The sequence below is a fragment of the Amygdalobacter indicium genome (assembly GCF_029101545.1).
Classification (GTDB): Bacteria; Bacillota; Clostridia; order Saccharofermentanales; family Fastidiosipilaceae; genus Amygdalobacter; species Amygdalobacter indicium.
The window spans coordinates 1-230,686 of sequence record NZ_CP118866.1; the positions used below are offsets into that span (position 1 = coordinate 1).

Sequence of the window (230,686 nt, forward strand, 5' to 3'; positions counted from 1 at the left end):
CGCACAGGGAAAACTATATCGCCGTTTTTATACCTATGAATGTTAATACCCTTCATATTCTTTCCCTCCAAGCTTCTTTATTAAATTATATCATTAGCAGCTTTGCAGTGTCAAACGCTGTGTATTAGTTTGTGCTATTAATCTGTGATAATTTCACCCTTGTAACAACTTGTCAAGGACTTTTTAATCATTTTTTATCGCTTTTTGATGTTTTTCTCTCTCCATTTCTTTAAGAATTATGCGTTTTAATTTGTCTTGCATTGTTTCCGCTGCATTTTCATTAAAGTGAACAACAACCTCATAGGTTGCTTTACCGATTTTCTTTATCGTTTTTGTTCCTGTATTCTGTTTATTTTTATTTTCTCGCATATAGTTTTCCTCCTGTTTATAAACATTAAAAACGACTAGATTTTTTATCTTCTAGTCGTTTCATTTTATTGTGACCTTGGACATTGCCAAATTATTCAATTATGCTTCAAGAAAATCGTCCATTAGCAAAAAGTCTCTGATTCCAACGTAGTAAATTCCATACTCATCGTATCTTGGCACTATATTATCTCTAACAATAATAATTTTCTTAAAAGAATCGTCAATCCGTTTTAGAGAGTTTCTTTCCTGTTCTTTCTTCTCCTCACTGTTTATAGCAAAAGCTGATTGAATATAATATCTGAGATTTCCCCTATTAATAACAAAATCAACCTCTAATTGTACTCTTGTTGTTTTTCCCTTCACGTTAGGAAAATATTCTACAACACCCACATCAACATTAAATCCTCTTCTTAGCAAGTCATTGTAAATGATATTTTCCATAATATGCGTTTCTTCAACTTGTCTAAAATTCAATCTTGCATTTCTAAGACCAATATCAGCAAAATAGTATTTAAGTGGTGTAGAAAAATATTTTGAGCCTTTAATATCGTATCTTTTAGCAGCATACAGAACATAGGCTTCTTCAAAATATGTTAAATACTTTGAAATGGTATTATTTGATATATTTATCTTCTTTTCCGAAGCATATCTATTAGATAGCTTAAGTGGATTTGTAAGTGAACCTACTGCTGATGAAACAAAATCTAGTAAAACTTCTAATACTTCCTCACTATTTTTTATCTGATTTCGATCTATGATATCTTTAATATAGGTTTCTTCAAATAGTTCTTTCAAATATCTGCTCTTCTCCTCAAAGGTTTCCATTTCAAGTACAAATGGCATTCCACCACAAAGAACATAATCTTCCCATGCTTTATCTTTATTCTCATAACAGCTACTCATCTCAGCAAATGATAAAGGATACAAATGTATTTCATCTCCCCTATCTCGAAATTGTGTCAAAATGTCTTTAGAAAGCATTTTTGAATTACTTCCGGTAACATAAATATCAAGATTTTTTCGTTTCATAAGTGAAAGTAATGTATCAACAAAAGTAATCTTTTCATCCTCATCATCAATATATGGATTTTTTACCGACCTTGAAAATTGTATCTCGTCAATAAAAATATAATATCTTTTATTATCAGTTATCTTATTTTTTATATATTCATTGAGCTTAAACGGATCTCTATACCCACTATTTTCGATGTCATCAAGAGCTATTTCAATAATTTGGTTTTCAGCTATACTATTTTTCAATAAATAATTCTTGTATAGTTCAAACAACAAATATGACTTACCACACCTTCTGATACCTGTGATGATTTTAATTCTTCCGTTATCCTTTTTCTTAATTAGTTCATCTAAATATTGCTTTCTTTCTATAATCATATCACGCACCCCTTCTCTGTAAATAATTTATATATTTTGCCACGCTTTTTATTTGTGTATATTTTATCACCGTTAAAGAGTAATCGCAGTCATAAGGAATAATTTGCGTGGCATAATATGTTTTTTATTCTATCTTCGAATTTTCACACACTCGCTGTTTCAATATAAACAAGTTAACTTTGTTTATAATCCTCCCCGGCAACAGTTCGTTACCTGGGGGGTGAAATTTTAATTGGTTAGTTACAGGGTGAAATTATCATAGATTAATAGCAGCCTCTTTGACATCTTTACACTTATACATAATCCTTTGATTGTGTCCCAAAGGAATACTTTTTATCTTTCTTTCAACATCCGACAATTGGGTTACAGATTGTAACCCAATTAAGTAATAGTTATAAAATAAATGCCAATATCTAAACGGAAATTTATCAAGCTGCAGCTGTAATGTATTGAACTAATACACCCGCCTGTACAAACGCAATATTAAGAATTACGCTAATGGTCTTGCTAAATAAATCTTACCGCCTACAACAATATAAAAAGCCTGATACTTGCCCCATTTTTTACTCATCCGGATAATTTGCTTATCTTGCTGTTTGAATAAAACAAAATCAGTCAGTGCATCATCCGCTTGCAGCAATTCTCCCAAATATTCTTGTTTCTGCTGGTCCTTGTATTCTACAAAACAGTCATAACGATGGTACATTTTGATGTTTTTATCTACCAGTTTCAGGTGAAGTAAGGGATATTTATCCAAGTTCTTATCTGTAGTCCCGCTATCTTTGGCCGCTTTAATTTTGGCAAAAACATCCTCATTACTACGTAGATGATCAAGTTTATATATTTCAACATAATCCTGGTAACCGCCATCAGGATTTACAACGTCAGTAGTAAATTTTTCACCCTCAAACAGGACCCATTCTTTCGGTATTTGTATGTTTTTCGTGTCTTTATTGCCGAAACGGAAGTAACAAAGGCATATTCCCAAGACAACTATCAATAAAGCCGGCAAAATAAGATATTTACGTCGAGAATTATCAAATATTTTCATAATATTATCCTTCTACTTTCTTGAAATGGTAAAAATCAGCCGATTAGCTGAATAAAACTATACTAACCGCACAGGGAAAACTATATCGCCGTTTTTATACCTATGGATGTTAATTCCCTTCATATTCTTTCCCTCCGAGCTTTCTTTATTAAATTATATCATTAGCAACTTTTCTGCGTCAATGCCCGCTCATTTCCCGTTTTCCGTCACCTATCCCCACTGCCACCTACAAAAAAACGTAAAAAAGCCCGCATAAAACTTACGCGGGCTGACGAACAATTCAAACTCAAATCTCTACGCAACTACTGCAATTCTTTCTCCTCATTACAAGCGGCAATAAATGTCTCGTCCAAATCCAACTCAATCGGACAATGATCCGAACCCATAATATCGGACAAAATCTTCGCACCTTTAACAGCCGGCACCAAACGCTCCGACACCAGAAAATAATCAATTCTCCACCCGATATTTCTTTCACGGGCACGAGTACGATAAGACCACCAGCTGTAACATTTCTCCTGTGGCGCCAACAAACGGAAAGTATCAACAAAGCCCCGCGCCAGAAGTTGACTGAAAGCGGACCGTTCTTCATCGGAGAATCCCGGATTAAAGTGGTTGCTGTCGGGATTAGCCAAATCTATCTCCTCATGCGCGACATTCAAATCGCCGCAAACAATAACCGGTTTCTCAACATCCAGACTTTGCAGATAATCGGCGAACTTCTCCTCGAAATTCAAGCGGAAAGGCAGACGTTTCAGGCCGTCTTGAGAGTTCGGCACATACGCCGTAACAAAGAAAAATTGCGGAAATTCCAAAGTCAAAACCCGGCCTTCCGCATCAACAGCCTCATCGCCTATCCCGTATCGTACCTTAAGCACCGGTAATTTGCTGAACACTGCCGTACCTGAATAACCCTTTTTCACAGTAGAATAATGCCAATACGCCTGATAATCAGGAAAAGGCTGATCGCTCATCTGCCCGGCTTGCAACTTCGTTTCCTGCAAAGCGAAAACATCAGCCTGCAAAGCGGCAAAATCCGCCGGGAAATTCTTTTTCCAAATTGCCCGTAACCCATTCACATTAAAAGATACAAATTTCAGCATTTTCACTCCCGCCGTTCACCTGCCGCCTGTCAAGCGACAGTGTATAATAATGTCAACATTATAACGAAAGTTCGGGCACATTAAAATGATTGAAATTAAACCTGTACGTGATGTCGCCGTTATTCTTTTATACAACAAGTACGGCGAATTTCTTTTAGGTCGACGCAAAGAAGGAAAATTTGCCGCCGGCTATTACGAACTGCCGGGTGGGAAGAGAGAAGACGGCGAATCTCTGTTGCAGACAGTGAAACGGGAAACTCTGGAAGAAATAAGCTACACTCTAAAGCGACCTCAACTTATCTACGAATGTCATGTCGATTACAGTATCGGTCAAATTCCCCTCCATGTTTTCGCCGAAGAACTCGAAGCAGAAAATTTGAGCGAAGCAGTTAAGGCCCGCAGTTCGGATTACAATCGCCCGAAATTTCCGGCCAATGAGGCGGCGGAACTCGTTTGGGTTACAGGTCATAAAGCTTTGAGCTTGAAACTACTGCCGATTATGCGGGCAATGCTGGACTTAACGCCATTTCGCCGGCTGCTGCCGAATATCGGCCCTGTCGATTTAAGTGTCGACAAAGACGTTCATATTTGACCGCTAAAAAAATAAGAAAGCTGCCCCGAAGGAGCGGAAAAGTTATATACTCTAATTGAACATATGAGCAGCACATAAAGGAGATATTTTATGAGCAATTTTGACATTAATAGAAAGCCTTTAAGTTCGGAAGAACGCCAAATGGGCCGGAACATGTTGGACTTTGTCGCTAAAAGTCCTGCCGCCTGGCAAGCCTGCGCTACAGCCGGAGAACTGTTGCAAGCTAACGGCTTCCACAAGGTTCAAGCCGGCGATCTGGTTAACAGTAAAGTCGGCGATAAAAATTTCATCACCATCAACGATTCGTCCCTGATTGCCTGGTCTATCGGCAAAGACAGCTACCAAAAAGGCGCTCGTATCTGGGGTTCGCATTTGGACTCCCCGGCTTTGCAGATCAAGCCCAACAGTTTAATTGAAAAAGAGGGAACATTAATTGTCAATTGTTCCGTCTACGGCGGACCTCTGCTGAACAGTTATTTCGACCGGCCCTTAGGTTTAGCCGGTATAGTCACCTTACGCAGCCACTGTGATCAAGCAGCTTACAAAAGTGTTTTAGTCGACTTGGCACCTTTGAAAATCGTTTTGCCGAGCTTAGCTATTCACTTCAACCGGGCCGCTAATGACGGCGTCAAAATTGAGAAGCAAAAAGTTTTACTGCCGCTCCTCGGTCTGTCCCGGAACGAGAAAGTCAAAACGGCTGCTGCCAGTTATACTCGGGCTGCCAATTATGCTGCAGTTTGCGAGCAGGAATCCGACTGTGTCGATAACGGCGGTACCGACTTGCAGGTCTTCGAACAGCTGATCAGTGAAAAACTGAATTGTCCCATGGAAGATATTCTCGATTACGATTTGCGCACCTATGTCTGCGAAGCTCCTTGTTTCGTCGGCCTGAATGAAGAATTGATGTCTTCTTCCCGTATGGATGATTTGGGCATGTCTATCCCCGGCGTTTACGGCTTTATCGCTGCTAACAGTGCTGACGGCAAATTCGCCCGGACTTTTAAGGAAAATGAGTTTGACGGTTTGAAAGTTCTGTATTTGGCGGATAATGAAGAAATCGGTTCCAACACCAAGCAGGGCGCTGATACTATCTGGCTAAGGCAAACAATTGAGGCTATTTGTCTGAGTTTGGGCATGCCGCAAGCTGAATTCCCCGAGGTTCTGGAGCATTCGATTATGATTTCCGCCGACGTGGCGCACGCCGTGCATCCTAACTATGCTGAATATGCCGACGCTACGAATCGTCCGCGTCTGAATGAAGGACCGGTTTTGAAAATTAATCCGGGCAAATATTCTACCGATGCCGCTTCCGCCGCTTCTTTCCGTTTGGTGTGTGAGGCAGCCGGCGTACCTTTGCAGACCTTCATGAATCGTACGGACTTGCCCGGCGGCACGACAATCGGACCGATTACCACGGCTTATTTGCCTATAAGTAATGTCGATATCGGCAATCCGATTCTGGCAATGCATTCCTGCCGTGAGCTGGCCGGTGTTCTCGACTCTTACTATGCTAAAGTTATGTGTGAGATGTTCTATCGCAAACCGCTGATTTGAGCTTTGATTAATTAAACAACTGAAATCCTCTTTATTTCAAGCCGAATTTTCCGGTTTTTGTGCAAATAAAGAGGATTTTTATTTAATTGCAATTTTACGGATTACATTTATGAGTAATCATATTCCACTTTACTCCCTTTCACTCTTCTCAACCCGCACACTGACTGCAGCTACAATCGCAACAATATTAACCACTATAAGCGCTGTTAACATCGGCCATCTTACAGGTTGAAAGAGATTGAATGTTTCTGTCCATGACCATTCATAGTGCCATAAAATCATAGTAAGAAACGGTAGAATTAAAGCGGCAATCAAGCCAAGCAGCCGAAACAATTGTTGCTTCCAATTACGCCAAAATAAAGGCCTCGGCAAACCAAATAACAACTGTAACAAATTAAAGATCGACAATGCCGTCAATAAGAAATAGACTTTAGCAATAAATTGCATATTACCTAAAATTCTCCGATTCGCTTCCAGGAAAAAATGCAAATCATTTTTCACCTTTTCTTCTTCCGTATTTTCCGTTAAAAAACGACTGACAATCTTCCCCTGTTCAAGTAACAACAAACTCGGAACGCCCTTAATATCGTACTTTTGCATAATTGTGGTAAAATTAGGGTCTTTCCGCCAAAAATCGGTATCCAGATAACGTAAATTCCGTGCTTCGGCCGCCGAAGTTGTCTGCAAGACTTGAGAAAAATCAACACATTTGGAACAAGTAGGACGGGTAAAATAAACGTATCCGCTGTATTTTTCCAATTCAGTTAAAGATTGCAAATCTTTTGCCTGCAAACAAGCTGAACTCCCTAAAAATAAGAATACAGTCAGTAAGAACAAACAAAGTCCCCTCTTTCGCATACTTCAATAACCTCCTTTCATCAAATATTATGTATTAAAATAATATCAAAAAGCACATTCAAAAATCAATAGTAGAATATCAATTAATACGTAACTGATAGTGCTAAAGTGACAACAAAAAAACACATAAACCCGTAAAGGTCTATGTGTTTCATTCTCGGGTTTCGAACACTGCCAAAACGCTGCATGCCGAATTTTCCGACTTCTGAGAAAATAAAGAGGATTTTTTCTGCTTACTCAAGTGCTTACTTAAGCCGCAACGCCTATAGTATCGGCAATATATTTTTTTATTCCCTCCGGCCGGGCAAAATTGTATTGGGCATTTTTATCTTCGTAATACTCCCTTATACTTGCTAATGTAATTTGATTTTGTGACGGTGTATCAACCGCACACCCTTCTCTAGCAATCTGCCACGGCTTTTCTGCATGTGTAATTTTTTCCAACATTTTGCCACCATATTTTCCAAACGTAGCAACAACTAAATCAATTATTTTTCGCTCATCCTCAGTAAGTTCCGATTCAACAGCAGCAAATGCGATGAAGCGTTTGTCTTCTATCGGATTATATTTAAAGTTGCGAAACAACTCGTATACTTCCGGAAATACCGGGCCATGAACCCATGCTTGACATTGTTCTGAAAATAAAGGCTTTTCATTTAATACACAAGATATACCCTGACAAAAATAAAGCAGTTTCTGCAACGCCAACGGGGTTATTTCTTCAAGCCGCACAAATAAATAAGCAATAGATCTACGCATTTCTTCAGAAATGGACGATATAGCTTGTAAACTCTTCACCGCTTCCTCAGCTTTAGCATATGCAACATCCGTTATTTTTTGTTTGTTTTCCGCCAATTTTTCGTGCATAAAGTTCGGAGATATCAAAGCTTTGCGTATAATATCCGAATATTTTTTGCTTGGTATTTGCCCGGAAAGATATCGTGTAATTGTCACTTCGCCAAAACCTAACACTAGTGACAGCGGCGCTTTACCAATGTTGTAAAGCTCCATTAAATTTTCAATATCAGATACTGTAACTATTCCTACAATTTTACGATACTGCTCATCTACCTCACGAATATTTTGATCTATCATTCCCGGTAAATTCATTTCTTCACCGCAATTTTGACAAACTGCACTCGTAATGCTGAATGTATACTCAGTATTGTTAATCATATTTTTTATTTGCTTCTTTTGTAAAACATATTCCTCTTCTGTTCTGCAATTTGTGCAAAAATCTTTCTTTTTGAACATAATGACACTCTCCCTTCCATAAAAATTACTTGAAATAATATTTAATCGGATGATTTTGTTTGTGAAAAGATATCACAATCACAAAACCTGTAAGCAACTTATTAATTTTGATATACAAAGGTATTCGCACCTTTTTATTACCGAATCTTTCAAGTAATTCTATTTCTTTTCCGAACACATACAATAGTTCATACTCATATCCCGTACTTTTTGTTCGTCAATTACATAATAATAAAATAAGTCGTCATTGTCTTTTCTTTTTGCGCCTCTTTCTATTCGGTACTTTTTATCGCGAATTAACATTTTAATTTCTGTTAAATAGCTGTCTATAAACTGTTTGTCAATCAAAATTCACCTCGTGTATTAGCAATTGATACTTTATATTCTAACTCCGATGACGGCATTTTGTCAATATCCTATCATTTTAAGCCCGCCTATTTTCACGTTTTTCATGCCAACTCTATATCACAAAAAAACACATAAACCCGTAAGGTCTATGTGTTTCATTCTCAAATTTTGAACGCTGCCAAAACACTGCAAGGCGATAAGCGACTATATCTGCAAGCCTTCACTGCGCAACAGCCCGCAAGCAGCTTTGATCAACGCTTCGGTTTCACTTGCTGCCTGACTTTCAGCAAAAACACGCAACACCGGTTCCGTGCCCGAAAAACGCAAAAGAACGAAGCTGTCATCAACAAAGGTAATCTTCAAGCCGTCGTCCGTCCGAATTTTCTTCACTTGCTGCTTATAATCAGGTAAAGCCTTCAATTCCGTAATATCCGCTAATTGCCGCTTCACAGCCTCAACTTGATCCTGGCGGAAACGGAACTCCTTTTCCTGCATATAATATTTGCCGAACTTGGCTGTCATTTCATCAAGCAGACAGGAAATAGACTTACCGGAAACTGCCGCCATCTCAATCATCAGCATAGCCGCGAAAACGCCGTCTTTACCGTTAATATGAGTCGGCAAGGCCAAACCGCCGGACGATTCACCGCCCAAAATAGCCTGATATTGTTGCATCGCCTGTGAAACCCACTTGAAACCGACTTTAACTTCAATAGCTTCCTGCCCGTAAGCGTGCGCGATCTTATCCAACAAATGCGTGGTCGCCAAATTGCGCACCACCGGTCCCTGCATACCCTTATATTCCAGGAAATAATAATACACGAGAGATAAAATCTCATTCGCGCTCAAATAACGGTGCTTATCATCCAAAATAGCCAAGCGGTCACCGTCACCGTCCGTCGCAATACCGGCATCATAATAACCTTCCTGCATCGTCGCTTTCATCACGCCCAGACGCTCCTCGCTCGGGGAAGGCATATGACCGCCGAACAAGGTGTCGTGTTCGTGGTGAATAACCTCAAGCTGACAACGGGCTTGCAAAAGCAACGCCGTCAAGGCCTCTCCGCTGGCACCGTACATCGGGTCGAAAATCAGGCGCAAACCGGCTTTCTTAATCGCCGCCATATCAATCTGCCCGGCAATACTGTCCAAATAATCGTTAATCGGATAAAACTCTTTCACCCGCCCGGCTTTGAGCAGTTCTTCATACGGCGTATAAGGGATTTGCGGCAAAAGCGGCGCAGTTTCGGCCAATAATTCGGCCGCAATCTGTTCAACCTTTCCCGTAACGCCTAAATCCGCATCTTTACCGCCCTTAGTAAAAAGCTTAAAGCCGTTATAAATCGCCAAATTATGACTGGCGGTAACCATCATGCCGTAATCAAAATTGTTGGCTTTGGTATAATACATCACCACGGGAGTCGGTACGGAATGATTGATAAACCACAACTTCAATTGACTCTCATGCAAAAATACCTCGGCAAACCACTTGACCGCTTCCTTCGACAAAAAGCGGCGATCGTAACCGATAACCAACGGCGTTTGACAATTTTCCCGCGTCAGCAAAGTCTTAACCGCATAGGCTAACAACTGAATATTTTCTTTGTTGAAACCGTCACCGATAACAGCACGCCAACCGCCTGTACCAAATTTGAACATTTTCTACCTCTTAAATTTACGTATAACTTTTAATAAAACTGCCAACCACGTCACTGTGCGCCGCAATTTGGCAAAAGAGCTGCGCTCGCTGCTCACTTCCTGCAGGCGAAATCTAACTGCCGTGCAGGCATCTTTAACTTTCGTCACCGTTTCATTGGTCACAGTCGTCACTTGCGCTAAATTATCACTGATTTTCGCCGCATTTTTACATACAGCTTCACTGTTCTCCGCCACATCGTCACTTATATCGACCAAATTGCCGGCTATTAAATCGACATTATCCGTTATAGCGGGCAATTTCTCCGCCAATTTAGTTGCCGCCGGCGATAAAGTTTTGATAAATTCTTTAGCAGCACTGATTAAAGGGAACAGGCGAAGCAGCAAAACTATCAGCAAAATTAAAGCGGCAATGCTCAGCAAAGTGACACAGCCTGTCAAAAGTTCGTTAAGACTGATGACTACATTAACTTCTGCTGTCTGCACTGTTATACCTCATCATTCTCTGTCGGCTCGGAACCTGTCGTCTCTCCCTCAGCTTCTAACGACGCTTTGATGGAATCTAACGTCCTGCCTGTACCTTTGCCGATTTCACGGGCGGTAATTCTGGCCTTGCGTTCCAAGCTTCTGCCCTGACGGGTAAAAGTGTTGAAAGCTTCCTGTCCCTGTTGTTTAAGTAATTCGGCCAAATCCTGTGCTTTGTTATATGCCAACTGTGCTACATCTCCGGCTTTATCATAAGCTTTGCCGGCACAGTCCTTTATATCCTGACGAGTTTCTTTACCGGATTTCGGGGCCAAAAGTAAGGCGCCGATAACGCCGACGGTTAATCCGCCCAATACACCTAATACCACTTCTTTGTTCTTATCACGACGGTTTTGTCCCGTGAAAGCACCGATTATTTCTTGTATTAATGTCATATACATTACCTCCTTTTTCTTACCTTTAATTGTCTTATTTTTGGACGCAATTTGCAAGCTGTGCACACCGGTCGCTCCGCTTGAATCGACTTGGAGCAAATTAAATCAGCTTGATGGCAATATAGAAAAATCGCCTCAACTTCAAGTCAAGGCGATTCTGGTTAACCCTTTTCCTTATACGCTTAACGGCGCTTTTTTCTCGTGAAAACGTAGGCTAAAGCTGCGATAATGCTGCCCAAGGCACCGCCGCCTGCAGCTGTTTCGCCGGTCTTACTGACCTTGCCCAATTTATTACCGTTTTCTTTCTCGTACGCTTTGTACCACGGCTCCTGTTCTTCTTTGTCATAGGTAAACTTGCCGTAGAAAAGTTCCAAGGAGAAGGTTCGGCTCGACTTGTCGCTGAAGGTAATTGTCACTTCCCGCTTCTCTTTATCAACTGTTATGTCGACTATGTTTTTACCTAAGTTGGCCTTTTCAATAGACTTTTGCACCCGTTCTACATCATGGTCACTTATCCGGCTGTCATCATCGACCAGAACTTTGGGGTTCGGCACGATTATTTCGGTGCGTTCCGCCATGGTGCGGCGACGGATTAAGTCCTGTAATTTCAAGCTCGTGTCGTTGACGGAGTTATCCTCATAAGTAACGGTAATTTTGCCTGTTGTCGGTTCAATTTCCACCTTGGCAATATGCTTGTCTTTGTTGGCTTCTTTGATGGCATCAATTACATTGATTATCTCCTCATCCGACAGTTTGTCCAATTCATACACGGGGATTTTGTTCTCCGGCTTGTCGAGGACTGTACTTTCAGCCATTGTCCGTTCCCGGACGACATCTTTAAGTTGGACTTTGCCGATGCTGTTATCAGGATACTTAATGTTTACCGTGCCTTCAGCCTTGTCTACCGTGATGTTGTCCTTTTGAACTTTGGTATCCTGCTTGTTGGCTTCGTAAACAGCATCTTTAATCTTCTGCTCTTCTTCCGGCGTAAGCTTGGTCATGTCGTTAACATCGACTACACCGACTTTTTGCTCGGCGCTCGGAGCTACCGGCGGTTTTTTCTCGGCATCGGTCTTGGCGCGGACCAAGGTGTTCAAAGTTAATTCCGAAGTACTGTTATCATCATATTTAACAATAACTTTGTTCTCGTCCTTCTTAACTTCGATATTGTCCTTGTCAGTCACTCCGTCCTTATCTTTGTTAGCTTCGTAAACTGCCTCTTTAATCTTAGCAATTTCGTCATCCTTGAGATTTGCCATCGTGTTCGGATCGTCAACCGGAATTTTGTCTGCCGGCGCAACTGCCGGGGCCTTCTCGGCCTTAGTTTTCTGCACAGCGGCATCGCTCAAAGCCATGTCAGCGACTGAATCATCCTGATAGGTAACTTTGACTTTGTTCTCAGCTTGATTTACTTCGACTGTCTTAATCTTAACTTCAGCCGTATCGGGGTTGGCGGTCTTAACAGCGTTCTCAATTTCCGTTTTTTCACTGTCCGAAATTGCGGTCATGTCGTCAACCTTGACTTTATTCGTCGGCGCTTTCAAAGTAGCTTTTTCAGCCATCGTTTTCTCATCCGCCAGGTCAGAAAGCTTGAACGGTGAATTGCTCGAATTATCTTCATAAGTAACCGTAACCTTATCGGCAGCTTCATCAACGGTTATACTCTTAATTTTGCCATTCGGGTTCTTCTCCTGCAATTTAGCTAAAATCTCCGCTTTTTCAGGTTCCGTCAGGCTGTTCTTATGCGCCACCTTAACTTTAGTATCAGGGGCTTGTAAGTTGGCTTTCTCGGCATCTGTCTTTTGGACGACAACATCGGATACGTTTTTCTCTTTTGCAGTAGTACCGTCGTTGAAGGTAAAGGTTATCTTATGTGTCGTATTATCAATAGTCACATCCTGCAAGTTGATTTCCGTGTTATCCTTTTTCAGCTTATCGATAATCTCAGCTTTCTCAGTTTCGGAAATTTCATCCTTATTGTCAACTTTAATCTTCGGATCAGGCAAAGCGATACCATGCAAAGTGGCACGAGCTTTAACCAATTTCTCGGTTAAATCGTTTATCTCACTTTGACTCGGCAACTTATCAAGCTCAATCGCATCATTGTCGTGTTTGGCGACGGCAGCTTGAGCCTGTTGCAAAGCAGTATCTAAAGCAGTCTTCACTGCCGCTTCTTCCTGCTTGTATTTGTCTTTCGTTTGATCTTGGGTCGCTGCGTCGATCTCCTGCAAAAGTTTATCCCACATTGCACCGTCCAAAGCCTTACGGGCATTTTTCAGGTTTTCTGTAAGTTGATCGATTTTGCTTTGCTCTGTAATGCTCTGATCCGTCATCGCTGCCTGCGCTGCATTCAAAGCCGCCTCGAAATTTTTCTTCAACTTGGCGCTTGCTTCCGGATAAGTAGAATCGTCGGTTTTGTCCTTAATCTCGGTACTCTTATCTATCTCCGCCTGCAACTTGTCTTTAATAAGTTGGGCAGTCACGCCGTCCGGAATAAGCTTTTTGGCCAATTCTTCAATTTCCTTAATAAGGCGTTCGACATCAGCTTTTTCCTGCTCCGTGCCTTGGTCTTTATCCAAGAGGTCTTGGGCTTCTTTTAATTTCTGCTGCAAGTCTTTCTTGGCTTGGACTTTGGCCGGATCATTAGCAATAGCTGCATCTTCCGGCATTTTCTCCGTCGCCGTCTTCTGCACTCCGTCAAGGCGCTGCATGGAGCTGTCCAACTCATTTGCATCCTGCAGATTTTTAGCTAATTCTTCCTTGCTCGCCGAACCTTGAACCAAGTTTTTAGCTTTCGCTTTCTGCTTATTGTTCAGGTATTGCAATTGTTCAATCTCGTCCAAAGCCGCTTTGATGTCGTCTTTCAACCTATATTCATTGAGAATGCTCTCAACCTCATCGGCACTGCCGGCGTTATCAATCTTGGTATCAGCTTCCTTCTTTTCCTGCTCCGACAAGTTATTCATCTGGGCAATTTCGGCTTTAGCTTTTTTCTTGGCATTTTCTTTTTCCGCTTCATCGACAATTTGCCAAATTGCAGCACTGTCGCCGGCCGCATCAATTTGAGCGATATACTTATCCTTCGCGGTTTGATCCAAGCCGTCCAGTTGGCCGATGCGCTTCTTGGCCTGCTCTCTTTCCGATTGCAAATTATCTTGGGCTGCCTGTTTGCGTTTTTGCTTCTCTTCTTCCTCTTTCTGCTTGTCTTTCTCCTTAGCCTCTTTCACAGCGTTTTTAATTTCGTCTTCGCTTGTGGCGGCACCGATTTTCTTGTTAAACTCTTTTTTCTCTTCCGGCGTTAAGTTCTGCAGATTGTTAACTTCATCCTGCGCCTTCATTTTTTTGTCCGCTAATTCTTTGGCCTTTTGCGCATCCTTGTCCTTAGCTTCTTTAATAACATTATCAATACCGGCGGTGTCAGCTGCATCCTTAATTTTTTGCTTATACTGCGTTTTTTCATCAGGGCTCAAGTTCGGCAAAGAATCAATTACTTTCTCGGCTTCCTCTTTCGCCTTCGTTAAAGCTTCCTTGTCCTTGCGTTTTTTCTCTTCTTCCTGATTCTTCTTCTTAGCATCATTTACAGCCTTTTGGATAGCGTTTTCATCGCTGTCGTTTTGGATGTCTTCCAAAGCCTTTTTCTTGGCATCTTCCGGCAAATCGCCCATGCCTTCTATGGCTTTCTTGGCCTCTTCTTTCTGCTTTTCTTTCAGCTTATCCTTGTCTTTTTGTTCTTTGTCCTTAGCATCCTGCTGTTTGGCCTTGTCCAGTTCTGCGCGCACTTTCTCCGGGTCCGTGCCGTTTTTGATTTTCTCTTCGAATTCTTTTTTCTTGGTCGGGTCCAGATTTTCTAATTTCTCAAGCTCTTTCTGCGCCTCTTCTTTGGCTTTGTCGTTATCCTGTTTCTTTTTGCCTTCTTCCGCTTTTTGATTCGCTTTGTCCAGAGCCTTGTTGATGTCGTCCTGGGTTAAGCTGCCGCCTTTGTCCTCCAACTCTTTCTTAATCTTGTTGGCGTCATCTTCGCTCAGACCCTGTTTCTTCAAATCGTCAATAATGGCATCGGCATCTTTCTTGCTCTCGTCCGGATTAAAGGCCGCACCGTCAGCGTAGAAGAGTTTGTCTTTCGTAAGAGTAAATAATAATGCAGATTCTCCTTCATATGTACCTTTATCTCCATGAATCTCTAAGCTTCCGTATTTAACTCCCTGAGAGATATATGAAACGCCTCTATCCTGAAAACCCGGTCCCTTTATACCTAACGAAGCAATATGCGGTATTAATTTAACCTTGCCTTCACTTTTTTGTTCAGTCAAATAGAAAATCGCTTTGGAAGCTATTTTTCCTCCACCCTCATTCAAAAACTTTTTAGCTTTTTCTTTGCTATAATCGCTATTGTCTTTACCCATCCACTCGTAATTATCATAGACAAAGCGTCGAGCAGCGTCAGACAAAAGCTCGTTACTTATGTTGTTCATATCCGCAACCTTAATCGGGGTTATCTGATAAGTATAGCTGCCCTCAGTATATGTCTGCTTACCCGGATTGCTCGCCTGCCCTTTGGTATAGACAAGACGCTTGCCGTCCATAATAGCTTCACTATCATCATTAAATACAAAAGTAGCGTTGCCGCCTTCATCGTCAATAGTCAAGCCGTTTTCTCCGCCTTTAAGTTTATTCTTCAAATCCGGATTTTTCGCGAAAATCTGCTTCTTAACTTCCTCAACCTCAGCCGGTTCCAACTTCTTCGCATTTTTCACCCCGATACGGCTCGGCGGCGTAATTGTTGTAGTATCTGCTAAACTCGGCAACTTATACACCAGCTGATTAGCTGTTAACTTATCCTGCGAACCGTCTTTGTAAGTAATGGTCGCCGTACCGTCCTTATTAACGACAATAGAATTATCTCCATCTTTGAGGGCATTCTGCAATTTACTGTTCTGCTTATTAACATTTACCAATACTTCTTTAACTTTAGCCTGTTCATCAGGTGTCAATTGGCCCGGATTTTTCACACCAGTAGTTACACCGATCCACGGCGTAACCTGATCGGCCAAAGACGCTTTCTTATAAACAAGCATTGCAGCCGGAATATCCGCCGTCGAACCGTCTTTATACTTGATCGTCGCTTTGCCTGTTTTATCAACAGTAATATCATCTTCCTGCAGGCAGGCTTCCTTGAACAAAGCATCCTCTTTATTAGCTTCCCAGACCGCCTTTTTGACCGCCGCCTGCTCTTCCTGCGTCAAATTCTGCAAATTCAAAACACCTGTATCAGCCGCGTCACGCAGGCGTACCCGCTCGCTGTAAGGAATATAGCGCTTAACCAGGCTATTTGCCGGCACTGTATAAGTAGAATCATCCTTATAAGTAATTGTAGCTGAACCGTCAGCATTAACCTTAATAGAATTTTGCCCATCCTTAAGCTTCGACTTGAAATCGTCATCCTGTTTATCAAACAGGGCTTTTTGCACCTTGGTCATTTCATCCTGCTGCAAAGCACCGAGCTTTTTAACTTCCGTCAGCTCCGGTAAAGCCGGCTTATAGCCTTCGCTCAACAGAGGCTTCGGTGGCAGCTGCAACTTGATACCGCGATTATAATGCAAATCCCGCGCATCCTGGTGGATACCGGCCAAGCAATATAAAGGCTTCGTACGGTCGACAATCTTACCGATAATCACAAAGTTAGTCTTCACACTGCCTCTACCTTCCCAATCCATAAACAAAGTCGTGGTGTTTTGCTTGAACTCACCCAAAGTAGCTAAAGTATTACCGCTATTATTGTAAGAAGTGTCGGAATTACCCGTCATTCTGTTCCAGTCGCTGGCAAAGTCCGCATCACCGCTGCTCCAAACAAAGCGAGAATTACTCTTCCAGGTTTGAGCATCAAAAAAGCCGACTCGAGATCCGTCCTTTATAAACTCCAGACGTTGCACGCTTTCCAGATTTTCCGGGATTGTAAACCAACGCCAGTTACGAATGAACCAAAAAGTACCTTTACGGTTAATTTCGTATGTCAATTCCACCCAGTCACCGTAAGGATCAAATTTGAACTCACCGTCCTCATACGTACCGACCCGATAAGTAATATCCATATATTCATTAGTCGTCTCAAAGGAGTGCTTATTCGCATATAGCATATTGCGACCGTCAAAAACACCGTCAGCTTTAACATTCTGCACGCTGTCGTAATAAGGCGTTACCATACCGCCGATTAAAAGCGTCGACAGCACCATCGCCACAGCTTTTTTGAAAGTGGCCTGTCTTTGTTTGCTTAGCAAATTACTATCTGTTATTTTTTTCTTCATACGATAATTCTCCCTCAATGCCGAAGCACGAAAAAAGCTACGTTAATCAGGGTGTGCTTCCTCATTTTTGTATTACTTATTATTATTATGCGGAATGACACCGGCAAAAGGCAAATTTGATACATTACAAAATTGTGTTTTTGTGACAAGCAAAGACGAAAGTCCCGAAAAAAAAGGAGAAAATGCAATCTCGTAAATAACTGCATTTTCTCCGCTCAAGTGCCCCTCTGTAAGCTTATTCACAGCACAAATAAAGTTTTTCCAAATTACTGATCTTATTAATTCGCCGTTGATGCCGTTCACCTTGGAATTTCGCCTGAATATAGGCACTGATAATCTCCAGCGCCAAATCTTCACCGATCACCCGACCGCCCAAGCTGATAGCATTGGCATTATTATGCTCCTTGCTTTTCGCCGCCGAATAAGTATCGCTCAAGTGCGCACAACGGATACCTTTGATTTTATTCGCCGCAATACTAATACCGATGCCCGTACCGCAGAACAAAATGGCCGCCTCCGCTTTTTGCGCCAGAACTTCCTTACAGGCAAGCTCCGCATAATCCGGATAATCCACCGACTCCAAGCTTTGACAACCCATATCGACAAACTCCATCTCCGGGAAACGCAATCTTAAAGCCTTGAGCATCGCTTCTTTCAAAGTAAAACCGCCGTGGTCGGCAGCCAAAACAAATCTTCTCATTTCTTTCACAACTTTCTTTTATTTTTTCGTAATTATCTTACCGTCTGCCTGCTCTTCAAAATGTGTAAGCTCCGCTTCCAGGCAGCTTAATAAACCCGTTTCGTCCAACTGTTCGCTGACGCTCAAATCCATCAGCAGCCGCAAAACAAGCTGCAGATAGCGCAATTTTGCCGTTTTTTCTGCTCTGGCGGCAGTTATTGTCGACAGCTTTCCATAATTATCCGCAATCGCTGCAACCTGCGCCAGTTTTCGCTCCTGCACCTCTTTTTGCAGCACCGGCATCGCCACTTGGCGCTTATACTCTTTCACCTGCAGCACCAAATCATAGCGCTGCGCCAAAAGGGACAGCAACTTTTCATCCACTGCCTGCAAATCCCGGCGCAAAGGAAGCAGCTCCTCTATCTCCCGTGCTTGCTTATCCTCAGTCATTATGCTCCTTATCGGCAATCTCACTTGCCTGCAAAATAGCTTTCCACCACTTGGCGGCGGCAACTTCATCAATTAAAACAAATTCCGACTCGTTATCAACAGTGAAAAAATCTTTGTACAGAGACGTATTATCGTAAGTCTCGGCCGGTAAATCGTAATAATCCCACCCGCCTGTACGATAAACCAGAAACACCAGATGCTTGGCGTCCGCCTGCACGAAGTACAAGCGCTTAATCGCCTGTTCACCGTCGTTTTTGGCCGAGCTGAGCTTACTGACATATTTAATCAGCTCCAGCGCTCTGTCATCCAAATTTTGGCGAAAAATCTGCAACTTTTCGATCAGGTCGTTGTATTCCGTCACTGCCCGATAAATATATCCGGGATACTCCTGTATCAAAGATTTACTCGTTGCCGTCGCATTGAATTCAGCCATCCCGGCATGCGCCGTCTCGGACAAAGTCCGATAATCCTCGTCCGTCAACGCCGGCGGCAAGGCCTGTTTCAGGCGGGACAAAGCCACATCAGTCGGCGTCTGAATTTCACCGTTCTCAATCGCCTCATTTTCCCGCACCGCCAGCTCTTCCTGCCTTTTGCGAAAATCAGCGGCAGCCGGCGAAAGCGGCAGCTTTAACAAAGTCCGGCTGTACATTTTTTGCACAAAATCACAATCATAGCGCACAATCAGGTGCAATTTCGGAGCAATAACCGTCAAAGATTGCGCCAAAACGAATTCATGCCCGCAATTCAGGCAATTATAAGCATTCACTTTTTTCTGCAAAAGTCGCTCCAACAAATCTTCATCTTCATTCAAATCAATCACCTGAAATACCAAGCGCTCAACCTCGTCCAAACAGTACGGGCACGCTATCAGCCGATACTCCAATTTTGTCATCTCTTTTTCCTCCGCTTCTTTAGCGCAAAACCGCCGCTGCGACTACAACAAATTGACTGCCGTCAAGCCCGGAATTAAAGCTCGCAGCAAAAGTCCCAGCAACACAAATAAAGAAAAATAAACAGCGCACAAGCGCACGAACGCCTGCGACTCCTGCATACATACAATACCGACAGCCGCCTTAATTTCACTATAAAAAACCAAAGCCTGCGTCAACGAACAAATCAGTAAAAACTGGATCGGAGCATAACGACAGAACAGCAAAGCCAGCACATTTCCCGCCAGTTGATACATTTGCGCCGGATTTTGCAGGCGAAAAGTCGTAAGCGTATCCAACTTACCCCGATAATCGGCATAGAAATAACGGAAAAGATAAGTTTTGCAAAGAAAAATCAGGAAGCCGATCAGGGCAATCTTGCCGAACAGGCGGACATCATCGAAAATCGTCCCGACAACGGTAAAAGGGAATAAATAAACATTCAGAATTTTCCCGAAAGATGCGCCGTGCAGGAATAAATACAAATTAAGAGCAAGCAGACAGGCGTTGAATACGGCCAACAAACAGGTATAAAGCGGCTTCACTTCACCTAAATTAAAAGCGGCATTCAACGGGTCGACCAAATTACGCCCGATATAGACGAATTTTCGCTCCAATTGTTTAGCTGCAAGCCGCAATTTCGCCGACAAACGCAAAAGGCGGCGTTGCCACGCTTCAGGTCGGGCAGTTGTACGGGAAGAATTTTTGCTTTCGGTACTGTCGGACCCGGTTTTTTGCTGCCGCTTTGAGTTTGCCGCCGCATTACGACATGAGCAAACTTCCTTCAGCTCTAAACGTTTACCACAATAAAAACAATAACGTTCGCTCACTCCCGCCTCCGATTAAATCCGTAATATCTTCAAACATTATACTTTTGTGCAGATAAATAAAGCAGTCCGGTATTGTGAATTTTCCTTAAAGCAAAGGGCCTGCTCCGAAGAACAGGCCCCGACAATTTTGCAATTTTTCTATGACCGTCAATCTTTTTTCCGCCACTTTTTGACAGCTGCACCTAAAGCGGCCAATACTCCCATTATTCCGCTTCCGGCCAACGCCCGACTTTCTCCGGTCCGGGCAATTTTGTTGTTTTTGCCTGTCTGCCCGTTCGTCCGTGCCGTTTCGTCCGCCGCAGCTGTAGAAGTTTCCGCCTGTAAGGCCGCCTCACTGCTACCATTGCCGCTACTTGGCTGCTCGCCTACTTGCTGTTGCGAACCTTGCTGTCCTGCCGCTTTCTTACCGCTTACAAGTACCGTTGTCGACAAGCCGGCAACTTCCACTGTACCTTGCGCCCGCTCACCGTTACTGTCAATTGTAAATTCACGCAAACCGGAGGCCTGCACCTTGCCATCCTGCGCCAGAACCTGATATTTGCCGTCAGGCAACGCCAGATTTTGCGCATCTTTAGACGCATTATGCACAATATACAAAGTCTGTTCGCCATCTTTTAACTTATAAGCCAACAATTTATCCTCCGCCTTTATCGGGGTAAAAGTCGCTGCAGCATCAGCGAAAGATTGCGGACTGAAGCACTTATATTGCTTACGGATAGCGATAAGTCCGCGGAAATAATCAATTAAATCCTGATGCTCCTGTGCTCTATTCCAATCAAGTTGATTTATAGAATCAGGCTTGTTATAAGAGTTGCCCTCACCCTGCTTGGTTCTGGCGAACTCCTGGCCGGCATGAATAAAAGGCGTACCCTGACTTAACAAAGGAATAGCGGAAGCCAGGCGCTGCATTTTTAACCGTGTTTCTTCATCGTCATTCAGATTGGTTTTGCCGAGCTTATCCCACAAAGTGAAATTATCATGTGCTTCTACATACTGAATCAACTGTCTCGGCTCACTGTAATGCTTACCGCCGAAAGTCGCCTTATAGCCCAAGGCCTCCATAACTTGCCGTTCTTTGCCGGCAGAACCGTTAACGAAACCCGGATCCTGCGCCTTAAACACGCTGCCTTTAACGCCGTCACGCAGATCATCGCTGAACATGCCGACATGCGGCATCTTATACGCGTTAAGCTGATTAGCTTTCTCTACTCCTGCCGGATGATTGCCCATATTCCAGCCTTCACCCAGAATAACAATATTAGGATTGATTTTTTGCAGTTCCTCTCTGACTTCATTCATCGTCTTGACATCATGCAAACCCATCAAGTCAAAGCGGAAACCGTCGAACTTATAAGTCTTGGCCCAATATTTCACCGAATCGACAATATATTTGCGCATCATCGCTTTTTCCGACGCCGTCTCATTGCCGCAACCGGAGCCGTTAGCTAAACTATCACCCTTATAACGGAAATAATAACCCGGAACAATCTGATTGAAACTCTGTTTGGCCACATCACCCACATGGTTGAACACCACGTCCATAATTACGCCTAATCCTGCCTGATGCAGACTGTCAATTGCCTGCTGCAGTTCCCTAATCCGATTGTAAGGGTCATTAGGATCGGTAGAATACGAACCTTCAGGCACATTGTAATTAATCGGATCATAGCCCCAGTTATACTTAGCTTCCGGATTCAGCTCATCCACGGAAGCACTGTTATAATCGAACACCGGCAAAAGCTGCACATGCGTAACACCCAAAGACTTCAAATAATCCAAACCGGTAGCAAATCCTTTGTCCGTCTTAGTTCCTTTCTCCGTAAATGCCAAATATTTTCCCCGATGCTGCATATTGCCGTTAGGATCATGCGAAAAATCACGCACATGCAGTTCATAAATAATCGGATTCTGTGCCGGATCAAGCTTCGGCGCAGAAACAGCTGTCGGTTGCGGATTGACCACAACCCCCAACTTACTGTTGGCTGTCGTCGCACGCACATAAGGGTCGGTGACAACATTCGTTTTACCGTCTACCGTCACTTCATACATATAACGCTGACCGTCAAGGTCACCTGTCTTTTCAACTTGATAAACGCCCTTATCCCCTTTGGTCATCGGCAATTTCTCTTTGACCGCATCACCCTCGTACAAAAGCAGGTTGACGCTTGCCGCCGTCGGTGCCCACACTTTGAAAGTTGTTTTCTCTTTCGTGTAAATAGCTCCAAGTTCGCCGGCATAAGCATATTTACTGTCAAACAGCTTGTCTTTAGGCGAAATGGTATCCGTGACACTTAATTTTTGCGTCAGCGGATGTTTCTGTTCTTTGTCCGTATAAAATGTCATCTGATGTTCTTTCTCCGTATCTATGTCGAAATTCAAGCGCAAAATCAAAGTATCCGTTACCGGTTTAGCCTGCGCTTCAAAGCCGCTGAACTTTTCTCCGTCTACTTCCTGTTTCGTCTCGAATTTGAAACCGTTGGCCAGCAAATCGTCCGTATCTACCAAACGATTGAACTTAAATTCAACTTCTCTTGCCGATTTTATCGTCGCCGTATAGCTGATCGCTGCGCTCGCCTCCGCTTCCGTCTTGTAAAAATTCGGGTCTTTCTGACTCCAATAAGCTTCCATCATCCCCTGTTCGTTGAAATATTTCAACTGTCTGACAGGCTCTTCATTAATCTTTTCCGTACCGTTAAAACGTTGCAATTTGCAATTAATACTCTCCAAATTATCGGCTTTCATTTTAACAGTAGCCGTTGCCGTTTTATCGCTCACCGTCATATCGACATACTGCTTTTTATTCTTCGCTTCTTCTTCCGTCTGCAAATTACTCCAGTACAGTACTTTCCAATTGCTTAAGGTTTTCGCATCATAACGATGATAATGAATTTTAGCGCTTAATTCCTTATGTTGTGCAAGCGGTTCCTGCGAATAGGTCGTTTTATCTCCCTGTTTCACCCACACTTCACTGACACCGGCTTTATTTATAGTTATCGGTCGCCCGCCGTCGCTTGCGTCGGCTACTTCTTTTTCCGCCCACGCATTATCGCCTTCCTGCCGATGCAGAATAAAATTAACTGTCTCCGCCGCAGTATTTATTTCCACCTCGGCATAAGGGCCGAACTCGTCTTTGCCCGTAAATTCATAATCCTTACCTTCCAAATCCGGACCGTAGATATGCACTTTCCAGCCCTGCACATCCGGACGATTATAATGAATTTTCAACTTCCTGACTTCTCCGGCTGCCGGCCTATCGTCATATTCCGTCTTATCTCCCTGTTTGACATAAGCCTGAATTTGTCCGGGCGCCAGGAAACGATTGCCGTCACCGTTAACGTTGCTCTGTTCCCGATCCGACCAATCTGCTTTCCGCACGATATAACCGATTTTCTTCCCCTGTATCTCCTGCTCCGAGAAGCTGTGCTCGGCCAGATAACCGAAGCTGTCCTGTCCGTCAAAAGGTACGCTGAAGCCGTCTTTTCCGTCGATCCACATCCAAACGTCCCAACCGTTGATGTCCGCCCGATTATAATGAATCGTAACCGTTGTCTTGCCTTGGGTATTCGGATTAGAAGTATACTCAGCTTTCTCACCTTGCTTAACCCATGCTTGATTTTGCTTCTCGGAAAGTAAACGATTACCGTCATTAGCGTTGCTCTGTTCCCGATCCGACCAATCTGCTTTCCGCACGATATAACCGATTTTCTTCCCGTTCGCTTCCGCCTTGAACGTATACTCGGCAATCGCCCCGAACTTGTCCCGCCCCTTGAAAGGTACGGCAAAACCCTGTTGCCCGTCGATCCACATCCATACGTCCCAACCGCTGACGTCTGCCCGATTATAATGAATCGTAACCGTCCGCCTGCCTGCATCGGCTGCGCTCCTGCGGCTCATAAAAGGGAACAGCGCTGAAAACAGCGCCAATACCAACAAAATACTGAAAAAATGTTGCAATCGTCTTTTCATTTTCTCTTCTCCATCCGGGAAATATTATTACTTTAATAATAACCAATATTTCGCCGTTTATTTGAAAAAAGCCTCCGGCGGCCAAAAATTAGTGACAATGCCCAAATTTTTTCTATTTATTTGTGCATTTAAGCAAACAAAAAGCGCCGGGTTAAAAAACTCGACGCTTTTATAAAAGCTTAGCCGCTTGTAGCGACGCCGCTTAACTTATTTTGTCTTGTCCTCGGACTTAGAGGACTTAGAGGACTTGGCATCCTTATCGCTCTTGCCGGCGGACTTATTCTCGGCCTTTTCGTTAGCTTCGGCATTCTCGGCATTAGCGACAACAACGCTTTCACCTTTGCCTGCTTCAGCCTCCTTTTTATTGTCCTCTTCCTTCTTTTGTGCCTCTTGCAACTCCCGATATTCAGCCTCATCGACCTCTTTCAGATGGAAGCCTTCTTCATCGCTGTATTCCAAGCACAGGAACGCACTCTTGGGCGCATGTTCGCTCAACTTCAAATCAACCAGCAAATCCTGCAACTCGCCGTCAATAATTCTTCTCAACGGACGAGCACCGTATTTCGGATCATAGCCCTGTTTCGTCAAAGCATTCAAAGCATTCTCGCTGTAAGTCAAAGAATAACCGATCCGTCTGCTGTTAGCCTGCAAAGTCTTCAACATCAGTTTAGCAATCTTCCGCATTGCCGGCATGCTCAACTTCTCGAAGAAAACGATCTTATCCAAACGATTCAGGAACTCCGGATTGAAGTGCAGACGCAACTCATTCAAAACCAACTTCTTAGCTTCTTCATAAGTATGTCCGTTATAATCGGGTTTATCACCCAACTTCACTGCAGCTTGTGTCTCGTTCTTATTGGCAAAACCGATCTTACCGACCGAACTTTGACTGTCGTTCAACAAATTGGCACCGATATTGGACGTCATGATAATAACCGTATTACTGAAGTCAATCAATCTGCCCTTGCCGTCGGTCAAACGGCCGTCTTCCAAAACCTGCAGGAAAACATTCCAGATATCCGGATGAGCCTTTTCAACCTCATCGAGCAAAACCACGCTGTACGGTTTCTTATACACAGCCTCGGTCAACTGACCGCCTTCTTCATAGCCGACATAACCGGGAGCTGAACCGAACAAACGAGTAGCCGACATTTGACTGTCATACTCGGACATATCGAAACGAATCAAGCTGTTGCGGTCACCGAACAGAACCTCAGCCAAAGCCTTCGCCAATTCAGTTTTACCGACACCGGTTGTACCTAAGAACATGAACGAACCGATAGGTTTCTTGGTCATGCTCAAACCGACACGACCACGTCTGATAGCCTTGGCCAGAGCTTTTACCGCCTCATCCTGACCGATAACCCGTTTATGTAATTCGCTCTCCAAATTACGCAAACGACTGTTCTCTTCCTCACTCAATTGATTAATAGGAATATTGGTCCAGTCAGTCAAAGTTTCGGCAATATCCTGCGCCGTCAGCACATAAGCCTTTTGTGCCTGATCCTGCAAACGGCACTCCAACTCTTTCAACTCGCTCTGTTTCTGCAACTCCTTCTGCCGGCAATTAGCTGCCTCTTCAAAGTCTTCCTTATCGCAGGCTTTCTGTTTGGCTTGCGCCAAATCATCCAATTCCTTTTTCAGGCTTTCAATATGTTGCGCCAAAGCCTGTTTTTCATTTTTCTCTTTCTCGTTGTCCTCACCCTGATTTTGAGAACTGCTGCTCTGCTTGATATTCTTAACAGAATTCTCCATCTCTTTCGCATTCAGTTTCAAGCGGGAACCGGCCTCATCAATCAAATCAATTGCCTTATCCGGCAAGAAACGCATCGGCAGATAACGCTTCGACAATTTAACGGCGGCGTTAATAGCTTCATCGGTAATCTTAATCTGATGATAGTCTTCATAACGTTTCTTCAAGCCTTGGATAATCTTAATCGCATCTTCTTCCGACGGCTCATTCACAGTAATAGGCATGAAACGACGTTCCAAAGCGGCATCATTGCTGAAATATTTACGATACTCGACGGAAGTTGTCGCACCGATAACCTGAATATCGCCACGAGCCAGAAGCGGTTTCAAAACATTGCCGATACGCGAAGTATCTTTCTGATTACCTTCACCGGTCAACAATGTATGGATTTCATCAATAAAGATGATAACCTGCTTATTGTCGCTGGCTTCCTGTAAGCACTTCTTCAGACGTTCCTCATATTCACCTTGATAACTTGCTCCGGCCAAAAGCGAAACAACATCAAGCGCAATTACCACACGTTTCTGCAAATCATGCGGAACATCACCCCGGTTAATAGCCTGAACCAAAGCTTCCACAACTGCCGTTTTACCGACACCCGGTTCACCGATCAGCAAGGGGTTGTTCTTCATACGTCTGCCGAGGATTTGCACCATCCGTTTCAATTCCTGCTGTCTACCGATAACAGGGTCAAGCTTCCCGTCATCAGCCATCTTCGTCATATCTTTGCCGTATTTCAGCAAAGTCGGAATATGCTTACGTACTTCATTCACGCTCATTAAGTTCTTGGAATCACCGTGATTGTCGGCAGCGCTCTTGGACGACTGTTCTTCTTCTCTCTCGGCGTAGCGATTCTCATCATACACATCGGAAGTTCTGGCCGTCGCACCTTCGCTATGTACCTTCTCCCGCAATTCCTCCAAATCCTTATGCAACAAATCAACGTCAACATTCAGATCCTGCAAAATTTCACGCGTCACGCTGCGCGGCTCATCCAAAATAGCCAAAATCAAATCTTCCGGCTCCAAAACGCGATTACCGGACAGTTGATGTACCGCTTTGCCCATAATTTGTGTTGCCAAACCTGAAAGTTTATATAACAGATTCGGTAAATCAAAAGGTGTCAGTCGACGCAGGCGCACTTGCAGAGCATCGGCCTGTTTACCGAACAAAACCCGATAAAATTTATTCTCATCTACGCCGTAACGGGCGAACAAAGGACGCATGGTGTTATCAGGCTCCGGATTTAACAAAGCTCCCATGAATAAATACTCCGGAGTGATCTTATAGTCATGCAGAGCGTTCGCGAACGAACCGGCATAAGATAACAAACTCAAAGTTCTCTCAGTAATATCATAAGCAAAATTCATAACACTCATCTCCTTGCCGAGTCGACCATTTCACAGTCGCTCTTATAACTTATAATTGTCTTTTAATGACTTTCCGCCCGATAAAATCAAGCGGCATTAAAAATCGTTGTATTCTTTCGCCAATTCCGCCAAAAGATTCTTCAGCATATCGGCACGTAAATTTTTACGTTCTTCCGGAGCTACCGCCGCTAAACTGCCGTCGCTCATTACCGCTCGGCACAAGCTCTGCTGCTTATCGTCCAATAACTCCAGCATTCCCAAATTGTCCAAGTAAACACTCAAATCATGTTCACTCAGACTTCCCGGCAAATTCTGCAGCAAATGCTCAATCAATTCCAATTGTTCATTCTCGCCGCTGAAAAGTTGCCTAATTTCAATCGAACCTTTACCGCCACGTCGACTGGTTACCATGTAGCCGTTATCATTATTGAAACGGGTAGCAATAACGTAACTGATCTGGGACGGTACACAATTCATGTTGCTGGCCATCAAATTCCGGTTAAATTCAAATATGCCGTTATTCTCTTTCAAGCTCTCCCTGATAAAATCTTCAATATAGTCACTCAAGCGCATCGGCATCTTCAAACCTCCATTATTAACAGCTGCTCGCCTTCCTTTTTGATTCTCTTTGCTAATCGCCTCTTTTGGCTTTGACTTTCTTTGACTATTATTATAGACCTTTTTTGACCTTTGTCAAAACTTTTCTTTCAACCCCGAAAAAGTGCAGAAAAGGCGCGAAAGTTCGGGCTTTTCTCTCAGGAAATATTTAGATTGCCGGCCTGAAAATTGCAAAATATTTTTTCTCGCGCAAGCCGTTTTGTGACCGCAATCACAAAACTGAGCAAAAAAAGAAATTATCTTCATGCGCCGAATTATGCTACACTGAAAAAAACATTGTCGGAGGAAAATCATGATTAAAGTTGAAGATTTACGCAATTTCACATTTCTATCCAATCCCCAAACCAATCCGAGCCGCACTCTGGCCGCCTTTGTTGTCAGCAATAGCGATTATGAGCAAAATAAATACATTAACAAAATTTATACTTTCGACGGCCAAGCCTTGAAACCTTTAACAGAAGCGGGAAACGAGACTGATTTCTTATTTGAAGACGAAAAAAACATTTTATTCAAAACACCGGAAAAGAATCGTTATACAGCTCAAACTGAGGCTGAAAGTAAACGTCCTCTGACTCACTACTATCGAATTAATGTCGACGGCGGCGAAGCCGCTTACGCTTTCTCCATCCCCTTGGACGTAGAAAAATTGTGGCCGCTGAATAACAACGGAAAATTCCTGGTTTTAGCTTCATATGATCTTAATTATCCCGATTTATGGCAAAAAACGCCGGCCGAACAGGAAGAAATCTGTCGACACAATGAGGAAACTGCCTTTTGTCGCCAAATTCACGAAATTCCTTTCCAAGCTAACGGTACAGGTTATCTGTACAATCGCCGTTCAGCTCTGTTTTTCTTCGATGCTGTCAGCGAGGAATTGGAATTAATCGGTGAAGATTATCCTAACTACGTCATTAAATGGGTCAGCCTGAATAACGCCAAAACCAAAGCTTTATTCGCCGCCACTTGTTACGAAGGAAATAATGAGTACCGTTACTGCGACTTTGCCAAACTCTATGAGGTGGACCTGGAAAATTGCATTATTACGCCCCTGTATGAACAATTGAATCAACAATTGGGCGACGGTTTTTACGTGGAAACTGTCAATCAGCAGCATCAGGCTTCCGGACATGAGATTGCCGTTCTTATTTCTTCCGATACTTCCGGCTACGGACTCAATGAAAATAATTATTTCTACGTTTATGATCGTGCCTCCTCGCAACTGCAAAAAATCTCCGATTATGAAATTATTTACGGTAATTCTGTCGGTTCCGATGTTGCTTACGGTTGCTGTCAGGAGAAATACGTTTCTTTAAACTATCTGGATTTAATTGAAACTGTAGATTGTCGTTCTACCTTGCAGCGTTTCTTCTTTGTTGAAGATGAAGTTGCCCATAAAATAACGCTGAAGCGCAAGATGTTGGTTGACCGGGAAGGTGCTGTGAATGCCGCTTTCTCTTTGAATATTGCTCCGACTGTTATCGCGGAGGAATTCGCCTCCGACTGCAAATGCAATTCCGATTGTAAGTGTGGCTGCCAAAGCGGCGAGCCTTGCTCTTGCGAGTGCGAATGCGACGATTGTGAGTGCGAGTGTGAGAACGAATGTAAGTGCGTATCTGACTGCAATTGCGCCAACGACTGTGACTGCAACGGCGAGTGTGACTGCGATGATTGCGATTGTAACGATTGTAAGTGCGAGAACAATTGCAAGTGCAACAACGCCAACGAGTGCAATTGTGACTCCGAATGTAAGTGCGGCTGCCAAAGCGGCGAGCCTTGCTCTTGCGAGTGCAATTGTGAGAACGAATGTAAGTGCGAATCTGACTGCAATTGCGCCAACGACTGTAACTGCAACGGCGAGTGTGACTGCGATGATTGCGATTGTAACGATTGCAAGTGCGAGAACGATTGCAAGTGCGGCTGTAAGTCAGGCGATACTTGTACCTGCGAGTGCAAATGTGACTCCGAATGTAAGTGCGGCTGCCAAAGCGGCGAGCCCTGCTCTTGCGAGTGCGATTGTGGGAACGAATGTAAGTGCGTATCTGACTGCAATTGCGCCAACGACTGTGACTGCAACGGCGAGTGTGACTGCGATGATTGCGATTGTAACGATTGCAAGTGCGAGAACGATTGCAAGTGCGGTTGTAAGTCAGGCGATACTTGTACCTGCGAGTGCGAGTGCGAGTGTGATTGTGACGATTGTGAGTGCGACGACTGCGATTGCGAATGTGAATGCGGTGATTGCGATTGTGGGAATGAATGTAAGTGCGAATCTGACTGCAATTGCGCCAACGACTGTGACTGCAACAGCGACAACGAGTGTAATTGCGGCTCCGACTGCAAGTGCGGTTGCCAAAGCGGTGAGCCCTGTTCCTGCCGCCAAAATCATAGCAGCTTATGCATCATCGGCTTCTATCAACAGAACCGAAGCGAAATCTACCTCGTGCACAATCCCGAGAAATTACAAAGGCTTACCTACTTTAACAGTCAAAACTTAAGCACCGTCAAACCTCTCCCCCTGACAATCACTTCCCGTTTCGACCGGGAAGCAGTAAACGGCTACGTGCTGCTGCCGCCTGATTTCCGCCAAGAAGCTCGAGCATCATATCCTCTAATTTTAGACATTCACGGCGGACCGAAAACCGTTTACGGGTCTACTTATTACCACGAAATGCAGGTTTGGGCCAACCTCGGCTTTGTCGTCTGCTGCACCAACCCGCACGGCTCTGACGGACGAGGCAATAAATTTGCCGACATTCGCGGAACTTACGGCCAACAAGACTATGACGATTTAATGGACTTTCTCGATGCCGTATTAAAAACTTACCCCCAAATCGACAGCAAACGTCTGGGCGTAACCGGCGGATCTTACGGCGGTTTCATGACCAACTGGATCATCACCCATACCAAGCGTTTCCAAGCAGCGTGCACGCAAAGATCCATCTCCAACTGGTTATCCTTCTACGGCACAAGCGACATCGGCTACCTTTTCGCTACCGACCAAAATAAAGTCAAAGATTTCAGCCTTGAGGACCAAAAAACTTTATGGGAACATTCGCCTTTGCATTACATCAATAATGCCGTAACACCGACTTTAATTATCCACTCCGACGCCGATTACCGTTGTCCTTACGAACAGGGCATGCAATTGCATACAGCCCTGACAGCTTTGGGCGTACCCAACAAACTGTGCGTATTCCACGAAGAAAATCACGAACTTTCCCGCAGCGGCCGCATCAAAGCCCGGGAACAGCGGCTCAACCTCATTACCCATTGGTTCTTGCAATATTTACAAGCGGATAACAAAGAATTAATTCAAAAGTTCGCCGAAAAATGTCATATTTAAACTAAATTGAATGCCTAACCTTTCAGCCCTGCTGCCCGCAAGTTTTCCGCTTACCTCCTTTCTGAAAAAACGGAACGACCGGAAGCAGGGCTTTTCCAACTCTCCTGCACAAAATTTTCAAAGCGTTACAATATTAGTTGAAGGAAGGTGTTTTTAATGACAGAACTTATTGAAAAACTATCCACAAAAACCGTTGATCACCATGTAGAATGGCAACCTCAACCGGCACTTTATAACCAACAAATAAACCCCGACCATATCGCATTTTTGATGATTGATATGCAGGAACGCTTATTACCGAAAATGGCCGATTCGGCGGAAATAATCAGTAATAATTTAAAATTTTTACAAGTCTGCGCCCTGTTCCGCTTACCGGTAATTTACACCGAACAATACCCTCAGGGACTCGGTTCCACTATCCCGGAAATTAAAGAAGCTCTGGACAAATGCGAAGCTGCCGGCTGCCCCATGCTCTATTTCAGCAAAACCAGAATGAGCGTTTTAACTGCAAACTTGAGCCTATTCCTCCGCCAACACAACATCAAACAACTGATTGTAGCCGGTATCGAAAGCCATGTTTGTATCTACCAAAGTTGCCGTGATATTCTTTCCGAAGGCTACAGCATCTTCTTACCGGAAGACATGACATCTTCACGTCGAACAGAGCACAAAAAACAAGCTTTACACCTGTTGGATAAGCTCGGCGCAACTGTTAATAACCTGGAAATGTTGATTTTTGACCTACTGCAGGACTCCAAAGCTCCAAATTTCAAAGCTTGCCAGGCTTTAATCAAATAATTACCGTGCACAATTGTGTATAATATAAAAGTAATTGAACAATAACCAGCTGACACAAAAAGCAGCAGGAGGAGGCAACAATGTATAAACTTGTTTTTGTCCGTCACGGTCAAAGTGAATGGAATTTGAAAAACCTTTTCACAGGCTGGACAGACGTCGATTTAAGTGAAGAAGGCGTACGTCAGGCCAAAGAAGCAGGCGCTAAAATTAAAGCGGCCGGTATCAAATTTGATTTAGCTTTCACTTCCGTTCTGAAGCGGGCTATCAAGACCTGTCATTACGCTTTGGAAGAAAGCGACCAATTATGGGTACCTGAAATTAAAAGTTGGCGTTTGAATGAAAGACACTATGGTGCTTTACAAGGCTTAAACAAAGCTGAAACAGCCAAAAAATACGGGGAAGAGCAAGTCCACGTCTGGCGTCGCTCTTATGACGTTTTACCGCCGGCCTTGGACAAAGATGCCGAAACATCATCATTCCACGATCGTCGTTACGCCTCTTTACCGGTAGAAGTAATCCCGCAACATGAAAGTCTGAAAGTTACTTTGGATCGTGTTATGCCTTTCTGGGAAGACCAAATTGCTCCGGCAATTAAAGCAGGAAAAACAGTTTTAGTCGCCGCTCACGGTAACAGCTTGCGTGCTTTAGCAAAACACCTGGAAAAAATCAGCGATGCCGACATCATGGGTCTGGAAATTCCTACCGGTCAGCCTCTGGTTTATGAATTGGACGAAAACTTGGACGTCTTAAAGCGTTATTATCTCTAAAATAGCCCAATAAACAAACCCCGATAATCAGTTTGTGCCTTTTTTACACAACGCCGAAAATCGGGGTTTTATTTTATTTAAAGACTTTTTTATCGGCGACTTGCGCCGAACTTTCACCGAATCTTAGCCGCTCTTCGGACATTAAGAAATAATTCCCATCTCTTTAGCGACAGCAGCAAAAATTGCAACAGCCTTGTCCAACTGCTCTTTCGTATGTTTAGCCTGAACCATAACACGAACTCTACCGGTCCCGGCCGGAACTGTCGGGAACACAATCGCCGAAACAAAAACTCCCCGTTCCAACAAAGCTTTGGAAAAGCGCATCGTTTTCGCTTCATCACCGATAATAACAGGTGTAATAGGTGTTTCAGAATGCCCCGTATTAAATCCCAGCGCTGTCAATTTTTCCTTAATATAACGGGAATTATCCCATAATTGCTTTTGCAAACTGTCATCTTCCGCCAAAATTTCAATTGCTTTTTTAGCCGCCGCCGTATCTGCCGGACTCAAAGTAGTCGAGAACAGTACCGGTCTGGCGCGATGACTTAACCATTGATAAGACACTTCTTTGCAAGCAACATATCCGCCTTTAACACCGATAGCTTTCGACAGCGTACCGACAACAAAATCAACTCTACCGTGCAAATTGAAATGATCGACCGTGCCTCTACCATGACTACCCATAGTTCCCGAACCGTGTGCATCATCAACATAAGTAAAAGCGCCGTATTTCTCCGCCAATTCCACAATTTTCGGCAAATTGGCCAAATCTCCGTCCATACTGAAAACGCCGTCAGTGAAAATAAAGATATTATGATATTTTCCCTGCGCCGCCTGTAACAAAGCTTCCAGTTCTTCCATATTGCTATGAGCATAAACCTGTTTCGTAGCTTTAACCATTCTCATACCGTCGATAATCGAAGCGTGATTAAGCTGATCGGAAATCAGCAAATCATCTTTATCACAAATTGCCTGAATTGTTCCGATATTACAATCATAGCCGGACTGATAGATGAAGCAGCGCTCCACTTTCTTAAATTCAGCTAAAGCCTTTTCCAATTCTTCATGGATACTCTGGTTACCGACAATTGTTCGAACTGCTCCGGCACCGACGCCATAACGTTCGATTGCTTTTATAGCTGCTTCTTTCAAGCGGGCATCGTTAGCTAAGCTTAAATAATTGTTGGAGCAAAGATTAATAACTTCTCTATCCTCTAATTGTAAAACAGGTTCACACGCGCCCTGATTGACAGGTAAAGTACGATACAGGCCTTTAGCCTTCAAATCTGCAACTTTCTCTGCCAGATATTTCATTTCATGTAATTCCTTATTCATATAAATCTCCTTTTCTTTTAGCGCTTATTTTTTTGAAATCATCAACCTTAACAAGCTTTAACAGGTTTTAATCGATTTGCAGCTTATCTCCGTATTCCGTCTACAAATCTCGGGCCGCTCAAAGCTCAAGCATTCTATTTGAAAATGTTTCACGTGAAACATTTTTAAGATTTTCAGAACGTGGCTTTTAGAATCAGGCTGACAAATAAATCTTATTGCAACCGAGAAAAGCGGCTCATTTTTCTTCGATCGGTCCTTATTTACATATATTTGTAGTCTTTGCCCTTTTTAATGTTTCACGTGAAACATTGCAGAGAAGCTTAAGAAAAATTATTTATGTCCGTAATTTCATAGACTCAGCGAAGAAATTTAAGTTGGAAACTCCGAAGTGAAGTCAAATTAAGCTTTTCCCAGTTTTACCCGTAAATTGCTCAGCATATCCTCTGTCATCTTATCCAAATCGTAACGAGCTTTAAAGTTCCACTCTTTTTTGGCCGCACTGACATCCAACGAATTGGGCCAACTCTCGGCAATTTGTTGTCTAACAGGATCAACCTCATACTTCAGCGTGAATTCCGGGATAAACTTCCTGATAGAAGCAGCAATCATCTCCGGATCTACGCTCATAGCTGAAACATTAAAAGCATTCCGATGCTGCAATTTTTCTGCAGGCGCCTCCATTAAATCGACAATTGCCTGTAAAGCATCCGGTAAATACATCATATCCATAAACGTATTCGCTTTAATATATGATGTATAAGACTTTTCTTTAATCGCAGCATAATAGATATGAACAGCATAATCAGTGGTACCCTGACCGGGCAAAGTCTTCCAGGAAATCAAGCCCGGGAAGCGGACGCCTCTGGCATCGACGCCGAAACGTTTATAGTAATAATCACATAAAAGTTCGCCGCTGACTTTTGTGACACCGTACATCGTCTCCGGCCTTTGCAAGGTATCTTGCGGCGTATTATCCATAGGTGTACCGGGACCGAAAGAGCCTATAGAACTCGGGCAGAAAAGCTGTAAGTGCAACTCTCTCGCAACTTCCAAAGCATTAAATAAACCGTTCATATTCACTTTATACGTTGTTTGCGGCATGGTCTCGCCTCTTGCAGACAAAATAGCGGCCAAATGCATAATCGTATCTGCCGCAAAATCCTGCGCCGCCTGCTTAAAAGCTGCAAAATCTGTAACATCCAATTTCTTATAAGCCAAATTAGCTAAATCCGGTAAAGTTTTTTCTGCTAAATCAGTCACGAGAATATTCTCTTCACCATAAATATTTGCTAAATATAAAGCCAGCTCGCTGCCGATTTGACCCAAGCTGCCTGTGATCATAATTCTTTTCATAATTGTCCTCCGGGCAAAATACTAGTTACATTGTATTACTTTTAGAAAATTTTTGCTTGTTTTTTAGGCACTTTGAACAAAATTATTCCTTGTCGCCTTTTTCTACCAAGGTATATTGCCCGTTATGAGCTTTGTTTTTACCGGCGTTAGGATTATAAGATAAAGAAGAAATAAAAGTACTCAAATCTTCAGGTTGTAAAAGATTAATTCGTTGCTCTAAATACTCGTCAATATTATTTAAGCAAAAGCAGCGAGCGTAACTTTGTTGTTTAACTAATTGCCGATGTTTTTCTTTTTTTTCTTCCTGGTTGCGATATGTCGAAGCGTGCATATTCAAGGCTCCCATCCAGGCAGTAATGGTACGTTTATCAGTCATTAATTCACTTTCCGAAAGCACCGGCAATGATAATTTATCGCTGTTAAGTGTCGAATTTTCTGCCTGTAATTCTTGGGCATCATGCGCCAAAGTTTCAACTAAATGCAAATTGGCCAAATAACGTGCAGGCAACGGCAAACTTGCAAAATCCCAAGCTGCCAATTTAAGAGCCGGTAATAGAGCCTGAAAAATTAAAACGGTATATTCCGCATCATTCAAAGCATCATGATAACCTTCTTGTACCATAATATTCAGATGTTCAATCGCACTTTTAACAGAATGTGTACCTGCCGTATCCCCGCTGAACAAATCATACAGTCGCTGAATATCGACAAAATTAGCCGGTAAAATTCCGCATAAATCATAATAATTAAGATTACTAATCAGAGGCGGTGCATCGGAAGTACTCCAAGTACCAAAAAGAATTTCCGCTTGTGCCAAAGCCTGTTGTAAAGCGACAAAATCCCAATTTTCGGCAGTTTCCAATGATAAATGCTGAACAGCGGCTATTTTTTCCTGTTCCGGCGTCGGCAATTGCTTCCAAATCCAGTAATAAAAATCTCTGACAGCCTGGATAAAAACCGGCGCTTTATATAATGTAGCACAATCAATTTTTGTCAGGCGTTCAACATATTTATTGATTTTAGGATAAATTTGCGGCCTGATTTTAGTATTAAAGCGATCCAGTATTTCCAAATTTTCATTAATGCTGACGGCCCCTATTTGAAAAATTTCAAAAGAAGGTATTTTTTTGCCCGTATCATGGGCAAAACGTTTAGCAACACGTGGTTTGCCTACCTCCTCATAGCGGCCGCTGGCCATATTCCATTCCAGATCGAAAACAATATAGATCATCAGTTGCTCAAATTCTTCCTGTTAATTACAAACTTTACGTCTCATTATAATGTAATATTAAAGAAAGGAAAAACAATAAACTCTTAAAAGGCGGAATACAACATTTATATGGACATTGCAAATAGAAATATTATAGCTGTCATCAGTCAATCTGATTATGCGGAGCAGGCTTATCAGCAAGCCCGTAATATTCTCTTAGAAAATTCGCTGGTAGCAAATGTAACATTAGTTCACTGCTTAAATCGCCAAAAAAGCGCCGCAAGAGCTATAACAGTTTTAGCTGTCTCTCTAAACCAAAATGTTTCACGTGAAACATTTAGAGAAAGTGTTTTACTTTCCCTGGTTAATGATGTCGCTAAAAGTTGTTTTATTTTGCAAGTGTTGCAGCCTGCCGCTTTTCAAGAAAATTTACCCTCGACGGAATTATCAGACTATATTTTGCAATTTATTTCTTTTAATAATTGTGCAAATGTTCATTACATCAATTGTCGAACCGATTTAAAGCATGCGGAATATCACGATTTTCAAAGTGAATTGGAGAAGAAAGGTATTATTGTCAGCAATAATTTTCCGGATGAGACAACGCCTTGGCTGATTTACAAAGAAAATTGCTGTTTAATCGGGTCGGAAATTTGTACAATATCGAACAGTCGATCCGATTATCTTTTAGATTTGTGGCCTTCTGTAAAAGCAAAATCAACCGGCGCCGCTACTTCCTCTGCCTCTGCCACGGCCAAGGGCGAGGTCGAAGTTGAGATTGCCCAAATTACACGTGCAACTTATAAAATTACAGAATTATTTGCTCGTTTAAGTTGCTTAAATAATTTGTCGACAATCTCTAAGAACGAACAATCAGGTCAAATGCTTCCTTATACGCATATAAAATCGGATAATAAACACCTTACACGCTCATTTTTTCAATCTTTGACAGTTTGGCAATCAGCATCGCCCGCAGCTGTCGATCTCGGAGCAGCTCCCGGTGGATGGACTCAATTTCTTTTAAATAGAGGCTATAAGGTTCTGGCTATTGATCCTGAAGCGCTAAAAATTCCGCAACAGGCCAATTTATTGCATTTTCAAGGTTTCAGCGATCAATTTTGTCAATTGCTTTTGCAAAATCAATCGAATAATCATCATAATTTTCCGCTAATTGATTTGTTGGTTAACGATATGAAATTAACTCCGCGCCAAAGCTTAACGCTGACGGCGGAATTAAGTCCTTTTGTCAAGAAAAACGCCTTTATTTGCCTGACTTTGAAATTATTAAACGAACCGAAAATCGCTAAACAGTTAAGTTCAATTAAGAATTGTCTGGCAGACAAATTTTCCGACTATAAATTAGTCTATTTTCGGCAATTAGCCTGTAATCGGCAAGAAATTACAGCTGTTTTGCAGAAGCTCGTTTGATTAACGCTGTGAAAAAGTTTTCTGTCCATTCGTAATCGCCGCTTAACATAATACGATGTAAGGTGCTGAAAATATTACGATTAACATAGCCGCTGATTACCTGTTTTTGCCGATTTAACGGATTAACTGTTATTTGACTGACAGCAGTTCCCAAAGACGGACTTAATAAAACAGATTGATTAAATAAAGACAATATCGGCGTTAAAGCCGGGGCCAAGCAATTGCTGTTGAGCGGATTAATTACGGCATAGCGATAATTTTGCCCGTAATATTGCAAAAATTCCGCTTTTTGAGGAATTATTTTACATAGAGGATAATAATCGCCTGCGCCAGCGACAGCAGCATGTGTTACCGCACCTTCCGTTAAATAAACATGTGCCGCATCCTGCGCCACGAAAAGCAGGCCCTTTTGATAAGCTTGCATTAATTCTTTGCGCATATCCCGATTGTATGTAAGCTGCGGCAAAAATTTCGCTAAATTGTTGGAACACAGCCAAACAGCACTACATTCAGGCGGCAACAACCTGTCTCTCAAAGGGCTGAAGGGACGCCAATCAATACCAAGCTGTTTCAAAAATTGCAATTCATAATCATCATAAGCATTAAAAGCTTCATCATAAGCCAATGCAACTTTAATTTTCTTTTGCAAAAGACCGGCATTCAATAATTTGCGATAAATATTGCGTGTCAATTGTAATAAATCCTGCTCGTAATCAGCCGTAAAAGGTATTAATTTCCGGAAAATAGCAGACCAAACGTTATCGTCGCACAATTGCGTGTTATACAAAATAATTTTTAAATTATATCTTTCCTGTAACAAACTCTGCCAAGCACTTAATTCATCCTCCAAGAGATTAAATACGGCAAAACCCAATACATTTTTTTGCAAATATCCCTGTTTGTAGTATTCGTCCAGAATCAACAAACTCTGTTTATTTAATAAATTTCCATCTAAGCAAAGAATAATTTTAGCTTTAATTTTTTCTGCCAGATACCAACTTGAAGCAATATCGGCATACATATCATTTTTTCTTTTATTCTGCCACTTTTTCAAAGAATTTAACAAAGGATCACAACAGCCGGCCAAACCGTTAATCAGCGAACTTTTACTGAAAAATAAATGTAGCGCCTCTCCGGAATACTCGCTGTTCAAAATAGCAGCAAAGTCGGAATTGTTCAGCAAAATCGGATCAAGATAATTAACTTTCTGCACTGATTGCAAAACTTCGATTAAATCGCTTTCCGCATAAGAACAGAACAAACGACATTCTGCGTTTCCCGCCTCGTCGGCAACTGTTCCAATGGTTTCTGTCGGTAAATTAGCTATGATTGTTTTAGCTAAATCACGATAATAGTAATTTAACGCTCTATTGTTATTAGCTTCTAAAGCTGTAAAAATTAAGCTGCCGTTTACCGACATATTTTTTCTGCCTGTTCTTTCTGCCGTCATCCTGTAACTGTCCGGCTGTACTTTGCCGTACATTTAATTATTCTATTATATGTTTATATTAGCACATATAAAATTTTTCACGGCAATTTCTCGACTTTCGGAAAGTATATTATAATGAAAGGAATTAAGAGCGGAGTAATAAAGCATGTTATATCGTAATTATGAAATTTTAATCGGTTTTTGGCCTTTACTGGTCATAACAAGTATTGTCTTTTTGCTTGAAATCTGGTTACAAGTTTACCATAGGCAGAAATTCAATGTTTTCGTCCGGCGTTTAGGAATAATAGCTTATACTTTTATACTATTAAGTACATTATTCTTTCCTATCACCATCTCCGACAGCCGTTTAACTCTTACCTCAGCTTTTGAACATATCAGTAAGATTCCATTGTTACCTTTAATTGACGGTGCCTTTTTATCATTTGTGGCTGCTCATAAAGGTGATTTCAGCGTTCTTAAAACTTTCCTCAGTGCCGCTTCCTATCATTTGCTGATATTGGTTCCTTTAGCCTATTTCATACGTCGAGAAAATAAAACTGCAGCTTCTTTTAACATTTGGTTGAGTACCGTAGCTTTCAGTATTATTGCTCAGATAATTCGTTTACTTTTGAATATTTTCAGCGGATTTTTCTTCTTCGACGTCAACATTAATCATGTTATTCTGAATATTATAGGTTCGGCCTTTATTTTGACAGTTATGCACTTTGTCCGCAAAAATTACTTGAAAAATCGCGGTTACAATTGGAAAAACAGAGGTCCGCACAATCTTGCTCAGACAATGGCTGTCAAGAAATTTTTGAATAAAAAGATTAAGGAAAACAGTGAAAATTATCGCGGACAAAAAATTACTCGTCGCACGAAATGGAACTGAATATGAATTTAAGTGGAAATTTGAATTTAGATAATGAACAGGCTGCTTTAGCCGGCAGTATATGGCACAATGCCCTCAAAATTATTCAACCGCAGTTGGCAAAAATGTTATTTGTCACGTGGGTCGAACCTCTTGTTCCTTTTTATGTTGATGAAAATTACCTTTATCTTGCAGTACAGGATAATTTTTCTTATCGTTATTTGTTGAAGTATGTCAATTTATTCGAAGAAGCTTTAGCTGCCTCCAATTCTTTCAAATTACAAGTAAAACTATTTGTCGGTAACGAAGGCATGCAGCAGGCTTTAGCTTCTATTAAAGCTTCTACGTTTAATAATTCGACAGATAATCAATCTCAGGTATCTGATCCCGGACAGCCGAATCTTCCGCTTGATTCTAATAACACCGCCCGAAAAGATACGCAGAAAACTGCAATTAATAATACAACAGAAACTTCCACAGCCGAATCTGCAGGCGGATATGTAACAGTAGAACGTCCATCATCTCCAACATCGACAAAAACTACGACAGCGCCGACGCAGACAATATCGTCCGCAAATCAAACAACGAATAGCTCACCTCTTGCTGCCGAAATAGTTGTTAATCCTCTATATCAGCAACACTTTCGCCGAGATTACAGATTTGATAATTTTATAGTTGGTCCGAATAATACTATGGCTCATGCCGCTTGTTTAGCCATAGCCAATTCCTATTTCAATCCGGGACAAAAACCATATAATCCTCTATTTCTGTACGGCGGCAGCGGTCTGGGTAAAACTCATCTTTTGAATGCCGTCGGTAATATGGTCATGCAACATCGCCCGAATACCAAAATTTTGTATTTGCAGACGGAAGAATTTGTAAATGAGTTTATTGCCACAATCCGCAAGCAGAATTATAACGTTTTCCGCAATAAATACCGTAACTGCGATTTATTGTTGATTGACGACATTCAATTCATTGAAGGCAAAGAACAGATGCAGGAAGAATTTTTCTACACTTTCAACGCTTTATACGAAAATAACTCCTATATCATAATTACTTGCGATAAACATCCCCGCTACCTTGTAACCTTGGAAGATCGCCTCAAAACGCGCTTTCTTTCCGGTTTAGCCTGTGATATTAATCCACCGACTTATGAAACTCGCATGGCAATTTTACAGGCACGGGCTCAAAGTCTGCAAGAAAATATTGATCCTGATATTATCAGTTATATTGCCAAAAACATCAGCCTTAATATTCGTGAATTGGAAGGTGCTCTGAATAGTGTTCTGGCTATAAAACACTTATCCGGTTATATCAATTTAGCCCTCGCGCAAAAGGCCCTCGAACCGGTAATTAAACGTAATATGGAAAAAACTGTTTCACCCGATTTTATCGCCGATGTAGTTGCTAATTACTATAATGTTTCCAAGGCTCAGTTATACTCGCGCTGCAAGGAAAGTAAATTCACTTATCCTCGTCATATTGCTATGTATTTTTGTCGTGAACTGCTCGATATGACTTATGCCGATATTTCACAAGCTTTTAATCGCAGCGATCATACAACGACGCGGAATGCCTGCTTGAAAATCGCCAAATCTTTAAGTTCCGATCTGCAACTGCAAAAAGAACTGGCAAATATTCAAAAAAGTTTACACGAACAATAGTTTGTGGAAAATTATGTGGATACTTCGGTTAATTCATTTTGTTGATTTATCTGTTTTTATAAATGCAACAAATTTTCCCCAAAAAGGCTCAACGAAATTTCGGGCTGAAAAAGAAGAAACTCACAATGCCCTTTTTGCTTTTTAGCGTAATTTTCTCGTAAAACAGCTGTAATTTTCCACATTAACCACAAAGCATAATAATAAGAGTGATTAAATTAATTAGATTGAATGTTTCAGGCCTGCACCTTTAATTTTACAAATTCCATGTGGATAAAATATTCAATCTGTTTGTAATATAACAGAAACATTCCGGCATGCCTGCTTACATTCAAGCGGAAGTTTGCTATAATTATTGTAGAGTATTTTCTGAAAGCAAGAGGAATTCATATGCGTATTGTTTGCCCGAAAAATCTATTACATCAAGCTACTAACTATGTTTTACGTGCCGTATCGGGTAAGAGCGGTAACGATATTTTAGATAACGTTTATTTGTCGGCGGACGCAACGAAAGGGCGTTTAACACTACGTGGATATGATATGGAATGCGGTATTGAAACGGTTATACCGGCTGATGTGCAGGAGGCCGGAGATATATTGGTACCGGCACGTCTTTTAGGCGATATTGCGGCCAAATTGGAAGACGGCGATGTGACTATCGATTGCGACGACAGCTATAAAACAATAATTACCGCAGGTAAAAGTAAATTCAACTTTATGACCAGACCGAGTACCGATTATCCGAGTTTACCCGAAATTGAAACAACTTTGACTTTTACAATGCCACAGGAGCGCCTGCAGAAATTGATTAAGCAGTCAATTATTGCTGTTAGTACCGATTTGTCACGGCCGGCTTTTAACGGCATTTTGTTCAATGCTGCCGACAATAATTTGGAATTGGTAGCGATTGACGGCTTCCGCCTGGCTATCAGCAGACATGAATACGATGAAAGAATGAATAAACCGGCGGAGAATTTCAAACTTTTAATCCCCGGTAAAGCTTTGAAAATGTTGCAACCGATGCTGGGTGCCGATGAATTGCTGACAATCAAGGTTGACAGCAAGCAGGTCGAGTTCAATTTGGGCGATGTGAAATTGATCAGTCGTCTGTTGACAAATGCTTTTATGAAATATGAGAACTTATTGAAAAATGAGGGTGATACTAATATTGTCATCAATCGCAGTCAATTTTTGGCAGGTTTGGAAAGAATGCTGCTGATTATGAATGTTTCCGATCGACGTTTGCCTATTCGTTTACAAAGTAAAGATGAAAACATTCTGAGTATCGATGTTGTTTCGGAAAAAGGTCAGGCACACGAAGATATTGCTATTTCCGCTACCGGTAAGGATATTGATATTGATTACAATCCTACTTATTTTACGGAAGCTTTGAGAGTTATCGAAGATGAAACTATTCAAATTAACTTTTCCGGCAGTTTAGGTCCGTGCATTATTAAGCCTTTAAGCGGAGATGAGTACGAATTTTTAATTTTGCCTTTGCGTCGTTAAATGTCAGGTATTTGCATTTGCAATAATTTTGAGAATAGCTTCTATGAAGATAAAATGCCTCCATTTATGTAATTATCGAAATATCGACGAAGTGACGGTAAATTTCGGTGAAAATTTGAATGTAATTTACGGTGCCAACGGTCAGGGAAAAACTAATTTGCTGGAAGCAGTTTATTTGTTGGCTTTGTTAAGTTCCCATCGTACCGGCAAGGAAAGCGAATTAATTAAGTTTACACAGGAAAATTGCCGAATCGAGGGAGAGTTTGTGCGCAAATTTTTGCCGGTAAGTTCATCCGGCAATAATCAGCTTGATATTAAGACGGGTGCAGAAACTGAGTTAAGAGAAGAAAAACTTGATTTGAGTATCAGTTTGCAAAAATTGCCTTACGGTAAAATAAATAGAGAATTATATAAAGATGATTTGCCTGTTGGGAAGTCAGCTGATTTTATCGGTAATTTCAATGCTGTGCTCTTCGCTCCGGAAGATTTATTGTTAATTAAGTCGGCGCCGCAACAAAGGCGACAATTTATTAATCGGATATTAGCTCAAAGTAAGAAAATTTATCTGTATAATTTGCAAAAATTCAATCGTGTATTACTCGGTCGCAATCGTTTATTGAAAGAATTACAACTTCTCGATCGCTTTGAAGTTCTGCAGATTTATCGTGATCTGACGGCAGATTTATTCTCGGAAAATAAGCCGATCAACATACAGGAATATTGGCAAAATCTTTTACAAAATTCCTCGGAGTCAGAAAATGATAAAAAAGAAATTATACGTCAAAAAATCTCTTTATTGCAGGCAATTGATGTTAAGTTTGCCGATTTGGCGGCAAATATTATGCAGGACAGAGCGGAATTATTACGAGATTTCAATGAACCGATAAGAAAATTTCAGGAAAAACTCAGCGACGGTAAAGAAAAATTGACTATAAAATATGTGACGGACGGAGAAAATCCGCAAAATAACGCCCTTGAAACAATAAAGGAAAAGCTGATTGCTAAAATACGGCAAAATTTCAGCAATGACTTACACAAGGGTTATACAAGTGTCGGGCCGCAAAAAGACGATGTGGAATTTTATTTGAACGAAAAAAACTGTCGTTTGTTCGCGTCTCAAGGACAGCAAAGAACAGTCATTTTATCCCTGAAATTAGCAGAATGTGACTACTTGAGAACTAAAACTTATCAAACACCGGTCTTACTTCTGGATGATGTTTTAAGTGAGCTGGATGAACGCAGAAAGGCCGCATTATGCGCATCTGTCGCTGATTTACAGGTTTTATTGACGTGTACAGATTTGGAATTATTGAACAAAAATTGGTTACACAAGCAAAATGTCAGCTATTATCATGTAGAAAACGGCAAAATATTACAGGCAAAGGAGGAAACGTCTTTATAGCGGAATATAAGTACAAAGCCGCTGTATGGTATAATTAAGAGGTGTATATAGACGTAGGTGGAAATATTTGTATTGCGATAAGAACTATTGTGGCTGTTTTCGACTTGGACAGTATAACTGCATCAGCCAAGAACAAAACGGGAGATTTTTTGCATTTAGCAGCGGAAAATGCCCGTCTGATTACTGTCGAAGCTGAAAGTTTACCGCAAAGTTTGATTTTAACGACCCAAACAGCATATTTATCACCATATAGCAGTAAAAAAATACGAGAACGTTTATTGCGTTGGCGTTATTAGAAAGGGCAATATGAAACAATTAGCCGAAAATACTGCAGTTGCAGACGAAATAGATAATAATCGGAATAAATCCGATGAAAATGACAATTCAGAGCAGGAAAGCCGAAAAGAGTCTGCTGTTTCGGATATTTCAGATGAAAAAGAAGCGGAAGAAGATGAATTTCATAATTTAGCGGAAGACGTTCACGCTTTAACCGACGACAATTTTAAAGAAGAGAAAGAAAGTGTAGAAAGACAGGTCGATTTCAATACTGAAAATGACGTGGTATATTCCGATGATCAGATTCAAGTTCTGGAAGGCTTGGAGGCTGTCAGAAAACGCCCCGGAATGTATATCGGTGATACGACCACCAGAGGTTTACATCACTTAATTTATGAAATTGTGGCCAATTCGGTAGATGAAGCTTTAGCCGGTCGTTGTGACAAAATAGTCGTTACATTGCAAGCTGACGGTTCAGTTAAAGTTGTCGACGACGGTAGCGGTATTCCGGTAGGTATTCATCCTAAAATGGGTATTCCGACAGTTGAAGTTGTTCATACGATATTGCATGCCGGTGGTAAATTCGGCGGCGGAGCTTACTCTATTTCCGGCGGTTTACACGGTGTAGGAGCTTCCGTTGTTAATGCTTTGTCCGAATGGATGGAAGTATATGTGAAAAGAGACGGGAAAATACACTATATTCGTTTTGAAAGAGGCAAAACTGTCAAACCGTTGACCGTGGTGGGAGAATGCCCTGTAAATGAAACAGGAACCTGTACGATTTTTAAACCGGATCAGGAGATATTCCCCGATGTTACTTTCGATTTTGCTTTGATGCTGACACGTTACCGGGAAATGGCATTTTTGAATAAAGAAGTTACGATTATTCTGCAAGATGCCAGAAACGGCGAGAATGAAAATATGATCGTCAAAAACTTGCATTATGACGGCGGCATAATTTCATTTGTTGAATATTTGAATAAAAAGAAAGAGTGTTTGCATCCGGAACCTATTTATATTGCGCATGCCGATGATGCAGCGAAAATGTTCGTAGAAGTTGCCATGCAGTACAACAACAGTTATGTTGAGAACGTTTATACGTATGCTAATAATATAGCGACAGTTGAAGGTGGCACGCACTTAACCGGATTTAGAAGCGCATTAACTAAAGTTATCAATGATTATGCTCGTAATTTCAAATTATTGAAAGATAATGATCGTAATTTGAGCGGTGAAGATGTACGGGAAGGATTGACAGCTATTATTTCGGTTAAATTGCCCGATCCGCAATTTGAGGGTCAGACAAAAACCAAGCTGGGCAATGCCGAAATGCGGACATTAGTTGAAAGTACGATAACGGATGAATTATCAACTTATTTAGCGGAGCATCCGGTTGAAGCGAAAATAATTGTCAGTAAGTGTATTGATGCCATGTCGGCCAGAGATGCTGCCCGTAAAGCCAGAGAATTAACTCGGAGAAAATCGGTATTCGACAGTGTTTCTTTACCGGGAAAACTGAGTGACTGCCAGGAAAAAGATCCGGAATTATGTGAAATATTTATCGTTGAAGGAGATTCGGCCGGCGGTTCGGCCAAAAGCGGCAGAGAACGTAAATATCAGGCAATTTTGCCTCTATGGGGTAAGATGCTTAATGTTGAACGTGCCAGAATAGATAAAGTATATAACAATGAAAAATTACAACCGATAGTAATAGCTTTGGGTACAGGTTTAGGCAGTGATTTTAATATTGAAAAGTTGCGCTACAACAAAGTTATTATTATGGCTGATGCCGATGTGGACGGAGCGCATATCAGAACGTTGTTATTGACTTTTTTCTTCCGGCATATGAAACCGCTGGTAGAACAGGGACATGTGTTTATTGCCTGTCCGCCGCTTTACATGGTTGAAGATAACAGCGGCAAGAAATATTATGCTTACAGTGATAGCGAGCTGGAAAATTTGAAAGTGGAACATAATTGGAAAAATCCGCGTATTCAACGCTACAAAGGCTTAGGTGAAATGGATAAAGAACAATTGTGGGAAACGACGATGAATCCGGAAACAAGACGTTTATTGAAAGTGAACGTGAAAGATTTGCAGGATGCTGATGAAACAATGGATTTGTTAATGGGAGACCAGGTTGAACCGCGGCGTGATTTTATCCAAAGTAATGCGGCATTGGCACAAATTGACTGATTATAAGCGGAAGAATGGCTAAGTAATATGAGAGTTATTGCAATTGTTAATCAAAAAGGCGGAGTAGGTAAAACGACAACATGTGTGAATTTGGCAGCTTGTTTAGCTGACAGAAAAAAACATGTTTTGTTGATTGATTTGGATGCTCAGGGTAACAGCGGCAGCGGATTGGGCATAGACAAAAAGAGTGTGGAAAAATCAATTTATGATGTTCTGATTCGCCAACAACCCTTAACTGAAGTTATGGTTAAAGAGCAGAGAAAACATTTGGACGTTGTGCCTTCAACTATTGATTTGGCCGGAGCGGAAGTAGAGTTGTCGACAACAGCAGAAAGAGAATTATGTTTACGCAAAGCAATCAATGAATTAAAGGAAAAGTCAGAAGAGGATGAAAATTATAAATATGATTTCGTCTTAATTGATTGTCCGCCTTCTTTAAGTTTGTTGACAATTAACGCTTTGGCGGCGGCAGACAGTTTGTTGATTCCGATTCAGGCTGAATATTACGCCTTGGAGGGCGTTTCTCAACTTCTGAGAACAGTTGAACTGGTCAGAGCGGCTTTGAATCCGAAATTGCATATTTTCGGCGTGTTGTTGACGATGTATGACAGTCGAACACAATTAAGTAATCAGGTATATGAAGAAGTGCAGAATTTTTTTCAGGAAAAATTATTTCATACGGTAATACCACGTAATGTGCGTTTAAGTGAAGCGCCAAGTTACGGAAAATCAATTGTGGAATATGCCTGGTTGTCCAAAGGTGCGGCAGCTTACAGTAATCTGGCCAAAGAAGTTCTTAAAAGAGCCGGTATGAAGAGGTGAGGAAAAGTTATCTATGAGTATTGACAAACAAAAGTCGGCAACGAAGAAGAACAGGACTGTCAGTCGCTTGGGACGCGGTTTGAGTGCCCTTATCAGCAGTGAATTATTGAATGAATCGCCCGCTGCCGAATTAACGGATGATGTTTATCGCCACACCGTGCTGAAAACTGTACCTTTGACGGATATTGTACCGAATAAAGAACAGCCCCGTTCGCACTTTGATGAAGAAGGACTGCAAAGTTTGGCAGCTTCTATCAAAGATTGCGGTTTACTGCAACCTATTTTGGTACAGGAGCTGAAAAAGCAGGGAAATCATCAAATTTACCGTATTATTGCCGGTGAACGTCGTTGGCGTGCCTGCCACAAGGCTAATTTAACCGAAGTACCGGTTCTGATTTGTCAAAGCGATCTTGACAGCGCAACTTTACTTAAGCAGGCCCTGATTGAAAATGTTCAAAGAGAAGATTTGAATCCGATTGAAGAGGCCAAAGCGTATAGAAAATTGGCGCAGGAATTTCATCTTGACCAGGAAGAAATTGCGCAAATGAGCGGTAAAAGTCGACCTGTTATCAGTAATATGCAGCGTTTATTGAATTTACCTTTACATATTCAGGGAATGTTGGAGGACAAACGCTTAAATGTCGGACAGGCCAAACCGCTTTTGCAAATAGACGATCAGGAATATTGCTTAAAATTGGCCCAATTGATCCATGAACAAAATTTGTCCGCCCGGGAAGTTGAAAAAAAAGTGCAGGAGTATCTCAGTAAATTACAAAAGGATTCTGTCGTAGAAGAAGAACCGAACGGCGAGTGGCAAAGATTGGCTAAAAAACAGCAACAACAAGTAGAAGAAAAATTAAGCACTTTCTTCGGCCAAAAAGTAAAGTTACGGGAAAATAAAGGTAAGGGCAGCATCGTCTTATCTTATGACAATTATGATGAATTGGATCAAATTTTGGCGAAAATCGGCATTGACAAAGATTTGTAAGTTGAAAGCAACAAATTTGTTGATATAATGTCATTTAATATTTATTTGATGTACACCTGAAAATAGGAGGAACAGGTCAAGTGGATGATCCGTGGATATTTAATCTGGCAGTCCAAAATAAGACAGATATCGGAAGTTTGGTATTTGATCTTGTAATTATATTAGTTTTAGTTTTGATCAACGGTTTTTTTTCAGCTGCAGAAATGGCAATCGTCAATCTGAAGGATGCCAAAATTCGTAAAGAAGCGGAAGAAGGAAATTTAATTGCGGCGAAGTTGATCTATTTTTTAGATAACCAGGCCAATTTTTTAGCAACAATTCAAGTTTGTATAACGTTGGCGGGATTTATGTCGGCCTCCTTCGGTGCCGATAAGTTGGCAAGTCGCCTGCAATTATGGCTTGATCCGGAGCGTACGGCGCCCTGGATAGGGACATTAAGTGTTGTCATTATTACCTTTATTATTTCTTATATTTCTTTAGTTTTAGGTGAATTGGTGCCGAAAAGATTGGCAATGAATAATCCGGAACGTTTTGCCAGACGGTTTGTCATGGTATTGCGGGTCGCCGATATTTTGTTACGACCGATGGCGCAATTTTTGAATTTTACGGCCAATATGATTTTGAAGTTGCTGCATGTGCCGGTAGCTAAACCGAAAGAAGTGGTAACGGAAGAAGAAATCAGAATGTTGGTCGATATTTCCAGTTCTTCCGGCAATATTCATGCGGCGGAAGGCCAAATGATCGACAATATTTTCGAATTGAACGATACGGAAGTCAACGAAATTATGACGCATCGCACAAACATTGTTGCTTTGCCGGTTACAGCGACTTTTGATGAATTGGCGGATCTTCTGGCAAGTGAGAAATATAGTCGTATTCCGATTTATGAAGAGGATATAGACGATATTATCGGTGTTGTCAGTATTAAAGATGTCGTACAGTATATGATTAAACAGGAAAAAGACAAATTTGATTTGCGCAAGATTATGCGGGCGCCTTATCTGGTTCCGGAATCTAAATCTGTCGATGCTCTGTTCAAAGACATGCAGAGAGATCATGTTTCCATGGCAATTGTTATCGACGAATACGGCGGAACGGCCGGTTTAGTTTCTTTGGAAGATGTTTTAGAAGAAATTGTCGGCAATATTGAAGATGAATATGATGAAGAAGACAGCGATATTATTTTAAGACCGGACGGATCGTACATTGTCAGCGGTTTGCTGTCTTTGGATGAAGTGGAAGAAAAGATAAATCATTTGAATCAACAAAAAGACGGGACATATCGGGAAGGCACGGATGAACTGTTGTTTGACGAAGATGATCAGAATGATTTCGACACGATTGCCGGTCTGGTTCTACAGCGATTGGGACGGATACCGGATCAAAAATCTTTACCTTATGTTGAAGATGAACGCTTTATTTTTCACGTTATTGAAATGGAAGATAATCGCATTGCGAAAATTCAATTGGGTATTAAATGGTACAATCGGGGAGAAATGAATCGTACTTTGGAGGAATTAAATAAACAGAAAGAAAAGGACAAAGAAGTTGATGCCAAGGAGACGGAAGAAGAGCCGATAGAAGAAAAATCGGTTGAAAAGACGGCCTCTTTGTTGCAGGCAGCTGCTTTGAAAAAGACAAATTCGTCTTTTGTCAGGGAATTTGCCCGGCGACCGGATGAGCCGGATGAAGATAGTATGAATAAGGAGTAACGCACCATAGCAGATTCAAATTATTTTGAACAATTAATGGCAAAAATACAAGAAGAAACATTCGATGATTGTTATTCAAATAGGAAAAAATTATAATTAAACAAGTTTTACTTTTTAGGAGATCAACATGGCGGAAGAGAAGAAAGAAATATCCAAGGTTGAATTAGCTAGAGAAGCTAGAGAAGAGCGTTTGGCTGAACAGAACAAAGACGGCGGTAAAGCTCCGTTGAAATTGAACGATAAACGGGTAAGTTACATTACAATTCCGGTTCTGGTAATTGTTTTGATCGCGGCTTTGTTGTGGGGAAGTGTAGCTTTCGGTTTAGCGCAGAAATATTTGCCGGCGGCTAAGGTTGGCGATCGGACTTACACTGTTGCCGAATATAACTATGTATATAATTCAATAGCTAATCAGATGGCTAATTATGCTCGTAATTACGGTATTAATATAGTTCTGAATGAAGTATCTCCTTTTGCTCAGAAAAAGGGTCAGACTTGGGCCGAAGTAATCAAAGACGCGACGGATAAACAACTGAACCGTTTCACCGTTGCTTATGCAGAAGCTCAGAAAAAGGGCATTACTCTGGATGAGAAAGAACAAAAAGATCTCGATGGTATGATCGAGAAATATAAGGAGAATTTGACTAAGGGTGCAGGTACTTTTTCTGAAGCTTTGATCGCAACTTACGGTAAAGGCGTGGATGAAGACTTGTTCCGACGGATGGTGCAGGAGCAGACAATTGCCGAAAAATATACCAGAGTTACTCCGCGAGATATCAAATATACGGTGCCGGAACTGGAGAAAAAATATCAAGCGGCCAAAAATGACTATGATGTTTTCGACTTCCTCTATGCGACCTTGAATGTTAAGGTAGCGAATGTCGAAAAGCCGAAATATCCTGATACATCTAAAGAAAAAGACAAAGATAAATTAAAAGAATTGAACGAGAAGTCGGCTAAATTGCACAAGGAATATCAAGCCAAAGTCGACGCAGCGACCAAGAAGGCGGCGGATGAAGCTGCAGCTTTGCAGAAAGAAGCTGAAGCGGCAATTAAGGATCCGGATACCTTCAAAGCTTTTGTTGAAAAACATAAGGATATTTTACAGACGGAGCAGGCGATGAAACCTGTTTCACCTAATCATTACAATCGGATTATTTCTATGATCGCCGATAATGACTTGGTAAAATTCTTAAGTGACAGTAAGCGCAAGGCTAATGACAAATTGATTTCTCATAAGGAAAAATCGGCAACAGTTAATTTGGCTATGTACCTGAATCGATTCCGCGATGAAGCTAAAACTATTCATGCCGCCGTCAGAATTGTGCGGAAGAATGAAATTATGCGGCAATATACGTTAACGCAAAAATTGAAACCGGAAACCAAGATTACGGATGAACATGTTAAAGCTGCTTATGCGGCGGCAGAAAAAGTGTTGGAGAATTATCTGCAGGATGCCAAGACTCCGGATAAGATGAAGGCTACCGAGATTAAGGGCTACCAAAGCAGTTATCTTGATATGGTGGATTTTGTCCCGAGCACCAGTCCTTTTGCTACCGAAGTTGCAACCTGGTTGGAAAGCGCCGAGCGTAAGAGCGGTGATACCAAGGTTTTCCAAGATAAACTCATGGGTATGTATGCTGTAACTTTTGTCAAACGTCTGGATACACCGGCATGGCAGTCGACAGTTTCTTATAAAGAAGCGGATAAGCAATTCCAACATGACTTTGAAGTGATGACAGCCAAAGCGGAAAATGAGGTTAAGTCGGCTTGGGCTGCCGGTTTGGCGGATTTGGCACCTTCGTTGCCGAAGTATGCACCTAATAAAGCTGCCGATAATCAGCCGGCTGCTAAAGACGAAAAGCAGAGTACAGCGACGAAGACCGACGCGGCCAAAAAATAGTAAAGTTAATAAGTGGTAAAACGCTTGCCTACATATTAACAAACTTATACAAAATTAAACTGCAAAAATTGTGCAAAATGGAGAATTTCTCGTTTTGCACTTTTTTATCTTGACAGTTGTTCTTTAAAGGTAATTTTTGTTTGCTACACTGGCAGAACACTAATCTCAGGATTGTGTATGTGTATGTAAGTTGTATTTAAGATTAGTTGTAAGAAAGGATTTGACATTATGGTGCATCCTGTAAAATTCGGGAAGACAGAGAGAATGTCTTACTCGAGACTGAAAGAAGTTCTGGATTTGCCGGATCTTTTGGAGGTACAGAAGAATTCTTATAAGTGGTTTACGCAAGAAGGATTGGATGAGGTTCTCAAAGATTATTCTCCTATAGTAGATCATTCAGGTGATATTGAGCTGCATTTTTTAAGCAAGGAGTTCGATCCGTCGAAGCCCGTTCATGATACCGAACAGGCAAGAGAATGCGATGCCAACTATGCGGCACCTTTGCGTATTAAAGTTCGTTTGGTGAATAAACGCTCCAATACTATGAAGGAGCAACAGATTTATATCGGCGATTTTCCGATTATGACCGATAACGGTACTTTTATTATTAACGGTGCCGAGCGCGTTATTATTTCGCAGTTGGTGCGTTCTCCGGGTGCTTATTTCTTGGAAACGCAGGATCCGAAAACGGGTAAAACTCTGTATTCTTCGCAAATTATCCCCAATCGCGGTTCCTGGCTGGAATATGAGATGGATGCCAATGATGTTATTTATGTTCGTTTGGATCGGGCACGTAAATTCCCACTGACAGTTTTGTTGCGTTCTTTGGGCTACGGTACAAACGAAGAATTAATTAATTTATTGGGTGATGATGAACGTGTCAAAGCGACTTTGGCCAAAGATTCTTGTACTAACAGAGAAGAAGGTTTGCAGGAACTTTACCGTAAATTACGTCCGGGTGAACCGATCAGTACCGAAGGTGCGGCAACGTTGATCAATCAGTTGCTGTTCGATGCCAGACGTTACGATTTGGCTCGTGTCGGTATCTATAAGCTGAACAAAAAATTGTCGTTGGTCGGTCGTCTGGAAGGTCACAAGGCAGCCGAAACTATTATGAGTGCCGACGGTGAAATTGTTGTACAGGAACAAGAAACAATTACGGCTGAAAAAGAAAAATGCATTCAGAACCTCGGTATTACCGAAGTAAGTATTTATCCGGTACAAAAAATCGGTGATACTATTGTTGAATCGGATAAAGCGGTAAAAGTTGTTTCCAACGGTCGCGTCGACTTGCCCGAGTACTGCAAACTCTATGTGGATCAACGCGTTCTGGATTTGATTGATTTGGATAAATGCGGCATTAACGAGCAGGTTTTACTTTCCGTTTTGAAGGAAGTTATCGAAAAATATGTGCAGGAAACTGCTGAGCTGGAAGAAGACGATTATGCCGGCAGAGCCGAAATTTTCGGACATATGTTGCAACGTGAGCAAAGTCGTTTGATGCCGAAACATTTAACGATGGAAGATATTATGGCTTCCATATCTTATTTTATGGATTTGCCTTTCGGTGTCGGCACAATTGACGATATTGACCATTTGGGTAACAGACGTGTCCGTTCAGTCGGTGAGTTGTTGCAAAACCAGATGCGTGTCGGTTTTTCCAGAATGGAAAGAGTGGCACGGGAACGCATGGGTTCATTACCGGACATTGATTCCGCCAGCCCGCAGCAGTTGGTTAATGCGCGCCCGATTTCGGCGGCAGTTAAGGAATTTTTCGGCAGTTCGCAATTGTCGCAATTCTTGGATCAGCCGAATCTGTTGGCTGAATTGACACATAAACGTCGTTTGTCGGCTTTAGGACCCGGCGGTTTGTCCAGAGATCGTGCCAACTTTGAAGTGCGTGACGTTCACTCTTCCCATTACGGTCGTATTTGTCCGATTGAGACGCCTGAAGGTCCGAACATCGGTTTGATCAACTCCTTGGCGTCGTATGCTAAAGTGAATAAATACGGTTTCATTGAAACCCCTTATCGTATCTATGATAAGGAAAAGGGCGTTGTTACGAATGAAGTTCGTTATATGACGGCTGATGAAGAAGATTACTACTATGTAGCACAGGCGAATGAACCGATTGACGAAAACGGTAAGTTCATGGAGAAAAAAGTTCTGGTACGTTACCTTGATAAATTTATTGAGGTTGAGCCGGAAAGAGTCGATTTGATGGACGTTTCGCCGAAACAGGTTGTTTCAGTTGCTACTTCCTTGATTCCTTTCCTGTCCAACGATGACGCCAACCGTGCTTTGATGGGTTCCAACATGCAGCGTCAGGCAGTGCCTTTGATTACTACCGATGCACCGATTATCGGTACAGGTATGGAGTATCGGGCAGCACATGACTCAGGTTCATGTATTATTGCCAAACATGCCGGTACAATCGATTTTGTCAGCGGCGATGAGATTCGGGTACGTACGGATAAGAACGAAATTGATAAGTACAAGTTAATTAAGTATCGTCGTTCCAATCAGAATACCTGCATTAATCAGCGTCCGATTGTTCATTACGGTGAGAAAGTTGCAGCCGGCGACACTTTGGCTGACGGCCCGGCTACCAGCAACGGCGAACTGGCTTTGGGTAAGAATGTCTTAATCGGTTTTATGACCTGGGAAGGTTATAACTACGAGGATGCCGTTCTGATTAATGAAAGAATTGTACGCGACGACGTTTATACTTCTATTCACATTGACGAGTTCGAGTGTGAAGCCAGAGACACGAAATTGGGACCGGAAGAAATTACGCGTGAAATTCCGAATGTCAGTGATGAAGCGATCAAAGATTTGGATGAAAACGGCATTATTCGTATCGGTGCCGAAGTAACGACAGGTGATATTCTGGTCGGTAAAGTTACACCTAAGGGTGAAACGGAGTTGACGGCCGAAGAGCGTCTGTATCGTGCCATTTTCGGTGAAAAAGTGCGGGAAGTGCGTGATACGTCCGTACGCGTGCCTAACGGTGAATCGGGAATTGTAGTTGATGCCAAAGTTTTCACCCGTGAAAATAACGACGAAATGAAGCACGGCGTCAATAAGATGGTGCGTGTTTATATAGCTCAGAAACGTAAATTGTCGGTCGGCGATAAAATGGCCGGTCGTCATGGTAACAAAGGTGTTGTTTCCAGAATTTTACCGGAAGAAGATATGCCTTTCCTGGCAGACGGCAGAACGTTGGATATTGTGTTGAATCCTCTGGGCGTTCCTTCCCGTATGAATATCGGTCAGTTGCTGGAAGTTCACTTGGGTCGGGCAGCCAAGATTTTAGGTTGGCATGTTGCTGTACCGTCTTTCGACTGTGCTAATGAAAAAGAAATTCAGGAAGCATTTGCGAAAGCCGGCATTGATCCGGACGGTAAAACAGTCCTTTATGACGGTCGTACAGGTAATCCTTTCGATAATCGTATTACTGTCGGTATCATGTATTATCTGAAATTGGCCCACTTGGTCGATGATAAAATTCACGCTCGTTCCACCGGTCCTTATTCTCTGGTTACCAAGCAGCCTTTGGGCGGTAAAGCGCAATTCGGCGGTCAACGTTTCGGTGAGATGGAAGTTTGGGCTTTGCAGGCTTACGGTGCAGCTTATGCGTTGCGTGAAATTTTGACCTTCAAGTCGGATGATGTCAGCGGTCGTGAAAAGGCTTATCAGTCAATTGTCAAAGGTGAAAATATTACGGAAGCCGGTACACCTGAATCCTTCAAGGTTTTGGTGAAAGAATTGCAATCTATCGGTTTGGATATCAACATTAAAGCTACAACCGAAGACAGCGAAATGATTACAAACGGCGGTATGAGTAATATGTCCGACGAAGAAGCCGGTAAAGATTTGGCGACCAAGTTGGATGAAATTGCTAAACAGTCGGCGATTAAGCTCGATAATGAACAGCACGAGGAAAGTGCGGACGATGATGATGCGAGCGAGAGCGACGATAACGACAATATAGGTCATGCACTTGACAGCTTGTATATGCAGAAAGTAATCAACAATATTCCGGTAATTACAGCCGAAGCCAACACTATGCAGGCTAACGGTTTTGCCGAATTGCAGTTGGAGCAGGAAAGAGCTTTGTTGAATAACATGAATCAGGATGAGAATGACGAGAACGGCGAAGCGGATGAACGCGGCAATCTTTATAAGATTAATCGCTATCAGCACTCTCGCCTGGAGACGGATAAAACCTTGGCAGCAGAGACGGAACTTGAACGCAAACGCCATATGGAAATGAATGAATCCTTGCAAAGCATGGTTAACAATGCTTTCAAGCATGAGGATTCGGACAAAGAACATACTGACGAGGCTGAGAAAAATTAAGAAAGGAATTAGCTATGGCTACTGATCAAATATTTGAATCAATTTCCATTCAATTGGCTTCACCGGAGCGGATTTTGGAATGGTCTTGCGGCGAAGTTACGAAGCCTGAAACGATTAACTATCGTACGTTGAAACCCGAGAGGGACGGTTTGTTCTGCGAGAGAATTTTCGGACCGGCGAAAGATAATGAATGTCATTGCGGTAAATACAAGAAAATTCGTTATCGCGGTATAGTTTGTGACCGTTGCGGCGTTGAAGTTACATCGAGTAAAGTCAGACGGGAACGTATGGGTCATATTAAATTGGCGACACCGGTTTCTCATATCTGGTATTTCCGCGGTATTCCTTCCCGTATGGGCTTAATTTTGGATATTACGCCCCGTAATTTGGAGCGAGTTCTCTATTTTGCGTCTTATATTGTTACCGATCCGGGTGAAACCGATTTGGCCTATAAGCAAATTCTTAATGACAATGAATACAACGAAGCTGTTAAGAAATACGGTCGTAACGCTTTCAAAGCCGGAATGGGCGGCGAAGCGGTCAAGAAGCTTTTGCAGGATATTGATGTTAAAAAACTGCTTGCGGAACTGAAAGAACAATTTAAGGATGCCGTAGGTCAGAAACGGGCGAAATTAATCAAACGTCTGCAAGTCGTAGAGTCGTTTATCGATTCCAACAATCGCCCTGAGTGGATGGTTTTGGATGTATTGCCGGTTTTGCCGCCAGATTTGAGACCGATGGTTCAGCTTGACGGCGGACGTTTCGCAACCTCAGATTTGAATGATTTATATCGCAGGGTTATCAACCGTAACAACCGTTTGAAGAAACTGTTGAGTTTGGGTGCGCCGCAGATTATTGTGCGCAATGAGAAGCGGATGTTGCAGGAAGCTGTCGATGCTTTGATTGATAACGGTCGTCGCGGTCGGGCAGTTACCGGTGCCGGTAATCGGCCGTTGAAGAGTTTGTCCGATATTTTGAAGGGCAAGCAGGGCCGTTTCCGTCAGAACCTGTTAGGTAAACGTGTCGACTATTCCGGTCGTTCGGTTATTGTTGTCGGCCCGGAACTGAAGATGAATCAGTGCGGTTTGCCGAAAGAAATGGCGATCGAGTTGTTCAAGCCTTTCGTTATGCGGGAACTGGTCAAGCGTGGTTTGGCTTTGAATATTAAAACGGCTAAGAGATTGATCGAGCGGGCGAATGACGATATTTGGAATATTTTGGAAGAAGTTATTCAGGATCACCCGGTATTGCTGAACCGTGCCCCGACATTGCACCGTTTGGGAATTCAGGCATATGAGCCGGTTTTGGTTGAAGGTAGAGCAATCAAGCTGCATCCGTTGAGCTGTACGCCGTTCAACGCGGACTTCGATGGTGACCAGATGGCTGTACACTTACCTTTAACTCCGGAAGCTCAGGCTGAAGCGCGTTTCCTGATGCTGGCTGCCAACAATTTGTTGAAGCCGCAGGATGGTAAACCCGTTACAGTTCCTTCTCAGGATATGATTTTGGGTTGTTATTATTTAACAATGTTGAAACCGGGAGAAACGGGCGAAGGCAAATATTTCAGTTCGGTGGAAGAAGCGGAATTAGCTTATTTCCATCACGATTTAGGTTTGCATTGCAAAATTAAAGTCAGAATTACGGCGGAAATTAATCGCAAGAAACATACGCAAATAGTTGAAACTACTTACGGCCGTTTGATTTTCAATGCGATTATTCCCCAGAATCTGGGCTTTGTCGATCGCAGCAAGCCGGAAAATTATTGCGTGCCGGAATGTGATTTCCTGGTAGATAAGGGCAAATTGAAACAGATTATCGACCGTTGTATTCGGAAGAACGGTTTGTCCATTGCCAGCCGGACATTGGATAAGATTAAGGCTTTGGGTTACAAGAATTCTACTACTGCCGGTATATCTATCGGTATCTTCGACATGGATATTCCTGAAGTTAAGCAGAAATATTTGTCCGAGGCCGAGAAAAAAGTTGAATTTATTGCTCGCCAGTATCGCCGCGGTTTGCTGAATGAAGAAGGCAGACGGAATGCGACAATTAAAGTTTGGCGTGAAACTACGGATACGATTACTAAAGCTTTGGAAGAGAATCTGGATGAGTACAACCCGATTAACATGATGAGTAAATCAGGTGCGCGTGGTTCTATTTCTCAGATTAAGCAATTGGCCGGTATGCGCGGTAACATGGCGGATACTTCAGGTAGAACCATTGAAATTCCGATTAAGTCGAATCTGCGTGAAGGCATGAATGTTTTGGAATTCTTCATTTCTTCGCACGGCGCACGTAAAGCTTTGTCCGATACGGCTTTGAAAACCGCTGACTCAGGTTATCTGACCAGACGTCTGGTTGATGTTTCGCAGGATGTTATCGTGTCGGAAGAAGATTGCGGTACGAGTGACTGCTTTGAAGTTTCGGCAATTACAGCCGGTACCGACAATGAAGCCAAGCGTGTGCTCAAACCTTTGCGGGATCGCTTGAGCGGCCGTTATTTAGGCAAGGATGTTCTGGATCCGAATACCGGTGAGGTATTAGCTTTCGCCAATACGCTGGTAAGTCCGGAATTGGCTGAGACTATTGAAAAGGCGGGCGTAACTTCCTGCTACATCAGAACGGTATTAACCTGTCATGCCAAACGCGGCATTTGTGCCCGTTGTTACGGTCTGGATTTGGCGGTCGCATCTTTGGTTTCTATCGGTGAAGCTGTCGGTATTGTGGCGGCTCAGGCCATCGGTGAACCGGGTACACAGTTAACCATGCGTACGTTCCATACCGGCGGTATCGCCAACTCCGGTGACGATATCACTCAAGGTTTGCCCCGTGTTGAAGAGTTGTTCGAAGCCCGCAAACCTAAGGGTCAGGCTATTATGTGCGAAATGAACGGTGTCGTTTCTATTCAGGATTCTGCCAACAAGCGGAAACGTGAAATTACGATTCGTTCCGAGGTGGGCGAAGAGATGGTGTATTCCGTTCCGTATGCCGCTTCCTTGTATGTTCATGACGGCAGTATCGTTAAACCGGGAGATTTGATCACCAAAGGTTCGATTAACCCGCATGATATCCTGAAAGTCGGCGGCATTCAGGCTGTACAACGTTATATTATCGCTGAAGTTATTAAGGTTTATGAGAACAACGGTGTTGAAATCAACGATAAGCACGTAGAAATTATTGCACGTCAGATGATGCGTATGGTGCGAATCGATGATCCGGGTGATACTAACTTGCCGACAGGTAATCTTGTTGATATTATGGATTTCGAAGAGGCCAATAATAAAGCGGCGGCTGAAGGCAAACGGGAAGCTGTCGGCCAAAGAGAGCTGTTGGGTATTACGAAAGCTTCTCTGGCAACTGAAAGCTGGTTGTCGGCTGCTTCCTTCCAGGAGACGACAAGAGTTTTGACGGATGCTGCGACCAAAGGCAAGAGCGATATGTTGAGAGGTTTGAAAGAGAACACGATTATCGGTACGTTAATTCCTGCCGGTACCGGTCTGAAACGTTATCGTCGCTTGGTCCCTGTCCCGGTAATTGAGGACAACCGTGCCATTTTGGAAGAGACTTTAGCTGATGTTAAGGCGCATGAGGATTCTTTATAAGATGATAGTTATTAACAGAACTTGCCGACAAACGACAGGTTCTGTTTTTAATTTATTGACACTTCTTGTCCATCTTAGTATTATTGAGATAAGCGGAGGCTATTTATGTTACAGAAAACAGTAAAATTCCATTGTCAGGCAAACGAACAGATGAAGTTGGTGGCTAATTTAATTCAAAAAGCCAGTAACTATCAGTCACACATTAATTTGGAAACCAATGGACGCAAAGCTAATTGCAAGTCTTTACTGGGTATGATGTCTTTGGGTATGCAAGATGACTGCGAGATTACCATTACATGCGATGGTCAGGATGAGCAGGATGCGATGCAGGAATTGGTCGTTTACTTGAGCAAATAAGCGATTAAGCGGCAGAAATTAAGTTATTTATTTGTTATTTAGGCAACTTGAGCGGGCTGTGTATAGGCAGTCAATGCGTGAGTTGCTTAATTTTATTTTGAAATGAACGTTGAGAGGCGAAATTCGATGAAACGCAAGGAGTTTTTGCAACAAAAATTGAAATTGGTGCCGAAATTGCCCGGCGTTTATCTGATGCAGGATGAGCAGGGGAAGATTATTTATGTCGGCAAAGCGGTGAAACTACAGAACCGTTTGCAATGTTACTTCGGTAATAACAGTACGCAACCGTCTTTGAAAGTAGCTTTGATGATTGCTAAAATTTACGATTTTCAGTATGTGATTTGTCAGAACGAACAGGAAGCTTTAATCCTGGAGTCCAACTTAATTAAGCGGCATCGACCTTTTTATAATATTTTGTTGAAAGATGATCATGATTATCCTTATATTAAAGTGAGTCTGCAGGACAGCTGGCCGGAAGTGACGAAAGCTTATCGTATCGGCAAAGATAAGGCCAAAGGCGCTTTGTATTTCGGTCCTTATATGTATAGTCAATTGAGTAAGGCGTTGAAGTCTTTGGAGCAGATTTTTCCTCTGCACAGTTGTAACCCGGCCAAAATTCGCACAAATGTTCCCTGCTTAAATTATCAGTTGGGCAAATGTATCGGAACTTGCTGCAACAGAGCGACAGCAGCCGATTATCGGGAAATAATTAAAGAAGTCTGCAACTATTTGCGCGGCGATACGCAAAAATTGGAAGAGTATCTGCGAGCCAAAATGGCGGCAGCAGCCGACGCCGAACAATTTGAACAGGCAGCGTTCTGGCGGGATCGGCTGTTAAATTTACAGGCTTTGCACCAAACACAACGAATAGTGACGCAAAAAGCGGTGGATGCGGATGTTTTGGCTGTTTGTCGGCAGGATTTTATGTACTGTCTGCAAAAATTGGAAATTCGTGCCGGTAAAATTATCGGTACCTGCAGTTTCTTCTTTGAAACGGAAGACCTACTTTACAGTCTTTACGGTCTGGGAAGCGAAGATTTACCGGCTAACTTAAAAGGCCCGCTGCCGGCGAAGCCGGAGAAGCCGGAGAAGCCGGCGGACAGGGATAAAACGGTGGAATTGAGTGCTGACAGTTTGTTAATTGAGAATTTGTTGGAAATGTTTTTGGCCCAACATTATGCGGATTTACATAATTTACCGGCCTCTATTATCTTGGCTAATTCTTTGCCGGCGGCAGCGCTTGCCCATTTGAATGCGGCGGCAGAAAGCTTGGTCGGCAGTCATTGTACTTTCACCGTGCCGCAGAGAGGGGAAAAATATGAGTGGGGCAAGATGGCTGCTAATAATGCCGGAGAAGCTTTAGCCAAAAAAATGCTGTTGCTGGGCAGTGCCGCGGCTAATGTGAAGGGCGCTTTGACGACGTTGATGCAGTTGAACGGCATGCCCAACTTGCCGCATCGGATAGAAGCTTATGATGTTGCGAATTTCGGCAATGATGATTTATGTGCAGCGATGGTCTGCTTTATAGACGGGGTGTACAGTCCGAAAAATTCTTTATTATTCCGGCTGCGGGAGCAAAAGGAGCAAAACGATTATTTGGCGATGAGTACGGTTTTATTACGCCGTTTACGTCATTTGCCCGGGGTGCAGGAAACCGGCAATTCACTTAATTTGCAGGCAGCGGAGCAAAGCTGGATTTGCTTGAAAGAGAATAAGTCATCATTAAATATCGTGCCGGATTTGATTCTGCTTGACGGCGGCAAAGGGCATCGGCAGGCGGTGCTGCAGGCGCTGGAAGAGCAATTGCAGTGGTCGAAGCTGGTTGTCAGCCGCAGAATCTTTATCGGCGGCATGGTCAAAAACGATAAGCATGAAACGCGAGCGTTGCTGCAGGCGGACGGACAGGTGCATGAGTTGCAGGTCTTTTTACCGCAAGAAGCAGCGGGAACTTCCGATTCTCATAAGGGAGAAACGATTAAAAGCGAGGTCAACTTATTACGTTTTCTTACTCGCATTCAAGATGAGGTGCATCGCTTAGCGAATAATTATTATCATAAATTACAGAAAAATCGTATTTTACATTATGAATTGGAAAACATCAAAGGTATCGGTGCTAAAAAGCGGCAACTATTATTGGCGCATTTTAAGAGCATGGAGAAAATAAAAACCGCAACGCTTGCCGAATTGCAGGCAGTTAAAGGAATAAGTGAACAGGATGCACAACACATTTTTGAATATTTCCGCTTGCAAGCCTGAGACGGACGAGGTGTGCAGATGATTTATGCTTTGAGCGATACCCATTTAAGCTTCAGCAGTAATAAACCGATGAGCATTTTCGGTGAAATTTGGGCACATCATACCGAAAAAATTGCCCATAACTGTGCCGCCGTGCTGCAGCCGACGGATATTTTGCTCTTACCGGGTGATTTATCCTGGGCGCTGAAATTGGCGGAAGCTCGCAAAGATTTAACTTTTCTGGACGCTTTGCCCGGTAGGAAAATTTTGTTACGGGGCAATCATGATTATTGGTGGTCAACTAGAACGAAAATGCAACGTTATTGTCGGGAATGGGGACTGAAAACCCTGTATTTTCTGGATAGAAACGCTTTTTTGCTGCGCCGGAATAAAGCTGTTTCCGCTTACGATATTTTGCTCGCCGGACGCAATGAAACGGTCGAAAACGGCGGTAGGCAGGCAGACACACAGGCAATATGGCGGCAGGAGCCGATTTTGCAGGAGCAGCCTGAATTTATCGGCATTGTCGGCACGAAAGGTTATCTCTTACCCTTTGAACAGCAGAATGAACATGACCGAATTTTAGCGGTACGGGAGTATGAGCGTCTCCTCTACAGTTTGCGGCAGCTGGAGGATCTTTTGTTATTGAACGGCATCAAAAAAAGTGAAGTTAAGTTGCTCTGTCTGACACACTACCCGCCTTTGCTAAAAAATCGAGGTTCAAGTATTTACAGTTCTTTATATGAAAAATTACAAGCGGAATATCGGACGGTACAGGCAGTTTGCGGCCATTTGCACGGTTTGGGAATTAAAGAAGCCTTTGAGGGTCGGTATAATTCGGTTGATTATTATTTAGTTTCGGCGGACGCTCGTGCTTTTTCGCCGCAAGCCTTGCTTTGAATTATCAATTTGTGCAAAATGCACATAAAACGAGATATAAATTAGCCTAATTAGCAGTAGTTTAACCATAAAAGCTGCATTATAATGGATTTATATTCGGCGTTAAGAATTAAGGAGGATTTCGACAAATGCAGAAATATACAGCAGATAGGGTGCGTAATATCTCTTTATTGGGACATAGCGGTAGCGGTAAGACCAGCTTCATAGAGGCGGTATTGTTCGATTGCGGTAACATTGACCGTATGGGCAAGTCCAATGACGGTACATTGACGATGGATTTTGATGCCGAGGAAATCAGAAGACATATTACGATAAATACCTCAGTAGCTTCTTGTGAGTGGCGCAATGCTGTAATCAGCTTTATTGATACTCCGGGTGATTTCGACTTCATGGGTGAAGTACAGCAGGCCTTAAGAGTTTCAGGCGCCTCTTTGATTTTAGTTAACGCCAAAAGCAGTATCGAAGTCGGCGTGGAAAAATCGGTACGCTATTTGCAGCGTCCGGGTATTCCTTACGGATTTTTAATTAATGCGATGGATGATGAAAATGCCGATTTTTCGCGTTGCCTATTGGATTTGAAAAATCGTTACGGTCGTAATGTCGTACCTTTTGTTCTACCGATTAAAGAAAACGGAAAATTCGTCGGTCTGGTCAACGTAATTACGCTCAAGGCTTATCGTTTTGCCGAGAAGGCGACGGTGAAAGAGTGTGAGATTCCGGCGGAATATCGGGATTTAGCCGACCAATATCATAGTGAACTGGTAGAACAGGCGGCGGAAAGCTCCGATGAACTTATGGAGAAATTTTTCAGTGGGGAAGAATTCAGCGCCGATGAATTTACTGAAGGTTTGAAAGAGCGGATTCTGCATCGTCACCTGTTGCCTGTTATGGCCTGTGCCGCTACGACCAATTCCGGTGTAAGTACGGTCCTGGATTTGCTGTTGGATTATTTCCCGGCAGCAACCCATAAAGTTGTGCAAGCTCTGACCCCTGACGGTACGAATGTGGAATTGACTTCCGATCCTAAAGGTCCGTTGGCTGCCTTGGTCTTCAAGACCATCGCCGATCCTTTTGTCGGTAAAATCTCATTATTCCGTGTTTACAGCGGCAGTTTGAAGAACGGCACGACAGTTTATAACGCCAATCGCAATAAAGAAGAACGAATTACCAATTTGTCGTTTATTGTCGGCAAGAAACAGTACGAAACCAAAGAAGTTACAGCCGGAGATATCGGAGCTTTGACCAAGTTGACTGATACCCAAACGGGTGATACTTTGTCGGAAAAAGCTCATCCTCTGAGTTTGCCGTCCATCGTTCTGCCTTCACCCTGCTTCAGCATGGCTATTTATCCGGTTAAACAGGGGGAAGAGGAGAAAATTGCTCAAGGCTTGGCGAAGCTGAAAGAAGAGGATCCGACTTTTACTTATTACACCAATAAAGAAACGAAACAGATGATTATTTCCGGTTTGGGCGAGATGCAACTGGATGTGCTTGTTTCCAAATTGAAGAATAAATACAAGGTGCAGGCGGAACTGCAGGAGCCGAAAGTACCTTATCGTGAGACGATTAGGAAGAAAGTTAAAGCGCAGGGTAAACATAAGAAACAGTCCGGCGGCCATGGTCAATACGGCGACGTTTGGGTAGAGTTTGAACCTAATCCGGAACAGGAAGATATGGTTTTCGAAGAGAAAGTCTTCGGCGGTGCCGTGCCGAAAAATTATTTCCCGGCGGTTGAAAAAGGTCTGCGGGAAGCTTGCAAGTCGGGTGTTCTGGCCGGATATCCGGTGGTTAATTTGAAGGCAACTTTGGTTGACGGCTCTTATCATGAAGTGGATTCCTCCGAAATGGCATTCAAGATTGCCGCATCTTTGGCCTATAAAGCCGGATTGGAGAAGGCTTCGCCGGTTTTGATGGAACCTTATTCCGCTGTCGAAATTCATGTGCCGGAGAGCAACATGGGTGATATAATGGGAGATATAAATAAAAGGCGCGGTCGAATTTTAGGGATTGAGCACAAAGCTGATTTCAGCGTTATTTCGACCGAAGTGCCGACAAGCGAGATGGCGCGCTATGCCACGGATTTACGTTCTATGACACAAGGCAGAGGTTGGTATACTATCAGTTTCTTGCGTTATGAACAGATGCCGAAAGAGTATGCGGATAAGGTAATTGCCGCCAAAGCAGCCGAAAAGGCGAAAGATTAAGGCGCTTGTCATTAAAAGCTGATCTATTGTAATAATAGATAAATTTATGAACGAGAAAAGCAGGTTACATTGTAGCCTGCTTTTTGACTGTTTTCGTTTGCTTATTTTTAATGGAAGAAATGTTTCAAATGACTATGTTTCAAGGCTTTATAGAGAGCTACATAAATAACTGCGCCGAGGATGGCGGATAAAACGGCATTGAACCAAGTCACTCCGGCAGAAATTTTGACGAATATTTTGGCCGGTGAAGTGGCGGAGCCCAAGAGATAGGTATGGTAGAAATAGCTGCTGACAGGTGCCAGTATGGCGTTGGTAACCAGGCCGGCAATCATGGCGATGGTGGCGTTAAGGTAATGCCGGGTCGATTCTGTGGGGGTATTGCGGCTGAGAGCTTTGAAACTGTAATAACAAACTGCTGCCATGACAATTTTAAGAATCAGCGTTTCGGGGGCGACGTGGGCATAACCGCTGAACATGTCGGCGAGGAACAGACCGATTGCCGGTCCCAATAGACCATAAGGGGCGGCAATTAATAAAGGCGCTAAGACCACCAGGGTGTTGGCGGCATGAAAGCTGGTTTTGGTAACACCGATATTAATATCGACGCGTAGAAAAACGAAGACAACATAACTGATAGCGGCGAATAAACCGGCGAGTACCAAGTTGACCAACGTATCGTGATAGGGACGAATCGGACGGGACTGTTCATTAATTGACATGGGCGTAAACCACCTTTTCTTTGAGTTTTGCGTGCGTATATTATATCAGGAATTGCGGGAAGTTACGGTAAAAAGTAATATTTGATTTGTTTTTTTGCACGATTATTAGGGAAAATTTGAGATTTTCGGGGAATATTTGTGCTTTTGTGCAATCTGTAGCAAAAACTAATAAAAGATTATGCATTCGGCCGAAAATAAGGGTCGGTTCTTATTGATATATTGACACCGGGCAGCAAAAAAATAAAATACAATCATACCGTAAGAGGAGGTTGACTTGTTTATGAAAAAATTTTCAGTGGTGGTAGACGCCGTTATAGCGTTGATGTATGTTATCTTAATTTTGGCAGCAATCTTTTTCAAGGATTTAACGTTATTTAACAGTCCACTTGCAATAATGGGATTCCTGAGCTTGTTTGTTGCGCCGCCGGTCGGTATCGTGTGCGGCTTTTTCTCCTTAATAGCGAAGAAATACATATCTTTAGTTTTCAGCATATTACTTATTTTTACATTCCCGATTATAATGTCGTTACCGGTATAAAAGCGCAGTGAATGATTAAGAAATGAGAATTATTGTTGTGGCTGTTTCCCGGGAAACAGCCTTTTTTTCGGCGCCAACATTGGCAAAAACAGTGCAAAAAGTTTATAATTGACCAATAGTTGTGCAGGAAAGAGAGAATAATATGCCGGAAACAGAAAAAGATGTAAAAAAAGAAAAAAAGACGAAAGCCATTAAGCTGAAAAATTACAAATTACCCCAAATTGCCGAACTGGACGCCAATCAGACCGTTAACAGTGAATTATATGCTAAATTTCAAAAAGACTTCGCTGCCTCAGCCGCGAATAAAGTTATAGCGTCGGCTATTTGCAATGTCGGTATCGCCGAAGCCAGCTTCAACAACAACATGTTGCGGGACGAACGCTTCGTTTTTTCGAACGAAACGAAACGCGGCGGTATAACGAATCAGAAACAGTCGGGACGTTGCTGGCTCTTTGCCGCCCTGAATGAAGCTCGTGTCAGCATCATGGAAACATTGCAATTGGATGATTTTGAATTGTCCGAGAATTACATGTGTTTCTATGAGAAAATGGAAAAGTCCAACGCCTTCTTGGAGAACATTATCGCAACTTTGAATAAGGACGTTTACAGCCGCGACTTTGACTTTGTTAAGGACAATGCAGCCGGTGACGGCGGATTCTTCGAGTGGTACGCCGATTTGGTAACTAAATACGGCGTGGTGCCCAAAGCCTGTATGCCGGAAACATTCCATTCTTCCAATACTACCTTTATGGTAGAAGCTTTGAATGAACGCTTGTATCGTACGGCGATGCAGATGCGCAATGCTTATGCTGCCGCTTATCCGGCCGGGGAAGAACCGACAGCGGAGTTTGTTCGGGAAATGCGGCAAAAGAAAGAAGCCTGTCTGAGCGAAATTTACAATATTTGCGTTAAATCCTTAGGCGAACCGCCGACAACGGTTAATTTCGCTTATATGGATAAAAAGAAGAAAAAGCAGGAAATTAAAGGTATTACGCCGAAAGAATTTTACGAGAAATATTGCGGCTTGCCGCTGGAGGATATGGTGGTGCTGACCAACGATCCGACCGAGCGTTTTGCCGACGGTACAGCCGTAACTTACAAATATTGCCAATTGGTGCAAGAAGGTAAGGGCCTGTTGCAATTATTGGCACCGATGGAAGAATTGACTGCAGCTGCCGTTAAATCCATTAAAGCCGGTCAACCGATGTGGTTCGCCTGCGATGTCGGTAAATCTTCCGATCGTAAAAAAGGTTACTTGGATCATGAAACTTATCTGACGGATTTGACGTTAACTCCCGTCGGCGAGTTCAGCAAGAAAGATCGGACAATTATCGGTGAAACTCAACTTAATCATGCTATGCTTCTGTGCGGCGTCGATTTGACGGAAGACGGTGAAGTCAAGAAGTGGAAAGTTGAGAACAGCTGGGGCGATACGGTCGGCGAGAAAGGCGTTTTCAGCATGAGCCATCAATGGTTCCTGAATAACACATATCAAGTAATAGTCAATAAAAAGTATGTTTCCAAGTCGATTCTGGCCGGATTGAAGAAGAAACCGCAGGAGATTGAACCTTGGAAAATGATTTGTTTCCCGGGAAAATAAAATCCTTTATTTAATCAGGTGCTTGAACGGTCGGGTAATATTGCCGGGCCGTTTACTTTTTCACAGAGAATATACAAACTACGGGTGAGAAATAGGCTAAGATATGAGGGAGCTTGCGGCGTGTTGCGCGCCGGGACGGGAGTTGAACAGTATGGAACTGAGCTTGGTTATGCCTTGTTTTAATGAGTCGCGGCAGATTTTGACAACTTTTGCACATTTGGCCGGCTACATTAAGAATGTTCTGAGTCGCAAGGCGGACAAATTGACAGTGATTGCCGTTGATGACGGTTCAAAAGATGATACTTGGACATGTTTGGCGGAGGCAAAGCAGAATCTTTTAAAGGAAGTTGCCGGTACGGTGAATGTTCGGGTGAAGTTGCTGCGTTTTTCGAGAAATTTCGGGAAAGAGGCGGCGCTGCTTGCCGGAATTCGGGCCGTTTCGCCGACAGCTGCAGCTACTGTTATTCTTGATGCCGATTTGCAACATCCTTTAGAAGTGATTGTACCGATGATTGATAAATTCCTGGCTACCGGGGCGGATATCGTCGATGCTGTTAAGTCCGATCGCGGCAAGGAGTCGGGCCTTAATCGGTGGTTAGCCAATTCTTTTTATGACTTCTTCGATAAGCATAGTCGGGTTAATTTGAAAAATATGGCCGATTTTAAGCTCCTGAGTGCCCGGGCAGTGCGGATTTTGGCGGATTTGCCGGAACATGAGCGTTTCTTTCGGGCCTTGTGTTCCTGGATCGGATTTAAACATGCGGAAGTGCAGTTTGAGGTGGCCGAGCGGGAAGTGGGCGTGTCTAAATGGTCTTTTCGCAGTAAAGTCAATTTGGCGAGCGATGCTTTTTACGCTTTTTCCGATGTGCCTGTGTTTTTGCAGTTTCTGGAAATTGTATTTGTAATTCTTTTGGGTGTGGGGCAGGTGGCTTATTTTGCTTTTATTCTGCTGGCGCAAAAAAGGCCTTTGGATCGCTTGGATTATTTAACTTTTATTGTGCTGCTGGGAGTGTTTTTAATTTTAGGCAGTAATTTGTTGAAGTCTTTATATTTGCAACGGCTTTATAAGGCGGCTTTGAATCGACCGCAATACATTATTATGCAGGAAGATTGAGAAAAGTTGTGTAATCAGGCAGATACCGGCGATTGGGTTGCCGGATCTGTGGTGAAGGGAGAAAAGGGGCGAAATTTTTTCGCCTTTTTTTTTTGTTGAATTGATCGGCGGCCGGTGCAGGAAGTCGGGCAGAGGACAGCAAACAGTAAGTTGTGATGCTTGGCAGCAACGGTCGGTAGCATCTATTAAAGGCAAGTCAAGAACTGAAAAAGAACAAAAAAACATAAAAATTCCCAAATAAAACCAAGAAAAACCGGAAAAATCAGGAAAATGTTCGACACTATTCATATCGGTAAGAAATATTCACTGATAAAAATGGGAATTTAGGCCTTAAAAATACGAATTTTTGTCTTTAATCTGTACAAATTGCATAAAAACTCAAGAAAAACAAAAGTAAATTATGTTCCTTTTTCACTAAAAATGTAGTATAGTATATACAAATAGCAAAAGGAGGTTTCCTACAATGGGAAACAATAAAGAAAAAAAGGAAGGATTGCAGAAAAGTCTGGCGTTGATTTTTGTCTACACCGTGGCTACCGGTTCAATCTTTACTTACGTTAGTTATTGGGATTCCGTATTCTTTAATTATTGCGGAGCGGGTACATTCTTAGCTTTTGCCCTGATGTCTCTGGCTATTCTGCCGGTAGCTTTGGTTTACAGCGAATTGTCCTCCTTGTTCCATACGGCGGGCGGTGAACTGATTTACAATACGGTCGGTTTGAATAAACACATCGGTTTTCTGGCATCGTGGTTGATTATGGCGGCGTGGATTTCAGTGCCGCCGGCAGTAGTTATGGCTATTGCAACTTACATCAGCAGAACCTTCGGTCTGGCTTTGAATTTTGAAAGCATTATGATTATCGGTGTAATTATTTTACTGCTGGTTTTCTTTATGAGTCTGCAGGATATTCAGTTCCTGGTTAAAGCGCAGGCGTTCTGCCTCTTTGCCAATATTACGGGCACTGTGCTTACGGGCTTGCTTCTTTTGTGTTCCGGTCATTGGAGTTTCAGCAATTTGAGCAATATGTTCCAAACTAATTTAACTCAAATTAACGGTATTCCCGGCTGGATTATCGGTATGGCGCTGTTGATTACCCCGTTTTTCGGTTTTGAAACGGTACCGCAAATGGTCGAAGAGGGAGACTTCCCGATTTCCAATACCAAGAAAGCAATTTGCGGCTCGGTTTTAACTTGCGGCACTATTTACACCTTCTTCTTCTTCTGCGTTGCCGGGTTGGACAGCTTTCAGACGCTGCTTGCCGGCGGTAAAGACGGCTTTATGACAATTACAGCTATGCAACAGATTTTAGGCTGGAAGATTTGGCCGCTGATTTACGGTCTGTTATCAATCCTGTTGGGTATGACGGCTTCCATTTTGGGCTTCTGGATGTCTATTGTCAGAATGCTTTATGCTATGGGCAAGAAGAATTTCTTACCGGCAATATTTACAAAAGTAAATAAGCACAGCCAACCTATTGTACCTAATATTTTCCTGTTGGCTATTACTTTGACCTTTGTTTTGATTCAAAACGCTACCACCTTTATGAACGACTTCTTCAACTTGATGTCTTTCGGCTGTGCCTGCGCCTATGCGATTACGATGATTTCGGCCATCAGTATTAGAAGTCAACATAAAGACTGGTACAAGAATAATAAAAATCTGGTTAGAGGCGGCAATTTCACGCGTCTGTTGGCGATGGTTATCATGGTTGCCATTGCTTACTTCTGTACTTTGGGTCAGGGTCGAGGTTCGTGGATTTCTTTCGGTGTCTATATGGGCGTCGGCGTGCTGATCTGGCTCTGGATGGTCTGTGTCAGATGGCGCAAAACTAAGGTTTTAATCGAAACACCTGCAGGTGAGCAAGAATTTTAATGAAAAAGCAATTGAATTAAAGGAGAATTATTATGGCAAAATTAACAGGTAAAGTGGCAGTTGTTACAGGTGCTGCCGTCGGTTTGGGTGAAGGAATCTGTGAAGCATATTCCAAATACGGCGCTAAGCTGTGTATGATTGATATGTCGCCGGCAGTTGAACAAACGGCAGAACGTTTAAGAAAGACATATAATGCCGATATTATCACATATGTAGGCAATGTAGCCAAGAAAGAGCAGATGAAAGAAGCGGTTGAGAAAACTGTTGCTGCATTCGGCAAGTTGGATATTGTCTGCTGTAATGCCGGTGTTTGTCGTTTGGCACCTTTTGAGGAAATGAGCGACGAAATGCGTGATTTCCATATTGATGTAAATATCAAGGGCGTTTGGAATACCTGTCAGGTTGCAGTTCCGTATTTGTTGAAGAACAAAGGCGGTGCGATTGTGATCGCTTCTTCCGTTACCGGTGATATCGTCGCTGATGCCGGAGAGGCTGCTTATGCGACAACTAAGGCGGCATTGGTAGGCTTAACTAAATGCTTGGCCGTAGAGTATGCTAATCGCAATATCAGAGTTAACTGTTCTCAACTCGGTTATGCCCGGACACCGATGGTCGAGAAAATGGCAGTTGAATCCAATCCGGAAGATCCGGAGAGCGCAATTAACGCTATTGCCATGAACGTACCGATGAAACGCCTGGCCAAACCGATTGAAGTCGGTGAGCTTTTCGCTTTCTTGGGCAGTGATGAAGCTTCTTACATTACCGGTGCCCAGTTCGTTATTGACGGCGGTGCAACATTACCGGAAACAATGAGTATCGGTACAAACTGATTATTTTGCGTATACGAATAATCGTGGAATTTTCAGAATATCCCGTTGCCTGTTTGCTCGGAAAAGCGGCGGCGACGGGCTTTATTTTGTCCGGCCGCACCGGAAATACAAGTGCAGATATTTGTCCAATCAAGAGTCTTTTGCACTGCCGATAATAGGAAAAATTAGTTTTTTATCAGCAAAACGCATTAATGGAGACGAAAAATCGTGATGTTTTTGTATAATTTGTCATTTTATCTATTTATAGTTGGGCAAGATGTAGAAAAAAACGAAAAAAGCTTGCAACTATTTTAGATAAATTTATACTATTGTTATTACGTCAGTATCAAGGAGGACAATATGTCTGAATCATTAAAAAAGGAAACGGTAGGTTCGTTTCTGCTCAAGGTATTAAACGGTACAACAATTGCTATTGTTGTGGCCTTAATTCCGAACGCTATTTTGGCGACTTTTTTGAAACCGTTTGTAGCCAACTCGGTATTTTGTGCCGAGTTATTGCACATTGTGCAAGTTTTCCAGTTCTTTACTCCGATTATGGCCGGTGCTTTGATTGCACAGCAGTTCAAGCTTTCGCCGATGCATATGGTAATTGTCGGCGGTGCCGCCTATATAGGTTCCGGTGCTTGGAGATTTGTTACAAACGTTACTATTGCTGATAAAACAGCTAATATTTTCCAACTGGCCGGTATCGGTGATGTTATTAACACCATGATTACGGCAGCTTTGGCAGTTTTAGTTCTGCAATTGATAGGCAACAAATTGGGTTCTCTGTCTATTGTTTTCCTGCCTATTATTGTCGGTACGGGCGTAGGTTACGTCGGCTGGAAGATTTTGCCTTTCGTTTCGCAAATTACTACTCTCATCGGTCACGGTATTAATGCCTTTACAACATTACAACCGATTTTGATGAGTATTTTAATTTCGATGTCTTTTGCAATTATAATTATCAGCCCGATTTCAACTGTAGCTATCGGTTTGGCGATCGGTCTGACGGGTATCGGTTCGGCAGCCGCCGGTATGGGTGTAGCGGCCTGCGCAGCATTTTTGGTTTGTGCAACTTTGCGGGTGAATAAGCCGGGTGTACCTATTGCTATCGCTTTAGGCGCTATGAAGATGATGATGCCTAATTTCCTGACTACTCCGATTATCGGTCTGGGGGCAGCTTTGACGGCGGCTATCAGCAGTTTGTCGATTCCTCTGTTGGGCATGGGCGGTACTCCGGGAAGTGCCGGTTTCGGTTTGGTCGGTTTCGTCAGCCCGTTGGCTGCCTTGAATTCCTCCAATGTCGGAATTCTGGTAATTGTTTTAACTTGGGTAGTGGTACCGTTTGTTGTCGGTTTCATTATCGATCGTCTCTTTGTCGATGTTTTACATTTGTACAAGAACGATATCTTTAAGTCCAAAGCTAACTAAAATAAAATTAAGTTAATCAGGCTTTTGCAGTTGCTGTCTCTGTAAAGGTGCTTGGAACAACAGCGTCAGCTGGAGAATTTTCAGACAGCGAATGCTTTGAAAAAAGCGGAAGGAGTTATGTTATGTTTATTTATATTGCAGGTGCCGGTGCTATGGGGTGCCGTTTCGGTTATCAATTGCAGAAGAGCGGGAACGAAGTGGTGTTGCTGGATTCCTGGCAGGCTCATATTGATGCCATCAAGGCTCACGGTTTACATATTGTGGGCGATCAGGATGAAGTTGTACCGATGACTATTATGCGGCCGGAAGAAGCACATAAGCAGGCTGAGTTTATTATTTTGTTTACGAAGGCTATGCAATTGCAGGATATGCTGGAAAAAATTAAACCGGTTATCGGTCCTGAGACCAAAGTTCTGTGCCTGCTCAACGGTTTGGGGCATGAAGATGTGATCAGCAAATACATTAAGCATGAGAATATTATGATGGGTGTAACAGTCTGGACAGCCGGTTTGAAAGGCCCGGGCGAGGCTATTTTGCAAGGCAAGGGTACGATTAATCTGCAAAGTTTCGCTGCTGCCGGTGAAGCTGCGGTGCAGGATATTGTTGATACGATGAATGCGGCCGGCTTAAATGTTATTTATGATAATGATGTTGTGCCTTCAATTTGGCGTAAAGCTTGTGTCAACGGCACAATGAATTCGACTTGCGCTTTGACGGATGCCACTATCGGCCAATTTTTCGCCAGTGAAGCGGCAATTAGAATTGTTAAGACGATTATTCATGAATTCGTTCTGGTCGGTACAGCTGAAGGCGTGAAGTTGAATGAACAGGAAATTGTCGATTATGTTATGCATACAGCTGAGATTGCTGCCCGGCATTATCCGTCCATGCATCAGGATTTGATTCAAAATCACCGCTTGACCGAGATTGATTACATCAACGGTGCTGTGGCTCGTAAAGGCGCAAAGTTGGGGATTGCAACTCCTTATTGCCAGATGATTACCGATTTGATTCATGCCAAAGAGAGCATTTTGAATATTAAATAAATTATATTCGGAAAATGATGTTTTCAAAGCCTGTCTGAATTTTCAGATAGGCTTTTTTGGCAGGCGTGAGCTTATTATGCGGGCAGCCGGGCGGATTTAAGTCTTGATAATTTCGAAATTATGTTATAATACAAAAAAGTTTGGCGGTCGTGGTGAAATTGGCAGACACGCCGGATTTAGGTTCCGGTGATGCAAGTCATGCAGGTTCGAGTCCTGTCGACCGCATAATGAAAGTCCGTACTGTAGCAGCATGCCGGGTACGGATTTTTGCTTATGGAAATTATACTTGAAGAAGCGGCCGTCAGCGGCGGGCAAGCAACTTTTAGATTATAAGAAAGTGACTGAATAATTATGACAAAGACATTGGAAAATTTAGCACATGTACTTGGAGCTGCAATTTTGAACCGGGGAGAGATGCAGACGGAAGTTAAGCAAATAGCCTTCGATTCCCGTTATGTGACGGCCGGAGGCGTGTTTTTTGCGATTAAAGGGTTGGAAGCGGACGGACATGATTATCTGGATAAAGCCTGTGCGCAGGGGGCAATAGCGTTGGTTGTGCAGGATGCGGCCAAGATAAAAAGTTTGCAATCTTCCGTTACCTGTCTGCAGGTCCAAGATACAAGGCAGGCTTTGGCGGCAGCGGCGAACTGGTTTTATGATGCACCGTCTAAGTCTTTGCAGGTTATCGGTATTACCGCCTCCAACGGCAAGACATCTACAAGTTTAATGTATAAGACGATTGCACTTACGGCCGGGAAAGAGATAGGTGTTGTCGGTACAGTCAGTTATGAAACGGCTAAACGCAGTGAAATGAGCCATTTGACGACACCGGATGCTGTTAAGTTGGAGCAGCTGTTACGGGAGATGGCGGACAGTAATTATCATTATGCCGTTATGGAATGTTCGTCTATCGGTTTGGATCAGCGACGTAATTACGGGGTGAAATATCGGGCGGCGGCGTTCAATAATATCAGTCGGGAACACTTGGATTATCACGGTTCTTTCGCTAATTATCTGCAGGCTAAAATGCGTCTGATTACAGATTGTGCCGATGAAAATACGGCAGTTGTGCTGAATTTTGATGATCCGGTTATTTATGAGCAACGGGCGATGGTTAAGGGACGGCTTTTAGGTTTTGCCGACTTAAGTAATTGGCCGGAGCAACGCTTGAGTCAGGTGCAGCGGGAAGAGGATCGGCCGCAAGTTCTGGCGGCGGACGTGGATTTGTCGGCGGGCTTGCCGCATTTTTCTATTTTGCTGGACTGTGCGACGGCGCAGCAATTACAGGGGGCGCAAGCGGCTTGGCAAACGGCAGGTAGACGGCAGATAGGTGCGTACAGTTATTATGTCTACCCTTTGAGCTTGCAGGTGCCGGGTTATCATTCCGTGATGAATGCTTTGTCGGCTTTCAGTTTGGCTATTGTCAGCGGCTTTTCACCTGTAGAAGCTTGTAACGGTTTGGCGCGCTATCAGGGGATAGAACGGCGTTTCCAACAAATTCTGGCTCCGGTTAAAGTGCAGGGGACTGCCTGGCAGAAGGTGGTTGATTATCAAATTTACGATGACCATTTCGCCAACCCCGGTAATATCATTTTTTCTTTAACTTCTTTAAGTAAAATGGATTATCGGCATTTACATATTCTATATGCGATCAGAGGTAAGCGCGGCGTTACGGTGAATAAGGAAAACATTCAGCAGCTGGCACCTTTTTTACCGAAATTACGTTTGGCCTCATTCAGTGCCACTTTATCACAGGACGTTGTCGGACATTACGATCAGGTGCAGGCGGACGAGCTTGGCGCTTTTCAGGAGTCTATGCGTGCAATTAATTTGCCCTATAAACTTTATCCGACGCTTAAAGGGGCGATTAAAGCTGTTTTGCCCGAGTTACAGCCGGGTGATGTGCTGCTGCTTGCAGGTTGTCAGGGGATGGATGCCGGAGCGCGTTTGTGTTTAGAGCAGCTGGCGGCGCAGCATCCGGATTTGGCGGCAGAAGTTATTATGCAGGCTGTCAAAGATCGAGTTTGCGGGCAGGCGAATGAAGCGACGGATAAGGATAAGTTATTTGCCGGTGAGGCGGGCAAATAAGCCGGCCGGCAGCAGACCGGCGAGGCAGCGCAGAATATAAGTTATAAAAGAAGAGTAGGAAACATCTTTCCCGGCTTTGGCCGCCTTGATGGCGGATTTTGCTACTTTGAGCGGATTTTCCAAAGCAAGCTTCTTGTATAGAGGCAAGCCGGCGGCCGCATTGCTCGTAGAGGAGCTGTTTTTGTTTGCATCTGCGGGCAGATATTTAGCGGCAGTCTGTAGAAAAGCGCTTAACATAGGGCCGGGGCAGGCAACGGTACAATGCCACGGTAAAGAGGCGGCCTGCCATTCGGCGTTTAGAGCAATTGAAAAATTGCGTAAATAACTTTTACCGGCGCTGTAGACGGCGAAGTTGGCCTGCGGGGTGAAGGCGGAGGAAGAAGCGACGTTGATGACTGTGACTTTGCTGTGTGGAGAGAATTTACCTTTTTCCAGAAAATAGCTTAATAAAAGGGTAGGGGCGAAGACGTTGAGTTTTAAGCATAATTCCTGATCCTTGGAATTTTGGGCGGCAAAAGGACCTTTGAAGCCGATGCCGGCGTTGTTGATCAGACAGGTGATTTGCCAGTCACAGCCGAGTTCGGCGTTGATAGCAGCTGCCAATTCTTCAGCCGCATTATCCTTACTCAAATCCAGGTTTATGGCGATATAAGGCAGGGGGAGGGTAGCTGCAAGGCGCTTGCAACCGGAATTTTCCTCAACTTTCAGGCCGGTAAGAACATAGTAGTTACCGAAATAAGTTTGCTCGGTTGCTAAAGTTTGCAGGAAAGCTTGCCCCAGGCTGCCGTCGGCGCCGCTTATGATTATCAGTTCTTTCATTTTTTCGCTTCTTCTTTCCGGTTGAATTCCTGTTGAATTAGAGTGGAGTTTCAGCTGCAACTATAGAGCGGAAATTCGGCGTTAAGACATTAAACTCAGCGGAATTTCGTTCAAATTTAAGCAGGTATAACCCTCAGCTTTTATTTTTTTAATTAAAGGTTCCAAAAGGTCGACTTCAACTTGCGAACGACCGTCCAGGCGTAAAATTAAGCCGTCGTGCAATTCTCTTTCTATGTAGTTCAGAGCTTCCGGTACCGTATAGGGTAATTTCGCATAGTTACGATTCCTGAGTTTGTCGTAACGGAAATTGAGCTTATCTTTGGCATCAGGCCAAAAATTGTGTAATTCCAAGCCCCAGAAAGTCGGGTAATAACCGCTGTTTCTGACTAAAGCCAGAGTTAATTCGCTGTATGAACCTGAAGGCGGACGATAGAAGCTGTCCAACTGTCTGCCGGTCAAAAGTTCGAAGTTCTTCTCCAATTTGTGCAGACTTTTGAGAAAAGTTTTGCGGTTGCGGATTGAAAGACGGGCGGAATCTTCAAAGTCCCAGCCCAACGAGCCGATGCAGTGGTTTTCCTTATCCATACGCAGAACGAGGTCCGGCGCTTCGCTGAGAAAATCGCCGCCGATGAAGAAACTGCAAGGAATCTGATAAGCTTTGAGGATATCCAAGACCTGTTTGGCCTTCATTTTTTCGCCTTTGACAAAATCGTAAGTTATATATATGACTTTTTCCGGGCGATATTTGGCATTGGCTTTCTGCAATTCGGTTAATTGTCTCTTGGCGGAACTTGCAGTTGGAGCAGCCGGTGCAACTTGCTGAATGGTCGCATCCGGTCCGGTAGAGGCGCGGGGCGCAGTCGGGTGCTTCTTGTTTTCTTTTTCGGCTTTTTCCAAATAACTTCGGTGGATGGCATTCATATCCTTCAATGTAAGCGGATTGAGATCCCAAAGGACGTTATAAGTAGCACAATAATTGGCGGTATTATCGCTGATTACAGGCAGACGGTGATTATCGGCGCTCAATTTGGTGTGCTGAATTTCCCATTCAAGATAGCGCGTATCGGCGTCAATTGCCGTACTTAAATTAGGCAGGCGCGGCAGACGTAAGTCACTTTTCCGACTGACAATTAAGTTGGGACCGATAGGTTTGCCGTAAAAAAGGCGGCCTTTGATATCTTTGCCGAAAGTGTAATTAACGGTCGTTTGCGTGACGGCGGCGGAGGTACTTTGCACTTCGTCATTGCTCTGAATTTTAATTTGTGTAGTTAAAGGCAGCGGTTCCGCATTATTTTCACTGTAATTATCATGAGGCACAGTTAAAGGGTGAGACGGCCAGAGAATCACAGTCAGACCGATTAACAGCAGAAAACCTGAAATGTAGATCAACAAAGTGATGAAGTCGAAATGCGGCGGCAGACGGTGGCCGAAGTTGAGTTTGTGATAGTGTCGCAACTGGGCATCGATAATAGTGGAGGGATTGAGCGGACCTGCAGGATTGGCAGCAGCTTCTTGATCCGAAGGCAGAGCGGCAGCCTTTTTCGTCTGCGCCGGCTGGGGCATTTGCGGGCCGCTAACAGGCACACTTGCATAAGCTGCTTCAGTCCGAGCGGCATTTATTATCCGCGGAGCAAGCGGCGAGGCAGTGCTGTCAAAAGATGCAGGAGTAGAATTTTGTTTTTTCTTCTTCATAATTAACTATTTTACACAATAAAGTCAAACAACACTAATACCTTTGAGTTGCTGATACAAGTCACGGGCGTAATTATCGGTCATACCGCAGATGTAGTCGGTAATTAAGAGTAGTCGTAAATAAAGCTGTTCCTCCGGACTTTTATCAGCAGACTGCAAGTGATAACTTTGCGCATAGTTTTTGGAGACAAGTCGCATCAGGCGTTCGTAAACCGGTTGATTATCTGCACTTTCCTGACCGTAATTGATACAGGCGGGAATGAAAAGGTCCAATAAGCTGTTAATTACAGTGTTACAGGCGACTTCCAGCGTGACGATATCTTTGGACGTAAAGACATAGCGGTAGGCAATTTCACCTAATAAATCCAGAAGATAGCCGCTGTAACGACCGGCAGCCAAGGGTACGGTACAGTTGCCCTGCATAATTGCACAATAATTTTCACAGAAAGAAGCAGCCAAGTCCTGCAACAGGCGGTTTTGCGCCTGCATTAACCAATTTTGGACAGCGTACAATTCCGTTTCAACATAGCCGCGTTTCCGAGCCAGATTGTAAAAATTGTTCAAGTCCGCCGCATCGTCGGCCAGTTCCGGGTGAACGGCGGCAGCTTGGGTGATATGGGCGAGCAACGTGAAATAATTAAGTTTGTTTTTTCGTAAAGCATCTTCAATATCGGCAGTCCGATAAGCAATATCATCACAGGCTTCCAGCAGAAAAGACAGCGGATGACGACAGGCAGTTTCCCCCAAAGTGACGGGGTAAGTATAACTTAATTGCTCCGAGTTGCTGTCAGACGGTGCAATGTCGCCGCTTAAAGCTGTCCCCAACGTCAGCGACAGTTCGTGGAAAATGGCTTTTTCAGCATAAAAATAACCTAATTTATGGCGGGCAATATTGCCGCTGCTGTGAGCAACGCTGTTATCGCCGTGAGCGACATCCGTCGTCCGATTTTCAATATTCAGAGAATTGACAGGATATTTAATCAGGCAGTGCAGCAAAGGGTAAGTTAAATGCATCCCGGAGTTGTCGTCTAAAAAATGTAACTTTGTCAACAGACGCAGAGCCTGCGCATTACCTTCGAAATTGTAAAAGTCCTGCTGCATTTGCTGATTCAACCAGTGAGTCAGTGATTTTTGGCGATATTGCAGGCGGGAGAGATTGTTCTTAAACCAGGAGCGGATTGTTGTTTCGCCGTAATGTCCGAAGGGGGGATTGCCGATATCGTGCAGCAAACCGGCAGACAGGAGAATATTTTCAATGATAGCTATTTCAGTGGTGTCGGGCAGTTCCAAGCCGGTCGGCAGGGGTGTTTTGCGGGTATATTCGCGTAATTTGTTGAAAGTTAATTGACTGATAGTTTTGGCAAAAGATGCAGTTTCCAAAGAATGCGTCAGACGGGTGCGGACGAAATCGCTTTTATCCAGCGGGAAAACCTGCGTTTTATCCTGTAAACGGCGAAAACTGGCAGATAGAATAATTCTTTGAAAATCAGTTTCAAAGGGTTTGCTTGTCAAGTTCACATCGCCGGCAGGTGCAGTTTGTTGCAGCGGGAAACGCAGCGGTTGTAAAAGTCGTTTCCAGGATAAGAATTTTTGCTTGTGACATAATTCAACACTCATAATCAGCCTCTTTCTGCGCGGAAATTTGTTGCCATGTTGCTTGAGCGGCATCTGCGGGAATAAAAGTATCCAGGTCACGGGCGATGTAACTGTTTTTGAAAAAACTGCGAGCGTAATCCAGGTACGTTTCAGGTTCAATTAAACTTGCGGAAAAATGCGTTAAAATTAAGGCTTTAACTTGAGCATTCGCCGCCTGTAAGCAGGCTTCTTTCATCGTCATATGGCGATTTTTGACAGCTAAAGGCAACTTGTCTTCCAAAGCATAGTTGGATTCGGAAATTAATACTTCGACAGCTCGGAGAAATTCGCTGTTACAAGCCAGCGGCCGGGTGTCCGTGACATAAGCCAGACTGAATTTGTGCCGACTTGGGCCCAAAACCTCGTGCGAGGAAAATTCGTAATCCTGGCCTTTGTAACGATAAGAAAGGTGATAACCTTGCTGTAAGAATGACCAGAATCCTTGAAAAATGCCTAAAGCCATAGCTTTGTTGCTGCTGAATTTTCCTGATTGGTAAAAGTCGAAGCGAAAACCCAGGCAGGGAACGCTGTGTTTCTGGGCAGCTGCATTAATATACAAATCTACCGGGAAATCCGGTTCCGGAGTTAAGCTTAAATTTTCATAGCGGCTGAGTTGCTTCTGCAAGCGACTTTGTTTCTGCAAAGCTGCCGGCGTTTGCTGTTGATAAAAAAGATTACATTCCGGAAATAGAGCTTCGAGCTTGGTGTTCGCCGGGTCTTGTGCAGCTGCAGGCGGCAGGTCGACGCTTTTACAGAGTTCGTCCGTTTTTTTGCTTAAAAGGCAGTAAAATCCGGCGGCATTGATAACCTTCGGGTCGGAAAGGGCGAGGCTGATTTTATAACCGTCGGAGGTACGGACCAACGCCAGCGGACCGCGGGAGTAAAGGTCGGAAGGGGTAAAGCTGCCGTCCATTTCAAGCACATAAATTCCGTAAGATTGCCTACCGACAAGGCAGATGAATTGACTTAAGAGATTACGGGAACCTTTAGGGGCTAATATAAGTAAATCGTTGGTACGCTTAGCCATGCCCATTGTGCACAGAAGACCGGGCAAACCGAAAATGTGATCACCGTGGAGGTGCGATAGACAAATAATATCAATATTGACAAAGCCCGTATGCAGATGCAGCAGACTTTTTTGGGTACCTTCACCGCAGTCAAGCAGCAACTTGCGACCGTCATAGCTGAGTACAGCGGAACTGAGATTACGATTTTTTAACGGTAGAGCGCCGCCGGTACCGGCAAATTCTATTTTGAACATTGGTGTCCTTTCGTCTTTTTGAATGCTGCTTACAGTTTAACAAATATCGGGCGGAAATTAAATTTATTGGTGCTGCCGGAGCTGCCGTGATGCAGTGATTCCGGTTCGGTGATTCGGCGAAATTTATTGTGATAGCTGTTATGTAATCTGATTGTAATCTTATGCGTATAGAATTGACTTAATTATAACGATGTAACAACGGTGAGTTTATGTGGAAGAACCTACGCCGCTTCAAGGCACCTGATATAGACGATGAGCAAAGTCAAGCGGAGCAATTGCTGCCTGACTTAAGTCTTTATGACTTGCCGGCTATCGGTAACAGTCGGGCGACAAGTGAAACTGCATGCAGGATTGCCGATTTACCTTTTACGAAAGTGGAACCGCCTGCCGGGGCTGCCTATACCGATACGCCTGCGGCGGACTTAGCTTTACAAGTCCGCAGTTTATATCGCTACTATCAAACCGGAACGACAGTCGTGCGGGCGCTGGACGGTGTAAGCTTCGATGTGAAAGTGGGGGAATTTTGCGCTATCGTCGGCACTTCAGGCTCCGGTAAGTCCACCCTCCTGAATCAACTGGCCGGATTGGAGCCGGCAACGGCCGGAATTGTCCGTGTCTTCAATCGGGATATTGCGGCTTTGAACGAGAGAGAGCTGGTAGAGTTTCGGCTGCAGAACATCGGTTTTATTTTTCAATCTTTCAACTTGATTAAGTCTTTAACGGCGTTGGAGAATGTCTGTCTGCCGCTGGTTTTCAAAGGGGTAAATCCGTCTTTGCGGAAAAAAGCCGCTACGGTTTTACTGCAACAACTCGGTTTACAGAACCATGCCGGGCATTTACCGACGCAATTATCGGGCGGACAGCAGCAACGCTTAGGTATTGCGCGCGCTTTGATTGCCAACCCCCGGATTATTTATGCGGATGAACCGACAGGTAATTTGGACTCGAAGTCGGCGCAGGAAACTTTGAAATTGCTGAAAAAAATAGCTGCAGCCGGGAATAAAACAATTATCATGGTGACACATGACGAGCATTTGGCACAATATGCCGATCGGATTTTCAAAATCAGCGACGGCAAGCTGGTAGCTGTCAGCCGCGGCACCATTTCAGATAATGTAAATAAACAATAGAGGTTAAGAAATATGCGGAATAAGGGTAAAAAATATTTAACGGCAATTGTGTTGAGCGCTTTGCTTCTGACAACCGGTAATTTACCGGCGCAAACGGTGCGTGCTGCAGCCACTCCGACTGTTAAGCAGACTGACGGTCTTACAAGTTCGCAAAACTTCATGCTTAATGCGGAAAGTGTCCGGCTGGCGGCTTACGGTCAGGATTTGAATCTGCACTTAAGCTTTGTTGTGCGTGACCCTTTAACCGGTTATCCGGCAAGCAGCAGTAAGAAAAAAGTTCAATCGGTTTATTTGCAGCACAATGCCTCCGACAGCTTTCCCTTTGTTTTGAACATGCAGGAATATCCGGCATATTACGTCAGCTCCCCGTCTTTAGAACCTTCCCGTTTCCATAACGGCGGCGAAGCGTTGACTTATACTGTCAAATTCAATAATTTAACTGTGCGGAATGATGTGAAAAGTCAAACTTATACGGTGAATCTCTTAATTAACTATATTGATGAAGCTGATCCGGGCAAGTTGCAGCAGGAAGTTTTACCGGTTTATATCAATATGCAGGGACAAAAAGCGCCTAAGGATGCCAGAGTGCTTTTCCGCTGTGTGAACGACACTGTACCTAAGGGCACGCCCGGGCAGTGGGTACCGATTAAATTGGATTTGGCCAACTACGGTCTGGACACTGTGAAAATTTTGAGCGTAACTTTGCAGATGCAGGGCAGTCCGCTGATTTTCAATCAAGTTGACCAAACGGCACAGGTCGATGCGCCTTTGTATCCTGTAGGCGGTCGTTATTACAGTGAGCCGAACTTAAATAACGGCAGTATGTTGGAAGTCGATTACGGCAAATTTCAAATCAGCAAACAGGCCGCCGGCGGTATTCAAAGTGTCGCTTTTGAAGTGGTTTATCTGGATGCTATGCAGGTAATAAAAAAAGAAACGGTTTCCGCTTACATTGAAGTTTTGGGCGGTAACGGCAGCCAAAAATTGTTGCCGCGGGTTTTGATCAGCGGATACAGTACGGAACCGAAAAAAATTATGGGCGGTGAACCTTTCGCCTTAACTTTGAAGTTGCGTAATACTTCGGACATGACGGCAGTAAACAACATGCGCCTGAATATTTCTTCTCACGCCAACGGCGAAAAAACGGCTGAACCTTTTTTGCCGACAGAGGGTGCAACGGCCTTCTTTATCAAGCAGATTCCCGCCGGTAAAACTTTGGAATATAAGTTGAATCTGGTATCTGCCGCTACTTTGACGCAGAAGGCTTATCCTTTGAATGTCGGTTTGGAATATCAGGATGACGGTGGTAATTCTTACACAACAAACGAACAGGTTTCTCTGTATGTTAATCAAAAAGCCAGAATTGATTTCGGCAAGTTTGAGTTACAGCCGGATAATGCCCCCGTCGGCAGTGAAATCAGTGCTTTTTGTAATCTGATCAATAAAGGTAGAGTTTCTTTATTCAATGCGGAAATTAAAGCTCCGGCAGATGCGCCGTTTACAATGGAGCCGATTTATTTGGGTAATATTGAAGCAGGCGCTACCAAAGCCGTCGATGCCGCTCTCAAAACGACGCAAGCTTTCAGCGGCAAAAGTAAATTTATTTTATCGTATGAAGATGAAAGCGGTAATGTCAGCACGTTGGAGCATGAATTTGCTTTGAATATCAGCGATTTGCCGCAGATGAACGAAAATATGGCGAATTTGCCGCCGGGTGCTCCCGGTGCTGCAGGCAAACACGGGCCGGGAAATATGCATAAATCTCCGAGTAAAATGTGGGTGCTTCTGCTGACCCTCGTCCTGCTCGGATTAATTGGCACCGGCATCGGCATCTTTATCCGGCATAAACGGCGGAAACAACGGCATAAGCGCATCAACATTCCGGGAGAAGACTATTAAGAACGGAAACGGATAGAAAAATGAAAGTAAGTGATTTGATTAAATTCAGCCTTCATAATTTATGGCGGCGCAAATTGCGTACCGCTTTAACCGTTTCCGGCGTCATGATCGGTACAACCTCCATAGTTGTGATGATGTCGATTGCCATCGGTCAGACGGCCTATTTTTATGAAATGATGAATCAAAACAACGAATTGACAACAATTGAAGTCAGAAGCGGGAACAGAAGACCCGGAGGCAGAAACGGCGGCAGACGCAAAGGTCCAAACAGCCCGGGTGCAGGCGAAGTTCCTCCGACCGAGAAAATTCTGAACGATCAGGCGGTGCAGGAATTGGCAGCTTTGCCCGGGGTCGATAAGGCTTACCCGGTTTTGGAAAAGCCGGTATATTTCAAATGCGGTGCGTATATTAATCCTTACGCCCAAGTTGTCGCTTTGCCGCAGGCGGGACTGGACGATTTACAGATGAAAGTCCGCAAAGCCGACGGGAGCGAGGCGGAATTCAACAGCCGGGAATTTTCCCGAAATGAAATAGAATTTCTGGTCGGCAAGGAATTCGGCCGCAATTTTTATTTGCCGAAACAAAGGGATTTCGACTATGAAAATGGCGCTAAAATTGATTTTCTGCATAACAGCGTTGTGTATTTCCTCGACCCGGAGGCGATGAACAGACGGAATCAACCGGAAGCTGAGAAAATGCCCGGAGGAGAAAGCAAAACGCTTATTATTCCGCGGCGGCGTGCGGCTCGCTTTTATGGTGTCATGCAGCCGAAATCAAAAATGGATTTTCGCAGCACCTATATGATTTATACCCGCCTGGAAACGCTAACCAAAGAATTAAAGAAAGAGTTTCGCGGGCGCGGCTTTGATCAGCAAAAACTGAGCAAAAGCGGCCGTTGGTCCGGCGATATAACCTACAGCTGTATCAAAGTTCGGACAGATTCCTTGACTGCGTCGCAAAAACTGGTTGATGTGATTAAAAATCTCGGCTATGAAGCGCATTCCAATGCATCATTTATTAACGAGATGCAGAAGCAGCAACAACGGGCGCAGACTTTATTCGGCAGTATCGGCGGCATAGCTTTACTTGTCGCAGCTATCGGCATTGCCAACACGATGATGATGGCAATTTATGAACGCACGAAAGAAATCGGCGTGTTCAAAGTTTTAGGTTGTCCCATCAGTCGAATCCGCAATATGTTTTTATTGGAAGCCGGTTCTATCGGCTTTATAGGCGGCTCATTCGGACTGCTGCTCAGCACCCTGTTATCGTTGGCGATGAATAAATTACCTATTGTCGGTATGCTCTTGGGCAGTATGGCGGCAATGGGAGGCGAGAATGTCAAAATCTCGATTATTCCTTTGTGGCTTTACGGTTTTGCCTTATTGTTTGCAACATTAATCGGCGCTTTGGCCGGATTGTTGCCGGCTTTGAAAGCCATGCGCTTATCGGCTCTGGAAGCTTTGCGGACAGAATAAAGGCGATAAATAGTATAATAGCGGCAAAGGAGTGATAATTATGCGTTTTCTTCATTTGGCGGACCTGCATCTGGGTTCAAGCTTTGCTAATTGTTCAGAAACGACAAAGGCCGCTTTCCAAGTTAAACTTTGGCGTTATCTGGATGAGCTGTTGCAGGACTGTGAGAAGCGGCAGGTGGATTTGCTGCTTTTGGCCGGAGATGTGTTGGAGCCGACAGAATTAAGCGAGGTAAATTTACAGCGCCTGATTGCTCTTTTGCAACGCCCCAGAAACTTTTATATCGCAGCTGTTGCCGGCAACCATGACCCGTTATTACTCAGCTCACCTTGGCAAAAAATCAAGGCCCGGGTAAGTAATTTTCACTTGTTCGGCGAAGAATGTGAAACTTTGTATTTTCCCGCTTGGCAGGTAACAGTGTCCGGTGTCAGCTTTGCGGATTTTTATTTGCAGGGGCCGCTGATACCGGATGTAAACTCGGCCAAAATAGCTTATATCGTTGAAAAGAAAGATAACTTTACGGAAACACCGCTGCCTTTGGCGGAATTGCATAAGGTCAAAGACACTTGTCGGCAAATTTCTTTAGTCCATGCATCCCCCTGCTTTTCCCCGACCTTTTCCCGTTTACAGGCGGAGGTGGCGGATGATTATGCTTATAATCAAATCGGTGCGGAAGATGTGGCGCAAGCGGCATGTGATTATTTGGCTCTGGGCCATTTTCACAAACCGATAATCGCCGATTACAGCCGAAAATGGCAGGCAAATTTCATGGCGGATAAAGCGGATACTGTCATGTATCAGGCGGAATATAAGAAAACGGCAAACGGATTAAGCCTCGTACAGGTAGCTGCCGGGGATTCTCCTTTGCCTGTTTACGGCGGCACGTTACCCCTTTGGCCGGGCAATTTTTGCGGCCGCAATTTCGGAGAAAACGGCTTCAGAGGAGCTTTTTTCGGTGAATTTCAGGGTGACAGATTGAATTTGCAATGGGAAACGGCGCCTTTACCCTGCTATTATCAGCTGCAGGTTGAACTTGAGCAATTACAGGAATTATTCGCCGCTCCGGCAGACGATTTGCCGCCTGTTTGGCAAGTTGCGCCTTTTTACGCTCACTTTCTGCCACCTTTTACAGCTTCCGGCACACCGGCGGCATTTCGCCGAGACAATATTTATAAAATCGTGTTCAGCGGTAGAGCGGATGCTCAAGTTAAAGAGGCTTTAGCGGAACTTATCAACGAAATTAAGGTAGACTTGCCGGAATGTACGATTGAAGATAACAGTTGTCTGCAGCAGAATTGGGAAAATCTGTGCCGGCACGACAGCCTGGCGCAGCGACTTTATAATTTAGCCTTGAAAAAATACGGTAAAACAGCGTCCGAGCAGCCGGCATTACAAATTGCCTGGCAAGCTCTGGCGGAAGCCAAGAAGAAATCCAATCGTTAGGCAGGCGGAATAGTATGTATCTAAAAAAATTAGTAATTACAAGCTTCGGCAAGCTGCAAAATTATACGATTGATTTTGCTGAAAATGAGAGTTGCCTTTATATTTGGCCGAATGAAAGCGGCAAGTCGACGGTTTTAGCGTGTATAAAAGCTTTATTTTACGGCTTGGGGGCAAGAGGGAAAAAATTTAATTTATATAAAAAATACACGAATTTCGACGGTACATTACCGCAGGCGGCTTTAACTTTTGTGCATGAAAATATGACTTTTGAACTGATTCGCTGCTTCAAAGCGACGAACAGCAAAGACCTTGTGACTTTGACGAATTTGGACTTGGGCGAAAAAATTAACTTGCAGGGGCAGGAACCGGGCGAGTTCCTTTTTGCTTTAAGTGCCGAAAATTTCCAAAGTTACGTGCTGATAGAGCAGATGCGCCTGACTGATATCACCGCCGACAGTAAAGATGTGGTAGAAGCACTCAGCCGTTTGAGTATAAGCGGGCAAACGGAAGTCAATATTGCTGCAGCGCTGGCCGATTTGGAGAGTGAAAGTCGAAAACTGGAGAAAAAGACGGGCCATGGGGGCTTGATTCCGGAAACTGAAGAAAAAATAGAAATATTGCAAAAAGCGGAAGCGACGTTCAAGCAGACAAAAGCAGCGGCGGAGGCGGCGCAATTGCAGGCGGACGAAGAATTACGGCAAATTAATATCCGGCGCCGAGAACAGAGCGAAGCTTTGCAACTCATGGCGAAGTTCAGGGAAATGCAGGCGGAGCAGCAAAGCTGCATACAAAAAAAGGCGGAACTGGAAGCGCAACTGCACCTTTTAAGTCGGAATATTTGGGAAGAAACGGATAAATTGCAGCAGCAATTGCAGCAAGCCGAGAAAAATTTGACGTCTGCACAAGTACTGGTAAAACTGGGCGAAAAAGATATTACTTCCCGGCTGGAGCAGATTACTCTGTTACAGGAAGAATTAAAACGCTTACAAACGAAAAAAGAGGAAAAGTTGCAGCAGTTACAATTATGCCGGGACCGGCAGTTACAGCTGGAGGCACAAAACGAAGAATTACGCCGACAACAAACGGCTTTAACGACGCAACTCAGCGAAAATCAGGCGGAAAAAGAAAAGTTGCAAAGCGAGAAGCGGCAACTTCAAGCTCGAAAAGTGCTTGCGCAACGCCTGAAAATCTCGGTCGCTGCGACTTTAATAGCAGCTGTAAGCAGCGTAACGGCGGCTATCTGCCTGCCGCCAAGCTTATTTTCGCTTGCAGCAATAGGAGCGGCTTTGACTTTACTGTTGCTTATAGCCGTCGGCTATTATTTTGTGCAACTGAAACAGGTGCCCGGTGTGAATTTAACGGCGACGGAAATTAACTTAAGAGTAGAAGATTTAGCCAAGGCCGAAATAACCTTGTTGATAAAAAAATCGACGCTTGAAAACAGAAATGATACGCCGATTCCAACTGAAGATTCAGCCGCCTTACAAAGCGCTTATGCGGAGATTACGACTAAAATAGCCGCATTGCAGCAACAAATCCAAACGCTGCATACACAAAATGAGCAAAAAAAAGCGGAAACGGCAACTTTACGCGGCGAGAAAATCCCGCAAATTGAAGCACTCTGCGCAAAATTGCGGACGCAGATGGCAAAAGTGAAAGCAGACGGCGCTGCCAAAGCGGCAGAACAGCAAAAAAGAATTAGCGCACAGACGGAAACGGCAGAGGCGACAAAAGCACGGATAGCAAGCGGCGAAAAATATTTCACAGCCTGTCACAACTTACTGCTGTCTGCCGGTCTTAATCCGCCGCCTGAGGCCGAACTTGCCGCTGCTTCTTACGTCGATCAGCTCAACATATGCCAGAAATATCTGCAAAATTATTTACAGGCGACGGGTGATAAATTATTGGAACTTAACAACAATTATCAACTGAGCAGCCGTCGTATCACCGAGTTACAACAGCAGATTAAGGCGGATTGCGAGAAAAAAGCACAATTGGAAGAGTACAGGCGGAAATTGTGTAAATACCGTCAAAGACAGCAGGAACTGACACAGGCCTGCGAACTGCTGGAGGAACTGCAAAGCGACTTACAAAAAAACTTCAGCCCGAAATTGTGTCAGGCAGCCGGCAAGTATTTAGCCTGCATGAGTAATCAGCGCTATCAGGAAATTACAGTTGACAAAAGTTTGAAGATTCAAGTATTATACGACAATATTACGCGAGAAACGGCGGAATATTTATCAGGCGGCGCCTATGATCAGATATATTTAGCTTTGCGCTTGGCATTAGCGGAAATGCTGTTGGATAAATTCAGTATGCCTTTACTTTTAGATGACACATTGGTGCAGATGGATGCTGCGCATCAATGTGCGGCTTTACAGGCTTTGCAGGAATTTGCCGCTGCTAACCGGGTACAAATAATTTTCTTTACTTGTCACGATTATATGAAAGATAGCGTGAAGAAAGCACAGCTTACTTGGAGGGTAATATCGTCTGCCGCTGAAGAATAAGGAGAAAGAATGGCATTATTCAAAAATAAACAGGAAAATCTCGACCTTTTGCAGGGACATATTACTACAACTTTATTGCAATTGGCACTGCCGATAATGACAACCGGTTTCATCCAAATGGCTTACAGTCTGGCGGATGTTTTCTGGTTATGCCGGGTGGAAAGCGGTCTGGTAGCAGCCGGTACCTGCGGGATAGTTCTGTGGATGTGTGACGGGTTCAGCTCTTTAACCAAAGTCGGGGCGGAGGTCAAAACGGCACATTGTCTGGGGCGTAAAGAAGGAGAAGAGGCGCGCGCCAATGCAGTTATTTCTTTACAAAGCACTTTTTTAATCGGAGCTTTGATTTGTTTGATTTTTTGCGGGGCTTATCAGGCGATAATCGGCTTTTTTCATTTCCAAAATCAACATACCGTACAGGCGGCGGAAACTTATCTGAAAATAGTCGGTTTCGGTCTGCCCTTTGCTTTTGTCGGTAGGACTTTAAGCGTTATCAGTATGGCCAACGGTAACAGTAAAATGCCGTTTTTGGTAAATACTTTGGGCTTAGTTGCGAATATTATTCTGGATCCGCTGTTAATTTTTGTCCTGGATTTAGGCGTTGCCGGAGCGGCATATGCTACGGCTTTTTCTCAAATTACCGTTTGTATTGTGATGTTTATTTTTTTGCGGAAGCAGGCAGCATTCAGACATTTGCACCTTTGCCGTCGCTTTTCCGGTCGCTTGCTGCTGCAAAATCTCAAGTTGGGTTATCCTGTGGCCTTGCAGACGATTTTAGTCAGTATGGTAGCAATGGGTATTACAAGGATTGTCAACAATTTTGCCGAAGCAGCTATAGCGGCGCAACGCTTGGGCGTACAAATCGAATCTTTGTCCTGGTTGACAGCCGAGAGTTTCGGCGGAGCTTTGACAGCGATGGTGGCGCAGAACTATGCGGCGATGAAAATGCAGCGTACTTATAATGTAATTAAGCGTTCTTTGTGGTTAATTATAGGCCTCGGTTCCTGTATAACTTTGATTTTATATTTTTATCCGCACATTCTCCTGGGGATTTTTACAAGCGAAACAGATGTTTTGCATTACGGAACGGAATATTTGCGCATTATTTCCTATTCCCAGGTTTTTATGTGTCTGGAAATAATTATTGCAGCTGTCTATAATGCCTTCGGACGTACGAAATTTCCGGCTGTCGTCGGAGTTTTGTGTACTGCTTTGCGGATCCCTGTTGCTATGTATCTTTCAAGCTTTTACGGAACGGCAGGTATTTGGTGGGCTTTGACAATCTGCACGATATTACACAGCTTTATTATGATTGCAATAATCGTGTTGACTTTGAGCCGGATGAAATCCGAATACGGTTTAACTTGAGACGGAAGCGGAGACAGCGGTAGCCGATGAAGCAGGCAGAAAAGCTGAATTTTTGTTATTATAAAGTGAGATATAAAATACATATTGTCAGCAGAGAGAGGTAATATGGCTACTAAAGGTAATTTACTGTATGCTCAATCAGGCGGTCCGACAGCAGTTATTAATACTAGTGTTTGGGGGGCTTTACAAGCGGCACAAGCTTGTGCACAAGTAGGTGAGGTTTACGCCGCTTATCACGGAATTCAGGGTGTTCTTGCCGGCGAACTTTTCGATTTGGCGGCGGAAGATCAAGTGCAGTTTACGAAAATGCCTTATACGCCGGGAGCTGTTCTGGGCAGTTGCCGCTATCGTCTGAAACAAGAAGCGACGGAAGATTATCAGAAAATATTGGATGTTTTCCGACGCTACAATATTCGTTATTTCCTGTACAACGGCGGGAACGATTCGATGGATACCTGCAATAAGCTGCATCACTTTTTTCAGGAGCAAAATTATGAATGCGCCGTTATCGGCGTGCCCAAAACCATAGATAATGATTTGGTTCTGACCGATCATAGCCCCGGCTTTGCCAGTTCCGTACGCTGCGTATCCACCTTGATGGCGGAAGTGACAGTTGATGCCTGCAGTTACACGACTCCGCAAATATTGCTGTTTGAAATTATGGGGCGCAATGCCGGTTGGTTGACGGCAGGCAGCGCTTTGGCGAGATTAAGCGGCTTCGGGCCCGATTTAATTTACTTACCGGAACGGACCTTTTCTTTGGAGAACTTTTTGCAGGATGTCACAAATTTGCAGGCGCAAAAACCGCATATTGTTATCGCCGTTTCAGAAAGTCTGCGCCTTGCCGACGGACGTTATGTCAAAGAATTGAGCGGCACGAAAGAACATGATGTTTTCGGTCACGAACAGATGGGCGGTGCGGCCCAACTTTTAGCAGCCTATTTGAAGAAAAATCTCCATACTAAAGTTAGAGCCATTGAATTTTCACTGGTGCAAAGAGCCGCCTGTCATTTAGCTTCGCAAGTTGATCTGTATGAAGCTTATCACGTGGCGGAACATGCCGTGAAATTGGCGGTAGACGGTGTCAGCGGCAAAATGGTGGCCTTACAGCGTGAGTCCGATCAGCCTTATCAAGTCAGTTACAAGGCGGTGGATTTGGATGCTGTAGCGAATGCCGAGAAAAAGTTGCCGTCATCCTGGATTAACGCTGCCGGCAATGATGTTACAGATGAATTTGTTCGCTATTGCTTACCGCTAATAAGCAATAGAAAAGATGCGGGACGTTATGATGTGCCGTTAGAGTTAACAGATAACGGCCTGCCCGGTTTCGCCTACCTGAAAAAGCAACTTCTGTTATGAGTTGCAGGTGGGAAGAGTTTCTATTAACTCCGATTGCAGAAGAGCGGTCGGAGTTTTTTTTCTGAATAAAGCTTAATAATTTTATTGCTGCAACAGTTGCGGCGATGCATCGAAGTGGTGAATTAATCATAAATATATCGTTGACTTTTTAAACATATGAGGTATAATTAAAACAATTAACAATTAAACAAAATTGGGGGTTGTTAAATATGAGAGGTACTCGGGAAAAGTTAGGTAGTTTAGTGTTAGTTGCTACAATGGCAGTATCATTTACTTTGTCGGCATGTGCTTTGTTCAGGGAAAAACGCTTTGATGTTGCAAAAACGAAGCCTCAGGTTACTTCAAATGTTATGACAAATTCAGTTCCCGGCGGTAACTCGGCGGCAGGTGAAGAACATTATGTAAACTTGGATAACCGAGACGGACAGCTTAAAATTGAAGTTGCAGAGCTCAAAGTTAAGTTGTTACTGCCCGCAGGCTGGCAAATAAAAAAGAAGAAATATCAGTCGCCCGCAGATAAAGTTGCCGGTTTAGCTATGGACGGCACAGGTAGACATGAGATTTATAATACGACAGGTGATTTGGTTTGGGCGATTTCTTATCTACCGTATGAAGATTATCCCGGTCAGGAGAAAAATTTACAGGCAATTTATAATCAAGTAGCACTCGGCAATAATTATCGTTTTGTTTTACGTCCGGAAGAAAAGGATAAAGGTGGAGATAAGCTTAAAATTTTAGAAGAAACGAAAGAAAAACAGGTTATTTATTGTATGCATTATAACGGCTTTGTACACAATAAAGAGCAGCAAATTTCTCCGGGGGCTTTAGTTCGCTTCAAGCAGAAGCATCTTTTCATAGCTGTTTATGGGTCTGCTATGAGCGGAGAAAAAGAAATTTGCGAGTTTGCCCGCAGTATCAGCTTACAGTAGTAAGATGATTAGAACGGTGATAATCAGTCTATCCGACTAAGCGGTCGGATAGGCTTTTTATTTTGGCACGTACATGTTCAGCATAAGCCGGCAAAACTTAAATGACATTTCACTATAGCGGCGATGCATAGTTGCAGCTTATGAATAATGATAAAATAAAAAAATGCGCTTTGCCGAGTCTTTTTAATTGCGCTATAATAGAAAAATTACCTCAAAAACAGGAAATTTGAACGAGGAGACTGAAATGTTTTTTGCACGTATATTTCGTAATATTACAGCTAAAACGGCTGATCGCCGCGCCTTAATTCAACAGGGAGGCGTTGTGCAGGCGTTGCTGTTTTTGTCTTCTCCGACAATTTTGATGACAGTAGTTTCCTCGATGATTATATTGTCGGACGGTCTGTTCCTGAACAACACTTCTTCAACGGCCGTAGCAGGAGCAATCGGTTATGCCGCAGCTATTATCAATACAATCAATGCCCTTTCTCAAGGCTTAGCCATAGCAGCCAGAGGTATGATCGGTCAACTTTACGGTCAGGGAGAATATGCCAAAGTGAAACACGTTCAGGCGCAAGTCATGGCATACTCTTTCCTTTTATCGTGTATATTGGCGCCCTTGTTGGCAGTAATAGCCTATATCCTGAGCAAGACGGTAAATGCGGAAGTGGCCGGCCCGCTTTTTAACTATTTGAGTTTATATTCATTTGTAATCCCGTTCCTCTTTATGGCAGCCATTTACAATGCCCTGAAAGATAGTATCGGGCGGCCGGAAGCGACTTTCGTGCGGATGATATTTTTATTCATCTTGAAATTAATATTTAACGGCTTATTTTTATATTATTTCCGCTGGAATGAGTTCGGTGCCGTCTTAAGCTCATTCTGCTCCTACTTTGTTTTGGGAGTTTGGATGTACTACGACTTGTATGTCGCCGTTACACCGGAACGTTTGGATATTAAAGACATTAAACCGGACAAAAACGTTTTATATTCTCTTTTCAAAATCGGTATACCTTCCATGTTGAATCAGGCACTGGTTAATTTCGGCTTGTTTTTAATTACGATGGAAGTAGAACATTTCGGTCCCGTAACGCTGAATGCCCAAGCCATTGCATCCAATATTAATTCGCTTTGCTTCAGTCTGCCGGCCTCCATAGCAACCACGGTAACGACGATGACGGCGATAAATATCGGAGTCGATAACCAAAAACGGGCCAAAGAAATTTACGTTAAAGCCTGTTTTATAAGCCTGATTATTGCAGCTGTTCTTTGCAGTATATTTATTCCGAACAATCTCTTCTTTATACGCCTTTTCCGAAATGAACCCGATATTTTGCAAATAGCCGGTCATGCTCTGGATATTTACACCTGGTCGATTATTCCTTTCGGCTTATTCTGCGTTGCCCAAGCCGTTTTTGTCGCCTTAGGACGGACGAAAATTCCTTTGGTCGCCGGATTTTTGCGTATTTGGTTGATTCGTTATATTTTCATTCGCATATTCATTGCGCAAATGGGCGTTGACGCTATTTTCTGGGGCAATCTGGTTTCCAATTATATTGCCGCCGCTTTAATTATGATTTGGTTGTACTTTACGCCGTGGAAATCAATAATCGGTCAGGACCTTGAAAGAATAAAAGGTTAAAACGTTTATTAAGTTTTTAACTTGGCAGGCGAATAATACGTTTAATTTCTTTGTTGAATACGGCTTGTTTCCGGTGTGGGAAAAAAGTATACTAATGATATCCGGATAAAAATAAACGCTATGGAGGACTTTATGTACAAAATTATAAGCTTTGTTGCGTATTTCCTGTTGCTTATATCATCCGTTAACTATTATTCTATGTTACAGTCCACAGATGAGCTGCGTTATTTATGGATAACGTTGTTTGTTTTAGGCGTCCTTATGCAGATGTATGTTAATCAAAAACTTTTCAGACGCACAGCAACAAAATTGGTTTATCTGGATATTTTATTAGTGTTATGGGTTATTTGGGTACCCGGAATCGTATTACCTTATGGTTTGTCCAGGCTGTTAATGATAACAGTAGGAATGATTTATGCTTTGATTATGGCTCGAAAAAAACAGGCACTGATGAACTAACTTATCTACCGGAGGCTCTACAAACGAATTATTGTAGAGCCTTATTGTTAAAACTGCATAATTAATTCTGATTTAAGTACTTGAGACAAAAATTCTGTATGCGCCTGAAATATTCTTCACTATCGGAGAAAATCGCTTCAGCGTGCCCGAAATCCCCGGGGATTATGAATTTATCTTTTTCCCCCTTTTTAGCAGCATACATCTCCAATGACATATCCGCCGGAACAAAGTCGTCTTTCGCTGTATGAACAAACATAATCGGGACGGAAGCCTTTTTCACGGCGTCAAGCGGCTTAACGGCACTTATCGTGAACCCGGCTTGCAGTTGCGCCATTTGCTGCGCCATGTACAAAACGGGGAAAGGCGGCAAATTAAAGCGGAACTTCAATTCTTTGCTGAAAATGGTAAATAAATCGCTGTAAGCACAGTCGGCAATGACGGCTTTTACCTGTTCCGGTACTGTTGCTGCCGCCAGAAGGACGGTAGCACCGCCCATTGATGTGCCGTGCAGGACAATTTGCGCATCTTGATTTTCCGCAATGATATTTTTGATTAAAATTTGTAAATCTGAGGCATCCTTTGCACCCATGGTGATGTATTTACCTTCACTCGGCCGGTGACCTCTTAAAGAATAAGTGACAATATTGTATCCGTAGTTGTAAAAACCCTGAGCATATAGTAAGGAGCGACTTTCGTTCGATTGGTAACCGTGAACAATAATCAGCCAACGATTACTCGGATTTTTTTGCCTGATTTTATGCCCCTGCAATGTCAGCCCGTCGGCAGTTGTAAATTGAAAGGGCTCAACCTGTGCCTGATTGTCCTTGAGCCAGGCATCTCTTTTCTTTTCTAAAAGTTCTTTATTTCGAATGACTGTAGACAATTGCGCTTGTACCTTTGGCCGTTTCTGCCCGCCGCTTTTAGCAACCAGAGCATAATTAACGAAATAGCCGCCGATAAAAAAAGTAGCCGAACCGTAGAGGAAAACGAGGACGGCGAGGACGCAAAGCAGCCTTTTGGTGAATTTCTTGGAAATAGTAACTGTCATAAAATAAACCTCTCTATTGTTATTTGCTAATTTTATCCGTGAGCTTTATTTTTGTCTATTCCGCATCTTAATTATCGATGTATCTTCCGCCATGTTTTCGGGCTCAAGAGGCGACGATAGCAGATAAAAAACTAATCAATTTTAAATGTTCGGAAATCTTTGCTACACGATATGTATCGTTGATGAACAGTATGATTTAAGGTAAAATATAAAGAAATTTAATTCTATAATCAGATAGAAAGAACGAAAATGAATAAAGAAATGTTAAAAAAGTCCCTCAACAACTGGTTGCAGGGCGCATCAATGGGTATCGTTGTCGGTTTGATTCCCGGTGCCATTCTGGGAACTTTGACCGCACCTTTCTTGGGTAAAGGCGGTATCATGGCCTTAATAGCCGGCGCTATTGTGGCGTATCAATTTTGCGTACCTTTCATGGTCGGATATTTTACAGCCTTGCAGTTCAAACTGAACGGGATTGAAAGTGCCGTTTTGGCGGGCGCTGCGTTCTTGGGCAGCGGTGCTTTGAAATTTGTCGACAAGGGTTGGACAATTAAAGGTACGGGCGATTTGATTAATACCATGTTGACCGTGGCAATTGCCCTCGTGCTGATCAAGTTATACAACAATCGTTGGAAGAGCTTGAATATTGTCGTTTTGCCTTTATTCGGCGGTGTTTTACCCGGATTGCTGGGCCTTTTGTGTTTACCGGCAGTAAGCGGCTTCACCGCTTTATTAGGCAGTCTGATTAAACATTTAACGACTGTGCAGCCTTTGATTATGGCGGTATTAATCAGTATTATCTTCTCTTTAATCATTGTAACCCCGCTTTCATCTGTGGCCATTGCTTATGCCGTATCTATTTCCGGCTTGGCGGCAGGTGCGGCCAACTTGGGTATCGTGGCGACGGTCTTTACTTTGGTTTGCGGCTCTTATATGGTTAATCCTAAGGGTATTACCTTTTCCCTCTTCTTCGCCGGCCCTAAATTGTTGATGGCAAATTACCTGCAGAATTTAATAATGACCGTACCGCTTGTAATTAATGCCGCTGTTGTCGGGGTGTTTGCTTACCTGTTTAATATTCAGGGAACGACGCAATCGGCAGGATTCGGTATTACCGGTTTGGCCGGCCCTTTGAATGCATATACATTCATGAGCGGTTCAAGTCTGATTAATTGGCTTATTTTGTTGCTTGTCTTTGTGGTCGTTCCGTTAGTTGTATCTATATTTACACATTCACTGTTAACAAAAGTCGGTTTATACAAAGCGGAAATATATCAATATCAACGGGCAGACAAATAAGTCGTGCAATGATGCGGCCTTAATAATGCGGTCGAAATAAAAATCGTAAAGGAGAAAAGCAATGGTTAAAATTATTTCTTATAACGTCAGTGATGAGTCGGCTCCCTTGGCTTTAGCATGGGCGAAAAGAAAAAATATAGAGGTCAAGTTGGTCAAAGAGACTTTGAATGCTGAAACTGTAAAGATGGCTCAGGGATATGACGGGGTAACAGCTTCGGTAAATGCTCCGTTGGATGCCGCAGTTTATGGGGAATTGGAAGCTTACGGCATTCGGCAAATTGCCCAAAGGTCGGCCGGATTTGACTATTATGACTTGAATGCGGCGAAGGAGCATCATTTGATTATTTCCAATGTTCCGTCCTACTCGCCGGAATCTATCGCCGAATTTGTCGTCATGCAAACTTTGGAATTGGTTCGCAAAGCTGCAGTTATTCGGCAACGGGTCGCCGAGCATGATTTCCGTTGGCAGCCTGTAATCAGAGGTAAAGTTCTGGGTGAAATGACTGTCGGCGTTATCGGTACCGGCCGGATCGGCAAAGAAACTGCTCGTATTTTTAAGGGCTTCGGGGCCCAAGTTATCGGCTTCGACATGTATCCGAGCAAAGAAGCGGAACAATATTTAACTTATAAGTCAAGTGTTGCGGAGCTTTTGGCGGAGGCTGATATTGTAACTTTACATACGCCTGCTACTAAAGATAATTATCATCAATTTAACGCCGAATTATTTAAGCAATTCAAAAAAGGAGCTTATTTTATTAATGCTGCTCGCGGCAGTCTGGTGCAAACGGCGGACTTGCTGGCGGCTATTGCCGAGGGGCAGATAGCCGGTGCGGCCTTGGATACTTATGAAGGCGAAATCGGTTTGGTACCGCGGGACAATCGGGGTAAAGACCTTAATGATCCGTTGTTCGATGCGATTCTGTCCAATCCGCACATTTTGTACACGCCGCATATTGCATATTATACCGATACTGCGATTAAGAACTTGATGGAGACTGGTTTGGAAGCTTGTTTGGCAGTAATTGAAACCGGCGATTGCCCGACCAGAGTTAATTGATTGTCGATGAAGACAGGTTAATTTATATTATTTCGGCTCACCTATTTGTACCAACCACAAAAAGTTAGACCAAAATCTAAAGATGGGGGTAAGTACAAATTCGGTGGGCTTTTTTGTTTGCGTGTGTTGAAAATAAAAAAGGCAGTGAATGCTTAAAATACGTATATGGATAATTTCTATAATTTTATTGTGGATATAACAGTTTTTATGTACATTTAGCACAAAATTTACTCTTTTCTATTGACTTACGAAAAAAAGAAAATTATATTAAAGCAAAAGTTAATTAACAGTTAATTAACTAGGCTTAAGTAAACTGTTGTTAACAGGAATCAAATTTAGAATAAGGAGGAAAATTTTATGATTATCGAAGATTATGTTGTTTATGACCGTAAAGATGATTGCTATTGCTTTATTTTCTGTTAATTTTTTGTTTCGTTCATTCTCTGCATCAATTGCAGAGAATGAATATTAATCATTGGAGTAATTTATGTTGGTGATGAAGTCAGGCCTAATATTTTTAAAAGATAAAAATAATATTATCATTTCGCCCGGAAACAGAATGATGAAACGCATTTCGGCTGATAATATTAACGATATTTGGCGTGAAATGAAACATATTAATGAGAACAATGATTATCAATGCTCAACTATATGTGAGCTACTGGTTAAAAATGGATTAGCTTTTGAAGTGCCCGGTGAAGAAAAAGAATTATATAATCGCTTTGCCAGAAATGTTCAACATTTAGCAACTTTACAGAATAATCCATTTTCTGAATATAAAACAATAGTTAATTCTAAGATTCTAATTATAGGAGCCGGGACAGTTGGTGGCGCTTTAATCAAACTAATGAGTAAATATGGTATGAATCATGTTTCTATAGTTGAGGGCGATAGCGTCGCTGTTCCTAATGTAACAGCTCAACTTTTGTATGAAGATGGCGATATTGGACAATCTAAAGCTAAGATAGCAAAAGAAAAAATATATAAGATTAATAAATGTGTTAATACATATGTGAATCAAAATAATATACATTCTTTATTAGATGATATAAACCCGGAATATGTTTTTTGCTGTGCAGACGATTCTAGTTTAGTTTTGCATAATTTATTGATTGATAATATTTCTAATTATGGGTATACACTTTTTATTGCAGGATACAGCTACAATAATTTGCTTGTTGATCGTATAACTAATAAAGAAGTAGAAATATTCAAAAAGATATTTGCAAAATCTGAAAATAATATTTTGAAGGAAAATACAATTTATCATAACATGGGAACAATTGTTGAGGGATACTTGAGCGCAGCTTTTATGATGCAAGTGTTTTTAGATAGCTTTAAAACTGAAAAATACAACCATTATAGTTTTGATACAAGATTGTTTGAAGCAAAAAAGCAACAGTTAAAATTTTTAACTAAAGAGGAAGAGTTTAATACTGATTACGATGATTTTGTTGCTTTTCAAAAAGATGAACGCCAAGGCATTAGTAGAAATGCTTTAAGTATTTTCGGAAGACATAATCATGCTGAAATCAGACAGGTAGAAAATAATTTTTCTATTGTTGAATTTAGAAATATTCTTGCTGCTTACAATCGAAAAAATGGAAATTTTACTGAGCAATATAGAAAAGCTTTAAAAGAAAAGTCGGATCTTTCTAAAATTAGAGGAAATATTCGGCGAGATGTTTATTCTGTTTTTTCGGATAAATATTTAAACTTAGTCAATAGAAGAAAAAATACAATTACACATGATTTAAGTAAACAATTGGAAAGTATGTATACATATGATTTTATGAGTGATATCATCAAAATGATAAAACGTGAACATAAAAATATCGTAGTTGATCCGCTTAAGATGTTACAACTTTCAGTTGATAAATTAGATAAGGTGAATATTCCTATAGAGGAAGCTTTGTTGTCAATTATGACAATATATAATTCTCCTAAATTTAGTGAATTATTACTTAAAATGATGGGTAATTCTTCGATAGATTACTATTTGAGACCACATAAAAATACCAATAATATGACGGTGTTTAATCCGATAAAAGGCGAATCAAATGTGATTGTCAGTTATGATGGAAGTTTAAAAAGTATAATGACACTTAGTCACGAATTGTCACATGCTTTTTTCTTTGATTTGTATAAGCAGCGTTTAAATTGTGATAATTTCAAATGTGTAAATAATGATTTTTGGGAAGTTTTAGCTAGAGTTGGAGAATTACTGTTTATCTCGAAATACGGTAAAACTGACGAATTCGCTCTTTTATCACAATATAATCTTACTTTTTGCATTTTGGATTATATGTTGGCTAAACAGAAAAATGATTACAAATCTTTAGATGAAATAATTGAAATTAAGTCGATGATAACAGAATTTTTAGGCTTAAATAGAGAGTCGATGTATTATATAGACTATAATTTTATATTGTTTCCGTTTCTGTATGAATCAAGTATTGATAACTACAGACTTGTTTACCAAGATGCTGTAGCTTTGAGTATTTTTAAATACTTAAAAAAATATGGAGTAAATTTTGATGGCTTTTATAAAGAAATAGCAGATATGCCTAAGTTAGATGTTTCAAGTTTACTTTGTATTTATAAACTGGATATTAGGGATATTATATCCCAATATACTAGAAGTATGCTGGAGCTGGTATTAAGAATATTTAGCGATAGCTATGAAAATTAATTAATTGCCCTAACAGGAGGAAACCTTTATGCTTATATTCGGCAATAAATGGCTGAACCGAGCCATTAAGAAAAACGTGTTGATTACTATTGCAACTATGATTTTTCGAGCAATCGCAGCAGCTTCATGGGTAGTAACTTCATATTCCTTGTCATCTTTGCTTGACGGATATTATGCCGGGCCGGCAGCTTTTAACAAAGCGGCATTGAAAGTTATCGTTTTGATCTTATTGATGATGTTGCTGAATTACATCTCGGATTGGGTGCGTGCCGTTTACATCAGACGTGTTAACAATGATGTGCGTAAACGAATTTCGGATAGTGTAATTGAAAACACCTCCGATCTTTTGTCAAGTAAAAATACCGGTAAGAAAATTTCCTGGTATCTGAATGATGTGGACGAGCTGGAAAATAAGTACTTTACTAATATATGCGGCGGAGCATATGATGTCACGATGATAATTCTTGCTTTTGTTGCCATTGTTATGTTGCATTGGCTTTTCGCCGTCGCCGCCGCGGTATTGTTCTTAATCTCTTTGTTAGTACCGGCTTTGGTTAACAAATTCGTGATGCAGGCGCAGGAGAAATTAACGGTTTCTAAAGAAGAATATACAGAGAGCGTGCGTGATAATTTAGAGAGCGTTTATACCCTGTTTTTCGCCGACAAATTGGCGTATTTTATGAAACGGATGACCAATGCGGCGCAATTGCGGGAGAAGAAATATTATCAATATAATATGACGAGGGCCAAAACTCAAAGTGCTATGTTCTTTGTGAATTTTGCCTCACAAGCGGGATTGATGATTTTTGCCCTGTATATTGCCAGCCTCGGCTATGTCGCCCCCGGCAGTGTCTTGAGCATCGGCGCTTTATCCGGTAACTTGTTCAACGGCGTTCAAGGATTAATGGAGGCTTTAGCCGTTATATCTTCCGTATCGGCTATAACTGATAAATATGCTATTAAAGATACTGACGAAAATAACGTATTGCACGGCGGTATAGAGAAAATTGAATTAAAGAATGTCGACTTTAATTACGGTGAGCACAGCATCCTTAAGAATTTCAACTATAAATTCGGCAAAAACAAGTACGCTTTGCGCGGCGAATCCGGTAGCGGCAAGTCCACGCTTATGAAACTGATGCTCGGAATAAATCAAGCAGGCGGCGGTAAGGTTACGGTAAACGATATGGATATCAAAGACTTGGACCTGAAGTCGTATTTCAGACATCTATCTTATATTGAACAGAATGTTTATTTGCTGAATGAAACGATTCGGGAAAATATATTGCTCGGAAGCAATATTTCTGAAGATAAGTTGCAGAAAATAATTCAAATTACTAATTTGGATAAATTCGTTGCCGGCCTGCCTGCAGGTTTGGATACTGAAATCAGTTCTAACGGCCAACAGATTTCCGGCGGTGAAAAACAGCGGATAGCTATTGCCAGAGCTTTGGTTAAAGATGTTGACTTCCTTTTCATTGATGAAGCTACATCTCAGCTTGACCCTGTTAATCGGGCAGATATTGAGAAAATTCTGCTTGACTTGAAGAATGTCGGTGTTGTTATGATCAGCCATAACTTCGATACGGCAACCCTGGCGAAATTCGATGCAGTCATTGAAATGTAGGCGGCGAAATATTATTCTACAAGACTTAAAGCTCATCTGTTGTACCGACCCCTAAAAGTTAGACCAAAATCCAACGATTGAAAGGGCGGTACATCCGGATGAGCTTTTTGTTTGCGCTAAAAATAAGCGTCGGCAGCATAAATGTTTTCTAAAGGCGGGTGAGTGCAGGCACGTTCCGCCTGTAAATTATCCTTGTCTACAGGTCGATTGCTGTAAAATACCTGTAAGCGCATCTTGTGGTAGTCGTGTGTGCGCTGAGGGTTGGCGGAAGGGACGAATAAATAGTAAATGTAGCGATAATCAAATCCGGGATCATCTTTATATCTGACAAGAACGTATATCTGTCCGGTTTTGTAATCTTTTTCTACCGTTTTGTAGGCGACCGTATCAGCGGCAATACTCTGATATTGCCGATATTCTTCGTATTTTATGGCGGCGAGAACGGAACGGAGCGGGGCATTCCAATAGATGTAAGAAGCAGATTTAAGTAGGCCGAGGAAGAGAATCGACATAACAAGGAGTAAAATTAAGGTCTTCGGAAGACGTTCGGTGCTTAATAATTTAGGCATAGGTTCAAAGGCTTCCCGTGACGATAATTCAGCATGGCGCACTCCTTTTATAAGATATAAATTATACTATCAATATTGCAGCGCTTTTGTCAAATCATTATCAGACGACAGAATTTTGCCGATTAAAATAAGCCGGAAAACAACAGTAGCATAACTTTTCCAAGCAAGCGGGCGAGTGTGGAGAGGCCGGTTTTCTGCCTTTTTTACCTTTCTGATAAGCAAATCCTCTTCTAAAGCTATGATATAATGTAATCAAAAGCGGTACCGGTGGTTGGTACTTTACCATTAACGAGGAGTGGATTTAATCATATGCCATACCAAGCAAGATCTATGTCAGTCGCATGTATATTAATAGCTATTATATTGCTTAGCCTAACAATTTTGTTGATAATTTATTTGCTGAAGTTGCTGATCAAAGCATTTAAATAATTATTTGTACTGAAGCGTAATTATAACGAATATATGGTCCGGTATTTATACTTATAGTTATTGTATTAGTTAAAAAAGAAACTGAATTTAAGACTGCAAGAAAAAGCAGATTTCCATTAAAATAAAGAAAAAAGAAATATTTTAGATAGGAAATCTGCTAATACAAAGAGCTTGACAGGCGGAGGAATTAAGTTTACAATTCTAGTGCTTACAAATTATTCAGCCTGGAGAGATGGTCGAGCGGTTGAAGGCACCGGTCTTGAAAACCGGCGTAGGGCAACCTACCGTGGGTTCGAATCCCACTCTCTCCGTTCTTTGGAGAAGTACCCAAGAGGCTGAAGGGGACGGTTTGCTAAATCGTTAGTGGGGGCAACTCCAGCAAGGGTTCGAATCCCTTCTTCTCCGTACACTCGAAGCTACTCGACCGGCTTCGAGTTTTTTATTTCCAATCAGAGCAATAGTTTATTTTTTAGTGTCGCTGAGTTTTAAGAGCGTGCGTTACTCGTTGCGATGATTCTCACTTTGTAAATAATTTTTAATATTGCTAATAGCATTTATTGTTATACTAATGGTAAGAGATTTTAATTTGCAGAGAATGGAACACGAGTAAGGACGGCAAAGGGGAAAAATTCGCCGCCGATACGATAGTTAAAGACAATATGACGGTGTATGCCGTCTATAGTGAAAATAAGCCTAAGCCGACAAAGCCTGAAGAACAGGGCAAAGCGCTGATAATTACGCCAAGTACGACCGGGACAACCGTGAAGCCGATAGTTATCCCAAAATATTAAATATACAGGAGGCAATTTATGTTAAGAAGTTCATCAGAGCGAGCCAAATTACTGCTTGTAACTTTTGCTGTATCATTACTTTTTTCGGTATTGCTGAGTGTAAACATTAAAGCAAGTGCCGCCGGCGGTAATACAGAACAACAAAAAGAGTTGTCTATTACGTTTCAATGGGGAGAATTGAATGATGAGGCGGTCCGAGCAGGCAGAGGACGCTTGATCAAAGCCGACAGCGATTTCGGTGAAATTTCTCAAAATTGGGCGTGGGGCACTGTGCGCCATCAAGATAGCAAAGATGTGGAAGCCGTTTTCCGCAAGATGAAATTCACAATTAAGGATAACACTACCGGGCAAACAACTACCGTTACCGGTGACTTCCCGGAAACGAATAAGGCAACTGTTAAGAGCTTGGGAAAATATAATGCCGCTCATACCTATACAGTTTCAGTAGTTAATGAAGATGTACCGAGTCCTTATTTTGTAACCTATGATGCCTCGACGATAGACAAGAAATTAGAACCGCAGTTTAAAGGTGATGTTGACCATTTTACATGGGATCCGAGCAAATATCCAAATACAATGTGTATAAGAATAGATGCTTTGGAAATTATCTACGCTAAAGATGAAGATGTTGCAGCTCAGTGCTTCTCTTATACACAGCCGAAAGATGCCCAAGGCAAGTTTACATCTGAAGGCAACTGGCAATTCAAGTATGAAGAAAAAAACATCTATTCTCGCTTAAGAGTTAAAAATAATGCAATTCAGTTCCCTGCGACCAATCCAAGCAAGCCGGGCTTTGAATTTGACGGCTGGCAGTTTTATGTAGCGAGAACAAAAGCCGGCAGACCGTATACATCATTTAATCGATCAGCTGATCAGCCGATTGAGAATTTGCCTGTAGCTTATTCGCCGTTTAATTCGCAAACTACCGCATACCCGTATCTATTTGCTTTGATTCGGGATAATAAGGGCGTAAATACTTTCGCTGATAAAACCGGCACGCAATATGGCTTGATAAGTCGAACTTTTGTCGTTTTCCCGAAATGGAAAAAAGGCGCCACATATAAAGTACAATTTGTCAACAACGACAAAAAATATGCTGAAGTAGAGGTCCAAGCGAACAAGTCTGTAGGTCAGGCGATGCCGACTGAACCGAGCAAAGAGGGTTATACGTTCAAAGAATGGAACACGAGTAAGGACGGCAAAGGGGAAAAATTCGCCGCCGATACGATAGTTAAAGACAATATGACGGTGTATGCCGTCTATAGTGAAAATAAGCCTAAGCCGACAAAGACTGAAGAACCGGGCAAAGAGCCGACAATTACTACCGACACAACGAGCACAGAAGGCTCGACGCCGACAGTTGTGAAGCCGAGAGTAGCTAAAACCGGTGAAAGCGCCGGAGCAATCGGTACATTCAGCTTGCTTAGCTTATTATTTGCAGCTCTAAAAAGTAAAAAGCTTGATTAACAGCACCCCGAACTGCGAGATATAACAAAGCCCGGGATTAACCCCGGGCTTCTTTACGCTGCTTTGCATTTACCGCGCAGAGCTTATTCTGTTTTAATTAATTGCAGATCGATAAAATGGCGATAATGCTCATGTTGCGCATATAATTCGCTGTGGGTACCGATGCCGCTGATTTTTCCCTCTTCCAAGAAAATAATCGTATCGGCGTATTTAACAGTCGAAAGACGGTGGGCAATAGAAATAATTGTTTTATCCGGCTTGAATTTAAGCAGTGTTTCAAAAATCAAGGTCTCCAATTCCGAGTCGACCGAAGCTGTAGATTCATCGAGTAAATAAATAGAAGCTTCTTTCAACAAAGCTTTAGCGATCATTAAACGTTGCTTTTGCCCGACGGATAAATTTTTGGCAGCTAAACCGAAATCGTAGCCTGCAATATTCTCTGTATTCAGATTTAGTTCAGCAGCTAAGCCGACGGTGTTCAGTGTATCTATAAGCTGAGCGTCAGATATCTTATGCTCTTGCCCTAAATTAAGAAAATCAGATAGACTTGAGCCGATGATGCTATTTTCTTGTGGAACTAAGGCAATGTGTCGGCGGATGCTTTTTTTGCTGAAAGAATTTAATTCTTGGGCGTTAAGCAGGATTTTGCCGCTATCAGGTTCGTACAAACGAAGTAATAATTTGTATAATGTACTCTTACCGGAGCCTGACGGACCGACAATTGCAATTTTACTGCCGATAGGAATTTCGCAGGATAAATTATTCAGGACTGCAGTGTGCTCGTAGGCGAAAGAAAGATTGCAAAAAGAGAGATTTTTTATTTCTGTTAATTCTTCCTTTCCCTCGTTAGTTGTTTCCGATTCCAAGGTTAAATATTTTTCCAGCTCGGCTTTATTGGTTTTCCATTTTGATTTAGCCATGAAAAAATTACTCGTATTAGCAATAGGATTAATAAGTTGTAATAAGTAGAGAAGAAATGAAATTAATACACCGATTGTTATTTCACCGCTTTGGACTCTTTTGCCGCCGTAGACGAAAATTAAGGAAACTATTATTAAAAATAATAAGAAAACCAGAGGATTGGCAATTGCATCCACGCCGCCGCTTTTAATTGCTATATTTTTCAGCTCTTTGTTTTCTTGATCAATATTTTCTTCTATTTGGCTTTCAGCATTTAAGGTCTTTATGTAAAGTATGTTCTGCAGGCAATTAATAATTTTTTCAGTATAAAGGGCGGAACTTTTCTGCAAATAATTGGATAATTTCCCTGAGAATGCGGACAAAGGCGTGACGATGATACCTAGTAACGGTAAAGAAATAAACATCACGGCAGATAATTTCCAATCTAATGAAAAGAGGAAAATTATCGAGATAACAATGAGAAAGAGGCCGGAGATGAACTGCGGTATAACTTGGACATAGTGTTCATAGGTTTTGATGTTCGTGGTCAGGTGGCTGGGGACTTGTTCTATTTTGTTGTGATCGAAAAATGAGTAACGGCCTACTAATAAGTTGTGCATAATTTTCTGACGCAAATCATAGACGTTGGTCATGGTGATTTTGGCAAACATGAAGTAGCCCAAAGAGGAGAAAATTACCTGTCCTAAATAAGCTACAGCGAGGAGGAGATAGTTATTAAATCCGAAAAAATGCAATTCTGTGTTATCAATAAGGTTCTTAACAATGTAAGGTATAAACACTGATAGAAGGGTTGAGATTAATATCAGCCCCATGCCCACCAAAGAAAATGAACGGCGTTTAAACATAGTGTGTCCTCCAATAAATGCTTAAATTTTCTTAGGCAATATGAAATAGCATGAAGCTATAAACATGCGCCGAAGAATAAATAATATGCTAAAACAATAGCATTTACAAAAAACGATGTCAAATTTGTTTAATATTAATAATCGTATACGAATTTATGTTCTAAATTGAACGTAAAAATTAAAAATGGCAGCGATAGATAAAAGTTTGATTATTTTCTCGCCCTGAATTTCTCTGCGTCAAGTGTTGCTCGATTAGGTTTGAACTTGTGTATAATTAAGAGAAATAAGCCGAGGAGAGGAATTATTTATGAGTATCAAGCAGAGCGAATTGAGTCAGCGCGGCCTGGAAGCCCTTTCTTTGCTTCGGGAGTTTGTTTTGCCCGGAGAAATAAGCGATTTCGTCGAGGGTTTCGGTAACGGCCATATTAATGATACTTATTGCCTTACAGTTACTGATGCAGCGCAAAGCAAACGTTATATTCTGCAGCGAATTAATCCTTATGTTTTTCCGCAGGCAGAGGCTGTTATGGAAAACATTGCCCTGATTTTACCGGCACTGAAGGCAGAAGCTGCTAAGGCGGGAGAAGATGTCGAGCGGCATACTTTAACGCCGATTTGCTGTCGGGACGGTAAAAATTATTATGTGGCGCAGGATAAAGCTGTTTGGCGCATGTATTTGTTTATCCGGGACAGCATTTCTTATGAAGTGATTGAATCGCCTGAGCAATTTCGGCAAGCGGGAGCTGCGTTCGGCAAGTTCCAAAGAGCTTTACATAAATTCCCGGCAGAACAGTTACACGAGACGATTGCCCGCTTCCATGATACACCGGCCAGGTATGAACAGCTGGCCTCAGCTTGCCAAGCTGATGTTAAGCAGCGTGCCGGGGAAGAAAAAGTCGGAGAATTGCTGCGACAGGCCGATCGTTATCGCTATGTTGCCGCTTATTTGATGCAAGGATGGCAGGATGGCAGTTTGCCGGTAAGAGTTACGCATAACGATACAAAGCTGAACAATATATTGTTTGATAAGCAGACGAAAGAACCGCTTTGTGTGGTGGATTTGGACACGGTTATGCCGGGTTTAATTGCATTCGACTTCGGTGATGCGATCAGAGCCGGAGCGGTAACGGCGGAAGAGGATGAAAAAGATTTAAGTAAGATGCATTTCGTCCCGGAGCTGTACTTTGCTTTCCTGGACGGATTTATGGAACAGTGCGGTGAATTTTTGACAGCCAAGGAAGTGGAATCTTTGGCGTATGGCGCCTTAATTTTGCCGTTGGAAACGGGGGTGCGCTTCCTGACTGATTATCTTAACGGTGATGTTTATTTCAAAACAGCTTATCCGGAACACAATTTGATTCGCGCGGCCAATCAGTTCAGGCTGGTATCAGAAATCGCCGAACAGTTGGTCCGATTACAGACAGAAACTGCGCGCCGCTACCAATATAAAAAATGAATAAAGAGAGAAAGAAATAATGGCTATTTTAGATTTACAAAAAGCTTTGGAGTTGGGACTGGTCTCAAACGGCAGTGTCTATATCAGCAGTATGCCGCAGGTCAGACAGGGCAAACGCAATGATTTTATGGTGGGTAAATTCGTTCGCGGTGCCAACAGTGTCGAATTTAAGATTTGGGAAGAGAGAACTTTCAAAACCGTGCTTAATCACGGTGTCGGTATTTATGACGTTGAAGTTGAAGGTTCGGAGTATAACGGCAGTTATCTGACAGTTAGACGCATTGCTTTCAGCTCCGATAAAACGGTCAAAGCCAGTGACTTTTTGGCAGCTTTGCCGGAAGAGCTGATTAACGATTTGCAGAAAAAAGCTTATGCCCGGGTGCAGGAGGCCGGAGTCAGTGATAAAGCGATCGCTTTGTTGGAGGAACTTTTGCACGACCCGAGTCTGGAAGGACGGTTCTTTCTGGAAGGAGCGGCAGTCAGTCACCATGACAATCAGATTCGCGGTCTGGCCCACCATTCTTTCAAAATGTTGGAAATTTTAGGGACAATTCTCTCGCAACAGCCGGAATTGAAGGCCCAAGCGGATTTGCTGACTTTAGGGGTAGTTTTGCATGATGTCGGCAAGGTCTGGGAATATGATAATTTGAGCATGGGAGAATATTGGTACAGCAACCATCGGGCCAGAGGCTTGGAATTTTTGGCGGAGCAGAAAGCGAAGATTATTGCTGCTTACGATGAGAAATTTTATCGGCAATTGCAAGCAATTATTATCGGTCATCACGGCGAGTACGGTGATCGGCCGACGACTGTCGCCTGCGCAATTGTGCATTATATTGATACTTTGGAAAGCCAGGTCACCGGCATGCTGGAAGATTTGCAGCGCTCGGTCGATAATAGAATATTCGTGAAAGATTGGGGCTATTTGGCCGGATTTTAGAAATAGGAGAAGTCTGACATGGTGGCATCCGGAAATAAAACCGGCAGGCGGGTGCTTATTACGGCAACCGTCATACTTATTGTTATTCATTTTGCGGCATTGACGACAATAATGTGCGCCAGAGTGGCGGCATTCGATACGCCGACTTATGATATGGGTTTGTTTACCCAAATGTTTCATTATATGTTACGTACCGGCAGAGCACTTACGACTTTGGAAAGAGATATGCTGCTGAGTCATTTTCAGGTGCATATGTCACCGATTTATTATCTTTATCTGCCGTTTTTTGCGCTGTTTCCTTCCGCCTATACTTTGCAAATTTTGCAGACGTTTACAGTTTTGCTGGCTCTTTACCCGCTAAGTCTTATTTTGCGGCGTTATACTTCTTTGAGTTTGCCGTGGCGGGCAGCTATTTATCTTATGTATGTTTTTGCTCCGGGGATTACCGGCAGCAGCTTTTATGACTTACATGAAAATTGTTTCCTGCCGCTTTGCCTTTTCTTTTTGCTGGAAGGGCAGTTGGCCAATTCAAAACGAAAAGTCTTTTTTTGGACCGTTTTAACACTTCTTATCAAAGAAGATGCTATGATTTACGTCTTTTTTATCGGAGCTTACAGTTTGTTCTGCCTTCAGGGTCGGAATTTCTCTCGCTGCAGCGGGAAACTGTCCGTGCGCATATATACGAGTGGGTGGCAAACACTGCGGCAGGAGTGGTGGCGGCTATTATTAAATGTAATATTACCTTTAGTCTATTTCAGTGCAGTTGTATATTATCTTAATCATTACGGTCAGGGTGCGATGGTTAATCGTTTCGATAATTTACTTTTACCGGGGCAACATGGGCTGGTGCAGGCGGCTTTTAATTTAATTCTGCATCCGTTCTTTATTATTGAGCAAATTTTTACATCGGCGAAAATACGTTATTTGACGGCAGTTTTGGCTGCCATGGCGTTTTTGCCTTTGTGGCAGTACCGTTTGGCTAATTATTGTCTGCTTTGTCCGTTTATTGTGATGAATCTTTTGAGTAACTATCAATACCAGCATAGCCTGGTTTTCCAATACAATTACGGTACCGGGGCCTTGCTGATTTATCTTACTGCCGTTTCGTTGGAAGCAATTTTATTGCACGGCCGGGACAGTTGGGACATAAGACGCACAATTTTATCGTTGCTTGTTTGCCTGGGCTTATTCAGCTCGTTTTTAACTACAAGCAGTTTGCTCAGACACCACGCAGCCTCGTGGTATGTTTATAATTCGGCGCGGGACAAATATCAAACCCTTGCCCGGACTTTAAGCTCTCTGCCGCGAGATAAGAAAATTTTGGCAGATACACTTTTGACTACCGCCCTGGCAGATGTCCCGGAACTTTATGACCTGGAATATCATCGCTCCGGGCTGCCTGATCGGACGATTGATTATGTCGTCGCTTTCAGGAACGGCGAAAATGAAACTGTTATCGCTTATAAAAAAGAGGGCTACATAGAAAACGATTACAGCAATCGTTATTTGATTGTTTTGCAGAAAAACGCATGAAAGCAGATGTGCTATACTTTGGAGAAATGAAAGCAGGAGGCAGATATGGCAGAATTGAAGCATTTAGAAATTGAGCCGAAGTGGCAAAAAAAATGGCAGGAGGCTGATTGCTTCCACGCTGTTACCGGCTCGAAAAAACCTAAATTTTATTGTTTAGTTGAATTTCCTTATCCGTCAGGTCAGGGTTTACATATAGGTCATCCTCGCCCGTACACGGGAATGGATGTTATCGCTCGCATGAAACGTTTGCAGGGGTATAACGTTCTGTATCCTATGGGCTTTGACTCTTTCGGTTTGCCGGCGGAGAACTATGCTATTAAAAATAAAGTACATCCGGCAGTTGTTACAGCTCAGAATATCAAACATTTTAAGGAACAGTTGCAGCGCTTGGGCCTGAGTTTCGATTGGGATCGGGAAATAAGAACAACTGATCCGGAATATTATAAATGGACGCAGTGGATTTTTATTCAAATGTTTAAGCACGGTCTGGCTTATAAAAAAGAAATGACGGTCAACTGGTGTACTTCCTGCAAGTGTGTCCTGGCTAATGAAGAGGTTGTCGGCGGTCATTGTGAACGTTGTCATGCTGAAGTTGTGCAGAAATTCAAATCGCAGTGGATGCTGCGGATTACGGCTTATGCCGATAAATTGCTGGCCGGCTTGGAAAATGTCGATTATATCCCGCAAGTTAAAATGCAGCAACGGAACTGGATCGGTCGGTCGGTCGGAGCTGAGATTGATTTTCAGGTCAAAATAGGTGCCGAAAAGGCTGCGGAAAAGAAGTTGATTACCGTTTTCACCACGCGCCCCGATACGGTTTTCGGTGTTTCATATGTCGTTCTAGCTCCGGAACATCCTTATGTAGCGGAATGGTTACAGGCCGGTTTGATCAAAAATGCTGAAGCGGTGCGCAATTATCAGGTAGAAGCGGGCAAAAAATCTGATTTTGAACGAACGGAATTGGCGAAAGAAAAGAGCGGCGTAGAACTGCAGGGAATACGGGCTGTTAATCCGGTTAACGGTCAGGAGATTCCAATTTATTTGTCGGATTATGTTTTAGCTACTTATGGTACGGGAGCCGTTATGGCTGTACCGGCACATGACAGCCGTGACTTTGAATTTGCCCGGAAATTCAATTTGCCTGTAAAACAGGTGATTGCGGCGGCAGCAGATCAAGCGACGGAGTTACCTTTTACTGATTACGCCGGCGTTTTGCTTAATTCAGATTTCTTGAACGGTTTAACGGTGACGGCTGCGAAAGAGAAAATTATCGATTATCTTGAAAAACAGGGATACGGCCGCAAAAAAGTCAATTATAAATTACGTGACTGGGTCTTTTCCAGACAACGTTATTGGGGTGAACCGATACCGGTAGTGAAGTGTGCCGTCTGCGGCTATGTCGCCTTACCTGAAAGCAGCCTGCCTTTACGTTTGCCGCAAGTGGAAAGCTATGAAACGACGGATAACGGTGAATCACCGCTGGCCAATTTAAAAGATTGGGTGCAGACGACCTGCCCGCAGTGCCACGGACCGGCAGAACGGGAGACTGATACGATGCCGCAATGGGCCGGATCTTCCTGGTATTTCCTGCGCTATCTCGACCCGCATAATGATCAGGCTTTTGCCGGCAAAGAAGCACTGGATTACTGGATGCCGGTGGATTGGTACAACGGCGGTATGGAACATACAACTTTGCATTTACTGTACAGTCGTTTCTGGTACTTATTCCTGCATGATATAGGGGCTGTTCCTACTTCCGAACCTTACAGCAAACGTACCGCCCACGGTATGATTCTGGGTGAAGACGGCGAAAAAATGAGTAAATCGCGCGGCAATGTAATTAATCCGGACGATATGATCGATCAGTTCGGAGCCGATACTTTGCGTTTGTATGAGATGTTTATCGGTGATTTTGAGAAAGTTGCCCCGTGGAATATAAGAGGCGTACGCGGTTGTCGCCGTTTCCTGGAACGCGTTTACAATTTGCCGGACTTCTTGGCCGCAGGCGAAAAGCTGCAACAGGATGAAGACGGTTACAGTAAAGACTTGCAGACTTTGATGCACCAGACAATCAACAAAGTTACAAACGATATTTTGCACCTGAAGCATAATACGGCGATAGCGCAGTTGATGACTCTGATTAATGCGTTTTACGAACGTAAAGCCGTGACACGGGCGGAGCTGAGGACTTTCTTACTGTTGCTGAACCCCTTTGCGCCGCATATTACGGAAGAGATGTGGGAACAGGAACATTATTCCGATAAGATGTTGGTATATGCTTCCTGGCCGACTTATGATCCGGCTAAATGTGTGGAAAATGAAATCGAAATAGCCATTCAGGTTAACGGCAAGATGCGCGGGACGATAAAGGTGGCGCAGGATGCAGCCAAAGAAAGCATTTTGGCAGCGGCTAAACAGGAAAGCCGGGTGCAGGCACAACTTGCAGGCAAGGAAATTGTCAAAGAAATTTATGTGCCGAAGCGTCTAGTGAATTTCGTTGTACGTTAGTTGACAGAAAGAAAAAAGGTCGCTCGCTTGTAGCGGCCTTTTCGTTTTTAAGTGACAGGAGGCAGCTTATGAACAGGTGGGCAATTTTTCATCGAACCTATTCGGAATACAGCTTCGCTACGGCCCCCGACCGTGTAGTTTTAAGGCTCAGAACAGCTTTGAATGATTTGGATGCGTGTTATGTTTGTTACGGTGATCGTATGGATCGGACTGATCCCATTTCTATAACTCGCAGGCAAATGCAGGTAAGACAGCAGGATGGATTGTTTGATTATTATGAAATAGCCTTCGATCCGGGCGTTACCCGTTTGTGCTATTATTTTGAATTGCACTGCGCCGGCGAACGACTTTATTACTATAATGACGGCTTTTTCAGCGAGCCGGATGCCAATCGTCAGCTTTATTACAATTTTCACTATATTCGGCGAGAAGATATGGCCGCTGTTCCGGCGTGGCTGAAAGAAGCGGTGATTTACCAGATTTATCCCGACAGCTTTGCCGACGCTCCTGCTCATATAAGCGGCAGAGCCGGGAAAGTTGAACGTAACGGTATTAAATATTGCACGCAAAACGGCGGTACATTGGCCGGTATTCGGGGAAACTTGGATTATCTGCAGAATTTGGGAATTAACTGTCTTTACTTAACGCCGATTTTTGCAGCCGACAGCTGGCATAAATATGACACGGCGGATTACTTGGAAATTGACCCCTGCTTCGGCGACAAAAAAGAATTTGCCGAATTGGTGCAGGCGTGTCATGCCAAAGGAATCAAGGTTATTCTGGACGGCGTTTTTAACCATTGCGGGCCGAATTTTTTCGCTTTCCGTGATGTTGTGCTGCACGGGGAAAAGTCACCTTATCGTGATTGGTTTTTTATTAAAAATTTTCCTTTGCAAAGGGGGGAGCATCCTAACTATGAGTGTTTCGCCTATTACGATTTTATGCCGAAATTGAATACAGGCAATCCGGAAGTTATCGCTTATTTGCAGAATGTCGCATGTTATTGGCTTAAAGAATTCGATATTGACGGCTGGAGACTGGATGTTGCCAATGAAATAGATCATCCGTTCTGGCAGAAGTTCAGACAGGCGGTGAAAGCTGTGAAAAAAGATGCGGTTCTGCTTGCCGAAATTTGGGATGATGCCCGTTCATTTTTAGGTTTTGATCAGTTTGATTCGGCGATGAACTATAATCTGACTTTCGCAATTACCGATGCGTGGGCGGAGCGGAAAATTAATGCCGAACAATTCGCCGATCGGGTATCCTATCTTCTGATGCGTTACCCGGAAGCTATACAACAGGGGCAGATGAATTTGTTCGACAGTCACGACATACCTCGCTTTTTATCGCGAGTTTCCGGCGACAGAGACAAATTCAAATCCGCCGTCTTATTCCTGCTGACGCATGTCGGGGCACCGATGATTTTTTACGGTGATGAAAAAGGCGTGTGCGGTTGGACGGAGAAAGAATATCGCCGACCGATGCCATGGAACACGGTTGATGCGGACTTGGAGAATTTTTATCGGCAGGCGATTAAATTGCGTCGCCGCTATTTGCCGCAGATTTTGGCCGCTTATCGTATTTATACAAGAGATAAAGAAACGTTTGTTTACGGAGCAGCCGACAATAATCACGGCTTTATTGTTTTGGTAAATATGTCGGGAGAGGTACAGGAAAGGACAATTGATTTCTCAAGCGTTTTACCGGCGGCGGGAGGCAAAATAACAGAGTATTTTACCGATTTGCCTTTGCCGCAGGAAATTCCTGCAACACGCTTAAAATTGTCGGTGCGACCTTGGAGCTGCAGGATTTTCGGCAATTAGAACGGGCGACGGACAAAAATGACGATTTGAGACTTTTGGTTAATTTTAATTTTGCAAGAAAGCGGAAATTTCGGTGTAAACAGGTATTTACAACTGCTTTTCGCCGCTTTACGTTGTCATTTTGTCGGAATGCAAAGATTTATTTTGTACTTACATCGGAATTTTGTTAAAATAGACAAGTAAAAAGAGAATTTGGCGGGTTTTTTATAACTTTAGTCGAAGATCCGGACGAAAGAGGTTGAACGATGGATAATCTTGATTTGGTAAAGCAAATTACGGATATTGAAGACGACGTTGATCAGTCTTTGCTGGCGGCTAATAATGCAGCCAAAGAAAAAATAAAGACGGCAGAAAAAGCGGCGCGGGCCAAATTGGAAGAGACACATGCGGATTTGCGCAATAAGCGACAAGCTTTTATAGAACACCTGAAACTTGAAGGCGAGACGGTTCTGGCAGCAGCTTGCAAAGAAGCCGATAAGAAGAATAAAGCCGACAGGGAGCAGGCTGAAACGAAATTTGCCGCAGTCTTGGAGCAGCTTTACAGGAGGTGCCTGGAACATGGCAATTGTTAAGCTTGAAAAAATGCAGCTGATCGGTTTGAAAAGCAATTTAGCTGCAGTTATCAATTTTTTGAGTAAACAAGGTTGCAGCGAGATTCGCGAAAATACGGAGTTGGCTGCAGCTTTGGAGGCCCATAAGCAGGAGAATCAGGCAGGACATGTTGTTCCTGAGAGTCATGCTTTTAAAGAAGCTTTTATTAAACAAATTAATAACTTGGCGCTTCCCCAAACCCAAAAAGTAGATGTTTTTGATTTGCCGGCGGATAATTACGCCGCTTTTTTAACCGAATGTACGCAACGGATTGAATTTTTGGACAAGCAGATAGCGCTTTCCGGTGTCGTTAAGCCGGTAAAATCGCCGATGTTCAAATTGCGCGATGAAGTGGATAAAGAAGTTTATCTGTCGATGCGCACAAGGCAAGAGGAACTTTTGCAATCGGCCAAGGATTTCGCCGAGCTGTATATGCAAAAAGAGCAGTTGCAGCTGACATTAAACAAAGAAAACGGTTTGGCGGAACAGCTTAAGCCCTTCCGCAATTTGCATGTATCTCAGAGACAGGAAGCGGAACGGCGGGAAGCGGAACACTTTGCTTTTTTGCTGGGATCTTTACGCAATCGTGAGCATTTCCTCGATTTACAGCCGCAACTGGACAATTTGAGCACTCCTTGTGTTTATGAAGAACTTGAATTGGCGGAACCGCAGGAACAGGTAGTGCTTTTGCTGGCTGTCGAAAAAGACGGCTTGCCGGAATTGGAAAAACTTTTAAGCGCGTTCGCTTTCAAAGCTTTGCCGACACTTAACTTGCTTGTTCCGCATGCAGGCGTAGATTTAGGACAAACCTATCAGGAAACTTTGCAGACGGCCGAGAAGTTGACGGCGCAAATAAACGCGTTGATGCAACAACTGCGGGATTTAACCGTGCATACGCAGGATTGGCGGATTTTAGCCGACTTTTATCGGGTACAGCAGGAACGCCTGCAAGCTTTGTGCAAATTAAGCAGCAGTGAGAAAATTTTCGTGTTGGAGGCTTTTGTACCTTCCAAGCTCAAGGCTGATTTATATAACGAATTGGAAGCTAATTATTGCGTAACTTGCAATGATTGTGCGATTGGCGAGGATGAGAAAGTACCGGTGATGCTGTCGAACTGTCGGCAAATTCGACCTTACGAGAGCGTGATTGAAGAGTTTTCCATGCCCGATTATCACAACGATATTGATCCTACCTGGATTCTGGCCCCGTGTTACGCCTTTTTCTTCGGCGCGATGCTGTCGGATATCGGTTACGGTTTGATTTTCTTCATTGCGGCGATGTATTTATTGCTGAAAAATAAAGTCGAGGGTAACGCCCGACGCTTCATGTGGATTTTTGCCGGCGGCGGTTTCTTCGCCATTCTGTGGGGCTTGGCCTTCGGTTCGTTCTTCGGGGATTTGCCTTCCGCTATTACTAATGGCGCTTTTACACTGAAACCGTTATTTGCCGATCCTTTCAAAGAGCCGATGATTGTCATGGGTTCGTCCGTAGTTTTGGGTATGGCACATATCGCCTGCGGCATGTTGCTGAATATGTATAAGTTGTGTCGTAACGGCGATCCGCGTGCGGCATTCACGGAGATAGCTCCTTGGTTTTTCATTTTCGGCGGTATCGGCGTATCGGTTGCCGGCATCAGTTGGGGCAAGTGGATGAGCCTGATAGCAGTTTGCGTCATCGTTTTCTTATCAAAGAAAAACAGCAAAAATCCGATAGTACAGCTGATAACCGGTATTTTGAAATTGTATGATATCACGGGATTTGTCGGTGATATTCTTTCGTATACACGTATAACGGCGTTGGTGCTTTCCACCAGTGTTATCGCTATGGTCGTCAACATGTTCGCTAAAATGATCGGCTTCGGTTTCCCGAACATTATTGTGACTTTACTGATTTTGTTACTGGGTCATACGATGAATATCGCTTTGTCCGGTTTGTCGGCTTACGTTCATACGACTCGTCTGCATTATGTGGAATTTTTCGGGCGTTTCTATGACGGCGGCGGCGATCTGTTCCGTCCGTTAAGCATCCATACGAAATATACCCGGGAAAAGCAGGTAACGAAATCTTTGGTAGAACGCTTGCGTTGTGCCGTCAGTAAAAATTAATTAGTTAACTAACCGGGGTGACTCGGTTAATATAAAAGAATGTTTAAGCACAAGCTTAAAATAGGAGGAAAAAATGCATACATTTACAGAGTATTTGAGCACATTGCTTAATGGTAACACTTTAGCAATCTTGGGCGGCGCTCTCGCTGCTTTAGGAGCCGGTATCGGTTCAGCCAAGGGCGTAGGACTTGTCGGTTCTGTAGTCAGCGGTTCGTTAGCTGAAGAGCCGGGTCGTTACGGTAAGCTGATTATTTTGCAAGCTATCCCCGGTTCACAAGGTATTTACGGATTGATTGTTTGGTTCATTTCTTTGTTCCGTGCCGGAGTCTTTACAGGCGGTTTGAATGTCAGCTTGGAGCGTGGTGCTCTGATGTTTGCTGCCTGCCTGCCGATGGCTTTCGTAGGTTATTATTCCGCTATTGCTCAGGCTAATGTTGCCGCTGACGGTGTCAGCTTGGTTTCCGCCCGTCCCGAAACACAGTCTAAGGCTATCGTTTTGGCCGCTATGGTTGAAACATACGCAATTTTCGCCTTGTTGGTCAGCGTCTTCACAATGTTTATGATTTAACAGCGTCAAATAGCCGGTATTTTCAAACTGCCGGCTGCAGGCTGTATCCGATAAATTCGGATAAAGTGCATGGTGAAAGAGGTCAGAATGATACAGGGAATTGACAAATTAAAGCAAAAATTGGCAGATGATTTGCAAGTCAAGAAGCAGAAAATCGACGAGCAGACGGAAGCGGAGATTGTCAAGATACAAGAGAAGTATGCTAAGGAAATCTTAGCGGCCCAAGCGGCTGAAGCTAAATGGCAGGAACAATACAAAGAACAGGAAGCTAAACGCCTGCAAGCCAGAATAAATCTTGAACAACGTCGCCTCAAGTTGGAATCCGAGCAGGAGATAATCGACAAATTGTTAGCTGATTTGTTGCAAAAACTGGTGGCAATGCCACGAGAACAGAAACTTGATTATTATGTGCAGTTATTACCCGAGAAAGCTCCCGCGAAAGGTGTTTTACTCTTATCCCGGAACGACTCGGATTTACTTAACGATTTGCTGCAGCGTTTGAGCGCTGAAGATCAGGCATATAGTAATATAGAATGTAATTTGCAAGATGATTTTCAAGGCGGAGTAAAACTGAAGCAAGGAAATATTTGCGATGATTACAGCTTTGAAGAATTGTTGCATACCTGTAATTATGAGCTTTTACAGCTGATAAAAAAGACTGTATTGAGCTGATGCAGGAAGTGGAGAAAAAAAGATGACAAGTGCAAAAGGCGTATCAAAAGTAGAGTATTTGCCGACTGTTACGAGTGCGAACGTGCGAAAAACGTGGGAACGTAAATCTGAGAATGAAATCAGTTTTGCGCATGCCACCGGTCGCTTACGCGCTTTAGCCAATGTGCGTTTGTCGCGGGAAAACCTGTTGCTGTTCGCCGATAAGAAAGTGCCGTCGAAACGCCTGCATGAACTTTTGGATCATGCAGCTTATCCGCCGGCAAATACTTTGGAAGAACGTTTGGATTTGAAGCAACAACAAGATATGACATTATTACGTTATGTGTGCAATCGTAACACTTTGCCGCAAGTTATGGCTTTAACAGCCGATTTTCATAATTTGAAATGGTTGCTGAAAAATCTTTTGTTGTGTCAGGCTGAACAGAATAAAAACAGTGATAACAGTCCGGCGGCGATTTTGCAGGAGCAGACAATACCTGCACGGTTGGCTGATAATCTTTTGAATTACGGAAATTATAAAGTAGCGGGATTATGGCACGATTTATTGAAACTGGTCAATAAGAGCAGTAATTGTCGGGAACTTTCGCCGTATATTGCCGCAGAATTGTTGCACGCCTTGCAAAGCTATTATGTAAATCAGGATATCGGTTCGGTTGCGGCGGCAATTGACAGATTGTACTACAACAGTGTTTACAGTTTGGCGATGCAGGCTGAGAGCGAGTCGGAGAGAACATTTGAACTGGATTATCTGGCATTGCAGGCGGATAAAGTTAATATGCAGGCGTTTTTGCGTGCTTTACAGATAAAATTGCCGTTGGACTATGTGGAGAAATCTTTAGTTAACGGTGGCGAAGTAACGGTGCAGACCTTGCTGCAAATATATGAAAAATTGTCGGTCAATGCTAAGACCGGAGATTTGGATATGACGGCTGTAATGAAAGCCCTGCGCCCGGTATATTCCAAGACACAATCGGCAGAATTGCTGGAAACGATAAGTACTTGGAACGATGCCGAAACACGCTTTAAATTCAGCAAAAAGGCGGATGAACTGTTGCTGCGACTGGCAATTAAAGGACGCCAAAACACATATGGTTGCGATGCGGTTGCCGGACAATATTTGGAAAATTGCCTGGAAATCAAGAATATTCATTTGATGTTGGCTTTGCGTACCGGCGAACACTCCGGAGACAAGTGCTTGGAGCTATTGCGAAAGGCGGATTAAAGCATGAAACAGGAAAATATCAGAAAAATGGCAGTTTTGGGTGATCCGAGTGTTATTTCAGGCTTTGCCGGTATCGGGCTGGATGTCTTGCCGCTGGTTGCCGAAGTTAAGGCGGAAAAATTGTTGCAGGAAGCTTGTGAAAGCGAGCAGTACGCTGCGATTTATTTGACGGAAGATTTGGTACCTCAATGTAAGGCGGTAATTGATCATTATAAAGATCAGCCCTTACCTGTAATTGTACCGATTCCGAAAGCAAGCGGCAGTGACAGCTTTGCCGGCAAGAAATTGCAGGAGGCTGTAAGACGTGCTATTGGCTTTGACATTAACAAAAAAGAGTAGTGACCACTTGGAGTTATAAGGAGAAATTATGGCAAAGAAAGTAAGTCAAGGTAAGATCCTCAAAGTTTCCGGACCGCTGGTTGTCGCTTCCGGCATGCGTGATGCGGAAATGTTCGATGTGGTTGAGGTATCCGATAAAAAATTAATTGGTGAGGTCATTGAAATTCACGGAGATTTGGCTTCTATTCAGGTTTACGAAGAGACAGCCGGCTTGGGACCGGGCGAACCTGTCGTTTCTACCAGTTATCCTTTGGCCTGTGATTTGGCCCCGGGCTTGATGGGTAATATGTTCGACGGTATTCAAAGACCGCTTGAAGTTATGCACCAAAAGTTCGGCAATAATATCCGTCGCGGTGTTAAAGTTGATAAATTGGATCGGGAAAAGAAGTGGCCTTTCACGCCGTTGGTAAAAGCGGGAGATAAATTGCAAGCCGGTGATCCTATCGGTGTAGTGCAGGAAACTTCATTAATTAAGCACTATATTATGGTGCCGCCGACAATTAAAGGCAGTTTGTTGCTTAAGCAGATTGTCCCGGCCGGTGAATATACAATTGTGGAAGATTTGGCCACTGTCAGCGATGAGAATAATACGGAACAGCAGATTCAGATGCTGCAACGCTGGCCGGTGCGTAGACCGCGTCCTTATGCGCAGAAGTTGGCTCCGGCAGAACCTTTAATTACAGGTCAGAGAGTTATCGACGCTTTCTTCCCGATTACTAAAGGCGGTACAGCTGCTATCCCCGGACCTTTCGGTTCCGGTAAAACCGTGACGCAGCACCAGTTGGCCAAGTGGGCGGCGAGCGATGTTGTTGTCTATATCGGTTGCGGTGAGCGCGGTAACGAGATGACGGATGTTTTGAACGAGTTCCCGGAATTGGTTGACCCGAAGACAGGCAAAAGTTTGATGGAACGGACAATATTGATTGCCAATACTTCCGATATGCCGGTGGCTGCGCGTGAAGCTTCTATTTATACCGGTATTACCATCGCCGAGTATTATCGTGACATGGGCTATTCCGTATCTATTATGGCCGACTCGACATCCCGTTGGGCTGAGGCTTTGCGTGAAATGTCCGGTCGTTTGGAAGAAATGCCGGGTGAAGAAGGCTATCCTGCTTACTTAGGTTCCCGTCTGGCTCAGTTCTATGAGCGTGCCGGTATGGTCAAATGCTTGGGCAGTAAGGAGAAAGAGGGCGTTCTGACGGCTATCGGCGCTGTATCTCCTCCGGGCGGCGATATGTCCGATCCTGTTGTGCAGGCGACATTGCGTATTGTTAAAGTTTTCTGGCGCTTGGATTCAGCTTTGGCGTACAGACGGCATTTCCCGGCTATCAACTGGTTGCAGTCTTATTCTTTGTATGATGCCAAAGTTTTGGGTTGGATGGACGAAAATGTTGCCGGTGCCTGGTCGGCTAACAGACGTTTGGCCATGCAGCTGTTGCAGGATGAAGCCAAGTTGGAAGAAATTGTTAAATTGGTCGGTGCCGATTCTTTGCCTTTGAGCGATCAGTACAAGATGCAGATTTGCCGGATGATAAGAGAAGACTTCCTGCATCAGAACTCATTCGATGAAGTTGATACCTATACTTCGCTGACCAAACAATTCTATATGTTGGATTTGATTATCAGCCTGTACAAAGAGGGATTGGAGGCTCTGAAACGCGGTGTTGATTTGAAGAGCTTACAGAATTTGCCGGAAGTAGAGCCTATCGGTCGTTTCAAATTCATCAAAGAAGATGAAATTAAAGAAGCTTACAGCAAGCTGAAAGAGGAGCTTAAACAAAGTATCGCCTCTTTGCACAGCAAGTATTAAGGAGAAATTATGGCTAAAGATTATCGCACAATTGCAGAGGTTGCCGGTCCTTTAATGTTGGTTAAAGGCGTTTCCGGTGTAAAGTATGATGAATTAGGTGAAATTAAGTTAGCTAATGGTGAAATTCGCCGTTGCCGTGTTTTGGAAATTAACGGTGAAAATGCCTTGGTACAGCTGTTTGAAAGTGCTATCGGTCTGAATATTGAAGACAGCCAGGTCCGTTTCCTGGGCCACGGTCAACAATTGGGCGTGTCGCGCGATATGTTGGGACGTGTCTTCAACGGTTCAGGTCAGGCTATTGATAATATTCCGGAACCTGTGCCGGAAAAAATGTTGGATATTAACGGCAGCCCGATGAATCCGGCAGCGCGTGATTATCCGAACGAGTTTATTCAGACCGGGGTTTCAGCTATTGACGGTTTGAATACCTTGGTCAGAGGGCAGAAGTTGCCTATTTTCTCAGCTTCCGGCTTGCCGCATGCCGCATTGGCCGCGCAAATTGCCAGACAGGCGAAAGTTTTGGGTAAAGATGAGCAGTTTGCCGTTGTTTTCGCCGCCATGGGTATTACTTTTGAAGAGGCCGATTTCTTTATTTCCGATTTTAAGAAAACGGGCGCAATCGAAAGAACGGTTTTGTTCCTGAATTTGGCGGATCAACCGGCTATCGAACGTATTTCTACCCCGCGTTTGGCTTTAACTACGGCGGAATATTTGGCTTTCGACTTGGGAATGCAGGTTTTGGTTATTATGACCGATATGACTTATTATGCTGATGCTTTGCGTGAAGTTTCGGCAGCCCGTAAGGAAGTTCCGGGACGTAGAGGTTACCCCGGTTATCTGTATACGGACTTGGCGAGTTTGTATGAACGTGCCGGTCGTTTGCGTGGCAATAAAGGTTCAATTACGATGATGCCGATTTTGACGATGCCTGATGATGATAAAACTCACCCGGTGCCCGACTTAACAGGTTACATTACCGAGGGTCAGATTATTCTTGATCGTGCTCTTTATAATTCCAATATTACCCCGCCGATTGATGTTTTGCCCTCACTGTCCCGTTTGAAAGATAAAGGTATCGGTAAAGGCAAGACCAGAGAAGATCATGCAGATACTATGAACCAATTGTTTGCCGCTTATTCCCGCGGTAAGGAAGCTTTGGAATTGGCTACTATTCTGGGTGAAAGCGCTTTGTCCGACACTGATAAACTGTTTGCCAAGTTCTCGCAGGAATTTGAGCAGAAATATCTGAATCAGGGTAATACAACGGATCGGAGCATCGAAGAAACTTTGAATATCGGTTGGGAATTATTGAGTATTCTGCCGAAAGAAGAGTTGAAACGTGTGCACCAGGAATACATTGATAAGTACTATAAGGAAAAAGCGGAATAATTTGAAAAGGAGCGCATATGGCGAGAAAAAGAGTTAGTCCCAATCGCATGGAGCTGATGAAGCTGAAACGACAGCTTATGACCGCCTGTAAAGGTCATAGTATGCTGAAAGACAAGCGAGACGGCTTAATGAAGAATTTTTTGGCATTGGTTGATGAAACTTTAGCTTTGCGCAAAGCGACAGACAGTTTGCTCGCTCAGGCTACTTCCGCTATGGGTTTGGCTCGAGCTACAATGGGAGCTAAGCAATTACAGGAAGCAAGTTTGCAGAAAGGTTCCAAGTTGCAGTTTAATGTCAGCGTCAAGCGGATTATGGCCGTTGAAACGCCGGTTTTTGAGCCTTTGGTGAGTTTGGAAACTACCGTCAGCGGGCGGCAGTTGCCTTATAGCTTGGCCGGGACAAGCAGCGAGTTGGATGACGCCGTTAATAAGTTGGCGGAGGCTTTGCCTTCGATGATTAAGTTGGCGGAAAAGGAAAAGAGCCTGGAATTAATGGCCGCTGAAATCGAGCGTACGCGCCGGCGGGTTAATTCTTTGGAACACGTGATGATTCCTGAATTGCAGGCGATGATTAAAGAAATTCAAAGTAAGCTTTCTGAAAATGAGTTGGCGAATCAGACCCGCTTGATGAAGGTTAAAGATATGATTGTCGAAGCTGCAATTAGGCAGCAAAGAGCGCAAATGCAAGAATCGGAGTAAGTTCGATTGTTATGATTTGTTCAAGTCGCCGAACGGCTTTACTGTTTCGGCGACTTTTTTGTTGTTCGGCACCGGATAGAAATTCATTGTAAATAAAATATAGTAGTGATATAATCCTGATATCAGCTGCAAAGAAGGCGATAAAAAAGGAAAAACCGTACAAGGAGATAGATTATGATTGAAATTAAAGATGTTTGTAAGTCTTACGACGGCAAGAAACTCGCAAACGACCATTTGAATTTGGAAATCAGAGATGGGGAGATTCTGGGACTTTTGGGACCTAACGGTGCCGGTAAAAGCACTTTATTAAAAGGGATTGTCGGCATTTTATCACCCGACCGGGGACAGATTACAATTAACGGCAAGACTTTAGCGCATGATAAAGAAAATTATAAAAGAGAGTTTGCCTATGTCAGCGATAATCCGGACAATTTGTTACGTTTAACCGGTTATGAGTTTTTGCGCTTCATTGCCGATGTTTATGAAGTCCCGGAAAATATCCGCTTAGCGCGAGTGACGGAGTTGGCCGGAGATTTCGGGATCTTGGACAAATTGAATGAACAAATCAATTCTTTCTCTCACGGTATGCGCCAGAAATTAATGGTTATCGGAGCTTTGTTGGTTGACCCGAATGTTTGGATTCTGGATGAACCGCTGGTCGGATTGGATCCCAAAGCGGCGGCAACGATGAAACAGAAAATGCGGGCGCATGCGGATAAAGGCCATATCGTTCTGTTTTCGACCCATGTCTTGGAAGTGGCGGAAAAACTTGTTGACCGTATTTGTGTTATTAATCAAGGTAAAATCGCATTTGTCGGTACGGTAGAAGAATTAAGAGAAAAATTAAACAACAACGCTTCCTTGGAAGACTTGTTCTTAGAATTAACAGATCCTGATGAAGCCGATGCTGTGAAAGCTTGAGGTGCGACTTATGCTGAAAAAATTAAAAAAACGCAGTCCCTTTTTCGCCTTGTTGAAGACGATGCACGGCGGTGAAATGAACGCCATGTTAGCGCAATCTATGGAGAAAAAGAGCAAAATAAGTCTATTCAAGCATAATTTGAATATCTCGCCGAGCGTGAAACGTCTGGCCCGCAGTGTGTTTTCTAAAGTCATCTCGCTGGCCTTTATCTTTTTTCTCGCATACATGGGATATAATGCTAAAATTGATTATCCGACACTGATAAACATGGCCGGATTCAGCATTCTATTCTTTACGATTTTATTCAGCTTCATGTACTCGATTTCCAGCCTTTTTATGAGCAAAGATATTCTTTTCTATGCAACTTTGCCGCTGCCATCGAGGACGTTGACCATGGGCAAAATCCTTGATTATCTGTACAGTAATTGCGTGTTGATGGACGGTTGCGTCATTTTGCCGACAGCTTTAGCCTGCGCTTATAAGTTGGGCCTGAATGCCATGGCCAAAGTCGGAATTTATATCGTTTTAGCGTCGCTTTCCAGTAAAATGCTGCTTTTATTGCTGATGTTACTTCTGGTCGGGCGAGTTAAACTTTTCAAAAACAAGGATCGCTTCCTTAAAGTTGTTAATATATTTTATATGTTTGTGGCTATTTCTTTAGGCGTGTTGGGCAATGTTATGGGTAGTAACGCCGGCTCGCTGGGAAATGTTATGCAAAAGATCGCTACTCATAAAGGCCTCTCGCCTTGGACTGTCGTTAAAGACCTTTTCCTGTGGCCGAATATTTTCTTAGAAGGAATTTTAGCTGATAATAATCTACGTTCCTATGCTTCTTTACTGTTTTCTTTAATTTTAGTAGCTCTCGGTACATCTTTGGTATTGCTGTATGCTAATAAGAAATATTTAGTATTAATAAGTTGTCTGAACGGCTCGGCCGGCACCGGCGCCAAACGTCTGAATCGGACCCAGGCGGCCAAAGCTTTAGCGCCGTTATCGGTATATAAAAGTTATCGGAAAATCGATTATTTTCTGCTGAAGCGCAATCCGCAATTGTACACTTATTTCCTGCTTACGCCGATTCTAATGCCGGTTTATATTCTGGCATGCATAGTTATAGGTGGATTCTTCAAAGTCGGCGGCAGCAAAGTGCTTGAGATGTTGCAAAACAGCAGTATCTATTTGGAAGCATTGCGCAATTTCATGCGTACGCTTCATTGGGATTCCATGGCTAATTATCCGGTTGCCTTTGTCCTGACTATTGTTCTGGTTTTCCTGTTCTGGTCGGATACGGCGACGGCGAACCAATTTATGCGGGACGGTAAAGATTTCAGATTTTATCAAAGTTTACCGTTGCCGCTTACAACCTATATAGCCGTAAAATATCAGTTCGCTTTGAAACACGGCAGTTCGGTATTTGTTGTCGCTTTCATGCTGCTTTTAATATTATTGCTGACAATTTTCGCATCTTTGCCGGTGCTTACGGCGGTCATGCTGATTTGCCTGATTGTAGGTTTGTATGTCACATTTATACAATTGAGTCTGTTTTTCAGTATTATAAGGGTCAACTTCGATTTTGATATTGAAACGGATTTGGTGCGTAAGTTGAAAGGCTTCATGCCCATGCTGAATAACATTGTTACGGAATTGCTTATACTTGCCGTTCCGGCGCTGGCGGTGTTCCTTAATTTCGGCAAAAGCTTAGGATTCGATGCTGCCGCTTCCGGGCTGACAAAGTGCTATTTACCTGCGATTTTCGCTGTGTATTATCTCGTGACAGCTTTGGCTACAGCTGCGCTCCTGTTCGGTTGCGGTGCTAAATTGTTGCAAAAGAAATAATTCTTACTTCCGCATCTGTTGATCCGCTTGTTGCGTTTACTCGGAACAGGCGGATTTTTTGCGCTTGGTCGCACGTTTGATCGGCGCCGGGTAGTTGTTTTGTTCCAGAGCCGCTGCATTTTGACTGAGCAAAGCGTAATAATTGGCAGCACGATAGTCGGACGAACTTTGATAGGCAAAGTCGGCAGCGCCGGTAATATAATTTTGTTTTTGGACCAAATCGCTGAAACGCATAATTAACGGTGTGTCTATTGACTTGCTGAGATGTTTAAGCAGTGATTTCCCGGGATAGCTGCTGTATGCCAGAACACGCAAATATTGAGCGTTGCTGCACAAACGATTTAATGTCACTTTATCAGGTTCCGGCAGATTCAGCAGTTGGCGCAGAAGTTTACGCCGGCAATTGGCAACCGTTAAACCTTTGTGGCTTAAACTTTTGGCGGCAAATTCAAATGAGCCTTTTTGCGCTATTAAATCCGGTAGAATTGCGGACAGCTTGCGGTAGAAATCGGTAGTCGGCAGCAAGTTTGCAGAATCGGGGAAATCTTTGAGCAGGCCGGCGGCAGCGATGGCTAAGGACAACGACGGTTGCAGCTTTTCGCAGGTCATCAGCGTACCTTTTTGGGCCGCTTTAATTAATGTAGCCAAGCTTATAGGCGGCAGATAGTCTATCAAACTGTTAAGCAAGCGGTGAGGAGAATTTTCTGCAGCAGTAATTAATTGCCTCAAAGCATGGGCAGATTGCAAATCAGGTCCGGTTTCTCGGGGTAAAATCCGAATTTTTGCAGCAAGAGTAGCCCCGGCCCCGGCGTCGGCGGATAAAGCTGCTTTATAATAAGCAATAGCCAAAATATTATTCGGCTGTTGCAAGGCGTGGCGGACGGCTGTTTGCAGTTCGCCTGCTTCAAGTTCCCGCTGCGGGAAAAGCGGGGCAATATACGGCCAAAAAGTCGGAGAAAATAATAAATTGCAATTGGCTTCGGCGTAATTTATGCCGCTTTTCAGTGCTGCCTGTAAATCTGTCTGAAATTGTTTGCGTAAAATCGACAAAGTTGCCGCAGTCGGCAGCTGATATTTCTGCATGGTGTTATTTTCCAAGTCGGTCAAGCTTGCACCGATGAGCGGTTGAAATAAATAAAAGGCGCGGGCGATTCCCTGTAACAGTTGGACCTCTTCGCATTCTGCGCCGCAGACAATATAATCGCAAAATTTCAGGGCTTGTATCAGGCTTATGGCCGTTTCGGCAAAATAATCTGCCGAACTTAAAACTCCTTGTACCGGTAATTCCAATACTAAGTCTACGCCTAAATTAACAGCTAATTTCGCCTTGGTGAATTTGTCTAAGCAGGATATTTCGCCTCTTTGGGTGAAATTGCCGGACATTAAAGCAATTATAGCTCCGCTTGCACCTACAAGACGGCGGACAGCCTTTATTTGCCTGAGATGACCGTTATGAAAAGGGTTGTATTCAACAATAAGCGCGGCAATTTTCATTTTTACTCCAATTACATAGTATTCAGTACTGAAATATGGTTCTTAAATCTTTTATATTATACAATCAGAACAGCGTCATCGTCTTCACGAAAATGGTCTGCAATCTTAACACCCGATTTATGCCTTAATTTTCGCAGCCTGATTAAAAAATGCAAAAAAAACAATACGCAATACGGAGCTACACAACATATAGAAATGCCGAGCGATTGGAAAGATAATATCTATATATTGCGGCTTCGTTTGAGGCACGATAAATTCCTTTGTGAGAAAGTAAAGGGGGAAGGAAATGCAGGTGCTTTTAAGTATCTGCATTTTTATTACAGCTTCTGATCCGGAGAAAAAAGACGAGCCGACAATCGAACTATTTATCTTTTGTCAAATAAAAGGTATACTAAAAGCTGATGATTTATGCAGTTTGCGCATCCGGACGCCCGAACGCCTGCCCGGGGCAAAATGCTAAAAATGTAATTTTAGGATGAGGTGGAAAAAATGTCCTTTATCAATACTTTGATTGAACGTGCCGCAAAGGATCGCAAAAAAATCGTTTTGCCGGAATCAGATGATTACCGTGTCTTGGAGGCGGCAGGCAAAGTCACCAAGATGGGATTTGCCGATATTGTTTTAATCGGTAACCCTGAGAAAATCCATAAACTCGGCAAAGACTTGGATTTGAGTAAAGTGGAAATCATCGATCCGGATAATTTTGCTCAATTACCCGAATATATTGAAGCTTTCTACGAATTACGCAAAGCTAAGGGAATGACCAAAGAAAAAGCCGCTGAATTTATGCACGATCCGCAATATTTAGCATGCATGTTGGTGAAAAAAGATGTTTGTGACGGTATGGTCTCAGGTGCGGCCCATTCTTCAGCCGATACTTTGCGTCCGGCTTTGCAAATTGTGAAGACAGCTCCGGGAACAGCTTTAGTTTCAGCATTTTTCCTGATGGTTGTGCCTAATTGTGACTTCGGCGACGGCGTTTATGTTTTTGCCGATTCCGGTTTGAATGAAATGCCCAACAGCGAGGCTTTGGCGGAAATTGCCGTTTCTTCGGCTAAGACTTATGAACAATTGACCGGTAAGCAGGCCAAAGTTGCAATGCTCTCTTATTCTACTAAAGGTTCGGCTCACAGCAGCGATACGGAGAAAGTAGTTGAAGCAACCAAGTTGGCGCAAGCGAAAGCTCCGCAATACTTAATTGACGGTGAATTGCAATTGGATGCCGCAATTGTACCGAAGGTAGCCAATTCCAAAGCCCCCGGCAGCAAAGTTGCCGGTCAGGCCAACGTTTTGATTTTCCCGGACCTTGATGCCGGTAATATCGGTTACAAATTAACTCAACGTTTGGCCAAAGCTGAAGCTTACGGTCCTATTACCCAAGGTATCGCTAAACCTGTTAACGACTTGTCTCGCGGCTGCTCGGCCGATGACATTGTCGGTGCTGTTGCCATCACAGCTGTTCAGGCTCAGAAATAATGATGTATTTGCCGGAGAAGCTGTTTCTTACAGCTTCTTCGATTTTTAGCGTATTGTGAAACGAGGAAATGAATAATGAAGATTTTGGTTATTAATGCCGGCAGTTCATCTTTGAAGTATCAATTGATGCGTTCGGAAGACGGCCATGTTTATGCGAAGGGTTTGTGCGAACGGATCAGTATCGACGGCAGTCGAATTATTTACAAGAATGACCGAGGACAAGAGTTTACTCAAGATATGCCGATGCCGACTCACGCGGAAGCTATGCAGGCAGTTTTGGACGCTTTGCAATCGGCTGAGCACGGTGTAGTTAAAAGCTTGCAGGAAATTGATGCTATCGGTCATCGAGTGGTGCACGGCGGAGAAAAATTCAACAAGTCGGTTTTGATTGATCAGGAAGTGCTGAAAGCAATCGAAGATTGTATTCCGTTGGCACCTTTGCATAATCCGGCCAATTTGCTCGGTATCAAGGCTTGCCGCAAGATTTTGCCTAATGTGCCGCAAGTTGCAGTTTTTGATACGGCATTCCATCAGACGATGCCCGCCTGTGCTTATATGTACGGCGTTCCTTACAAATATTATGAGAAATACGGTGTACGTCGTTACGGCTTCCATGGTACATCCCATCAGTTTGTCAGCGAACAGGCGGCTGAATATTTGCATAAGTCCCCGAAGGATTTGAAGATTGTAACTTGCCATCTGGGTAACGGTTCTTCTTTGGCAGCTGTGAAAAACGGTGTATGTGTCGATACAAGCATGGGCTTGACCCCGTTAGCCGGTGTTCCGATGGGAACTCGTTCCGGTGATATTGATCCGGCTGTCATTAAATATATGATGGATTGTGAACCGGATTTGAGTATTAAGGATGTCGACCGTATTTTGAACAAAGAAAGCGGTATGTTGGGCATTTCCGGTATCGGCTCGGATTTCCGCGACTTGGGCACGGCCAAAGATAAAGGCGACAAGAGAGCGACATTGGCTTTGGCTATGTTTGCTTATGCGGTGAGAAAATATATCGGCGCTTATGCCTTCGCTATGGGCGGTTTGGATTGCATCGTCTTTACAGCCGGTGTCGGTGAGCATGATGCGGATGTCCGGGAAATGGTTTGCCTGGGCCTGGAAAACTTCGGTGTGCAATTCGATTCGGCGAAAAATGCGAAAACGCACGGTTTGGCTGAAATCAGCTTACCGACCAGTCGAGTTAAAGTTTTGGTTATTCCTACTAATGAAGAGTTGAGAATCGCGCAGGATACGGCAAAATTAGTTAACGTGAAATGATTTACGGACCTGATACCGGCTCTGTAATGAAAAAGTAGGGAAAATAAAACCTGTCCGACTGGACAAAGCGGAAGTTAACGCTTAATATCAAGACTAGGTGTTTTTGCATTCGGCGGAGGCACCCAGTCTTTTTATATTAAAACGGGGGCATTGATATGCAATATGATTTTACGAGCATAAATGACAGGCGGGCTATAGGTTCGCGTAAGTGGAGCATTGTGCCGGATGAAGTCGATCCTTTGAATGATAAGATGTATCCATTGACGATTGCGGATATGGATTTTGCACCTGTACCTGAAATCAAAACAGCTTTACAGTCCTTTGTAGGTCATAATATTTTAGGATATACAGCCCCGACGCCGTCTTATTTGCAGGCGGTGTGCGATTTTTTTGAAAAACAGCATCAAGTTACCTTGGATCCGGAGTGGATTGTTACTACCCCGGGCGTTGTGGCGGCATTAGCGGCGGCCGTACGCGCTTTTACCAGAGAGGGTGATAAAATTTTGATTTTTACGCCCGTTTATCCGCCGTTTTATCGTGTTATCAGAGAACAGGGAAGAGAAGTGGTTAAATGTCCGTTGGTGATTGCCCAGGACGGCATGTATCATATGGATTTTGCCAATCTGGAATCTTTGCTCAGTCGGGAAAATATTAAGTTGTTATTTGTCTGCAATCCCCATAATCCCGCCGGCAGAGTCTGGACAGCAACGGATTTAAGCCGCTTGGCGAAGTTGGCGCAGGAGAATAATTGTATGGTAATCAGTGATGAAATCCATGCCGATTTAACCTATCCGGATATTGCGCATACCATGTATTTTAAGGCTTTGACGGATTTTACGGAGGCGGCGATGGTTTGCACGTCGGCAGCCAAAGCTTTTAATATTCCCGGTTTACAGACTTCCAATATTTTTATCCCCCGCTCGGATTTGCGGGAAAAGTTCCAAAACGAACTGGCGGCCTCCGGTATTCAGCCGGCTAATATCTTAGGCTTGTATGCGACGGAAGTTGCTTATACGCAGGCTTTACCTTGGCGGGAGGAAGTATTGCAGGTCATCAAAACCAATTACAATTTAGTGCGTGATTTTTTTGCCAATTTGGATAATCGCTTCGAAGTTATGCCGGTACAAGCGTCTTTTTTGGCTTGGGTTAATTGTGCCAAGTTCGGCGTGAAAAGAGAGCAACTTGAGGCAGTGTTCCGGGCTGTTTGCTTCTTTGTAGCTGACGGTGCGGATTTCGGCAGTGAAGGAGATTATTATTTCCGTCTTAATTTCGGCTTACCGACAGCGGAGTTACAAGCCTGTTTGGATAATTTTGCTGAAAAAATCTCACCTTACCTGCACAGCATCGAATGAGTGCCGAACCGGGGAGAACTATGGAACTTAAATTCAACGGTAAAATTAAAACCGCCAAGCTGCCCGGACAAAAGCGGCCGGCAGAGCAAGCTGTTTTGCGGATGCCGACTTTGATGGGCGTCGAAAGCGCGTGTAAACAGGAATTGACAGCTTTAGGCTTTGAGGCGGCGCAAATTACTGTGAGTGATGCTTCAGTTGCCCTGACTGTGCCGTGGGAAGAGATGCCTGCGGCCGTAGCGGCGTTGAATTTGAATTTGCGGACGGCGGAGCGGGTATTGCTGCACCTTATCGATTTTAATGTGCAAAATTTTGCCGATTTTATTGCTGCAGTAGACGCTGTTCCTTTTGAAAAGTATCTGGACCCCGGTTATTTTATAGATATTGTCGGTTACAGCCGAGACTCAAAATTAAGCAGTGTGCCGGCTTTACAGCGCCTGTTGAAAAAAGCGGTAATTAAGCGCTTGCAGAATTATTCTCCGGCAGCAGAGACTTGTAATGTTAACGGAATTTGGGAAGAAAATCGCAATCTCGGGTCTGACCGTTTGCAATTCAGTTTGGTGCGGGATAAGTTTTCTCTTGATCTGGATACAAGCGGTGAAGCTTTATATAAACGTTCCTATCGTCCTTTGAACCATCCGGCGCCGATTCGGGAAACTTTGGCGGCGGCAATTTTATATTTTGCCCACTTTCTGCCGAATTGTGAGAATTATCGGGAAGTGCTGTTCGATCCGGTTTGCGGTTCCGGCACCTTTCTGATTGAGGCGGCTTTGTTATTGACGCATACGGCACCCGGGTTGAAGCGTGCTTTTCGGGCGGAAAAGATGCGCTTGGTGGGCGAGAATGTATTTTTGCAGGCAAGGAAAGAAGCTGAGAGCCGTTCATATTTGTATGCACCGCCTGTTGCCCAACAGCCTTTATATAATTTGTTGTTCGGGGCGGATATAGATAAGAGAGCTCTTAAATCGGCGCAGGAAAATGCTCAAAGAGCCGGAGTAAGTTCGTATATCAATTGGATGTGTGCAGATTTAACGGCTTATGCCTCAGGCGGCATTATGCCGTTCCCGCAAGTGCAGGAGGCGGAACGGGTGCTTGTGCTGGCTAATCCTCCTTATGGTGAGAGATTAGGGGATGAGGTGCAGGTTGCCCGGCTGCATAGGGCGTTTAAGCAGCTTTTGTTCCAAAAAAAGGAAGCGTCTGTCGCTGCTGCAACTGCGCAGGAACGTCGACAGCATAATTACTATGAATTAAAAAAGAAATATCGCTTTTCTCTAATTACGCACTGTGCGGATTTGGAGAAACAATTATCTTGCAAAGCGAATAAACGGCGTAAGCTTTATAACGGTATGCTGCCATGCACTTTGTATCAATATTTTTAAGGAAGCGGCAAGGTAAGGGAAATTCCCGGCCGGATACGTTTTATAAACAATTGCAGGGCCGGCTTTTGCAGCATATTCTTCAAAGAATTCTGCAAATTGAAGCGGCGATGCTGCTGGTTATTGTCGGCATTGTTTCTACTTATATTATTCACTATTGCAATCAACTTAATTATAAAGTTGCCGGAGAAATGAATTCAACTTTGCAGAATTATCAGGAGCTGTTGGAGTTTGCAGCCGAGCTTAACAGCGGTAATTTAAGCCGTGTTTCCAGTACTTTTCAACATGACGTTATGGAAAAATACAGCAGTTTACAACGCTGCCTGAAAGTGCGCGGAGATTTGTATTTTTTGGATGCTGCCGGTAAGCCGTACATAAGCAATATGGGATATGTCCGGGAAGAAGAACAGGAAGAGTTGATGAGGCAATGGCATTTTATGAGTCAAGCTTCTCATCGTTCCAAGACTTTAGTCAGCGGCATTTCCCGCAGTTATCCGCATTCACTTTGGTTGGCATATTATACAAAGGACAATTTTAATCATGTTAAAACTGATGTTTTACTGCGAATAAAGGCGGAATATTTAAGTCGCCTGTTTGAAACGCAGCCGGTACAAGCTTTACTTGTACAACAAGACGATTGGGCTTTAGCTCCGAACAGTACGAAAGTGCTGGATGCTATCAATCAACTGCCTGTTGAGCTCAGTACGCGCGGCTTGAAATTTTGGCGCGGACGTTTTTATTATGTTTGCTATATACCGCTGACAGCTTTCGGTTTACGAGTTTATACCATGTGGGAAGTAACAACTTTTATCCGCTTTTTACTGGTAATTGCTGTAACAAGCGCCTTATTGCTGTTGCTGCTGTATTATCTCAGTTTACGTAATTCCCGTTGCCTGGCGCAGGAGTTTGCGGCAGATATTGTAACGCTGAAAGAAGCCCTCGCGCAGGCGGAAAAAGGGAATTTGGAGCATACGTTGACGATTGACAGCAGTTTGGAAATGCAGGCTATCGGTCACGCTTATAATCAACTTTTATTAGGCTTTAAGCGCCAATTACAGGAAAATGCTCAATTGGAGCGGATTGTGGCGAATGAGCAAATTAAGCAATTAGGCAGTCAATTTACAAATCATTTTTTATTCAACACATTGGATAATATTTACTATATGTGTCGAATTTCGCCCGACCTGGCGGAAATGATGGTCCTGAACTTGGCCAAGCTTTTACGTTACAACACGCACAGTCCGAATGAGAAGGTCACTTTGGCTGAAGACGGGCAATATATTCGCTTATATCTGGAGATTATAAAAGTCCGTTTTCATGATGCCTTTGATTATGCTGTTACTATAGATAAAGAAGTTGAAGACTGTTTACTGCCTAAATTATTATTACAACCGATAATTGAAAATGCAATAAAATACGGTCGGCAGACGCAAACGGCATTACAGCTGCAATTAAGTGCACAATTGCAGGACGGCAAGGTAGTCTTAATTTGCCGGGATAACGGTCCGGGAATAAGTGAGGATAAGCTCGGATTATTACAAAAAGATTTAGTTGCCGCCGAAAATTACAGTCGCCATCTGGGCCTGTATAATGTTGCCAGAAGAGTTGCTTTGACGTATGGTAAAGGATATGGCATACAATTGCATAATAAAAACGGTTTGGAAGTTAAAGTGACGATAAAAGCGGAGTATGAGGCGCAGGATTAATGGCGGATAATTTACGAATTGTTATAGTCGAAGACGAATATTATGTCCGTAAAGGCCTGATAAATTCTTTCCCTTGGCGAGATATGGGCTGTGAAATAGTCGGTGAAGCCGATAATGGAGCCAATGGCTTAAAAGTAATTATGGAGCAGCAGCCTCATTTGGTAATCGCCGATATTGAAATGCCCCTGTTGGACGGAATCTCGATGGTAGAACAGCTCATAAAACAGGGATATAAAGGTGAATATATCTTTTTAACTTCACATCAGAATTTTTCCTATGTTTATCGAGCTTTGAAGTTGGAAGTTGTCGATTATTTGCTGAAGCCTTTCAAAAACGAAGAATTACAGAGCAATTTGGAAAAAGTTAAGGTCAAAGTCGGTTTGAATCAAACGGCAGTACAGGAAACTGTTGTTGATGAAATTAATTTCAAGAATACGCTTATTCGTCAAGCTGTTTTGTATGTCAGAGAGAATTATGCGCAGGAAATTACAAGCAACAGTGTTGCGGAACATCTGAATATCAGCAGTGCTTACTTCTGCCGCACTTTCAAAAAAGAAACAGGCTACACCTTTGGGCACTATCTTGCATATTATCGGATTCATAAGGCGGCGCATTTACTGCAGGACAGTGATATGCGGATTAGTGAAGTTGCTGCAGCCTGCGGTATCGCTGATAGTAATTATTTTTCTCAAATATTCAAAAAAATTAAGGGCGTTACGCCGAAGGAATATCAAAGCAATAGGAACTAAAAATATCTATTTGTGCAAAATAAACAAAATGCAGGAGCCAAATTTGTAATAATTAGCTGATAAGAACAAAAAGAAGTCATTTTTTTCGAGAAAATTGTCAAAATTATTAGAGTCGTATAAATCCTTTTTTTCTATACTGATAGTGTAAAAGTTAATAACAGTGAAGTTTTTAATTTCACCGAACAGAAGAGAGAAGGAACATTTATGAAAAGATTGTGCAGTGCCTTATTAAGTATAATTCTTTTGACGACGTTGACAGCTTGTCAACAAGGTGGGAAAAGTGCGGAGAAAGAGGATAAAGACAGCCGCCTTGCAGATAATATGAAATTAACGGAGTTAGTAGAAGCGGCACAGAAAGAAGCCAAGGCCGATAACGCCGGTGAATTTATGGTTTATGCTCCTACGAGTCGGATTGAAAAGGCGATGAAGGCTTTTACGGAGGCCTACGGTATTAAAGGTTCCGTTTATCATGAAAGCGGGCAGGATTTGTATACCAAGTTGACCACGGAATTGGAAGCCAAGAGCAAAACGACGGCCGATGTGGCTTTTTTGCAGGATGCCTATCTTTTGCAAACACAAATGCGCAATTATAATTATGTCGTTAACTATGTTCCGAAAGATTTAGCCGATAAGATTAAAGAGGCGGAGAAAAAACCTTTAGTTTGCTACTATTACAATAAGTTGTTTATTTACAATAATAAAGACGGAGCCAAAGGTGTCACCAATGTATGGGAACTGACAGAAGCTGCATACAAGGGCAAAATTTTCATGAAAGATTTGAGTAAGGAGTCGGTTAATAAGAATTTCCTGGCTATGTTGACCAAACCTGAAATTGCCGACAAATTGAAGAAGGCATATAAAGAGCATTTCCAAAAAGAGATTAAGTTGGACGAAGATTGCCCTAACGCCGGTTATCAATTCGTGAAAAATTTCTTGCCTAATGTCAGCTATGGTACGGGTGACGGCGATATAGCAACGGATTTGTCCAACGGCAACGGCAATAATTACGGCCTTATTGTTTTCTCGAAATTGCGTGATGACAGTGTTAATCAGAAAAATCTGACAGTTAATGCCTTGAATAAACAGGAAATTAATCCGTTCAGCGGTTTCATGTATCCGATGTATTTACAAATAATAAAAAATACGGATCGTCCTTATACGGCAAGATTATTTATTCATTTTATGATGTCGAAAGAAGGCTTTGAAGCAGCTTTCCATACTAAAGCCAAGGATATCGGCACATATTCCGGCAATAGCGAAATCAATTGCCTGAAGGGCGATCAGAATCTTGATTTTTGGAAGAAATGTTTGACAACCGAAGACCCGGAATATTTAGCTAAAGCATATGGTGAAGGTGTTCTGGATTTCATTACAATGGCTGCAAGCAAGCATTAATAGCTGTCAATTAAGGACAAGGAAGAAAGGTTGTACTTCCTTGTCCGTTATTAACCGGAAACCAAGCGAAAAAGTAAGCGGAAAAGCGTAACTTTGCTTTTTTCGGCACTATTTAAAGATACCAGGGAGATATACATGAAAAAATTTAGGCATCGCCTGAAAGCATTTATCGCTCAGCCGGCCAATATTATATTGATTATTTTTGCTGTAGCGTTAACTTTACTGACACTTTATCCCTTGATGGAATTGTTATACAACACCTTTGTAATTAATGCGACAGATGCGGCCGTCTTTGTCGATTTGAAAAGGGGTATGCTCAGTTTGCGCAGCTGGCAAAAAATCTTATTTACAGCCGCCAATAAGTACAGTTTAATTAATTTTTATCGTCCGTTGGGCAACTCTTTGTTGTATGCGGTCTTATCGGCAATATTTGCTTTAATCTTCGGCGGTACTGTAGCTTGGTTGATTACTCGCAGTAATCTTAAAGCTAAGTCTTTTATCTCGGCAGCTTTCGTTTTTCCTTATATTTTGCCGTCTTGGACGCTGGCTTTATTTTGGATTAACATGTTTCGCAATCCTAATGTAGGCATAGGCGTTCCGGGATTTATTTATTCCTTGACCGGTTGGAGTGCACCGTCCTGGTTTGTTTACGGCTTGTTTCCACTGGTCATTGTCAGCGGCCTGCATTATGCTCCTTTTGCCTATATTTTTATAGGTGGTATTTTGCGCAATATGGATGCCAATCTGGAAGAAGCGGCCACCGTTTTGAAAACCCCGAGGCGGCGAATTTTTACCGCAATAACTTTGCCGATTGTCAAACCGGCGGTTTTATCTACATTTTTGTTAGTATTCGCCAGTGTTATGGGTTCTTATGCTGTCCCGGTTTATTTAGGCTCGCCGGTGGGCTTTTTCGTGCTGACGACCAAGATGAAGATGTTACAGACAACAGCTGTAGGACAAGCTTATATTATTGCTACAATTATGGTTATGAGCGGTTCAACCGTTTTACTTTTGAATAATTTACTTGTCGGCAAAAGACAATCTTATACAACGATTACCGGCAAATCGTCGCAGATATCTTTGGTTAATTTGAAATCCGGCAGATATATAATTGCGGCTTTGCTGTGCGTGTTGATGGTCTTTACCTGCATATTACCTTTAATTTCCTTCGCTTTGGAGTCGATAATTATTAAAGCCGGTGATTATTCCTTCGCCAACATGACTTTAAATTATTGGATCGGCAGAAGCGGCAGCGTCTCCAGTCTGGCAGGCGGTTCTTCCGGTATTTTGCTGGATAATTTGGTCTGGCAGGCGGGAAAAAATTCCTTGCTGTTATCAGTTGTTTGTGCTGTTTTAGCCGGCAGCTTCGGTTTAATTATCGGTTACGCCGTTGTCCGTAAGAAAAACACCCGTTTGGCGAACTTTGTCAGCGGTATGTCCTTTTTCCCTTACTTAATACCGTCAATGGCATTCAGCGCAATTTACTTGGCAATTTCCACCCAATTTTCTTTCTTGGCTAACTCCTTCTTACTTTTAGCCTTGGTAGGAACTGTGAAATACTTGCCTTTTGCTTCGCGCTCCGGTATTAACTCCATGCTGCAACTTTCCAAAGAAATTGAAGAGGCGGCGTTGGTCTACGGCGTATCGTGGCCGAAACGTATGGTGAAAATTATTATGCCGATACAAAAGGCGGCGATAATTTCAGGATTCTTATTACCTTTTGTTTCGTGCATGCGGGAGCTGTCACTCTTTGTCATGCTGACAAGTGCGAAGACGCAAACTTTGACAACAATATTGATGGCTTACAGCGAAAAAGGCGCAAGTCAATATGGTAATGCAATCAACTTATTAATAATAATTCTTGTGCTTGTAATTAACTTTGCCGTCAATAAATTGACAGGCGCATCAATAGATAAAGGTATTGGAGGAAATTGAAATGCCTAAGATTATTTTAGAAAATGTCAGTAAAAAATTCGCCAACGGTTTCGTGGCTGTGGATAATTTGAATATGGTTATAGAAGATCGGGCGTTCGTCACTTTGTTGGGCCCGTCAGGTTGCGGCAAAACAACAACGTTAAGAATGATTGCCGGTTTGGAAACTCCGACAAGCGGCACAATTACCATTGACGGACAGGTTGTCTTTGATGCAGAGAGCGGAATCAACGTGACACCGGACAAACGGGATATAGGCTTTCTTTTCCAGAACTATGCCTTGTGGCCGCATATGACCGTTTATCGCAACATTGCTTTCGGTTTGGAAAATTTGCACTGGTCCAAGCCGGATATTGAAAAAAGAGTAGCGGAATTATTGGACATCTTGCAAATTTCCGAATTTAAGGAGCGCTATCCTTCAGAATTGTCAGGCGGTCAGCAACAACGGGTAGCAATTGCCAGAACTTTAGCACCTAGACCGAAAGTGCTTTTCATGGATGAACCCCTGTCGAATCTGGATGCGAAATTGCGCGGCGAAATGCGGACGGAATTGAAACGTTTACATATTGACACGAATTCAACATTTATCTATGTTACACATGACCAATTGGAAGCGATGACTTTATCCAGCAAAGTCTGCTTGATGAAACAGGGTGTTTTACAGCAATATGCTCCGCCCTTGGAAATTTATAATCATCCCTGCAATATTTTCGTTGCCGACTTTATGGGCAACCCGGCTATTAACTTGTTACATGCCGAAGTTATGCGGCAGGAAGAGCAGACGGCGGAATTAAACTTGGGCGAGCACAAGGTTAAATTCTTATCCGACACTAAATTGCCGAAAATTCCCGCAGATATTATCCTTGGTATAAGACCGGAGCATATCAAGTTGACTTCCGAGCCTAAATTGACAGCTCGAATTTATGCTACTTTACCGACAGGCATGGAGACTACAGTTAAGCTGAAAGCGGATGAACAGATTATTACGGCTGTAGTATTCGGCAGTGTCGATTTTCAAGTGGATGAAATGGTAAATATAGACTTTGCGGAAAATAAAATATTGTTGTTCGAGCAGTCAAGCGGCAAACTTATAGCTTCCGGGCGTCTGGTAATAATTTGAAACAAGGGTAACGGAAATGGAAATCTTATTTGATTTACATACGCATACAATTATGAGCGGCCACGCCTACAATACGATTGAAGAAAATATTGTCGAGGCATATAATATCGGGCTGCAGGCTTACGGTTTTTCCGACCACGGACCGGCAATCGAGGGAGGACCGGCGGAGGTGTATTTTCGCCACTTCCGCATTTTCCCGCGGCATTATAAAAATATGTATGTTTTGTGCGGGGTAGAAGCGGTGATTACGGATTATGACGGACATATCGATTTAAACGGTAAGGCCTTGGAAAGGGTGGATTATGCAATAGCAAGTCTGCACAGTTGGTGCCTACAGCCGGGAACGTGTGCCGAGAATATGCGAGCCTATCGCGGCGCTATGCAAAATCCTTATGTGAAAATTATCGGTCATCCGGATGATCAGGCTTATGAAACTGATTATGATGAACTGGCATATATGGCGCGAAAGTACGGCGTTGCGCTGGAACTTAATGAATCTTCGCTGGATCCGGAATCTGTACGTTCAGGTTCCGTGCGGGAGAAAATGCGCTTAATTATGAAATATTGTCGGCACTATCAAACACCGGTTATTCTCGGTTCCGATGCACATCATAAGTCATATATCGGTCGTTTCGAACAGGTGCAGGAATTATTGGCAAGCGAGAATTTCCCGCAGGAGCTGGTGCTCAATAATTCGTTGGTAAAACTGCGCCGGGTCTTGAATCACCCTGATATTATTAAATAAGCTCAATATTTTACGTTCAGCAAATTAACCGCAAAGAAGGTGAAATGATTAAATGGAAATTTTTCAGAATATAGATAAACTCGTGAGCAGTTTCACGCCGCTGGCAATATTTTTGCGCTTGTTGATAGCTATGGTTTTAGGTACCGTTATAGGTATTGATCGCGAGCTGAAAAATCGCGGTGCCGGCATCAAAACGCATGCTTTAGTCTGCTTGGGTTCGGCTATTGTTATGGTTGTAAGTGAGTATATTTTCTTGAATTGTCCTGATGCTCGGGCCGACATGAACAGAATGGGCGCGCAGGTAGTGAGTGGAGTAGGCTTTTTAGGTGTCGGTACAATTATCGTCACCGGTAAAAATGTTGTGCGCGGCTTGACCACGGCTGCCGGTTTGTGGACTTGTGCCTGTGCCGGTTTGGCTGCCGGAATAGGTTATGTTTGGCTGGCGTTCTTGAGTCTGTGTTTTTGTATTTTCGTTTTTACCGGTTTGGGGTGGTTGGAGAATCGGCTGCAACGTCTGTCCCGCCATTTTTCCTTATATTTGGAGTTGGAGTCAAGTGACGGCGTGCATTTGCTTCTGGCTAAGATGCGTTTACAGCATATGCGTTTCCATCATCTTGATATTACACCCAGCCATGTGAAGCAGAACGGCGTTTTACTCAGCATGTCGGTAGAACTTCCCAGTCGGAAAGAGCGGCAGAATCTGTTGAATTTGCTGAATAATTGTCCGGAAATTCGTTATTTTGAAGGTGTATAATATAGTTAACTGAACAGTTGCATGAAGCCGACTGTAGGATAAATTAAAGAAAGTGCAGTGTCGCAAAAAATGAATATGATTAAATACAATGCAAAACGTAAAATAATATCGGCTGCTGTGACAGCTTTGTTGATTTGGACAGCAGTTTGGCCGACAATTTCTGTGAAAGCCGAAGGACAGGATACGCTGAAGGTAGCACAGTATGTTAAAAGTACCGATTTGCAAAAACAAACGGACGGTTCATATAAGGGTGAGTGGCAAGCTGAAATTCCGATGTGTCAACTTATGCAGCCGTATGAAGAAATGATGCGGGAACATGGAGACAATTTCCCGTGGGATCCTGTTACTCGCGATACTTCGGCTTCTATTTATTATGAAGTAAAGTTTCCGCAAGGAGTGAATTTGGCTCAGCCGACACATAGCAGTAACTCGGCAATGTTCTCAAATAATGAAATCAGTTACAGTAAAACCGCTACCGGCTATAAATTCAGGTTAAAACTTCAAGATGTCAACTGGGGGCAGGTTTACCAATCTTATCTGGCGGATAAGCAGAACAACAGTCTCGTAAAACTTGGTGTTCCTTACACGCTTACGGCTGAGCAGTATGAAAAATTTCGCCAAGAGCAGGCCAAAATCGAGGGTAAGGGTGATTTCAGCTTTTGCGCATCAGGTAGACTGTGCTGGTTGACTAAACGAAGCTTTTTAACCGACAAAGCTTATACACCTTTGCTGGGCGGAAAGTCGGAATCGCAGGACGTAAAAACGATGCCCGATGCGGTGATTAATTTGAATGCCGATTTGGAGGTCAACGGAGATACGCAAAATAAGGCGATTTATCAAACAGAATTTAATAAGCCTTTAACGCTTACCGGCAAATTGCAAGTAAGAAAAATTCAGGAGCTTTTGCAAAAAATCGAAGATATTTTTAATGGGCAGCAGCCTGTCACCGAGCGGGCGGCAACGGCTGATTCGCCGAAATCAGCGGCAGATAAAATTGCAGTAGAAAATTTGGAAACTTTGTTTGTTGCCCAATTAACTTTGCCGCAGGGATTAAGTTTCAATAAAGAACAAAAACCCGTATTATCAGGTGACAACGGACAATTTGCCATAACGGGCAGCAGCTATTCGAATCAGGATAAAACGTTAAAAGTTGAAATGAGCACGACAGACACAGGTAATATTAAGACGTTTGCCGATTTAAAAAAGCATGTACTGGGAGCAGATGAATTCCTTAAAGTTAGTATTGCCGGAGTGCATTTTGATGCTTCTTCCAAACCGAACACGCCTTATCAAATTGTTGGTAAAATAAGCGGTAAATTCTCAGGTTGTGCGAAGCTGGGAGAGACAAAAGTCAAATTCAATTTCAATTGGAACGGTGTTCAGGATAAAGACAGTAAGGATTCTACAGTTAAGGACAATAACGAGCAGATTCTTTTGACTGTCAGCTATGTGAAGACGGCGCCTGAGAGTACGCCGCCGACAGCTGAAACTTCTGTTCCGGTACCTACCGTTACAAAAGATGAGGGAAAAATCGTTACAACTAAGCCGCGTGTGGCCAAAACCGGTGAACTTGTCAGCACCGCTACCGGTTGGGGCGTGCTTTTGACCGTAGCAGCTGCCTGTCTGCTTCGACATAAACGGCAGAATTAACGGTTTATTGTTAGAGTCACTTGTTTGAGAAGCCTGTTCCTGCGAACTGCGGGGACGGGCTTTTATTTATAGCTTTTTCTCCGCTTTTTGCCTGTTTTTTCCGCTGAACACCCGGAAAAGATGTGGTAAAATAATATTTATTATAATTTATCAGGACTTCTTGCTTGAACAGTAAACGAAAAATGTATAATAATATCAAGAAGGGTCGCTCTAAATATTTTTTCGGAGGAATGTTATGAAAAAAATATTATTATCTTGCTTATTTGCAGCATTAACTTTAGTAGCCTGCCAAAAACAAAAAGTGATGGAAACAGTAGCGACTGCAGACCGGACTGAACCTTCGAATGCTCAAGTTGCCGCTGCTACTGCAGGTGCCGCCGAAAAAAATCAAGTCCCCGAGACAGAAATAAATACGGCCGTAAAATTGCGCGACAAAGTTGTGGCACCTTTGCAAAAATTGAATGCTGAAGCTTTACGTTACGTTTATCTGGGTGTGCGTGCCGTCAACGATGGGGCTTTACCGAATGTTTTGCATTATGAAAACGACAAAATATATTACATGTGCCGCAAAGTTTCCGACGACATGCAGCGGGTAATCAGGCAGGAGTGGCGTAATGATAAGAAAAAATTTACAGATGCGGAGCAGGAAGTGAGGTACAGATTCCTCGGCTTGATGAGCGATACGCAAAAGCACTATTTAGGCGTTTATGATTGCCAAAACAAAACAAAAAAAGAAATGAGTATTGCAGACTGGTGCGCGATGAGCACGGTTTCAGCTACCTGTCCGGTTGAGGATAATCAAATCATTATGGTCTATGTTGCCGGCAGCTCGGGAGCAATAATTCATACTAAGATTGTTTTATTCGATTTGGACAAAAAGACGGAGGAAACAATTGCCGAGTATCAAACTTTCAATGCCTTCAGCAAGATTAAGAGATTATCGCAGGATGAATTTTTGATCTTATTGGCTGAACGCCAACAGGATAAAAACGGTATCAAGCCGGAAAGCAAGCAACTTGCCATAATTTATAATCATAAGACTAAAAAAACAACAGAAATTTATCAAGGCGAAACAATGAGCGAAAAATCACAGGATGTCTTTGCTTTTGATTGTTACAAAGATAAAATTTACCTGCTTATGCATAAACTTAATGCCGGAAAATTGCAATCGTATTTACGGACACTTGATAAAAACGGTAAACAGTTAAATGAAATCGCTCTGCCGGCTTTGGCTAAGTACGATTCGCCCAATCGGTTGGCGGTTGATCTGTTATTTGCAGATGATGTCATGTTTGTGCAATTTGAAACTAAGCGGTCGGATCTTAAGGCGAAGCAGCCGGTTGTCGCCGTTTTAAGGAAATCCGGAGATAACTACCTGTTACAGAACACAAGCTCAATGAACGTATCTTCTATTCCTAAAACACATCCGGTCGGCAAGGAACCTTATATGATGTTGCAGGACAAGAAAGGGGAAAGCGGCACACAGCAATTTTACGCCTACTATCCGGATAAAAATGTTTTCGATTTGGCAGATACGCAGCTGGAGTATACGAAAACCAAGGGTAACATCACGAATTGGCGCAACGATAATAAGCAACTGTTGTTCCAATATATTGATCTTAATAATAAGGCAGATTACTATTTAGCTGAAATTCCCGAGAAGTAAAAGTCGTCCGTATCGACTTAACGGCGATACGTTTTTAAGGAACTGAATTTTTTGGGGTGGAAAAAGACCTGCAAGCTCTTTGCAGGTCTTTAATCATTCGGCGGAAACAGGCGCATGAAATGGCGGACAAAGTAGAATATCGCCGAAATATCTTATATAATTAAGTGATAATTTAAGCACATGGGAGAAAGTATATGCAAGAGGTAAGAACTCGATTTGCACCTAGCCCGACCGGCTTCATGCATATAGGTAATTTGCGCACTGCTTTATTCGAATATTTAGTCGCAAAAGCACAACACGGTACGTTTATATTGAGAATTGAAGATACCGATCAGAAACGTCAGGTAGAGGGCGCTTTGGCTAAAATTTACCAAACGCTGGCCAGCGTCGGCATGACTTACGATGAAGGCCCCGACAAGCCGGGGAATTGCGGACCTTACGTGCAAAGCGAACGCTTCGGCATGTATTTACCGGAAGCTTTGAAATTGGTAAAAAGCGGACATGCTTATTATTGCTTCTGTACCGAAGAACGCCTGGCGCAATTGCACAGCGATTTGGAAAAAACTGGTGCCTCATTTATCGGCTACGATCGGCATTGCCGCAACTTGAGTCGGGAGGAAGTAGAGGCGAAATTAGCTGCCGGAACACCTTTCGTTATTCGGCAAAAAATGCCCGACAGCGGTGAAACAACTTATCATGATGAAGTCTATGGCGATATAACCGTGCAGAATAACACTTTGGAAGACCAGGTGCTGGTGAAAAGTGACGGCTATCCGACTTACAATTTCGCCAATGTTGTCGATGACCATGCCATGCGTATCAGTCATGTCGTCAGAGGCTGCGAGTATTTAAGTTCCACGCCGAAATATGTTTTATTGTATGAAGCTTTCGGCTATGAACAGCCGAAATACATTCATTTACCGCTGATTAACGGCAAAGACGGCAAGAAATTGTCCAAGCGGCACGGGGCAACTTCCTATGAGGAACTTATTAACGCCGGTTATTTACCGGAGGCGGTCATCAATTATTTGGCCTTATTGGGCTGGTCGCCGGCCTCGACGGAGGAATTATTCACTTTAAGTGAATTGGAACAGCAGTTCGATATCAAACATATTGCCAAAGCACCGGCAGTTTTCGACATTGAGAAATTACAATGGTTCAATAGCCAATACATAATCCGCAAATCAACTGCGGACTTCTTCCGCTTGATAGAGCCTGCTTTGCAGGAACTTTGCGGCGATAAGCAGGAATTATGGCAGAGATTGCAGACACAGCAGGATTTATTGGCCCGAATTTTACAACCGCGCTTATCCGTATTAACGGAGGTTCGGGAGAAACTGGCCTTTTTACCGAGTTTGCCGGAATACAGCACCGATTTATTTGTCCACAAAAAAATGAAAACTACATTGGAATCGGCCAAGGCGGTACTTGCAGATTTACAGACCGAACTTAAGAATTTACCGAGCTGGACGGAAACGGATTTACATGATCTGATGATCAATTATGCCCAAAAACGTGAACTGAAAAACGGGATGGTTATGTGGCCGATAAGAGTGGCGGCAACCGGTATGCAGGTCAGTCCCGGAGGCGCCGTTGAAGCTTTGGTATTGTTGGGACGGGAAGAATCTTTGCAGCGTATAGAAGTTGCCTTGGAAAAATTAAAATAGGGAGAATGCAATAGCATATAGAAGAAAGGTTAAAGCTATGAAAGAAGATGCTAACAAAGCAGTCGCAGTGAACGAGGCGGAAAAACTCGCTGCAGCCGTTAATACAGAAACAAGCAATTTTATTCATCAAATTATTGACGAGGAATTAAAGGAAGGCGGTCGCTGTTACGGGCAAAAAGTCCATACCCGTTTCCCGCCGGAACCTAACGGCTACCTTCATATCGGCCACGCCAAAGCTTTATACATTAATTTTTCTACCGCTGAAAAATATCACGGTCTTTGCAACCTGCGGATGGATGATACCAACCCGGTCAAAGAAGATGTCGAATATGTCGAAGCAATAAAAGAAGATATTCATTGGTTGGGATTCGATTGGGCGGATCGCTTCTTTTACGCATCTTCCTACTTCGATAAAATGTATGAATTTGCCGTAGAACTTATCAACAAGGGTTTAGCTTACGTTGATGAATCGACGCCGGAAGAAATTAAAGAAGCACGCGGCACCTTGCAGGAACCGGGCAAAGAAAGCAAATATCGCAATCGCCCGCTGCAGGAGAGCCTGGAATTATTCGCCAAGATGAAAAGCGGTGAAATAGCAGACGGTAAAATGGTTTTGCGGGCCAAAATCGATATGGCCAGCGGTAATATGAACATGCGTGACCCCGTAATTTATCGGGTTTTACACAAAGAGCATCACCGTACCGGCAAAAAGTGGTGTATTTATCCCATGTACGATTTTGCTCACCCGATTGAAGATGCTTTGGAAGGCATTACCCATTCATTGTGCAGTCTGGAATTTGAAGATCATCGCCCACTTTACGATTGGGTAGTCAACAACATTTCCGTTGCCTGTAAGCCCCGACAAATAGAATTTGCCCGCTTAGGTATGTACAACACGGTTATGAGCAAGCGTAAATTGAGAGAATTGGTCGAACAGGGAATTGTCAGCGGTTGGGACGACCCGCGAATGCCGACTTTAAGGGGCTTGCGCCGCCGGGGCTACACCAGGGAAGCGATACGAGCTTTCATGGAAGGAATCGGAGTTACCAAACAACCGAATATGATTGAGTATTCCTATTTGGAGCATTGCTTGCGGGATGATTTGAACAAAAGGGCAAGCAGACGTATGGCGGTTCTGCATCCGATTGAATTGGAAATAGTTAATTATCCGGAAGCTCAAAGCGAAATCTTATTAGCTGAGAATAACCCGGAAGAGGAAACTGCCGGTAAACGGGAAATAACCTTCTCCAAGCACCTTTATATCGAAGCGGACGACTTTATGGAAAACCCGCCCAAAAAGTATTTCCGCCTCTATCCCGGTAATGAAGTAAGACTGAAAGATGCCTACATTGTCAAAGCAGTCGATTTTGAAAAGGATGCGGACGGCAATGTGACCAAAGTTTACTGTGAATATGACCCGGAGACGAAAAGCGGTAAGGATTGTCGCAAAGTTAAGGGCACAATTCATTGGGTTGATCAGAAAACCTGCCGGGAAGCTGAAGTCAGATTGTACGAACAGTTGTTCAGCGCCCAACAGCCGGATCAGGCGGAGAATTATCAAAGCTGCCTGAACCCCGACTCTTTACAGGTATTGCACAACGTTAAACTGGAAGCGGCTCTGGGCTCTGCCAAAGTCGGTGAAAACTATCAGTTCATGCGGATAGGCTACTTTGTGCTGGACAACAAAGACAGCAGACCGGAACATTTGGTTTTCAACAAAAGTGTGGGCTTGAAAGACGGTTTTAAGCTGAAAAAATAAGGCTGCTAGGCGGCGACCGGCTGCGGCCGTCCGTAGCCGGCAAGTCGGCGGATTGCATAAAAACGGCGGAATTTACACGGCAGCTGACCGCCGCTGCGACAGCCGATGTGAGCGAGCTGAGGCAAAAGCCGCTGCGACAAAGCAAAATGCAAAATGAAACGGGCACTATTTCGGCGCCCGTTTCCCTTACAAAACAGGAAGGCGACAAAATGATTCCGAAAGATGCACGACAAGTCCTGCAAGTCGGGCAAAAATTACAGCTGAAAATTAGTGCTTGGAACCAGGCGGGACAAGGGGTTGCTCGCTACAACGGCATACCGATATTTGTCTCAGCGGCCTTACCCGGAGAAATCTGGGAAACAACGATTACTTCGGTGAAAAAGAACTATGCGCAAGCTGCCCTCCTAAAGCCCGAGAAAACGGTAGAATTTCGCACAACGCCCCGCTGCTCGCATTACGGTGTTTGCGGCAGCTGTGAGCTGCAACATATGACTTACGCTGCAACTTTACGTTTCAAGACGGAAAAGGTCGAGCAAGCCTGTCGCAGCATCGCCAAACTTGATACGACCGATGTTTTGCAAGCGACTTTGCCGTCACCTGTAAACCAACATTATCGCCAAAAACTGGTATACAACTTCACAAGCGCTGCCCCGGAAGCGACTGCGACTGCAACTGCGACTGCAACTGAAAAAAAAGGAACTAATCAGCCCCAACTTGTTGACCTGGGCTTTTTTGCACCCAATTCGCATAATATTATCCCGATTAGAGCCTGTACAGCCGAATTTTCCACAGCCGCCGACGTTCGACATGCGGTTCTGGCAACTCTGAATTGCGCTGAAATCCGGCAAGCTTTCAAGCGAGCCGGCGTCAAACATTTGGTCTACAAGGAAAAAAGTGGGCAAGGCTTGTTCAAACGCCTGATGTTGCGTAGTGAACGTTCCAATCACAAGGTGCTGTTAACTTTTGTTTTGAATGCAGCTAAGACAGCGTACACGCCGTTAATGGCACAGGCATTTGCGTTGCTGGCACAAAAATTATTACCATCAAGTGCTGCGGAGCGTGGAGTAAATACCGGAAAAAGGGCTGCATCCCCGGATTACGCTGCCGCCAAGGAAAGTTCTACTGTAGCAAGGGATACCGCTGCTGCCGGAATTGCCGGAATTTATCTCAATTTTCAGCCGGAAAAAAGCAACAAAATATACAGCGATGATTTTTTGCTACTTGCCGGTCAAGCGACAATTACTGAAACTTTGCACATTACATCTAAGCCGTTGTTTTACACCATCGGTCCGGGTGACTTTTTTCAAATTAATCCCGCTTGTGCCGATGTGCTCTTTCAAAAAGCTCTAAGCTGTCTCAAGCTGCAAGGGTCAGAAGTTGTTTACGATTTATATTGCGGTACGGGCAGTATTTCGCTGGCTCTTGCCCAACAGGCCAAAAAAGTTATCGGCATCGAAATTGTTAAGTCGGCTTGTGTGCACGCTGCAGCTAACGCGCGTTTGAACGGCTTGTCCAATGTTGAGTTTCACTGCGGTGCGGCCGGAGAGCTTTTCCCCCGTTTGTTCGCACAGGGTTTACTTGCGGATGTTGTGGTTGTTGATCCTCCGCGTAAAGGTTTGGACGAGCAAACAATCCGCACGATTTTGCAAATGGGCGCGCCCAAGGTTTTATATATTTCTTGCGACCCGGGCAGTCTCGCCCGTGATTTAGCCAAACTGACAGCGCCGAAGATTGAAGGGCAGCAAGGCCAGGGAACGGGGCAGGGGGCGGCGGCGGGACCGGGCCGGGGGCAGACGCAGGGAACGGGGCAGGGACCGGCGTACCGCATAGAATGTTTGCAACCGGTGGATATGTTCCCGTTTTCGGAACATACGGAATCAGTGGCGCTCCTTTACAAATCCCGCTGAATCGAAATAGCGTTTTGATGACACCTACTTGCGTGCAGTCTAGTTGCATATTGTAAGTAATACCCACTAATTTCGGAGTGTGGAAATCCTCCCCCAGGATGTTATACTTTTTGTAGTATAAGTATGGTGAAAGAAAGTAAATATGAGGGAGGTGAAAAAATGGATAAGGCTAAGATTGTATTGCAGAATACAGATATTGGAAAAGATAATCATCAGTTTGATGATATTGTTAAGATTGTCGAAAGTGCAAAGGATCGTGCTTATAGAAAAGTCAATGAAGAATTGATTTTGATGTATCAGGAAGTGGGAAAGTATATAAGTGAGAAAAGTAAAGAAGCAGGTTATGGGTCAAATTTTGTGGAAAATGTTGCCGATTTTTTCTCTGAAAATTATCCTGATTTAAAAGGATTTACCCGTAGGGGGCTTTATAGAATGAGGCAATTCTATGAGCTATATAAGGATGATGAAAAAGTGTCAACGTTGTTGACACAATTGAGCTGGTCTAATCATTTGAAAATAATGTCAGGATCTAAAAGTAAAGAAGAAAGAGAATTCTACATTAACTTAGCAATTAAGGAGAATCTAACTCACCGAGAGTTGGTAAGGCAGATGGACAGTGGCTATTATGAACGTTATATGCTTTCAAATAGTAACGATTTGCCTGCTATACAAAGGGCAAAACAAGAGACGCATAATTTGTTTATGGACAGTTATGTTTTAGAATTTCTTGATGCTCCCAAGATTGGAAATGAAAGAGAATTTCAGAAGTCAATTCTCCAGAATCTGAAGAACTTTATTTTAGAGATTGGGAAAGATTTTTCCTTTATAGGTAATGAGTATAGGGTACAGGTTGGCAATCATGATTACTATGTAGATTTGTTGTTCTATCATAGGGGACTATCTTGTTTAGTTGCATTTGAATTAAAAATTGGAGAGTTTAAGCCGGAATATATCGGAAAAATGAACCTGTATTTAGAAGCACTGGATAGAGAAGTAAAGAAACAAACTGAAAATCCAAGCGTAGGAGTAATCCTTTGTGCTTCAAAAGATGATGAGGTAGTAGAATTTGCATTAAGTAGAAGTCTTTCGCCTACAATGGTATCGGAGTATACATTAAAACTGATAGATAAGAATTTGTTGCAACGAAAATTAAAAGAATATGTAGATATTGCGGAAGAAACAAACGAATAAAATTTAATAATATAATGCGTAAAAGGTGATTAGAGTAAAATCTAACCGCCTTTTTTGTTTGGAAAAACGAAGGAGGTAAAAATGCGAATAAATGATTTTCATAACATTTTGGAGCTTATAAAACAAGATGTGCTTCATAGTGAAGCAGAGTATCTGAAGCTCTTAAAGGTTGTCGGAAACAATCAAAGATATGACTTTAGAAGTCAATTAAGTATCTATGATAAAAATCCTGAAGCAATAGCTTGTGCCAAGTTTGACTACTGGAGGGAACGTTTTAATAGAACAGTAATGCGAGGACAGAAAGGTATCCCCATTTTAGAGGACTATGGCACATTCAAGAAAGTGGACTATATTTTTGATATAGGTCAGACAGTTTCAAGAAACAGAGATGTCAACGAAGTAAATCTTTGGAAGTTTGACAAAGAAAATCATCAAGATGTGTTAAAGGAAATGATAAAAAGCGAGGGCTATGAGGAAAGTAAAAGCACACTTGAAAACATCTTTTCTTTAAGCAGACTCTACGGTGATGAAAAAATAGATACCTTAATGAATGAACTTAGAATAGCGGATGAGGATAGAATATCCTTTACAAAGTTTGTAAGGGACTCGGTAAGCTATGCGGTAGCATCAAGATTTAAGTTAGATTATTCGATAGATTATGAGCTTTTAAGAGAGAATTTTCAAAGACTTGACAGCATATCTCTAATGAGTCTTGGTGAAAGCGTATCGGATATTAGCGGAAAGATTATTGATGCGACCATTCAAAAAAGCAAAGAACTTGAGCTGCAAAAAGAAGTTTTAAGAGGAAAAGAAGCGGGATATAATAAGATTAAAGAAGAATTGGAGGAGGTAGAAGAATATGTACTTCGACGAGATGATCAGGGAAGAAATGAAAACGGGCGAGTTCTCCGAAATGGAGAGTACAGACGAGATAATAGAGAAAATCAGGGAGAATACGCTAAACAGCTTGGAGGAAGAGACGGACTTCATAAGGAAGTATCCAAATCCGACCTACGCAGTGATGAGGCTGGAGTTTCTTTCACAGAGCGAGGAGCAGAGCAACTTCGAGATGTTAGTAGATCTATACAAGGAGAAGAAGTTGACAGGACACCTGATGGACATTCAGAAACAGGCGATAGAGTTTATGAGAAGAGAGAAGCCGAAGCTGATGGCAGCTTGGAAGATAGAGGGAGAGAGCAATCCACAGTACAAAGCAATGATTTCAGCTTTGAAAGAGATGACGATCAAGGAAATAGTAGAAGGTTAAGAGAAAATATTGATGTAGAGATAAGAGAAGCTGAAAAGGCTTCTTTTTCTTTACCAGAAAACTCCTATGGACAGACACGCCTTACGATTCCGCTAACTGAGAATGATATAGATACCGTCCTTATTAACGGAGGAAATCACGATGGCGGCAGACTTCCTGTTATTGCTGAGTTTTCCAAAGAAAAAACAGTAGAAGAATTGGGAGAATACCTCAAAGATACCTTTAAAGGCGGAAACGGGTTTTACATTGATGAAAGAGAAGTATCTTCCTGGTATTCGGATAAAGGCATTCATTTAGCCTATGGAACTTCTGCAAGAGAAGATGATACGCAGGTCTTAAACTGGAATGATGCTGCAAAGAGGATAAATGAACTTCTTAATAGTGGGGAATTTGCTACAAATGTAGAGCTTTTTGAAGCTCTTGATTATGAAAGAGATCGGATTTCAGAATCTCTATGGTATCTATCTCATGATTTAAGTGAAGAAGGAAAAGAGCAAGGATATTTTGAACTTTTTGAAAGAGGTGGGGGCTTTTCGGAAGAAACAAAAAGATTATCTGAAGCATTAAAAAATCCTGAGTATCTGAAAGAAACAATCAGAGAATATGACAGATTTATAGCAGGATATAAAGAAAATAGGAATGTACTAAGGTTTCACTATCACAAGGTAGATAGCCTTTATCAGAAATTACAGGAACTTGAGCTGCCACGAAAGGAATATAGCACCAATTTGACAGAACTTCCGAAGGTAAAGTCCTTTATTACAGAAGATGAAGTCCTTGAAAGTCTTTCAAGAGGAAGTGGCGTTGATAGAGGAAAAGAACGAATCACCAAGTTTTTTAAAGAAAATCATACGCTTCAGGAAAAAGCGAATTTCTTAAAAGACGAATATGGAATTGGAGGACATTCCCATGCTGTTTCCGGAGCAATGGGAAGTGATGAATGGCACGATGCTAAGGGACTTAAATTACAGAAAAATGATTGTAATGATGTGTTTCTTACTTGGACAAGTGTTGCAAAGCATATCGACGAGCTGTTTTCTAAAAATCTTTATCTTGAAGAAAAGGAAACAGAAAACAAGTCAAAGATTGAAGAACCACAATATTATTCCAAAGATGCTCCTGAAAACTTAATGACCGATGAAATGCTTGAAAGAGTGCCGGAGCTTTACGCACAGGAGGATGTAGCATTAGCGGATAAAGAGGTTCATGCTGCATATATCATTCCTTTCCGTTCTAATTGGACTTGGTATATGACGGAATATGACAGGGAAAGTGGCGATGCCTTTGGACTGGTACTTGGGATTGAACCTGAATGGGGATATTTTAATCTTGAAGAACTAAAGGAATTAAATGCCCAAAGGCTTATTTTAGAAGATTTTCCAAAGACCTTTAGAGAGCTGAAAGATACAGAACTTAAAAAGCAGATGGATGAGCAGGAGCTTCAGTCTGTCTTTAATGGAGAACTTAGCTTTGTAGAAGAAGAACTTGAAGCACCTGAAGAAACAGAAGAAGTTAGAAGGGCTGACACAGTTCAAGCTACCTTATTTGATTACCTCAAAGAAAGAGAAGAAGTAGAACTGAATAAAAAAGAGGAAATCCCTTTAGAGGATTTTGCAGTTAAAGCAGGTGATACCGTCTACTTTCATCATGAAGAATACAAAGTCAGAGAAATTTCTAAAAATGAAATCACAGGAAAAAATGACTTGTGGCTTGATCCTGTAAGGCAAGGCAATCATCAAATTCCGATTGTAGCCTTTACAGATAATGAGGATCTTATGAAGCAGATAAGCCTTGAAAGACCGAACTTTATTGTCGGAGATGAAGTCAAATACAAGGATAAAGACTATACCATCACACGCTTTGATGATATGGGAAATAACCTAAAGACGGTAACGGTTAAGGACAATACAGAATATCTTGGCGGTATGATAACAGGCTCCGATGTGATTCCTTATCGTCTGGAAGGCGACCTTGAGAGGGTATTTCAAAATCAAACATATAAACATCCAGAGCAGACTACTGAAGAAGTAGAAATAAAGAAAGCAGAAGCTCATAACTTCAAAATTAAAGAAGAAACGCTACCTGACAAGTTATCTCCAAGTGAGAGATTAAACAATAACCTTGAAGCAATCTCGATGTTAAATCGAATTGAAAGAGGTGAGAGAGATTTAGATATTACCGCTCAGAAAGTTTTAGCAAGGTATGTTGGCTGGGGAGGACTTGCTGATGTATTCGATGAAGAAAAAGGCGGACAGTGGAAAGAAGTAAGGAGCTTTCTAAAAGAGAACTTATCGCAGGCAGAATATGAAGCTGCAAGAGAATCTACTTTAACGAGCTTTTACACACCGAAAACAGTGATTGACGGAGTGTATAAGACACTTTTGGATATGGGATTTAAACAGGGAAACATTTTAGAGCCAAGTATGGGAATAGGGAACTTTATAGGCAATATCCCTGATGAAATGAACAAGTCTAAGTTTTATGGTGTAGAGCTTGACTCAGTAAGCGGTCGAATTGGAAAACTCTTATACCCTGAAAGTGATATACAGATTAAGGGGCTTGAAGAAACTTCCTTTTCAAATAACTTCTTTGATGCGATTATCGGCAATGTACCCTTTGGAGAATATAAGGTAAATGACAGGGAGTATAACAAAAATAACTTCCTTATCCATGATTATTTCTTTGCCAAGTCCATTGATAAAGTAAGAAACGGAGGTATTATTGCCTTTATTACATCAAGCGGAACGATGGATAAAAAGGACGAAAGTGTAAGACGCTACCTTGCAGCAAGAGCAGAGTTTTTAGGAGCGATAAGACTTCCGAACGATACCTTTAAGGGCGTAGCAGGAACAGAAGTAACCTCAGATATTATCTTCCTAAAGAAAAGGGACAGTATCAGAGAAAGGGATGAGGATTGGATTCACCTTGCTGAAGATGAAAACGGGCTTTTATATAACAAATACTTTGTTGATCATCCTGAACAGGTGCTTGGTTCTATGGAAGAAATATCCGGAAGATTTGGGAATACAATAGCTTGCCTGCCAAAAGAAAACACAGACTTAAAGGAGCTACTGACAAAAGCAAGCGAAGAAATCGCTAAAAATGCTAATTATGAAGAAATAGAGCTACTTGATGATGAAATAACTTCTATCCCTGCAACCGATGATGTAAAGAACTTCTCTTATACCTTGATTGACGATGAAGTCTATTACAGAGAAAACTCACTTTTTATCAAAAAGGAAGTATCAGACAAGAATAAAGAAAAAATCAAGGATTACCTTGAGCTGAATGCTGCCTTAAAAGATGTGATTTACAAGCAGAAAGAAGATTTTAACGAAGAAGAAATCAAGGCTTCACAGGAAAAACTAAATGAAGTATATGATAACTTTTCAAAGAAACATGGCTTTGTAAATAACCTAAGTAATACCAGAGCCTTGAAAGAGGATAGCAACTTCTCGCTTGTTTCCTCCATAGAAATCCTTGATGAAGAAGAAAACTTCAAAGCAAAGGGAGATATTTTTTCCAAGCGAACAATCACAAAGGCGAAGGTTATCGACCATGTAGACACTTCCCTTGGAGCTCTTGTTTTATCGGTATCTGAAAAAGGATATGTGGATTTTGAGTATATGGGAAGCCTTACAGATAAAGACAGACCGACTATGATAGAAGAACTTAGAGGAGAAATCTATCTAAACATCAGAGAAGAACAAAACTTTTATAGACCATTATCTTTTAACCTTGAAGATGGAGATCTACCTTTTGCTTGTGCAAACGGCAGTAATTCATACAAATATGGCTATGTAACAAAGGATGAGTACCTAAGCGGAAATATCAGAGATAAGATTGCCATAGTAGACAGTTACCTTGCAAAGTTAAGACAAACGGAAAGAGAGTTACCTCATCTTGGCTATGCGGAAGATGGAAAAGAAAAAGAGCTGATAAGCTATGAGATGAACCGTTTGGAATACCAAAAGGCAGAGCTTACAAAAGTTCTTCCAAAAGAGCTTGAAGCAAGTGAAATCAACGTAAGACTCGGAGCTACTTGGATACCGAATAAGGATATTGAAAAATTCATCTTTGAAACGCTGAAAACTCCGGGATATGCCAAATGGGATATTAAGGTTAAGTTTTCAAACCTCACAAGTGAATGGAATGTAGAAGGAAAGAGCAGGGACAGAGGAAATGACCTTGCAGAGATGACCTACGGAACCTCAAGGGTAAATGCCTATAAGCTGATTGAAGATGCTCTAAATTTAAAAGAAACAAAGGTATTTGACCAGATTGTAAATCCGGACGGCTCGAAAACTTCTGTATTAAATAAAAAGGAAACGCTTCTTGCAGGGCAGAAACAGGAGCTTATAAAAGAAGAATTTAAGAACTGGATATTTAGCGACCAAGAACGTAGAAACAGGCTTGTAAAGTTATATAACGAGCGTTTTAACTCTATCCGCAACAGAGAATATGACGGCAGCAACCTTTCTTTTGAGGGAATGACCACAGAAATTGATTTAAGACCTCATCAAAGAAATGCCATAGCAAGAAGCCTTTATGGAGGAAATACCTTGCTTGCCCATGTGGTAGGTAGTGGTAAGACCTTTGAAATGGTGGCGTCTGCGATGGAAAGTAAAAGGCTTGGAATGTGCAGTAAGTCCTTGTTTGTTGTCCCCAATCACTTAACAGGTCAAATCGGTCGTGAGTTTATGCAGCTATATCCGTCAGCTAACATTATGGTTGCAGATAAGAAAGACTTTGAGCCGAAAAACAGAAAAAGATTTATCGGAAGAATTGCCACAGGAGAGTATGATGCCGTTGTAATCGGGCATACGCAGTTTGAAAAGATCCCGATGAGTAAGGAATATCAGGAGAAGCATATCCAAGATCAGATTGATGAAATTATAAACTATGTGGAGGAATATAAGCATGACAGAAATCAGAACTTTACGGTAAAGCAGCTTGAAAAAACAAAAAAGAAGCTGGAAACAAGGCTTGAAAAGTTAAACGATGATTTTAAAAAAGATGATGTCATAACCTTTGAGGAATTAGGTGTAGATAAGCTCTTTATTGACGAGGCACATAATTACAAAAATCTCTATCTTTACACCAAAATGAGAAATGTAGCAGGTATTGGACAGTCTGAAGCCTTTAAGTCCTCCGATATGTTTATGAAGTGCAGATACATGGATGAAATGACAGGTGGAAAAGGTATTGTCTTTGCCACAGGAACGCCTGTCAGTAACTCGATGACAGAGCTTTATACTATGCAGCGTTATCTTCAGTATGAAAGCCTTAAAAAGAATAATTTGGAGCATTTTGATAGCTGGGCTTCTACCTTTGGTGAAACGCAGTCAGCTTTTGAATTATCTCCGGAGGGAACAGGGTATAGAGTAAAGACAAGATTTTCCAAGTTCTATAACCTTCCTGAACTAATGAGTATGTTTAAGGAAGTTGCGGACATCCAAACAGCAGATATGCTAAATCTTCCAACACCTGAAGCACACTATGAAGTTATTAAAACTTTGCCAAGTGAGGAGCAAAAGGAAATCCTAAAGAGCCTTTCTGAAAGAGCTGATGATGTAAGAAACAGGATAGTAGAGCCTGACGAAGATAATATGCTTAAAATTACCAATGACGGCAAGAAACTCGCCTTAGATCAGCGTTTAATCAATCCACTGCTTCCGGATAATCCTGACAGCAAGGTCAATGTGTGCGTGAAAAATGTTTTTGCCATTTGGGATAAGACAAAAGAAAATAAGTCAACACAGCTACTATTTTCTGATATGTCCACACCGAAAGGCGATGGAGAATTTAACATCTATGATGATATTAGAGAAAAACTTGTAGCTATGGGAATACCGAAAGAAGAAATTGCCTTTATCCACGAGGCTAATTCCGATAAGCAAAAGGATGAACTCTTTGCAAAGGTAAGGAAAGGTGAGATTCGTATTTTAATGGGTTCTACACAGAAAATGGGAGCCGGAACGAATGTGCAAAACAAGCTGATTGCACTTCATGATTTAGACGTCCCATGGCGTCCTGCCGATGTAGGACGGATTTTGCGGACATTCAAAATAAAAAAGAATGTGGAGGTAACAGACAATGGCAAAGACAATTTTTGAGGAAATGGGCGGCAAATACGAAAGGCAAGGCGATTATTTAATACCGTGCTTAACTGTACCCGCCGAAGAAGAACAGCCGATAGGCATCTGGGGACAGCGGCATTTGGATTATCTGAAGCATCACTGCAAAGTTACATACACCAATCTTCTTACAAGCGGCAGACTTAACGCTTACCTTGCCGACATTGACAGACAGGCACAGGAACGCTTTGAAAGGCTCATAGAGGGTATGAAACAGGCACAGGGCATAACGGAACAGCTAAAGGCAGAAAACGCCTTAGAATGGACAGGATGCCTCAATAACATAAGGGCTTGTGCGAGGGAGATTGTGGAAAAGGAAATTATTTTTGCATAAACAGATGATTAGTGGCAGGGGGAAATCCTGCCGCTTTTTCTGCTTTAGTTTGTCAGCTTGACAAATAAAGGGTTAAGGAATATAATTAGATTCAGTATTATACAAGGAGTTAATAAATATGCGGCAAGGTATTCTTAAATAAACTGTCAATTTGATAGTGGGAACAAAAAGTAGCAGTCCCGTTTCACTTTTAATATGGGGCTTAGTTTTTTGTACCCAGTTTAAGAATGCTTTTATCATGTAATTTTATATGCCCGAAAACATATAAGTGTTTTGGGGCTATTGGAGTTATTTACCCAGTGATAGGAGTATTTATCACTGGGTATTTTTATGCCCTTTTTTGGGTGTTGATAGGAGGAAAATCACATGAAAATAATTAACTTAGGCATTCTGGCTCACGTTGACGCAGGAAAGACAACATTAACGGAGAGTTTATTGTATACCAGTGGTGCAATTGCAGAACCAGGGAGCGTAGATAAAGGCACAACAAGGACAGATACAATGAATTTGGAGCGTCAAAGGGGAATCACTATCCAGACAGCAGTGACATCTTTTCAGTGGGAGGATGTAAAAGTCAACATTATAGATACGCCAGGCCATATGGATTTTTTGGCGGAAGTATACCGTTCTTTATCCGTATTAGACGGAGCAGTATTATTAGTTTCTGCAAAGGATGGCATACAGGCACAGACCCGTATACTGTTTCATGCACTACAGACAATGAAGATTCCGACAATTTTTTTCATCAATAAAATTGACCAAGAGGGGATTGATTTGCCAATGGTATATCAAGAAATGAAAGCAAAGCTTTCTTCGGAAATTATAGTGAAGCAAAAGGTTGGGCAGCATCCCCATATAAATGTAACGGACAATGACGATATGGAACAGTGGGATGCGGTAATTATGGGAAACGATGAACTATTAGAGAAATATATGTCAGGGAAACCGTTTAAAATGTCAGAACTGGAACAGGAAGAAAACAGGAGATTCCAAAACGGAACGTTATTTCCCGTTTATCACGGAAGTGCTAAAAACAATCTGGGGATTCGGCAGCTTATAGAAGTGATTGCCAGTAAGTTTTATTCATCAACGCCTGAAGGTCAATCTGAACTATGCGGGCAGGTTTTTAAGATTGAATATTCAGAGAAAAGGCGGCGTTTTGTTTATGTGCGTATATATAGCGGAACATTGCATTTGAGGGATGTTATTAAAATATCTGAAAAAGAGAAAATAAAAATCACAGAGATGTGTGTTCCGACAAACGGTGAATTATATTCATCCGATACAGCCTGCTCTGGTGATATTGTAATTTTACCAAATGATGTTTTGCAGCTAAACAGTATTTTGGGGAACGAAATGCTGTTGCCGCAGAGAAAATTTATTGAAAATCCTCTCCCTATGCTCCAAACAACGATTGCAGTAAAGAAATCTGAACAGCGGGAAATATTGCTTGGGGCACTTACAGAAATTTCAGATGGCGACCCTCTTTTAAAATATTATGTGGATACTACAACGCATGAGATTATACTTTCTTTTTTGGGGAATGTGCAGATGGAAGTCATTTGTGCCATCCTTGAGGAAAAATATCATGTGGAGGCAGAAATAAAAGAGCCTACTGTTATATATATGGAAAGACCGCTTAGAAAAGCAGAATATACCATCCACATAGAAGTCCCGCCAAATCCTTTCTGGGCTTCTGTCGGGTTGTCCATAGAGCCGCTCCCTATTGGAAGCGGAGTGCAGTATGAAAGCAGAGTTTCACTTGGATATTTAAATCAATCGTTCCAAAATGCGGTTATGGAGGGGGTTCTTTATGGCTGCGAGCAGGGGCTGTATGGATGGAAAGTGACAGACTGTAAAATCTGTTTTGAATATGGATTGTATTATAGTCCTGTAAGTACCCCCGCAGACTTTCGGCTGCTTTCCCCTATCGTATTGGAGCAGGCTTTAAAAAAAGCAGGGACAGAACTATTAGAGCCATATCTCCACTTTGAAATTTATGCACCGCAGGAATATCTCTCACGGGCGTATCATGATGCTCCAAGGTATTGTGCAGATATTGTAAGTACTCAGATAAAGAATGACGAGGTCATTCTGAAAGGAGAAATCCCTGCTAGATGTATTCAAGAATACAGGAACGATTTAACTTGTTTCACAAATGGGCAGGGAGTCTGCTTGACAGAGTTAAAAGGATACCAGCCAGCTATTGGTAAATTTATTTGCCAACCCCGCCGCCCGAATAGCCGTATAGATAAGGTTCGGCATATGTTCCACAAGTTAGCTTAACAGCTTGCAAAAGTCATATAAAATGAGATTTGAAAGGATTAGAGACTAATTATGATGAAATGCGAATGGATATTGTGTCCTGTTTGTGGGAGCAAAACCCGTAATAAAATTAGGAAGGACACTGTTTTGGAGAATTATCCCCTTTATTGTCCAAAATGCAGACAAGAAAGATTGATTAAAGTTGACAACTTGAAGATAACTGTCATCAAAGAGCCAGACGCTTAAGACGCAGAGCCGATGAAATTGTGGAACAATTCACGAATCATCGGCTCTTTTTGTTTCGTATTTGAAAGAACAAACTCACCAAATAAAAAAAACGATATTCGGGTGGGTTATTTTGTTATACCCTAAATTACCCTCTGAATTTGTTTTTAAATTTGGAGGGATTTTTTTATGTTCTTTTTTCGGGCGGTTATTCATCTGCTCATACGAAGTAAAATTTATCAATACATAGCATATCAGAGAATGGCAGGAAACCAGTTAAAAAAATTTCTGCCAGTGCAGCGGTACTTCTCACCTTGAAAGTGGAAGTACAATCTCCATACAACAGAATTTGTATTTCCTATAACCGTAAAGGTCACAGAGCCTTTGCGGTTTTTCTTTTGTCGATTTTTGTTGGAAAGTGCCGTAGGGCTGTTTCTGATATGCGGTGTCGTTCTCCGCCTCTCCATCTGGATTTTTTACATTTCAAAAATTCAGATGGGAGGTATTTATGGTGAAATATGCACCAAGAAAGGTATATATCAGAGAAAGTGGCGGCTATGTGGAATTATCCTACACGGAGTTCTGCCGTTGCAGGGAATCCGACCAGACCTATATGGACAAGCTGTTTATCCCCATTCAAGGCTGTCTGCTTGAAGTCGTGAGGGAGCAATACACAGACTTCTACCGTGACAAGGAACGGTGGCGTTATCTGCAAAAATTAGATACAAAGAATAGACTGCTATCTCTCGACGGATTTACGGACAGCGAGGGGAATCCTCTGGACTTTATCACTGATGAAGCGGTGGACATTGCAGAAACCGTTGTCAATGCGGTCATGGTGGACAGGCTGAAAGCCGCCCTGCCTTTGCTGTCGGATAGTGAACAGGAGCTGATACAGGCAATCTTTTTTGACGGACTTTCCGAGCGTGAAGTCGGGGCGAGGTTGGGCATAACCCAGAGCGTTGTAAACAAACGCAAAGCCAGAATCCTAATAAAACTAAGAAAGATAATAGAAAATTAAAATTTAAGGCGTTCAGCCCCCTTGTTTTTTCCTTTGGGAAGATGAGGGGGCTTTTCTCTGCCCTCTCAATCAATTCTGATTGGAGGAAGTAAGAATGGCATACAACCACGGACGGGAGGACAGGAAATGGCGTATCTGGAAAGAAGCGGAGGAAAAGCTGCTGCGTGAGTGCGGCGTTGATGAAGCGACCATTGAGCAGATACGCATGGCGGACAGGGCAGACTTCAATTCCAACAGGCGGTTTTACCGATGGACGAATGACGTTGCGGAATATCTTGAGGACATGGCAGGCAGGGAGCGGCAGGCGGAAGTGGGTACGGTTGCGGAGTTACTGGAAGAGATTGAGAGCGAAAATCTCTATCAAGTATTAGTCACGGTGGACGGGCGTACCTTGAAAATCGTCCTGCTGAAAATGCAGGGGTATTCCACAAAGGAGATTGCCCCGCTTGTGCATTTGACGACTGGTGCCATCTATGCGAGGTTAGACCATCTGCGGAAGAAGCTGCGGAAAATTTTATAGCTTCTAAAACAGCCTGCCATCCTGCGGGCTACTGGGTGAGGGATGGAAATCCCCTCACTCATTTTTTGCAGGAGGACAACAGGATGGCATACAGGGTTAAGGCATACACGCTTCGGGAGGAATCCACGGAAAGCGGCACAAGGTATTTTATCAGCTTTAAGGACGGGCAGGGCAAATCCCACGAGTTGGAAGTGTCGGAACAGTTCTTTATGGAGTTTCGGCAGATGGAGCGCAGGAACAGGAATCTTTTCTAATGGGACGAGCGGCACAGGGAGTTTAACGAGGTATGGGACGAAACCCTTTACAGACGGGCGTTGCGTGTGCCTAAGAGCCTTGATGAACGCATGGTTGAGGAAGAACGGAATGAAACGCTCTATAAGGCGGTTGGGAGCCTTCCAGAGATACAAAGGCGGCGTTTCCTGCTCTACTACGAGTATGAGTTCAATTTTTACCAAATCGCCGCTATGGAGCATTGCACCGCTTCGGCAATACAGAAATCTGTTGCGATTGCAAAGGAGAAAGTAAAGGCGGAAATTGAAGAAATATCTCCAACCGTGACCGACACCGCCCGAAAAAGAAATCTGTTTTTTATTTGTGTGGGATTGGCGGCATTACATACTCTCACTTTTTTCCGTGGGAGTAAATCTATTTTTAAGGAGGTCAACGCCTATGTGCAACGAAAACAAAGACACCGCCCGAAAGGAGGAAAGCCATGCAGAAGTTACAGACAGTCAACGCCGAAACGCTCCTTTATGAACCGCTTGAGAAACCATCCTTTGTGGTGGACAGCCTTATCCCGACAGGCTTATCGCTGTTCTGCGGCTCACAGAAGATAGGCAAAAGCTGGCTCATGCTGAAGCTATGCTTATGCGTGTCGCAGGGAATCCCTTTATGGGATATGCCGACAATGGAGGGCGATGTGCTTTACCTCTGCCTTGAGGACACGTTCTGCCGCATACAGGACAGGCTGTTCCGTTTGACGGACGAAGCGAGCGGGCGGCTTCATTTTGCCGTGGCAAGCTGCAAGCTGTCAGACGGTCTTATCGTGCAGCTTGAGGATTATCTGAAAGACTATCCAGACAGCAGGCTCATTGTCATTGATACCTTGCAGAAAGTCCGTACAGCTTCAAAAGACAACGCCTATGCAAGCGACTATGGGGACATCTCCCTAATCAAAGATTTTGCCGACAGGCACTCTCTGGCGGTCATTGTCGTACACCACATCCGAAAGCAGAATGACAGCGATGTGTTCAACAAGGTGTCTGGGACGACAGGCTTAACGGGGAGTGCGGACGCTACCTTTGTTCTGGAAAAGGAGAAACGGGCATCTGACACCGCCAAGCTGTATGTAACGGGCAGGGACACGCCCTATCAGGAATACACGCTCCGTTTCCGTGATTGCAGTTGGGAACTTGTGGAGAGGAAAACGCAGGAGCAGCTTGCGAAAGAAACGATACCAGATGTCCTTTTTCGGTTGGTGGATTTTATGAGGGATAAGGAAGAATGGGCAGGCACGGCAACGGAGCTGTTAGCCGCTATGGGGGAAACGGAAACCATACCCACGGTGATTACGAAATGGCTGAATGAATATCACACCATACATTAATGTCAGCATACCCTTTAATGTAAAGGTCATGGCAGCAGTGCCGCAATTTGGCACTACTAGTGGCACTAGTGCCAACGCAAATGAACTTGATCCATTCTTAACAGATACGCAACAGGCCGTTTTATTGGAACTCGTCAAAAGACCGAAAGCAACCTACAATGGGTTGGCTACCGAGATTGGCGTTTCTAGAAGAACAGTGTCTCGTGCGATTGCTGCTTTAGTCGACATGGAATACATTGAGCGAGTAGGCAATAACATATCTGGATTTTGGAAAATTATACGATGAGTTAAAATAGTTTTTGAGATAACATTGTCACGATTTAGAGGGCGTTTGTGATGATTCCCGGAAATTCGACCAGTTTCCGAGTACGAGTCTAAGCCTTGAACAATTTCCCCGTACGAGGCTAGGCTTCGAGGGAGGTGCAGACATTAATCCGGTCATCTCAATCCACGTTGAGAGCGTTGTATTGATGTCAAAGGCTGATTAGGTGGGTGCATTTTTGCCCTTATGTAGCAGGGGTTTGCGAGGGCTATCGTTAAAAGGTTTAATGCATGGCGGCTTTAGGCTGGCTTGGCGTGGCTTTTGAGCGCAGTTTGGCTGTTTGAGGGAAGATATCAACGCTCTGGGGTCGAGTGCACAGGATGTTAACGTTAAAAGGTGCACACACTTTGCACCTAACTGGTGAAGTGGGGAAATACAGCTCGAAAGGTAAAACAAAAGGTAGGCTTTGCAGGTCAAGTAGACTTTGACAAGGTCTAAAAATGCTCTCAAATGTAAGTCTGTAGTGGAGTTTTTAGCGCAGAGTTGAGCATTCCCTCATCACGAATACCTAACGAGCCACCACTTGTTTCAATCAGAGCTTGATGAAGTCTAACTACTTGATCTTGAGTTAGATACTTCATTTAGCTAATTCCTCGTAGACTTTTTTGTTCTTTTTGATGAACATATTCGATAAAGCCATGACCTCATCATCAGCCGGAGCAGAAACCTCTTCGGCTTTAGGGAACTCTAAAATCACATAGCGCGGAGAGTTGTTTTTTAGTATTACAGCTGAGCCGTATTTATCGACAAGACGAGCAACCTTTGAGAAGTTTTGATTGGCTTCAGAAATTGAAATCAGCGTATCTGTATTTACATTCATAACGATAGCCTCCTTTTAAGAAGATTATACCCTATATTTTAGGATGAATCAATCCTAAGTATTTCAAATCTACGTCATAACTATTAACTCAGAAAAGATGTGACAGGTGTCAATCGGAACTCATGGTTTGCCGATTGAGGCTGTATAAATGCAACAGTCTTAGGTTGAGCATTAGACGGCAACGCTAGCAAAAAATGCTCGCAAAAAATACTTGACCATGACGTTGCGTAATACTTTATTCTAGTGATAAGGAAGGAGGTGAGATAGTGAAAACAGTGAATGAAGTCAGCAAGATAGCAGGAATTAGTATTCGTACTCTTCAGTATTACGACAAAATCGGTGTGTTAAAACCGTCCGCTTATTCGGAGTCAGGATATAGGTTGTATGGTGATGAGGATCTAAAGGTACTACAATCCATTTTGCTGTTTAAAGCTTTGGAATTTCCGCTCAAAGAAATTAAAGAAATAATAACCAGTGAGCATTTCGACAAAGATTTAGCGCTGGAACAACAAATCAAATTATTAATCCTGAAAAAAGAGCATTTGGAAAATTTAATTCTTTTTGCAAAGGGATTAAAAGCATTAGGAGGTAACTATATGAACTTTACAGCATTTGACACAAGCAAAATTGATGAGTATGCCAAACAGGCAAAAGAGTATTGGGGAGATACACCGGAATTCAAGGAATTTGAAGCTCAAGGACAAAGGAGAAACAGCGAGGAAACAAAAATGCTCCATCACCAACTCATGCTGATTTTTGCAGAATTTGGCAAGGTAAAATCACAACCCAGCGATTCAGTTGAAGTTCAGGCTTTGGTAAAGAAACTGCAGGACTTTATTACAGCTAATTTCTATAAGTGTTCGAATGAGATTTTATCCGGACTTGGCAAGATGTATGCTTCCGGTGGTGATTTTACGAAAAATATAGATGCGTTTGCAGGCGAAGGGACATCCGTATTTGTCAACAAGGCAATCGAATATTATTGCAAGTAAGTTTTATAATCGAATTATTGATTAAAAACACCTAATTAACTAATGTAATGCTCCCAAAAGTTGGACCAAAAATCTAACTTTTGGGGATCATTACAAAAAGGTGCTTTAATTTTCTACCAGAATAAAAAATTGTTTTGTAGAAAATAGATTCTCAAACTTTTTAATGATAGCCCCCTCCTATCGTTAAAAAGTGCACCCAATATCCATAGTGTGCACTCAAAAAAGTGTAGCTATACTAGGAGTTCTCTCAATCCACGTTGAGAGCGTTGTATCGATGTCAAAGGCTGATTAGGTGGGTGCATTTTTGCCCTTGTGTAGCAGGGGTTTGCGAGGGCTATCGTTAAAAGGTTTAATGCGAAGCAGCTTTAAGCTGGGTTCTTGCGGTTTTTGAGCGCAGTTTGGCTGTATGAGGGAAGATGTCGACGCTCTGGGGTCGAGCGCACAGGATGTTAACGTTAAAAAGTGCACACACTTTGCACCCACACTGTTAAGTGTGAAAATATAGTTCAAAAGGTAAAATGAGACCTGATTATTAGTATGTGCACGAGGAGTTGCTTAAGTAATGGATAATAAGAAGTTTATCGCAGAGACGAAAAAGGATTAATTAGAGTCTAATAGAACTTTAGATATGTATGCAGAGGGTATAAAAGAAATTTTGAGCTCTTTTTATTATAATATTTATTAGTAATACTACATTGGAAAGTAAATATCCGGACTGAAGTTAAATCAGTTGGCACAAAATCCGATTATATATTTGTATCCACTGGAGAAAGATAAAATTCATATTTAATGAAATTGACAATCAGGCCTTATGGAGGTTTTTATGGCTGAGATTTGGGATGCGTATGATAAAGAATTTAATAAATTAAAGAATATTACATTAGTGAGAGGAGAACCAATTCCTGACGGCATGTATCATTTGGTGGGCGAAGTAATTGTTAAACATATAGATGGGACTTACCTTATTATGCAAAGAGATTTTGAAAAGAAATTCGGTGGAATGTGGGAGTTGACAGCAGGTGGTTCTGCATTGCAATATGAAACGCCATTAGAATGTGCAGTAAGAGAATTAAAAGAAGAAACAGGTATTGAAGCTTCAAAAATTATGGAGATCGGAAGATTTGTGCAGGATGTTTACCACTCTCTTTATGTTGAATATCTATGCGTAACCGATTGTAAGAAAAATGCAATTGCTCTTCAAAAAGGAGAAACGGTTAATTATAAGTGGGTAGATAAAAAGAGCCTTTTGGAAATGAGCCAAGACGAGTTAGTATCATCAAGGGCAATCAAACTTATTAAAACAGTAGATATATAAATTCAACTTTGGCTGTTTGAGGGAAGATATCAACGCTCTAGGGTCGAGTGCACAGGATGTTAACGTTAAAAAGTGCACCCACTTTGCACCCAGCTTTGTGAAATAAGTAAGACGATAGTTAAGTTGCTTGAGGTACTAAGTTATATATGAGTACATGGTATAATAGTGACAATTATTTTCGGAGGTATCAAAAGATGGTAATTAATAAATCCTGTTCTAACTAATGTAGAGAGGTTAAATCCTCTCGGTATTTTCAAGGAGGATTTATGATACGTATTGATGATTTAACAAAAGTTGTAGGTGCAAGAACTTTATTTGCGATTGATCATCTATCTATTGGTGCTTGTGATAAGGTTGGTTTAATTGGTGATAACGGCACAGGCAAAACCACCTTTTTACGCATACTTTCAAGTCTTGATACTGACTACGCGGGGCGAGTTCAAATGAACGACGAGATTAGTTATTTGCTCAACAATTCAGAAGATGAACTCGGTTTTATATATCAGCGTCGTTTTCAGCAGAATTGTAGTAGTCCAGGCGAGCAGCAAAGATTGAAACTGGAGCACCTTTTAGTTGATAATAAAGCATTTTTGCTTATTGACGAGCCTACATCACATTTAGACATTAAGCAAAGAAAGCTATTAGCTAAACGGCTCTATTCTCGCAATAAGGGTTTTATTCTTGTCTCCCATGATCGAGATTTTATTAATCAAACCTGTACGAAAATTTTCGAATTGGTCAATGGGAAAATTGAGGTTTATAGCGGTGATTATTCGTTTTATCTATGCGAAAGAGAAAAGAGGTATAAGTGTGCTGAGCGGGAATATGAGAGTTATGTAAAAGAAAAGAAGCGTCTTTTACAGGTTGCAAATGCAATAAAACAGCAGTCAGCAAAAGTAAAAACCACACCCCAAAGGATGGGTAACTCAGAAGCTAGGCTGCATAAAATGGGCGGGCAACAAAATAAGAAGAAGCTCGACAAACAGGTAAAAGCCACTTTAGAAAGAGTAAATCAACTAGAGGTGAAGAGTAAGCCATATCAAAATGCAGCCATCAAGCTCAATATGGACGAGCGAGAAAAAATTCATTCCAAGGTACTCATCAGGGCAGAAAATCTCAATAAGAGCTTTGATAGCAAGGTGATTTTTAAGAATGTCAATTTTGCGATAGACAATACAAATAAAGTTGCCTTATTAGGTGACAACGGTTCAGGGAAAACCACTTTGCTCAACATGATTCTTAACGGTGAAACGTGGACACATCCGAATTTACGAATTGGTTACTATAGTCAGCTAGGAGAAACACTCGACTATACAAAAACGATTCTGGACAACGTATTACCTTATTCAATCTATGACCAGTCAATGACGAGAATCATCTTGGCTCGTCTAGGTTTCAAAACAAATGATGTGTTCAAGCAAGTGAATGTGCTTAGTGATGGTGAAAAAGCCAAGGTGAAATTGGCGAAGCTTCTAACAGGTAACTTTAATTATTTGGTGATGGATGAGCCAACTAACTTTTTAGATATTCGTGCCATAGAAGCCTTAGAAGAGCTGCTTCAAGGCTACGACAGACCCTTGCTTTTCGTGACGCATGATGTGTCCTTTATCAACAATGTAGCGGATTCTTTGTTACTTATCGAGAATGAAAAGATTACTGGTTTTGAAGGTAATTTGCAGCAATATAATGAGGAAAATGAGGTTTAGACTAATTATCATAATGAGAATATTTGCTGTTATTCGCCGGCATTGCACAAATGAGAAGTTTAGTGCCCAGGAATACATAGATGTCAATTACAATTATCTTGGTGATTGGGATGGTGCAATAGAACGCTTTGAAGAAGGCTTAGAGGCTATTAGAAAGCTTAAAGCTTGTGGCACGAGAATTATTTTTGAGGCAGATAAGATTGATACGGAAACTGTCGATGATGAACTTTTAATCAGTGTGGTTCAAGCGTGCTGTCAGGCTGAAAATGACTGGCGAAGTGAAAATATACGCTTTGGCTTAAAACATAGAACAGAAGATGGCACATCAGGTCTTTATAGTAGGGCTTGTTATGGTTATAATAAAGATAGGCAGGGCATGCTGGTTATTGATGAAGAACAGGCAAAGGTAGTAAGAGCTATTTTTGACTTGTATCTTGAAGGCTTAAGTATTGTTGGTATTATTGAAAGACTAAAAAGTAAGGGCATTAAGTCTCCTAAAGGGAAAGACAGCTGGAGTAAACGGGCTGTTGAGAGCACTTTGACTAGGCGTAAATATACAGGTGATGTGGCAATTGCGGGTTCAGGAGTATCTGAGAATTGTTATTTGAATAAGAACCATCATGAAGGGATAATTTCAAAAGGGCAGTTTGAAGCAGTTTAACTAGAAATGGAACTTCGTAGTAATGTTGAAATTGGAGAAGACGGAACGGTGCGTAGAAAGAGTAAGAAATATAGTTCGAAAAATAGAAATAGAACTTGATATAATATGAAAACAGAGCATATATAGACATAGCAAAACAAAGGAGGAAGATTATATATTCTGTATATTAAATCTGATAGCTTTGATGATATTGAGTCTTTTGGAAATAAAAAAGATCATAGTATGTTTGTTCCTATAATCGATAATAATATTTATGCCGATTGCGAAAGAGGTGGAGTTATAGAAAAAATTAAATCTCTTTGCAATTTTATCGTTAGGTCAGCACCAGCAAGGATTACCTTCAAGGAAGTCTATGAACTTTACACCAAATGTACAGAGGAAGTTGAAAAATTAAGGAAGCATTTAAAGCCAGATGATAATAGTCTAATTGAAAATAATAGGCTTAAAACAATAGAAATGTTATAAGACATGAAAAAACAATGGATTTTGCATAAATCTGTAATTTTTTCAAATAGTCTAAAAATCTTATGTGAAGGTGTAGTCTTGATTAAGAGGATAGAAATGATGAGAATAGTTTAATAACTGACTATGCGATATCTGTCAGAGAAAAAACAATGCGTCAACAGAGCTCCTCTAAAATTTTCCAGTTTATATTCAAGGAGGTTAGCTATAATAATGAATTTTTTCAAAAATATTTTTCGTAAAAAGAATCAATTGAAAGATAGCATAGAAAACAATAAAAATAAGGGGATGGAGTTGATTGATTTAGTATTCTCTCTATACGATTATAGGATAAATAGAGAAAATTTAATCAATCCTAAACTTTTTAAAAATATTAGAGTTAAAGGGAAAAGCATTGAACATAAAATAGATATATACATTGAATTTGTTCAGATGAATAATTTAGAAAAAACGGTTATAAAAATAATAGATAACAAAATTGTAAAAGCTGAAGATGTATGGCAGTTCGATAACCTCTTAAAAGATTTAGGTTACTTTCCTAAAGGTGTTTTGTATTATAACGATAAAATAGATGAAGAAGCATTGAATATTGCTAATGATAAACAAATTCAAACCATATTTTTTGATATTATGAAAGAAACAAGAATAAATGTTTCAAAATCTATTGATGAAGTTTTACCTGATGAAAATGTTATTGGTGATCCTTTTTGGACTTTAATGCAAATTGATGAACGAACAAAAAAAATACGGGAAATTATTTTATTATAGAGAATTCTTTACCACTTTTCACATCAAAAAAACTTGCCGATGCATGCTGTAAACAACAAAAGGATTACGCTGTATTTGGTATTTCACAACGTCATTTAGTAGTTTTGATTTCTCTTGCAGAGAGAGGTTTTTTTCCATATAAATTAGGTCTTATTCGGCCAAGTAAACAAATCTCTTCCATAATAGACTGTAATGTAAAAATGTATAGTGTAGATTATAACGTTATTAGAGAATTATATGTGAGGTGAAAATATGGGAAAAGGTGATGAATTTGAAAAAGTAGTTGAAAATATTTATTTACTACTTTCTAAGAAAGAGAGAATAAATGCAGAAATCCGAACGAAAGTCAAAATGGTAGGTGATGATGGTGCGACTCATGAAATAGACGTTCTTTATTCATTTGAGCATTTTGGTATATTTTATCAAGTTGGTATAGAATGTAAAAATTGGAGAAAACCAATAAATGTTAGTGAATTAAGAAATTTCGATTACAAACTGAAACATATTGGTGGAATTAATGGTGTATTTATTTCTGCAGAAAGTGAATTTCAAAATGGCGCTTGTAAGGTATCAGAGTATAATGGAATTAAATTGATAAAATATGATGATTTTGATACTTTTGCTATGTCTGAATATACTAAGTACTTAAAACCTGATTTCAATACAATAGGAGATCCTTTTTGGATGTTAATGAATACAGATGGTAAAACATCTATAGAAAAAAACAGCGTATTATCAAATAAGATTTTATTATTTTCAAGTAAAAAATTGGCTGAAGATTATAAGCATAAAAAATTCGACCAGAAATATAATATTATTGTTGTTGGAGTTTCACAGGAACATTTAAAAGAAATAAAAAAAATTCATGAGTATGATAAGATTTGTGTGTATTTGATAGATTTTACTTTAGAAATTACGGAATTAAGTCAATGGGATATAGATTTATATGTACGAAAGGATTAGAGGAAAGCTGGTTAAAATTTTTAAAATGGATGAGGAACTATGAAATGGATATAATTAATATAGAATATTGATATTCTTCAAAATAAAATCCGAGATAGGAAAGATAAATGAGAAAATACAATAGAATCTTATTTTTAGAAAATGTTAAAGTAAGAGTATAGTTTTATAAAATAGCCTAATTGAGATTTGCAAAGATCGAGTGTATAGAAAAGATGTAAGATAAGTAAAATCAGCATTTTTACAAAAGTAATGATAAATTTAGAATTAGCCTAAAAGTCTCACGTCGAGAGTGTCGTATTGATGTCGAAGGCTGATTAGGTGGGTGCAAGTTAGCCCTTATGTAGCAGGGGTTTGCAGGGTCTATCGTTAAAAGGTTTAATGCGAAGCGGCTTTAAGCTGGGTTTTCGCGGTTTTTGAGCGCAGTTTGGCTGTTTGAGGGAAGATGTCAACGCTCTGGGGTCGAGTGCACAGGATGTTAACGTTAAAAAGTGCACCCACTTTGCACCCAGGTTGCGAGGTGGGATTATGTGTCTATAGTACTTTAATTTTGAGCCACTCGTGCAATTGAAAATTGAGCCATCCCTTCCTCTTTAGGGCAATAGTTCTAGGAGGTGTATAGGAAATGATAACAATGATAGACACACAAAATAAGCACTCTTCATAACAAAGGTATCTCGCAAAGAAAAAGAGCAGATGATTTAGGCATTTCTAGGAATACAGTAGCTAGCTATATAAAAAATACGACTCGCTTAGCGCTATTCTTTTCACATCTGAGAATTTGTCTAAAGAACAGCTACATGGTTTGACGATCTTATAGACAACCTTTAAGAACAAGAGATGAAAGGCATTGGCCCCAAGCAGGGCTTTTGCTCGTAGTAGATAGAAACGATATGGACGCAAGTAAGCGTTTTTTTTATGCTTAGGTGTCAACCACACATTGCTATACGCAAAATTAGAAAGAAAGTTAAACAAAATTAAAAAGAAGAAGGTTAATATTGAATATTATTAGAAAATAGGTTATTATAAAAGAGAAAGGAGTATGGTAATGAAGAATGATTGGATATTTAATCTCGATGATAATGAAATAGCATTTATCAAGCAGTTCATTTTATCATCTGGATCATTGAAGAGCATGGCTAACTATTACGATAGTTCCTACCACATAATCAGGAATAATCTCAATCAATTAATTGAAAAAGTAAAGCTTATGGAGGTGGATGAAGATCCGTACGTGAAGTTCATTAAGTCTTTAGCTTTGCAAGATAAATATGATTATGAGACTACGAAGAAACTGATTGATAAATACAATGAAAGGAGGCAAGCAAATGAATAGAGAGTTATTGCTTCTTTACTTGGTGATTGGTATTGTTTTAGCCGGACTTGAAATTTACTTTGTTAAAAGCAGACGAGTAAATAAATGGATTCTACCTAGTATTGTTTGGGTTATTACGATTGCTGTAGCCATCCCATTTTCAGTGAATTTTGGTGCTTTTTCTTCGTTATTGCAGGCTGTCGTTTTGGTAGGCTTTTATATGGAAGATTGGCTTCATAGAAGGAATAGTGAGGACGAAAAATTCAAGATAAAGAACTTAGGATAAAATATCATTCGAAAATTTATCTTGATAGTTTAAAGCGGTAAATCGGAAGGTTTACTGCTTTTTTTTGAAAGGGCACAAGTAAGCGTTTTTTTTCATGCCCTGAAACACGGAAAGGAGGGATAGCATTGGCAAAATACCAAGTTACAAAATTCAAAAATGAAGACTCAACATATAACAAAGCCCTAACAGACTATGCCGTCAGTTTCATCGAATGCCTATCCCACACCAAGGGAACATGGGCAGGAAAACCATTCAAGCTACGAGCCTGGCAGGAGAAAATCATCAGGGACTTGTTAGGTGTTATTAAGCCGAATGGTTATCGTTAGTTTAATACCGCGCATATTGAAATACCTAAGAAAATGGGTAAGAGTGAGCTGGCTGCTACTGTTGCACTTCTTTTATGCTGTTGGGATAATGAGGAGCGTGCGGAAGTTTATGTTGTGCGGCGGACATGCAAACGAGTTAATTCTTCCCGGCAATTGTTTGTTACCCGGGGGGTGAAATTTTAATTGGTTAGTTACAGGGGTGAAATTATCATAGATTAATAGCACAGAACTAATACAAAGTACTTGAAAGTAAGGCATTCCTAGTTTATACTACTCATATCGACGCAACCGTCGGTATAACCGTGCTGTGGCGCGTAACGCGCAGGAACGGCAAAAATGATGCCGACATGGGAGAAAAACAGCTTAATATGTGGGTTATGTAGTGCAGACAAACTAACGTACGTACGTACGTGATGCGATAGCGTGCCGTTCTGACGCTGCACACGCCAACAGTGAGGAGGTGCCCTATGGTTCGTAATAAGCGCCTGAGCTTTGATGAGCGCAAACAGCAAATCAAGCGCGCGGCGGCACGTATTTTTACGGAAAAGGGCTTTGAAAATACCACGATGGAAGATCTTGTGAAAGAAACCGGTCTTTCAAAAGGCGGCCTGTATCACTACTACAAAAATACAACCGGCATACTGTATGACATCATGCTTGACGGCATCGTATACCGCAACAAAGTTATTATGCGATCGATAGCAGACGGCAGCCGGTGGAGCATAGAATTTCTTGCAGAAGAAATGGCAAAAAAGGCTGTTGATGCGAACGAACTGATGCCCGTTTACGTTGAATTACTGCTGGCTAAAAAGAGAAACTCCCGGCTTGAAGAAGTATATAAGCAACTTGAGCGCACGACGTTTGAATTGTTTGAAGCGCAGCATATCGACACCAAATCATTCGGGCTTACTTCAAATCAGGTTACGTTTATGACATTTTTTGTAAATGCAATTATTCTTTCCGCAAATGTGCTGAAGGAACATGCGCTCGTGCAAAGCAATCAGGCACTCATCAAAGAGATGTTCTTATTCATTCTGAAGCAAATTGATTCCGGGAACGGCACGTCGCGAGCCGAAAGTGCGCACGCGCAGCAACAGTGCAAGTCGCGCCCGCACGTAATATCTTCCCCGTCGGCAAAGGAGCCCTTATGAATACTTACCGAAAACTGTTTGCCTACATTCCCCGGCTTAAAGGCTTGGCCATACTGGCAGTTATTATATCGGGCGCATCATGCGTCTTTATTACAGGTGGATACTACACCATCTATCGTTTTTTGCACGCGCTTATCGTTGACAGCAACCTGCAGCGCGCGCAAAGTTTTGCGTTCGTGATTGTGCTTTTGTTGCTGGCAGGAAGCATATTTCTAGGAATTTCTGCGCTCATAGCGCATCACGTGGGTTTCAGCTTAGAAACCGCGCTGCGCAAACGTGGCGTTGAAGGGCTGAGCACGGCAAGCTTCAGGTTCTTTGATACCCATTCATCAGGCACTATTCGTAAAACCATCGATGACAACGCAGCGCTGACGCACACGATTGTAGCGCACATCATCCCCGATGCCACCAGGGCATTCCTGATGCCTATTTTTATCATTGTTGTAAGTTTCTTGGTAGGCATACGTGTTGGATTATGCGTTACCATCCTTACGCTTGTTACGGGAGGCATCCTGGCAAGCATGATGGGCGGCAACCAATTTATGAAAGTATATCAGGACGCACTTGACAAGCTATCAGCGGAAACGGTTGAATACATTCGCGGAATTGCCGTCATTAAAATTTTCGGCGTGTCAATTAGTTCGATGAAAAAGCTGTTCACGCTTATTCACACCTACTCCGATTACGCGTACCAATACTCGAAGCATTGTAAAAAAAGTTACGTTTTATATCAGTTGCTGTTCTTTGGTGTGGCGGCAATTCTTGTTATCCCGATTGTATTTTTCTTACCTGAACTGGGAAGCCCTTCTATCCTTGCGCTTGATTTAATAATGGTGCTGTTCTTGTCGGGTGTGATGTTTGCCGCATTCATGGGCGTCATGTACATTGGTATGTTTGCGTTCCAAGGCAACTACGCGGTTGATTCGCTTGAAGCGCTGTATAAACAAATGGCTGATGAATCCATGCATTTTGGAAACGAAACGCATTTTGCGCACCACTCCATCGAGTTTAAGGACGTGTCATTTTCCTACGGCGACAAACGCGTTCTTCAAGATTTGTCGTTCACGCTTGAGGAAAACAAGATATATGCGCTGGTGGGTGAGTCGGGCTCGGGCAAGTCGACCATTGCGAAGCTTATTTGTGCATACTACCCGCTTGATTCGGGCGCGCTGCTCATTGGTGGAAAGCCGCTTTCCTCCTACACGCAAGAGGCGCTCATCCGCGAAATTGCCTTCGTGTTTCAGGACGCCAAACTGTTCAATGACACGCTGTTCAACAACGTTCACTGTGCTAAGCGCGATGCATCGCATGAAGAAGTAATGGCAGCGCTGTCGGCAGCGGGGCTTGATAGCGTCATCAACAAGCTGGAAAAACGCGAAAATACGCTTATTGGAACGAAAGGCGTGTACCTGTCGGGTGGCGAAACGCAACGCGTTGCCATTGCGCGCGCCATCTTGAAGAACGCACCCATCGTCATTATGGATGAAGCGTCGGCTTCTGTTGACGCCGATAACGAATACGAACTGCAAAAAGCGTTCAAGCAGCTGATGCGCGGCAAAACGGTAATCATGATTGCACATCGCTTGTCGTCCATCACGGGCGTTGACGAAATTTTGCTTGCTGAACAGGGAAAAATCGTCGAACGCGGCTCGCACGCGCAGCTTATTGCGCAAAACGGAAAGTATAAACGGCTTTACACGCTCTATACGCAGGCCAATGAATGGAGAGTGGGCAATGAATAAGTTTTTGAAACAGTTTTTGAAACGCAGCTTCGCCCTAACTGACCGGGGAGTTCACGGCGCTCTGAAGGCGGGCATGTTCAGCTTCTTGGTATTTGTTATAACGATGTTCCCGGCAATGCTGCTGTTGCTGTTGGTTGATCAGCTGCTACTGCAGCATGTGCACGACACGCTTACCTACGTGCTGTTTTCGCTGATTACGCTTATTGTAATGGAAGTGTTGCTAAGCTTTGAATATGAATCGCAATACAACGAAACTTACAAGGAAGCGGCTAACTTGCGCATCGAAATTGCGCAGAAGCTCTCGCAGCTTGAGATGTCGTATTTCTCGAAGCACGACCTTGCCGATCTTGCGCAAAGCATTATGGCCGATGTAGCGGCAATCGAGCACGCAGGCAGCCACGCCATTCCCACAGCACTTGGGTTTTGCCTGTTCTTACCCCTTATTACGATACTGATGCTTATCGGCAACTGGAAAATGGCGCTGCTTGCTATTGTGCCAACCTTGGTGTCGTTTGGGCTGATTGTGCTGGGGAAAAACTACGCACGTGCGCAGTTCAACAAATATTACGTGCGCCTGCGCGAAAATTCGCAAGCGTTTCAAGAACGCATCGAGATGTCGAAAGAAATTACCGCGTTCAACTTAACAGAGCACGTCAAAACCAGTTTATACGCGCGGCTTGAAGATTCGCAGCGCGTGCATTGGAAAAGCGAACGCAATGCGGCGTTCCTGATAATGGGCTCGGAAATTTTTGGCCACTTCTCGCTTGCATTTACGATTGTGGGCGGCATTTTCCTTATGCAAACGGGAGAAATTTCGATATTGTACCTGATAGGCTACGTGCTTGCTGCCATGAAAATCAAAGAAGTGGTTGATGCGAACATGGAGTTTTTCATGGAAATTTTCTACATCAATTCGGCAGTGGAACGCATCAACGAAATCCGCAATGCAAAGGTGCTCAGCGGGCGCGATGTGAATTTCTCGTCCTTCGACATGAGCATCGAGCACCTGAATTTCTCGTATGATACCAACAAACCGGTGCTTAAAGACGTTAGCTTTACGGTGCCGCAAGGCAGCGTATGTGCGCTGGTTGGAGAATCCGGATGCGGCAAAACGACGCTCTTGCACCTGATAGCGCGCCTGTACGACTTCGATTCGGGCAGCATTTCCATTGGCGGCGTGAACATTAAAGACGTGTCGGCTGAAAGTCTGTATCGCAACTTGTCGATTGTGTTTCAAGATGTCGTGCTGTTCAACACAAGCGTTCTTGAAAACATTCGCATTGGGCGTGAAGACGCAGACGATGAGGAAGTAAAGCGTGCCGCACGCCTTGCGCAGTGCGACTTTATTGACAATCTGCCCGAGGGTTTTGATACGCTCATCGGGGAAAATGGCCAGCAACTTTCGGGCGGTGAACGCCAGCGCATCTCCATTGCGCGCGCGTTTTTGAAAAATGCACCAATTCTGATTTTGGACGAAATTGCGTCGAGTTTAGATGTTGACAATGAGCGAAAAATTCAAGAATCGCTGAATGAGCTGATGAAAAACAAAACAGTCATCATCATTTCGCATCGCATGAAGTCGATTCAGAACGCAGCGCGCATTGTGGTGCTGAAAGAGGGCCACGTTGAAGCGTGCGGCACGCATAGCGAGCTGCTTCGTACCAGTTTAAGCTACCAAAAGCTGATCGAGAAAACACAGGCGGCAGATGAGTTCGTATATTGAGGCGGCGCGCACCACAGCGCCACGCGCGGCAGATGGGTTCGTGCGATTCGTATAGTAAGGAGATTGTTATGAAACAACAGAACAATAGTACAACAAAACAACAGCGTAAATCGCTTATGTTGAAAGATTTAGTTCTTATTGGTATTTTCGATGTGATTTACCTTGTCATTATCATGGCATGCGACTGTATGGGAATTGTGTCGATTTTGTATTTGGTCTACCCCACCATTGCCGCCATTATTGCCGGGCCATTGGTGCTGCTATTTATGGCAAAAGAACAAAAAGCGTTTGCGTTTGCAATTTTTGGCATTATACCGCCCGCTCTCACGTTCTTGCTGGGCAACACGTACGTTGTTTTGGTGATTGTCATTATCACGACCCTGCTTGCCGAAGTGCTGCGCAAAATTGGCAACTACTCAAGCTTCACATGGAACACGCTGGCATATGCAGTGTATTCGCTGTGGGTACCCGGCGTATTAAGCCAGATGATTTTTGTGCGCGAGCGTTTTCTTGAACTGTGTAAGCCGATGGGAGATGCTTATATAGCGCAGCTAGTTCAAATTCTTACATGGCAAAGCTTGATTTTAGTAACGATCGGGGCAATCATGGGAGCGATTATCGGGGCGCTTATCGGTAAAAAGCTCTTAAAGAAGCACTTTGTAAAAGCCGGAATTGTTGCATAAAAATGGCTATTCACATGCGTATATCAACCAAGAACGAAAGCACCAACGCCCCATCGTGCGAAGCTGACGCGCAAGCAGCCGCAGAAATCGTCCGTTCGTTTTGTGACTCGCACGCGCATCCGTTCAACCCGAACCCCATCAGCAAATGCGTGGTGCTGGTGCTGGCAGGGCTGTGCGTCTTTAAGCACCTTCCTACCGAAATTCCGCTGTTTATTACGCTGCTGGTGTTTCTGTATCTGAACGGCTATCGCGCAACCGTGCTGAAAGCGCTGATTGTGTACACGCTGCTCAGTTTTGTGCCGAATTTTGACGCACTTTCGAGTCTGCCTGATGTGCTGAAGATATTCTTGTGTGTCGGCTTGGTGATAAAATTGTTCATGCTGCCGTATTTAGCAGGAAAGTTCCTGGTGAAAGGTTCAAGCGTGAGCGCCATCCTGTCCTCGCTTTACCTGCTGAAAGTACCGCAATGCGTCTCAATTCCCCTGGCGGTGATGTTTCGCTTTTTCCCGGCGTTCAAAGAAGAAAGCGCCGCCATTACCACCGCTATGCGCATTCGCAACATTTCTAAACGCCACCCGGCACGCTATTTAGAGTACGTATTCGTGCCGCTGATGATTGTGTCGTGCAATCTTGCCGACGACATTACCAAAGCCGCAGAGTGCAAAGCCATATCCAACCCCGGCACCAAAACGCGCTACACCACCGTTCGTTTTCGCGTTGTTGATTTTGTGTATATGGGCATTGTTGCGGCACTAGTTGTAGGAGGGATTGCATGCTTACACTGCACAATCTAAGTGTGTTTTACGATGAAAACCAGGTGGTTCATGCTATCAACCTTAACGTATCGCCAGGTGAATGCGTTGTTTTGACGGGCGAAAGCGGAAGCGGAAAATCGAGCATCATAAATGCCATAAACGGATTAGGCGCGCGTTACGATAACGCGCGCATCGAAGGCACCATCGCCCTTGATGGCGACGAGCTTACTCAAAAGCCGATATATGAAATTGCAATGCTTGTATCATCAGTATTTCAAAATCCCAAAACGCATTTTTTTAATGTTGATACAACACAAGAGCTTCTGTTTTTTCTCGAAAACACAGGAGTGTCTAAAAAGGATATGCAGGAGCGGTTACAAGAGTTACTTTCTCTTTTTCCGATTGCCCATTTATTAAATAGAAATATTTTTGAACTTTCAGGTGGCGAAAAACAAATTTTATGCCTGGCAAGCTCCTATATTGCAGGTTGCAAGCTTATACTGCTTGATGAGCCTACATCAAATTTAGACCATACTTATATTGAAATACTTGCTAATATGCTTCGGCGTTTAAAAGAACAGGGTATTACGTTGCTTATTGCTGAGCATCGTTTGTATTACCTACGCGAAATACTTGATAAGCTTATTCATATTGAAAAGGGAGAAATAAAACACTGTTATACACAAAGTGAATTTATTCGCTTGAGTACAGATGAGTTGCATGCGCTTGGGCTGCGAAGCAATGTTGACGAGGCGCTCTCGTTGCCTGAATTGCCCCCATACACAATAGAAAATTGTCCAACACTACGTATAGACAATCTCAAATTAAGCTTTGAAAAGCAATGCAATCTTCATGTAAGCAATCTTGCCTTTCATACGAACTATATTTATGGCATTGTTGGAAAAAACGGTTGTGGTAAATCAAGCTTTATTAAAAGCCTTATTGGTGTTATGAAACAATCAAAAGAAACAGTGTTTTACCGGGATAAACAGTGCAATAAACGAAAGAGGATTTCGCTATCATCACTAGTAATGCAAGATGTAAACAGCCAGCTTTTTAGCGAATCTGTTGAACATGAGCTAACACTTACGCAAAAAAACATATCGGAAGTTTCCCTAGACTCTATATTAGAGCAACTTAATATCCGTGAATTCAAAAATGTGCATCCCATGAGTTTATCCGGGGGTCAAAAACAGCGTGTTGCTATTGCTACCAGCATAGTTGACGGAGCGGCGCTCATGTATTTTGATGAACCAACCAGTGGCATGGATTATAAAAACATGCTTGCCATATCGCACTGCATTCAATCACTCAAAAGCCAAAAACGCATTATTTTTATCGTTTCGCATGATGTGGAATTTCTTAATATCACGTGCGATTATATTCTAAATATAGAGCGTTTCTCTACACGGCAATTGCAGTGAAGTAATACTGTTGTGGTGTTTTATGTCCGCTAATTTGAGAAATCACACGAAATAGAGTTCGGCATATTCTAAAAATGCTTTTAAATGTTGGAGTATCAGGCTTGGTGGTTATTCCGGAAACTAAGGTTCCTGAGTTTAAGAAGTTGCTTGTTTGGGATTATACCGAATATGCAAACTATAGAATAGTGATTGTCCAAACGCATGAATGAAAACTAGCTAAACACTTGAATGAAAGCTCGCCAAATACACGAATAAAAACCGGATAAATGCTTGAATGACTGATGAAGTTCACCTATTATCACTATAGAGATAAGAATGGTTTAGAATGTGATGCGGTGATTCATTTAAGAAATGGGTCTTATGGTCTAGTTGAAATTAAGCTCGGTGGAGATAAGTTGATTGAGGAAGGTGCAAAGACTTTAAAGGATTTAGCCTCTAAAATAGACACTGAAAACATGCCTAGACCTTCATTTATGACAGTTTTATGTGCCAAAGCGTCTTTTGTTTACAAAAGAAATGATGAATTAATCGTATGAAGTGGATTTTCTTATTCTAAGCGCAGTCAACAGAGGCTCCATACCATTTCTTTTCCTCGCCATATTTGCTATAAGTGTATATATCATTCCAGGAATCTTATTCATGTAAATTGTGTTGCAATATGCGATATAATAATTTGTTATATGTGTATGGAGGTTGATTGATATGGCCGTTACTAAGACAGCGAACGTTAATGTAAGAATACCAGAAAATATTAAGCAGCAGGCGGAGCAGATTTTGGAAACTATTGGAATTTCCAGGGCTACTGCTATTGATATGTTTTATCGTCAAATCATTCTTAATAAGGGTATTCCGTTTTCGCTTACTATTCCAAAGTCGCTTCCGGCACAAGCTGATATGGATGAGAAAACGTTTAACGCGTTGATGTCTAAAGGCTATGATCAGGCGGTTCGTGGCGATAGTTATCCGATAGATGATGTTTTTGAAGAGCTTGAACGCTGATGAGCAGCCGTGGGGTGAGCTTGGCTTTAGGAAAATACGCGTAAAAAATTATTACGTTTACTTTTGGTTTGATGAGAATAGAAAAGAAGTCCAAATATTCGCGGTTATTTACGTGAGAAGAGACCGGGTTAAGCAACTGGAACAATTCCAATATTATAATGTACTAATTAGTACAAACCTCTTGATTTTCTGAACAATTTTTAGTACAATAGTACATGAAGAAGTCAGGGGAAAGCATGAATCCATATTATAATCAAAACTACACTAGAAAGCAGATTGAAGATGTTCTTTCGACGATAAAAGAATGTATTAATGCCGGTCGTTTTAATATCGCAATGAATGAAAATCGTCAGGAGAATATAGATTTCATCAACGAATACAACATTTATCCAAGTAAGAGAAAAGAAATCTTAATGCAAATTTCAGTTGATGATTTTTGTCATAGTCTGAAAAATATAAATATAAAATACGATAAAGAAGTTCTTTATGTTTTTGTTCCTAGAATAACATTGGCTAATGCGTTGGGAAAACAAGAGTTGGTAGACATGTATACGAAGTTTAACGTGATTAAAGGTAAGAATGGAAGAAGAACAATTGTGATCTCTTTTCATAAGCTTAATAAGCCTATTAGCTATTTGTTTAGATAGAGAGTTTTAAAGGAGAAATTATTATGAGTGTAAGAGTTGTATTTTGTGAAGAATGTAGAGATGAAGTTTCGTATACTGTTGAAGAAAAGGAGATGACTGGAACTATTCGTGGCGTTCAGTATCACTATATTGGCAGGGAAGCAAAGTGTGCTAATTGTGGAGCATATGTAGATGTTGAAGAAATTAGTGAATCTAATTTGAAAGCGCTTTACGATGTTTACCGAAAAGAGAACGGTATCGTTTCTCTTGAAAAGATTCGAGCAATTCCTGAACGTTATGATATTGGTAAGCGTCCACTGTCAATACTTTTGGGATGGGGAGAACACACGTTTACTCGTTATGCAGATGGCGATATACCGACTCGGCAATATTCTGAAACTTTGAATCGACTATTTGATGATCCTGCTTATTATCTGAGTATTTTGGAGGAAAATAAGGGTCGATTGATGTCTCAGCAGACTTACGAGAAAAGTTATAAAGCTGTTTCGGCTTTGATTGGCAATAATGGCATGCTTGATGGGAAGATAAGTGAAGTTGTTGCATATCTTTTAAATCAGTGTGAGGATATCACGCCATTAGCGTTGCAGAAGAGTCTTTATTATATCCAGGGATTCTTCTATGCATTTTTCAAAAAGTACATTTTTGTTGAGGATTGTGAAGCTTGGGCGCATGGGCCTGTTTACAGGGATATTTATGCGAGGTATTCGGATTATCATTTTGATCCGATTTCAAAGGTTGAATCATTTGATTCTTCTATATTTACCGCTCAGGAGAAGGCTATTTTAGATAGTGTGATCCAAAATATTTGTTGTTATAGTGGAAAGATTTTGGAAGACTTCACACACAGTGAGTCTCCGTGGATTAATACTAGGGGAGATCTTCCAGATGGTGCTTCTTCAAATAAGATTATTGATAAACATATGATTGGGGATTATTTTATGAAAATCAAAGAGCAGTATGGCATGAATTCTCCTAGAGATATTCAGTTGTATACGAAAGCTGTGTTTGCCAGTCTGTAAGGATTTGTTGAAATATTAAATAATGATCCGTGGGAGGAATAGTTGTGAATAAGTTTGAATTGTTTTCTATGATTTATTACGTGTTAAATCATTATTGGAAAGAAAATAAAAGTGAAGAATTGGCTTCATTTTTAAGCAATATGAATCCTGTTTTATCTGATGATATTGGCTCTGCTGTTCCTTCTATGTGTGCAAAGTATAGTTTGCTAGTAAATGAAGAAATTAGCATTGATAATAGTTTTAGTGTTGCTTGTAAGTATGTTAAAAGTTTAGGTTTGCAGTCTGTGACGGATGCGTTTGCTTGCGTTTGTGAAGATGCTTGGAAAGCGCGGTGCGTGAAATACATGTCATCAAGTCATAAAGGGCAAAATATTTAGTGCGTGAAGCAATTTTTTTGCCGTGCGTCTTTTACGCGCAAAAGTGCAAGTTGACCATTTTGGGCGTAATTTTAAAGTTGAACTTGAAATTTACGCCCATTATTAGAACATCACGGTTTCCGGTCAACAAGCGAATATTGCATGGGTTTTGTGTTAAGAGAATGGATATCATGCTTAAAATCAAGCTATCAAGCCAATCTTAAACCTTTTAACGATAGCCCCTCCTATCGTGAAAAAGTGCCCCCACTTTGCACCCGGCTGGTGAATGATAATTTAGCTGCAATGATCAAGACTATCTACGAGTATTGATTTGTACAGTTCGAGTTTCCAGATAGAAATGGAAAGCCGTATAAATCCTCAGGCGGAAAGATGGTATGGAACGAGCAACTAAAAAGAACCATTCCCCAAAGTTGGGCTGTGGCATAAATAATCCATTATGTGATCCTATTAAACCGGCATTAAACTTTTCTCTGAAAAAACTTACTTAGCCACAGCTGATGTTATTGGTACATCGAAATGTACTGAGAGGTATTTTGAATATATAGCCTCATTTATTGACAATGATTACTTGGAAACATTAAAAGATCAATTTGCTCATGGTGCTACGCAAGAAGCGGATAATAGAACTTTGGATCTCTACCATTCTGCATCAAGGCAAAGCTATCAGTTAATCGGTTCTGCATTGATAGAAAATAAACATCTTGAATCTCTCCGTGATTGGCTTTTAACTATGCTCATGAACGGACAGGCACAATCGAAGAATAGGCAGCTAAATTATCATTTCTCTATCCATTACTTTCTTCTCCTTAATCTATAAATTTCAATTAACAAAGCGACTGAACTTATATTTCAATCGCTAAAAGTCTCATATATTAAATTGTTTTAAGTGGGGATTCTTATCTTTACCATTTTTACGTCCTAATTTTGAGTATAAAAAAGACGATAGAGCTTTAACTGTCTATCGTCTAATACCTTCACTATGATATTTTTAAATCTTTTTTGACCAATATGCTTTTAGTAATTTAGAAAATATTATTTGTACAAATGCAACTATTATTAACGCTAAAAAGGCTTCATAACTTACATATGCTATAATTAAAGAAACTATTACAATAACCATTGAAAATAAAGGTATTATATTTGATCCTGACTTCATCTTTATTAATATCATTCTTTCATCGGTTTCTTTAGTATACATCTTCTCCAATATATCTCTATTTCTATATGCTCTACTAAGCATTGACAGGTAGAATACAGATACAAGTTCAAGTCCAATAAAAAATCCTACTACATAATCTGTCACATCTTCTTTTAATGGAAATTTATATTTTAAGTAAAAATTTCCAATAATAACTGTGAGTAAGGCAACCATACATAATAAGACTAAGATACTAATTCTAAATCCTATTTCTTTTTTATATTTTTCTAATTTGTTCATATTAATCATCCTCCTCTATACTAAATATTTCTTCAATACTCATATCAAAAAACTTAGCAATTTTAAAAGCCAATGGCAGTGACGCTATATATTTTCCAGTTTCAATGGAAGTAATAGTCTGTCTTGTTACTCCAACTTCATTTGCCAATTCTTCTTGAGTTATTTTATGCTGTTTTCTTAATTGAGAAATTGCATTTTTCATTTTCCTCCTCCAATAGCAAGCTCACTTTACATGCAAAGTATAGTTCGCTTTGCTTTTTTTGTCAAGCTTACTTTGCTTTTTATAATTTCTTAAACTAAAAAGACGAGAGATTTTTACTGTCTATCGTTTGTTGCTAAATTCAATCCTATAATTAGTTTTTTATATTTTTTATTTTTAATACCTTAGATTTTGAAATTAATTTAGCTTTATCCCTATTTTCAAAAAAATCTTCACCATCAAACAAATTCTTTTTATCATAATCTTCAAGTAACTTGTAATTCTTGAAAAGGAAGCACAAGTCGTAAGAAGAATTTATAGAGAATATTTAGAAGGAGCAAGCCTTAGAGATATAGCGGAGGGTCTTGAAAAAGACGGTGTTAAAAACGGTGCCGGGCATTTAAAATGGCACTTGTCTAATATTAAAACCATCTTGCAAAACGAAAAATATATTGGTGATGCTCTTTTACAAAAAACCATCACGACAGATTTTATTAACCATGTTCGTATAAAAAATGATGGAACAGAACCACAGTATTATGTAAAAGATAGCCACGCGTCTATTATTCCAAGAGATATTTTCTTTAAAGTTCAAGAAGAAATGGTAAGACGAGCCAACATGTTTAGTGGTGAGGAGAATAAAAAAAGGAGAGTTTATTCCAGTAAGTACGCTTTATCCAGCTTATGTGTTTGTTCTAAATGCGGGGATGTTTACAGAAGAATTGCTTGGAACAATCGAGGAGTGCGTTCTGTTGTTTGGCGTTGTTGTACCAGATGGGAAAATGGTCCTAGTGCTTGTGATGCTCCGACAGTAAAAGAGGAAGAGCTGCAGTCTGCTACAGTGAAAGCCATAAACAAGGTGTTTAGTATACCGGATGAAGTATTGGATACGTTGAATAACAATATTAGAGAAATTATCGCGGGCAACAACTTAAGCGAGCTTGAAACGGTTGATAAAAAAATTGCAGACAAACAAGCGATACTACTAACCTTGCTTAAAGCTAAAAAAGACTACACGAAAATAGCCAACGAGATTGATGAGCTTAAAGGTAAGAAACAGCAGCTTCTTATAGAAAAAGCAGGTCAAGAAGATGCTAAAAGACGAATCAGAGAAATGGAAGATTTTCTGAAAAGTGAGCGTCACGATATTAGTGAGTATGACGAGAAGCTGGTAAGAAAGTACATCAAGAAAATAAAAGTTTACGAGGACAGGTTCAGCGTAACTTTTAAATCAGAGTTTAGTGTGGATGTTGAAAGGGCATCGTAAAAGCCAAAAGAATGTGAGCGTTTGAAATGTTACAAAAGTCAGCCTAGGGGAATCATCTCTAGGCTGTTTTTGTTTTTATGCTCAAGAATCAAGCTATTAAGCTAATCTTAAACTTTTTAACGATAGCTTTTTCTATCGTTAAAAAGTGCACCCAATATCCATAGTGTGCACTCAAAAAAGTGTAGCTATACTTGGAGTTCTCTCAATCCACGTGGAGACTGTTGTTTTGATGTCAAGGAAATAAGAACATAGGATATTTTTACTTTATTTAGAAATTTGGAGGGAATAATGATAAAGAAAATAGGAGTTGTGAGCTTATCAAGTGGTGTTTTGGGAGAAAGTTTTGTTGAGCATGAAATAAAAATAGGAATAGACAGATTAAATAAACTAGGAGTCGAAATAGAATTTTTGCCTAATTCTTTGAAAGGCATAGACTTTTTAAAAAATAATCCGGAACTTAGGGCAGATGATTTGCTGCTTGCTTTTGAAGATGACACTATTGATATGATTTTATGTGCTATTGGTGGAGAAGATACCTATAGATTAGCTCCTTATTTATTTGAAAGAGATAGATTAAAAAATATTGTTAAACAAAAACTTTTTTTAGGCTTTTCTGACTCAACAATGAATCACTTTATGCTAAATAAGCTTGGCATAAAAACATTTTATGGTCAGGCTTTCTTGCCGGATGTATGTGAACTATCTGCTAATATGTTAGCTTATACAGAAAATTACTTTTTGGAACTTATAAAAACAGGAAAAATAAATGAGATACATCCTAGTGAAGTGTGGTATGAAGAAAGGAAAGATTTTAGCAAGAAAGCTACGGGAGTAGAAATGAAAAGTCATCCTAATACCGGTTTTGAGCTTTTAAGAGGCAATCCTATATTTAGTGGAAAAATTTTAGGCGGATGCATAGAAACAATATATGATATGTTCGATAATTCTAGATTTAACGATACAGTAGAAATTTGTAGCAAATATAATTTATTTCCTACCCTTGAGGAATGGAAGAATAAGATTTTACTAATAGAATCAAGCCAAGAAAAATCAAAACCCGATTTATATAGGAAAATGATACTTACTCTAAAAGACTACGGTTTATTTGATGTATTAGCAGGAGTATTAGTAGGAAAACCTCAAAATGAAATCTATTACGAGGAGTATAAATCTATTTTATTAGAAGAAATCACTAATAAGCATTTACCAATTGTCTATAATATAAATGTTGGACACTCAACTCCAAGATGTATAATTCCTTTTGGGGTAGAAGCAGAAGTAAATGTAAGTAAACAAATTATCTCCTTTAGTTATTAAACAAAATTGAGCTAAGCTATGAGTTGTTTTTCTTTACATTTCCCTGAGTCATGTGGAGAGTGTTGTTTTGATATCTAGGGTAAAGGACTAAGACGTACAGAAAAGCCTTGAAATCAAGGGATTCCGATAATATTGCCCGGTCAAGGAAAGATGCTGTTCTCCCCGCCCTGAAAGAAAATTGGAAGACGGTGCTTATGGGAGATGCGGATGCGGCATCCCGCCAGGGAGTTAAAGATAAGGTTGATGACCTCACTTCTTTTCTGGACGGCCGGACGGAAGCAATTACTGAGTACTCGGAAACACAGATCAGAAGGCTAATCGAGAAGATAACAGTCTCTGATGAAAAACTCACTCGTTAAATTTAAATCGGGGCTGGAGATTGATGTGGAGATATAAAGGTATGCAGATATGAATGGCACTCGGCTATAGTCGGGTGTTTTTTTAGTTTGCGAAAAAATCTCCCAAGGCAATTGATATTCTCCCAAAATGCTGACATAATTGGGATAAGATAAAAGCGATTGGGAGAAAGTAAAAGACAATGAGAAAATTTGATTACTCCATACTCAAAGACAGAACATGGGATAATGAAATACTGTCATATGTCTCAAAGATAAAAGAAAATTGTTCTTTTCAAGCCGCTGGAACCATATGAAACTCCGGATGCTGTCACGCATATCTGTGAGAGCTATCAGGAAGCTCTTGAGAAGGAAATCGTTCATCCCCTCATTCTGATACCATGCTTTATACTGGATTTTCTTTGTATTCATCCATTTAATGATGGGAATGGAAGAATGAGCAGACTTCTTACGCTGCTCCTGCTTTATCGGAGCGGATATATGGTCGGGCAGTATATCAGCATCGAAAAAGCTATTGCGGATACAAAAGAGTCGTATTACAAGGCTCTGGCAGATGCAGACAAACTGTGGCATGAAGAAAAGAACGATCCGAAGCCTTTTATAAAATATATGCTGGGTGTAATACTCGCCTGCTACAGGGAATTTGAGGCGCGAGTTACTATTGCGGAAAAAAGCGGGGTCAGGAGCACATCATATAATATTGTAAAGGAATTTGTTCGGAATAAAATCGGGACATTTACAAAGCAGGAAGCGATGATAGCATGTCCGAGCCTTGGAAGCTCATCCGTGGAATCAGCCTTAAAAAAACTTGTGGAGGATGGAACTTTGAAACGATTGGGGGCAGGCAGAAAAACACATTATGTCAGATCCGATGCTGCCATCTGAGACGGAAAAATAATAGGCTGTTAAGCTTTGTATTCTGATGAATTAGAGTTTATTAAGGTGCCATATGAAAGAAAAAAGACCTGATTTTAGAGATATAAAATCATTTGAAGAATTTAATAAATACTATTGGTATCGAGAAGAACTTTCACAAATTTGTAAGTCTCTTGGATTAGAGTATAGATGTACGAAGCAAGAATTGAACTATATTATCGAACAATATTTTAGGGGAAATAAAGTAGGAAAATTTTTGAGCATGAGTAAAGGAAACAAAAATCAGTCCGAAGTTATAACCTTGGAGACACCATTGCTTAAATGCGGTTTTTCATTTAACCCAAAATTTCGAGATTATTTTTCAGCCGTAACAGGCATTAGTCCGTTTAAATTTAGTGCTGATATGGCAACGGCTTGGAGAAAAGTAAAGAGGGACAATGATATAAAATTTACGATCCAAGATATGATTAAAATATATTATGGTGAGTCGGATTACGCCAGGTATGATAGTTCGGCTTGTCAATGGAATCAGTTTCTAAAAGATTTTTGTTTAGATGAATTTAGTGATTGTTATTCTAATAAGTTAAAAGTTGCAGCTATTCTCTGGAAAGAAGTTAGAAACTCGATAAATGAAAAAGTTTACTCGCGGGAACTTTTAAAAAAGTATGAATATAAAGTAGAGGAATACTGTAAGTAAACAGATCCCGGTTTATAGGGCTGAAAAGCACCCGTGGACAACTTCCCTCAAAGCAATATTTCGTAGACAATTCTAAACTCAAAAAATCAAAAACCTTTGACATCAAAGGCGTTGTCTCACGGCACGTCGAGAGTGTAAAATTAAACGAAATCAAATGGATCAAAAGAATAGAAAAGGAGAAAATTATAATGGGAAAAGTTATGGAGCATGATTGTGCTATTGTTGACGATAAAAATGCGTTTAGATATAGAGCGGCAGCCATAATAGTTGAAGATGGTTGCGTGCTGCTTGCAGGAAATGGTGTGGACGACTATTACTACTCAGTTGGCGGAGCAGTGCACATGGGCGAGACATCAGAAGAAGCTGTAAAGAGAGAAGTTTTTGAAGAGGCAGGTGTTAATTATGAAGTCGACCACCTTGCCGTGATACACGAAAACTTCTTTATCGGCAGTTCCGGCTTAAAGGGAGTGAATTTCCATGAACTTACTTTTTACTACATGATGAAACCCATGGGTAAAAGAAATCTTACGGGACAAAGTACTACAATGTCAGGCGTTAAAGAGACAATGCACTGGGTGCCGATAGATGAGCTTGATAAATGCAAAGCATATCCGACATTTATGAAAAAATTTCTTAAGTCGGAGCATAGAGGTGTAGAGCATATAGTTACAGATGCAAGAGATTAAGGAAGCCTACCATCCATGGCAAGGCTTGTTCCATATATGTGATTTCGTCAAAAACGACAAATACTTTTAATGACATAAAAGCTAACTTCAAAATATGTCCGTTATGGAATAATTGCCTAATCGAGATAAACTAACTATATATAATGCCTGCAAATAGGCGAAAAGTAAAAACTTTTTATTTTTTAATCATAGACCCAAAAGCGTCAAGCACAAATGAAAAGGAATTTCTTCCGGGCGAGTTGCAAGTTTAATTGTCGCACCATTATAAAGGAGTGATATATGGTGAAATTAAATGAAAATAAAGCTCTTCACCGTACACATATGGTGAAGGGTGAAGTAAATGGGAACAACTAAAAGCGGACGAGTTTTAAATACGCATGGAGCTGCCGGTTCAGCAAGTCAATTTGCTGTCGTTCATTCTAATGAAGGCGCATACACTAAGCCGCAGAAAGGGCAGCAAATCAGATTAAAATCCGGTGGGCACGGACAGACTTAAGGAGCTGGATAAATACGGCATTGAGTATCATATTGTGAAAACGTATCCCAACGGCGTAAGGGTTGGATATGTGCCCAAGCATTGGAACAAAAAGAAACGTGAGGGTATATATCAATCTTGGTTTCCTACGCATTGGACGACCAAGGACATTAAACATGCAGGTGAACATGTTGCCAACTTAAAAGGGAACAAGCATGTGAAAGATGGAGTTATCGTATTCGGTAATTGGAAAGGCGTGCGTGTGGGAGTTATACGAACACACGGCCAAATCGGCACAATCTTTCCCGATTCCAATCAACCACGTAAGAAAAGAGGTAAAAGATAATGGATGTACAAAAATTTAGAGAAGTGCTTAAAAGACGTGATGAAACGCATGATGAATATGATTATGGACTAGAAATGTGTTGGAAGGAAGAAGTTGAAATATTGTCTGAAGATATACCATCTACTATCAAGTACTTAAAAAATGATTGTACGGAAGATGAGTTTAGTTGGATTAGTGAAATTATCGAGGATCTGGCTGAAAAGACACGAAGCAGAGAACTTATAGAGTGTTATAAAAGCTTAATGGCAAAATTTCCTGAAGAAACTAAAGAATATTACATTGGCTTTTGTGTAGAGTGTGCCGAGGATTTTCTTGAGGATACGGATGCCTAAAATAGAAACGATTGTAGAGAAGGTCTTGGAGTATCTTTTGGCGTGCAAATTGGAATTTTCCGGAGAATGTAAAAGTGCAGACTATTTGCACCATTGTTTAAGCTCAAGCCCTTTAACTCCTATTTCGGATATAAAATAGAGAATATCGTCAGTGTAACAGAGGAAGAGAAAAATGTCGGATTCGTTGACTGCGGAAAAACCGCTATATTGTGCAACTTATATGCAGACATGGGAAAACTATCTCATGCTGAATAAGGAATTATATAAGCAGAAAGTTCGGAAAATGATTGCGGCAAGCTTTGCCGTTTTAACGATTGTCGGAACTGCTTTTATGGCAGCTGATAGACTGCAGCTTCTCGGTCGACTCACCTATTGTGCTGCAATTCTGCTCCTTGTTGGCCTACCTTTTATTTGGCGCCACACACTCTTTACTCAATTCCGAAGCGCAAATGTGAAAGGTGATGAAGAGTGGCAGTATGTCTTCTATCAGGACTCGTTTAAGTTGAATTCTAAGAATACGGTAGCGACGAGAAGATATTCGGAACTGTATCGCATTGTTGAGGGCACAGAATACATTTATTTGTTACCGGAAATGAATCGTGTTTTTCCCGTGCCGCGAGATCATGGAGAGCGTGACAAATTCCTTCTCAGTCAGGGAAAACAACGGGAAAAAGACAAAATTGCACCCTTTCTCTCCTGCTTTTATGTACTAAGCAGTATGCTGACGGCATTCTTCGGCCTGACTGCGGAACGTTTGCCCAAACAATGGCTTTTGCAGACTTGGGTATATGTTATATGTGCAGCAATGCCGTTGGCCTGGATGATCACGATAGTTCTGGCAGGTGTTTCCCGGAATCTGTATCATATTTCATACGTGCGTAAGACCTGGGTAAGAATTATACTGCAGGTGCTGTCCGTTCTGTTTTGCGGTTTGCTTATCCTGTGCCTTGGAATAGGGGACGTTTTGTCCCTGGCTTTAAGATATCCGGTGCAACAAAATGATAATGGGACTTACACAGAGCACGTGGATGATATGTATGCGCCTTTTAAATATTATCTTTATCAGCCGGAAGGAGCGTTTTTTCTGCGATATCTTCGGCCGATGACCGATTTAAACGACACGGATCCGACAATCAGTGAATCTGAGTGGTATCGCAGAATGGATACTAAAAGCACAGATACAAGCACAGATGCAAGCTCCAAGCCTACGGAGCCGATTAAAAATTCTTCTGCGTCCGGGTCAGGTAGCGCTAGCACTCGGCGGAATTCAGAGGCAGAAAAGGAACGAAATGCGGCGCTTAAGATATTTGATAAGTACTTTGCGGCGAAAGGATCTACTTTTAAGGAGAGTTATACGGCTAAGGGAAGAATGTACTTTGTCCTGCATGAAAGTGCTGCGGATATTACTTATCTGGAGTATGACAGAGATTCTCGGAATGGGAATTGCGGTCTTTATGTCCTGCTTAAGGCGGCAAAATCTTCAGACGGCAGTTGGTCGCAGAGTGAGGCTCAGATGCAGAATACCTATGCTTATGAATACAGTACCGGGGCCATAGTAGAGAGCGGTAAAGTTGACTGGTCGGATAGCGGAAACGAAGAATATCGGAAGCTTACCGGAGAACCGTAAAAACCGAAAAATCCCTGATTTTAAGCGTGTAGCGAATGCTCCGGGGGCAAGCTGTTGAAATTTTGAGCAAAATGCTGATTTTGTTTCTGAGCCTTGCCTACAGGCGGTCGCATCTGAGGATATACAGTATTACAGGAATAATACAGTTATTCCGGATATAAGATTTTATAACAGTCAATCTGATATAATGGCGTGAGTAATTATGCGAATAGGTTTGATAATATATGAAAATGTGAACCTGATCCGGAAAGATGGAATATTTATGAAATGCTATAAAGTAAAGATAAAAACCGTGTTACCCGTTATTTTAAGTGTGAGTATGTGGGCGACGTTGACGCCGGCAATTAATTTTGTGCCGACAATTTCTTATGCCGCAAGTTCCGAGGCTCAAGATGATTCGACGGTGTGGACACGCGACGATTTTAATATTTCTGCTGATGGAAAAACTGTCGGAGGCAGGAAAAATGTTTATTATCCGGAGACCGGTCAGACGGTAAATGAGTATGTGGACGGACTTAGCGCCAAAGGCAAGGAGAAACTTAAGAAAAATCATCATGTTGTGATTCCTGAGGGCATTGAGGTAATTCATGAATGTGCTTTTACCGGTCGGGCTGACAAAGTCGGGAATAAGCATAAACACATTGACGGCGAGACTTATATTGAGGGCGTAACGCTTCCGCAATCTCTTAAGATTATAGAATACGGTGCGTTCGGCTGGAACAAAATTAAGGGAACTCTTACTATTCCGAAAAATGTCATTTCAATACATAGCGCAGCATTTGTTGCTAATGAAATTGAAAAAGTGGTGTTTGAAGGCGTGCTTGATGGCAAGGGCAAAGAGCACGATACAGATGCTAATCCGTATTATCTTGCCGGAATTGGCAGTGTCGCTTTTCAAGGGAACAAAATTAGGGAAATTGTGGTAAAAGAGAATTTGGGTAAGTATAAATTACATCCATCCTCCGATCCTAATAAAAATGATGCTTCGTTCGATAATCAGGATCTGGGAACTTTCACAATCGGAGTAGGCGAAGAATACAAGCGGCCTATTACATTTACGCAAGCCAGCGGTAATTATGTTATTTCTGCAATAGAAGGATTTGAAGAAAACGGTAATCTGGTACCAATTGAACAATCATCTTACTTCCAAAAGAATAACGCCGGAAAATATGTGGCGACAAAAACCGGAACACTTAATGGTCAATGTGTATCTTTTGATATGTATAATGGTAATCCTAGGGTAATTGCAACTTCGAAGTTTACCTACAAAATTACTAAGATTTGCAAAATTACTTTTGTAAATGGCAAAGATACCGGTTATGCCGCAGTCAACGTTGAGGAAGGTAAAAGTATAAGCAATAACAGTGTTTCCGGACAGAAGATGCCGGCGGCACCGTCTAAAGACGGATATACTTTCAAGGAGTGGAATACACAGGAAGACGGTCAAGGCAAGGCTTTTACAAAAGATACTGTTGTTAGTGCGGATATGACTGTATATGCCGTTTATGATCGGAATGCTGCTGTTGTGAATGCTGCACCGACGCTGATATTACAGGATAAGACGATTACGGCAGGCGACGCATTTGATTTGCGGAGCTTGATAGTTTCCGCGAACGATCCGGAAGATGGAGATTTGAAGAATGAGGTTAAGCTTGTGGATAAGGGTGGATTTGATAATACCAAGCCCGGCACTTATACGATTACGTTCACGCTTGCGGATAAAGGCAAGGCGAGTGTTACGAAGTCGGCGACTGTAACTGTTAAGCCCAAATCGCCGCAACCTGAGCCGAAGCAGCCTACACCGTCATTAACAGAACCGGCACCTGAAACTGAACCTGTTGTGGAGTTGCCGCCTGAAAAACATAGAGTGGCGAAAACCGGTGAATCGGCTTATTTCGGCGGATTTTCAGCAGTGTTAAGTTTGGCACTTGCTGCCCTTATGAGTTTACGTAAAAAAAGTTAAAGCGATGTAGATATTCTCCGCTCCGTTTCAGCGGATTGTTCACGATATCAAGATAGACGACCTCGGCCGGAAAACAGCTGAGGTCGTTTTGTTTAATTTAGTTACACTTGCAAGAGGGAGTAGCTTTGTGCTTGACAAAAGTGCTCGGCGATACTAACATATGTATAAATTCTATATATAGAATTTATATGTAGAAAAATAATACACAAAGGAGAGCAATGAATGTACTATAGCGTTTCGGCTCAATTGATTGAATGCATGATTTTAGCTGTTGTGGATCGTGCCGACTCATATGGTTATGAGATCAGCCGCTTTGTCAAAAAAGTTGCCGATATCAACGAATCGACTTTATATCCGATACTGAAGCGACTTGTAGGTAGTAATTATTTAACGACTTATGAGCAGGAAATTCAGGGCAGACGTCGCAAATATTATCATTTGACACCGGTTGGAGAAAAACGGCTGCAGATGTTAAGGGCAGAGTGGCAAACGTATCGGGATGAGTTGGATGCTGTTATCGGGAAGGAGGACAAAAATGAATAGAGAAGAATATATGAAAGAGTTGGCGAGATATTTGCGTAAATTGCCGCCGGCAGATTTGCAGGATGCCTTAGATTACTTTCAGGAAGGTTTTGACGCTGTCGGGGAAGAGGGCGAGGCAGAACGTATAAGAGAACTGGGCTCGCCGAAAGATGCTGCCAATGAGATTATGAGTAAGCTTTTGAGCGAGAATATTGTTGCTTCTGCCGGCAACATGGCCGAAGAGAGCAACGCTAAAATCAAAGTTCATAAGAGCCGGTATTGGTGGTTACTGATATTATTGGGAATTTTGGCAGCGCCGGTAAGTATACCTCTGGTTGTTGCGTTACTGATTTCGGTGCCGATAGTGTTTATTTTTATCTTAGCATTCTTTTTGCTGCTGCTTACTTTTGTCATACTACTTGTTGTCTTTGTAGCTAACATTTTTTGGTACGGCCTTTTCGCTATAAGCGGAGCGACTGTTGCCGAAATCGGGCTGATTTTGGGCATCGGTTTGACCGGCTTGGGGCTGGCGTCATTGTTGCTTCGGTCAGGTTGGCGCTTGACTGAACGGCTTGCAAGCGCTGTCAGGCATTTATATTTAGTTATTTTATTGAAAGTGAGGAAACATAAATGATGAGAAAAGATAGTAAGCGAAGCTATAAGCAGATTACGTGGATGCTGATCGCCGGCGGTATATTTTTGATTGTTATTTCTCTATCTGCAGGCGGCTATTCTTTGTTGCAGCGGCTGCCGTTGGATAAAATTATAGGCAATATGCACATAGGCCCTGAGGTTCTGAAAGGTGTTGCTGACACTACTTTCGGCCAAGAGGATGTTTATACTATAAACCCGGGTTTGAATGAAGTTGAGGTTGAGGCGCAAAATGCGGCAGTTGAAATCAGGCCGTCGGCTTCTAATACTTACAATGTGAGATATTCCGGGGACAAAAGGAATCTTGTAGTATCGCAGCATAATAACAAATTGCAAGTTAAGGAAATAGATGAGAAAAAAGATTCTGCACTGTTCGAAATTACAATCGGCAACAAACGAACAACAAAAGGTTCCCGTATTGTTTTGGAAGTGCCGCATATATTGGATAGAGTACAGGTGAATGCGAATGCCGGTTTGGTTCAACTTGATGATTTACGCCTCAAAGATTTAAGCGTGAACAGTAATATCGGGGAGATTGATTTGGGTAATTTGGAGATTAACGAAAAGATGCAGCTGTACGCCGGTATCGGTAGTATAAAAGGCACTTTGGTGCATGATCCGGATAAGACATACATGATTGATAAGCACGTCCAACTCGGCCAGTCTGTTATAGATTCGAAATTTACCCAAGCCGGTAAGGGGGAGGAAACTGTGGAATTTAAGGTGAGAGCAAATATCGGTGAGGTCCATTTGCGGGGAGTGCCTAAAAAGTAAGCAATGCTTTTTGGCCGGATTTTCTTGCACCACGCGACTCTTTTAACTTAAGGTTTATCCGATGTAGTATAAAACGTTAAAAAATTTGTATAAAAAGGACAAATTTTGCTGCAGTACAATCTGTTCGTGTACGTAGGAGTACATAGAGATTGTTTTGCTATATTGGAGAATTGCTTATGAAATGGAGTAAGAATTCGAATTTATTTTTGTCGCTGCTTCTCAGTGTGAGTATGTGTGCGATATCTGTGGGTGTAGGTATGGGCGCAACGCCTGTCGTCAGTGAGGCTTCCGGGCAGGTTACCCCGCCTGCTGCCCAAACTGTGATTCAGTTCAAGGATCAGAAACTTAAGGCTTCATTGCTGCAGTATATGAAAGATCGACATATTATTAAAGCCGATGCGCAGGATATTACGCCGGCGGAGGCGGAAAAGTTGGGACCGGTACCGGGTGATGTGACAAATACATATCGTCTGACTTTCGGTAGCCATGAAATTAAAGATCTTACAGGTATGCAGTATTTTAAGAATTTAACGGAACTTGAGCTTGATCAAAATCAGATTGAGGATATACAGCCGTTGGCAGCTTTGACCAAATTAACAGTCCTTAATTTAGCTCAGAATAAAATTTCCGACATTACGCCGTTGGCGCAGATGAAGAATTTGAAGGACCTTCAACTGAACGATAACCAAATTAAGGATATTACGCCGCTGCAAAATTTAACGGAACTGACTGACTTGAGTTTGGCACGTAATGGAGTTACCGATATAACTCCGCTTGCCGGTTTGACCAAGTTGACCAAGCTTGATCTGTCGAGCAATAAAATTTCCGACATTAAGCCGCTTGCTGCTTTGACCGATATTACCGATCTTAATTTGGCGCAAAATAAATTTTCCGATATTACACCGCTTGCTGCCTTGACCGATATTACCAATCTTAATTTAGGTACCAATCAAATTACGCAGATAGATACGCTGAAAAATTTGACTAAACTTAATACACTTTCTGTTAGTGGTAATAACGTTTCCGATATTACGCCGTTAGCCAATTTAGTGACTTTGTCAACATTAAACGTTGGTAGCAATAAAATAAGTGATGTTGCTGCGTTAAAGGGATTAAGTAATTTAACTGAACTTGATGCCTCAAGCAACAATATTGAAAAACTTGACGCACTCAAGGGTTTGAAGAAATTAGCTAAACTTGATGTCTATACCAATTGCATCCGCGATATCAGTCCTGTAAAAGAATTGAAAAATTTAACGGAATTTTATGTTTATGATCAGACTATTAAATTGAAATCAAATACCAAAGAAACACCGCTTGCGCTGAAATATGCTGATAAGCTTAAATTTACTGTGCAGGATGCAAATAAATCTGACGGTGAAGTAAAAAATGCCAAGTTTATTCTCAATAAATTCCCGCATACCGGTGATGTGAAGATTGATTTTAGCAGTGATGATGATATTGACGGGATATCGATTACTGATTTATATGGTGGTATCTTCGATGATAAGATGTGCTACACAGGTACTATTACTATCAGCTATGATGCTCAAAATCCTGATCCGCAACCGCCGCAACCGCCGGTACAGAATCAGAAAACAGTTACATTTAATAAAAAAGACGGAAGCGCGTTAACTACAGTTAAAGTAGAAACGGGTAAGAAAATAGTAGCTGCTTCCATGCCCGCTGCTCCGGCTGAAGAAGGCTTGACGTTCAAAGAGTGGAACACGCAACAAGACGGTCAGGGCAAGGCTTTTACTGCAGATACTGTTGTCAGCGAAGATTTGACTGTGTATGCAATCTATACGAAGAACCCCGTAACACCGCCGCAACCGCCGGTACAGAATCAGAAAACAGTTAAATTTAATAAAAAAGACGGAAGCGTGTTAACTACAGTTAAAGTAGAAGCCGGCAAGAAAATAGCAGCGACTGCTATGCCTGCTGCACCGACTGAAGAAGGCTTGACATTCAAAGAGTGGAACACGCAACAAGACGGTCAGGGCAAGGCTTTCACTGTAGATACTGTTGTCAGCGAAGATTTGACCGTATATGCAATTTATACGAAAAAAACAGTTCCGGTTCCGCAGCCGCCTACACCGCCCCAACCGCAGCCGTCGCAATCCAAGGGACAAGTGACAGTTGACCCGACGACACCTGCAGGTTCAACTGTGAACGAGCAACCTTCAATCCGTCCGCATAAAGTAGCGAAAACGGGAGAAGCAGCCAACGCGGTAACATACGTTTCGCTTCTGGCATATGCTTTTGTCGGACTGGAAATTCTGCGTTCCCGCAAATAAGGCGATAAGCGCAGCTTCAGCTGTCAAACTTTAAAGTTAAAGGACCTCGGCCGTCAATTGATGGTCGGGGTCTTTTTTGTAGGCGGCGGCGAGGCAATTTTTACCACTTAGCTGCCGATAATTACCACTTAGATAAAATGTGTGGAAATAGGGCTTGCAGCTTTTGTACAATGTGTTTGTGAAATGCAGCAGGGAGGTGAGATGATGCAAATTGAGGTTAAGATAGATCCGGACTGTCAAACACCCAAAATTGTAATTGTGGTTGATAAAATTTCGGATGAAGTTAACCGAATTATGGCTAAGCTGGATACGGCGGTGAAAGCGCAAGTAATTGCCGGTTTTCGGGAAGATGAGGTGGCGGTGTTGGATCCTGCCGATATTTATCAAATTTTTACTCAAGCGGGTAAGGTATATGCGGCAACTGACGCGGGCAATTTCTGCTTACGTCTACGCTTGTACGAAGTGGAAGAAATGCTTAATAATCAGGCGTTTGCCAGAATTTCCAACACGGATATTATCAATTTGAAGAAAGTAAAGTGTTTTGATTTCAGCTTTACCGGAACGATTTATGTTAAGTTGACCAATGGCCGGGAGACTTATGTTTCCCGCCGGTATGTCGGAAAAATCAAGGATTTATTAGGAATAGGAGGAAATAAAAAATGAAAAAAGAGTTGTTGCAATTGGCGGGGAAAGGCGTGATTGACGGTGTTTTTATCGGCTGTGTAATTAGTCTGATTGTTTCTCTTTTGATCGGAGACGGTTCGTACTACGCTGTGCACCCGCAGCTGATTGAGCGGATGGGCGGAGAGATGAATGCGGTACTTGTGCAAACTTTTTTGTGTGCGCTTCTCGGACTGCTTTTTTCCGTGGGCTCAATTATTTGGCGGATTGAGAAGTGGAATCTTCTGCAACAAACTGCCGTTTATTTTGCTCTTGCCTGCATTGTGATGTTCCCGATTGCGTACTTTTTGGGATGGATGCAAGCTTCTATAGGCGGCGCGCTGTTGTTTGTGGGCATCTTTGTTTTGGTTTTTGTGCTTGTCTGGTTGGTTAATTATTGGATTTGCAGAACGAGGGTTAAAGAGTTGAACAAGCTGGTTAAGGAACGCTGAGCAGCAGGACAAAAATCGGTAGTTGTTTTGAGCTTTCGGCCGGATGTCGTCGGGTGACGGGATCCGGCTTTTGCTGTTAAAAGTAAGGGGGCAGATAGATCTCCGGGCTGTTGACACTGAAATTCCTTTTTGGTACTATAAATGTAACACGGTACTATAAATGTAACCAAAATACCGGGCGCGTTACCGCTCGGCACAGCACGGCGCAGAGCGGCGAAAGAGAGCTGAAAACAGGAGGGATTCCATGGCTGAATTGGAAGTGGACAATAAGATATGCGAATATAGGAAGGCTCTAGGCTTGTCACAACACAAATTGGCCCGAGCTGTCGGCTTGAAACGGCGCTCCATTATGGCTTATGAAAATAAGACGATCAGCCCCACGGTGGAGACGGCATACAAAATTTGCCAAGTTTTAGGACGGGATTTCAAAGAAGTTTTTCTATTTAAGGAGGAAAAATAAAATGGGGAAATTATTCACTAAAAGCTCGGATGTCTGCAATATGGTCCGGGAAAAATTCGGTACAACAGACAACTATCTTGTGGCAGTTAAACGTAATAGCGTGGCCAAGGACTTGCTGGAATGGTGGTTATTATCAAGTTTGCTCTATGCGATAGACAGCGGCAGAACGTTTGTTCTCTATTTCGATGATAAAGGAATATACGAGAAAGAATTGAGCTTTACGGATAATGCCCCCTTTTTGTTGATTCCCTGGCGGGAAGTCTATGACTTTAATTTTGAGGATAAAGGTAATAAAGTGAATATCAACGTCAATCATTTGGGGAAGACTTATTCTTATGAAATTACATTTAATAATTATTTACTTCGAGGAAATCGGGAGCGTTTGCAGCAACTGATTGCGCATAATTTCCGACGTACGGGCGGGAACAACTTGAATTAAAGGGCATTCCAAGTTGTAAAGAAGTGAAAAAGAGGTAGAGATGTGGCGAGAAACTACACGAAAGAGCTGATCGTGCAAGAGCTGATCAAACTCTTAAATCAAAGAAGCTTACATAATGTAACGGTAACGGAACTGGCGAAATGCTGCAATATAGAAAGAAAAACTTTTTACTATCATTACGAAAATCTCTTTCAGGTCATAAAGGAGATTTTTGCGGCGGAACTGGAAAAAGTCATCGCCGAGTTCAATGAAACTTTGTCCTGGGAAGAAAGTTTTATTTCGGCAGCTAAATTTATTCTGGATAATAAAACTTGCGTCAAACATCTTTACGAATCGGACTACAAGCTCGACTTGGAAAATTATATTTTTTCTCTTGCCGGCGAAGTTATGCGTCTGTATGTCGGACGAATTGCCCGCTCCACCGCGGCACAGGCGGCGGATATAAACTTGATAGCTTATTTTTATCAATGCGCTTTAAGCAGTGCTTTAATCCAATGGATGGCCGGCGATATGCAGACTGACCCGAAAGTTATCACGCGCAGAATCGGGAAATTGATGGACGGCAACATTTTGTTGTCGCTGAAACGCAGCGAGAAGTTGGAAGAATTTACCCAAAGTTGCACAATTGAGTAAATTTGACGCAATCGGCTGCTTTTGGTAGAGGTTATTAGCGGCAGCAGGTGATTTAATGTACTTGGAAGAAGTTTTAGGCTTATTCAGGAGGACATTATGATACTGCAAACTTATGATAAAAGATTGAAGCTGACAAACGGTGATTTGCAAAGATTGGTTAAAGCCAGAAAACCGCAAGGAATTGAAAATAAGCGGGCATATCTGGTAGGAACGGGTATTGCGGCGCTGACGGCAGCCTGTTTCCTGATTCGAGATGCACATATGGCCGGTAATAAGATTACCTTTTTGGAGCAGCTGGACATATCAGGCGGTTCGCTTGACGGTCGGTGTCTGGGCACAAGAGGCTATGTGGCCAGAGGCGGTCGGGAAACGGGTGAGCATTTTGAATGCTTGTGGGATATTTGGAGCTCGATTCCCAGTGCGGAAGACCCGGAAATGAGTATTTTGGATTCTTATTATTATACGAATTATGATGATCCTAATTACAGTAATTGCCGGATTACGCAGCAGCAGGGCAAACGCTATGATGACGGCAAGTTCAATCTGACACAGGAGCAGGTGCGGGAGATTGTCAAACTTTGTATAACTCAGGATGAATATCTGGAAGGCAAAACGATTGCTGATGTTTTTTCTGACGGCCTTTTACATTCCGATTTTTGGACTTATTGGCGCACGATGTTCGCTTTTGAAAATTGGCATTCGGCGTTGGAGATGAAACTGTATCTGAACCGTTTTATTCATCACGTCGGCGGCTTGACCAATTTATCGGCGCTGCGCTTTACCCGCTATGACCAATATAATTCAATTGTGAAACCGATGGTGAAGTACCTGGAAAATCACGGTTGTAAATTTCAATACAATACTAAAGTGACGGATGTCGACTTTAAATTTGCGGGAAATAAGAAGGTTGCCTGCAAAATTATAGCCGAGGATAATTACGGCAACGATAAGTCGATTCCTTTGACGGAAAATGATTTACTGTTTATTACTAACGGTTCAATGACGGAAAATTCCAGCTACGGCGATGACCATACCCCGGCCCGGCTGAACAGCGAGCAAGGCGGCTGCTGGGAAATGTGGAAAAATATTGCGAAAAAGTCCGATGATTTCGGGCATCCGGAAGTTTTCTGCTCCGATGTGGAGAAAAGCAACTGGGAATCTTGCACGATTACTTGTCATACTGACGTCGTGCCGAAATACATTGAAAAAATAACGAAGCGAAGTCCTTACGGCGGTAAAGTGGTTACAGGCGGCATAGTGACTTGTGTCGATTCTGCCTGGCTTATGTCGTGGACGATAAACCGTCAGGGGCAGTATCCGGAGCAGCCGAAAAATGATGTGGCTGTCTGGGTGTACGGCTTGTTTTCCAATGTTGAGGGTGACTATGTTAAAAAGAAAATGCGTGATTGTACCGGCAAGGAGATTACCGCCGAGTGGTTGTATCATATCGGGGTGCCGGTAGATAAAATTGCCGAACTTGCAGAAAGTTGTACGGCAGTTCCCGTTATGATGCCTTATATTACGGCGCAATTTATGCCCAGAAAATTCGGTGATCGACCTTTTGTCGTACCGCATGGGGCGGTTAATTTCGCTTTTATCGGGCAGTTTGCCGAAACTTTGGATAAGCCGGGGAGAGACACTGTATTTACGACGGAATATTCCGGTAGAACGGCGATGGAAGCGGTTTATGTACTTTGCGGGGTGGAGAAAGCTGTCCCGGAAGTTTTCGCTTCCCGCTACGATTTAAGATATCTGTTGAATGCGACAGTGGCGTTGCTGGACGGGCAAAAACCGAAGCTGCCGCTTAATCCCTTGGCAAAATTGAAGCTTGCGCGGATGATTAAGGGTACGGATGTTGAAGAAATGCTGCGAGATTTTAAGATAATTTGAATTGCTTACAGTAGCGGGGACGGGCCGAAAGCTCGTCCCCTTTTTTGCGATAATTGCCGCCGCGACTTGGTGAAGCGCCCCACGGCTTTTAGGCACAATTTGTTAAATTCCGCTTACTTATTAAAAAGGCCGACAGCTTGTAAAAATAAGATGCACATAACTACGGGCGTGACAAAACGAATCATAAAGGCGTAAACGTGTTTGCGTGCCATTTTGCAGCCGTTGTGGCAGAATTCTTCCGCTATCCACTGATAACCGACGATGCTGCCGATTAAAATTGAGGACAGGAGAGCGATGAAAGGCATTAATAATGAGTTGCTTATATAGTCCATTAAGTCGAGCAATTGGCCGATGCTGCCGTTCGGCAGAGGAATATCGACATAAAACAGGCTGTAACCGAGCGCAATAATTACAGAAGCGGGGAAATAAAAGGCGCTCACACCGATACAGGTGCGCTTGCGGGAGGTATGCAGTAATTCCATAAAGTTGGCAACTATTGTTTCCAGGACGGAAATACAGCTTGTCAAGGCGGCAAAGGCGGCCATGATAAAGAAAGCCGGTGCGACGAGCAAGCCGATTTTTCCCATCGAGGCGAAAACCTGCGGCAAGGCGACGAAAATTAGGGAGGGACCGGATTGCATGCCGTCCATGCCCTTAAATACATAGATAGCCGGGATAATCATTAAGCCGGCAAGAAGCGCTACGGCAGTATCGAACCATTCGATTTGCGCAATGGATTTGTTTAAGTTGACATCTTTTTTGACGTAAGAGCCGTAGGTAATCATGATGCCCATGGAGACGCTCAGCGAGAAGAATAGTTGGCTCATTGCATCCAATAAAATCTGTAAGAAACGTTTCGGATTAAGCTGCCTTAAGTCCGGCTTTATGTAAAAAAACAGCCCCTGTATACCGCTTCTGACTGTACCGTCGCTGTCGCTTCTTTTTAAAGTTAGGGAGTAAAGAGCAATAGCGATAACGATGAAAAGCAGGAGGGGCATAACGATTTTGGAACAACGTTCAATGCCGCTTTCGACCCCTTTATAAACGATAAAAACTGTCAAAGCCAGGAAAATTATGCTGTAAGCTGCCGACGAGGCGGGATTGCTGATGAAATGCGGGAAAAAGTCTGCTTCGGCACAGGCTGCGCCTTCGTTAGTGCAATATGCAGCGACATAGCGTAAAATCCAACCGCCGATTACGGCGTAATAAGTCATGATAATTAAGGGGACGATAAAGGTCAGAATCCCTAAAAAATTCCATTTCGGATGGAGCAGGCGATAAGCGCGCAGGGAGTTTTTTTGTGTTTTACGACCGATGGCAATGTCCGAGGCTAAAAGGGTATAGCCGAAAGTAAAGACCAAAATTAGGTAGATGATTAAGAAAAGTCCGCCACCGTCTTTGGCCGCCAGATACGGGAAACGCCAGATGTTACCGACGCCGACGGCCGATCCGGCAGCTGCCAGAACGAAGCCTAATTGGGAAGAAAATGTGCCTGCTGTTTTTTTGCTCATGCTTTTTAACCTCGTTTGCGTAATGGCTTTCATTATATAGAGAAACAAGATATTCTAATAGAGAATGTTTTTCATAGTAACAAGTACAAATAGTAATGGATAGGAAGGTGGAGGAGATAGGTGAAAATTAATAAAAATCGTTATGAAATTTTGTTGCAGGTGGCAGCTTGCGGTAATATTTCGCAGGCGGCATTCCGCTTGAATTATACGCAATCGGGGGTCAGTCATGTGATAGCCGGCTTGGAAAAAGAATTGAATATTCAGTTCTTTATTCGCGGTAAAAACGGGGTGCGGCTGACGGATAAGGGCAAACGCCTTTTGCCTTATATACAGGATTTGGTCAACCGGGAGAATAATTTACAGCATGCCGTTTATGAAATGAACAATTCTTTGAAAGGTGTTTTGCGCATCGGCAGCTTTTCCAGTGCTTCGGCGTTCTGGTTGCCGGAGATAATTAAATATTTTCAGGAACGTTATCCGGAAGTGGAAATTGAGATTTTAGACGGCAATTATACGGAAATTATTGAGTGGATTAACAAGGGCCAGGTTGATTGCGGTTTTCTGTCGGCGCTTGTGGCCGGTGATTTACAGTTTTATCCGTTGAAAGAGGACCCGATTTATGCGGTGGTGGCGAAAGAGCATCCGTTGGCCGGCGCGAGAGAAGTGGAGTTGGCGCAGGCTTTGGCTTATCCGCTGATCAGTGAGACTCCCGGCTGTGACAGCGATATTCAGGCGTTGCTTTCCCAATCCGGCATTTCGCCGAATATTTGTTACAGCTTTCGGGATGATGCGATTATTTTTGCTTTTGTGGAGGCGAATTTGGGGATCACAATTTCACAGGAACTGGTGCTTAATGCTTTTAATGCTTTCGGCAGCAAGCTATGCGCCGTGCCTCTTGCAGGTGCGCCCAAAAGGGTAATCGGTCTGGCCCGGAAAGCGACGATGAATTCGCTGCTGTGCGATGTTTTTCTCGAGTATATGCAAAAGCGGCGCGACTGAACGGGGCTGTGACGGTGCTTTAAGATTGCTTTTATTCATAAGTTTGTGAAAAAGGTGTTGCATACACAAAAACATTGCGCTATAATTGCCGACAAAAAACAGAAAAGTATAGAGCGTATTTGACTGAATTGAGAATAAATGTAATTTTTTCCCGTTTTGCCGCAACACTTTATGAACTTTCTGCTGTGTTGGAGGAGTAGCTATGAATTTGAGAAAAAAGGCAAATTTGCTTTTATCAACTGCTTTGAGTGCAGCCTTATGTGCATCTTTTACGCTTGCGTTTTATAGCGTGCCGGTCGAGGCGCAAGTCGGTAATACCGGCAATCGGGCAGCGGCGATGCAGGACGGTGAAGGGACGGAAGTTGACGGGAATACTGTAATTGAATTTAAGGATCCGAAGTTTAAAGCTAAAATTCTGGATCTGATGCACAATTTTTATAAATTGATTCCTCAGGATGTGAATGAAATTACGGCCAAGACAGCTGCCCAAATCCAATTTTTGGACTTGGATAAGCAAGGTATTAGCGATTTAAGCGGACTGGAATATTTTACAGGTCTGGAAAGACTTAAGCTTCAGGACAATCAGATTCAAGATTTAAAACCGCTGCAAAATTTAACTCATTTGACGGAACTGTGGCTGCGCAAGAACAAAGTTACCGATTTGACCCCTTTACAGGGTTTGACCGAGTTGAAAACTCTTTTGCTTACAGATAATTTAATTGAAGATTTGGAACCGATAGAGGGTCTGAATAAGCTACAAATGTTGGATCTTAGAGACAATCAAATTGATGATTTAACGCCGTTGAAAGATCTGCATAATTTGACCGTTTTGGATGTCAGCGATAACGGATTTGGGGATTTAACGGCATTGGAGGGCTTGAGCAAATTGCAATATTTGCAAGCAAATGATAATGATTTGCTCGAGTTGCCTGATTTTAAAAATTTAACGGAATTGTATGATCTCAGGCTTGATAACAATAGAATTACGGACTTGACCCCGCTGAAAGGTTTGGCGAAGTTGAATTATATCAGTCTGTCGAACAATCAAGTCAGCGACCTTACACCTTTACAGGACTTGAAGGCGCTGACCGGCGTTTGGATTACGAATAATCAGCTTGCAGATTTGACCCCGTTGGAGAAATTACCAATATTGAAAGCTAACAACAGCGATTACACTTCTCAGAAGATTTCTTTATCTTCCGATCAGGAGGAAGTCGAGTTGCCGCTTAAAAATAGCAAAGATTTAAGCTTCAGTGTTCAAGGAGGGGATGCTGTCGGCACGGTTGCAGACGGGAAATTTACGCTCAAACGTGAGTTGCCGTACAAAGGTGCGGTTAAAATTAATTTCAGCAACACGGGTAAAGTCGGGCAGTTGGATTTAGAAAAGGATCAATATACCGGCACAATTACAATAAATGCAGATGTTAAGAAGAAAAATAATCCTGTACAGCCGCCTACACCGCAGCCTGTACAGCCGCCGGTTCCCAATACGCCGGCAGAAAAGCAAAAGACCGTAACCTTCATGTTGGGTGACGCAAGCTTGCCGGTAACAATTAAAGTAGAAACAGGCAAGACCGTAGACACGCAGTTGCTACCGACAGCGCCTGCTAAAGCCGGTTTCACATTCAAGGAGTGGAACACCGAAAAAGACGGTAAAGGCAAAACTTTCACTAAAGATACTGTTGTGACGGAAAATATGACACTATATGCAATCTATACAGCAAATACCGATCCCGCGCAGCCGGTCAATTCTACTCCGGTTGCAACAACAGTTACCGGTGATAAGGAGTCGCAAACGGAAGTTACATATGAAGTACAAGAAACAACAGCAGATGAAGGTACGGATACAGAAAATGCTGCTACGACGCAGAAAAACTCCCGGCGTACGGTAAGTAAGACAGGTGAAACAAGTTGTGCCGCCTCTTGTCTGCAGTTAGTGGAAATAGCAGTTGCCGTGCTTGCCGCTATAACTACCGGAAAAAGAAAACAATAGCGCCGGACACAGCATTATTACTTCGACATCTTTGTCAGATTACAGCTTTGTGCTTGCAAAACATAATAAGATATTATAATTTGTGAGAAAAGTTGTTGTGAGGACAGATTATGAATAAAGATGTTTTGAAGTTGAGAACAAGCTCTGAAAGAAGCTCGCAGTCGAGCCGAATTTTAGGGCTTTTTCTTATGTGCTTCTGCGCTTTGCTGCTCAGTGCGGTATCCGTTTACGGAGCGGAAGTTAAGCCGGAAGTGAAGCGGGAGCCGGTAGAATTAACGGAAGAGGAGATTAATAAAAACTATTTTCTTAATTTGGCTTTGCGCTATAAAGCTTTAGACATGGATGACAGCAGCGGAGAAATGATTTCGCATATCATTAAGCCGGATACAGATTTAGGTACGATAGATACATCCTGGCATAATAAAGAAAGAGGCGGACTTTCGCAGACGCACGATGAAATTCTCCAAGCTTATCGCCAAGTGGACTTTGAGTTTTATGATCAAACGCTGCAACAAAAAGCGGATATCAAGGAATTGAAAATGGCTCCTTGCACCGGAGCCAGACGGGTGTTTTTCGGCTTTGACCCCACACATGAATATGTTTTGACGATTGTCGGCAGTACTGTGCCTTCACCTTATGCCTTGGGTTTCAGTAAACAACATCCGGCTTATACATCTCCTATCGGCAGCAAAATAGCTTTTACTTTGAATGATTTGTCGAAGCAGGAATCGGTTTATCAAGCCGACAAATATAATGTGCCGGAACCTTATGAACAGCATATCAACCGCTTTTATAACGTCGACCTTTTCATGGCCCCTCTGGAATTTATTTTCGCTAATTCCCGGGATGATGCCAAAGAGGCTTTAAGTATCCGGAATCATCCGACTTTGAAGGATATGAAGACTTTTGTCTATGATAACAGCAAAATATTTCAGCGCTTGCGAGTCAGCAATAATCAAATTCCTTATCCGCAAGGTGAGCCTAAAAGAGAAGGCTATATTTTCAAAGGCTGGGCTTACGATTTGCTTTTCCCGAAAGGTGCTGACGGTAAGCCGAATGAGACGGCCAACGCTTACACTATTTATAACTTGTTGGAATGTACACGTCAGTCCGGTTTGACGCCGGAACAGACCGGGCAATGCTATAGCGACTATAACAATTGGGCGCCTGTCCCTATCCGCTTTAAAGCTAACTCCAGAACTTTCCATCAATGGACAATTATTCGCGACGGCGTTATTAATAAGTACGGCATGACGCCGGATTTTCTGCAAGCCGAATCACCGGTATTTATTGCCTATGCCTATTGGGTGAAAGCTGATAAAAAGACGGAACCGACAGTTACCGCGACTACACCAAAAATAACAACCGCGACAACTGCGACAGCTTCAGCAACGACAATTACGCCGATGGAAAAAAACACAAGCACAAGCCCGATCCAGGTGAGACATACAGTAGCCAAAACCGGTGAAAAAACTTACACCGACGGACTGCTCGGCTTGGGGATTATGCTGCTTGGCGGATTGCTTGCAAGCATAAATATTGAGATTAAGCGGGAAGCTGTATTCACCGAATCATTTGTGACTCACGATATGAATTGATTTTTAACTTCCGGTTCTTGATTTAATTGGGCTTTCTGTTACAATGTAGATAAGGAACAAGCCCTTGCCATACGTGGCGGGGCACTTTTTTTAGGTGTATGTATGAGCAAACCATTTAAAACTTATGATGAGCAAATTGAGATACTTTCATCCAGAGGACTATATATTGAAAATCTAAAAGATGCTAAAGTTATTCTATCACAAGTAAATTACTATAATCTCATAAATGGCTATAAGACTCCTTTTTTAGATAACGCATCTTCTAACAAGGTGGAAGATGTATATAAACCCGGTAGTAGTTTCGAAGAGATTTATGCCCTTCATGAAATGGATCGTGAATTAAAAAAAGTAGTTTTCTACTATTTACTCCGCTTTGAGAAACTTTTAAAAACATCCTGTGCTTATCATTTTTCAGATTTACACAGGGATGGTCTATATCCTTACTTACAAACTGAAAATTATTCTACATCAAAGCATCAATTAAATTATGTTTTGAAAAATATAGGAACATTAACTGCTGCAATAAGCAGAGAAAATAAAAATTCAAATGGCAAGAAACCACTTAAGCATTATATAAAAAAACACAACCATATACCTCTTTGGGTACTTGTAAATTTCCTTACTTTAGGAAATATATCCTACTTCTATAATTCCCTTGATGAATCTTTGCAAAATATAATTGCTAGAGATTTTGGTGAGAGATATAAAGAAAATTACCTGTCTAAAGAAAAAATTAGTAAAACTGAACTTATAGACATAATTAAAATCTGTAATTTCTTTAGAAATGTTTGTGCCCATGACGAAGTTATGTTTTCTTTCTCTTTGAATAAAGCCGGTCAAACTGCTATGTTTAAGAAGTTTTTTGCTGAAAAATATACCGGCAAAAATTTACATGATTTAATACTGGTCCTTAAACTTGTTATTCCTAAGGAAGAATATCAATCTTTAAATGAATCAATTACATCTATAAAAAGCAAATATAAGAATAAATTTTCCAGTATAGAAATTGATGATATATTTGAAATTTCCGGATTTCCTAATAAGTAGCTATCAATAATTACAGGTGATTTAAATATTACCTTGAACTTTCAGCTTAAACCTGTATTTATGTATCTCGCTGCTTCAAACACGGGGTTCGCTAAGTCCTATTGGCGGATTGCTTGCATTAATTAAACATCTGCTGTAAATTATATGCGTAAATTTTGTTAGTTCATTTTAGCATTGGTGACAGCAATTCCGGAATCACAGCTAACATTATCCGGGAGGATGTTATGCGCAAACATATAGTATGTGCAGTGTTGCTTGCTTTTCTTTTGGCGATGACTTCAATTTTGAGTGTTGACGCTGAAGCTAAAGGAAAAAAGAAATATGCTAACTTCCAAGAAGTAGCTCTCGATATGGAAACTTATTTCCAAAAGGCGATAAAGGCGGTGGAGGCCGGTGAGGCCAAAAAAGCTTATAACGCGATGAATACCGCGTATTTCGGGCATTATGAAGTACAGGGCTTCGAGAAATATGTGATGGTCAATATTTCGGCTCAACGTGTAAGTAAGATTGAGGCGATGTTCAGAGATATTAAGCATTCCATTCTCGGCAATGTCAAAAAAGACAACAAAGAGATTATTCAAAATATTAAAACTTTGTCTATGTGCGTTTGCCGGGATGCGTTGGTGCTGGATGGCGTTTTGGATAATAATTCGCCGGATGAAGCCGGCTTGCAACTGTTGAAAGGTTCAACGGTGCAGGTGGATGAAAAAGCGGTTAATATCAAGTCGTTTTTCGCCTCTTTCGGTTTGCTGGTGCGGGAAGGTCTGGAAGCGATTCTTGTCTGTATGGCGATTATTACTTATCTGATTAAATCCGGTAACAAGCATTTGTGTAAAGGCGTTTATCTCGGCATGTTGGCCGGTGTCATCGGCAGCGGCCTGTTGGCGGTTCTGATTGATCTGGCTTTGCAGGGTGTAGGTCAGGAATTGATGGAAGGCTGGACCATGTTCTTAGCCGTAGCCGTTCTTTTCTACGTCAGTCACTGGATGTTGCATCAGTCGGAGGAGAACGCTTGGAATGAGTATATTCACAATGCGGTGCAGAAGTCGATTGATAAACGCAATTCATATGTCCTTATAGGTTCGGCGTTCTTGGCCGTTATTCGTGAGGGTGCGGAGTTGATTCTCTTTTACAAAGCAACTTTAGCCGGCGGTACAACCAATAAGTTGTATGCGGTTCTGGGCTTTGTTGCCGGTGCCGTTCTTTTGGCTGTTATTTATTTCGTTATGCGTTATACGACAGTCAAGTTACCTTTAAGACCGTTTTTCCTGTTCACAAGTATTCTGTTGTTCCTGATGTGCTTCACTTTCATGGGCAAAGGCGTGCAGGAATTAACTGAGGCGGGATTTATTTCCGGCGCTTCCAAACTGCCGTTTATGCACGGTTTCAGTATCCCGGATTTGGGAATTTATGATCGGGCCGAAACTATGCTGCCGCAGATGATGATTGTTATCGCTTCGCTCTGGCTGTTGTTGAGCAATCACTTCCGGCGCGGCGCTCGCATTAAGCAACAGCGGGCGGCGACGGTTACAAATGGCCAAAGCAAAGCGGACGAAAATAAGGTAGAATAAGTTAACAATAATAATCTCAATTGTTGAAAAAACTTTTGAGTCAATATATAGGAGGAATATATGAAGAATAAGTATCTCAGCATGATTCTGGCAGGAGCTGTAGCTCTCTCATTGGCAGGATGTGCCGGCCCAAATAAATCAACTGCCACCCAAAAGACGGCAGAGAAGACTGCGGCTAAGAGCGAAGCGGCCAAAGCTACTAAGGCTGAAGCTAAAGAGTCGAAGAAGGAAGCTGCTAAAGAAAGCAAAAAAGATGACAAAGCTCAAGCCAAGCCGGGAGAGTCGGGTTTCAATGAGATTCCTATCGGTGAAGCTAAAGAAGCCGGTCCTTTCAATGTTGAAGCCGTTTATTTCCAAGGTGTAGATATGATTCCGGAGAATAAACAACCTTCAGCAGAAGAGTCCGATATGCATATTGAAGCTGATATTCATATGAAACCGGAAGCAGCTAAAGCCTTCGGCTTCGGTGACGGCGAAGATATTTGGCCGGCTTATTTGAACGTCAATTATAAAGTTATGTCACAGGACGGTAAAAAAGAAATTATTTCCGGTTCTTTGATGCCGATGAATGCCGATGACGGTCCGCACTACGGTATCAATGTTAAGAAGGGTGTAATTCCTGTAGGTAAGTATAAGTTAGTTATTGAAATTAAAGCTTCGGAAGATTATTTGTTGCACGTCGACAGCGAAACAGGTGTTCCGGCCGCTCGTGACAACGGCAAGGCTGCAGCCAACAAATATTACGAGAAGCAGAAAGTTACATTTGACTGGAATTATGATGCCAGCCAGTTGGCTTCCAAGTAACAGGTAATATGCACTTTTAAAGCCAAGGTTGATAATTATCGGCCTTGGCCTAATATTATCTGTATGAGAGGGGGCCTTTGTGCTAAACTTTCTGGTTTATGTAATCGGGATGCTGCTTATGTTTACCGGCATCTTCAGCTTGACCCTGACTCTGATTCGGCGGATTAATGATTTGTCATTAAAATACGTTTTTGCTGTCTCTTCCTGTTTAGGCATTCTGGCCGGTATAACTATTTATGTGGCAAAGCGTGTTGAGCCGAAGAAGTTGTTGCGTTTTTTAACACTTCTGAATCGTCGTTTATTGGCCGTCGCAAGTGTTCTTGTTTTGGTCGCCCTGCTTTTGTTGTTGCTTTCGCTGCTGTTTAATCGTTGGCGCCGCTTTGCAGGCGGAACTGTCGACAGCAAGGAGGCGGAACTTCAGATTGTCAGGACTTTGCGTTTCGCGGCTTTGACCGGCTTTTCGCTGAGTCTGATACCGCTTATCGCCTATTTATTGCCGCAAATGTGCTTAAAAACGGCAGAGTTTGTAGCGTTTAACGAGGAATCGATCAGCACGGGCACTTTGTTCCGCTTAATCGGCTATGCTGCCGGTTGTTTGCTGGCTTTTTTGTTCGGTTTGAGTTTGTTCCAGGTGTATAAGCGTTTGGCGCCGGGTTGTCTGTACGGTTTTGCCTGCCTTAACTATTTATTGTTGCTGCTGGATTTAGGTATGCGCGGGATCAGCGGTGCGGCGCGTTTGAACTGGCTTTCAAGTCGCAATAATTTTGTTTTTGCGATTATGGTTTTTGAAGACAGAAGTTTACCTTATTTCGCGACGATTTATTTGCTTATGGCCTTGCTTTTGTCTGTAAGCGTCTATGCGGCGCACAGAAAATTACAAGGTGAGTTTCCGACCCCGGCAAAACGCCGGAAAGCGGCCTGGTGGCAACGTAACTGTCGCCGTTGGTCTGTGAGTTTGGCTGTTTTTGCTTTACTTTGTACATTGACGTTGACTGCAGTCAGCAGTTATATTACACGTCCGGTCAAATTGACACCGCCGGAAAATTATACGACGGAAGGTGATCAAATTATTATCGACCTGCAGCAGGTGCAGGACGGACATTTGCATCGCTTTGCCTATAATTATCAACAGCATAACATTCGTTTTATTGTTGTCCGTAAACCGAACAGCAATGCTTACGGAGTCGGGCTGGATGCCTGTTCTATCTGTGGTATTGCCGGTTATTTCGAACGGGGCGATAATGTTGTTTGTAAGCGTTGTGATGTCGTGATGAATAAGGCGACCATCGGCTTTTTAGGCGGCTGTAATCCGGTACCGTTTCCTTATGTTGTACAGGACGGCCGAATTATAATTAACAAGGCGGATTTGGAAAAGGAAGCAAATCGTTTCCCCATAGGAGCATAAAATGTTTTGGAGAATGGTAGGCGGAGCACTTTTCCGTCAAAAGAAAAAAATGGCAATGGTTGCCATGACGATTGCTTTGGGTATATCACTGGCTACCGCTTTGATGAATGTCATGTTGGGAGTCGGCGATAAGATTAATAAAGAATTAAAGGTCTACGGTGCCAATATTTCAGTTGTGCCCAAGGACGCCTCGCTGCTTGACGATTTATACGGTCTGCAGGAAGGTGCGGGAGTCAACGATAAATATTTGTACGAGGCTGATGCTCCGAAAATCAAGCAGATTTTCTGGGGTTACAATATTGTGGATTTTGCCCCTTATTTGAAAGTCCGGGCGAAAATAGTCGGAACGGATGATCAGATTCTGCTGGTCGGTACCTGGTTTGCGAAAGAGCTGAAGATTCCGACCGGAGAAACTTTACAGGCCGGAGTGCGGAATTTGAAGACCTGGTGGCGTTTGCAGGGCGACTGGCCGGCAGATGCCGATACTAAGGGTGCAATTGTCGGCTATTTGTTGGCTCAACAGAACGGTTGGCAAATAGGCAGCCGGATCAAGGTAGAAGCAGGCGGCCGGCAACAGGAATTAATTGTGCGCAGTTTGTTGAATGCCGGCGGTGATGAGGATAAGCGCATCTATACGAATTTGCAGGCAGCGCAGCAATTGGCAGATTTGGAGGGGAAAATATCCGGTATTGACGTGTCGGCTTTGACTACCCCGGATAATGCTTTGGCACGCAAAGCTTCGGTCAATCCCGATTCTTTGACTCCGACGGAAAGGGATACCTGGTATTGCACGGCTTATACCGGCTCTATTTGTTATCAAATTCAGGAGGTCGTGCGTGACGGCGTTGCCAAGCCTATAAGACAGGTAGCCGAATCGGAGGGAACAATTCTTAATAAAACCAAATTGCTGATGCTTTTAATTACTGTTCTCAGCTCTATCGGCTCGGCTCTGGGAATCAGTAATCTGGTAACAGCGTCGGTTATGGAACGGGGCCAGGAAATCGGCCTGATTAAGGCCGTCGGCGGGCGTGATATTCGGATTATTATTTTGATTTTGACCGAAATTATACTTACCGGTCTCATCGGCGGTACTTGCGGCTATGTTATAGGCTTGGGATTCGCACAAATTATCGGTTTGACGGTCTTCGGCACGACGATACCGTTGGCGATTATGGTTATTCCGATTGATTTGCTTGTTTTGCTGGCCGTTATTCTGGTGGGCAGTATTCCGGCAATTCGTTATCTGTTATGTTTGAAGCCGACGGAAGTTTTGCACGGGAGGTAAAATATGCGTACAAAATCAATGTATTTAAAGATGATTCTCTGTTCGTTATTGCGCCGCCGTTCCAGAATGCTGATAGCTTTGTTGGCCGTAGCCATCGGTTCGACAATAATGTCAGGTATGATTACGATTTACTACGATATTCCACGTCAATTGGGCAAGGAATTTCGTTCTTACGGCGCCAATTTTATGATTTTGTCGGAGAATAACGCCAAAATTACGGCAGACCAGTTTGCGACGATAAAAGAAATTTTGCAGACGAAAAAGCTGGTCGGCATGGCTCCTTATCGTTATGAAACGACGAAAATTAATCAGCATCCTTATATTTTAGCCGGAACCGACATGGACGAGGCGAAGAAGAACAGTCCGTTCTGGTACATCGAGGGTGAATGGGCCGACAGTCAAGATTCCGATGAAGTTATGATCGGGAAAGAGGTTGCTCGAACTTTAAGTCTGACCGTCGGTGATACATTTACCGTCCAGGGTGTCCTTTACGGGCGGGATGTTGTGGCTTCCAAAGTGACGCATACGGCGGAAGATTATAAGAAAAAAGATGCTTTTAAGGATTATTATCGCAGTAAATTAAAAGTTAAGGGCATTATTACGACCGGCGGGGCGGAAGAAAGCTTTATTTTTCTGAACTTACCCAAGTTGAAAAGTTTGTTGGCCGATACGCAGATGCGTTTAGACGGTATCGAGTGCAGTATCGAAGCGAATGCCGGAGAGTTGGAGAAAACGGCTAAGGAAATTACGCAGGCTTTACCCGGTATAGTCGGTCGTCCGGTCAGAAGAGTGACGCAGTCGCAGGATATTGTTTTGGGAAAATTACAAATTCTGGTTCTGCTGGTTGATACGGTTGTGCTGTTTTTAACGGTTATTTCGGTGTTGACAACAATGATTGCCGTGGTGACGGAACGCCGCAAGGAAATCGGCTTGAAAAAGGCGTTGGGAGCGCCGGATCGCAGCATTATTGCCGAATTTATCGGCGAAGGTGCAGGAATCGGTGTTATAGGCGGTGCTTTGGGTGTCGCTTTCGGCTTCCTGTTCGCCCAACAGGTCAGTTTGAGTGTTTTCGGGCGAGCAATTGAATTTTCCTGGTGGATAATTCCTGTAACACTTATTATCTCAGTATTTGTTACGGTGTTGGCAAGTATTTGGCCTGTTAAACAGGCGACGAAGGTTGATCCGGCTTTGGTGCTGCGGGGCGAATAATAATAAGAGGTAAGAATTATGGCAAATGATATAAAAGAAAAGCAACCGGAAAATCGGCCGGCGGCAGTAAAAGTAAGCGGGCAGAAGACGGTAATTGCGCCTTTGCCGACGGATCACGATCCGCGCCCGGTGCTGGTGGCGCTGCGGGATGTGTCGAAGATTTATGCCAATGTTAATGCTTTGAAAGATATAAATCTGGACGTGCACAAAGGTGAATGGCTGTCAATTATGGGATCTTCCGGTTCCGGTAAGACGACAATGATGAATATCATAGGCTGTTTGGACAAGCCGGTGGCCGGAGCAGTTTATCTTGACGGCGAAGATGTGACGAAGAAAAATCAGCATGAGCTGACAACTATCAGACGGGAAAAAATCGGCTTGATTTTTCAACAGTTTCACTTGATTCAATATTTAACGGCACTGGAGAATGTGATGGTTGCACAATATTATCACAGTATGCCGGATGAAAAAGAAGCTTTAGCCGCTTTGGACAAAGTAGGATTAAAGGATCGGGCGAAGCATTTACCGAACCAATTATCAGGCGGCGAACAGCAAAGAGTTTGCATCGCCAGAGCTTTGATTAATAACCCGGAGATTATTCTGGCGGACGAACCTACAGGTAATCTGGATGAAACGAACGAGAAAATGGTGCTTGAAATTTTGCGTAATCTGCATCAGGAAGGCGCGACAATTGTTGTGGTCACGCATGATCCGGAAGTGGGGGAAGAAGCGGAACGTAAAGTGATTCTTGATTACGGGCGCATCAAAGATGTTATAGAATTATCCTAATTTCACTTCAGCTGCGGCTGCAAAAGCTGTAAAACCGGTGATCAGCGACTTGATTGGCGAGCCGGACATAATTTAAGGATTTGAGAAGTTGCGAGGCTTCTTGAAAATTATTGTTTTTTGGAGGTGCGAAATGCACAAATATAGATATTTAAAGATTGTCAGCTTGATTCAAGCTTTATTGGGCCTGATTTTGGCAGCAATGTCATTCATTCTGGTCCCTGTTTGTCCGCCCATGCACGGTATGCATATGTCCTGCTTCTATACGGGAATTTTAGTGACCTGCAGCGGCATTATCATTTTGATTTTAGCTGCTTTGAATTATTTCCTGCAAAAAGACGGTTGGAATAAATTAATTGCCCTGGTGCAGATTATTATCGCCGCCTTAGCTTATATGATTCCGAGTAAAATTATTCCGGTTGCCATCGGCACCAATATGCAGGGACATACCAGATTTATCGGTCTGTGCATGAAACCGATGCCCTGTTGGAACAGCTTCCGCGCTTCCAGTATTTGTTTGCTGTTGATTGTCATAATCGCTTTAGTTTATTTGGCAATGCAGTATGTGATGAAGAAAGACTAGAATGATTCTTTGTTGTTTCCGGTCCGGGATAAGGACCGGAGACAGGTATTATAGACATAGGTGAAGTGATGGAAAATAAATTTTCATTCCATAAATTGGCTAAAGCCAATATACAGCACAAACCCCTGCGCAGTTTCTTTTTACTGCTGATAGTTTTTCTTTTCAGTTTAGCAGTTTTCAGCGGCTCTCTGTTCATTAATGCCCTCTCCGGCGGCGTGTTGCAGGTGTCCGCCCGGATGGGTGCGGATATTATGATTGTACCTTCCGGTTATAAGACAAATGTGGAAGCGGTTTTACTTAAAGGGGAACCTTCTACTTTTTATTTGCCGCAAGATACTTTGGAGGTGCTCAAGCAGCAACCGGGTGTGCTGAAAACCACGCCGCAGTTGTATATTGCTACCTTATCCGCCTCCTGCTGTTCTTATCCGCTGCAAATTATCGGCATTGATACGGCTAGCGATTTTCTGGTACAGCCATGGCTGAGGCAGACTTTGCCCCGCACTTTGCAGGATGATGAAGCGCTGGTCGGCTACAACATTGTCGGTGAGGCGGGAGAAAAAATCAAATTCTTCGGTAAAGAGTTAAAGATAGCCGGGCGTCTGAGCAAAACCGGCATGGGCTTCGACGGTACCGTGTTTGTTAATATGAATACAGCGAAAAAGCTGGTTCAGGCCGGAGCGTCCAAAGGTGTGCAAAAGGCGGTGGATAACAGCCAGGTCAGCGTGGTGATGGTCAAGGTTAAATCGGGTTTGGACCCGATCAAGGTCGCCGGTATTATTTCTAAAAATTGCAGTAATCGCGGAATTTTCGCCATGGCCAGCAAGAGCTTTGTCAACGACTTGGCGGATAAGCTTTATTTGTTGGCGGGATTCATCCGCTTTTCTTTAGTCGGCTTATGGGTGATGGCGCTTGTTATTTTGGCGCTGAGCTTTACAACTATGATTAATGAGCGCAAACGGGAATTGAGTGCTTTAAGAATTTTAGGGGCAAGGCGCAAACAATTGGTACAAATTGTTCTGGCTGAGGCCTGGCAGTTAAGCTTCAGCGGCAGCCTGGCCGGCACTCTTTGCGGTTTACTTGTAACTTTGATCAGTTTCCCTTTGTTGGCAAATCGCTGGTCGATGCCTTTGCCGCAGCCGGCGTGGACAACATATTTGCTTTTTGCCTGCTTTACCTTGATTGTCGGGATGGCAGTCGGGCCTTTGGCTTCATTGCCTGCTGCCGTGAAAGTCAGTAAACGGGATGCTTATACCAGTATGAGGGAGACGGACTGATGCTTGAAATTAACGGTTTGACGAAAAAATATAAGCGGGGAGAACAAATTGTTCCGGCCGTGTGCGATTTAAGTATGACGGTGGCCGACGGCGAGTTTGTGCATATTGTCGGTCATTCAGGCAGCGGCAAGTCGACGCTTTTGAGTTTGATTGCCGGACTTTTAACACCTGATGCGGGCGAAATTAAAATTGCTGCTGCCCCTTTTTCGACTTTGGCGGATGAGGAGCGGGCGGTGTTTCGCAATCATAATATCGGTGTAATTCCGCAAATGCCGACGTTGTTGGCGGCGCTTAATGTTTTTGACAATGTCGCTTTACCTTGGTATTTGGCTAAGAAAGATGGCGATGTTGCCGGTCGGGTCTGGTATTTGCTCGACGAGTTGGGGATCCGCGATTTGGCGGCAGCTTTGCCGCATACTTTGTCGGGCGGCGAAATTCGGCGAGTTTTAATTGCCCGGGCTTTGATGATGGAGCCGAAATTGATTTTGGCGGATGAGCCGACATCGGATTTGGATCCGACGCGGACGAAGGAAGTTATGGAGCTGTTTCAGCGCATTAATCGGCAGGGAACGACCCTGGTCGTCGTTACGCACGAAACTGATACTCTGAGCTACGGCGATCGGGTTTTGGAGTTGTCCGGCGGCAAGTTCGTTACTTGTCAGCAGTCGCACGTTCAGGGCAGGTGAGCAGATTAATGATGAGATTTATTCGTACTTTGAGAAGCTTTTATATAACAAAACGGCGAAAAACAAGAGCGGCGGCAAGTTACAGAAAGCCGGCAATTGTGCTGGCGGCGCTGCTGTTTATGGCCTCGACGATTTTATCAGCTTGTCAGAAAAATAAATTAAATTCAATAGAAGAAAAACTCGGAAAAGATCAAGGAACAATCGAGCAGCAAACGGTCAAGCGGCGGGACCTTAACGTGGCTATTGCCGCCTTACCGCGCCATCAGCGCCCGGAATTTGCCCAAACTTTGACGGAAAAAGCTTTAATTGATCAGTTGTATGAAGGTCCGGTAACTTTTCACAATAATAGAATCCGTTTACAACAGGCGGAAAAAATTACGTCCAATGCTGCCAAAACCGTTTGGACAATTAAGCTGCGCCCGGATTTACGCTGGTCGGACGGCAGTCGAATTACAGCGGAAGATTATCGTCAAAGTTGGTTGCGCTATCTGACGGAGCCTGAGGCGGAAGCTTATCGGGCTTGGATTATTCTCAATGCTGAAGCGTTTACTCAAGGAAAAGTTACGGCGGAAAAGGTGGGAATTAAGGCGCAGGACGATACTTTGACTTTAACTTTGCAACGTCCGCTGCCGAATTTACCGGCCTGGTTGACACAGAGCTTTTTTTGCCCGAGTAAATTTACTGCTGACGGTAAAGCTTTATATAACGGAGCTTATCAATTGAGCAGTGTAAGTGAGAAAGATATTAAATTGCAGGCTAATCGCTTTTACTGGGATGAGGTAAATGTTTGGCTGAAAGATATCAATATTAAGGTTATTCCGGATGAAATTCAGGCTTATGAAGCTTATCATACGGGAATAATTGATTTTATCGGTGAGCCGTTTTATGCTATCGCCAAAGATCGGCGGGCGGCGGCCGTGAGCAGCGCGGAACACCTGACTTTCCCTTTAGCTCGTTTAGGTTATATAAAGTTGGAAAATCTTAAGCATCCGCTTTTTGCTGCAGCAGAAAAAAGACAGGCTTTGTATACCCTGCTGGATGCGCCTTTTCAGTCCCGTGTTATTCTGCAGGACGGTTCGGCGGCTTGGCCGCAACGCTTAACGCCCGATCAGGCAATGCGGCAGCAGGCGACGGAAACTTTGAAAAAAGGTTTATCTGCAGCCGACTTGGAGAGCTTAACCGATAATAGTACAGTCGGTGTAGGCGGACAGACAATTCTGGAGAATCGTCTGTTGGTCAGCGTCAGTAAAGATTGGTTGAATGCTTTGCGGATTCGTTTCCATTTGCTAAGAGTTGCGCCGCCGGATAAACCGGTAGATTTCAGGTACTGTACGGAACAGGCGCCGACAGATTCACCGGACAGTCTGCTGCAACTTTGGTCTTTACGACATATGTTGCAACTTGATAAGAAAACGGAACAGGCTGTTTGGCCGACAGGTGAGCTAAGTGACGCGGAGGAGGCGGAATTGCAGCAATTATGGCAGAAATTGCCGACTGAACTGGCACTTTTGCCTTTGACGACCCGTTTCGCTCTGATTATGACCCGTCCGAATTTGGTTGGGGTGAATGTCGATAAAACGGGCAGAATGCTTCTGAGCGATTTACAATGGCGTTAAAAAAGCGGCGATTAGAGCGGCGATTAGGCTTCTACATGAAGTTAATCGCCGTTTTTAATTTTGTTTATTATAGGGGAGGCAGCCGGACTTTGCAGAAATTCCAGGGTGCTTGGTGGCAGCATTTCCTGCAGAACGGCATAATGGTCTTCTTTGATTGCCCGGCGGACAGTAGAAGCGCTGATAATTTCCGACCCTATTTTTTTGCGCGGAATAATGCAGCAACTTAAGCCGTTACGCTGTAATTCTTCGGCTAAAACCCGATTATAAATAGCGGTGGTTTTACTTAGCGGTTCAGTACCTAAAAAGCGTTTGCCGATTTTCAATTTTTCAGCAATTTTACAAAAGATACCGGCCTCAATTTCCGCCTGCGATTCTACCGCCGCCGCAGAATCGGGTTGGAAATAAGCAGGAAAAGTTGCTGTACTGACAATATAGTAGCCGCTGTCATGATAGACTAAATTTTTAATAGAGGCAGTTCCTTTCCGGACCAATTCTTTTCTCACTTTGAAGGGAAAAACGCTATGGTCGGCACTGACTATAAATAAATGCAGCAGGTCGACTTCGGCGGCCGCCTTGCTGATAAGATACAAATGCCCGGCAGTAAAGGGATTGGCGTTGAGGACGATTGCGCCGGCGTTTATCCCGGCAGAAACAGCGGAATTGTCGACCTCAAGACTTTCCTGCAAAAGCTTGTTGAGATAAGTGTCAAAGGCGTGCGCCTGATTTTCCATGAAGATAATACCGTCGGCGGCAGTCTGCAGCAGATGAAAACCGAGATTTTCCAAAGGAGCGAGATTTTCGGCCTTGGTGTAAACGAAAAGCTGTTTGTAGCCGCGGGTGAATTGTTGCTTCATAATGGCGCTGACAAGCGGAGCCAATAATCCTTGATTTTGCCAAGCCGGTTTCACAGCCAGGCAGCGCAGCGTGTTTTCAAAACAGCCGGCGGTAGCGACAAGTTCATCTTCCGGTGTATATAATCCTAAAATATAATCCAAATTGCGATCTAATTTGATTTTAACTTCCTGCAATAGTCTGTTAAGTTCATCATATTCCTGCCGACTTTGAGGCAAGATGCGGCGTATTTGTAAATCAAACATCAGTTGTATCCTTCACATTTTATCTATCCGAGAGTGTCTTATAATTTAGAGGATAGATTTTCCGTAATCATAACATGAGGAGTGAAGAAATGAAATTTCCTTTTTCAGAATATTGTGAGTGTTATAAAGATTTGCTGTTGCAATTTGCTAACGCCGTGCAAACGGGAGCAAGGTCTTCAACGGCCGACGTGTCGACAACCTTTACCGCCGATTCAGTTATGTGTCGCCGGGCAGCAGCCTGTCTGGAATATTGGCAGAACATCGATTCCACGCAATATCGCGCCAAAGAGGCGGCAGCTGCAGCGGCAGAAAACATCAACCTGATTATAGCGCGCCGGCAGGAAAAAGGCCGGGGCAGATACGGCAGACATTTCTTTTCCCCTTTAGGCGGTCTTTACTTTTCTTTTATTTTACCGCCGGGAAAGTTGCCGTTGGCCTTATATACGCCTTTATTGGCGACGGCGCTGAGCGAGAGTCTGGCAAGTGTTTGTCAAAGGAATTGCCGTATCAAGTGGGTTAACGATCTTTATTGGCAAAAGAAAAAAGTGGCCGGTATTATTACGGAATTTGTCGCTTCCAAGCAGCCGCAGATTGTTTGCGGAATCGGCGTAAATTGGTGTGCGCCGCTTAACGCTTCACTGCCGCCGGAAATTGCCGGGAGAGTCGGTAATTTAGCTTTACCGCTGGCGAACGCTAACTTACAGACAGCTTATCTCAGTGATTTACAAAGTGAGTTATTACTTGAGTTTTTCACGAAATTACAGCAGTATGAGGAGCAACGGATTGACGCTGCCGGCGATTTTATGGAGCTGTATGAGGCGAAACTGTTAGGAAAGGGTGAACAGGTCCTTTTGTCCGACGGGCGAGAAGTTCTTTTGCAGGGAGTGGATCATAATGACGGTTCCTTGCTTGTTTATCAAGGGAAAAAGCAACTAAAAATCAATTCCGGAGAGGTGAGTTTACGTTTGGACGGCAATGAGGGTGTAAACTGGTAAATGTGAATTAATTAATGAAGGTGGTCTTTTTTATGACAAATAGTAATTCTAATACGCAAAGCAGCAGGACCCGGGAATTGGTTTTAGCGGCAATTTTGGGCGTTTTAACCTTCCTCGGAACGTATATTTCCGTTCCCATGTATCCGGTGCCGATTACGTTGCAAACCTTG

The 230,686-nt window shown here is 42.5% G+C and carries 179 protein-coding genes, 3 tRNA genes and 3 pseudogenes (1 of these 185 cut by a window edge); 150 read left to right on the top strand and 35 right to left on the bottom strand.

The window, feature by feature from the left end:
• Positions 1 to 183: 183 nt before the first annotated feature.
• From PYS60_RS00005 to PYS60_RS00020, 4 genes are all read right to left on the bottom strand, one after another.
• A complete protein-coding gene (locus PYS60_RS00005; protein ID WP_315569693.1) occupies positions 184 to 369 on the bottom strand; it encodes a transposon-encoded TnpW family protein in 186 nt (61 codons plus the stop codon).
• A gap of 99 nt (positions 370 to 468) precedes the next feature.
• A complete protein-coding gene (locus PYS60_RS00010) occupies positions 469 to 1,761 on the bottom strand; it encodes an ATP-binding protein (RefSeq protein WP_315569695.1) in 1,293 nt (430 codons plus the stop codon).
• A gap of 490 nt (positions 1,762 to 2,251) precedes the next feature.
• Positions 2,252 to 2,812, bottom strand: a complete 561-nt coding sequence (locus tag PYS60_RS00015; protein ID WP_315569696.1) for a hypothetical protein — start codon at positions 2,810 to 2,812, stop codon at positions 2,252 to 2,254.
• Between the two features lie 302 nt (positions 2,813 to 3,114).
• Positions 3,115 to 3,915 carry an exodeoxyribonuclease III gene (locus tag PYS60_RS00020; protein WP_315569698.1) on the bottom strand — a complete coding sequence of 267 codons (801 nt, stop codon included), beginning with the start codon at positions 3,913 to 3,915 and terminating at the stop codon, positions 3,115 to 3,117.
• Between the two features lie 85 nt (positions 3,916 to 4,000).
• Here PYS60_RS00020 and PYS60_RS00025 point away from each other — a divergent pair, with 85 nt between their 5' ends.
• Together PYS60_RS00025 and PYS60_RS00030 are read left to right on the top strand one after the other, a co-directional pair.
• On the top strand, positions 4,001 to 4,507 hold the full coding sequence (locus PYS60_RS00025; protein ID WP_315569700.1) for an NUDIX hydrolase: 507 nt from the start codon (positions 4,001 to 4,003) through the stop codon (positions 4,505 to 4,507).
• Positions 4,508 to 4,597: 90 nt separating this feature from the next.
• Positions 4,598 to 6,061: a M18 family aminopeptidase gene (locus PYS60_RS00030; protein ID WP_315569702.1), complete on the top strand. Its 1,464-nt coding sequence runs from the start codon at positions 4,598 to 4,600 to the stop codon at positions 6,059 to 6,061.
• A 129-nt stretch (positions 6,062 to 6,190) separates the two neighbouring features.
• Here the strand turns inward: PYS60_RS00030 and PYS60_RS00035 are convergent, their stop codons facing one another.
• From PYS60_RS00035 to PYS60_RS00095, 13 genes are all read right to left on the bottom strand, one after another.
• On the bottom strand, positions 6,191 to 6,919 hold the full coding sequence (locus PYS60_RS00035) for a thioredoxin family protein (RefSeq protein ID WP_315569704.1): 729 nt from the start codon (positions 6,917 to 6,919) through the stop codon (positions 6,191 to 6,193).
• Between the two features lie 249 nt (positions 6,920 to 7,168).
• Entirely contained in the window at positions 7,169 to 8,173 is a 1,005-nt protein-coding gene (locus tag PYS60_RS00040) for a type II toxin-antitoxin system antitoxin SocA domain-containing protein (RefSeq protein ID WP_315569708.1), read from the bottom strand.
• A 552-nt stretch (positions 8,174 to 8,725) separates the two neighbouring features.
• The gene (locus PYS60_RS00045) at positions 8,726 to 10,180 is read right to left on the bottom strand and encodes a phosphohexomutase domain-containing protein (RefSeq protein ID WP_315569710.1); all 1,455 of its coding nucleotides are present in this window, start codon (positions 10,178 to 10,180) and stop codon (positions 8,726 to 8,728) included.
• A 3-nt stretch (positions 10,181 to 10,183) separates the two neighbouring features.
• The gene (locus tag PYS60_RS00050; RefSeq protein ID WP_315569712.1) at positions 10,184 to 10,663 is read right to left on the bottom strand and encodes a hypothetical protein; all 480 of its coding nucleotides are present in this window, start codon (positions 10,661 to 10,663) and stop codon (positions 10,184 to 10,186) included.
• A gap of 2 nt (positions 10,664 to 10,665) precedes the next feature.
• Positions 10,666 to 11,097, bottom strand: coding sequence for a YtxH domain-containing protein (locus PYS60_RS00055; protein ID WP_315569714.1), 432 nt, complete (start codon positions 11,095 to 11,097; stop codon positions 10,666 to 10,668).
• 182 nt (positions 11,098 to 11,279) lie between these two features.
• Complete coding sequence (locus tag PYS60_RS00060; protein WP_315569716.1) at positions 11,280 to 17,399, bottom strand: hypothetical protein; 6,120 nt, start codon at positions 17,397 to 17,399, stop codon at positions 11,280 to 11,282.
• A 235-nt stretch (positions 17,400 to 17,634) separates the two neighbouring features.
• Complete coding sequence (rpiB, locus tag PYS60_RS00065) at positions 17,635 to 18,099, bottom strand: ribose 5-phosphate isomerase B (protein ID WP_315569718.1); 465 nt, start codon at positions 18,097 to 18,099, stop codon at positions 17,635 to 17,637.
• A gap of 18 nt (positions 18,100 to 18,117) precedes the next feature.
• On the bottom strand, positions 18,118 to 18,528 hold the full coding sequence (locus PYS60_RS00070; protein WP_315569720.1) for a chorismate mutase: 411 nt from the start codon (positions 18,526 to 18,528) through the stop codon (positions 18,118 to 18,120).
• Positions 18,521 to 19,420 (bottom strand): CpXC domain-containing protein, encoded by a 900-nt coding sequence (locus PYS60_RS00075; RefSeq protein WP_315569722.1) that lies wholly within the window; start codon positions 19,418 to 19,420, stop codon positions 18,521 to 18,523. The genes PYS60_RS00070 and PYS60_RS00075 overlap by 8 nt, the downstream gene beginning before the upstream one ends.
• Before the next feature lie 42 nt (positions 19,421 to 19,462).
• Positions 19,463 to 20,287: a hypothetical protein gene (locus PYS60_RS00080; RefSeq protein WP_315569723.1), complete on the bottom strand. Its 825-nt coding sequence runs from the start codon at positions 20,285 to 20,287 to the stop codon at positions 19,463 to 19,465.
• Between the two features lie 147 nt (positions 20,288 to 20,434).
• Positions 20,435 to 24,253 carry a type I pullulanase gene (gene pulA, locus PYS60_RS00085; protein ID WP_315569725.1) on the bottom strand — a complete coding sequence of 1,273 codons (3,819 nt, stop codon included), beginning with the start codon at positions 24,251 to 24,253 and terminating at the stop codon, positions 20,435 to 20,437.
• Positions 24,254 to 24,460: 207 nt separating this feature from the next.
• A complete protein-coding gene (locus tag PYS60_RS00090) occupies positions 24,461 to 27,376 on the bottom strand; it encodes an ATP-dependent Clp protease ATP-binding subunit (protein ID WP_315569727.1) in 2,916 nt (971 codons plus the stop codon).
• A gap of 96 nt (positions 27,377 to 27,472) precedes the next feature.
• Complete coding sequence (locus PYS60_RS00095) at positions 27,473 to 27,955, bottom strand: CtsR family transcriptional regulator (RefSeq protein WP_315569729.1); 483 nt, start codon at positions 27,953 to 27,955, stop codon at positions 27,473 to 27,475.
• A 331-nt stretch (positions 27,956 to 28,286) separates the two neighbouring features.
• Between PYS60_RS00095 and PYS60_RS00100 the strand changes: the two genes are divergently transcribed.
• From PYS60_RS00100 to gpmA, 3 genes are all read left to right on the top strand, one after another.
• Complete coding sequence (locus tag PYS60_RS00100) at positions 28,287 to 31,337, top strand: alpha/beta hydrolase family protein (RefSeq protein ID WP_315569731.1); 3,051 nt, start codon at positions 28,287 to 28,289, stop codon at positions 31,335 to 31,337.
• 156 nt (positions 31,338 to 31,493) lie between these two features.
• Positions 31,494 to 32,135: an isochorismatase family protein gene (locus PYS60_RS00105; RefSeq protein ID WP_315569733.1), complete on the top strand. Its 642-nt coding sequence runs from the start codon at positions 31,494 to 31,496 to the stop codon at positions 32,133 to 32,135.
• A gap of 80 nt (positions 32,136 to 32,215) precedes the next feature.
• Positions 32,216 to 32,902 carry a 2,3-diphosphoglycerate-dependent phosphoglycerate mutase gene (gene gpmA / locus PYS60_RS00110; RefSeq protein WP_315569735.1) on the top strand — a complete coding sequence of 229 codons (687 nt, stop codon included), beginning with the start codon at positions 32,216 to 32,218 and terminating at the stop codon, positions 32,900 to 32,902.
• A 141-nt stretch (positions 32,903 to 33,043) separates the two neighbouring features.
• Here gpmA and PYS60_RS00115 read toward each other — a convergent pair whose 3' ends face one another.
• The 3 genes from PYS60_RS00115 to PYS60_RS00125 form a co-directional block, all read right to left on the bottom strand.
• On the bottom strand, positions 33,044 to 34,237 hold the full coding sequence (locus tag PYS60_RS00115) for a glycine C-acetyltransferase (protein WP_315569737.1): 1,194 nt from the start codon (positions 34,235 to 34,237) through the stop codon (positions 33,044 to 33,046).
• A 399-nt stretch (positions 34,238 to 34,636) separates the two neighbouring features.
• Positions 34,637 to 35,590, bottom strand: coding sequence for an NAD-dependent epimerase/dehydratase family protein (locus tag PYS60_RS00120; protein ID WP_315569739.1), 954 nt, complete (start codon positions 35,588 to 35,590; stop codon positions 34,637 to 34,639).
• Between the two features lie 82 nt (positions 35,591 to 35,672).
• The gene (locus PYS60_RS00125; RefSeq protein ID WP_315569741.1) at positions 35,673 to 36,821 is read right to left on the bottom strand and encodes a 3'-5' exonuclease; all 1,149 of its coding nucleotides are present in this window, start codon (positions 36,819 to 36,821) and stop codon (positions 35,673 to 35,675) included.
• Between the two features lie 108 nt (positions 36,822 to 36,929).
• On the opposite strand from PYS60_RS00125, the gene PYS60_RS00130 reads away from it, so the two are divergent.
• Positions 36,930 to 38,228 (top strand): SAM-dependent methyltransferase, encoded by a 1,299-nt coding sequence (locus tag PYS60_RS00130; protein ID WP_315569743.1) that lies wholly within the window; start codon positions 36,930 to 36,932, stop codon positions 38,226 to 38,228.
• Here the strand turns inward: PYS60_RS00130 and PYS60_RS00135 are convergent.
• Positions 38,200 to 39,678 carry a hypothetical protein gene (locus PYS60_RS00135; RefSeq protein WP_315569745.1) on the bottom strand — a complete coding sequence of 493 codons (1,479 nt, stop codon included), beginning with the start codon at positions 39,676 to 39,678 and terminating at the stop codon, positions 38,200 to 38,202. The two genes, PYS60_RS00130 and PYS60_RS00135, sit on opposite strands and share 29 nt — an antisense overlap.
• A gap of 145 nt (positions 39,679 to 39,823) precedes the next feature.
• On the opposite strand from PYS60_RS00135, the gene PYS60_RS00140 reads away from it, so the two are divergent.
• The 16 genes from PYS60_RS00140 (at position 39,824) to fusA (ending at position 66,660) form a co-directional block, all read left to right on the top strand.
• Complete coding sequence (locus tag PYS60_RS00140; RefSeq protein ID WP_315569747.1) at positions 39,824 to 40,549, top strand: hypothetical protein; 726 nt, start codon at positions 39,824 to 39,826, stop codon at positions 40,547 to 40,549.
• Positions 40,550 to 40,551: 2 nt separating this feature from the next.
• Complete coding sequence (gene dnaA / locus PYS60_RS00145; RefSeq protein ID WP_315569749.1) at positions 40,552 to 42,195, top strand: chromosomal replication initiator protein DnaA; 1,644 nt, start codon at positions 40,552 to 40,554, stop codon at positions 42,193 to 42,195.
• A 387-nt stretch (positions 42,196 to 42,582) separates the two neighbouring features.
• The gene (gene dnaN, locus PYS60_RS00150) at positions 42,583 to 43,701 is read left to right on the top strand and encodes a DNA polymerase III subunit beta (RefSeq protein WP_315569751.1); all 1,119 of its coding nucleotides are present in this window, start codon (positions 42,583 to 42,585) and stop codon (positions 43,699 to 43,701) included.
• A 43-nt stretch (positions 43,702 to 43,744) separates the two neighbouring features.
• Positions 43,745 to 45,103: a DNA replication/repair protein RecF gene (locus PYS60_RS00155; RefSeq protein WP_315569753.1), complete on the top strand. Its 1,359-nt coding sequence runs from the start codon at positions 43,745 to 43,747 to the stop codon at positions 45,101 to 45,103.
• Positions 45,104 to 45,144: 41 nt separating this feature from the next.
• Positions 45,145 to 45,399, top strand: a complete 255-nt coding sequence (locus PYS60_RS00160; RefSeq protein ID WP_315569755.1) for an extracellular matrix/biofilm biosynthesis regulator RemA family protein — start codon at positions 45,145 to 45,147, stop codon at positions 45,397 to 45,399.
• Between the two features lie 10 nt (positions 45,400 to 45,409).
• Positions 45,410 to 47,575 carry a DNA topoisomerase (ATP-hydrolyzing) subunit B gene (gene gyrB, locus PYS60_RS00165; protein WP_315569757.1) on the top strand — a complete coding sequence of 722 codons (2,166 nt, stop codon included), beginning with the start codon at positions 45,410 to 45,412 and terminating at the stop codon, positions 47,573 to 47,575.
• A 27-nt stretch (positions 47,576 to 47,602) separates the two neighbouring features.
• Complete coding sequence (locus tag PYS60_RS00170; protein ID WP_315569759.1) at positions 47,603 to 48,397, top strand: ParA family protein; 795 nt, start codon at positions 47,603 to 47,605, stop codon at positions 48,395 to 48,397.
• Between the two features lie 13 nt (positions 48,398 to 48,410).
• Positions 48,411 to 49,385: a ParB/RepB/Spo0J family partition protein gene (locus PYS60_RS00175; protein WP_315569760.1), complete on the top strand. Its 975-nt coding sequence runs from the start codon at positions 48,411 to 48,413 to the stop codon at positions 49,383 to 49,385.
• A gap of 80 nt (positions 49,386 to 49,465) precedes the next feature.
• Complete coding sequence (locus PYS60_RS00180) at positions 49,466 to 51,097, top strand: hemolysin family protein (protein WP_315569762.1); 1,632 nt, start codon at positions 49,466 to 49,468, stop codon at positions 51,095 to 51,097.
• 127 nt (positions 51,098 to 51,224) lie between these two features.
• Entirely contained in the window at positions 51,225 to 53,000 is a 1,776-nt protein-coding gene (locus tag PYS60_RS00185) for a hypothetical protein (RefSeq protein WP_315569764.1), read from the top strand.
• A gap of 228 nt (positions 53,001 to 53,228) precedes the next feature.
• On the top strand, positions 53,229 to 57,362 hold the full coding sequence (gene rpoB / locus PYS60_RS00190; RefSeq protein ID WP_315569766.1) for a DNA-directed RNA polymerase subunit beta: 4,134 nt from the start codon (positions 53,229 to 53,231) through the stop codon (positions 57,360 to 57,362).
• 14 nt (positions 57,363 to 57,376) lie between these two features.
• Positions 57,377 to 60,964 carry a DNA-directed RNA polymerase subunit beta' gene (gene rpoC, locus PYS60_RS00195; protein WP_315569769.1) on the top strand — a complete coding sequence of 1,196 codons (3,588 nt, stop codon included), beginning with the start codon at positions 57,377 to 57,379 and terminating at the stop codon, positions 60,962 to 60,964.
• Between the two features lie 105 nt (positions 60,965 to 61,069).
• On the top strand, positions 61,070 to 61,321 hold the full coding sequence (locus PYS60_RS00200; RefSeq protein WP_315569771.1) for an HPr family phosphocarrier protein: 252 nt from the start codon (positions 61,070 to 61,072) through the stop codon (positions 61,319 to 61,321).
• A gap of 126 nt (positions 61,322 to 61,447) precedes the next feature.
• A complete protein-coding gene (locus tag PYS60_RS00205; protein ID WP_315569773.1) occupies positions 61,448 to 63,577 on the top strand; it encodes an excinuclease ABC subunit UvrC in 2,130 nt (709 codons plus the stop codon).
• Between the two features lie 18 nt (positions 63,578 to 63,595).
• Positions 63,596 to 64,456 (top strand): metallophosphoesterase, encoded by an 861-nt coding sequence (locus tag PYS60_RS00210; RefSeq protein ID WP_315569775.1) that lies wholly within the window; start codon positions 63,596 to 63,598, stop codon positions 64,454 to 64,456.
• 128 nt (positions 64,457 to 64,584) lie between these two features.
• A complete protein-coding gene (gene fusA / locus PYS60_RS00215; protein WP_315569777.1) occupies positions 64,585 to 66,660 on the top strand; it encodes an elongation factor G in 2,076 nt (691 codons plus the stop codon).
• Positions 66,661 to 66,767: 107 nt separating this feature from the next.
• On the opposite strand, the gene PYS60_RS00220 is transcribed toward fusA, so the two are convergent.
• On the bottom strand, positions 66,768 to 67,379 hold the full coding sequence (locus PYS60_RS00220; RefSeq protein WP_315569779.1) for an ECF transporter S component: 612 nt from the start codon (positions 67,377 to 67,379) through the stop codon (positions 66,768 to 66,770).
• A 280-nt stretch (positions 67,380 to 67,659) separates the two neighbouring features.
• Here PYS60_RS00220 and PYS60_RS00225 point away from each other — a divergent pair, with 280 nt between their 5' ends.
• The 9 genes from PYS60_RS00225 (at position 67,660) to PYS60_RS00265 (ending at position 77,881) form a co-directional block, all read left to right on the top strand.
• The gene (locus tag PYS60_RS00225; RefSeq protein WP_315569780.1) at positions 67,660 to 67,917 is read left to right on the top strand and encodes a hypothetical protein; all 258 of its coding nucleotides are present in this window, start codon (positions 67,660 to 67,662) and stop codon (positions 67,915 to 67,917) included.
• 142 nt (positions 67,918 to 68,059) lie between these two features.
• Positions 68,060 to 69,517 carry a C1 family peptidase gene (locus tag PYS60_RS00230; protein WP_315569782.1) on the top strand — a complete coding sequence of 486 codons (1,458 nt, stop codon included), beginning with the start codon at positions 68,060 to 68,062 and terminating at the stop codon, positions 69,515 to 69,517.
• Positions 69,518 to 69,668: 151 nt separating this feature from the next.
• Complete coding sequence (locus PYS60_RS00235; RefSeq protein ID WP_315569784.1) at positions 69,669 to 70,631, top strand: glycosyltransferase family 2 protein; 963 nt, start codon at positions 69,669 to 69,671, stop codon at positions 70,629 to 70,631.
• Between the two features lie 463 nt (positions 70,632 to 71,094).
• Positions 71,095 to 72,504 carry an APC family permease gene (locus PYS60_RS00240; protein WP_315569786.1) on the top strand — a complete coding sequence of 470 codons (1,410 nt, stop codon included), beginning with the start codon at positions 71,095 to 71,097 and terminating at the stop codon, positions 72,502 to 72,504.
• Positions 72,505 to 72,536: 32 nt separating this feature from the next.
• Positions 72,537 to 73,334, top strand: coding sequence for an SDR family oxidoreductase UcpA (gene ucpA / locus PYS60_RS00245; protein ID WP_315569787.1), 798 nt, complete (start codon positions 72,537 to 72,539; stop codon positions 73,332 to 73,334).
• A 339-nt stretch (positions 73,335 to 73,673) separates the two neighbouring features.
• Positions 73,674 to 74,747, top strand: coding sequence for a PTS transporter subunit IIC (locus PYS60_RS00250; protein WP_315569789.1), 1,074 nt, complete (start codon positions 73,674 to 73,676; stop codon positions 74,745 to 74,747).
• A gap of 122 nt (positions 74,748 to 74,869) precedes the next feature.
• Positions 74,870 to 75,793, top strand: a complete 924-nt coding sequence (locus PYS60_RS00255) for a 2-dehydropantoate 2-reductase (protein WP_315569791.1) — start codon at positions 74,870 to 74,872, stop codon at positions 75,791 to 75,793.
• 143 nt (positions 75,794 to 75,936) lie between these two features.
• Positions 75,937 to 76,018, top strand: a tRNA-Leu gene (locus PYS60_RS00260).
• Positions 76,019 to 76,144: 126 nt separating this feature from the next.
• Positions 76,145 to 77,881, top strand: a complete 1,737-nt coding sequence (locus PYS60_RS00265) for a Mur ligase family protein (RefSeq protein WP_315569793.1) — start codon at positions 76,145 to 76,147, stop codon at positions 77,879 to 77,881.
• Here PYS60_RS00265 and PYS60_RS00270 read toward each other — a convergent pair.
• The 4 genes from PYS60_RS00270 to PYS60_RS00285 all read right to left on the bottom strand — a co-directional run bounded on the left by PYS60_RS00270 (position 77,855) and on the right by PYS60_RS00285 (position 83,288).
• Positions 77,855 to 78,700, bottom strand: coding sequence for an SDR family NAD(P)-dependent oxidoreductase (locus PYS60_RS00270; protein ID WP_315569795.1), 846 nt, complete (start codon positions 78,698 to 78,700; stop codon positions 77,855 to 77,857). The genes PYS60_RS00265 and PYS60_RS00270 overlap by 27 nt on opposite strands.
• Positions 78,701 to 78,781: 81 nt before the next feature.
• A complete protein-coding gene (locus PYS60_RS00275) occupies positions 78,782 to 80,392 on the bottom strand; it encodes a polysaccharide deacetylase family protein (protein ID WP_315569797.1) in 1,611 nt (536 codons plus the stop codon).
• A gap of 24 nt (positions 80,393 to 80,416) precedes the next feature.
• Positions 80,417 to 82,009, bottom strand: coding sequence for a dGTP triphosphohydrolase (gene dgt, locus PYS60_RS00280; protein WP_315569799.1), 1,593 nt, complete (start codon positions 82,007 to 82,009; stop codon positions 80,417 to 80,419).
• Positions 81,999 to 83,288 carry a ribonuclease Z gene (locus PYS60_RS00285; protein ID WP_315569801.1) on the bottom strand — a complete coding sequence of 430 codons (1,290 nt, stop codon included), beginning with the start codon at positions 83,286 to 83,288 and terminating at the stop codon, positions 81,999 to 82,001. Before PYS60_RS00285 ends, dgt begins: the two co-directional genes overlap by 11 nt.
• Before the next feature lie 209 nt (positions 83,289 to 83,497).
• Here PYS60_RS00285 and PYS60_RS00290 point away from each other — a divergent pair, with 209 nt between their 5' ends.
• The 10 genes from PYS60_RS00290 to PYS60_RS00335 all read left to right on the top strand — a co-directional run bounded on the left by PYS60_RS00290 (position 83,498) and on the right by PYS60_RS00335 (position 97,497).
• A complete protein-coding gene (locus tag PYS60_RS00290) occupies positions 83,498 to 84,418 on the top strand; it encodes an ABC transporter ATP-binding protein (protein WP_315569803.1) in 921 nt (306 codons plus the stop codon).
• Between the two features lie 12 nt (positions 84,419 to 84,430).
• Positions 84,431 to 86,317 (top strand): COG1361 S-layer family protein, encoded by a 1,887-nt coding sequence (locus PYS60_RS00295; protein ID WP_315569805.1) that lies wholly within the window; start codon positions 84,431 to 84,433, stop codon positions 86,315 to 86,317.
• A 20-nt stretch (positions 86,318 to 86,337) separates the two neighbouring features.
• Entirely contained in the window at positions 86,338 to 87,795 is a 1,458-nt protein-coding gene (locus tag PYS60_RS00300) for an ABC transporter permease (RefSeq protein ID WP_315569806.1), read from the top strand.
• Between the two features lie 40 nt (positions 87,796 to 87,835).
• The gene (locus tag PYS60_RS00305; protein ID WP_315569807.1) at positions 87,836 to 89,236 is read left to right on the top strand and encodes a metallophosphoesterase family protein; all 1,401 of its coding nucleotides are present in this window, start codon (positions 87,836 to 87,838) and stop codon (positions 89,234 to 89,236) included.
• Between the two features lie 14 nt (positions 89,237 to 89,250).
• The gene (locus PYS60_RS00310; protein WP_315569809.1) at positions 89,251 to 91,746 is read left to right on the top strand and encodes an AAA family ATPase; all 2,496 of its coding nucleotides are present in this window, start codon (positions 89,251 to 89,253) and stop codon (positions 91,744 to 91,746) included.
• A 9-nt stretch (positions 91,747 to 91,755) separates the two neighbouring features.
• The gene (locus PYS60_RS00315; RefSeq protein ID WP_315569811.1) at positions 91,756 to 93,111 is read left to right on the top strand and encodes an MATE family efflux transporter; all 1,356 of its coding nucleotides are present in this window, start codon (positions 91,756 to 91,758) and stop codon (positions 93,109 to 93,111) included.
• A 105-nt stretch (positions 93,112 to 93,216) separates the two neighbouring features.
• A complete protein-coding gene (locus PYS60_RS00320) occupies positions 93,217 to 94,470 on the top strand; it encodes a 6-phosphofructokinase (RefSeq protein WP_315569813.1) in 1,254 nt (417 codons plus the stop codon).
• 209 nt (positions 94,471 to 94,679) lie between these two features.
• Positions 94,680 to 95,399: a hypothetical protein gene (locus tag PYS60_RS00325; RefSeq protein WP_315569815.1), complete on the top strand. Its 720-nt coding sequence runs from the start codon at positions 94,680 to 94,682 to the stop codon at positions 95,397 to 95,399.
• Between the two features lie 244 nt (positions 95,400 to 95,643).
• Positions 95,644 to 97,038, top strand: coding sequence for an MATE family efflux transporter (locus tag PYS60_RS00330; protein WP_315569817.1), 1,395 nt, complete (start codon positions 95,644 to 95,646; stop codon positions 97,036 to 97,038).
• A gap of 132 nt (positions 97,039 to 97,170) precedes the next feature.
• Entirely contained in the window at positions 97,171 to 97,497 is a 327-nt protein-coding gene (locus tag PYS60_RS00335) for a hypothetical protein (RefSeq protein ID WP_315569819.1), read from the top strand.
• Between the two features lie 61 nt (positions 97,498 to 97,558).
• Here the strand turns inward: PYS60_RS00335 and PYS60_RS00340 are convergent, their stop codons facing one another.
• Complete coding sequence (locus PYS60_RS00340; protein ID WP_315569820.1) at positions 97,559 to 98,545, bottom strand: alpha/beta hydrolase; 987 nt, start codon at positions 98,543 to 98,545, stop codon at positions 97,559 to 97,561.
• 249 nt (positions 98,546 to 98,794) lie between these two features.
• On the opposite strand from PYS60_RS00340, the gene PYS60_RS00345 reads away from it, so the two are divergent.
• The 4 genes from PYS60_RS00345 (at position 98,795) to PYS60_RS00360 (ending at position 105,220) form a co-directional block, all read left to right on the top strand.
• A complete protein-coding gene (locus tag PYS60_RS00345; RefSeq protein ID WP_315569821.1) occupies positions 98,795 to 99,844 on the top strand; it encodes a PTS sugar transporter subunit IIC in 1,050 nt (349 codons plus the stop codon).
• A gap of 61 nt (positions 99,845 to 99,905) precedes the next feature.
• Positions 99,906 to 100,901, top strand: coding sequence for a D-2-hydroxyacid dehydrogenase (locus tag PYS60_RS00350; RefSeq protein WP_315569822.1), 996 nt, complete (start codon positions 99,906 to 99,908; stop codon positions 100,899 to 100,901).
• Between the two features lie 487 nt (positions 100,902 to 101,388).
• A complete protein-coding gene (locus PYS60_RS00355) occupies positions 101,389 to 103,593 on the top strand; it encodes a ThiF family adenylyltransferase (protein WP_315569824.1) in 2,205 nt (734 codons plus the stop codon).
• Between the two features lie 28 nt (positions 103,594 to 103,621).
• Positions 103,622 to 105,220 carry an ATP-binding cassette domain-containing protein gene (locus tag PYS60_RS00360; protein ID WP_315569825.1) on the top strand — a complete coding sequence of 533 codons (1,599 nt, stop codon included), beginning with the start codon at positions 103,622 to 103,624 and terminating at the stop codon, positions 105,218 to 105,220.
• Between the two features lie 116 nt (positions 105,221 to 105,336).
• Here the strand turns inward: PYS60_RS00360 and PYS60_RS00365 are convergent, their stop codons facing one another.
• A complete protein-coding gene (locus PYS60_RS00365) occupies positions 105,337 to 105,789 on the bottom strand; it encodes a DUF3139 domain-containing protein (protein ID WP_315569827.1) in 453 nt (150 codons plus the stop codon).
• A gap of 655 nt (positions 105,790 to 106,444) precedes the next feature.
• Here PYS60_RS00365 and PYS60_RS00370 point away from each other — a divergent pair.
• The 4 genes from PYS60_RS00370 to PYS60_RS00385 all read left to right on the top strand — a co-directional run bounded on the left by PYS60_RS00370 (position 106,445) and on the right by PYS60_RS00385 (position 108,476).
• Positions 106,445 to 106,529: transfer RNA gene (locus tag PYS60_RS00370), tRNA-Ser, on the top strand.
• A gap of 6 nt (positions 106,530 to 106,535) precedes the next feature.
• Positions 106,536 to 106,623: transfer RNA gene (locus tag PYS60_RS00375), tRNA-Ser, on the top strand.
• Between the two features lie 254 nt (positions 106,624 to 106,877).
• A complete protein-coding gene (locus PYS60_RS00380; protein ID WP_315569829.1) occupies positions 106,878 to 107,009 on the top strand; it encodes a hypothetical protein in 132 nt (43 codons plus the stop codon).
• 18 nt (positions 107,010 to 107,027) lie between these two features.
• Positions 107,028 to 108,476, top strand: a complete 1,449-nt coding sequence (locus PYS60_RS00385; RefSeq protein ID WP_315569831.1) for an InlB B-repeat-containing protein — start codon at positions 107,028 to 107,030, stop codon at positions 108,474 to 108,476.
• An 83-nt stretch (positions 108,477 to 108,559) separates the two neighbouring features.
• On the opposite strand, the gene PYS60_RS00390 is transcribed toward PYS60_RS00385, so the two are convergent.
• Positions 108,560 to 110,242: an ABC transporter ATP-binding protein gene (locus PYS60_RS00390; RefSeq protein ID WP_315569833.1), complete on the bottom strand. Its 1,683-nt coding sequence runs from the start codon at positions 110,240 to 110,242 to the stop codon at positions 108,560 to 108,562.
• A gap of 307 nt (positions 110,243 to 110,549) precedes the next feature.
• Between PYS60_RS00390 and PYS60_RS00395 the strand changes: the two genes are divergently transcribed.
• The 16 genes from PYS60_RS00395 to PYS60_RS00470 all read left to right on the top strand — a co-directional run bounded on the left by PYS60_RS00395 (position 110,550) and on the right by PYS60_RS00470 (position 130,658).
• Positions 110,550 to 111,698, top strand: coding sequence for a phosphotransferase enzyme family protein (locus PYS60_RS00395; RefSeq protein ID WP_315569835.1), 1,149 nt, complete (start codon positions 110,550 to 110,552; stop codon positions 111,696 to 111,698).
• A gap of 19 nt (positions 111,699 to 111,717) precedes the next feature.
• Positions 111,718 to 112,638, top strand: a complete 921-nt coding sequence (locus tag PYS60_RS00400; RefSeq protein WP_315569837.1) for an HD domain-containing protein — start codon at positions 111,718 to 111,720, stop codon at positions 112,636 to 112,638.
• Positions 112,639 to 112,656: 18 nt separating this feature from the next.
• Positions 112,657 to 114,171, top strand: coding sequence for a DUF2079 domain-containing protein (locus PYS60_RS00405; protein WP_315569839.1), 1,515 nt, complete (start codon positions 112,657 to 112,659; stop codon positions 114,169 to 114,171).
• A gap of 45 nt (positions 114,172 to 114,216) precedes the next feature.
• Positions 114,217 to 116,679 (top strand): leucine--tRNA ligase, encoded by a 2,463-nt coding sequence (gene leuS, locus PYS60_RS00410; RefSeq protein WP_315569841.1) that lies wholly within the window; start codon positions 114,217 to 114,219, stop codon positions 116,677 to 116,679.
• A gap of 68 nt (positions 116,680 to 116,747) precedes the next feature.
• Positions 116,748 to 118,502: a glycoside hydrolase family 13 protein gene (locus tag PYS60_RS00415; protein ID WP_315569843.1), complete on the top strand. Its 1,755-nt coding sequence runs from the start codon at positions 116,748 to 116,750 to the stop codon at positions 118,500 to 118,502.
• A gap of 245 nt (positions 118,503 to 118,747) precedes the next feature.
• Complete coding sequence (locus PYS60_RS00420) at positions 118,748 to 119,074, top strand: hypothetical protein (RefSeq protein WP_315569845.1); 327 nt, start codon at positions 118,748 to 118,750, stop codon at positions 119,072 to 119,074.
• Positions 119,061 to 121,199 carry a V-type ATP synthase subunit I gene (locus PYS60_RS00425; protein WP_315569847.1) on the top strand — a complete coding sequence of 713 codons (2,139 nt, stop codon included), beginning with the start codon at positions 119,061 to 119,063 and terminating at the stop codon, positions 121,197 to 121,199. Before PYS60_RS00420 ends, PYS60_RS00425 begins: the two co-directional genes overlap by 14 nt.
• A gap of 73 nt (positions 121,200 to 121,272) precedes the next feature.
• Entirely contained in the window at positions 121,273 to 121,767 is a 495-nt protein-coding gene (locus PYS60_RS00430) for a V-type ATP synthase subunit K (protein ID WP_315569849.1), read from the top strand.
• Between the two features lie 69 nt (positions 121,768 to 121,836).
• Positions 121,837 to 122,439 (top strand): V-type ATP synthase subunit E family protein, encoded by a 603-nt coding sequence (locus tag PYS60_RS00435; RefSeq protein WP_315569851.1) that lies wholly within the window; start codon positions 121,837 to 121,839, stop codon positions 122,437 to 122,439.
• 22 nt (positions 122,440 to 122,461) lie between these two features.
• A complete protein-coding gene (locus PYS60_RS00440; protein ID WP_315569854.1) occupies positions 122,462 to 123,661 on the top strand; it encodes a V-type ATPase subunit in 1,200 nt (399 codons plus the stop codon).
• Positions 123,662 to 123,664: 3 nt separating this feature from the next.
• A complete protein-coding gene (locus PYS60_RS00445) occupies positions 123,665 to 124,000 on the top strand; it encodes a V-type ATP synthase subunit F (RefSeq protein ID WP_315569856.1) in 336 nt (111 codons plus the stop codon).
• A gap of 28 nt (positions 124,001 to 124,028) precedes the next feature.
• Complete coding sequence (locus tag PYS60_RS00450) at positions 124,029 to 125,813, top strand: V-type ATP synthase subunit A (RefSeq protein WP_315569858.1); 1,785 nt, start codon at positions 124,029 to 124,031, stop codon at positions 125,811 to 125,813.
• Positions 125,814 to 125,822: 9 nt separating this feature from the next.
• Positions 125,823 to 127,202: a V-type ATP synthase subunit B gene (locus PYS60_RS00455; protein WP_315569860.1), complete on the top strand. Its 1,380-nt coding sequence runs from the start codon at positions 125,823 to 125,825 to the stop codon at positions 127,200 to 127,202.
• 17 nt (positions 127,203 to 127,219) lie between these two features.
• The gene (locus PYS60_RS00460; RefSeq protein WP_315569862.1) at positions 127,220 to 127,900 is read left to right on the top strand and encodes a V-type ATP synthase subunit D; all 681 of its coding nucleotides are present in this window, start codon (positions 127,220 to 127,222) and stop codon (positions 127,898 to 127,900) included.
• Between the two features lie 174 nt (positions 127,901 to 128,074).
• A complete protein-coding gene (locus PYS60_RS00465) occupies positions 128,075 to 128,821 on the top strand; it encodes an ABC transporter ATP-binding protein (RefSeq protein ID WP_315569864.1) in 747 nt (248 codons plus the stop codon).
• Positions 128,822 to 128,831: 10 nt separating this feature from the next.
• A complete protein-coding gene (locus PYS60_RS00470) occupies positions 128,832 to 130,658 on the top strand; it encodes a hypothetical protein (protein ID WP_315569866.1) in 1,827 nt (608 codons plus the stop codon).
• A gap of 36 nt (positions 130,659 to 130,694) precedes the next feature.
• Here PYS60_RS00470 and PYS60_RS00475 read toward each other — a convergent pair whose 3' ends face one another.
• A complete protein-coding gene (locus PYS60_RS00475) occupies positions 130,695 to 132,152 on the bottom strand; it encodes a nucleotidyltransferase family protein (RefSeq protein WP_315569868.1) in 1,458 nt (485 codons plus the stop codon).
• A 286-nt stretch (positions 132,153 to 132,438) separates the two neighbouring features.
• On the opposite strand from PYS60_RS00475, the gene PYS60_RS00480 reads away from it, so the two are divergent.
• The 27 genes and pseudogenes from PYS60_RS00480 (at position 132,439) to PYS60_RS00610 (ending at position 169,533) form a co-directional block, all read left to right on the top strand.
• Entirely contained in the window at positions 132,439 to 132,612 is a 174-nt protein-coding gene (locus PYS60_RS00480; protein WP_315569870.1) for a hypothetical protein, read from the top strand.
• Between the two features lie 29 nt (positions 132,613 to 132,641).
• Positions 132,642 to 133,628 carry a phosphate acetyltransferase gene (gene pta, locus PYS60_RS00485; RefSeq protein WP_315569872.1) on the top strand — a complete coding sequence of 329 codons (987 nt, stop codon included), beginning with the start codon at positions 132,642 to 132,644 and terminating at the stop codon, positions 133,626 to 133,628.
• A gap of 75 nt (positions 133,629 to 133,703) precedes the next feature.
• Positions 133,704 to 134,906, top strand: coding sequence for an acetate/propionate family kinase (locus PYS60_RS00490; protein ID WP_315569874.1), 1,203 nt, complete (start codon positions 133,704 to 133,706; stop codon positions 134,904 to 134,906).
• Positions 134,907 to 135,061: 155 nt separating this feature from the next.
• Positions 135,062 to 136,258 (top strand): MalY/PatB family protein, encoded by a 1,197-nt coding sequence (locus tag PYS60_RS00495; RefSeq protein WP_315569876.1) that lies wholly within the window; start codon positions 135,062 to 135,064, stop codon positions 136,256 to 136,258.
• The gene (locus tag PYS60_RS00500; protein ID WP_315569878.1) at positions 136,255 to 137,634 is read left to right on the top strand and encodes a THUMP domain-containing class I SAM-dependent RNA methyltransferase; all 1,380 of its coding nucleotides are present in this window, start codon (positions 136,255 to 136,257) and stop codon (positions 137,632 to 137,634) included. Before PYS60_RS00495 ends, PYS60_RS00500 begins: the two co-directional genes overlap by 4 nt.
• A 65-nt stretch (positions 137,635 to 137,699) precedes the next feature.
• Positions 137,700 to 139,337 (top strand): sensor histidine kinase, encoded by a 1,638-nt coding sequence (locus tag PYS60_RS00505; RefSeq protein ID WP_315569880.1) that lies wholly within the window; start codon positions 137,700 to 137,702, stop codon positions 139,335 to 139,337.
• The gene (locus PYS60_RS00510) at positions 139,337 to 140,086 is read left to right on the top strand and encodes a response regulator transcription factor (RefSeq protein WP_315569882.1); all 750 of its coding nucleotides are present in this window, start codon (positions 139,337 to 139,339) and stop codon (positions 140,084 to 140,086) included. The genes PYS60_RS00505 and PYS60_RS00510 overlap by 1 nt, the downstream gene beginning before the upstream one ends.
• A 204-nt stretch (positions 140,087 to 140,290) precedes the next feature.
• Positions 140,291 to 141,481, top strand: a complete 1,191-nt coding sequence (locus PYS60_RS00515; protein ID WP_315569884.1) for an ABC transporter substrate-binding protein — start codon at positions 140,291 to 140,293, stop codon at positions 141,479 to 141,481.
• A gap of 135 nt (positions 141,482 to 141,616) precedes the next feature.
• On the top strand, positions 141,617 to 143,416 hold the full coding sequence (locus tag PYS60_RS00520; protein WP_315569886.1) for an ABC transporter permease: 1,800 nt from the start codon (positions 141,617 to 141,619) through the stop codon (positions 143,414 to 143,416).
• 1 nt (position 143,417) lies between these two features.
• Entirely contained in the window at positions 143,418 to 144,533 is a 1,116-nt protein-coding gene (locus PYS60_RS00525) for an ABC transporter ATP-binding protein (protein ID WP_315569888.1), read from the top strand.
• Between the two features lie 16 nt (positions 144,534 to 144,549).
• Positions 144,550 to 145,278: a phosphatase gene (locus PYS60_RS00530; RefSeq protein WP_315569890.1), complete on the top strand. Its 729-nt coding sequence runs from the start codon at positions 144,550 to 144,552 to the stop codon at positions 145,276 to 145,278.
• A 52-nt stretch (positions 145,279 to 145,330) separates the two neighbouring features.
• Entirely contained in the window at positions 145,331 to 146,032 is a 702-nt protein-coding gene (locus PYS60_RS00535; protein ID WP_315569892.1) for an MgtC/SapB family protein, read from the top strand.
• 75 nt (positions 146,033 to 146,107) lie between these two features.
• A complete protein-coding gene (locus PYS60_RS00540) occupies positions 146,108 to 147,682 on the top strand; it encodes a hypothetical protein (protein ID WP_315569894.1) in 1,575 nt (524 codons plus the stop codon).
• A 235-nt stretch (positions 147,683 to 147,917) separates the two neighbouring features.
• Positions 147,918 to 149,348, top strand: a complete 1,431-nt coding sequence (locus PYS60_RS00545) for a hypothetical protein (protein ID WP_315569896.1) — start codon at positions 147,918 to 147,920, stop codon at positions 149,346 to 149,348.
• A 194-nt stretch (positions 149,349 to 149,542) separates the two neighbouring features.
• Complete coding sequence (gene gltX, locus PYS60_RS00550) at positions 149,543 to 151,015, top strand: glutamate--tRNA ligase (protein WP_315569898.1); 1,473 nt, start codon at positions 149,543 to 149,545, stop codon at positions 151,013 to 151,015.
• A gap of 37 nt (positions 151,016 to 151,052) precedes the next feature.
• Positions 151,053 to 152,774, top strand: a complete 1,722-nt coding sequence (locus PYS60_RS00555) for a glutamine--tRNA ligase/YqeY domain fusion protein (protein WP_315569900.1) — start codon at positions 151,053 to 151,055, stop codon at positions 152,772 to 152,774.
• Between the two features lie 209 nt (positions 152,775 to 152,983).
• The gene (locus PYS60_RS00560; RefSeq protein WP_315569901.1) at positions 152,984 to 154,681 is read left to right on the top strand and encodes a class I SAM-dependent RNA methyltransferase; all 1,698 of its coding nucleotides are present in this window, start codon (positions 152,984 to 152,986) and stop codon (positions 154,679 to 154,681) included.
• Between the two features lie 123 nt (positions 154,682 to 154,804).
• Entirely contained in the window at positions 154,805 to 155,872 is a 1,068-nt protein-coding gene (locus PYS60_RS00565) for a PDDEXK nuclease domain-containing protein (RefSeq protein WP_390866530.1), read from the top strand.
• Between the two features lie 81 nt (positions 155,873 to 155,953).
• A complete protein-coding gene (locus PYS60_RS00570) occupies positions 155,954 to 163,255 on the top strand; it encodes an Eco57I restriction-modification methylase domain-containing protein (protein ID WP_449224105.1) in 7,302 nt (2,433 codons plus the stop codon).
• Positions 163,236 to 163,610, top strand: coding sequence for a TnpV protein (locus tag PYS60_RS00575; RefSeq protein ID WP_001140406.1), 375 nt, complete (start codon positions 163,236 to 163,238; stop codon positions 163,608 to 163,610). The genes PYS60_RS00570 and PYS60_RS00575 overlap by 20 nt, the downstream gene beginning before the upstream one ends.
• Before the next feature lie 366 nt (positions 163,611 to 163,976).
• Positions 163,977 to 165,896, top strand: a complete 1,920-nt coding sequence (tet(O), locus tag PYS60_RS00580) for a tetracycline resistance ribosomal protection protein Tet(O) (RefSeq protein WP_315569903.1) — start codon at positions 163,977 to 163,979, stop codon at positions 165,894 to 165,896.
• A gap of 51 nt (positions 165,897 to 165,947) precedes the next feature.
• Positions 165,948 to 166,137 (top strand): annotated as a pseudogene (locus PYS60_RS00585) (cysteine-rich KTR domain-containing protein).
• Positions 166,138 to 166,608: 471 nt separating this feature from the next.
• Positions 166,609 to 167,121, top strand: coding sequence for a sigma-70 family RNA polymerase sigma factor (locus tag PYS60_RS00590; protein WP_000241709.1), 513 nt, complete (start codon positions 166,609 to 166,611; stop codon positions 167,119 to 167,121).
• A 94-nt stretch (positions 167,122 to 167,215) separates the two neighbouring features.
• Positions 167,216 to 167,641 carry an RNA polymerase sigma factor gene (locus PYS60_RS00595; protein ID WP_000323895.1) on the top strand — a complete coding sequence of 142 codons (426 nt, stop codon included), beginning with the start codon at positions 167,216 to 167,218 and terminating at the stop codon, positions 167,639 to 167,641.
• A gap of 83 nt (positions 167,642 to 167,724) precedes the next feature.
• Positions 167,725 to 167,895 (top strand): hypothetical protein, encoded by a 171-nt coding sequence (locus tag PYS60_RS06620; protein ID WP_000331638.1) that lies wholly within the window; start codon positions 167,725 to 167,727, stop codon positions 167,893 to 167,895.
• 458 nt (positions 167,896 to 168,353) lie between these two features.
• Positions 168,354 to 169,247 (top strand): AAA family ATPase, encoded by an 894-nt coding sequence (locus PYS60_RS00605; RefSeq protein WP_449224106.1) that lies wholly within the window; start codon positions 168,354 to 168,356, stop codon positions 169,245 to 169,247.
• A 28-nt stretch (positions 169,248 to 169,275) separates the two neighbouring features.
• Positions 169,276 to 169,533, top strand: coding sequence for a winged helix-turn-helix transcriptional regulator (locus PYS60_RS00610; protein WP_315569905.1), 258 nt, complete (start codon positions 169,276 to 169,278; stop codon positions 169,531 to 169,533).
• 613 nt (positions 169,534 to 170,146) lie between these two features.
• Here the strand turns inward: PYS60_RS00610 and PYS60_RS00615 are convergent.
• Entirely contained in the window at positions 170,147 to 170,389 is a 243-nt protein-coding gene (locus PYS60_RS00615; protein WP_315569907.1) for a type II toxin-antitoxin system Phd/YefM family antitoxin, read from the bottom strand.
• Positions 170,390 to 170,655: 266 nt separating this feature from the next.
• On the opposite strand from PYS60_RS00615, the gene PYS60_RS00620 reads away from it, so the two are divergent.
• The 21 genes and pseudogenes from PYS60_RS00620 to PYS60_RS00720 all read left to right on the top strand — a co-directional run bounded on the left by PYS60_RS00620 (position 170,656) and on the right by PYS60_RS00720 (position 189,700).
• Complete coding sequence (locus PYS60_RS00620; protein WP_315569909.1) at positions 170,656 to 171,381, top strand: MerR family transcriptional regulator; 726 nt, start codon at positions 170,656 to 170,658, stop codon at positions 171,379 to 171,381.
• A gap of 823 nt (positions 171,382 to 172,204) precedes the next feature.
• On the top strand, positions 172,205 to 172,696 hold the full coding sequence (locus tag PYS60_RS00625; protein ID WP_004136327.1) for an NUDIX hydrolase: 492 nt from the start codon (positions 172,205 to 172,207) through the stop codon (positions 172,694 to 172,696).
• Between the two features lie 266 nt (positions 172,697 to 172,962).
• On the top strand, positions 172,963 to 174,402 hold the full coding sequence (gene abc-f, locus PYS60_RS00630) for a ribosomal protection-like ABC-F family protein (RefSeq protein WP_315569912.1): 1,440 nt from the start codon (positions 172,963 to 172,965) through the stop codon (positions 174,400 to 174,402).
• Positions 174,383 to 175,063: a recombinase family protein gene (locus tag PYS60_RS00635; RefSeq protein WP_315569914.1), complete on the top strand. Its 681-nt coding sequence runs from the start codon at positions 174,383 to 174,385 to the stop codon at positions 175,061 to 175,063. Before abc-f ends, PYS60_RS00635 begins: the two co-directional genes overlap by 20 nt.
• 222 nt (positions 175,064 to 175,285) lie before the next feature.
• On the top strand, positions 175,286 to 175,528 hold the full coding sequence (locus tag PYS60_RS00640; RefSeq protein ID WP_315569916.1) for a hypothetical protein: 243 nt from the start codon (positions 175,286 to 175,288) through the stop codon (positions 175,526 to 175,528).
• A 210-nt stretch (positions 175,529 to 175,738) separates the two neighbouring features.
• On the top strand, positions 175,739 to 176,293 hold the full coding sequence (locus tag PYS60_RS00645; protein WP_315569918.1) for a hypothetical protein: 555 nt from the start codon (positions 175,739 to 175,741) through the stop codon (positions 176,291 to 176,293).
• Positions 176,294 to 176,545: 252 nt separating this feature from the next.
• On the top strand, positions 176,546 to 177,256 hold the full coding sequence (locus tag PYS60_RS00650; RefSeq protein WP_315569920.1) for a restriction endonuclease: 711 nt from the start codon (positions 176,546 to 176,548) through the stop codon (positions 177,254 to 177,256).
• Positions 177,257 to 178,301: 1,045 nt separating this feature from the next.
• The gene (locus tag PYS60_RS00655; RefSeq protein WP_315569922.1) at positions 178,302 to 178,589 is read left to right on the top strand and encodes a DUF2089 family protein; all 288 of its coding nucleotides are present in this window, start codon (positions 178,302 to 178,304) and stop codon (positions 178,587 to 178,589) included.
• Positions 178,582 to 178,854 (top strand): hypothetical protein, encoded by a 273-nt coding sequence (locus PYS60_RS00660; protein ID WP_315569923.1) that lies wholly within the window; start codon positions 178,582 to 178,584, stop codon positions 178,852 to 178,854. The genes PYS60_RS00655 and PYS60_RS00660 overlap by 8 nt, the downstream gene beginning before the upstream one ends.
• 119 nt (positions 178,855 to 178,973) lie before the next feature.
• A pseudogene (locus tag PYS60_RS00665) lies at positions 178,974 to 179,291 on the top strand (terminase large subunit); the annotation flags it as partial.
• Between the two features lie 356 nt (positions 179,292 to 179,647).
• Entirely contained in the window at positions 179,648 to 180,331 is a 684-nt protein-coding gene (locus PYS60_RS00670) for a TetR/AcrR family transcriptional regulator (RefSeq protein WP_315569925.1), read from the top strand.
• Positions 180,328 to 182,073, top strand: coding sequence for an ABC transporter ATP-binding protein (locus PYS60_RS00675; protein ID WP_315569926.1), 1,746 nt, complete (start codon positions 180,328 to 180,330; stop codon positions 182,071 to 182,073). Before PYS60_RS00670 ends, PYS60_RS00675 begins: the two co-directional genes overlap by 4 nt.
• Positions 182,074 to 182,077: 4 nt before the next feature.
• Positions 182,078 to 183,796, top strand: a complete 1,719-nt coding sequence (locus PYS60_RS00680; RefSeq protein WP_315570863.1) for an ABC transporter ATP-binding protein — start codon at positions 182,078 to 182,080, stop codon at positions 183,794 to 183,796.
• 68 nt (positions 183,797 to 183,864) lie between these two features.
• Entirely contained in the window at positions 183,865 to 184,479 is a 615-nt protein-coding gene (locus PYS60_RS00685) for an MptD family putative ECF transporter S component (RefSeq protein ID WP_315569928.1), read from the top strand.
• Between the two features lie 2 nt (positions 184,480 to 184,481).
• Positions 184,482 to 185,273 (top strand): energy-coupling factor transporter transmembrane component T, encoded by a 792-nt coding sequence (locus PYS60_RS00690; RefSeq protein WP_315569930.1) that lies wholly within the window; start codon positions 184,482 to 184,484, stop codon positions 185,271 to 185,273.
• On the top strand, positions 185,252 to 186,658 hold the full coding sequence (locus PYS60_RS00695; RefSeq protein WP_315569931.1) for an ABC transporter ATP-binding protein: 1,407 nt from the start codon (positions 185,252 to 185,254) through the stop codon (positions 186,656 to 186,658). Before PYS60_RS00690 ends, PYS60_RS00695 begins: the two co-directional genes overlap by 22 nt.
• Positions 186,659 to 186,939: 281 nt before the next feature.
• Positions 186,940 to 187,194 (top strand): hypothetical protein, encoded by a 255-nt coding sequence (locus PYS60_RS00700; protein WP_315569933.1) that lies wholly within the window; start codon positions 186,940 to 186,942, stop codon positions 187,192 to 187,194.
• A gap of 166 nt (positions 187,195 to 187,360) precedes the next feature.
• Entirely contained in the window at positions 187,361 to 187,657 is a 297-nt protein-coding gene (locus tag PYS60_RS00705; protein ID WP_315569935.1) for a type II toxin-antitoxin system RelB/DinJ family antitoxin, read from the top strand.
• Between the two features lie 236 nt (positions 187,658 to 187,893).
• Positions 187,894 to 188,304, top strand: coding sequence for a hypothetical protein (locus PYS60_RS00710; protein ID WP_315569937.1), 411 nt, complete (start codon positions 187,894 to 187,896; stop codon positions 188,302 to 188,304).
• A 23-nt stretch (positions 188,305 to 188,327) separates the two neighbouring features.
• Positions 188,328 to 189,323 carry a type II toxin-antitoxin system antitoxin SocA domain-containing protein gene (locus PYS60_RS00715; protein ID WP_315569939.1) on the top strand — a complete coding sequence of 332 codons (996 nt, stop codon included), beginning with the start codon at positions 188,328 to 188,330 and terminating at the stop codon, positions 189,321 to 189,323.
• A 44-nt stretch (positions 189,324 to 189,367) separates the two neighbouring features.
• Positions 189,368 to 189,700, top strand: a complete 333-nt coding sequence (locus PYS60_RS00720; RefSeq protein WP_315569941.1) for a hypothetical protein — start codon at positions 189,368 to 189,370, stop codon at positions 189,698 to 189,700.
• A 988-nt stretch (positions 189,701 to 190,688) separates the two neighbouring features.
• On the opposite strand, the gene PYS60_RS00725 is transcribed toward PYS60_RS00720, so the two are convergent.
• Both PYS60_RS00725 and PYS60_RS00730 read right to left on the bottom strand, forming a co-directional pair.
• Positions 190,689 to 191,138 carry a hypothetical protein gene (locus PYS60_RS00725; protein WP_315569943.1) on the bottom strand — a complete coding sequence of 150 codons (450 nt, stop codon included), beginning with the start codon at positions 191,136 to 191,138 and terminating at the stop codon, positions 190,689 to 190,691.
• A gap of 1 nt (position 191,139) precedes the next feature.
• Positions 191,140 to 191,340, bottom strand: coding sequence for a helix-turn-helix transcriptional regulator (locus tag PYS60_RS00730; protein ID WP_101889313.1), 201 nt, complete (start codon positions 191,338 to 191,340; stop codon positions 191,140 to 191,142).
• 277 nt (positions 191,341 to 191,617) lie between these two features.
• Between PYS60_RS00730 and PYS60_RS00740 the strand changes: the two genes are divergently transcribed.
• From PYS60_RS00740 to PYS60_RS00840, 21 genes and pseudogenes are all read left to right on the top strand, one after another.
• The gene (locus PYS60_RS00740) at positions 191,618 to 192,604 is read left to right on the top strand and encodes a recombinase family protein (RefSeq protein ID WP_315570865.1); all 987 of its coding nucleotides are present in this window, start codon (positions 191,618 to 191,620) and stop codon (positions 192,602 to 192,604) included.
• A gap of 288 nt (positions 192,605 to 192,892) precedes the next feature.
• On the top strand, positions 192,893 to 193,921 hold the full coding sequence (locus PYS60_RS00745) for a S66 family peptidase (RefSeq protein ID WP_315569945.1): 1,029 nt from the start codon (positions 192,893 to 192,895) through the stop codon (positions 193,919 to 193,921).
• Between the two features lie 194 nt (positions 193,922 to 194,115).
• Positions 194,116 to 194,280: a hypothetical protein gene (locus tag PYS60_RS00750; protein WP_315569947.1), complete on the top strand. Its 165-nt coding sequence runs from the start codon at positions 194,116 to 194,118 to the stop codon at positions 194,278 to 194,280.
• A gap of 279 nt (positions 194,281 to 194,559) precedes the next feature.
• Positions 194,560 to 194,730 (top strand): annotated as a pseudogene (locus PYS60_RS06590) (Fic family protein); the annotation flags it as partial.
• Positions 194,731 to 194,757: 27 nt separating this feature from the next.
• A complete protein-coding gene (locus PYS60_RS00760; RefSeq protein ID WP_315569948.1) occupies positions 194,758 to 195,162 on the top strand; it encodes a Fic family protein in 405 nt (134 codons plus the stop codon).
• Between the two features lie 64 nt (positions 195,163 to 195,226).
• Positions 195,227 to 195,850 carry an SAP domain-containing protein gene (locus PYS60_RS00765; protein WP_315569950.1) on the top strand — a complete coding sequence of 208 codons (624 nt, stop codon included), beginning with the start codon at positions 195,227 to 195,229 and terminating at the stop codon, positions 195,848 to 195,850.
• A 200-nt stretch (positions 195,851 to 196,050) separates the two neighbouring features.
• Positions 196,051 to 196,536 (top strand): NUDIX hydrolase, encoded by a 486-nt coding sequence (locus PYS60_RS00770; protein WP_315570866.1) that lies wholly within the window; start codon positions 196,051 to 196,053, stop codon positions 196,534 to 196,536.
• A gap of 476 nt (positions 196,537 to 197,012) precedes the next feature.
• On the top strand, positions 197,013 to 197,357 hold the full coding sequence (locus tag PYS60_RS00775) for an EndoU domain-containing protein (RefSeq protein ID WP_315569951.1): 345 nt from the start codon (positions 197,013 to 197,015) through the stop codon (positions 197,355 to 197,357).
• The gene (locus tag PYS60_RS00780; protein ID WP_315569953.1) at positions 197,357 to 197,689 is read left to right on the top strand and encodes a hypothetical protein; all 333 of its coding nucleotides are present in this window, start codon (positions 197,357 to 197,359) and stop codon (positions 197,687 to 197,689) included. The genes PYS60_RS00775 and PYS60_RS00780 overlap by 1 nt, the downstream gene beginning before the upstream one ends.
• A 220-nt stretch (positions 197,690 to 197,909) precedes the next feature.
• Positions 197,910 to 199,316, top strand: coding sequence for a YcxB family protein (locus tag PYS60_RS00785; RefSeq protein ID WP_315569955.1), 1,407 nt, complete (start codon positions 197,910 to 197,912; stop codon positions 199,314 to 199,316).
• Positions 199,317 to 199,578: 262 nt separating this feature from the next.
• Positions 199,579 to 201,279 carry an InlB B-repeat-containing protein gene (locus tag PYS60_RS00790; RefSeq protein ID WP_315569957.1) on the top strand — a complete coding sequence of 567 codons (1,701 nt, stop codon included), beginning with the start codon at positions 199,579 to 199,581 and terminating at the stop codon, positions 201,277 to 201,279.
• 222 nt (positions 201,280 to 201,501) lie between these two features.
• Positions 201,502 to 201,822 carry a PadR family transcriptional regulator gene (locus PYS60_RS00795; protein WP_315569959.1) on the top strand — a complete coding sequence of 107 codons (321 nt, stop codon included), beginning with the start codon at positions 201,502 to 201,504 and terminating at the stop codon, positions 201,820 to 201,822.
• Positions 201,815 to 202,435 carry a DUF1700 domain-containing protein gene (locus tag PYS60_RS00800; RefSeq protein ID WP_315569961.1) on the top strand — a complete coding sequence of 207 codons (621 nt, stop codon included), beginning with the start codon at positions 201,815 to 201,817 and terminating at the stop codon, positions 202,433 to 202,435. Before PYS60_RS00795 ends, PYS60_RS00800 begins: the two co-directional genes overlap by 8 nt.
• Complete coding sequence (locus PYS60_RS00805) at positions 202,432 to 203,226, top strand: DUF4097 family beta strand repeat-containing protein (RefSeq protein WP_315569962.1); 795 nt, start codon at positions 202,432 to 202,434, stop codon at positions 203,224 to 203,226. The genes PYS60_RS00800 and PYS60_RS00805 overlap by 4 nt, the downstream gene beginning before the upstream one ends.
• 176 nt (positions 203,227 to 203,402) lie before the next feature.
• The gene (locus PYS60_RS00810; RefSeq protein ID WP_315569964.1) at positions 203,403 to 205,523 is read left to right on the top strand and encodes a leucine-rich repeat domain-containing protein; all 2,121 of its coding nucleotides are present in this window, start codon (positions 203,403 to 203,405) and stop codon (positions 205,521 to 205,523) included.
• Positions 205,524 to 205,724: 201 nt separating this feature from the next.
• Positions 205,725 to 206,186, top strand: a complete 462-nt coding sequence (locus tag PYS60_RS00815; protein ID WP_315569966.1) for a LytTR family DNA-binding domain-containing protein — start codon at positions 205,725 to 205,727, stop codon at positions 206,184 to 206,186.
• Positions 206,183 to 206,635 carry a DUF3021 domain-containing protein gene (locus PYS60_RS00820; RefSeq protein WP_315569968.1) on the top strand — a complete coding sequence of 151 codons (453 nt, stop codon included), beginning with the start codon at positions 206,183 to 206,185 and terminating at the stop codon, positions 206,633 to 206,635. The genes PYS60_RS00815 and PYS60_RS00820 overlap by 4 nt, the downstream gene beginning before the upstream one ends.
• A gap of 244 nt (positions 206,636 to 206,879) precedes the next feature.
• Complete coding sequence (locus tag PYS60_RS00825; protein WP_315569970.1) at positions 206,880 to 207,095, top strand: helix-turn-helix transcriptional regulator; 216 nt, start codon at positions 206,880 to 206,882, stop codon at positions 207,093 to 207,095.
• Between the two features lies 1 nt (position 207,096).
• Entirely contained in the window at positions 207,097 to 207,534 is a 438-nt protein-coding gene (locus PYS60_RS00830; protein WP_315569972.1) for a hypothetical protein, read from the top strand.
• Between the two features lie 42 nt (positions 207,535 to 207,576).
• A complete protein-coding gene (locus tag PYS60_RS00835; protein ID WP_315569974.1) occupies positions 207,577 to 208,167 on the top strand; it encodes a TetR/AcrR family transcriptional regulator C-terminal domain-containing protein in 591 nt (196 codons plus the stop codon).
• Between the two features lie 96 nt (positions 208,168 to 208,263).
• The gene (locus PYS60_RS00840) at positions 208,264 to 210,057 is read left to right on the top strand and encodes an oleate hydratase (RefSeq protein WP_315569976.1); all 1,794 of its coding nucleotides are present in this window, start codon (positions 208,264 to 208,266) and stop codon (positions 210,055 to 210,057) included.
• 113 nt (positions 210,058 to 210,170) lie between these two features.
• Here the strand turns inward: PYS60_RS00840 and PYS60_RS00845 are convergent, their stop codons facing one another.
• Positions 210,171 to 211,568 carry a sodium-dependent transporter gene (locus tag PYS60_RS00845; RefSeq protein ID WP_315569978.1) on the bottom strand — a complete coding sequence of 466 codons (1,398 nt, stop codon included), beginning with the start codon at positions 211,566 to 211,568 and terminating at the stop codon, positions 210,171 to 210,173.
• 120 nt (positions 211,569 to 211,688) lie between these two features.
• On the opposite strand from PYS60_RS00845, the gene PYS60_RS00850 reads away from it, so the two are divergent.
• The 14 genes from PYS60_RS00850 to PYS60_RS00915 all read left to right on the top strand — a co-directional run bounded on the left by PYS60_RS00850 (position 211,689) and on the right by PYS60_RS00915 (position 228,424).
• On the top strand, positions 211,689 to 212,567 hold the full coding sequence (locus PYS60_RS00850) for a LysR family transcriptional regulator (RefSeq protein ID WP_315569980.1): 879 nt from the start codon (positions 211,689 to 211,691) through the stop codon (positions 212,565 to 212,567).
• Between the two features lie 202 nt (positions 212,568 to 212,769).
• A complete protein-coding gene (locus PYS60_RS00855; protein WP_315569981.1) occupies positions 212,770 to 214,560 on the top strand; it encodes a leucine-rich repeat domain-containing protein in 1,791 nt (596 codons plus the stop codon).
• Between the two features lie 110 nt (positions 214,561 to 214,670).
• Positions 214,671 to 216,158: a hypothetical protein gene (locus PYS60_RS00860; RefSeq protein WP_315569983.1), complete on the top strand. Its 1,488-nt coding sequence runs from the start codon at positions 214,671 to 214,673 to the stop codon at positions 216,156 to 216,158.
• A gap of 102 nt (positions 216,159 to 216,260) precedes the next feature.
• Positions 216,261 to 217,205 (top strand): Abi family protein, encoded by a 945-nt coding sequence (locus PYS60_RS00865; RefSeq protein ID WP_315569985.1) that lies wholly within the window; start codon positions 216,261 to 216,263, stop codon positions 217,203 to 217,205.
• A gap of 224 nt (positions 217,206 to 217,429) precedes the next feature.
• Complete coding sequence (locus PYS60_RS00870) at positions 217,430 to 218,776, top strand: FTR1 family iron permease (protein WP_315569987.1); 1,347 nt, start codon at positions 217,430 to 217,432, stop codon at positions 218,774 to 218,776.
• Positions 218,777 to 218,836: 60 nt separating this feature from the next.
• Positions 218,837 to 219,580, top strand: coding sequence for an iron transporter (locus PYS60_RS00875; RefSeq protein WP_315569989.1), 744 nt, complete (start codon positions 218,837 to 218,839; stop codon positions 219,578 to 219,580).
• 79 nt (positions 219,581 to 219,659) lie between these two features.
• Complete coding sequence (locus PYS60_RS00880) at positions 219,660 to 220,985, top strand: Fe-S-containing protein (protein ID WP_315569991.1); 1,326 nt, start codon at positions 219,660 to 219,662, stop codon at positions 220,983 to 220,985.
• Position 220,986: 1 nt separating this feature from the next.
• A complete protein-coding gene (locus PYS60_RS00885; protein WP_315569994.1) occupies positions 220,987 to 222,270 on the top strand; it encodes an ABC transporter permease in 1,284 nt (427 codons plus the stop codon).
• Between the two features lie 3 nt (positions 222,271 to 222,273).
• Positions 222,274 to 223,479, top strand: coding sequence for an ABC transporter permease (locus PYS60_RS00890; protein ID WP_315569996.1), 1,206 nt, complete (start codon positions 222,274 to 222,276; stop codon positions 223,477 to 223,479).
• An 18-nt stretch (positions 223,480 to 223,497) separates the two neighbouring features.
• Complete coding sequence (locus PYS60_RS00895) at positions 223,498 to 224,268, top strand: ABC transporter ATP-binding protein (RefSeq protein WP_315569998.1); 771 nt, start codon at positions 223,498 to 223,500, stop codon at positions 224,266 to 224,268.
• 130 nt (positions 224,269 to 224,398) lie between these two features.
• Positions 224,399 to 224,848 carry a DUF4418 family protein gene (locus PYS60_RS00900; protein ID WP_315570000.1) on the top strand — a complete coding sequence of 150 codons (450 nt, stop codon included), beginning with the start codon at positions 224,399 to 224,401 and terminating at the stop codon, positions 224,846 to 224,848.
• Positions 224,849 to 224,916: 68 nt separating this feature from the next.
• Complete coding sequence (locus tag PYS60_RS00905; protein ID WP_315570002.1) at positions 224,917 to 226,122, top strand: ABC transporter permease; 1,206 nt, start codon at positions 224,917 to 224,919, stop codon at positions 226,120 to 226,122.
• Positions 226,122 to 226,808 carry an ABC transporter ATP-binding protein gene (locus tag PYS60_RS00910; RefSeq protein ID WP_315570004.1) on the top strand — a complete coding sequence of 229 codons (687 nt, stop codon included), beginning with the start codon at positions 226,122 to 226,124 and terminating at the stop codon, positions 226,806 to 226,808. The genes PYS60_RS00905 and PYS60_RS00910 overlap by 1 nt, the downstream gene beginning before the upstream one ends.
• An 8-nt stretch (positions 226,809 to 226,816) precedes the next feature.
• Positions 226,817 to 228,424, top strand: coding sequence for an ABC transporter substrate-binding protein (locus PYS60_RS00915; RefSeq protein WP_315570005.1), 1,608 nt, complete (start codon positions 226,817 to 226,819; stop codon positions 228,422 to 228,424).
• A gap of 41 nt (positions 228,425 to 228,465) precedes the next feature.
• On the opposite strand, the gene PYS60_RS00920 is transcribed toward PYS60_RS00915, so the two are convergent.
• Complete coding sequence (locus PYS60_RS00920) at positions 228,466 to 229,521, bottom strand: [citrate (pro-3S)-lyase] ligase (RefSeq protein ID WP_315570007.1); 1,056 nt, start codon at positions 229,519 to 229,521, stop codon at positions 228,466 to 228,468.
• Between the two features lie 89 nt (positions 229,522 to 229,610).
• Between PYS60_RS00920 and PYS60_RS00925 the strand changes: the two genes are divergently transcribed.
• Together PYS60_RS00925 and PYS60_RS00930 are read left to right on the top strand one after the other, a co-directional pair.
• On the top strand, positions 229,611 to 230,516 hold the full coding sequence (locus PYS60_RS00925) for a biotin--[acetyl-CoA-carboxylase] ligase (protein ID WP_315570009.1): 906 nt from the start codon (positions 229,611 to 229,613) through the stop codon (positions 230,514 to 230,516).
• A gap of 32 nt (positions 230,517 to 230,548) precedes the next feature.
• On the top strand, positions 230,549 to 230,686 hold the start of the coding sequence (locus tag PYS60_RS00930) for a biotin transporter BioY (protein ID WP_315570011.1). 411 nt of this gene lie beyond the right edge of the window; 138 of the gene's 549 nt are visible here — the first part of the coding sequence; its start codon is at positions 230,549 to 230,551; its stop codon lies off the right edge, out of view.

What these genes read in the sequence shown, in the direction of transcription:
- PYS60_RS00625 (WP_004136327.1), top strand. Translation starts at nt 172,205, where the DNA reads ATGGCTGAGATTTGGGATGCGTATGATAAAGAATTTAATAAATTAAAG.
- PYS60_RS00465 (WP_315569864.1), top strand. Translation starts at nt 128,075, where the DNA reads ATGATTGAAATTAAAGATGTTTGTAAGTCTTACGACGGCAAGAAACTC.
- PYS60_RS00255 (WP_315569791.1), top strand. Translation starts at nt 74,870, where the DNA reads ATGTTTATTTATATTGCAGGTGCCGGTGCTATGGGGTGCCGTTTCGGT.
- PYS60_RS00005 (WP_315569693.1), bottom strand. Translation starts at nt 369, where the DNA reads ATGCGAGAAAATAAAAATAAACAGAATACAGGAACAAAAACGATAAAG.
- PYS60_RS00320 (WP_315569813.1), top strand. Translation starts at nt 93,217, where the DNA reads ATGGCTACTAAAGGTAATTTACTGTATGCTCAATCAGGCGGTCCGACA.
- fusA (WP_315569777.1), top strand. Translation starts at nt 64,585, where the DNA reads ATGCAGAAATATACAGCAGATAGGGTGCGTAATATCTCTTTATTGGGA.
- PYS60_RS00210 (WP_315569775.1), top strand. Translation starts at nt 63,596, where the DNA reads ATGATTTATGCTTTGAGCGATACCCATTTAAGCTTCAGCAGTAATAAA.
- PYS60_RS00385 (WP_315569831.1), top strand. Translation starts at nt 107,028, where the DNA reads ATGTTAAGAAGTTCATCAGAGCGAGCCAAATTACTGCTTGTAACTTTT.
- PYS60_RS00780 (WP_315569953.1), top strand. Translation starts at nt 197,357, where the DNA reads ATGGATGTACAAAAATTTAGAGAAGTGCTTAAAAGACGTGATGAAACG.
- PYS60_RS00895 (WP_315569998.1), top strand. Translation starts at nt 223,498, where the DNA reads ATGGCAAATGATATAAAAGAAAAGCAACCGGAAAATCGGCCGGCGGCA.
- PYS60_RS00330 (WP_315569817.1), top strand. Translation starts at nt 95,644, where the DNA reads ATGTTTTTTGCACGTATATTTCGTAATATTACAGCTAAAACGGCTGAT.
- PYS60_RS00025 (WP_315569700.1), top strand. Translation starts at nt 4,001, where the DNA reads ATGATTGAAATTAAACCTGTACGTGATGTCGCCGTTATTCTTTTATAC.
- PYS60_RS00910 (WP_315570004.1), top strand. Translation starts at nt 226,122, where the DNA reads ATGCTTGAAATTAACGGTTTGACGAAAAAATATAAGCGGGGAGAACAA.
- PYS60_RS00475 (WP_315569868.1), bottom strand. Translation starts at nt 132,152, where the DNA reads ATGAAAATTGCCGCGCTTATTGTTGAATACAACCCTTTTCATAACGGT.
- PYS60_RS00785 (WP_315569955.1), top strand. Translation starts at nt 197,910, where the DNA reads ATGCAGACATGGGAAAACTATCTCATGCTGAATAAGGAATTATATAAG.
- PYS60_RS00900 (WP_315570000.1), top strand. Translation starts at nt 224,399, where the DNA reads ATGCACAAATATAGATATTTAAAGATTGTCAGCTTGATTCAAGCTTTA.
- PYS60_RS00020 (WP_315569698.1), bottom strand. Translation starts at nt 3,915, where the DNA reads ATGCTGAAATTTGTATCTTTTAATGTGAATGGGTTACGGGCAATTTGG.
- PYS60_RS00690 (WP_315569930.1), top strand. Translation starts at nt 184,482, where the DNA reads ATGGCTATTCACATGCGTATATCAACCAAGAACGAAAGCACCAACGCC.
- PYS60_RS00920 (WP_315570007.1), bottom strand. Translation starts at nt 229,521, where the DNA reads ATGTTTGATTTACAAATACGCCGCATCTTGCCTCAAAGTCGGCAGGAA.
- PYS60_RS00295 (WP_315569805.1), top strand. Translation starts at nt 84,431, where the DNA reads ATGCGGAATAAGGGTAAAAAATATTTAACGGCAATTGTGTTGAGCGCT.
- PYS60_RS00075 (WP_315569722.1), bottom strand. Translation starts at nt 19,420, where the DNA reads ATGACAAAATTGGAGTATCGGCTGATAGCGTGCCCGTACTGTTTGGAC.
- PYS60_RS00840 (WP_315569976.1), top strand. Translation starts at nt 208,264, where the DNA reads ATGATACTGCAAACTTATGATAAAAGATTGAAGCTGACAAACGGTGAT.
- PYS60_RS00390 (WP_315569833.1), bottom strand. Translation starts at nt 110,242, where the DNA reads ATGTTTAAACGCCGTTCATTTTCTTTGGTGGGCATGGGGCTGATATTA.
- ucpA (WP_315569787.1), top strand. Translation starts at nt 72,537, where the DNA reads ATGGCAAAATTAACAGGTAAAGTGGCAGTTGTTACAGGTGCTGCCGTC.
- PYS60_RS00405 (WP_315569839.1), top strand. Translation starts at nt 112,657, where the DNA reads ATGGTGGCATCCGGAAATAAAACCGGCAGGCGGGTGCTTATTACGGCA.
- PYS60_RS00890 (WP_315569996.1), top strand. Translation starts at nt 222,274, where the DNA reads ATGCGTACAAAATCAATGTATTTAAAGATGATTCTCTGTTCGTTATTG.
- PYS60_RS00560 (WP_315569901.1), top strand. Translation starts at nt 152,984, where the DNA reads ATGATTCCGAAAGATGCACGACAAGTCCTGCAAGTCGGGCAAAAATTA.
- PYS60_RS00240 (WP_315569786.1), top strand. Translation starts at nt 71,095, where the DNA reads ATGGGAAACAATAAAGAAAAAAAGGAAGGATTGCAGAAAAGTCTGGCG.
- PYS60_RS00645 (WP_315569918.1), top strand. Translation starts at nt 175,739, where the DNA reads ATGAATTTTTTCAAAAATATTTTTCGTAAAAAGAATCAATTGAAAGAT.
- dnaN (WP_315569751.1), top strand. Translation starts at nt 42,583, where the DNA reads ATGCGTATTGTTTGCCCGAAAAATCTATTACATCAAGCTACTAACTAT.
- PYS60_RS00825 (WP_315569970.1), top strand. Translation starts at nt 206,880, where the DNA reads ATGGCTGAATTGGAAGTGGACAATAAGATATGCGAATATAGGAAGGCT.
- PYS60_RS00705 (WP_315569935.1), top strand. Translation starts at nt 187,361, where the DNA reads ATGGCCGTTACTAAGACAGCGAACGTTAATGTAAGAATACCAGAAAAT.
- PYS60_RS00030 (WP_315569702.1), top strand. Translation starts at nt 4,598, where the DNA reads ATGAGCAATTTTGACATTAATAGAAAGCCTTTAAGTTCGGAAGAACGC.
- PYS60_RS00615 (WP_315569907.1), bottom strand. Translation starts at nt 170,389, where the DNA reads ATGAATGTAAATACAGATACGCTGATTTCAATTTCTGAAGCCAATCAA.
- PYS60_RS00510 (WP_315569882.1), top strand. Translation starts at nt 139,337, where the DNA reads ATGGCGGATAATTTACGAATTGTTATAGTCGAAGACGAATATTATGTC.
- PYS60_RS00925 (WP_315570009.1), top strand. Translation starts at nt 229,611, where the DNA reads ATGAAATTTCCTTTTTCAGAATATTGTGAGTGTTATAAAGATTTGCTG.
- PYS60_RS00070 (WP_315569720.1), bottom strand. Translation starts at nt 18,528, where the DNA reads ATGACTGAGGATAAGCAAGCACGGGAGATAGAGGAGCTGCTTCCTTTG.
- PYS60_RS00790 (WP_315569957.1), top strand. Translation starts at nt 199,579, where the DNA reads ATGAAATGCTATAAAGTAAAGATAAAAACCGTGTTACCCGTTATTTTA.
- PYS60_RS00700 (WP_315569933.1), top strand. Translation starts at nt 186,940, where the DNA reads ATGAAGTTCACCTATTATCACTATAGAGATAAGAATGGTTTAGAATGT.
- PYS60_RS00855 (WP_315569981.1), top strand. Translation starts at nt 212,770, where the DNA reads ATGAATTTGAGAAAAAAGGCAAATTTGCTTTTATCAACTGCTTTGAGT.
- PYS60_RS00800 (WP_315569961.1), top strand. Translation starts at nt 201,815, where the DNA reads ATGAATAGAGAAGAATATATGAAAGAGTTGGCGAGATATTTGCGTAAA.
- PYS60_RS00480 (WP_315569870.1), top strand. Translation starts at nt 132,439, where the DNA reads ATGCAGGTGCTTTTAAGTATCTGCATTTTTATTACAGCTTCTGATCCG.
- PYS60_RS00095 (WP_315569729.1), bottom strand. Translation starts at nt 27,955, where the DNA reads ATGCCGATGCGCTTGAGTGACTATATTGAAGATTTTATCAGGGAGAGC.
- PYS60_RS00575 (WP_001140406.1), top strand. Translation starts at nt 163,236, where the DNA reads ATGGCAAAGACAATTTTTGAGGAAATGGGCGGCAAATACGAAAGGCAA.
- PYS60_RS00725 (WP_315569943.1), bottom strand. Translation starts at nt 191,138, where the DNA reads ATGAACAAATTAGAAAAATATAAAAAAGAAATAGGATTTAGAATTAGT.
- PYS60_RS00420 (WP_315569845.1), top strand. Translation starts at nt 118,748, where the DNA reads ATGGATAATCTTGATTTGGTAAAGCAAATTACGGATATTGAAGACGAC.
- PYS60_RS00905 (WP_315570002.1), top strand. Translation starts at nt 224,917, where the DNA reads ATGGAAAATAAATTTTCATTCCATAAATTGGCTAAAGCCAATATACAG.
- PYS60_RS00170 (WP_315569759.1), top strand. Translation starts at nt 47,603, where the DNA reads ATGAGAGTTATTGCAATTGTTAATCAAAAAGGCGGAGTAGGTAAAACG.
- rpoB (WP_315569766.1), top strand. Translation starts at nt 53,229, where the DNA reads ATGGTGCATCCTGTAAAATTCGGGAAGACAGAGAGAATGTCTTACTCG.
- PYS60_RS00870 (WP_315569987.1), top strand. Translation starts at nt 217,430, where the DNA reads ATGCGCAAACATATAGTATGTGCAGTGTTGCTTGCTTTTCTTTTGGCG.
- PYS60_RS00040 (WP_315569708.1), bottom strand. Translation starts at nt 8,173, where the DNA reads ATGTTCAAAAAGAAAGATTTTTGCACAAATTGCAGAACAGAAGAGGAA.
- PYS60_RS00290 (WP_315569803.1), top strand. Translation starts at nt 83,498, where the DNA reads ATGTGGAAGAACCTACGCCGCTTCAAGGCACCTGATATAGACGATGAG.
- PYS60_RS00495 (WP_315569876.1), top strand. Translation starts at nt 135,062, where the DNA reads ATGCAATATGATTTTACGAGCATAAATGACAGGCGGGCTATAGGTTCG.
- PYS60_RS00250 (WP_315569789.1), top strand. Translation starts at nt 73,674, where the DNA reads ATGTCTGAATCATTAAAAAAGGAAACGGTAGGTTCGTTTCTGCTCAAG.
- PYS60_RS00545 (WP_315569896.1), top strand. Translation starts at nt 147,918, where the DNA reads ATGAAAAAAATATTATTATCTTGCTTATTTGCAGCATTAACTTTAGTA.
- PYS60_RS00450 (WP_315569858.1), top strand. Translation starts at nt 124,029, where the DNA reads ATGGCAAAGAAAGTAAGTCAAGGTAAGATCCTCAAAGTTTCCGGACCG.
- PYS60_RS00745 (WP_315569945.1), top strand. Translation starts at nt 192,893, where the DNA reads ATGATAAAGAAAATAGGAGTTGTGAGCTTATCAAGTGGTGTTTTGGGA.
- PYS60_RS00730 (WP_101889313.1), bottom strand. Translation starts at nt 191,340, where the DNA reads ATGAAAAATGCAATTTCTCAATTAAGAAAACAGCATAAAATAACTCAA.
- PYS60_RS00815 (WP_315569966.1), top strand. Translation starts at nt 205,725, where the DNA reads ATGATGCAAATTGAGGTTAAGATAGATCCGGACTGTCAAACACCCAAA.
- PYS60_RS00875 (WP_315569989.1), top strand. Translation starts at nt 218,837, where the DNA reads ATGAAGAATAAGTATCTCAGCATGATTCTGGCAGGAGCTGTAGCTCTC.
- dnaA (WP_315569749.1), top strand. Translation starts at nt 40,552, where the DNA reads ATGAATTTAAGTGGAAATTTGAATTTAGATAATGAACAGGCTGCTTTA.
- PYS60_RS00565 (WP_390866530.1), top strand. Translation starts at nt 154,805, where the DNA reads ATGGTGAAAGAAAGTAAATATGAGGGAGGTGAAAAAATGGATAAGGCT.
- pulA (WP_315569725.1), bottom strand. Translation starts at nt 24,253, where the DNA reads ATGAAAAGACGATTGCAACATTTTTTCAGTATTTTGTTGGTATTGGCG.
- PYS60_RS00535 (WP_315569892.1), top strand. Translation starts at nt 145,331, where the DNA reads ATGGAAATTTTTCAGAATATAGATAAACTCGTGAGCAGTTTCACGCCG.
- PYS60_RS00315 (WP_315569811.1), top strand. Translation starts at nt 91,756, where the DNA reads ATGGCATTATTCAAAAATAAACAGGAAAATCTCGACCTTTTGCAGGGA.
- PYS60_RS00120 (WP_315569739.1), bottom strand. Translation starts at nt 35,590, where the DNA reads ATGAAAAGAATTATGATCACAGGCAGCTTGGGTCAAATCGGCAGCGAG.
- PYS60_RS00430 (WP_315569849.1), top strand. Translation starts at nt 121,273, where the DNA reads ATGCATACATTTACAGAGTATTTGAGCACATTGCTTAATGGTAACACT.
- rpoC (WP_315569769.1), top strand. Translation starts at nt 57,377, where the DNA reads ATGGCTACTGATCAAATATTTGAATCAATTTCCATTCAATTGGCTTCA.
- PYS60_RS00520 (WP_315569886.1), top strand. Translation starts at nt 141,617, where the DNA reads ATGAAAAAATTTAGGCATCGCCTGAAAGCATTTATCGCTCAGCCGGCC.
- pta (WP_315569872.1), top strand. Translation starts at nt 132,642, where the DNA reads ATGTCCTTTATCAATACTTTGATTGAACGTGCCGCAAAGGATCGCAAA.
- PYS60_RS00060 (WP_315569716.1), bottom strand. Translation starts at nt 17,399, where the DNA reads ATGAAGAAAAAAATAACAGATAGTAATTTGCTAAGCAAACAAAGACAG.
- PYS60_RS00455 (WP_315569860.1), top strand. Translation starts at nt 125,823, where the DNA reads ATGGCTAAAGATTATCGCACAATTGCAGAGGTTGCCGGTCCTTTAATG.
- PYS60_RS00015 (WP_315569696.1), bottom strand. Translation starts at nt 2,812, where the DNA reads ATGAAAATATTTGATAATTCTCGACGTAAATATCTTATTTTGCCGGCT.
- PYS60_RS00845 (WP_315569978.1), bottom strand. Translation starts at nt 211,568, where the DNA reads ATGAGCAAAAAAACAGCAGGCACATTTTCTTCCCAATTAGGCTTCGTT.
- PYS60_RS00115 (WP_315569737.1), bottom strand. Translation starts at nt 34,237, where the DNA reads ATGAATAAGGAATTACATGAAATGAAATATCTGGCAGAGAAAGTTGCA.
- PYS60_RS00555 (WP_315569900.1), top strand. Translation starts at nt 151,053, where the DNA reads ATGAAAGAAGATGCTAACAAAGCAGTCGCAGTGAACGAGGCGGAAAAA.
- PYS60_RS00350 (WP_315569822.1), top strand. Translation starts at nt 99,906, where the DNA reads ATGGTTAAAATTATTTCTTATAACGTCAGTGATGAGTCGGCTCCCTTG.
- PYS60_RS00635 (WP_315569914.1), top strand. Translation starts at nt 174,383, where the DNA reads ATGAGGAAAATGAGGTTTAGACTAATTATCATAATGAGAATATTTGCT.
- PYS60_RS00090 (WP_315569727.1), bottom strand. Translation starts at nt 27,376, where the DNA reads ATGAATTTTGCTTATGATATTACTGAGAGAACTTTGAGTTTGTTATCT.
- PYS60_RS00470 (WP_315569866.1), top strand. Translation starts at nt 128,832, where the DNA reads ATGCTGAAAAAATTAAAAAAACGCAGTCCCTTTTTCGCCTTGTTGAAG.
- PYS60_RS00445 (WP_315569856.1), top strand. Translation starts at nt 123,665, where the DNA reads ATGAAACAGGAAAATATCAGAAAAATGGCAGTTTTGGGTGATCCGAGT.
- PYS60_RS00830 (WP_315569972.1), top strand. Translation starts at nt 207,097, where the DNA reads ATGGGGAAATTATTCACTAAAAGCTCGGATGTCTGCAATATGGTCCGG.
- PYS60_RS00355 (WP_315569824.1), top strand. Translation starts at nt 101,389, where the DNA reads ATGTTGGTGATGAAGTCAGGCCTAATATTTTTAAAAGATAAAAATAAT.
- gpmA (WP_315569735.1), top strand. Translation starts at nt 32,216, where the DNA reads ATGTATAAACTTGTTTTTGTCCGTCACGGTCAAAGTGAATGGAATTTG.
- PYS60_RS00810 (WP_315569964.1), top strand. Translation starts at nt 203,403, where the DNA reads ATGAAATGGAGTAAGAATTCGAATTTATTTTTGTCGCTGCTTCTCAGT.
- PYS60_RS00055 (WP_315569714.1), bottom strand. Translation starts at nt 11,097, where the DNA reads ATGACATTAATACAAGAAATAATCGGTGCTTTCACGGGACAAAACCGT.
- PYS60_RS00010 (WP_315569695.1), bottom strand. Translation starts at nt 1,761, where the DNA reads ATGATTATAGAAAGAAAGCAATATTTAGATGAACTAATTAAGAAAAAG.
- PYS60_RS00605 (WP_449224106.1), top strand. Translation starts at nt 168,354, where the DNA reads ATGCAGAAGTTACAGACAGTCAACGCCGAAACGCTCCTTTATGAACCG.
- PYS60_RS00490 (WP_315569874.1), top strand. Translation starts at nt 133,704, where the DNA reads ATGAAGATTTTGGTTATTAATGCCGGCAGTTCATCTTTGAAGTATCAA.
- PYS60_RS00305 (WP_315569807.1), top strand. Translation starts at nt 87,836, where the DNA reads ATGCGTTTTCTTCATTTGGCGGACCTGCATCTGGGTTCAAGCTTTGCT.
- PYS60_RS00200 (WP_315569771.1), top strand. Translation starts at nt 61,070, where the DNA reads ATGTTACAGAAAACAGTAAAATTCCATTGTCAGGCAAACGAACAGATG.
- PYS60_RS00655 (WP_315569922.1), top strand. Translation starts at nt 178,302, where the DNA reads ATGAAGAATGATTGGATATTTAATCTCGATGATAATGAAATAGCATTT.
- PYS60_RS00230 (WP_315569782.1), top strand. Translation starts at nt 68,060, where the DNA reads ATGCCGGAAACAGAAAAAGATGTAAAAAAAGAAAAAAAGACGAAAGCC.
- PYS60_RS00140 (WP_315569747.1), top strand. Translation starts at nt 39,824, where the DNA reads ATGTTATATCGTAATTATGAAATTTTAATCGGTTTTTGGCCTTTACTG.
- PYS60_RS00270 (WP_315569795.1), bottom strand. Translation starts at nt 78,700, where the DNA reads ATGAAAGAACTGATAATCATAAGCGGCGCCGACGGCAGCCTGGGGCAA.
- PYS60_RS00770 (WP_315570866.1), top strand. Translation starts at nt 196,051, where the DNA reads ATGGAGCATGATTGTGCTATTGTTGACGATAAAAATGCGTTTAGATAT.
- PYS60_RS00360 (WP_315569825.1), top strand. Translation starts at nt 103,622, where the DNA reads ATGCTTATATTCGGCAATAAATGGCTGAACCGAGCCATTAAGAAAAAC.
- PYS60_RS00595 (WP_000323895.1), top strand. Translation starts at nt 167,216, where the DNA reads ATGGCATACAACCACGGACGGGAGGACAGGAAATGGCGTATCTGGAAA.
- PYS60_RS00035 (WP_315569704.1), bottom strand. Translation starts at nt 6,919, where the DNA reads ATGCGAAAGAGGGGACTTTGTTTGTTCTTACTGACTGTATTCTTATTT.
- PYS60_RS00425 (WP_315569847.1), top strand. Translation starts at nt 119,061, where the DNA reads ATGGCAATTGTTAAGCTTGAAAAAATGCAGCTGATCGGTTTGAAAAGC.
- leuS (WP_315569841.1), top strand. Translation starts at nt 114,217, where the DNA reads ATGGCAGAATTGAAGCATTTAGAAATTGAGCCGAAGTGGCAAAAAAAA.
- PYS60_RS00345 (WP_315569821.1), top strand. Translation starts at nt 98,795, where the DNA reads ATGAATAAAGAAATGTTAAAAAAGTCCCTCAACAACTGGTTGCAGGGC.
- PYS60_RS00570 (WP_449224105.1), top strand. Translation starts at nt 155,954, where the DNA reads ATGCGAATAAATGATTTTCATAACATTTTGGAGCTTATAAAACAAGAT.
- PYS60_RS00400 (WP_315569837.1), top strand. Translation starts at nt 111,718, where the DNA reads ATGGCTATTTTAGATTTACAAAAAGCTTTGGAGTTGGGACTGGTCTCA.
- PYS60_RS00695 (WP_315569931.1), top strand. Translation starts at nt 185,252, where the DNA reads ATGCTTACACTGCACAATCTAAGTGTGTTTTACGATGAAAACCAGGTG.
- PYS60_RS00795 (WP_315569959.1), top strand. Translation starts at nt 201,502, where the DNA reads ATGTACTATAGCGTTTCGGCTCAATTGATTGAATGCATGATTTTAGCT.
- PYS60_RS00460 (WP_315569862.1), top strand. Translation starts at nt 127,220, where the DNA reads ATGGCGAGAAAAAGAGTTAGTCCCAATCGCATGGAGCTGATGAAGCTG.
- PYS60_RS00650 (WP_315569920.1), top strand. Translation starts at nt 176,546, where the DNA reads ATGGGAAAAGGTGATGAATTTGAAAAAGTAGTTGAAAATATTTATTTA.
- PYS60_RS00765 (WP_315569950.1), top strand. Translation starts at nt 195,227, where the DNA reads ATGAAAGAAAAAAGACCTGATTTTAGAGATATAAAATCATTTGAAGAA.
- PYS60_RS00340 (WP_315569820.1), bottom strand. Translation starts at nt 98,545, where the DNA reads ATGACAGTTACTATTTCCAAGAAATTCACCAAAAGGCTGCTTTGCGTC.
- PYS60_RS00610 (WP_315569905.1), top strand. Translation starts at nt 169,276, where the DNA reads ATGGCAGCAGTGCCGCAATTTGGCACTACTAGTGGCACTAGTGCCAAC.
- PYS60_RS00660 (WP_315569923.1), top strand. Translation starts at nt 178,582, where the DNA reads ATGAATAGAGAGTTATTGCTTCTTTACTTGGTGATTGGTATTGTTTTA.
- PYS60_RS00335 (WP_315569819.1), top strand. Translation starts at nt 97,171, where the DNA reads ATGTACAAAATTATAAGCTTTGTTGCGTATTTCCTGTTGCTTATATCA.
- PYS60_RS00590 (WP_000241709.1), top strand. Translation starts at nt 166,609, where the DNA reads ATGGTGAAATATGCACCAAGAAAGGTATATATCAGAGAAAGTGGCGGC.
- PYS60_RS00515 (WP_315569884.1), top strand. Translation starts at nt 140,291, where the DNA reads ATGAAAAGATTGTGCAGTGCCTTATTAAGTATAATTCTTTTGACGACG.
- PYS60_RS00750 (WP_315569947.1), top strand. Translation starts at nt 194,116, where the DNA reads ATGGGAGATGCGGATGCGGCATCCCGCCAGGGAGTTAAAGATAAGGTT.
- PYS60_RS00220 (WP_315569779.1), bottom strand. Translation starts at nt 67,379, where the DNA reads ATGTCAATTAATGAACAGTCCCGTCCGATTCGTCCCTATCACGATACG.
- PYS60_RS00285 (WP_315569801.1), bottom strand. Translation starts at nt 83,288, where the DNA reads ATGTTCAAAATAGAATTTGCCGGTACCGGCGGCGCTCTACCGTTAAAA.
- PYS60_RS00175 (WP_315569760.1), top strand. Translation starts at nt 48,411, where the DNA reads ATGAGTATTGACAAACAAAAGTCGGCAACGAAGAAGAACAGGACTGTC.
- PYS60_RS00685 (WP_315569928.1), top strand. Translation starts at nt 183,865, where the DNA reads ATGAAACAACAGAACAATAGTACAACAAAACAACAGCGTAAATCGCTT.
- PYS60_RS00310 (WP_315569809.1), top strand. Translation starts at nt 89,251, where the DNA reads ATGTATCTAAAAAAATTAGTAATTACAAGCTTCGGCAAGCTGCAAAAT.
- PYS60_RS00100 (WP_315569731.1), top strand. Translation starts at nt 28,287, where the DNA reads ATGATTAAAGTTGAAGATTTACGCAATTTCACATTTCTATCCAATCCC.
- PYS60_RS00125 (WP_315569741.1), bottom strand. Translation starts at nt 36,821, where the DNA reads ATGATCTATATTGTTTTCGATCTGGAATGGAATATGGCCAGCGGCCGC.
- PYS60_RS00415 (WP_315569843.1), top strand. Translation starts at nt 116,748, where the DNA reads ATGAACAGGTGGGCAATTTTTCATCGAACCTATTCGGAATACAGCTTC.
- PYS60_RS00395 (WP_315569835.1), top strand. Translation starts at nt 110,550, where the DNA reads ATGAGTATCAAGCAGAGCGAATTGAGTCAGCGCGGCCTGGAAGCCCTT.
- PYS60_RS00365 (WP_315569827.1), bottom strand. Translation starts at nt 105,789, where the DNA reads ATGCCTAAATTATTAAGCACCGAACGTCTTCCGAAGACCTTAATTTTA.
- PYS60_RS00865 (WP_315569985.1), top strand. Translation starts at nt 216,261, where the DNA reads ATGAGCAAACCATTTAAAACTTATGATGAGCAAATTGAGATACTTTCA.
- PYS60_RS00205 (WP_315569773.1), top strand. Translation starts at nt 61,448, where the DNA reads ATGAAACGCAAGGAGTTTTTGCAACAAAAATTGAAATTGGTGCCGAAA.
- PYS60_RS06620 (WP_000331638.1), top strand. Translation starts at nt 167,725, where the DNA reads ATGGCATACAGGGTTAAGGCATACACGCTTCGGGAGGAATCCACGGAA.
- PYS60_RS00325 (WP_315569815.1), top strand. Translation starts at nt 94,680, where the DNA reads ATGAGAGGTACTCGGGAAAAGTTAGGTAGTTTAGTGTTAGTTGCTACA.
- PYS60_RS00380 (WP_315569829.1), top strand. Translation starts at nt 106,878, where the DNA reads ATGACGGTGTATGCCGTCTATAGTGAAAATAAGCCTAAGCCGACAAAG.
- PYS60_RS00435 (WP_315569851.1), top strand. Translation starts at nt 121,837, where the DNA reads ATGGTGAAAGAGGTCAGAATGATACAGGGAATTGACAAATTAAAGCAA.
- gltX (WP_315569898.1), top strand. Translation starts at nt 149,543, where the DNA reads ATGCAAGAGGTAAGAACTCGATTTGCACCTAGCCCGACCGGCTTCATG.
- PYS60_RS00300 (WP_315569806.1), top strand. Translation starts at nt 86,338, where the DNA reads ATGAAAGTAAGTGATTTGATTAAATTCAGCCTTCATAATTTATGGCGG.
- PYS60_RS00640 (WP_315569916.1), top strand. Translation starts at nt 175,286, where the DNA reads ATGTTTGTTCCTATAATCGATAATAATATTTATGCCGATTGCGAAAGA.
- PYS60_RS00820 (WP_315569968.1), top strand. Translation starts at nt 206,183, where the DNA reads ATGAAAAAAGAGTTGTTGCAATTGGCGGGGAAAGGCGTGATTGACGGT.
- PYS60_RS00185 (WP_315569764.1), top strand. Translation starts at nt 51,225, where the DNA reads ATGGCGGAAGAGAAGAAAGAAATATCCAAGGTTGAATTAGCTAGAGAA.
- PYS60_RS00675 (WP_315569926.1), top strand. Translation starts at nt 180,328, where the DNA reads ATGAATACTTACCGAAAACTGTTTGCCTACATTCCCCGGCTTAAAGGC.
- PYS60_RS00710 (WP_315569937.1), top strand. Translation starts at nt 187,894, where the DNA reads ATGAATCCATATTATAATCAAAACTACACTAGAAAGCAGATTGAAGAT.
- PYS60_RS00540 (WP_315569894.1), top strand. Translation starts at nt 146,108, where the DNA reads ATGATTAAATACAATGCAAAACGTAAAATAATATCGGCTGCTGTGACA.
- PYS60_RS00225 (WP_315569780.1), top strand. Translation starts at nt 67,660, where the DNA reads ATGAAAAAATTTTCAGTGGTGGTAGACGCCGTTATAGCGTTGATGTAT.
- PYS60_RS00275 (WP_315569797.1), bottom strand. Translation starts at nt 80,392, where the DNA reads ATGAAGAAGAAAAAACAAAATTCTACTCCTGCATCTTTTGACAGCACT.
- PYS60_RS00525 (WP_315569888.1), top strand. Translation starts at nt 143,418, where the DNA reads ATGCCTAAGATTATTTTAGAAAATGTCAGTAAAAAATTCGCCAACGGT.
- PYS60_RS00915 (WP_315570005.1), top strand. Translation starts at nt 226,817, where the DNA reads ATGATGAGATTTATTCGTACTTTGAGAAGCTTTTATATAACAAAACGG.
- PYS60_RS00045 (WP_315569710.1), bottom strand. Translation starts at nt 10,180, where the DNA reads ATGTTCAAATTTGGTACAGGCGGTTGGCGTGCTGTTATCGGTGACGGT.
- PYS60_RS00760 (WP_315569948.1), top strand. Translation starts at nt 194,758, where the DNA reads ATGGTCGGGCAGTATATCAGCATCGAAAAAGCTATTGCGGATACAAAA.
- PYS60_RS00715 (WP_315569939.1), top strand. Translation starts at nt 188,328, where the DNA reads ATGAGTGTAAGAGTTGTATTTTGTGAAGAATGTAGAGATGAAGTTTCG.
- PYS60_RS00530 (WP_315569890.1), top strand. Translation starts at nt 144,550, where the DNA reads ATGGAAATCTTATTTGATTTACATACGCATACAATTATGAGCGGCCAC.
- PYS60_RS00885 (WP_315569994.1), top strand. Translation starts at nt 220,987, where the DNA reads ATGTTTTGGAGAATGGTAGGCGGAGCACTTTTCCGTCAAAAGAAAAAA.
- PYS60_RS00105 (WP_315569733.1), top strand. Translation starts at nt 31,494, where the DNA reads ATGACAGAACTTATTGAAAAACTATCCACAAAAACCGTTGATCACCAT.
- PYS60_RS00670 (WP_315569925.1), top strand. Translation starts at nt 179,648, where the DNA reads ATGGTTCGTAATAAGCGCCTGAGCTTTGATGAGCGCAAACAGCAAATC.
- PYS60_RS00235 (WP_315569784.1), top strand. Translation starts at nt 69,669, where the DNA reads ATGGAACTGAGCTTGGTTATGCCTTGTTTTAATGAGTCGCGGCAGATT.
- abc-f (WP_315569912.1), top strand. Translation starts at nt 172,963, where the DNA reads ATGATACGTATTGATGATTTAACAAAAGTTGTAGGTGCAAGAACTTTA.
- PYS60_RS00130 (WP_315569743.1), top strand. Translation starts at nt 36,930, where the DNA reads ATGGACATTGCAAATAGAAATATTATAGCTGTCATCAGTCAATCTGAT.
- rpiB (WP_315569718.1), bottom strand. Translation starts at nt 18,099, where the DNA reads ATGAGAAGATTTGTTTTGGCTGCCGACCACGGCGGTTTTACTTTGAAA.
- dgt (WP_315569799.1), bottom strand. Translation starts at nt 82,009, where the DNA reads ATGAGTGTTGAATTATGTCACAAGCAAAAATTCTTATCCTGGAAACGA.
- PYS60_RS00805 (WP_315569962.1), top strand. Translation starts at nt 202,432, where the DNA reads ATGATGAGAAAAGATAGTAAGCGAAGCTATAAGCAGATTACGTGGATG.
- PYS60_RS00135 (WP_315569745.1), bottom strand. Translation starts at nt 39,678, where the DNA reads ATGACGGCAGAAAGAACAGGCAGAAAAAATATGTCGGTAAACGGCAGC.
- PYS60_RS00500 (WP_315569878.1), top strand. Translation starts at nt 136,255, where the DNA reads ATGAGTGCCGAACCGGGGAGAACTATGGAACTTAAATTCAACGGTAAA.
- PYS60_RS00265 (WP_315569793.1), top strand. Translation starts at nt 76,145, where the DNA reads ATGACAAAGACATTGGAAAATTTAGCACATGTACTTGGAGCTGCAATT.
- gyrB (WP_315569757.1), top strand. Translation starts at nt 45,410, where the DNA reads ATGAAACAATTAGCCGAAAATACTGCAGTTGCAGACGAAATAGATAAT.
- PYS60_RS00860 (WP_315569983.1), top strand. Translation starts at nt 214,671, where the DNA reads ATGAATAAAGATGTTTTGAAGTTGAGAACAAGCTCTGAAAGAAGCTCG.
- PYS60_RS00440 (WP_315569854.1), top strand. Translation starts at nt 122,462, where the DNA reads ATGACAAGTGCAAAAGGCGTATCAAAAGTAGAGTATTTGCCGACTGTT.
- PYS60_RS00155 (WP_315569753.1), top strand. Translation starts at nt 43,745, where the DNA reads ATGAAGATAAAATGCCTCCATTTATGTAATTATCGAAATATCGACGAA.